At 72.4% G+C, this 186,892-nt stretch carries 174 protein-coding genes, 4 tRNA genes and 4 pseudogenes; 98 read left to right on the forward strand and 84 right to left on the reverse strand.

Annotated features, from left to right (window positions below):
• Nucleotides 1-282 precede the first annotated feature (282 nt).
• Nucleotides 283-2,670, reverse strand: coding sequence for a M4 family metallopeptidase (locus ACGGAQ_RS26100; protein ID WP_393053421.1), 2,388 nt, complete (start codon nt 2,668-2,670; stop codon nt 283-285).
• Between the two features lie 169 nt (nt 2,671-2,839).
• Between ACGGAQ_RS26100 and ACGGAQ_RS26105 the strand changes: the two genes are divergently transcribed.
• Nucleotides 2,840-3,403, forward strand: a complete 564-nt coding sequence (locus tag ACGGAQ_RS26105) for a hypothetical protein (RefSeq protein ID WP_393053424.1) — start codon at nt 2,840-2,842, stop codon at nt 3,401-3,403.
• 12 nt (nt 3,404-3,415) lie between these two features.
• On the opposite strand, the gene ACGGAQ_RS26110 is transcribed toward ACGGAQ_RS26105, so the two are convergent.
• The 5 genes from ACGGAQ_RS26110 to ACGGAQ_RS26130 form a co-directional block, all read right to left on the reverse strand.
• Nucleotides 3,416-4,066 (reverse strand): histidine phosphatase family protein, encoded by a 651-nt coding sequence (locus ACGGAQ_RS26110; RefSeq protein ID WP_393053427.1) that lies wholly within the window; start codon nt 4,064-4,066, stop codon nt 3,416-3,418.
• 67 nt (nt 4,067-4,133) lie between these two features.
• A complete protein-coding gene (locus tag ACGGAQ_RS26115) occupies nt 4,134-4,553 on the reverse strand; it encodes a VOC family protein (RefSeq protein ID WP_393053430.1) in 420 nt (139 codons plus the stop codon).
• A gap of 34 nt (nt 4,554-4,587) precedes the next feature.
• Nucleotides 4,588-4,989, reverse strand: coding sequence for a helix-turn-helix domain-containing protein (locus tag ACGGAQ_RS26120; RefSeq protein ID WP_393053433.1), 402 nt, complete (start codon nt 4,987-4,989; stop codon nt 4,588-4,590).
• The gene (locus ACGGAQ_RS26125) at nt 4,986-6,044 is read right to left on the reverse strand and encodes a hypothetical protein (protein WP_393053436.1); all 1,059 of its coding nucleotides are present in this window, start codon (nt 6,042-6,044) and stop codon (nt 4,986-4,988) included. The genes ACGGAQ_RS26120 and ACGGAQ_RS26125 overlap by 4 nt, the downstream gene beginning before the upstream one ends.
• 101 nt (nt 6,045-6,145) lie before the next feature.
• Nucleotides 6,146-6,222, reverse strand: a tRNA-Thr gene (locus tag ACGGAQ_RS26130).
• Nucleotides 6,223-6,563: 341 nt separating this feature from the next.
• Here ACGGAQ_RS26130 and ACGGAQ_RS26135 point away from each other — a divergent pair.
• Together ACGGAQ_RS26135 and ACGGAQ_RS26140 are read left to right on the forward strand one after the other, a co-directional pair.
• Nucleotides 6,564-7,655: an ABC transporter ATP-binding protein gene (locus ACGGAQ_RS26135; RefSeq protein ID WP_393053439.1), complete on the forward strand. Its 1,092-nt coding sequence runs from the start codon at nt 6,564-6,566 to the stop codon at nt 7,653-7,655.
• Between the two features lie 170 nt (nt 7,656-7,825).
• Nucleotides 7,826-8,413, forward strand: coding sequence for a hypothetical protein (locus ACGGAQ_RS26140; protein WP_393053442.1), 588 nt, complete (start codon nt 7,826-7,828; stop codon nt 8,411-8,413).
• 49 nt (nt 8,414-8,462) lie between these two features.
• On the opposite strand, the gene rlmB is transcribed toward ACGGAQ_RS26140, so the two are convergent.
• Together rlmB and cysS are read right to left on the reverse strand one after the other, a co-directional pair.
• Nucleotides 8,463-9,596: a 23S rRNA (guanosine(2251)-2'-O)-methyltransferase RlmB gene (gene rlmB, locus ACGGAQ_RS26145; RefSeq protein WP_393053445.1), complete on the reverse strand. Its 1,134-nt coding sequence runs from the start codon at nt 9,594-9,596 to the stop codon at nt 8,463-8,465.
• Entirely contained in the window at nt 9,596-11,011 is a 1,416-nt protein-coding gene (gene cysS, locus ACGGAQ_RS26150; RefSeq protein WP_393053449.1) for a cysteine--tRNA ligase, read from the reverse strand. Before cysS ends, rlmB begins: the two co-directional genes overlap by 1 nt.
• 54 nt (nt 11,012-11,065) lie before the next feature.
• Between cysS and ACGGAQ_RS26155 the strand changes: the two genes are divergently transcribed.
• Together ACGGAQ_RS26155 and ACGGAQ_RS26160 are read left to right on the forward strand one after the other, a co-directional pair.
• Nucleotides 11,066-11,731, forward strand: coding sequence for an IclR family transcriptional regulator (locus ACGGAQ_RS26155; protein WP_387179294.1), 666 nt, complete (start codon nt 11,066-11,068; stop codon nt 11,729-11,731).
• 299 nt (nt 11,732-12,030) lie between these two features.
• The gene (locus ACGGAQ_RS26160; protein WP_393053452.1) at nt 12,031-13,044 is read left to right on the forward strand and encodes a DUF559 domain-containing protein; all 1,014 of its coding nucleotides are present in this window, start codon (nt 12,031-12,033) and stop codon (nt 13,042-13,044) included.
• A 168-nt stretch (nt 13,045-13,212) separates the two neighbouring features.
• Here the strand turns inward: ACGGAQ_RS26160 and ACGGAQ_RS26165 are convergent, their stop codons facing one another.
• The 3 genes from ACGGAQ_RS26165 to ACGGAQ_RS26175 form a co-directional block, all read right to left on the reverse strand.
• On the reverse strand, nt 13,213-14,898 hold the full coding sequence (locus ACGGAQ_RS26165; RefSeq protein ID WP_393053455.1) for a S8 family serine peptidase: 1,686 nt from the start codon (nt 14,896-14,898) through the stop codon (nt 13,213-13,215).
• Nucleotides 14,899-14,995: 97 nt separating this feature from the next.
• Complete coding sequence (locus tag ACGGAQ_RS26170; RefSeq protein ID WP_393053458.1) at nt 14,996-15,718, reverse strand: HAD family hydrolase; 723 nt, start codon at nt 15,716-15,718, stop codon at nt 14,996-14,998.
• Nucleotides 15,719-15,753: 35 nt separating this feature from the next.
• On the reverse strand, nt 15,754-16,710 hold the full coding sequence (locus ACGGAQ_RS26175; protein ID WP_393053461.1) for a DMT family transporter: 957 nt from the start codon (nt 16,708-16,710) through the stop codon (nt 15,754-15,756).
• An 87-nt stretch (nt 16,711-16,797) separates the two neighbouring features.
• On the opposite strand from ACGGAQ_RS26175, the gene ACGGAQ_RS26180 reads away from it, so the two are divergent.
• Entirely contained in the window at nt 16,798-17,343 is a 546-nt protein-coding gene (locus ACGGAQ_RS26180) for a CGNR zinc finger domain-containing protein (protein WP_393053812.1), read from the forward strand.
• Here the strand turns inward: ACGGAQ_RS26180 and ACGGAQ_RS26185 are convergent.
• The 3 genes from ACGGAQ_RS26185 to ACGGAQ_RS26195 all read right to left on the reverse strand — a co-directional run bounded on the left by ACGGAQ_RS26185 (nt 17,310) and on the right by ACGGAQ_RS26195 (nt 18,957).
• Nucleotides 17,310-17,894: a GNAT family N-acetyltransferase gene (locus ACGGAQ_RS26185; protein ID WP_393053464.1), complete on the reverse strand. Its 585-nt coding sequence runs from the start codon at nt 17,892-17,894 to the stop codon at nt 17,310-17,312. The two genes, ACGGAQ_RS26180 and ACGGAQ_RS26185, sit on opposite strands and share 34 nt — an antisense overlap.
• Before the next feature lie 77 nt (nt 17,895-17,971).
• Nucleotides 17,972-18,154, reverse strand: a complete 183-nt coding sequence (locus ACGGAQ_RS26190) for a DUF397 domain-containing protein (RefSeq protein ID WP_393053467.1) — start codon at nt 18,152-18,154, stop codon at nt 17,972-17,974.
• Nucleotides 18,145-18,957, reverse strand: a complete 813-nt coding sequence (locus ACGGAQ_RS26195) for a Scr1 family TA system antitoxin-like transcriptional regulator (RefSeq protein WP_393053815.1) — start codon at nt 18,955-18,957, stop codon at nt 18,145-18,147. Before ACGGAQ_RS26195 ends, ACGGAQ_RS26190 begins: the two co-directional genes overlap by 10 nt.
• A 576-nt stretch (nt 18,958-19,533) precedes the next feature.
• On the opposite strand from ACGGAQ_RS26195, the gene ACGGAQ_RS26200 reads away from it, so the two are divergent.
• Entirely contained in the window at nt 19,534-19,827 is a 294-nt protein-coding gene (locus ACGGAQ_RS26200) for a hypothetical protein (protein WP_393053469.1), read from the forward strand.
• Between the two features lie 117 nt (nt 19,828-19,944).
• On the opposite strand, the gene ACGGAQ_RS26205 is transcribed toward ACGGAQ_RS26200, so the two are convergent.
• The 5 genes from ACGGAQ_RS26205 to ACGGAQ_RS26225 all read right to left on the reverse strand — a co-directional run bounded on the left by ACGGAQ_RS26205 (nt 19,945) and on the right by ACGGAQ_RS26225 (nt 28,435).
• Nucleotides 19,945-21,354: a class II fumarate hydratase gene (locus ACGGAQ_RS26205; protein ID WP_393053472.1), complete on the reverse strand. Its 1,410-nt coding sequence runs from the start codon at nt 21,352-21,354 to the stop codon at nt 19,945-19,947.
• Nucleotides 21,355-21,389: 35 nt separating this feature from the next.
• The gene (locus tag ACGGAQ_RS26210; protein WP_393053475.1) at nt 21,390-24,368 is read right to left on the reverse strand and encodes a BTAD domain-containing putative transcriptional regulator; all 2,979 of its coding nucleotides are present in this window, start codon (nt 24,366-24,368) and stop codon (nt 21,390-21,392) included.
• Between the two features lie 256 nt (nt 24,369-24,624).
• Nucleotides 24,625-26,292, reverse strand: a complete 1,668-nt coding sequence (locus tag ACGGAQ_RS26215) for a fumarate hydratase (RefSeq protein ID WP_393053478.1) — start codon at nt 26,290-26,292, stop codon at nt 24,625-24,627.
• A 114-nt stretch (nt 26,293-26,406) separates the two neighbouring features.
• Complete coding sequence (locus ACGGAQ_RS26220; RefSeq protein WP_393053481.1) at nt 26,407-27,849, reverse strand: PQQ-binding-like beta-propeller repeat protein; 1,443 nt, start codon at nt 27,847-27,849, stop codon at nt 26,407-26,409.
• Between the two features lie 79 nt (nt 27,850-27,928).
• Nucleotides 27,929-28,435 carry an Lrp/AsnC family transcriptional regulator gene (locus ACGGAQ_RS26225; RefSeq protein ID WP_354857416.1) on the reverse strand — a complete coding sequence of 169 codons (507 nt, stop codon included), beginning with the start codon at nt 28,433-28,435 and terminating at the stop codon, nt 27,929-27,931.
• Between the two features lie 130 nt (nt 28,436-28,565).
• Here ACGGAQ_RS26225 and hppD point away from each other — a divergent pair, with 130 nt between their 5' ends.
• The 6 genes from hppD to ACGGAQ_RS26255 all read left to right on the forward strand — a co-directional run bounded on the left by hppD (nt 28,566) and on the right by ACGGAQ_RS26255 (nt 34,423).
• A complete protein-coding gene (hppD, locus tag ACGGAQ_RS26230) occupies nt 28,566-29,771 on the forward strand; it encodes a 4-hydroxyphenylpyruvate dioxygenase (RefSeq protein WP_393053484.1) in 1,206 nt (401 codons plus the stop codon).
• An 11-nt stretch (nt 29,772-29,782) separates the two neighbouring features.
• Nucleotides 29,783-30,517, forward strand: a complete 735-nt coding sequence (locus ACGGAQ_RS26235; RefSeq protein ID WP_393053487.1) for an RDD family protein — start codon at nt 29,783-29,785, stop codon at nt 30,515-30,517.
• A 67-nt stretch (nt 30,518-30,584) separates the two neighbouring features.
• Nucleotides 30,585-31,568, forward strand: coding sequence for an RDD family protein (locus ACGGAQ_RS26240; RefSeq protein WP_393053490.1), 984 nt, complete (start codon nt 30,585-30,587; stop codon nt 31,566-31,568).
• The gene (gene hisC / locus ACGGAQ_RS26245) at nt 31,565-32,668 is read left to right on the forward strand and encodes a histidinol-phosphate transaminase (protein WP_354857425.1); all 1,104 of its coding nucleotides are present in this window, start codon (nt 31,565-31,567) and stop codon (nt 32,666-32,668) included. Before ACGGAQ_RS26240 ends, hisC begins: the two co-directional genes overlap by 4 nt.
• A 137-nt stretch (nt 32,669-32,805) precedes the next feature.
• Nucleotides 32,806-33,372 carry a hypothetical protein gene (locus ACGGAQ_RS26250; RefSeq protein WP_393053493.1) on the forward strand — a complete coding sequence of 189 codons (567 nt, stop codon included), beginning with the start codon at nt 32,806-32,808 and terminating at the stop codon, nt 33,370-33,372.
• A gap of 127 nt (nt 33,373-33,499) precedes the next feature.
• Entirely contained in the window at nt 33,500-34,423 is a 924-nt protein-coding gene (locus ACGGAQ_RS26255) for a hypothetical protein (RefSeq protein WP_393053496.1), read from the forward strand.
• Nucleotides 34,424-34,439: 16 nt separating this feature from the next.
• Here the strand turns inward: ACGGAQ_RS26255 and ACGGAQ_RS26260 are convergent, their stop codons facing one another.
• From ACGGAQ_RS26260 to ACGGAQ_RS26285, 6 genes are all read right to left on the reverse strand, one after another.
• Nucleotides 34,440-34,793 (reverse strand): LPXTG cell wall anchor domain-containing protein, encoded by a 354-nt coding sequence (locus tag ACGGAQ_RS26260; protein WP_393053499.1) that lies wholly within the window; start codon nt 34,791-34,793, stop codon nt 34,440-34,442.
• 91 nt (nt 34,794-34,884) lie between these two features.
• Entirely contained in the window at nt 34,885-36,144 is a 1,260-nt protein-coding gene (locus ACGGAQ_RS26265; protein ID WP_393053502.1) for a PQQ-binding-like beta-propeller repeat protein, read from the reverse strand.
• A gap of 77 nt (nt 36,145-36,221) precedes the next feature.
• Nucleotides 36,222-36,704 carry an SRPBCC family protein gene (locus ACGGAQ_RS26270; protein ID WP_393053505.1) on the reverse strand — a complete coding sequence of 161 codons (483 nt, stop codon included), beginning with the start codon at nt 36,702-36,704 and terminating at the stop codon, nt 36,222-36,224.
• A gap of 141 nt (nt 36,705-36,845) precedes the next feature.
• Entirely contained in the window at nt 36,846-37,055 is a 210-nt protein-coding gene (locus ACGGAQ_RS26275; protein WP_354857433.1) for a DUF397 domain-containing protein, read from the reverse strand.
• Between the two features lie 340 nt (nt 37,056-37,395).
• Nucleotides 37,396-38,592: a fumarylacetoacetase gene (fahA, locus tag ACGGAQ_RS26280; protein WP_393053508.1), complete on the reverse strand. Its 1,197-nt coding sequence runs from the start codon at nt 38,590-38,592 to the stop codon at nt 37,396-37,398.
• Nucleotides 38,570-39,457 carry a hypothetical protein gene (locus ACGGAQ_RS26285; RefSeq protein ID WP_393053511.1) on the reverse strand — a complete coding sequence of 296 codons (888 nt, stop codon included), beginning with the start codon at nt 39,455-39,457 and terminating at the stop codon, nt 38,570-38,572. Before ACGGAQ_RS26285 ends, fahA begins: the two co-directional genes overlap by 23 nt.
• 87 nt (nt 39,458-39,544) lie before the next feature.
• Between ACGGAQ_RS26285 and ACGGAQ_RS26290 the strand changes: the two genes are divergently transcribed.
• Nucleotides 39,545-40,711, forward strand: a complete 1,167-nt coding sequence (locus ACGGAQ_RS26290; protein ID WP_393053514.1) for a homogentisate 1,2-dioxygenase — start codon at nt 39,545-39,547, stop codon at nt 40,709-40,711.
• Nucleotides 40,712-40,851: 140 nt separating this feature from the next.
• Here ACGGAQ_RS26290 and ACGGAQ_RS26295 read toward each other — a convergent pair whose 3' ends face one another.
• Genes ACGGAQ_RS26295 through ACGGAQ_RS26310 form a run of 4 tightly spaced genes read right to left on the reverse strand, consistent with a single transcriptional unit; the run spans nt 40,852 to nt 43,627 of the window.
• Nucleotides 40,852-41,880 carry a tetratricopeptide repeat protein gene (locus tag ACGGAQ_RS26295; RefSeq protein WP_393053517.1) on the reverse strand — a complete coding sequence of 343 codons (1,029 nt, stop codon included), beginning with the start codon at nt 41,878-41,880 and terminating at the stop codon, nt 40,852-40,854.
• A 10-nt stretch (nt 41,881-41,890) separates the two neighbouring features.
• Nucleotides 41,891-42,373 carry a 2-C-methyl-D-erythritol 2,4-cyclodiphosphate synthase gene (gene ispF, locus ACGGAQ_RS26300; RefSeq protein ID WP_393053520.1) on the reverse strand — a complete coding sequence of 161 codons (483 nt, stop codon included), beginning with the start codon at nt 42,371-42,373 and terminating at the stop codon, nt 41,891-41,893.
• Between the two features lie 16 nt (nt 42,374-42,389).
• Complete coding sequence (gene ispD, locus ACGGAQ_RS26305) at nt 42,390-43,085, reverse strand: 2-C-methyl-D-erythritol 4-phosphate cytidylyltransferase (RefSeq protein ID WP_393053522.1); 696 nt, start codon at nt 43,083-43,085, stop codon at nt 42,390-42,392.
• A gap of 56 nt (nt 43,086-43,141) precedes the next feature.
• The gene (locus ACGGAQ_RS26310; RefSeq protein WP_007073334.1) at nt 43,142-43,627 is read right to left on the reverse strand and encodes a CarD family transcriptional regulator; all 486 of its coding nucleotides are present in this window, start codon (nt 43,625-43,627) and stop codon (nt 43,142-43,144) included.
• Nucleotides 43,628-43,954: 327 nt separating this feature from the next.
• Here ACGGAQ_RS26310 and ACGGAQ_RS26315 point away from each other — a divergent pair, with 327 nt between their 5' ends.
• On the forward strand, nt 43,955-44,632 hold the full coding sequence (locus ACGGAQ_RS26315) for a hypothetical protein (protein ID WP_393053525.1): 678 nt from the start codon (nt 43,955-43,957) through the stop codon (nt 44,630-44,632).
• A gap of 9 nt (nt 44,633-44,641) precedes the next feature.
• Here ACGGAQ_RS26315 and ACGGAQ_RS26320 read toward each other — a convergent pair whose 3' ends face one another.
• From ACGGAQ_RS26320 to ACGGAQ_RS26335, 4 genes are all read right to left on the reverse strand, one after another.
• Nucleotides 44,642-45,265, reverse strand: a complete 624-nt coding sequence (locus ACGGAQ_RS26320) for a hypothetical protein (RefSeq protein ID WP_393053527.1) — start codon at nt 45,263-45,265, stop codon at nt 44,642-44,644.
• 33 nt (nt 45,266-45,298) lie between these two features.
• Entirely contained in the window at nt 45,299-46,357 is a 1,059-nt protein-coding gene (locus tag ACGGAQ_RS26325) for a type III polyketide synthase (protein ID WP_393053529.1), read from the reverse strand.
• 85 nt (nt 46,358-46,442) lie between these two features.
• Nucleotides 46,443-47,609: an acyl-CoA dehydrogenase family protein gene (locus tag ACGGAQ_RS26330; protein ID WP_393053532.1), complete on the reverse strand. Its 1,167-nt coding sequence runs from the start codon at nt 47,607-47,609 to the stop codon at nt 46,443-46,445.
• 41 nt (nt 47,610-47,650) lie between these two features.
• Nucleotides 47,651-48,424, reverse strand: coding sequence for a class I SAM-dependent methyltransferase (locus ACGGAQ_RS26335; RefSeq protein WP_393053533.1), 774 nt, complete (start codon nt 48,422-48,424; stop codon nt 47,651-47,653).
• Nucleotides 48,425-48,470: 46 nt separating this feature from the next.
• On the opposite strand from ACGGAQ_RS26335, the gene ACGGAQ_RS26340 reads away from it, so the two are divergent.
• The 4 genes from ACGGAQ_RS26340 to disA all read left to right on the forward strand — a co-directional run bounded on the left by ACGGAQ_RS26340 (nt 48,471) and on the right by disA (nt 53,064).
• Nucleotides 48,471-49,310, forward strand: a complete 840-nt coding sequence (locus ACGGAQ_RS26340; protein ID WP_393053536.1) for a UbiA family prenyltransferase — start codon at nt 48,471-48,473, stop codon at nt 49,308-49,310.
• Nucleotides 49,311-49,449: 139 nt separating this feature from the next.
• Nucleotides 49,450-50,208, forward strand: a complete 759-nt coding sequence (locus ACGGAQ_RS26345) for a hypothetical protein (protein WP_393053539.1) — start codon at nt 49,450-49,452, stop codon at nt 50,206-50,208.
• 85 nt (nt 50,209-50,293) lie between these two features.
• Nucleotides 50,294-51,751, forward strand: coding sequence for a DNA repair protein RadA (gene radA / locus ACGGAQ_RS26350; protein WP_393053542.1), 1,458 nt, complete (start codon nt 50,294-50,296; stop codon nt 51,749-51,751).
• A 131-nt stretch (nt 51,752-51,882) separates the two neighbouring features.
• Entirely contained in the window at nt 51,883-53,064 is a 1,182-nt protein-coding gene (gene disA / locus ACGGAQ_RS26355; protein WP_354857469.1) for a DNA integrity scanning diadenylate cyclase DisA, read from the forward strand.
• A gap of 6 nt (nt 53,065-53,070) precedes the next feature.
• Here the strand turns inward: disA and ACGGAQ_RS26360 are convergent, their stop codons facing one another.
• From ACGGAQ_RS26360 to ACGGAQ_RS26370, 3 genes are all read right to left on the reverse strand, one after another.
• On the reverse strand, nt 53,071-53,817 hold the full coding sequence (locus tag ACGGAQ_RS26360; RefSeq protein ID WP_393053546.1) for a hypothetical protein: 747 nt from the start codon (nt 53,815-53,817) through the stop codon (nt 53,071-53,073).
• Between the two features lie 118 nt (nt 53,818-53,935).
• Nucleotides 53,936-54,532: a peptide deformylase gene (locus ACGGAQ_RS26365; RefSeq protein ID WP_393053548.1), complete on the reverse strand. Its 597-nt coding sequence runs from the start codon at nt 54,530-54,532 to the stop codon at nt 53,936-53,938.
• Nucleotides 54,529-55,041, reverse strand: a complete 513-nt coding sequence (locus ACGGAQ_RS26370) for a glycine cleavage system protein R (RefSeq protein ID WP_393053550.1) — start codon at nt 55,039-55,041, stop codon at nt 54,529-54,531. Before ACGGAQ_RS26370 ends, ACGGAQ_RS26365 begins: the two co-directional genes overlap by 4 nt.
• A 96-nt stretch (nt 55,042-55,137) precedes the next feature.
• Between ACGGAQ_RS26370 and ACGGAQ_RS26375 the strand changes: the two genes are divergently transcribed.
• Nucleotides 55,138-56,049 carry an A/G-specific adenine glycosylase gene (locus ACGGAQ_RS26375; protein WP_393053553.1) on the forward strand — a complete coding sequence of 304 codons (912 nt, stop codon included), beginning with the start codon at nt 55,138-55,140 and terminating at the stop codon, nt 56,047-56,049.
• 247 nt (nt 56,050-56,296) lie between these two features.
• Here ACGGAQ_RS26375 and ACGGAQ_RS26380 read toward each other — a convergent pair whose 3' ends face one another.
• The 3 genes from ACGGAQ_RS26380 to lysS all read right to left on the reverse strand — a co-directional run bounded on the left by ACGGAQ_RS26380 (nt 56,297) and on the right by lysS (nt 61,331).
• Nucleotides 56,297-58,840: an ATP-dependent Clp protease ATP-binding subunit gene (locus ACGGAQ_RS26380; RefSeq protein WP_393053556.1), complete on the reverse strand. Its 2,544-nt coding sequence runs from the start codon at nt 58,838-58,840 to the stop codon at nt 56,297-56,299.
• Between the two features lie 525 nt (nt 58,841-59,365).
• A complete protein-coding gene (locus ACGGAQ_RS26385; protein ID WP_007466057.1) occupies nt 59,366-59,710 on the reverse strand; it encodes an Lsr2 family protein in 345 nt (114 codons plus the stop codon).
• Nucleotides 59,711-59,822: 112 nt separating this feature from the next.
• Nucleotides 59,823-61,331, reverse strand: coding sequence for a lysine--tRNA ligase (lysS, locus tag ACGGAQ_RS26390; protein ID WP_393053559.1), 1,509 nt, complete (start codon nt 61,329-61,331; stop codon nt 59,823-59,825).
• A 90-nt stretch (nt 61,332-61,421) separates the two neighbouring features.
• On the opposite strand from lysS, the gene ACGGAQ_RS26395 reads away from it, so the two are divergent.
• Nucleotides 61,422-62,162 (forward strand): class I SAM-dependent methyltransferase, encoded by a 741-nt coding sequence (locus tag ACGGAQ_RS26395; RefSeq protein WP_393053562.1) that lies wholly within the window; start codon nt 61,422-61,424, stop codon nt 62,160-62,162.
• A 38-nt stretch (nt 62,163-62,200) separates the two neighbouring features.
• Here the strand turns inward: ACGGAQ_RS26395 and ACGGAQ_RS26400 are convergent, their stop codons facing one another.
• Nucleotides 62,201-62,959: a type III pantothenate kinase gene (locus ACGGAQ_RS26400; protein ID WP_234587497.1), complete on the reverse strand. Its 759-nt coding sequence runs from the start codon at nt 62,957-62,959 to the stop codon at nt 62,201-62,203.
• A gap of 118 nt (nt 62,960-63,077) precedes the next feature.
• Here ACGGAQ_RS26400 and ACGGAQ_RS26405 point away from each other — a divergent pair, with 118 nt between their 5' ends.
• Nucleotides 63,078-64,169 (forward strand): hypothetical protein, encoded by a 1,092-nt coding sequence (locus ACGGAQ_RS26405; RefSeq protein ID WP_393053565.1) that lies wholly within the window; start codon nt 63,078-63,080, stop codon nt 64,167-64,169.
• A gap of 17 nt (nt 64,170-64,186) precedes the next feature.
• On the opposite strand, the gene nadC is transcribed toward ACGGAQ_RS26405, so the two are convergent.
• The 7 genes from nadC to ACGGAQ_RS26440 all read right to left on the reverse strand — a co-directional run bounded on the left by nadC (nt 64,187) and on the right by ACGGAQ_RS26440 (nt 70,862).
• Complete coding sequence (gene nadC, locus ACGGAQ_RS26410; RefSeq protein ID WP_393053568.1) at nt 64,187-65,083, reverse strand: carboxylating nicotinate-nucleotide diphosphorylase; 897 nt, start codon at nt 65,081-65,083, stop codon at nt 64,187-64,189.
• Entirely contained in the window at nt 65,080-66,774 is a 1,695-nt protein-coding gene (locus tag ACGGAQ_RS26415) for an L-aspartate oxidase (protein WP_393053571.1), read from the reverse strand. Before ACGGAQ_RS26415 ends, nadC begins: the two co-directional genes overlap by 4 nt.
• A gap of 108 nt (nt 66,775-66,882) precedes the next feature.
• Complete coding sequence (locus ACGGAQ_RS26420; protein WP_393053574.1) at nt 66,883-67,779, reverse strand: septum formation family protein; 897 nt, start codon at nt 67,777-67,779, stop codon at nt 66,883-66,885.
• Nucleotides 67,780-67,875: 96 nt separating this feature from the next.
• A complete protein-coding gene (gene panD, locus ACGGAQ_RS26425) occupies nt 67,876-68,304 on the reverse strand; it encodes an aspartate 1-decarboxylase (RefSeq protein WP_393053577.1) in 429 nt (142 codons plus the stop codon).
• Between the two features lie 44 nt (nt 68,305-68,348).
• On the reverse strand, nt 68,349-69,197 hold the full coding sequence (gene panC / locus ACGGAQ_RS26430; RefSeq protein ID WP_393053580.1) for a pantoate--beta-alanine ligase: 849 nt from the start codon (nt 69,195-69,197) through the stop codon (nt 68,349-68,351).
• On the reverse strand, nt 69,194-70,165 hold the full coding sequence (locus tag ACGGAQ_RS26435; RefSeq protein WP_393053583.1) for a Rossmann-like and DUF2520 domain-containing protein: 972 nt from the start codon (nt 70,163-70,165) through the stop codon (nt 69,194-69,196). Before ACGGAQ_RS26435 ends, panC begins: the two co-directional genes overlap by 4 nt.
• A 127-nt stretch (nt 70,166-70,292) precedes the next feature.
• Nucleotides 70,293-70,862 carry a TetR family transcriptional regulator gene (locus ACGGAQ_RS26440; RefSeq protein WP_393053585.1) on the reverse strand — a complete coding sequence of 190 codons (570 nt, stop codon included), beginning with the start codon at nt 70,860-70,862 and terminating at the stop codon, nt 70,293-70,295.
• 120 nt (nt 70,863-70,982) lie between these two features.
• On the opposite strand from ACGGAQ_RS26440, the gene ACGGAQ_RS26445 reads away from it, so the two are divergent.
• From ACGGAQ_RS26445 to ACGGAQ_RS26455, 3 genes and pseudogenes are all read left to right on the forward strand, one after another.
• The gene (locus ACGGAQ_RS26445; RefSeq protein WP_393053587.1) at nt 70,983-71,891 is read left to right on the forward strand and encodes an SDR family oxidoreductase; all 909 of its coding nucleotides are present in this window, start codon (nt 70,983-70,985) and stop codon (nt 71,889-71,891) included.
• Nucleotides 71,892-71,986: 95 nt separating this feature from the next.
• A pseudogene (locus tag ACGGAQ_RS26450) lies at nt 71,987-72,706 on the forward strand (SAM-dependent methyltransferase); the annotation flags it as partial.
• A gap of 316 nt (nt 72,707-73,022) precedes the next feature.
• Nucleotides 73,023-73,616 (forward strand): TetR family transcriptional regulator, encoded by a 594-nt coding sequence (locus ACGGAQ_RS26455; RefSeq protein ID WP_393053590.1) that lies wholly within the window; start codon nt 73,023-73,025, stop codon nt 73,614-73,616.
• 39 nt (nt 73,617-73,655) lie between these two features.
• Here the strand turns inward: ACGGAQ_RS26455 and ACGGAQ_RS26460 are convergent, their stop codons facing one another.
• Nucleotides 73,656-74,522 carry a 3-methyladenine DNA glycosylase gene (locus ACGGAQ_RS26460; protein WP_393053593.1) on the reverse strand — a complete coding sequence of 289 codons (867 nt, stop codon included), beginning with the start codon at nt 74,520-74,522 and terminating at the stop codon, nt 73,656-73,658.
• 34 nt (nt 74,523-74,556) lie between these two features.
• A complete protein-coding gene (locus tag ACGGAQ_RS26465; RefSeq protein WP_393053596.1) occupies nt 74,557-76,041 on the reverse strand; it encodes a hypothetical protein in 1,485 nt (494 codons plus the stop codon).
• Nucleotides 76,042-76,216: 175 nt separating this feature from the next.
• Between ACGGAQ_RS26465 and ACGGAQ_RS26470 the strand changes: the two genes are divergently transcribed.
• The 4 genes from ACGGAQ_RS26470 to ACGGAQ_RS26485 all read left to right on the forward strand — a co-directional run bounded on the left by ACGGAQ_RS26470 (nt 76,217) and on the right by ACGGAQ_RS26485 (nt 77,632).
• Nucleotides 76,217-77,020, forward strand: coding sequence for a fumarylacetoacetate hydrolase family protein (locus tag ACGGAQ_RS26470; protein WP_234591312.1), 804 nt, complete (start codon nt 76,217-76,219; stop codon nt 77,018-77,020).
• Nucleotides 77,021-77,128: 108 nt separating this feature from the next.
• Nucleotides 77,129-77,200: transfer RNA gene (locus ACGGAQ_RS26475), tRNA-Gln, on the forward strand.
• A 134-nt stretch (nt 77,201-77,334) separates the two neighbouring features.
• Nucleotides 77,335-77,407, forward strand: a tRNA-Glu gene (locus tag ACGGAQ_RS26480).
• A 152-nt stretch (nt 77,408-77,559) separates the two neighbouring features.
• A tRNA-Glu gene (locus ACGGAQ_RS26485) sits at nt 77,560-77,632 on the forward strand.
• Between the two features lie 195 nt (nt 77,633-77,827).
• On the opposite strand, the gene ACGGAQ_RS26490 is transcribed toward ACGGAQ_RS26485, so the two are convergent.
• Entirely contained in the window at nt 77,828-78,514 is a 687-nt protein-coding gene (locus tag ACGGAQ_RS26490) for an IclR family transcriptional regulator (RefSeq protein ID WP_007456408.1), read from the reverse strand.
• Between the two features lie 49 nt (nt 78,515-78,563).
• Here ACGGAQ_RS26490 and leuC point away from each other — a divergent pair, with 49 nt between their 5' ends.
• The 4 genes from leuC to ACGGAQ_RS26510 all read left to right on the forward strand — a co-directional run bounded on the left by leuC (nt 78,564) and on the right by ACGGAQ_RS26510 (nt 83,542).
• A complete protein-coding gene (gene leuC / locus ACGGAQ_RS26495; RefSeq protein WP_393053601.1) occupies nt 78,564-80,009 on the forward strand; it encodes a 3-isopropylmalate dehydratase large subunit in 1,446 nt (481 codons plus the stop codon).
• A 15-nt stretch (nt 80,010-80,024) separates the two neighbouring features.
• Nucleotides 80,025-80,612: a 3-isopropylmalate dehydratase small subunit gene (leuD, locus tag ACGGAQ_RS26500; RefSeq protein ID WP_354860107.1), complete on the forward strand. Its 588-nt coding sequence runs from the start codon at nt 80,025-80,027 to the stop codon at nt 80,610-80,612.
• A 172-nt stretch (nt 80,613-80,784) separates the two neighbouring features.
• A complete protein-coding gene (locus ACGGAQ_RS26505) occupies nt 80,785-81,432 on the forward strand; it encodes an HU family DNA-binding protein (protein WP_393053604.1) in 648 nt (215 codons plus the stop codon).
• A 142-nt stretch (nt 81,433-81,574) separates the two neighbouring features.
• Nucleotides 81,575-83,542, forward strand: a complete 1,968-nt coding sequence (locus tag ACGGAQ_RS26510) for an endonuclease/exonuclease/phosphatase family protein (RefSeq protein WP_393053606.1) — start codon at nt 81,575-81,577, stop codon at nt 83,540-83,542.
• A 96-nt stretch (nt 83,543-83,638) separates the two neighbouring features.
• Here ACGGAQ_RS26510 and ACGGAQ_RS26515 read toward each other — a convergent pair whose 3' ends face one another.
• From ACGGAQ_RS26515 to cofC, 5 genes are all read right to left on the reverse strand, one after another.
• Entirely contained in the window at nt 83,639-84,517 is an 879-nt protein-coding gene (locus tag ACGGAQ_RS26515; protein WP_393053609.1) for an NUDIX domain-containing protein, read from the reverse strand.
• Complete coding sequence (locus ACGGAQ_RS26520; protein WP_393053612.1) at nt 84,505-86,025, reverse strand: CHAD domain-containing protein; 1,521 nt, start codon at nt 86,023-86,025, stop codon at nt 84,505-84,507. Before ACGGAQ_RS26520 ends, ACGGAQ_RS26515 begins: the two co-directional genes overlap by 13 nt.
• Nucleotides 86,026-86,049: 24 nt before the next feature.
• A complete protein-coding gene (locus ACGGAQ_RS26525; RefSeq protein WP_393053615.1) occupies nt 86,050-88,419 on the reverse strand; it encodes an RNA degradosome polyphosphate kinase in 2,370 nt (789 codons plus the stop codon).
• Between the two features lie 54 nt (nt 88,420-88,473).
• Nucleotides 88,474-88,671 carry a cold-shock protein gene (locus ACGGAQ_RS26530; protein ID WP_007456426.1) on the reverse strand — a complete coding sequence of 66 codons (198 nt, stop codon included), beginning with the start codon at nt 88,669-88,671 and terminating at the stop codon, nt 88,474-88,476.
• Nucleotides 88,672-88,736: 65 nt separating this feature from the next.
• Nucleotides 88,737-89,375: a 2-phospho-L-lactate guanylyltransferase gene (gene cofC / locus ACGGAQ_RS26535; RefSeq protein ID WP_393053618.1), complete on the reverse strand. Its 639-nt coding sequence runs from the start codon at nt 89,373-89,375 to the stop codon at nt 88,737-88,739.
• Between the two features lie 126 nt (nt 89,376-89,501).
• Here cofC and ACGGAQ_RS26540 point away from each other — a divergent pair, with 126 nt between their 5' ends.
• The 5 genes from ACGGAQ_RS26540 to ACGGAQ_RS26560 all read left to right on the forward strand — a co-directional run bounded on the left by ACGGAQ_RS26540 (nt 89,502) and on the right by ACGGAQ_RS26560 (nt 94,497).
• The gene (locus ACGGAQ_RS26540; RefSeq protein WP_393053620.1) at nt 89,502-90,236 is read left to right on the forward strand and encodes a lysophospholipid acyltransferase family protein; all 735 of its coding nucleotides are present in this window, start codon (nt 89,502-89,504) and stop codon (nt 90,234-90,236) included.
• Entirely contained in the window at nt 90,233-91,240 is a 1,008-nt protein-coding gene (locus ACGGAQ_RS26545; RefSeq protein WP_354860089.1) for an NAD(P)H-dependent glycerol-3-phosphate dehydrogenase, read from the forward strand. Before ACGGAQ_RS26540 ends, ACGGAQ_RS26545 begins: the two co-directional genes overlap by 4 nt.
• 7 nt (nt 91,241-91,247) lie before the next feature.
• Nucleotides 91,248-92,366 (forward strand): cystathionine gamma-lyase, encoded by a 1,119-nt coding sequence (locus ACGGAQ_RS26550; protein WP_393053622.1) that lies wholly within the window; start codon nt 91,248-91,250, stop codon nt 92,364-92,366.
• Between the two features lie 5 nt (nt 92,367-92,371).
• Entirely contained in the window at nt 92,372-93,160 is a 789-nt protein-coding gene (locus ACGGAQ_RS26555; RefSeq protein ID WP_393053625.1) for a putative protein N(5)-glutamine methyltransferase, read from the forward strand.
• 287 nt (nt 93,161-93,447) lie between these two features.
• Nucleotides 93,448-94,497: an ROK family protein gene (locus ACGGAQ_RS26560; protein WP_393053628.1), complete on the forward strand. Its 1,050-nt coding sequence runs from the start codon at nt 93,448-93,450 to the stop codon at nt 94,495-94,497.
• A gap of 91 nt (nt 94,498-94,588) precedes the next feature.
• Here ACGGAQ_RS26560 and ACGGAQ_RS26565 read toward each other — a convergent pair whose 3' ends face one another.
• Nucleotides 94,589-94,789: a DUF397 domain-containing protein gene (locus ACGGAQ_RS26565; protein WP_387179156.1), complete on the reverse strand. Its 201-nt coding sequence runs from the start codon at nt 94,787-94,789 to the stop codon at nt 94,589-94,591.
• A 5-nt stretch (nt 94,790-94,794) separates the two neighbouring features.
• A complete protein-coding gene (locus tag ACGGAQ_RS26570) occupies nt 94,795-95,640 on the reverse strand; it encodes a helix-turn-helix domain-containing protein (protein ID WP_393053632.1) in 846 nt (281 codons plus the stop codon).
• A 274-nt stretch (nt 95,641-95,914) separates the two neighbouring features.
• Between ACGGAQ_RS26570 and ACGGAQ_RS26575 the strand changes: the two genes are divergently transcribed.
• Both ACGGAQ_RS26575 and ACGGAQ_RS26580 read left to right on the forward strand, forming a co-directional pair.
• Nucleotides 95,915-96,133 (forward strand): hypothetical protein, encoded by a 219-nt coding sequence (locus ACGGAQ_RS26575; protein WP_354860075.1) that lies wholly within the window; start codon nt 95,915-95,917, stop codon nt 96,131-96,133.
• 172 nt (nt 96,134-96,305) lie between these two features.
• Entirely contained in the window at nt 96,306-97,406 is a 1,101-nt protein-coding gene (locus ACGGAQ_RS26580; RefSeq protein ID WP_393053635.1) for a D-alanine--D-alanine ligase family protein, read from the forward strand.
• A gap of 49 nt (nt 97,407-97,455) precedes the next feature.
• On the opposite strand, the gene ACGGAQ_RS26585 is transcribed toward ACGGAQ_RS26580, so the two are convergent.
• Entirely contained in the window at nt 97,456-98,169 is a 714-nt protein-coding gene (locus tag ACGGAQ_RS26585) for a DUF3515 family protein (protein WP_393053638.1), read from the reverse strand.
• Complete coding sequence (locus ACGGAQ_RS26590; RefSeq protein WP_007456453.1) at nt 98,170-98,403, reverse strand: Lrp/AsnC ligand binding domain-containing protein; 234 nt, start codon at nt 98,401-98,403, stop codon at nt 98,170-98,172.
• A 207-nt stretch (nt 98,404-98,610) separates the two neighbouring features.
• Between ACGGAQ_RS26590 and ACGGAQ_RS26595 the strand changes: the two genes are divergently transcribed.
• A complete protein-coding gene (locus tag ACGGAQ_RS26595; RefSeq protein ID WP_393053817.1) occupies nt 98,611-99,489 on the forward strand; it encodes a thiamine-phosphate kinase in 879 nt (292 codons plus the stop codon).
• Nucleotides 99,490-99,518: 29 nt separating this feature from the next.
• A complete protein-coding gene (locus tag ACGGAQ_RS26600) occupies nt 99,519-99,980 on the forward strand; it encodes a GNAT family N-acetyltransferase (protein ID WP_393053641.1) in 462 nt (153 codons plus the stop codon).
• 94 nt (nt 99,981-100,074) lie between these two features.
• Here the strand turns inward: ACGGAQ_RS26600 and rpmB are convergent, their stop codons facing one another.
• The gene (gene rpmB / locus ACGGAQ_RS26605; protein WP_007456456.1) at nt 100,075-100,266 is read right to left on the reverse strand and encodes a 50S ribosomal protein L28; all 192 of its coding nucleotides are present in this window, start codon (nt 100,264-100,266) and stop codon (nt 100,075-100,077) included.
• A 275-nt stretch (nt 100,267-100,541) separates the two neighbouring features.
• On the opposite strand from rpmB, the gene ACGGAQ_RS26610 reads away from it, so the two are divergent.
• Both ACGGAQ_RS26610 and recG read left to right on the forward strand, forming a co-directional pair.
• The gene (locus tag ACGGAQ_RS26610; RefSeq protein ID WP_393053645.1) at nt 100,542-102,155 is read left to right on the forward strand and encodes a DAK2 domain-containing protein; all 1,614 of its coding nucleotides are present in this window, start codon (nt 100,542-100,544) and stop codon (nt 102,153-102,155) included.
• Complete coding sequence (gene recG / locus ACGGAQ_RS26615) at nt 102,152-104,350, forward strand: ATP-dependent DNA helicase RecG (RefSeq protein ID WP_393053648.1); 2,199 nt, start codon at nt 102,152-102,154, stop codon at nt 104,348-104,350. The genes ACGGAQ_RS26610 and recG overlap by 4 nt, the downstream gene beginning before the upstream one ends.
• Before the next feature lie 141 nt (nt 104,351-104,491).
• On the opposite strand, the gene ACGGAQ_RS26620 is transcribed toward recG, so the two are convergent.
• Together ACGGAQ_RS26620 and ACGGAQ_RS26625 are read right to left on the reverse strand one after the other, a co-directional pair.
• Nucleotides 104,492-105,682: an LPXTG cell wall anchor domain-containing protein gene (locus ACGGAQ_RS26620; protein ID WP_393053651.1), complete on the reverse strand. Its 1,191-nt coding sequence runs from the start codon at nt 105,680-105,682 to the stop codon at nt 104,492-104,494.
• 329 nt (nt 105,683-106,011) lie between these two features.
• Complete coding sequence (locus tag ACGGAQ_RS26625) at nt 106,012-107,535, reverse strand: cell wall anchor protein (RefSeq protein ID WP_393053654.1); 1,524 nt, start codon at nt 107,533-107,535, stop codon at nt 106,012-106,014.
• Nucleotides 107,536-107,839: 304 nt separating this feature from the next.
• On the opposite strand from ACGGAQ_RS26625, the gene rsmD reads away from it, so the two are divergent.
• The 9 genes and pseudogenes from rsmD to ACGGAQ_RS26670 all read left to right on the forward strand — a co-directional run bounded on the left by rsmD (nt 107,840) and on the right by ACGGAQ_RS26670 (nt 115,748).
• The gene (gene rsmD / locus ACGGAQ_RS26630; protein WP_393053657.1) at nt 107,840-108,403 is read left to right on the forward strand and encodes a 16S rRNA (guanine(966)-N(2))-methyltransferase RsmD; all 564 of its coding nucleotides are present in this window, start codon (nt 107,840-107,842) and stop codon (nt 108,401-108,403) included.
• Nucleotides 108,400-108,882: a pantetheine-phosphate adenylyltransferase gene (coaD, locus tag ACGGAQ_RS26635; RefSeq protein WP_393053660.1), complete on the forward strand. Its 483-nt coding sequence runs from the start codon at nt 108,400-108,402 to the stop codon at nt 108,880-108,882. Before rsmD ends, coaD begins: the two co-directional genes overlap by 4 nt.
• 157 nt (nt 108,883-109,039) lie before the next feature.
• Nucleotides 109,040-109,537 (forward strand): hypothetical protein, encoded by a 498-nt coding sequence (locus tag ACGGAQ_RS26640; RefSeq protein ID WP_234590503.1) that lies wholly within the window; start codon nt 109,040-109,042, stop codon nt 109,535-109,537.
• A 110-nt stretch (nt 109,538-109,647) separates the two neighbouring features.
• The gene (locus tag ACGGAQ_RS26645; RefSeq protein WP_234590500.1) at nt 109,648-110,211 is read left to right on the forward strand and encodes a DUF177 domain-containing protein; all 564 of its coding nucleotides are present in this window, start codon (nt 109,648-109,650) and stop codon (nt 110,209-110,211) included.
• 5 nt (nt 110,212-110,216) lie between these two features.
• A complete protein-coding gene (rpmF, locus tag ACGGAQ_RS26650) occupies nt 110,217-110,390 on the forward strand; it encodes a 50S ribosomal protein L32 (protein ID WP_030335284.1) in 174 nt (57 codons plus the stop codon).
• Between the two features lie 114 nt (nt 110,391-110,504).
• Nucleotides 110,505-111,491 (forward strand): phosphate acyltransferase PlsX, encoded by a 987-nt coding sequence (locus ACGGAQ_RS26655; RefSeq protein ID WP_393053665.1) that lies wholly within the window; start codon nt 110,505-110,507, stop codon nt 111,489-111,491.
• Nucleotides 111,488-112,204: pseudogene (rnc, locus tag ACGGAQ_RS26660) on the forward strand (ribonuclease III); the annotation flags it as partial. The gene ACGGAQ_RS26655 and the pseudogene rnc, both read left to right, overlap by 4 nt.
• Nucleotides 112,205-112,448: 244 nt before the next feature.
• Nucleotides 112,449-113,306, forward strand: a complete 858-nt coding sequence (gene mutM / locus ACGGAQ_RS26665) for a bifunctional DNA-formamidopyrimidine glycosylase/DNA-(apurinic or apyrimidinic site) lyase (RefSeq protein ID WP_354863220.1) — start codon at nt 112,449-112,451, stop codon at nt 113,304-113,306.
• Between the two features lie 222 nt (nt 113,307-113,528).
• Complete coding sequence (locus tag ACGGAQ_RS26670) at nt 113,529-115,748, forward strand: MMPL family transporter (protein ID WP_393053667.1); 2,220 nt, start codon at nt 113,529-113,531, stop codon at nt 115,746-115,748.
• Nucleotides 115,749-115,796: 48 nt separating this feature from the next.
• Here ACGGAQ_RS26670 and ACGGAQ_RS26675 read toward each other — a convergent pair whose 3' ends face one another.
• Nucleotides 115,797-116,639: an endo alpha-1,4 polygalactosaminidase gene (locus ACGGAQ_RS26675; protein ID WP_393053669.1), complete on the reverse strand. Its 843-nt coding sequence runs from the start codon at nt 116,637-116,639 to the stop codon at nt 115,797-115,799.
• A 116-nt stretch (nt 116,640-116,755) separates the two neighbouring features.
• Nucleotides 116,756-117,877: a CAP domain-containing protein gene (locus ACGGAQ_RS26680; protein WP_393053672.1), complete on the reverse strand. Its 1,122-nt coding sequence runs from the start codon at nt 117,875-117,877 to the stop codon at nt 116,756-116,758.
• 373 nt (nt 117,878-118,250) lie between these two features.
• Here ACGGAQ_RS26680 and ACGGAQ_RS26685 point away from each other — a divergent pair, with 373 nt between their 5' ends.
• The 3 genes from ACGGAQ_RS26685 (at nt 118,251) to ACGGAQ_RS26695 (ending at nt 123,051) form a co-directional block, all read left to right on the forward strand.
• A complete protein-coding gene (locus tag ACGGAQ_RS26685) occupies nt 118,251-118,445 on the forward strand; it encodes a hypothetical protein (RefSeq protein ID WP_007456482.1) in 195 nt (64 codons plus the stop codon).
• 371 nt (nt 118,446-118,816) lie between these two features.
• Nucleotides 118,817-122,431 carry a chromosome segregation protein SMC gene (smc, locus tag ACGGAQ_RS26690; protein WP_393053675.1) on the forward strand — a complete coding sequence of 1,205 codons (3,615 nt, stop codon included), beginning with the start codon at nt 118,817-118,819 and terminating at the stop codon, nt 122,429-122,431.
• The gene (locus tag ACGGAQ_RS26695; RefSeq protein WP_393053678.1) at nt 122,431-123,051 is read left to right on the forward strand and encodes an HAD-IA family hydrolase; all 621 of its coding nucleotides are present in this window, start codon (nt 122,431-122,433) and stop codon (nt 123,049-123,051) included. The genes smc and ACGGAQ_RS26695 overlap by 1 nt, the downstream gene beginning before the upstream one ends.
• Before the next feature lie 6 nt (nt 123,052-123,057).
• On the opposite strand, the gene ACGGAQ_RS26700 is transcribed toward ACGGAQ_RS26695, so the two are convergent.
• The 5 genes from ACGGAQ_RS26700 to ACGGAQ_RS26720 form a co-directional block, all read right to left on the reverse strand.
• Nucleotides 123,058-123,579, reverse strand: a complete 522-nt coding sequence (locus ACGGAQ_RS26700; RefSeq protein ID WP_393053681.1) for a DinB family protein — start codon at nt 123,577-123,579, stop codon at nt 123,058-123,060.
• A gap of 45 nt (nt 123,580-123,624) precedes the next feature.
• Nucleotides 123,625-124,119: a universal stress protein gene (locus ACGGAQ_RS26705; protein WP_354856421.1), complete on the reverse strand. Its 495-nt coding sequence runs from the start codon at nt 124,117-124,119 to the stop codon at nt 123,625-123,627.
• 9 nt (nt 124,120-124,128) lie between these two features.
• On the reverse strand, nt 124,129-125,733 hold the full coding sequence (locus ACGGAQ_RS26710) for an MDR family MFS transporter (protein WP_393053684.1): 1,605 nt from the start codon (nt 125,731-125,733) through the stop codon (nt 124,129-124,131).
• A gap of 146 nt (nt 125,734-125,879) precedes the next feature.
• Nucleotides 125,880-126,320, reverse strand: coding sequence for a MarR family winged helix-turn-helix transcriptional regulator (locus ACGGAQ_RS26715; RefSeq protein WP_393053686.1), 441 nt, complete (start codon nt 126,318-126,320; stop codon nt 125,880-125,882).
• A 26-nt stretch (nt 126,321-126,346) separates the two neighbouring features.
• Complete coding sequence (locus ACGGAQ_RS26720) at nt 126,347-128,059, reverse strand: alkaline phosphatase D family protein (protein WP_393053689.1); 1,713 nt, start codon at nt 128,057-128,059, stop codon at nt 126,347-126,349.
• A gap of 82 nt (nt 128,060-128,141) precedes the next feature.
• On the opposite strand from ACGGAQ_RS26720, the gene ftsY reads away from it, so the two are divergent.
• From ftsY to ACGGAQ_RS26765, 9 genes are all read left to right on the forward strand, one after another.
• Entirely contained in the window at nt 128,142-129,332 is a 1,191-nt protein-coding gene (gene ftsY / locus ACGGAQ_RS26725; protein WP_393053692.1) for a signal recognition particle-docking protein FtsY, read from the forward strand.
• 6 nt (nt 129,333-129,338) lie between these two features.
• Nucleotides 129,339-130,202, forward strand: coding sequence for an aminoglycoside phosphotransferase family protein (locus ACGGAQ_RS26730; protein WP_234590129.1), 864 nt, complete (start codon nt 129,339-129,341; stop codon nt 130,200-130,202).
• Between the two features lie 275 nt (nt 130,203-130,477).
• Nucleotides 130,478-131,899 (forward strand): ammonium transporter, encoded by a 1,422-nt coding sequence (locus ACGGAQ_RS26735; protein WP_393053695.1) that lies wholly within the window; start codon nt 130,478-130,480, stop codon nt 131,897-131,899.
• 25 nt (nt 131,900-131,924) lie between these two features.
• Nucleotides 131,925-132,263 carry a P-II family nitrogen regulator gene (locus ACGGAQ_RS26740; RefSeq protein ID WP_007456507.1) on the forward strand — a complete coding sequence of 113 codons (339 nt, stop codon included), beginning with the start codon at nt 131,925-131,927 and terminating at the stop codon, nt 132,261-132,263.
• A gap of 16 nt (nt 132,264-132,279) precedes the next feature.
• A complete protein-coding gene (locus ACGGAQ_RS26745; protein ID WP_393053698.1) occupies nt 132,280-134,556 on the forward strand; it encodes a [protein-PII] uridylyltransferase in 2,277 nt (758 codons plus the stop codon).
• Between the two features lie 348 nt (nt 134,557-134,904).
• Complete coding sequence (locus tag ACGGAQ_RS26750) at nt 134,905-136,062, forward strand: sensor histidine kinase (RefSeq protein ID WP_393053701.1); 1,158 nt, start codon at nt 134,905-134,907, stop codon at nt 136,060-136,062.
• The gene (locus tag ACGGAQ_RS26755) at nt 136,059-136,715 is read left to right on the forward strand and encodes a response regulator (RefSeq protein WP_393053703.1); all 657 of its coding nucleotides are present in this window, start codon (nt 136,059-136,061) and stop codon (nt 136,713-136,715) included. The genes ACGGAQ_RS26750 and ACGGAQ_RS26755 overlap by 4 nt, the downstream gene beginning before the upstream one ends.
• 126 nt (nt 136,716-136,841) lie before the next feature.
• Nucleotides 136,842-138,395 (forward strand): signal recognition particle protein, encoded by a 1,554-nt coding sequence (ffh, locus tag ACGGAQ_RS26760; protein WP_393053706.1) that lies wholly within the window; start codon nt 136,842-136,844, stop codon nt 138,393-138,395.
• A gap of 87 nt (nt 138,396-138,482) precedes the next feature.
• Nucleotides 138,483-139,562 carry an amidohydrolase family protein gene (locus ACGGAQ_RS26765; RefSeq protein WP_393053709.1) on the forward strand — a complete coding sequence of 360 codons (1,080 nt, stop codon included), beginning with the start codon at nt 138,483-138,485 and terminating at the stop codon, nt 139,560-139,562.
• A gap of 303 nt (nt 139,563-139,865) precedes the next feature.
• Here ACGGAQ_RS26765 and ACGGAQ_RS26770 read toward each other — a convergent pair whose 3' ends face one another.
• A complete protein-coding gene (locus tag ACGGAQ_RS26770; RefSeq protein WP_393053712.1) occupies nt 139,866-140,471 on the reverse strand; it encodes a TetR family transcriptional regulator in 606 nt (201 codons plus the stop codon).
• A gap of 234 nt (nt 140,472-140,705) precedes the next feature.
• Between ACGGAQ_RS26770 and proS the strand changes: the two genes are divergently transcribed.
• From proS to ACGGAQ_RS26830, 12 genes are all read left to right on the forward strand, one after another.
• Nucleotides 140,706-142,112: a proline--tRNA ligase gene (gene proS / locus ACGGAQ_RS26775; protein WP_393053715.1), complete on the forward strand. Its 1,407-nt coding sequence runs from the start codon at nt 140,706-140,708 to the stop codon at nt 142,110-142,112.
• Nucleotides 142,113-142,129: 17 nt separating this feature from the next.
• Nucleotides 142,130-142,777 (forward strand): DUF402 domain-containing protein, encoded by a 648-nt coding sequence (locus tag ACGGAQ_RS26780; RefSeq protein WP_393053717.1) that lies wholly within the window; start codon nt 142,130-142,132, stop codon nt 142,775-142,777.
• A gap of 230 nt (nt 142,778-143,007) precedes the next feature.
• Nucleotides 143,008-143,514: a 30S ribosomal protein S16 gene (gene rpsP / locus ACGGAQ_RS26785; protein WP_393053720.1), complete on the forward strand. Its 507-nt coding sequence runs from the start codon at nt 143,008-143,010 to the stop codon at nt 143,512-143,514.
• Nucleotides 143,489-143,749 carry an RNA-binding protein gene (locus ACGGAQ_RS26790; protein WP_172862164.1) on the forward strand — a complete coding sequence of 87 codons (261 nt, stop codon included), beginning with the start codon at nt 143,489-143,491 and terminating at the stop codon, nt 143,747-143,749. Before rpsP ends, ACGGAQ_RS26790 begins: the two co-directional genes overlap by 26 nt.
• Nucleotides 143,749-144,303 carry a ribosome maturation factor RimM gene (gene rimM / locus ACGGAQ_RS26795; RefSeq protein WP_393053723.1) on the forward strand — a complete coding sequence of 185 codons (555 nt, stop codon included), beginning with the start codon at nt 143,749-143,751 and terminating at the stop codon, nt 144,301-144,303. Before ACGGAQ_RS26790 ends, rimM begins: the two co-directional genes overlap by 1 nt.
• Nucleotides 144,304-144,314: 11 nt before the next feature.
• The gene (gene trmD / locus ACGGAQ_RS26800; RefSeq protein ID WP_393053726.1) at nt 144,315-145,088 is read left to right on the forward strand and encodes a tRNA (guanosine(37)-N1)-methyltransferase TrmD; all 774 of its coding nucleotides are present in this window, start codon (nt 144,315-144,317) and stop codon (nt 145,086-145,088) included.
• A gap of 143 nt (nt 145,089-145,231) precedes the next feature.
• Entirely contained in the window at nt 145,232-145,588 is a 357-nt protein-coding gene (gene rplS, locus ACGGAQ_RS26805) for a 50S ribosomal protein L19 (protein WP_030335223.1), read from the forward strand.
• A 181-nt stretch (nt 145,589-145,769) separates the two neighbouring features.
• Nucleotides 145,770-146,639 (forward strand): signal peptidase I, encoded by an 870-nt coding sequence (gene lepB / locus ACGGAQ_RS26810; protein ID WP_393053729.1) that lies wholly within the window; start codon nt 145,770-145,772, stop codon nt 146,637-146,639.
• A 10-nt stretch (nt 146,640-146,649) separates the two neighbouring features.
• Nucleotides 146,650-147,285, forward strand: coding sequence for a signal peptidase I (gene lepB / locus ACGGAQ_RS26815; RefSeq protein WP_393053732.1), 636 nt, complete (start codon nt 146,650-146,652; stop codon nt 147,283-147,285).
• Nucleotides 147,286-147,334: 49 nt separating this feature from the next.
• Nucleotides 147,335-147,808 carry an NUDIX hydrolase gene (locus tag ACGGAQ_RS26820; protein WP_393053734.1) on the forward strand — a complete coding sequence of 158 codons (474 nt, stop codon included), beginning with the start codon at nt 147,335-147,337 and terminating at the stop codon, nt 147,806-147,808.
• Nucleotides 147,802-148,614, forward strand: coding sequence for a ribonuclease HII (locus tag ACGGAQ_RS26825; protein ID WP_393053736.1), 813 nt, complete (start codon nt 147,802-147,804; stop codon nt 148,612-148,614). Before ACGGAQ_RS26820 ends, ACGGAQ_RS26825 begins: the two co-directional genes overlap by 7 nt.
• Nucleotides 148,611-148,934, forward strand: a complete 324-nt coding sequence (locus ACGGAQ_RS26830) for a DUF2469 domain-containing protein (protein WP_007075222.1) — start codon at nt 148,611-148,613, stop codon at nt 148,932-148,934. The genes ACGGAQ_RS26825 and ACGGAQ_RS26830 overlap by 4 nt, the downstream gene beginning before the upstream one ends.
• Nucleotides 148,935-148,988: 54 nt before the next feature.
• Here the strand turns inward: ACGGAQ_RS26830 and ACGGAQ_RS26835 are convergent, their stop codons facing one another.
• On the reverse strand, nt 148,989-150,116 hold the full coding sequence (locus tag ACGGAQ_RS26835; protein ID WP_393053739.1) for a sulfite oxidase: 1,128 nt from the start codon (nt 150,114-150,116) through the stop codon (nt 148,989-148,991).
• Between the two features lie 226 nt (nt 150,117-150,342).
• On the opposite strand from ACGGAQ_RS26835, the gene ACGGAQ_RS26840 reads away from it, so the two are divergent.
• The gene (locus tag ACGGAQ_RS26840) at nt 150,343-151,023 is read left to right on the forward strand and encodes a murein hydrolase activator EnvC family protein (protein ID WP_393053742.1); all 681 of its coding nucleotides are present in this window, start codon (nt 150,343-150,345) and stop codon (nt 151,021-151,023) included.
• Here the strand turns inward: ACGGAQ_RS26840 and ACGGAQ_RS26845 are convergent.
• The 6 genes and pseudogenes from ACGGAQ_RS26845 to ACGGAQ_RS26870 form a co-directional block, all read right to left on the reverse strand.
• Nucleotides 150,957-152,138 (reverse strand): aminotransferase class V-fold PLP-dependent enzyme, encoded by a 1,182-nt coding sequence (locus ACGGAQ_RS26845; protein ID WP_393053744.1) that lies wholly within the window; start codon nt 152,136-152,138, stop codon nt 150,957-150,959. The two genes, ACGGAQ_RS26840 and ACGGAQ_RS26845, sit on opposite strands and share 67 nt — an antisense overlap.
• 44 nt (nt 152,139-152,182) lie before the next feature.
• Nucleotides 152,183-152,680: pseudogene (locus tag ACGGAQ_RS26850) on the reverse strand (tyrosine-type recombinase/integrase); the annotation flags it as partial.
• A gap of 93 nt (nt 152,681-152,773) precedes the next feature.
• Nucleotides 152,774-153,190: pseudogene (locus ACGGAQ_RS26855) on the reverse strand (site-specific integrase); the annotation flags it as partial.
• 318 nt (nt 153,191-153,508) lie between these two features.
• A complete protein-coding gene (gene dprA / locus ACGGAQ_RS26860) occupies nt 153,509-154,696 on the reverse strand; it encodes a DNA-processing protein DprA (RefSeq protein ID WP_393053747.1) in 1,188 nt (395 codons plus the stop codon).
• The gene (locus ACGGAQ_RS26865) at nt 154,693-156,213 is read right to left on the reverse strand and encodes a YifB family Mg chelatase-like AAA ATPase (RefSeq protein ID WP_393053749.1); all 1,521 of its coding nucleotides are present in this window, start codon (nt 156,211-156,213) and stop codon (nt 154,693-154,695) included. The genes dprA and ACGGAQ_RS26865 overlap by 4 nt, the downstream gene beginning before the upstream one ends.
• A gap of 30 nt (nt 156,214-156,243) precedes the next feature.
• A complete protein-coding gene (locus ACGGAQ_RS26870; RefSeq protein WP_354856371.1) occupies nt 156,244-156,603 on the reverse strand; it encodes a YraN family protein in 360 nt (119 codons plus the stop codon).
• Between the two features lie 215 nt (nt 156,604-156,818).
• Between ACGGAQ_RS26870 and ACGGAQ_RS26875 the strand changes: the two genes are divergently transcribed.
• The 5 genes from ACGGAQ_RS26875 (at nt 156,819) to frr (ending at nt 161,671) form a co-directional block, all read left to right on the forward strand.
• Nucleotides 156,819-157,946 (forward strand): hypothetical protein, encoded by a 1,128-nt coding sequence (locus ACGGAQ_RS26875; protein WP_393053752.1) that lies wholly within the window; start codon nt 156,819-156,821, stop codon nt 157,944-157,946.
• 290 nt (nt 157,947-158,236) lie between these two features.
• Nucleotides 158,237-159,136 carry a 30S ribosomal protein S2 gene (gene rpsB / locus ACGGAQ_RS26880; protein ID WP_393053755.1) on the forward strand — a complete coding sequence of 300 codons (900 nt, stop codon included), beginning with the start codon at nt 158,237-158,239 and terminating at the stop codon, nt 159,134-159,136.
• Between the two features lie 137 nt (nt 159,137-159,273).
• The gene (gene tsf / locus ACGGAQ_RS26885) at nt 159,274-160,101 is read left to right on the forward strand and encodes a translation elongation factor Ts (RefSeq protein ID WP_393053758.1); all 828 of its coding nucleotides are present in this window, start codon (nt 159,274-159,276) and stop codon (nt 160,099-160,101) included.
• Between the two features lie 162 nt (nt 160,102-160,263).
• Nucleotides 160,264-161,031 (forward strand): UMP kinase, encoded by a 768-nt coding sequence (gene pyrH / locus ACGGAQ_RS26890; protein WP_354856364.1) that lies wholly within the window; start codon nt 160,264-160,266, stop codon nt 161,029-161,031.
• A gap of 82 nt (nt 161,032-161,113) precedes the next feature.
• Complete coding sequence (frr, locus tag ACGGAQ_RS26895) at nt 161,114-161,671, forward strand: ribosome recycling factor (RefSeq protein ID WP_354856362.1); 558 nt, start codon at nt 161,114-161,116, stop codon at nt 161,669-161,671.
• A gap of 82 nt (nt 161,672-161,753) precedes the next feature.
• On the opposite strand, the gene ACGGAQ_RS26900 is transcribed toward frr, so the two are convergent.
• Nucleotides 161,754-162,197: a hypothetical protein gene (locus ACGGAQ_RS26900; protein ID WP_393053762.1), complete on the reverse strand. Its 444-nt coding sequence runs from the start codon at nt 162,195-162,197 to the stop codon at nt 161,754-161,756.
• Between the two features lie 438 nt (nt 162,198-162,635).
• On the opposite strand from ACGGAQ_RS26900, the gene ACGGAQ_RS26905 reads away from it, so the two are divergent.
• From ACGGAQ_RS26905 to ACGGAQ_RS26915, 3 genes are all read left to right on the forward strand, one after another.
• A complete protein-coding gene (locus ACGGAQ_RS26905) occupies nt 162,636-164,135 on the forward strand; it encodes a phosphatidate cytidylyltransferase (RefSeq protein ID WP_393053765.1) in 1,500 nt (499 codons plus the stop codon).
• A 104-nt stretch (nt 164,136-164,239) separates the two neighbouring features.
• Nucleotides 164,240-165,397, forward strand: a complete 1,158-nt coding sequence (gene rlmN / locus ACGGAQ_RS26910) for a 23S rRNA (adenine(2503)-C(2))-methyltransferase RlmN (RefSeq protein WP_234584239.1) — start codon at nt 164,240-164,242, stop codon at nt 165,395-165,397.
• Between the two features lie 31 nt (nt 165,398-165,428).
• Nucleotides 165,429-166,595: a DivIVA domain-containing protein gene (locus tag ACGGAQ_RS26915; protein ID WP_393053768.1), complete on the forward strand. Its 1,167-nt coding sequence runs from the start codon at nt 165,429-165,431 to the stop codon at nt 166,593-166,595.
• An 87-nt stretch (nt 166,596-166,682) separates the two neighbouring features.
• Here the strand turns inward: ACGGAQ_RS26915 and ACGGAQ_RS26920 are convergent, their stop codons facing one another.
• Entirely contained in the window at nt 166,683-166,907 is a 225-nt protein-coding gene (locus ACGGAQ_RS26920) for a DUF2631 domain-containing protein (RefSeq protein ID WP_007456591.1), read from the reverse strand.
• Between the two features lie 198 nt (nt 166,908-167,105).
• Between ACGGAQ_RS26920 and ACGGAQ_RS26925 the strand changes: the two genes are divergently transcribed.
• Together ACGGAQ_RS26925 and ACGGAQ_RS26930 are read left to right on the forward strand one after the other, a co-directional pair.
• The gene (locus ACGGAQ_RS26925; protein WP_393053772.1) at nt 167,106-168,695 is read left to right on the forward strand and encodes a Rieske 2Fe-2S domain-containing protein; all 1,590 of its coding nucleotides are present in this window, start codon (nt 167,106-167,108) and stop codon (nt 168,693-168,695) included.
• A gap of 196 nt (nt 168,696-168,891) precedes the next feature.
• Nucleotides 168,892-169,545 (forward strand): TMEM175 family protein, encoded by a 654-nt coding sequence (locus ACGGAQ_RS26930; protein ID WP_393053820.1) that lies wholly within the window; start codon nt 168,892-168,894, stop codon nt 169,543-169,545.
• Here ACGGAQ_RS26930 and ACGGAQ_RS26935 read toward each other — a convergent pair.
• Entirely contained in the window at nt 169,526-171,121 is a 1,596-nt protein-coding gene (locus ACGGAQ_RS26935) for a phytoene desaturase family protein (protein WP_393053775.1), read from the reverse strand. The genes ACGGAQ_RS26930 and ACGGAQ_RS26935 overlap by 20 nt on opposite strands.
• 33 nt (nt 171,122-171,154) lie before the next feature.
• Nucleotides 171,155-172,003 carry a YhjD/YihY/BrkB family envelope integrity protein gene (locus ACGGAQ_RS26940; protein WP_393053778.1) on the reverse strand — a complete coding sequence of 283 codons (849 nt, stop codon included), beginning with the start codon at nt 172,001-172,003 and terminating at the stop codon, nt 171,155-171,157.
• A gap of 51 nt (nt 172,004-172,054) precedes the next feature.
• Here ACGGAQ_RS26940 and ACGGAQ_RS26945 point away from each other — a divergent pair, with 51 nt between their 5' ends.
• Together ACGGAQ_RS26945 and ACGGAQ_RS26950 are read left to right on the forward strand one after the other, a co-directional pair.
• The gene (locus ACGGAQ_RS26945) at nt 172,055-172,606 is read left to right on the forward strand and encodes a GNAT family N-acetyltransferase (RefSeq protein ID WP_393053781.1); all 552 of its coding nucleotides are present in this window, start codon (nt 172,055-172,057) and stop codon (nt 172,604-172,606) included.
• A 301-nt stretch (nt 172,607-172,907) separates the two neighbouring features.
• Nucleotides 172,908-176,879 (forward strand): CARDB domain-containing protein, encoded by a 3,972-nt coding sequence (locus ACGGAQ_RS26950; RefSeq protein WP_393053784.1) that lies wholly within the window; start codon nt 172,908-172,910, stop codon nt 176,877-176,879.
• Nucleotides 176,880-177,016: 137 nt separating this feature from the next.
• Here the strand turns inward: ACGGAQ_RS26950 and ACGGAQ_RS26955 are convergent, their stop codons facing one another.
• Nucleotides 177,017-177,460: a hypothetical protein gene (locus ACGGAQ_RS26955; protein WP_393053786.1), complete on the reverse strand. Its 444-nt coding sequence runs from the start codon at nt 177,458-177,460 to the stop codon at nt 177,017-177,019.
• 114 nt (nt 177,461-177,574) lie between these two features.
• A complete protein-coding gene (locus ACGGAQ_RS26960) occupies nt 177,575-177,925 on the reverse strand; it encodes a hypothetical protein (RefSeq protein WP_393053789.1) in 351 nt (116 codons plus the stop codon).
• Between the two features lie 209 nt (nt 177,926-178,134).
• Here ACGGAQ_RS26960 and ACGGAQ_RS26965 point away from each other — a divergent pair, with 209 nt between their 5' ends.
• The 6 genes from ACGGAQ_RS26965 (at nt 178,135) to ispG (ending at nt 183,755) form a co-directional block, all read left to right on the forward strand.
• On the forward strand, nt 178,135-178,941 hold the full coding sequence (locus tag ACGGAQ_RS26965) for a Scr1 family TA system antitoxin-like transcriptional regulator (RefSeq protein WP_393053792.1): 807 nt from the start codon (nt 178,135-178,137) through the stop codon (nt 178,939-178,941).
• Complete coding sequence (locus tag ACGGAQ_RS26970) at nt 178,932-179,132, forward strand: DUF397 domain-containing protein (RefSeq protein WP_393053795.1); 201 nt, start codon at nt 178,932-178,934, stop codon at nt 179,130-179,132. The genes ACGGAQ_RS26965 and ACGGAQ_RS26970 overlap by 10 nt, the downstream gene beginning before the upstream one ends.
• A gap of 190 nt (nt 179,133-179,322) precedes the next feature.
• Nucleotides 179,323-179,964 (forward strand): Uma2 family endonuclease, encoded by a 642-nt coding sequence (locus ACGGAQ_RS26975; protein ID WP_393053798.1) that lies wholly within the window; start codon nt 179,323-179,325, stop codon nt 179,962-179,964.
• 147 nt (nt 179,965-180,111) lie between these two features.
• Nucleotides 180,112-181,323, forward strand: coding sequence for a 1-deoxy-D-xylulose-5-phosphate reductoisomerase (gene dxr / locus ACGGAQ_RS26980; protein ID WP_393053801.1), 1,212 nt, complete (start codon nt 180,112-180,114; stop codon nt 181,321-181,323).
• Nucleotides 181,323-182,573 (forward strand): M50 family metallopeptidase, encoded by a 1,251-nt coding sequence (locus tag ACGGAQ_RS26985; protein ID WP_393053804.1) that lies wholly within the window; start codon nt 181,323-181,325, stop codon nt 182,571-182,573. Before dxr ends, ACGGAQ_RS26985 begins: the two co-directional genes overlap by 1 nt.
• A gap of 9 nt (nt 182,574-182,582) precedes the next feature.
• Complete coding sequence (gene ispG, locus ACGGAQ_RS26990; RefSeq protein ID WP_354856334.1) at nt 182,583-183,755, forward strand: flavodoxin-dependent (E)-4-hydroxy-3-methylbut-2-enyl-diphosphate synthase; 1,173 nt, start codon at nt 182,583-182,585, stop codon at nt 183,753-183,755.
• Nucleotides 183,756-183,818: 63 nt separating this feature from the next.
• On the opposite strand, the gene ACGGAQ_RS26995 is transcribed toward ispG, so the two are convergent.
• Nucleotides 183,819-184,406, reverse strand: a complete 588-nt coding sequence (locus tag ACGGAQ_RS26995) for a PadR family transcriptional regulator (RefSeq protein WP_139586621.1) — start codon at nt 184,404-184,406, stop codon at nt 183,819-183,821.
• A gap of 112 nt (nt 184,407-184,518) precedes the next feature.
• Between ACGGAQ_RS26995 and ACGGAQ_RS27000 the strand changes: the two genes are divergently transcribed.
• Both ACGGAQ_RS27000 and ACGGAQ_RS27005 read left to right on the forward strand, forming a co-directional pair.
• Nucleotides 184,519-185,742, forward strand: a complete 1,224-nt coding sequence (locus ACGGAQ_RS27000; protein WP_393053807.1) for an MFS transporter — start codon at nt 184,519-184,521, stop codon at nt 185,740-185,742.
• A 57-nt stretch (nt 185,743-185,799) separates the two neighbouring features.
• Nucleotides 185,800-186,639 (forward strand): GNAT family N-acetyltransferase, encoded by an 840-nt coding sequence (locus ACGGAQ_RS27005; RefSeq protein ID WP_393053810.1) that lies wholly within the window; start codon nt 185,800-185,802, stop codon nt 186,637-186,639.
• Nucleotides 186,640-186,892: the final 253 nt, after the last annotated feature.

A 186,892-nucleotide genomic window follows, 5' to 3' on the forward strand; every position in this document is an offset into this window, starting at 1 on the left:
GCAGCGGCACCCCCCGTCGGGGTTGCGGTGGGGGGGGGGGGGGGGGGGGGCCCCCCCCCCGGGGCGGCGGGGGGGGGGGCGGGGGGGGGGGGGGGGCCCCCCCCCCGCCCACCCACCCCCCCCCCCCCCGGGGGCCCCCCCCCCCCCCGCCCCCGGGCCCCCCCCCGCCCCCGCCCGGGCCCCCCCCCCGCCCCCCCCCCCCCCCCCCCCCCCCCCCCCCCCCCCCCCCCCCCCCCCCCCCCCCCCCCCCCCCCCCCCCCCGGGTCCGGGGTGTCGGTCAGATCAGGAGACGTTGAGAGCGGTGTCGTCGACCACGAAGGACGTCTGCAACGAGGAGTCCTCGGTGCCGGTGAACTTCAGGCTGACGGTCTGGCCGGCGTACGCGGCCAGGGAGAAGGACTTCTGGCTGTAGCCGGTGGCCTTGTTCAGGTTCGAGTAGGTCGCCAGCGTGGCCAGCACCGTCCCGCCCGAGTTGAGCACCTGCACCGTGAGCTTGTCGTACGCCACGGTGGTGGTGGTCTCGGCCGAGTCGATGTGCAGCCAGAAGCTGACCGTGTACGACGAGCAGCCCGACGGGAGGGCCACCGACTGGGCGAGCGTGTCGGTGTGGGTGGTCCCGTACCCGTTCAGCCACGCCTTGTACGACCCGCCGTGGGCCGCCTGGCTGCTGTCGTTGGTGATCACGCCGGAGCTGGCCGTCCAGCCGGTCCCGCCGGACTCGAAGCCCGGGTTGGCCAGCTTCTGCCCCGGCGCGGTGCAGCCGCCCCCGGTACCGTTCACGGTCAGCGTGTAGGTGGCGCTGCGGGTGACCGACCCCGCGCCGTTCACCGTGACCGAGTAGGTGCCGGGCGGGGTGCTCGCCGAGGTGCTGATGGTGAGGGTGGACGAGCCGCCCGAGGTCACCGAGGCGGGGCTGAACGCAGCGCTCGCCCCGCTGGGCAGGCCGGACGCGGAGAACGTCACGGTCTGCGCCGTACCGCTGGTGGTAGCGGTCGACACGGTGGTGGAGGCCGCGCTGCCCGGGTTCACCGAGCCGGCGGTCGGCGACAGCGACACGGAGAAGTCGTTGCCGGTGGAGCAGGGTGCGTCGTTGCCGGCCACGTTCACGGCCGTCCAGGCGGCCTGCACGGCCTTGTACTCGGTCGAGCAGCTGCCGTACAGGTCGGTCGCGGCCCGCAGGCTGTAGGCGCGGGCCGTGTTCGCCGGGTTGCTGGTGTTGACGTACGACGTGTTGGAGGTGAAGTAGACGTCCAGCGCCCGGTACCAGATCTTCTCCGCCTTGGCGCGGCCGATACCGGTCACCGCCGGGGCGGAGCCGCAGACCGGCGAGGTGCCGTACGAGGTGGCACCGGTGCCCTCGGCGAGGTTGAAGTAGAAGTGGTTGCCGACGCCGGAGGAGTAGTGCACGTCCTTGTTCTTCGTGCTGGTGGACCAGCAGCTGTCGGACGCGCCGTCCAGCGACGGGTTGTACATGTAGCGCAGCGGCGTACCGTTGCCGTTGATGTTGATCTTCTCGCCGACCTGGTAGTCGCCCGGGTCGCTCGGCGCGGCGGCGTAGAACTCCATCATGTTGCCGAAGATGTCGCTTGTGGACTCGTTGAGGCCACCGGCCTCACCGGAGTAGACCAGGCCGGCCAGCGCCTCGGTGACGCCGTGGCTCATCTCGTGCCCGGCCACGTCCAGCGAGACCAGCGGCCGGGAGTTGCTGGAGCCGTCACCGTAGGTCATCTGGGCGCCGTCCCAGAACGCGTTGACGTAGTTGTTGCCGTAGTGCACGCGGCTGGGCACACCGCTGCCGTTGCCGAAGATGCCGTTGCGGCCGTGCACGTTCTTGAAATAGTCGAACGTCTTCGCGGCACCGAAGTGCGCGTCCACGGCGGCCGACTGCCGGTTGGAGTTGGCGCCGGTGCCCCACGCGTTGTCGGCGTCGGTGAAGGTGGTGCAGGTGGAGGTGCCGTTGTTCATGTCGCAGGTGCGGCCGTTGCCGCGCACCGGGTCGATCATCTGGTACGTGCTGCCGGAGAGCGTGGTGTCGATGCTCACCGCGCCGGTGTAGATGCCCTGGCCGCTGCCGGTGACCGACTCGATCTCGTCGAACGACCCGACGGTCGCGCCGGAGGTCGCGTCGGTGATCACGTGCAGCCGCGACGGCGTCTGCCCGTCCGGCTGCCAGCCGCTGACCACCGTCTCCCAGGCCAGCCGGCCCTTGCCGGAGCTGGCGTCGACGAACAGTTCCGGAGTGCCCACGGTCTCGGCCTTGCCGTTGAACCCGGCGCGGGCCGTCTTCTTCGCCGCGTCGGCGGTGACCCGGGCCCTGGTGGTGAGGGCCAGCGGCGCGGCGAGTGCGACCGAACTGCCGGCGTAGGTGCCGTTCGGCGCGGTGTGGATGACGAAGTCACCGCCGTACACCCGAAGCCCCTGGTAGGTGCGGGTGTAGCGGGTGTGCGCCGCACCGGAGGCGTCCACCCTGGTGCTGCGCACCTGGTAGGACTCGGCGCTCGAACCCTGGACAGCGCCGGGGTTCGTCCGCAGGACGGTCGCCGCTCGGGCCGCGGCGGAGGCGTCCGGCGCGGGAGCGGTGGGTGGGGCGGCGTGCGCCGCGGTGGCGACGCAGGTCAGCAGGCCGCTGGTGAGCAGCGCTGCGCTGACGGCCGCGAGGGGTCGTTTCACGTGCCCTCCTGAAAGGAGAAAGGGGTGTGACGGGGGTAGTCACGCATGTAGATATAGCCATGTGTTGAAGAAAAGAGAAGGCTTGGACCGCTCCCAGACATTGAGACTGGCCGAACGGATGAGGGCCTTGACAAGGGAACCAACGCTGGCAACGGCACGTCCGACGGACATGAGACCCGCCTCGACGACCGGCGTCACGATCGCGCTCCTGGCCGCCCTCCTGGCCGGCTGCACCGGCACCGACCGGGCCGGCAGCCCCGCCGACCAACCAGCGGCCACCGGCACCCCGCCGCCAGCGACCGCGAACCCGACCACTCCGAACGGCACCGCGCCGACCGGCACCGCGCCGACCGGGCCCGTGCCGCCTGGACCGGGTGCCACCGACGCCGCGGCCGGGCGGGTGACGCTGTTCCGCTCGGGCGGCTTCGCCGGACGCGGCGACAACGTGACAGTCGAACCGGACGGCCGGTGGACGGTGGTGGACCGGGCCGGCAGCCGTCGTAGCGGAAAACTCGACACCGCCGACCTCGGCCGGCTACGCGGTCTGGCGGCCGACCCCCGGCTGACCACCGAGGCCCGCCGCACGGCCACCGCGACGAGCTGCGCGGACGCGTTCAGCTACCGCCTGACCGTCGGCACCGTCGAGACCGGGTACGTCGACTGCCCCGCCGATCCCGCGCCGCCGCCGGCCACCCGTGCGCTCGTCGAGTTGCTGCTGCGGGTCACCGACTGACCGACCGGCAGCTCAGACCAGGTAGTCCGGGGGCAGGCCGGTGCCGCGCAGCTCCGCCGGCAGGTGCGCCACGTCGTTGACGGTGATCAGGTTCGGCGGCCCGGCCGGGCCGTACCGGATGACGGTCAACCCCGCGTTGTGGTGGTTCAAACCCAGCCACCGCCGCTCCGGCGCGTCGAGGGCATGCCGGACCAGCCAGGCGATCAGGAAGGTGTGCGTCACCACCAGCTCGCGAACGGGCTCGCTCTCGGCCGCTCCCTCGTCGGCGGCCACCGGACCCGTGAAGCGCCGCACCGCCGCCGCCGTCACTCGCGGCCCGTCGGCCCGCTCGGCCGTCGAAAATCCGGCCAGAAAATTGGCGTACGCCGACGGCAGGCCGGCCGGGTCCGTGTCGTGGGGGAGGTGGTCACCGGCCAGCTCCGTGGCGTACACCGGAACGCCGGGCAGTGCCGCGGCGACCACCTCGGCGGTCTGCGCGGCCCTGCGCAGCGGCCCGTGGTGCACGGCGGTGAACGACCGGTCCCGCAGGCGCTCACCGAGCAGCGTGGCCTGCCGCCGGCCGCGCTCGGACAGGCCGGTGTCCGGCTCGGTCAGGTCCTCGTCGGCGTGCCCGGTGAGGACCTGCTCGCCGTGCCGGGCCAGGTACAGCAACCGCGTACGCATGCCGTACACCCAAACACACCGGAAGGCGCGGGACTGGCCCGCGCCGTCCGGTTTCTTGATCTTGACGCTACGCCCGGGGGAACATCTGGCCGATGCGGATCTTGTTGCCGAACGGGTCGCGGATGCCGAAGTCGATCCCGTACGGGCGCTCGGTCGGCTCGTCGGTGATCTCGACGCCCTTCGCCACGAGCTCCTCGTAGGTCTTGTGGGCGTCGTCGGTGGTCATGAACAGGTACCCACCCAGGGCACCCTTGGTGAGCAGCTCCCGCACCTGCTCGGCCGTCGCCGGGTCCATGGCCGGCGGGCCCGGCTTCTCCAGCAGGATCTCGCGCTCCGGGTCACCGGGCAGGTTCACCGTCAACCAGCGCATGAAGCCGAGGTCCTGATCGGTGTTGACCTCCATGCCGAGCTTGTTGACGTAAAAGTCAAGCGCCTGGTCCTGGTCGAGGACGTAGATCTGAGAGCGGCTGATCGCGTTCATCGTCATGCCACGACCGTAGAGGGTGGCCCTGACCTGCTGCTTATCCAAAACTGCTGGGACGCGTCCAGGCCTTGGTGAAGCAGGACGGCACGTTGCCCGCCGCCGCGCGGCGACGCCGGAAATCCGACGGGGACTCCCCCACGATCTGCCGGAACGTCCGGCTGAACGTGCCCAGGCTGCCGAAGCCCACCGCGTAGCAGATGTCGGTCACGTCCCGGCCCGTCTCCACCAGCAGCGCCATGGCCCGCTCCACGCGGCGGCGTTGCAGGTAGCGGTGTGGCGTCTCGCCGAAGGTGGCCCGGAACGTCCGGATGAAGTGCGCCTCGGAGACGTGCGCGATCCGGGCCAACGCGGGAATGTCCAGCGGCTCGGCGTACGCCCGGTCCATCGCGTCGCGGGCACGCAGCATCGCCCGGTTGGACTCCTCCACGGCCCGGCTCACCGCAGGCCGCCCGGCGGAAGGACCGACGTCTGCGTCACGTCCTGGTCGCGCAGCTTGGCGTAGACGACCTCGGACGTGAACCCGCCGATGAACCCGATGGCCAGGACGAAGAAGACCAACTGCCGCGCCGCGTCACCGTCGAGCAGGCCCGGGTTGGTGGAGAGCTGCGCCGCGACGAACAGCAGGAAGGCGATGACACCGGCGGCCGAGCCCAACGCCGCCGCCCGCAGCCAGTTGCCACTGCCGTCGTACGCGTTGCGCACGATCGCACCCCACACCGAGGCGAACAGCGGGGCAGCCACCAGAACCGCGACGTTCTGCCACCCTCCGGTCGGAGCGGCGTACGCCAGCGGAATCGTGGCGAGGGCGAGCAGCAGGAGGACCAGCGCGGTGACCAGGCCCGCCACCGTACGCCGCCCGGCAACCCGTTCGGCCTCGCGGGACGCGCGTTCCTGCTCGGCGCGGCGCTGCACCTGGGCGCAGAGCGCGGCGACGATCGGCTCGGCGGCGCCCGGCTGCCAAGGTCGGGCGAGCAGGGCCACCTCCTCCTCGGTGGCGACGCCGCGCTCAGTGCTGAGGCGCTGCCAGACCTTCTCCGCGGCTCCGCCGAACGCGGCGACCGCCGCGACCGGGATGCGCCGGGACAGTCCGATGAGCCCGGCGATGAACGTGGAGCGTTCGCCGCCCACCAGCAGCAACGCGTCGGCCATCAGCAGCGACCGGTAGAAGCTGACCTCCCAGTCGTCGGTCGACTCGGGCACGATGGTGAACAGCTCCGGGTGCCGTTGGACCTCCTCGAAGTCCACGTCCTGCTGGTACCGACCACGGACCAGGATCGACCCGGGCATCGCCCGGCCGGAACGGATGTAGCCGCGTACGACGTCCCGTTCCAGGTACTCGGGATCTCCGGAGTACACGACGATGCGGCAGCCCTGGTTGGCGAGTGCCGCACCCAGCTCGGCCGCCGCGGCAGCCGCACCTTCCGGGTCGCGGACGGCGGGCGAGTAGGAGCGACCCGCCTGGGCACTACCGGCGATAGCGACGACCGGGCTCATGCGACTCCTCGACGGTCGGTGATACCCGAACTATAGGAGTGGCCAACCATCGATGCCCCTGCCGACGAGCCGTCGGGGGACGGCCGGACCGCCGAAATATTTGGAGCCCCCGGCCGGGATCGAACCGGCGACATCTCGCTTACAAGGCGAGTGCTCTGGCCAGCTGAGCTACAGGGGCGCGTGCGTCGAGGTCAGCATAGCGACTGACGTCTGAATATCCCGATCGCGAGGGCTCCCGAGCATGGGAAACGTCAACAACCCGACGCCCGACGCCTCGAGGAGACGTCGATTGATACCTGCCCGTGCCCGAGTGCCCGGAATGCGTGGACGATGGATCACCTCCGCGGGCCGCTCGCCTTGGCAGCGCGGGGAAACCCGTTTACGGTGCAGTGACACGGACGACACCACGGCCGCCCCCGCGGCCGACCCGCCGTCCGCTGACCGGCACGGGTACGTGCCGGTCGCTCCTTCACTCGGATCGTCCGGCACGTTCCTGCCGGTGAAAGGAAGCGCACCACCATGGCTACGGTCACCTATTCCAAGGCATCCCGGATCTACCCGGGCACCGAGCGTCCCGCCGTCAACGAGCTCAACCTCGAGATCGGCGACGGCGAGTTCCTCGTTCTCGTCGGCCCCTCCGGTTGTGGCAAGTCCACCAGCCTGCGGATGCTCGCCGGCCTGGAGGACGTCGACGCCGGCTCGATCTACATCGACCAGCGCGACGTCACCCACCTGCCCCCGAAGGCCCGCGACATCGCGATGGTCTTCCAGAACTACGCCCTCTACCCGCACATGACGGTGTACGAGAACATGGCGTTCGCCCTCAAGCTGCGTAAGACCTCCAAGTCGGAGATCGACCGGCGGGTCAAGGAGGCGGCCGGGCTGCTCCAGCTGGAGGAGTTCCTCAGCCGCAAGCCGAAGGCGCTCTCCGGTGGTCAGCGTCAGCGTGTCGCGATGGGCCGGGCGATCGTCCGCGAGCCGCAGGTCTTCCTCATGGACGAGCCGCTGTCGAACCTCGACGCCAAGCTGCGCGTGCAGACCCGTACCCAGATCGCCTCGCTCCAGGCCAAGCTGGGTGTCACCACGGTCTACGTCACGCACGACCAGGTCGAGGCCATGACCATGGGCCACCGGGTCGCCGTGCTGCTCGACGGTGTCCTCCAGCAGGTGGACACCCCGCGGGCGCTGTACGACACCCCGGCCAACGTGTTCGTCGCCGGCTTCATGGGCTCCCCCGCCATGAACATCAAGACCGTTCCGCTGAACGAGCAGGGCGCCGAGTTCGCCGAGCTGCAGATTCCGCTGTCCCGCGAGCAGGTCGCGGCGGCCCGCGCCGAGGGTGGCGACGGCAAGGTGACCGTGGGCTTCCGCCCGGAGGACTGCGACCTGGTCAGCCCGACCGAGGGCGGCATGCCGGTCGTCGTCGAGCTGGTCGAGGACCTCGGCTCGGACGCCAACGTCTACGGGCACGCCGCGCTGGGTGGCAACTCGGAGCGCTTCGTCGTCCGCACCGACCGGCGCACCATGCCGAACATGGGCGACACCGTGTTCGTCAAGCCGCGCACCGGCCGCAGCCACGTCTTCCACGCCGCCACCGGCAGCCGGATCTGACGTAACGAAGTACCGGAAAGGGGCGGTCCGCTTCGGCGGGCCGCCCCTTTCGTCGTACCCGGGGACGGCTTCTCACCCCGCGGTGCCAGCACCAATGTGGCTCTGCGGGGTGACTCGGCGGGGCGGGCCGCGCCCGTAGCGTCGCGGCACGCCCAACCCGAGGAGACGCCATGTCCGCCACCGCCACCGCTCACCCGACCGTCCGTTCCCGGCCGTACCGGACCGCCCGCCTGGCCGGCCGCAGCCTCGTCTACTGCGCGACGCTGGTGCCGGTCGCCCTGCTCGCGCTGGTGACCGCCCCGGTGGGTGGGGCCGGTGCCGCCGCCGCGCGGTGGCGGACCCTGCGTACCGGGCTGCTCGGAGCGCCGCCGACGCCCGCAACCGGCCGGCGGCCCGGCCCGGTCGCGGTGCTCGGCCACGGGCTGCTCAGTCTGCTGCTCGGCGTCGTGGCCCTCGTGCCGCTCGGCGTCGAGCTGCTGATGGTGCTGCGCGGCATGCTGTACGGCATCGTCGACAGCGGTCCGTACGACCACTCCTGGGGTGGCCCGACCCGGGCCGGCGCGTGGCTGGCGCACTTCCTCGTCGGCCTGCCGATGGCCGCCGCCGCCCTGGTCGCGTTGATCGGCATCGCCGCCGTGCACCAGCGACTGACCCGAGGTCTCGACGGGGAGCGCGCTCCGGCGTGGCTGATTCCGGCCACGCTGCTGATCGCGGTGGCCGGGGCGCTGCTCTTCGTCGCCTGGACCCACCAGATCTGACGACGAGGCCCCCTCCCGCACTGGGCGGGAGGGGGCCTCGTCGACGTCGTTACAGCTCGACCGAGCGGCGGCGGGCGACCTCGGCGAGGGTGACCGCGGCGGCCACGCTGGCGTTGAGCGACTCCACCTCGGAGATCATCGGGATGCTCACGGTCAGGTCGCAGGTCTCGCCGACCAGCCGGGACAACCCGCGCCCCTCGGAGCCGACCACCACCACCAGCGGCCCGACAGCGGCCTCCAGGTCGTACAGGTCGGTGTCGCCATCGGCGTCCAGGCCGACCACCATGAAGCCGGCGTCCCGGCACGCCTTAAGCGACCGGGTCAGGTTGGTGACCTGCGCCACCGGCACCCGCGCGGCCGCGCCGGCGCTGGTCCGCCAGGCGGTCGCAGTGATCCCGGCAGCCCGCCGCTCGGGTACGAAGACACCCTGCGCGCCGAACGCGGCGGCCGAACGGATCACCGCGCCCAGGTTGCGGGGGTCGGTGACCCCGTCCAGCGCCACCAGGAGCGGCGCCTGCTGCTCCAGGGCCGCGGCGACCATGTCCTCGAAGGGCTGGTACGCAAACGGCGGCACCTGCAACCCGACGCCCTGGTGCAGCACGCCGCCGGTCATCCGGTCCAGCTCGGCGCGGCTGATCTCCAGGTTGGCGATGCCCCGGTCGGCGGCCGTCCGGATGATCTCGTTGATCCGGTCGTCCATGTCGATGCCCTGGGCGACGTAGAGCGCTGTCGCCGGCACCTGGGCGCGCAGCGCCTCCAGCACCGGGTTGCGCCCGACCAGCAGCTCCGGGGTGTCCTTGGACGGGTTGGACTTGCGCCCCGGCGCGACCCGGGGGCCGGTCCGGCCGGCGGTCGGCCGACCACCCCGCCCCGCGGCGCCACCCCGACTCGCCGGTACGCCCCGGCCACCGCCCCTGCCCCAGGTGGTGTCCTTGCTGCCCGGCTGACCGATCTTCGGGGCACGCCCCTCCTCGGCCGCCGCCCGGCGCTCCTTGTCCTGCTTCCAGGCGGTGCGCTGCGGCAGCTTCTCGGTGCCCGAGTAACCCTTGTGCCAGGGTCGCTCGTCGGCGGGCAGGGTGCGCCCGCGTCCCGTGAGGGAGTCCTTGTTCTTGCCGCCGGAGCCCTTGGGGGCGCCCGCCTTCGGCGTCAGTCGCCGGCCACGGCGCTGCGAGTTGCCGGCCATCAGTCCTGCTCTCCAATAGTCCAACGGGGGCCCTGGGGGGTGTCCTCGACCACCACGCCGGCCAGCTTGAGCTGGTCGCGTACCGCGTCGGCGGCGGCCCAGTCCTTGCGGCCCCGGGCCTGCGCGCGCTGCTCCAGGGCCAGCGCGATCAGCGAGTCCACCACGGCGCGCAGGTCGTTCGAGCTGCCGCCACCGGTCCAGGCCTCGTCGAAGGGGTCGATGCCGAGGATATCCAGCATCGCCCGTACTGCGGCCAGGGTGGTGCGGACGGTCACATCGTCGCCGGTGCTCAGCGCGGTGTTGCCGTCGCGCAGGTGCTGTTGCAGCACGGCCAGCGCGGCGGAGGTGTTGAGGTCGTCGTCCATGGCTGCGACGAAGCCGGCCGGCAGCTCACCGAACTGCCCGGTGCCCACCCGCTCGGCGGCCCGCTGCACGAAACCCTCGATCCGCCGGTACGCGGTGGCCGCGTCGCGCAGCGAGTCCTCCGAGTAGTCGATCACCGAGCGGTAGTGGGCGGCGGCGTAGTAGTAGCGCAGCTCCACCGGCCGCACGCCGAGCGAGGCCACGTACCCCAGGTCGAGCGCGTTGCCGGCGGACTTGCCCATCTTGGCCCCGCCGATGCTGAGCAGCCCGTGGTGCACCCAGTAGCGGGCGAACGGCAACCCGGCCGCCTGGGACTGGGCGATCTCGTTCTCGTGGTGCGGGAACGTCAGGTCCAGACCACCGCCGTGGATGTCGAACTCCGGGCCGAGGTAGCGCCAGCACATCGCCGAGCACTCGATGTGCCAACCCGGGCGGCCCAGCCCCCACGGCGACGGCCAGTACGCGTCCGCCGGCTCGTCCGGCTTGGCGCCCTTCCAGAGGGCGAAGTCGCGCGGGTCCCGCTTGCCCCGGTCGGGGGCGTCCCCCGCCGACTGCATCGCGTCCGGCGACTGACCCGACAGCGACCCGTACGCCGGCCAGGACGCCACGTCGAAGTAGACGTCGCCGGAGCCGTCGGTGGCCGGGTACGCGTGCCCGTCCGCGATCAACTTCGTGATCAGCTCGTGCATCTCCGGAATGTGCCCGGTGGCGCGCGGCTCGTAGGTGGGCGCCAGCACGTTCAACGCCCGGTACGACTCGGCGAGGACCAGCTCGTTGGCGTACGCGATCGACCAGAACGGCCGACCCCGCTCCCCCGCCTTGACGAGGATCTTGTCGTCGATGTCGGTCAGGTTGCGGATGAACGTGACCTCGTAGCCGGCGGCCAGCAACCAGCGGCGCAGCACGTCATAGTTGACGCCGGAGCGAAGATGCCCGATGTGCGGCGGCGCCTGGAGGGTGAGACCACACAGGTAGACCCCCACCTTGCCGGCTTCCCGCGGGACGAAGTCCCGCACCGATCGGGTGGCGGTGTCATACAGGCGTAGCGTCACCGTACAAGGGTAGCCGTCCGCGCCTGTCCGAGCCCGCCGGTGCCGGGTCGTACGCTGCGTGCTGTGGATGAGACGGCGGGGTCCGGCCGGGCCGGGGAGACGTCCCAGACTCTCGACCGGGGTCTGCGGCTGCTGCACCTGGTCGCCGACGCGCCGGCCGGGTTGACCGTCACCGAGGTGGCGACGCGACTCGGCATCGGCCGGGCGGCCGTCTACCGGCTCGTCGGCCCGCTGACCGGGCACGGCATGCTGCGCCGCGACAGCGACGGCCGGCTCCGCCTCGGCGCCGGGGTGCTGCACCTGGCCCGACGCGCCCAGCCGCTGCTCGCCGAGGGGGCGCTGCCCGCGCTACGTCGGCTCGCCGAGCAGGCCGGCGCCACGGCACACCTGACAGTGGTGGAGGGCGGCGAGGGCGTCGCCCTGGCGGTGGTCGAGCCGAGCTGGACGTCGTTCCACGTCGCGTACCGGACCGGGGCGCGGCACCCCCTGGACCGAGGCGCCGCGGGTCGGGCGATCCTGGCCGGCCGGGGCGGCGCCGCGGAGCCGGTGAGCAGCAGCGGGGAGCTGCAGTCCGGGGCGTACGGGGTGGCCGCGCCGGTGCTCGGCGTACCAGGTCTGGAGGCCAGCGTCGGGGTGGTCGCGCTCGCCCCGCTGGACGTCGACCTGATCGGCCCCCAGGTGCTCGCCGCCGCCACAGCCGTCACCGCCGCCCTCCGCTGACCCCCCCCCCCCGGCCACCTGGCCTGGGGCTTGATCGACTCCAGATCGCCGACATGGCGTCATCTCAAGCCTTGGACAGCGCCACAACGCCGAGCTGGTGATGATCTCGCCGTATAACACGTCCGTGAGGTTCTTGGGGGTTGTCCACAGGCACCTGCAGGGCGACCATCCGACGCTGTCCACAGGGGTATCGGCCGGCACCTCGAGCGTCGGACGCTGGCCGCATGCCTCCGCACCCGCACCGACCTCCGGCCCTTGCCTGGCAGGTTTTTCGTGGCTCCGCAGTCATTCGACAGGGCTTGATCACCAGACACCAGTTGCGCGGCTCGTCGTGGGTCCGACTTCGCCATGACGTGTACGCGGACGCGCGCCTCGAACGCACACACGAGCTGGCCTGCCGTGCCGCAACCCTTCGGCTGCCGTCGCAGGCGATGATCGCCGGGCCCTCGTCGGCCTATCTGCACGGCATCGAGCACGCGGCCGGGTTCGACGACGACGTGCACGTGCTGGTGCCGAAGACCGCCCGCGTCGACTCTCAACGCGGCCTTCACGTGCACGTGGTCAATGGCGATCCCGCTGCGACGCCGAACCCCGCTCTGTCCATCGCGCGGCAGCCGGCCCGGGCGATGGACGCCCTGCCCGTCGCACGGCCGTCGACGCCACCGTCACCGCCGATGCCACCGCCCCGGCGGACGCCAGCGTCACCGCCGACGCCAGCGCCACCGTCGACGTCCACGTCCACGTCCACGTCGACCAACGCACTGCCCGGGGAGCGGAGCGGTGCCGCTCTCCCCCGAACCGATCCGGCATCTGCGGCATGGGAGACGGCGGTCTGGTTGGACCCGCTGGGCGCGGTCGGAATCGTCGACTCGTTGCTCGCGACCGGTCTGACCACCCGGGCGGCACTGGCCGCTGTCGCCGCCGCCAATGCCGACCGGCCCGGCGGACGACGCGCGTGCTGGATTTTCGACGTCGCCGATGCGGGCGCGCAGTCACCACCCGAGTCGCAGCTACGGGTGCGTCTGGTGCTGGGCGGGCTCCCCCGACCGGTCACCCAGCACCCGATCCGGCTGCCGGGAGGGCTCGTGCTCCATCCCGACCTGGCCTGGCCCGAGTTCCGGGTGGCGGTGGAGTACGACGGCCGATGGCACGCCGACCCCGAGCAACTGCACCGCGACCGCCGACGACTCAACCTTCTCGTTGGTGCGGGCTGGTTGGTGCTGCACGTGACGAGCAGGCGGCTCCAGAACGAGTTCCCTGCCGTGCTCAACGAGGTTCGGTCGGCCCTGATCTCCCGCGGCTGGCGACGCTGATCGCCCCAGGCCGTGATCGACTCCAGCTCGCCGATGTGGGGGTGTCTCGTCGATCTGATACAGCCATTTCGGCGACCTGGAGTGGATCAAGCCCGGGACGCCGACGAGGAGGCCGGGACGCCGACGAGGCCCGGTCGACGAGTGTCGACCGGGCCTCGCGGTGGTGTCTTACGGGCGGGCGTTCGGCTTGAGCGGGGTCTTCACCGCCGCGTACGCGTCGACGATTCCGTACCCGTAGAAGCCATTGAAGTTGACCCCACCGGCGCAGTACGCGTCGAAGGTCTCGTCCCGGCCCTCATTGCGGTACTGCTGGAGGCGCGGCTCCGGGCAGGCGTGCTCGGCGGCCGTGCGGTAGAGGTGCTGCTCGACCAGGTCCGGGGACATGCCAAAGCCACCCCGGCCCTGCGGCTTGCCGTACCGGCTGACGATCAGCGCGGCGACACCGGCGGCGTGCGGGGACGCCATCGAGGTGCCCTGGAGGTAGGTGTAGTAGCCGCACTCACCGTTGGCCTTGCACTGCTTGAAGACGGACTCCTCGAACCCGGCAACGATGTTGCCGTCGGCGTCGACCGAGCCCTCCTCCTGGAGCACGTGCTTCGGGTAGGACGACAGGATCATGTTGGCGTCGGCACGGTAGGTGTCCGTGCCGAAGCCATCGCGGAACCAGCCGCCCGGCGCGGCGACCGAGATCTGCTCGGTGCCGTAGTTGGAGAAGTCCGACTTCTTGCCGGACGGGCCGACCGACGACACACCGATGACGTGCGGGCCCTCGGTGGGCAGATCCCAGCAGCTGTTGTTGTCGATCGGGCGCGGGTACGGGTCGGCGCCGTAGTCCGGGCTGGACGTGTCGGTACGCGGCGCGCCCAGGTCCTCGTGGTTGTTGCCGAGCGCGCCGACCAGGGTGACGCCCTTGTTGTGGGCGAAGACCAGCGCCCGCTTCATGGCCTTGATGATGGCCCGCTGCTCGGCCTGCGCCTCCGGGGAGTCGGCCGGGTTGGCGGTGCAGTTGTAGAGCCACGGGTCGACGTAGAACGACATGTTGACCACGTCGATCCCGGAGCGCCCGGCGTAGACCAGCGCGTTGACGACCGGGTCGAGGAAGAAGTAGCCGGAGTCCTGGCCGCCCTTCAGCTCGACAAGCGAGACGTTCGGGGCGACACCGGAGAGGCCGAAGCCGTTGGCGGCCGCGCCGATGGTGCCGGCCACGTGGGTGCCGTGCCCGCCGTCGTCGGTGCCTACCGCGTCGAGGCAGCTCGGCACCTCGCACGGGCCGTCCACGTCGGTCCGGTCGGGCGCGAAGTTGCGCGACAACGCCCAGTTGAAGTTGGGCGCGATGTCCGGATTGCTGGCGTCGACGCCGGTGTCCAGCACGCCGACGGTCACCCGGCGGTCGCCGGGCTCGACCTTGCGGGCCTTGTCGGCCTGGATCATCTCCAGGCCCCAGAGCTTGTCGTCGAGCGGGTCCATCTTTGCGCCCCGCCGGGCTGCGGTACCCGCTGCGACCGACGCCGCCATCAGGTGCTCCTGCTCGACCCGGTCGAGCTTCGGCTTGCGGCCGATGGCCTTCTGCTCGGCGGCACCGATCAGGCTCGGGGCTGCCGTCGCCTTGGCGGCGAAGTCGGCCCGATCACTGGTGACCTGGAACATGCCGACCTCGTCGGAACGGGACACCACAGTGCCGCCGGCTGCCTGGATGGCAGCGACGGCCGTGTCGGCGGCGAAGCCGTCCTCGGCGACGACGGTGAAGGTGCGGGAGGTGCTCGGCGCGGCGCTGGCCGGTACACCCAGGCCCGCTGCCGTAAGTGCCAGTGCTGCCGCGGTCGCGACGGCACCGACGGTGAAGCGCTTGCTCACCACATCGGATCCTCTCGTTGAGGGACGTGGCAGCCATCACACAACACCCGCCCGGTTTACGCCAGGTGAACGTCCGTTATGGCGGTGAATCTCTCCTTCATCCGCCCAGCTCGATGCCCACATCCACCCGGTCGGACGACCCCGCCGCCAGATTCGACAGGACCACTGGCAGGTCGGCCAGGGTGGACACCTCCGCGTCGGGGGTGAAGCCGCCCGGGCGGGGCAGCCCGCGCCGGTTCAGCCACACCGACCGCAGGCCGGCCCGCCGGGGTGCCACCACGTCGTGCTCCCACGAGTCGCCGACGTACACGATCTGCTCGGCGGGGACTCCGGCGGTCGCGACCACCGACGCGTAGAACTCCGGGGCGGGTTTCTTGGGCAGGCCGTTCTCGTGCGCGTACACCTCGAAGGCGAACTCCCCGGCGAGCCCGCAGCGTTCGGCGCGGCTGTTGCCGTTGGTGGCGAAGCCCAGCGTGTACCGGGTGCGCAGCGCGGCCAGGGTCGGCGGGGCGTCCGGGAAGGGTCGGGTGAGGGCGAAACGGCGGGCGAAGAAGAGGGCGGCGATCTCGTCGAGGTGGTTGTCGAGCCCGGCGCGGGCCAGCGACCGGGCCAGCGCGGCGCGGCGGATCTCCAGCACCGGGGCGGCGCTCAGCTCGCCGAAGACCGCTCCCCAGTCGGACTCCAGCTCGGCGAGCGTCACGTCGGCGGCGTCCGGCGTACGACGCCGCATCTCGTCAAGGACGGTCACCAGCCCGGCGGTCACCGCCGGCCGCAGGTCCAGCAGGGTCTCGTCGGCGTCGAACACCACGGTGGTCAGCACGGCACCCACTCTCTCACCGCGCGGCGGCCGCGAGCTCACCGCGCGCTGGCCGCCAGCGCGGGCTCACCGGTGGCGGGCGCGGGCGTACCGCGCAGCTCGTCGAGGCGCACCAGGGCGACCCCGGCGACGATCAGCGCACCGCCGAAGAGCTGCCAGGCGGTCGGCAGTTCGTCGAGGAACAGCCAGGCGATCAGCACCGCGAACAGCACCTCGGTCAGCCCGACGAACGACGACAGCCGGGGGCCGAGGATCCGGGTGCCGGCGATGCCGGCGAGGTACGCGATCACGGCGGCGACCAGGGTGAGCCCGACGATGGGTAGCAGCCAGGTGGTGCGGTGCCCGGCGAAGGTGACGTCGCCGAACGTGGCGCGCAGCGGCAGCAGACCGGTCAGCCCGACGAGGAGCAGCACGGCGGCGCCGACGGCCATCCCGCCGCTGGCCATGGCGACCGAGGGCAGTCGGGGGTCGACCCGGCCGGCGAGCACGAAGTAGCCGGCCAGGCCGAACGCGGCACCCAGTCCCCACAGCACGCCGACCGGGTGGAAGCCGGCGGTACCGGTGAGGTCCAGGACGAAGGCCAGCCCGCACAGGGCGGCGGCCGAACCGGCCACGGTGAGCCGCCGGGGGCGCTGGCCGTGCCGCAGCCACATCCAGCCGACGACCAGGATGATGCCCAGGTACTCCAGCAGCAGTGCGATGCCGACTGGCAGGTAGCGCACGGCGTTGAAGAAGCACACCTGCGCCAGCGCCACCCCGAGCAGCCCGAACATGACGACCGCCGCGCTGTTGCTTCGCAGGACGTGCCACCTGCCACGCAGGGACAGCAGGGCGGGGATCGCCAGCACCAGGGCGGCCACGCCGACCCGGGCGATGACTGCGGCCTCGGCCGACCAGCCGGCTTCGATGAGCGACCGCGCGAAGGTGCCCGAGGTGGCGAACGTGACAGCGGAGAGCAGCGCCAGCGCGGCGCCGACGGTGGGTCGTGACTGCATCTCGCGCTCCTCGGGGGACGACACGGTGTCATGAGCAAACTATCCTTGTGCTCATGACGCTAGGCGGCCGACGTGACAGGAGTCAAGTTGCTATTCGCTCATGACACCGAATGTTCGTTGATCGCCGCCACCGCGTTGGTCAACACCGCGGGCCGCGACGGCGAGCTGCTGCCCGACGTCGCCGCGCTTGACGCGTTCTTCACCCGGCACGCCTACAGCGGGCGGCACGAGCACACCGACGCCGAGCTGCGTGCCGTGCGGCAGTTGCGGCCCCGGCTGCGCCGGATCTGGCAGGCCGAGCCGTCGGAGGTCGTCGCCATTGTCAACGCCCTGCTGCTGGAGCACCGGGCGTTGCCGCAGCTCATCGAGCACGACGACGAGCCGTACCACCTGCATGCCGTACCCCGCGACGCGCCGCTGGCCACCCGGATGGCGGTGGAGGCGGCGATGGCGATCGCCGACCTGGTCCGCATGGGCGAGCTGAGCCGGTTGCGGATCTGCGAGTACCCGGACTGCGACAACGTCGTCGTCGACCTGTCCCGCAACCGGTCGCGACGATTCTGCGAGGCCGGCTGCGGCAACCGTGCCGCGGTGACCGCCTACCGGGCCCGCAGGGCCGCCGGCCGCCCCTGAGCGGCGTCGGCCCGTAGCTCGTACTCCACCTCGCCGTGCTCGGTCCCCGGGATCGGGTCGTCGAACTGGAGGTGGAACGTGCGCGCATAGCGCAGCCCCGCCTTCACCATCACCCGCCGGGACCGCTCGTTGACAGCCATCGTCTGCGCCCACACCCGACGCACGCCCACGACGTCGAAGGCGTACCGGACCAGCGCCCGCGACCCCTCGGTGGCCAGGCCGCGCCCCCACGTCGAGCGGCGCAGCCGGTAGCCCAGCTCGGCCTCGGTGCCGTCCTCCGACGGGTCGAGGGCGAACCAGCCCAGGAAGTCACCGGTCTCCCGATCGAGGGCCGCCCACCGACCGAGGCCGGGATGCCTGTCGTACTGCGCGAGCAGCTTCGGCAGATGCTCGTCCCGAACGGTGGCGCGCGGGGTGGCGACGCCGCCGGTGAGGAAACGCATCACCTCGGGATCGCTGTCCAACTCGACAAACGCGTCCACGTCGGCCATGGTCAGCCGCCGAAACCGCAGCCGCTCGGTCCCGGGAGGAACCAGGTCACCGCCATCCATGACCGGATCATCGCGCCCGCCGCAGGAGACCGTCGAGCCGATTACCCGCGACCGCCGTCGCGCGCCAGGCGGTCGCGTCAGCGCGGCGGCGCGACCACGAAGAGCCGCCAGGAGTACGCGTCGACCACGAGCACGGGCCCGTCCGGGTCCTTACTGTCTCGCACCCCGACCACGCCCCCAAGGTTCGTAGCCACCTCGACGCAGTTGGCGTCCTGGTTGCTACGGCTGCTTTTGCGCCAGCGAGCGCCGGTCAACTCCACGACTCGGCCACCTCGTTCATGAAGTCGATGGACGCCTGCGGGGGCAGGGCTTCGCCCAGGGTAACTTCCCAGACCCGCTGCAACCGCAACAGATCCTGTGGTTGGTCCAGCTCCTGGCCGCGAACCTGACAGTCCAGGTAGGCCACCTCGGTGCCGTCGGGCAGGGCGGCGAGCGCGAACTGCCCGCCCAGCCCTGGATACTCCTCGGCGGATCGCGGCACCACGTGCAGTCGGACCCTCGGGTGCCCGGTGGCGATGCTGGCCAGGTGCAGTGATTGATCGGGCATCACCTTCCGTCCGCCGACCCGCCGCCGTAGCACCGCCTCGTCCAGCACCGCCACGATCTGCGGCGCACGGTCGCTGGTCAGCACGTCCTGGCGATTCATCCGGTCGGTCAGTCGCCGGTCGACCTCCTCGGGAGTGAGCAGGCCGCCCGCCTCGAAGACCGCTCGCGCGTAGGCCTCGGTCTGGAAGAGCCCCGGCACGTAGCGGGGCTCGTACCACCGAAGCGTGCGCGCCTGCGCGAAGATCGTTTGCCAGCCGCGCAGCCAGGGCTGCGCCCGGTCCATGCTGACCAGCTCGGTGGACATGCGGCCGAAGAGGCCGCCGGTGTCCAGGGCACGGTCGACGAGTTCCAGGTACTTGCCGGTGGGCGGCTGCTGCCCCAACTCGACCGCGCTGACCATTGACGGCGAGTAGTTGACCGCCTTGGCCAGTTCGTCCTGACTCCAGCCCCGGCGGACGCGCGCCCGGCGCAGCTCCGTGACCAGGAACGCCGCCGCCGTCATCTGCCCATCGGCCATGACCTGCCGCCTCTCCACCCCGTCGACGATCAACTCCAGCCGGCCGCCAGCGGCGTCACCACCGGAAACAGGACGGCTGTGACGACGCGGCCAAACCCTTCCGACCGTAGTCGCCCGATCACCAGACTGTGAAGTGCGGCACCGCTCCCCGTCCCCCGGGCCCGGCGGCGTCGTACGGGACCGCCCGATCCCCCGTGCCGGGCGGTCCCACCCCACCCACCAGACCCACCAACCGAGCACGCCGATCCGACCACGCCGACCAGGCCACGTCGACCGGGCCACACCGGCCCGGCCACACCGATCGCACCCCGATTCGGCGCGATCTTGGCGCAGCGTCGCGCCATCTCGGTGCCGTCCAAGCGAACGCTTTGAGATCTTGGACAGTTTCCGTTAGCGGCTAACGGAAACTGTCCAAGATCTCGCTGGGTCGCGGTGGTTGAGGCGGATTGAGGTCGGTTGAGGCGGATGGCTGTCATCGTGCGATCGGCCATGATCTCGACAACGTCGGGGCCGAAGCGAGACGGTCCGCGGGGAGGTGACATCAGAGAGGGGTCAGCTCGAAAGGACTCCCACGCCATGTGCCGGACCGCCCCGGACGACCACGTGACCGCGCCCCGTCGACCGCACCTGCCGCTGCGTCCACTCTGGCTCTGCCGGGTCTGCGCCGCGCCGTGGCCGTGCCCGGTGGCCCGACTCACCCTCCGCCGGGAGTACGCCCACGACCAGATCGCCCTGAGCATCTACCTGTGCACGGTCCTGCACGACGCGGCCACTGACCTGTATCGGCTCAACCCCCAGGGCGGCCCGGACCCGAGGGCCCTCTTCACCCGGTTCCTCGCCTGGGCGACACCGCGCGGCGACCCGCACTGAACGGCACCCCGGCGACCCATGCAAAGCGGCACCGCGGGGCGACCCGCACTGAGCGACACCGCGGCGACACGCGCAGAGCGGCACCGCGGCGACCCGCACTGAGCGGGCACCCGCCGGTCAGGGGTGGGTCATCCGGAGCAGGTCGAGCACCTCGTCGAGCTGGGTCTCGGTGAGCTTGCCCGAGTCGACGTGACCTCGGGAGATCACGACCTCCCGGATGGACGCCTGCTTGGCCAGCGCCTCCTTGGCGATCGAGGCGGCCTCGTCGTACCCGAGGTAGCGGTTCAGCGGGGTGACGATCGACGGCGACCCCTCGGCGTACGCCAGGCAGACCTCGGCGTCCGCGACCAGGCCGGCCACCAGGCGGTCGGCGAACAGCCGACTCGCCGCAGCCAGCAGCCGGATCGACTCCAGCAGGTTCCGGCCCATCACCGGCAGCATGACGTTCAGCTCGAAGTCACCCTGTGAACCGGCGAAACCGACTGTCGCGTCGTTGCCGATCACCTGGGCGCAGACCTGCCGCATCGCCTCGGCCACCACCGGGTTGACCTTGCCGGGCATGATCGACGAGCCGGGCTGGAGGTCGGGGATGCGCAGCTCCCGCAGGCCGGCCCGGGGGCCGGAGCCCATCCAGCGAATGTCGTTCGCGACCTTGTAGAGACCCACGGCGATGGTCCGCAACTGCCCCGAGGTCTCCACCAGCGCGTCGCGGGCGCCCTGCGCCTCGAAGTGGTTGCGCGCCTCGGACAGCGGCAGCCCGGTCGACTCGCGCAGCTTGCCGATAACGGCGGCGGCAAAGCCGAGTGGGGTGTTGATCCCGGTGCCCACGGCCGTGCCGCCCAACGGCAGCTCGGCCAGCCGGGGCAGCGAGCCCTCCAACCGCTCGATGCCGTAGCGGACCTGGGCGGCGTACCCGCCGAACTCCTGCCCGAGGGTGACCGGGGTGGCGTCCATCAGGTGCGTACGCCCCGCCTTCACCACCGTCTCGAACTCGGACGCCTTGGCCTCCAGCGCTTCGGCGAGGTGGGTCAGCGACGGCAGCAGATCCTCCGCGATGAACTGGGTGGCCGCCAGGTGGATCGAGGACGGGAACACGTCGTTGCTGGACTGGGAGGCGTTGACGTGGTCGTTCGGGTGCACGGCCGAGCCCAGTTCGCGGCTCGCCAGGGTGGCGATCACCTCGTTGGCGTTCATGTTGGACGACGTTCCGGAACCGGTCTGGAACACGTCGACAGGGAACTGGTCGTCGTACCCGCCTTCGGCGACGTGCGCGGCGGCGGCGGCGATCGCGGCGGCCACGTTGGCGTCGATCACGCCCAGCTCGCCGTTGACCTCGGCCGCGGCACCCTTGATCTGGGCCAGGGCCTTGATCTGGGCCGGTTCGATGCCCCGTCCGGAGATCGGAAAGTTCTGCACCGCGCGCTGGGTCTGCGCCCGCCACAGCGCCTCGGCGGGCACCTCCACCTCGCCCATCGAGTCGCGTTCGATCCGGTAACCGGTCGTCTCTGGAGTCGTCACGCGTACCATCCTGCCGCGCCCGTGGCCGACCCGCAGATGATCCGTCAGCCCAGCTCGGCGAGCAGCCGTTCCACCTCGTGCCGGTCCGGCGACTCGACCTGGCGGAACAGGGCCAGCGCCCGGGTCAGGTGCGCGCGTGCCGCCGACGGGTCGGTCGTACGCAGGCAGCGGCCCATCCCTTCCAGCGCGCGGCCCTGCTCGTATCGGGCGCCTATCTGGGTCGCGTCGGCGAGCACCCGGCGGTACAGGTCGAGCGCGCTGGTCACGTCGCCCTGGTCCAGGATGGCCCGGGCCAGCAGGTTACGCGAGCCGCACTGGGCGATGCGGTCCCCCGCCTCGGTCATCGCGACGAGCGCCGCGCGGTGCAGGTCGGCGGCCCGCTCCGGGCGGCCGGCCTCCCGTTCCATCATCCCGATCTCGTTCAACACCTCACCCTCACCGAACCGGGCGCCCACCTGCCGCTTGATGTGCAGCGCGGCCCGCAGCAACCGGGCGGCCGGTCCCGCGTCACCCATCCGATGCCGGATCATCCCGAGGTGCCCGAGGGCGTTGCTGACCCGCCGCGGGTCGCCGACCTCGCGGGCGATCCCCAGGTGCCGTCGGGCGGTCAGCAACGCCTCGTCGTTGCGGCCCCACAGCAGCAGGGTCATCGACAGGTTGTTGAGCTCGTTCGCCAGCGCCCCCTTGTCACCCATCCGCGTCGCCAGCGCCCGGGCCTCGTCGTAGCACTCCTGGGCACGGCGGAACCGGAAGTCCGCGGCGTACGAGGTGCCCAGGTTGCCGAGGGTGTTGCGGTACTCGCGGCGCAGACCGAGCTGGCGGAAGATGCCGAGCGACCTCTCCATCAGCCGGGTCGACTCGGAAAAATCGCCCAGCCGGTAGTGAGCCGAGGCGAGATAGTTGAGCATCGTCGCCACCGCCCGGTCGTCGCCCAACTCCTCGGCGGCACGCAGGCCGGCGGAGTGCGTCTCGATCAACTCGTCCAGGCGACCACTCTCGAACTGGGCGTGCCAGCAGGCCCTCGCCAACTGCCAGCACTGCCCGAGCAACCGCTCGGTCTCCGCCAGCCGGACCAGAGCCGTCCACAGCGGCAGGTTCTCGTCGAGCCAGGCGCCGCCCCGCTCGGCGGCGATCGAGACCAGGTCGGCGCGGAGCGGCTCGGCCACCACGATCAGCGAGTGGGCCGAGGAGAGTTCCCTCGTGCGGGCGATCGCCGCGGCGACGTGCAGGTGGTGATCGAGCAGGCGCTCGATGCCGTCCCGCCGCTCGACCGCCCGCTCCGGCTCGGCCACCAAGGTCCGCGCGTACTCCCGGACCAGGTCGTGCAGCCGGTACCGGCCCGGCTCTGCCTCCTCCACCAGGTGCGCGTCGACCAACTCGTCCAGCAGGTCCTGCGCATCGGGCAGGGGCAGCTCGGCGAGGACGGCGGCGACCGGGGTGTCGAACCGTACCCCCGGGTGCAGGCCGAGCAGCCGGAACGCGCGCTGCGCCGCCGGCGACACCTGGGCGTACGACAGGGCGAAGGCCCGACCGACGGACCGGTCGCCCGCTTCGAACTCGGCCAGCGGGTCCGGTCGGCTCGTCAGCCTCTCGGCCAGGTCGGCGATACGCCAGCGGGGCCGATGCGCGAGCCGGGCACCGGCCAGCCGAATGGCGAGTGGCAGGTGCCCGCAGCGGCGGACGACCTCGGTGGCCGCCTCCGGCTCGGCCGCCACACGGTCGACACCCACCACGTGGCCCAGCAGCTCGACGGCCTCGTCGGTGTCGAGCACGGGCAGCGACGACGGTCGACCCTCGTCGACACCGACCAACCGGCGACGGCTGGTGATGAGGATCAGGCAGTGCGAGCCGTTGGGCAGCAGCGGAGTCACCTGGTCGGCGGTGGCCGCGTTGTCCAGCACGAGTAGGGCTCGCCGGCCGGCCAGCTCCGTGCGCCAGAGCGCCAACCGGTCGTCCTGGTTGGTCGGCACCCGCTCGGCGGGTACACCGAGCTGCCGCAGCAGCGTGGCCACCGCCGCGGACGGTGTCAGCGGGGTGCGCTCACTGTGCCCGTGCAGGTCGATGTAGAGCTGGGCGTCCGGGTAGTCGTCCGCGAGGGCGGTCGCGAGGTGCACCGCGAGCGTGGTCTTGCCGCTGCCGGCCATCCCGTCGATGAGCTGGATCCGCGCGCCGGCCTCCACGTCCTTCGCCAGCCGTGCCAGCGTCTGCTGCCGGCCGGTGAAGTCACCGATCGCCCGGGGCAGCGAGCGGACCGGCGCGATCGGTCGGATCTCCCGACCGGCCAGGGCGAGGTCGCCGGCGAGCACGCGCTGATGCAGCGCCTGCAACTCGGCGCCCGGCTCGATGCCGAGTTCGTCCGCGTAGGAGCGCCGGCCCTCCCGGTAGACCGCGAGCGCGTCCGCCTGTCGGCCGACCGAGGACAGCGCCACCATCAGTTGGCCCCGCAGACGCTCCCGCAGCGGGTGCCTGTCGACGCTCTCGGCAAGCTCGTCGATCAGCTCCGCGGCGTGCCCGAGGCGTAGCTCGACGTCGACGCACTCCTCCAGGGCGGTGAGGCGCTGCTCATCGAGCGCCTGCGCGCGGCGACGGACACTGCGGCTGGGGATACCGCCGAGCGCCGGCCCGCGCCAGAGTGCCAGGGCCGAGCGGTACCGCTCACCCGCGTTGGCCAGCCGACCGGCCGCCGCGGCGGCCCGGGCCTCCTCGACGCCACGGGCGAAGACCTCGGCATCCAGGTCGCTCGGGGCGGTGCGAACGCCGTACCCGGCCGGATCGGTGATGATGGTTTCCGGGGCGAGCCCCAGCTCGGTGAACCGGCGACGCAGCCGGGAGACGCAGGTCTGCAACTGGGCCCGGGCGGTCGCCGGCGGGCGCTCCTCCCACACCGCGTCGACCAGCTCCTCGATCGGCACCAGCCGGCCGGCACGGAGCAGCAGCATGGCGAGCACGACCCGGTCCCGGCCAGCGGTGACGGTGGACTCGCCACCGCCGACGCGCAGAGGCCCCAGGATCCCGAACCGCATTCGCTCCCCCGCGTCGATGGCGCAACTTCCAGCAGCGTAGCCCGACGATCACGGATCGCCGCATTGTGGTGATAGTGATCTGAGAGCGGATCGAGTGCGGTGCGCCGCAGACTCGGTCCGGGTTGTCGGTGACGACATCCGACGGGGGCGGTGCGCCCTCCCACCCCAGGGGCGGGGCGCACCGATGTCGGCAGAGCACGGACGACCGAAGGGGTGCCGGGCGAGTTCGCCCGGCACCCCTTCGCGTACGCGTCAGTCAGCGGCGGCCGACGGTGAGCACCGGCTTGGTGACCTCGGCGAAGAAGTCGTTGCCCTTGTCGTCGACCACGATGAAGGCCGGAAAGTCCTCCACCTCGATCTTCCAGACCGCCTCCATGCCCAGCTCCGGATATTCGAGCACCTCGACGTGCTTGATGCAGTCCTGGGCGAGGCGGGCCGCGGGGCCGCCGATCGAGCCGAGGTAGAAGCCGCCGTGCTGCTGGCAGGAGCGGGTCACCTGACCGGACCGGTTGCCCTTGGCCAGCATCACCTGCGAGCCACCGGCGGCCTGGAACTTCTCCACGTACGCGTCCATCCGCCCGGCTGTGGTCGGGCCGAACGAGCCGGACGCGTACCCCTCGGGGGTCTTCGCCGGGCCGGCGTAGTAGACCGCGTGGTCGCGCAGGTACTGCGGCATCGGCTCACCGGCGTCCAACCGCTCGGCGATCTTGGCGTGGGCGATGTCGCGGGCCACCACCAGCGGCCCGGACAGCGACAGTCGGGTCTTCACCGGATACTTGGACAGCTCGGCGCGGATCTCGTCCATCGGCCGGTTCAGATCGACCCGGACGACCATCTCGGAGTCGAGCGAGTCGTCGGTGACGTCGGGCAGGAACCGTGCCGGGTCGGTCTCCAGTCGCTCCAGCCAGACGCCCGACGGGGTGATCTTGGCGACGGCCTGCCGGTCGGCCGAGCAGGAGACGGCGATCGCCACCGGGCACGAGGCACCGTGCCGGGGCAGCCGGACCACCCGCACGTCGTGGCAGAAGTACCGGCCGCCGAACTGCGCGCCGATGCCGAAGTTGCGGGTCAGCTCCAGCACCTCCGCCTCCAGCTCCACGTCCCGGAAGCCGTGGGCGCTCATCGAACCCTGCGTCGGGAGAGCGTCCAGGTACTTCGCGGAGGCGTACTTCGCGGTCTTCAGCGCGTACTCGGCGGAGGTGCCGCCGATGACGATGGCCAGGTGGTACGGCGGGCAGGCGGCCGTGCCGATCAGCCGCAGCTTCTCCTCCAGGAACTGCATCATCCGCGTCGGGTTGAGCAGCGCCTTGGTCTCCTGGTAGAGGTACGACTTGTTGGCCGAGCCGCCACCCTTGGCCATGAACAGGAACTTGTACGCGTCGGGGTGCCCGTCCGGGTCCTCGGCGTACAACTCCACCTGGGCCGGCAGGTTGCTGCCGGTGTTCCGCTCGTCCCACATGGTCAGCGGGGCGAGCTGGGAGTAGCGCAGGTTGAGCCTCGTGTACGCCTGGTAGACGCCCCGCGAGATGGCCTCGGCGTCGGCGCCGTCGGTCAGCACGTGCCGGCCACGCTTGCCCATCACGATCGCGGTGCCGGTGTCCTGGCACATCGGCAGCACGCCGCCGGCGGCGATGTTGGCGTTGCGCAGCAGGTCCAGCGCGACGAACCGGTCGTTCGGCGACGCGGCCGGGTCGTCGATGATCGCCCGGAGCTGGGCCAGGTGCGCCGGGCGCAGGAAGTGCGCGATGTCGTGCATCGCCTCGGCGGTCAGCGCGGTGAGCGCGGCCGGCTCCACGGTGAGGAAACGACGGCCCCCCGGGCCGTGTACGACGTCCACGCCCTCGTCGGTGACCAGGCGATAGTCCGTCTGGTCGGGACCGGTCGGCAGCAGAGGGGCGTACGAGAATGCGGCGGCACTGCTCATGAGCGGCAAGCCTAGGGCAGACCGGTCGATCATTCCCACCCGCCGGGCTGGGTCTGGGACGCCGCTCTCATCCCCCGAGGTCCGCCGCGCTCCGCGCACCGACGTCCCGCCCGCTCAGCCGTCCTTGCCGCCGTCGGGATCGGGACACAGCTCACCCTTGGGCCCGCAGTCGCCGTCGCCGTCGTTGCCCCGCCCGGGGCCGGTGCCGCCGGGGCCCGGGTTGCCACCGTCGCCGGGAGGCGGGACGGGGGCGCGTCCGGTGGCGCCGAAGCGGACGTACCCGATCTCCCGCCCCTCACCGATGATCATTCCCTGCGACCCGACGGCGAGGGCGTTCGCGGAGGTCCGCAGGACGGCCAGTTCCCGGGCGCTGCGCGGGTCGAGGGCGACCAACCTCGACGGCTTCTCGTCGGCGAGCACCGCCGCGTACGGGGTGAGCGCGGCGCCGGCCTTGGCACTGGCTGGGCGGGTCCACCGCACCCGGTCGGCGCCGAGTTCACGGGACACCACCGAGCGCTTGTCCGCGGAGCGGAACACCGCGTAACGGTCGTCGACCGCGACGAGCTTGGTGCTCGCCTCGCCGACCCAGAGCAGCCGCCCGTCGTACCCGTCGATGACCGCCTCGCGGCCGTCCGAACCCACGCCGATCAGGACGTTGCGCGCTCCCTGCGGGTCCTCGCGCTGGACGCAGCCGGCGGTGTCGGCGGTGCGCAGGTTGACCCCGGCCCGCTGCCACGCCTCCTGCCCCGTCGCCGGATCCCGCGCCGAGATGGCGAAGTAACAGGTGCCGTCCTGGGATCGGGCGGCGATCCGCAGCATCCGGCCGCCCACCACGGAGAGCCGCTCGTCCCGGCCCGGCTCGACGTTCTGCAGCACCCGGCCGGTGGCGGTGTCCACGACGTGCACCCGGCCGTCGACCGGGAAGCCGAGCAGCGGAGGCACCGGCTCCGGCCCGGCCACCCCGTCGTCGATGCGGGTGGCGGTGAACCGGCGGGTGCCGCGCAGGCCCGGGTTGTCGGCGAGCAGGCCGCTGTGCACGCCGGGCAGGAAGGCCGTCCACAGTGGGGCGGTGCCCCGGGGGTCCCACGCGCTCAGGGTGCAGTCGGTGGCATCCGTGCAGCGGGCGTCCAGCAGCAGATTGCGGTACGTCCACACGGCCACGGCGTCGTCGTCGCGTCGCCGGGTCGCCCCGGTGGTCGGGTCGAGCAGTTCGTACCCCTTGACCAGGAGCTTGCCCACGGCGACGACCGAGTCGCGGTCGCCGCCCGCGACCGCCGACCAGTCCGCCCTGCGTTCCCAGAGCTGGGCGCCGGTGGCCAGGCTGCGGGCCTCCACCCGGGTGCGCTGCTCGACCACGACGGCGTCGCCGGCGATGGTCACGCTGCGCGGGGTGCCGCCGACCCGCTGCTGCCAGACCACGTCCGGCTCGGAGATGGGTTCGCTGCGGTCCACCCACTCCCACAGGCCGGGGAACGGGTTCCACACGCCGGTGGCGGCGAGGGCGACGACCACGGCGAGGCCGAGCAGCAGCCCACCGCGCACGCTCCCCTTCGCCACCCGCACACCGTAGCCACGATCACGGATCTTCCGTACGCCCCGCGCCGCCGTGTCGCCGCGCTTTCTGGGCCCGGAGGTGTTACGTGGGTGTTCGTCCCTCGGCCCGGACGGCGCTGCGCACCAGGGGCAGCGTGCGGTAGGGGATCTGCTCCGCCAGCGCGATGATCGTCGACGCGCGGGTGATGCCGGCGGACGAGACGATCTGGTCGATGACCCGTTGCAGGTCGGTGTTGGAGCGGGCCACGATCCGGCAGAGCAGGTCGCTGGAGCCGGTGATGGTGTGCGCCTCCAGCACCTCGGGGATCGCCGCGAGGTGAGCGGTGACCGGGTCGTGGCCCTGCCGTTGACTGATCTCCAGCGTGACGAAGCTGGTCACCCCGAACCCGATCGCGGCCGGCGAGATCTCCGGGCCGAAGCCACCGATGACACCCCGGTCGACCAGCTTGTCCAGCCGGGCCTGCACGGTGCCCCGGGCCACGCCGAGCCGCCGGGAGCACTCCAGCACCCCGATCCGCGGCTCCTCGGCGAGCAGTTCGACCAACCGCACGTCGAGCACGTCGAGCTGCACAGCTTGCTCACCCTTCATGGGTTCTGACCATACCGAATGCACAACCTGACCAGCATTTACGCCGACAGTTGCCCACTCGACGCCCGCACCGCGATCCTTCGGTCAAGAACCGGCCCACGAGGCCGGCCGGTACGCGAGGGAGGCCACCATGACCCAGGCGATCGACCGACCCCAGTCGACCGAGGACGTCGACGTCGACCGGCTCGTCGGCGCTGTCGACCACGACATCAGCCACGACCCGTTCCCCGTCCGTGGGCTCGACCACGTGCACTTCCTGGTCGGCAACGCCAAGCAGGCCGCGCACTACTACTCCACCGCCTTCGGCATGACCTGCGTGGCGTACCGGGGCCCTGAGCAGGGCTACCGCGACCACGCCCAGTACGTGCTGACCAGCGGCTCGGCCCGGTTCGTGCTGACCGGCGCGGTCCGCCCGGACGCCGACGGCGCCGAGCACGTGGCGAAGCACAGCGACGGGGTCAGCGACATCGCGCTGGAGGTGCCGGACGTCGACGCCGCGTACGCGCACGCCGTCGCCCAGGGCGCCACCGGCGTCGTCGAGCCCCACGAGGTGAGCGACGAGAACGGCACCGTCCGGATGGCGGCCATCGCGGCGTACGGCGACACCCGGCACACCCTGGTCGACCGCTCCCGCTACCGCGGCCCGTTCCTGCCCGGCTTCGTGGCCCGCGGCCCGATCGTGGACCGGCAGCCGATGATCGACGCCGGCATCCAGCCGAAGCGGTTCTTCCAGGCCGTCGACCACGTGGTCGGCAACGTGGAGCTGGGCCGGATGGACGAGTGGGTCGAGTTCTACAAGCGGGTGATGGGCTTCTCCAACATGGCGGAGTTCATCGGCGACGACATCGCCACCGACTACTCGGCGCTGATGAGCAAGGTCGTGGCCAACGGCACCCGCAAGGTGAAGTTCCCGCTCAACGAGCCGGCCATCGCGCGTAAGAAGTCGCAGATCGACGAGTACCTGGAGTTCTACCAGGGGCCCGGCGCCCAGCACATCGCCGTCGCCACCAACGACATCGTGGCCAGCGTCGACGCGATGCGCGCGGCCGGCGTGGAGTTCCTGGACACCCCGGACTCGTACTACGAGGACCCGGAGCTGCGCGCCCGCATCGGCAACGTGCGGGTGCCGATCGAGGAGCTCAAGGCCCGCAAGATCCTCGTCGACCGGGACGAGGACGGCTACCTGCTGCAGATCTTCACCAAGCCGGTGCAGGACCGCCCGACCGTCTTTTTCGAGCTGATCGAGCGGCACGGCTCGCTGGGCTTCGGCAAGGGCAACTTCAAGGCCCTCTTCCAGGCCATCGAGCGGGAGCAGGAAGCCCGCGGCAACCTGTAACACTGTCGAGCGTGACGCAGCCTCCGCCGTACCCGACGCCGCCGGTCGGTGGGCCTCCGCCCGCCGCCGGCGGCGTCGCGCCGCCGCCCGGACAGATCCCCCAGGGGTACGCCGTGCCGCCGCAATACGCCCCACCCGGGTACGCCGCGCCGCCGCAGTACGCGCCGCCCGGCTACGGCCCACCGCCGTGGTATCCCGGCCCACCCCGGCCGATGGCCCCGCCGCCGACGCTGAGCCCGGGCGGGCAGCCGCTGGCCAGCTTCAGCGACCGGCTGCTGGCCGGCCTGATCGACTGCGCGGTCTTCATGGTGGTCGGCCTGGTGTTCACCGTGCCCGCGATGATCTACTTCTTCGTCGTCATCGCGCCGGACCTCTTCCAGGTCGCCTCGGACGGCACCATGGCGGAGCCGGATTTCTACAGCGACCTCGTGCTGCCCCTGCTGTGGCTGGACCTCGCGATCATCGCCGCTTCGCTCGTGCTCTCGTACGTGTACTACGTCGAGATGATGTTCCGGACCGGCCAGACCCTCGGCAAGAAGACCATGAAGTTGCGGGTCGTGCCGCTCGATCCGACCCGCACCCTCGACCGCTGGACCGCCGCCAAGCGGTACCTGGTGCAGCAACTCGCCGGCCTGGTGCCGGGGGTCAGCTACCTCGACGGGTTCTGGCAGCTCTGGGACAAGCCCTGGCAGCAGTGCCTCCACGACAAGGCCGCCGAAACGATCGTCGTTAAGGTGGCCTCGTGAGCGAGCGAACCAGCAGGTCCAGCAGCGTGGCGCCGCACGCCGACGCGCAGCGAAGCGGAGCGTCGGCGTGAGCGTGCAACCCGGCTGGTATGTCGACCCCGCCGACACCGAGACCCGGCGGTACTGGGACGGCGAGGGTTGGCTCGGCGCGCCCATTCCCGTCGACGCCACCCCGCCGGACGGGCCGCCGCCGATCGAGCCGCCGCCCGCACCGGTCGCCTCGGCCGCACCCGCGACTGCCCAACCGGTGAGCACCGCGCCGGGCTGGCCCCCGCACTCCGGGCCGGCCCCGCAACCCGGGCACGGTCCGCAGGCCGCCCCGGGTTGGGGCCCGCAGGCCGGCCCGCCCGGCTGGGCGCCACCGGGCACGCCGCCCGGCTGGACGCCGCAGGGCGTGCCGCCCGGCTGGGCCCCGCCCGGCGGTCCCCCCGGCTGGCTCGGCCGACCGCCCGAGCCTCGGCCGCACGGGCTCAGGTTGGCCGGTTACGGCCGCCGGCTCGTCGCCCGGCTGATCGACTTCGGTCTCGTGTTTGCGCTGAACGTACTGGTCAACGGCTGGTTCGTCTGGCGGTGGCTGGACGAGCTGATGCCGTACTGGCGGGAGGCGTTCCGGCGGGGCCTGGAGGGCAACACCTCCACCGAGGGGATGCCACCGATCAGCGAGCAGACCGGGCTCCTCCAGGTGGTGATCGTGGTGATCGCCACCGCGCTGTGGCTGGCGTACGAGGTGCCCGCCATGGCGGCCAACGGGCAGACCATCGGCAAACGGGTGATGCGGATCAAGGCGGTCCCGATCGCCGCCGACCAGCCGTTGGGCTTCGGTCGGGCGCTGACCCGGTGGACGACACTGGGCCTGCCCACCCTGCTCTGGTACTGCGCCGGGCTCGGCCTGCTGCTGCAACTGGTCGACTCGCTGTCCCCGCTCTTCGACCACCCGCTGCGCCGGGCGCTGCACGACAAGCGCGCGCAGACGGTGGTCGTCGAGGTCCCCGCCACCGCCGCTTCCCCCGCCCCAGACGACCACCCCCAGCCCTCGGGAGACACCCCATGACCGACTCCGGACGTCACGAGCCCGCGCTGCGGCTGACCCGCGCCGACCTGGACGCGCTGCCCAACTACGTGCCGGGGCGCAGTCCTGCCGACCTGGCCCGCGAGCTGGGTCTGCCGGAGGCCATCAAGCTGGCCAGCAACGAGGTGCCGTACGGGCCGCTGCCGGGTGTGGTCGAGGCGGTCACCGAGGCGGTCATGGCCTCGCACCGCTACCCGGACATGGGCGTGGTCGCGCTGCGCGACGCGTTGGCACAGCGCTACGGCGTGGACGCGGACCGGATCGCCACCGGATGCGGGTCGGTGGCGCTCGCCGAGCACCTCGTCCGGGCCACCTGCCTGCCCGGTGACGAGGTGCTCTACTCGTGGCGGTCGTTCGAGGCGTACCCGATCATCGCGGCGACCAGCGGCGCGACAAGCGTGCGGGTGCCCAACGACGCCGGGCACGGGCACGACCTGGCGGCCATGGCGGCGGCGGTGACCGACCGGACCCGGATGATCCTGGTCTGCAACCCGAACAACCCCACCGGCACGGCCGTACGCCGGGCCGAGCTGGACCGGTTCCTCGACGCGGTGCCGGACGACGTGCTGGTGGTCATCGACGAGGCGTACCGGGAGTTCGTCACCGACGCCGAGGTGCCGGACGGCCTGGACTACCTGGACCGGCCGAACGTGGCGGTGCTGCGCACCCTGTCCAAGGCGTGGGGCCTGGCCGGGCTGCGGATCGGCTGGCTGGTCGCCCAGCCGGTGGTGGCGGCGGCCATCCGCAAGGTGGTCACGCCGTTCTCCACCAGCACCGCCGCCCAGGCGGGCGCGCTCGCGGCGCTGACGCAGGCCGGCGAGATGGAGCGCCGCTGCGCGCTTGTCGTCGCCGAGCGGGACCGGGTCACCGAGGCGCTGCGCAAGTTCGTGCCCGACGTGCCGACCAGCCAGGCCAACTTCGTCTGGCTGCCGCTGGGCGACCGGGCCGTGGCGTTCGGCAAGGCGTGCGAGGCGCGCGGGGTGATCGTCCGGCCGTTCGCCGGGGACGGCGTACGGGTCACCATCGGCACTCCGGCCGAGAACGACGCGTTCCTGGCCGCCGCGGAGGCCGCGCTGACCTGAGCGGCGCACTGTGTGACCAACCAGTGACATAAGTACCTGTTTGTCTGGTTTCACGTGCCATTTGCCCTATCTTCCGAAGTAGCCGGTGCGGCGTGGACCCGCGCCGGCTCACTTCGAGAAAAACGGGGTAACGAACAGTGCGTACTGCCAAGATCTGTCTCGCCGGAGCGGCCGCCGCCGCGATGGTCGGCTTCCTCGCCGCACCAGCCGCCGCAGCGCCCACCGACACCACGACCACGACCTTCGAAGTGCTCGCCGGCACCCTCGACATCGCCGCGCCGACAACCGCCGACCTGGGCACCGGCGCACCCGGAGGCACCATCACCGGACCGCTTGGCGTGGTGACCGTCACCGACTCCCGGGCCGCCGCCGACGCGACCTGGATCGCCTCGGTGACGGCGACTGTGTTCCAGACCGGCACCGGCTCCCCACCCGAGACGGTCCTTCCGGAAGAGATCGACTACTGGTCCGGCCCGGCGGCGGGCGCCGTCCCCCCGACCACCGGTAACGGCACCTTCACGCCGGGACAGCCCACCGCGGGTGCTGCCGCACCCCTGTCCAGCACCATCCCCCTCACGGCGTTCACCCACAGTGGCGGCACCGGCGGCAACACCGCCAACTGGAACCCCACGCTCGTGGTCAACGTCCCGCTGGACAGCATCGCGGGCGTCTACACCGGCACGGTGACACATTCGGTCGCGTAGCCGCCGGGGGCGGTCGGCCATCGCGGTCGCGCTCGCTCTGTTCTGCCTCGCCGGTCCGGGTTCGTCGACCCGGGCCGGCGCGGCCGAGCCGGACGCGGGGTCGGACGAGGGCAGCATCGGGATCCGGTTGCTGGAGGCCCCGACCAACCGCCGCGACGACCCGCGGGCGCTGCGCTACATCGTCGACCACCTACCGCCGGGCACCACCATCAAGCGGCAACTGCTGATCGTCAACCGGACGGGCGAGCCGCGCCACGTCGACGTGTACCCGGCGGCGGCGACCCTGGGGAGTTCGGCGTTCATTTTCGGTGAGGGTCGCGCGGCCAACGAGCTGACGTCCTGGACCACGCTCGATCGCAGCGCCGTAGAGCTGGAACCGTGGGGCGAGACCCGGGTCCGGGCCACAATCACCGTGCCGCCGGCCGCCTCCCGGGGCGAGCGGTACGGGGTGCTCTGGGCGTCCACCACCTCGAAACCCCGCGCGAACGGCGAGGTCGAGCAGATCCACCGGGTCGGCGTCCGGATGTATCTCGACATCGGTCCCGGCGGCGAACCGGCTTCCGACTTCTCGATCGGCGACCTGCGACCGGCCCGCGGCCCCGAGGGCGTGCCGTCGCTGACCGTCCAGGTCACCAACACCGGCGGCCGTGCCATCGACCTGACCGGCGCGATAACCCTGAGCGACGGGCCGGCCGGCAGCCGGGCCGGCCCGTTCCCGGTCGGGGAGGGCGTCAGCCTGCCCCCGGGCGGCGCCGGGCAGGTCGTCGCCCGGTTTCCCGCCGAACTGCCGAACGGCCCCTGGAAAGCCGAGGTGAACCTGGAGAGCGGACTGGTGAAGCGGAGCCTGACCGCACAGATCCGATTCCCCGACCCGGGCCAGGCCGGCCGCAAGGGCACCGTCGTCTCCCGCGCGCTGTCCCCCTGGACGCTGGGGGCCACCGTCGCGGCACTGCTGCTGGCCACCGGTCTCGCGGTGTTCCTGCGCCGGTCCCGCCGCTCACGCCGCTCCCCTGCCGCTGCGCCCCGCGAGCGTGTCCCGGCCGGACGGTGACACCCGCCGGCGTGCGTCAGCTGGGTCGGCGGCGGCGTGCGCCCAGCCAACCGACGACCAGCAGGGTCAGGCCGAGCGCGACGAGGAGCAGAACCGACCCACCCGAGCCGGTCACCGGCAGCTCTCCACCGTGGCTGGGCGTCGGAGTGTGCGGATGCCGGGTCGGCGTGGGCGTGGGCGGGGTGACGGTCGGCGAGGCCGGCACCACCCCGAAGGTGACACCCGTGTCGTCCGACGGTGCGACCCGCACGGCGGCGAACGCGCTCGCCGCCGTGTCGTCCGACATGAGCGCCGGCGGCACCGTGATCACCAGGCTCGCGGTGGCGGCGAGCAGGCCGCCGACCCACCATCTGGCTGCCCTGCTGCCCATGCGTCGACCCCTCTCACCAGAAACCTGAACCGTGAGAAAAGTACCTTTTCTGGTCAGAAATGGGGGAAAGTTTCATGGTCCGGTGCCCCGATCAGGTGGCGGCCAGGATCACCGCCTCGGAGGTCAGGTAGTAGCGCTGGTCGTCGCCGTTCGGGTCGACCGGCTCGCGCAGCCGTTCCACAGCGACGTAGCCGTCCTCGGCGGAGACCGCCCCGGGCGCCCAGCCCGTGCCGTCCGAGCCCACGTTGAGCGTGTAGCGGGAGAGCAGCGCACCGGTCCCCGGGTCGAGTGTCACCAGCTCGTTGGCCTCGGTCAGCAGATGCGCCCGGCCGGGCTGCACCGCGAGCACCCACGCCGGTCCCAGGCCGGCGAAACGCCACAGCTCGGCGCCCGTTCGCGCCGACCGGCCCACCGCCACCCCGTCGACGACGGCGACGGCCTGGTCACCGGCCAGTGTGGCCCCGGCCGGGTCCAGCGCGGGCGCGGCCAGCGGCCCGCCTTCGCCCAGCAGCCAGCCGCGGCCACCGGCGTCCCCGGGGCCGGCCGTCCGCAGGCCCAGGCAGCCCGACCGGCCGGTACGACATCCGAGCGGGGTGACCACCAGCCGATCCGGGCCGCTTGGCGGTCGCCAACGCTCACCCACGACACCCGTCGCGGCATCCCGGAACTCGATGAGGGCCGGCCCGGCGCAGGTGTCCAGGCCGATCAACTGCCCGGTCGCCGTGGTGCCGAGGTCGCTGCGGCAGGCGCCGGGCAGATCGGTCCGCCACAGTTCCCGGCCACTGGACACCTCCACCCCGCTCGCCTGAGTGTTCCCGGTGACCGTCAGCACCGTCCGGCCGTCCGCCGAGTCGGCGAGGAACAGCCCGCGCGCGTCCCAGACCGTGGCGGCCCCGGTCCGCCGGATCACCGCCGCGCTCGCAGCGGGCACCGGGCCGTCGGCCCGCCACCGCACCCGCCCGGTGGACGCGTCGAGCGCGACGAGCCGGCCGTCTGACCAGCGACTGATCACGGTGCTGCCGCTCGCCACCACCCCGGTCAGCTCCGCCGGCCAGCGCCGGTACGACCAGTACGGCGTGGTCCGGTGCCGCCCGTCGACCGGTCGGTCGGCGTAGACCTGGCGGTGGGCGGCGTACACCCGCAGCCTTCCATCCACGATCAACGGGGCGACCGGCAGCCGACCGACCACACCGGCGGGCGGTCGCGGCGCGGCCGGATATGCCCCGCGCGCCGGTGTGCTCACCTCGGCCGGCGCGAGCACCCGGTGGACGATGACCGCGACGGCTGCCACGGCGAGCAGCACCACCGCCACCCCCAGCACGAGCCGTCGCCGGCCTCTCGGGAACCCCATGCCGCACCTCCGCCCGGCACCCTACCCAGCGCAACCGACCGGACCCCGGCCAGGTTGGACGGGCCGCGGTGAGCGGGTCAGGCGGCCTCGACCGAGCCGAGGGTGCCGGCCGCGACGGCCAGGTCGGCGAGATCACGCCGGAGCGCCACCTCGACCGCCCGAGCGGCGAGGCCACCGAGCAGCAGGGCCACCACCCGGCCGTACGGATCGGTGGGCACGGCTTCCTGGGTGACCGTTATCGCCGTGCGGGCGCGGCGGCGACGCCGGACCGGCCGCAGGCTCCAGGTGATCCGGTAGTCCGCGCCGGCACCGGAGGAACAGAGCACCAGCCGCTGCGGCGCGAGCGCCTCCACCACCAGGAACTCCTCGGTGAGTGTGCCGCCGCCCGGCTGGGCGCGCGCCTCACGCCAGGCGGTGCCCGGCCCGAACGGGCCCGGGGTCAGCACCTCGACCGGGCCGGCCGCGGTCAGCCGGGTGGCCCGGCCGGGCAGGTCGGTCAGCAGACGCCAGACATCGACAGCGTGCGCCTCGATGAAACCGGTAACCGCCACCGTCGACATGCCACCCTCCCGTGTCGTCGACGGTACGCGCGGTGAGGGCCCAACGAGGGCCCCCGGGCGGAATTTCCACCGCCCGGAGGCCCCGTTGTCCGTTTCGGCGGTCGCCTGGCACCGATCGTCGACAGGTGCCCGGCGTGCCGGTCAGCGATCGAAGCGACCACCCCTGATCGCGCCGATGAACGCTGTCCACCCCGGCGGGCTGATGGCCAGCGTGGGTCCGGCCTGGTCCTTGGAGTCGCGGAGAGCGACCAGACCGAGGACGTCGACCAGGTTGTCCGCCACCTCCACGCAGAGCCCTTGGTCGTTGGAGCGGCTGCTGGTGCGCCAGAGCGCTCCGGTGAGATCGTGCATCGTCGTTACCTCCGTGTGCGTCGGGATGCCCCACCCCCGGCGGCCGGGCGAGATCCGGCGGTACGGGTGGCAGGGCGACGTGATCCGCGTGACCAACGGGGTAACCAGGCTTGGTGATCGCACAGACGGTGCGATCACGAGTCTCATCGATGAGACGGCCCGACGGGCGGGCGCTCAGGCGGCTCCGACGCGGGCCGAGGTGAACCGACGGACCCTTTGCTCTGCTTCAACGGACGCAACAGCGAGCGGCCCCAGGTGTTGCGTGGGGTGAAGCAGAGCAAAGGACGAAGTCGAGCCAGGTGGCAGGCGGGCCGGGCGTGGGCCCGCGGGCCGGGCCGGCTCAGTGGGCCGGGCGGACCGTTCCGGTGACCTCGCCGAGGGCGATTGTCGTGCCGTCCGGGCCGGGCGCGGTGGCGGTGATGGTGACGGTGTCGCCGTCGGCGAGGAAGGTACGGCTCTCGGTGCCGACCTTCGCGGGCTCGGCCCCGCCCCACGTCAGCTCCAGGAAGGAGCCGACCTGGGACCGGTCCGGGCCGGAGACGGTACCCGAGGCGTACAGGTCGCCGGTCCGCAGGGACGCGCCGTTGACGGTGAGGTGCGCCAACTGCTGGGCCGGGGTCCAGTACATGCTGGCGAACGGCGGCTCGCTGACCCGTTCGCCGTTCCACTCGACCGCCAGCCGCAGGTCGAGCCCCAGGTGCGGCACGTCGCGCAGGTAGTCAACGACCGGCGGGTCCTGCTCCGGAGCCGGCACGAAGGCGTCGGCCAGCGCGTCCAACGGCGTCACCCACGCCGAGACCGAGGTGGCGAAGGACTTGCCGAGGAACGGGCCGAGCGGCTGGTACTCCCACGCCTGGATGTCGCGGGCCGACCAGTCGTTGACCAGCACCACTCCGAAGACGTGGTCGGCGAAGTCGTCGACGGACACCCGAGCGCCCAGCGGGCTGGGCACCCCGACCACGAAGCCGACCTCGGCCTCGATGTCGAGGCGTACCGACGGGCCGGTGACCGGCCCCTCGGCGGACGCCCGCTGGCCGGTGGGCCGGGTCACCGGCGTACCGGAGACGACGACGGTGCCGGCCCGTCCGTGGTAGCCGATCGGCAGGTGCTTCCAGTTGGGCAGCAGCGGCGGCTGACCGGGACGGAAGATCTGCCCGACGTTCGAGGCGTGGTGCTCCGAGGAGTAGAAGTCGACGTAGTCGGCCACCTCGAACGGAAGCAGCAGCTCCACGTCGGCCAGGGGCACCAGCAGCGGTTCGACCGCCGGCCGGTGCGTCGGGTCGGTCAGCAGCTCGACGATCCGCTGACGCACCGCCGTCCACTGCGGACGCCCCAGCGCCATGAAGGCGTTGAGGGTCGGCCGGCACAGCGCGCCCGCGGCCAGCACCAGCTCGGCGGTCTCGGCACCGGCCAGGTCGAACACCCACGACCCGATCCGTACGCCGATCCGTGGCCGGCCCCCGCCCGAGGAGAACACCCCGTACGGCAGGTTCGTCACCCCGTACGGCGAACCGTCAACGCCGGTCACCCAGGTCATGCGTCGTGCCCCCGTTCACCAGCCCCAGCCGGATCAGATCGGTAAGTGGTTCCAGGATGCTGCACGAGCCGAAGCCGACCCAGAGTGGGCGCGGCGCGTCCAGCCGTTCGTTGGCGCGTTCGAGCAGCGGGCGCGGGTCGAGCGCGGTCAGCAGCTCGGCGACCACCCGCACACTCGCCCCGTCGGCGGCGGCGAGCGTCGCGGCCAGCACGTTGGCGTACCCGTGGTGGGTGAACCCGGTCTCCGGGTCGAGGTGACGCACGGCCTGGTGCAGGCCGGCGGTGAGCTTGAACGGCAGGTCCCGGTCCCGGCACGCGCAGATCACGGCGGCCAGCTCGGCCGGGGTGGGGAACAGCTCGGCGGCCAACCCGCCGGTGCGGAACTTGGCGGCGATCGGGACACCGTCGGCGCGGGCGGCGGCGATCGCGTCCAGCGCGCCCATCAGCCCGAAGGTCAACGGAAGCTCGGCGTACACGGCCTCGACGTCCGGCAGGTCCTCGGTCAGCCGCAGCAGCTCGGTGATGCCGGGCAGCGGGTTCTCGCCCCGCTTGGCGACGGCCACCTCGACCTGGCGTGCGGTCACGCCGTCGGGTGCCAGGAACGACAGCGCGAAGGGCAGACGACCGGTCCCGGTGTCACCGATCAGCCCGATCACCAGGCCCTCGGCCGGGTCGACGAGACCGTTCAGCTCGCCGGCCGCGACGGTCGAGGCGGGGACGAGCAGCGGGCCCACCAGGTCGGCGTACCAGGCGGCGCGGTGCCGGCGGTGCGCGGTCAGGGCGTCGGGCAGCGCGGCGCTGCCCGGAGGGAAGACGGCGGCGTCGTCCACCAGGCCGTCGAGGAGCGCGGGCACCTGCGTTGACACGGAACAAGAATGTACGGGACGCTACGAGGAACGGACAACAGCGTCCGATTATCGGACGCCTTCGGCCGGGATATATCGGGAGGCGAGATGCCGTATTACCGCAGCGTCGGCGAGGTGCCGCGCAAGCGCCACACCCAGTTCCGCCAGCCCGACGGCAGCCTCTACGCCGAGGAACTGATGGGTCAGGAGGGCTTCTCCTCCGACTCGTCCCTGCTCTACCACCGGCACGCCCCCACCGCGATCCTGGCCGCCGACGAGTTCACCCCGCCGACGTTCACCCGGGCGCCGAACCTGCCGCTCAAGCCGCGCCACCTGCGCACCCACAAGCTCGACGCGGGCGGCGCCGACCCGATCCTCGGCCGGCAGTACCTGCTCGCCAACGACGACGTCCGCATCGGGTACGTGCTCGCCGACCGGCCCTCCCCGCTGTTCCGCGACGCCACCGGCGACCACTGCCTCTACGTCGAGGCGGGCAGCCTGCGGGTCGAGTCGCCCTTCGGCGCGCTGGACGCGGTCGCCGGCGACTACGTCATCATCCCCACCTCGACCATCCACCGGCTGGTGCCCACCGGCGACCAGCCCGTGCGGCTGCTCACCGTCGAGGCGGCCGGGCACATCGGCCCGCCCAAGCGCTACCTCTCCGTCCGCGGCCAGTTCCTGGAGCACTCGCCGTACTGCGAGCGCGACGTCCGCGGCCCGGACGCCCCGCTGCTCGTCGACGGCGAGGAGGTCGAGGTGCTGGTCCGCCACCGTCGTGGCTGGACCCGCTACGTGTACGCCAACCACCCGTTCGACGTGGTCGGCTGGGACGGGCACCTCTACCCGTGGGCGTTCTCCATCCACGACTTCGAGCCGATCACCGGCCGCATCCACCAGCCCCCGCCCGTGCACCAGACCTTCCAGGGCCCCAACTTCGTCATCTGCTCGTTCGTGCCCCGCAAGGTCGACTACCACCCGGACTCGATCCCGGTGCCGTACAACCACCACAACGTCGACTCCGACGAGATGCTCTTCTACACGGGCGGGAACTACGAAGCCCGACGCGGCTCCGGCATCGAGCAGGGCTCCATCTCACTGCACCCGTCCGGCTTCACCCACGGCCCCCAGCCGGGCGCCGCCGAACGCTCCATCGGCGCGGACTACTTCGACGAGATGGCCGTCATGGTGGACACCTTCCGGCCCCTCGACCTGTGCGACGCAGCGCGCGCCTGCGAGGACGAGGGGTACGCCTGGACTTGGGCGCGTTCTGTTTAGTCGCCCTTGGGGTTTTCGCCGGAGCCCGCCCGCTCTGGGCGGTCAGGCTTGATCCCGACGCGGGCGGGCTCCGGCGAAAACCCGACCTGGGCGAGCTGACAGACGCTTGTTGAGCTGTTGTGGTGTTGCCGGAGGTTGGGTCAGCGGAAGGTTGTTCTGGTGAAGATGGCGAACTCGGCTACCGCGGTGGCGACGATCGCCAGCACCAGCGGCCACGGCGAGCCGACCACCGCGTACACGAGCAGCAGCGCCGGCGCGGCCGCTACCGCGTAGATCGCCAGGGCCATCGTGCGGTCCGCGTGCAGCATGGCGGGCAGGACGGTCCGGGTGAGCCCCGGCAGCCGCGCCGCGAGCTGCCAGACCACGACGCCGCCGGTGAGGGCCGCGAGCACCGCCAGGACACGGGAGAACCCGTCGCTCGTCGAGGCCGCGAACGCCACCACCACCGCGGCGACCAGGGACCAGCCCGCGCCATAGAGCACCAGCCGGTGCAGGCCGTACGCGAGGGTCCGCGGGGAGTCGATCCGGCTCGGGCCGAGCGTCACCGCTTCCGCCACGTGCTCCAACGCCTCGGACCAACGGCGCTGCTCCAGGTGCAGGACACCGACGTCGTGCCCGGCCTCGGTGAGGCGCGGATCGAGCCGTAGCGCCTCCCGGTAGGCCCGCTCGGCCAGGTCGAACAGCTCCAGCCGGGCCGCGACCAGGCTGAGCACCAGGTGCGCCTGCGCCTCCTGCGGGGCCAGCTCAACCCCACGCCAGGCCGCGTTCAGCGCCGGCTGCCCGTTGCGCGAGTCGGCCAGGATCGCCGCCGCGCTGCGCTGGGCGTACGCGTCGGTCGGCCCGAACGCCAGCAGCCGGTCGGCGGTGGTCGCCGCATCGGCGTAGCGCCCCAGGTCGACAAGTGCCATGGCTCGGACGACGAGCGCCGGCAGGGCCTGCGGCGCGGCGGCCACGGCCGCGTCGGCGGCGGCGAGCGCGTCGACCGGCCGGTCGGCGGCGAGATGCACCCGGGCCAGCATGGTGAGGGCCTGCGAATCCGCGGGCTTGAGCGCGAGCCCTTCGGTCAACTCGCCGGCCGCCTCGTCGTGACGTCCCAGCTCGGCGAGGAGCTGAGCGCGTTCGAGATAGCCGTCGCCGGCGAACTGGTCGGGAGCGGGTTCGGTGGACATCGCGGCGAGCCTAGGCGGCCGGCGCGTCGTACACCAGGGCCACCGCGATGCCCGCCAGACCTTCCTCCCGGCCGGTGAAACCGAGCCCGTCGGTGGTCGCGGCGGAGACGGTGACCGGGGCGCCGACGGCGTCGGAGAGCACCTGCTGGGCCTCGTCCCGACGGCGGCCGATCTTGGGACGGTTGCCGACGATCTGCACGGAGACGTTCCCGATCTCCAGGCCGGCCGCCCGCACCCGGCGGGCCGTCTCGGTCAGCAGCGCCACGCCGGACGCCCCGGACCACTCCGGCTGGTCCACCCCGAAGGCGGCACCGAGATCACCGAGGCCAGCGGCGGAGAGCAGCGCGTTGCAGGCGGCGTGGGCGGCGACGTCGGCGTCCGAGTGCCCGGCGAGACCGTCCTGGTCGGGCCAGAGCAGGCCGGCGACCCAGCAGGGCCGACCCGGCTCGAACGCGTGCACATCGGTGCCGATGGCGACCCGAGGAACGATCATGAACAGAGGTTACGCGTCAGCCGGCGGCGGCGAGCAGGTGCTCCGCCAACGCCAGGTCGAACGGACGGGTGATCTTCAGGGCGTACTCCGAGCCGGGCACGCAGCTCACGGCGATGCCCTGCTTCTCGACCAGGCCGGCGTCGTCGGTGAGCGGGTCGCCGGCTACGGCGTGCGCGGCGGTCAGGACGGACCGGCGGAAGCCCTGCGGGGTCTGCACCGCCCGGAGGGCAGCTCGGTCGACGGTGCCCAGCACCACCTCGTCGGCACCGACCTCCTTGATCGTGTCGACGACCGGCAGGACGGGAATCACCGCGGCCCGGCCACCCCGGACCGCGGCGGCGACCGATTCGACCAATTCGGGCGGGGTCAACGCACGGGCGGCATCGTGCACCAGGATGATCGTCGGGCCGGCCGGCACCGCTGCCAGCGCGGCGGCGACCGAAGCCTGCCGCTCGGCGCCACCGGGCACCACGATCACCGGCGCCACCGGAGCCAGCAGCTCACGGACACCCGCCACCTCAGCCGCGGGCGCGGCCACCACGATCGTGTGCACCGACGCGGCGGCGGCGAGCCGGCGTACGGCGTGCACCAGCAACGGCTCGCCAGCGAGCAGGCGCAGCGCCTTGGGTCGACCGGGACCGAGCCGTACGCCGGCACCCGCCGCAGGCACAAGGACCGCGACGTCACCGCGCGGGTTGAGCTGCGCGGTCACGTCGCGGTCCTCGGTGGTTTCTTCGCTACGAAGTGGGTACGACGATGCTGTGCGGACTAGGCCTCGGTGAGGACCTTGTCGAGCAGCGTCTCCGCCTCGTCCTTGGTGCTCTTCTCAGCCAGCGCGACCTCGCCGACGAGAATGTCGCGGGCCTTGGCCAGCATCCGCTTCTCGCCTGCGGAGAGGCCCCGCTCCCGCTCCCGGCGCCACAGGTCACGCACGACCTCGGCGACCTTCAGCGGATTGCCGGAGGCCAGCTTTTCCAGGTTGGCCTTGTAACGCCGCGACCAGTTGGTCGGCTCCTCGGTGTGCGGAGCCCGGAGAACGTCGAAGACCTTACCGAGGCCCTCTTCGCCGACCACCTCACGGACGCCCACGATCTCGGCGTTCTCGGCCGGCACCCGGACCGTCAGGTCACCCTGCGCGACCCTCAGGACGAGATACTGCTTAGGCTCGCCCTTGATGACCCGAGTCTCGATTGCCTCGATGAGTGCGGCCCCGTGGTGGGGGTAAACAACGGTCTCGCCGACACTGAAAACCATAGGTTCGAAACCCCTTTCGCTGTGTCTAGGGTAACACGCTCAGGCAACGATGTCTCACCGATGTCCTGACCGTTGGCGCAGCTCAGGGGCCCTGTGAGAGGTCTTTCTTCAGCTTGACAGGCGGTCAAACCGATGGTTCGAACACGCTCCGTAACGCACGGATGACTTCCCGATACGGGTGAACAGAACGTCGAGATCAAGGGCTATGCGCTCCCCCATGGTATCCCGCCCGGCGGAAACGCGCCCAGGTGTAGCGGGAGGTACCCCCGGTGCGGGACGCTGGAGTCCGAGTCACACGCCGCTCTCGAGACGCTTCCTGGGGGTCCGATGGGCAAGCCGGACGCAGAGGGCCACGGGCCGCCCGACGGCCTGCCCGACCTGCCACCCGAGTGGGGCCGCATCGTCGTCCCGGACGACGCCTCGACCCTGGCGAGCGAGGCCGCCGAGGTGCGCCGCGAGCTGCGCCGGGCGGCCGGCCGCCACACCGGGCACCGCGCCCTCGCCCTGCCGCTGCTGGTCCTGTTGGTGGCGGTGCTCACCACCCTGACCGGCCTGGTCGCCGTGACCTGGCCCCGCGCCGGCCGGGGCACCGACCGACCCACCCCGGCGCCCTCCACGCCACCCGTGGCGCTCGCCGGTCAGGCACTGCCCGCGCTGGACCTGGTCGATGCCGGCCAGGCGCCGGTGCCGCTGCGCGGCCTGCTGCCCGCCATGATCATCCTGGTGGACGACTGCGGCTGCCCGGACGTCGTCACGGAGGCCGTGGCGGCGGCGCCCGCCGGCGTCACCGTCGTCACGGTGACCGAACAACGGGCTGTCGCCACCTCACCGCCGGTCAACGGCGTCCGAGCGCTGGCCGACCCCGCTGGCGGGCTGCGCTCGTTCCTGGGCTCCAGCGCCGCGAACGCGCTGCTGGTCGACCGCACCGGCGTGGTGACCCGGGTGCTGCCCGATCCGGGACCGGTCGAGGCGTACCAGGACGACCTGAGCGCCCTGGCCGGCTGAGCGGTCCCCCTACGGCGGGGGCAGCGCGACGAGCTGCGCCTCGACGTCGATGGGCTTGTCACCGACGGCCGACAGGGACACCCGGAACGGCCCGCCACCGGGCAGCACCTCGGCGGAGGCGACCGTGCCGTCGCAGTCGATGCGCGGCGGGCCGACGATCTCGGCCCCGGTGCTCGTCACCGCCATCGTGCCGGGCCGGGTGCACCGGTACTGGAGCAGAAAGCGGGAGCCGTCGTCGGACGACTGCCGGGTCACCCCCTGGCCCGGGGTGAGCTCCCGCTGCTCCCGCCAGATCGTGGCCCGGAACGAGGGCAGGTCACTCCCGGGAGAGAGCACGCCCTGATCGTCGCCGAGGTCGATGACCGTGCCCGTCTCCGGGTCGACCAGCGGGGGGCGGCCCTCCACCCGGACGGCCTCGCCCGTCTCGGGATTCACCTGCAGCGTCACCCGTCCCTCGGGCACGCCATTGGCCAGGAAACGTTCCAGTTCCGTGCTGACGCTCGGCTCGGCGCTCGGTACGCCCACCGGGGCGGGCGCGGCGGCACGCCACCACCAGCCGCCGACCGCCAGCGCGGCCAGGGTCACCCCGGCCAGCACCGCCGACCGCAGCCGGTCGTCCGTCGCCGCATCCATGTGGTTGAGCGTACCGGTGTGGTCGAGGGGCGCTCAGTCCTGTCGATCGAGCAGGGCGGCGTACAGGGTGAGGCCGGGGCCGAACGCCAGCATGACGACCCGTTGGGGCGCCGGCGTCGAACGACTCAACCGGTCCAGGATCAACAGGACGGTCGGCGACGAGCAGTTGCCGTGCTCGTCGAGCGTCGCCCGGGACGCGGCCAACGCCTCCGGCGGCAGGGCCAGTTCCCGCTCGACCACGTTGAGAATGCGGGGACCACCCGGGTGCACCGCCCAGCCGTCCACGTCGGAGCTGACCCCGCCGTGCCGGGCCAACAGGTCGTCCACCAGCCCGCGAACGTGCCGGGAGAGGACCTGCGGCACCTTCGGCGACAGCCCCATCCGGAACCCCGCGTCGGTGACGTCCCAGGTCATGTGGTCGGCGGTCGAGGTGTCGGTGACCGACGTGACCTCGCGCAACGCGTACCCCCGGCCGTCGGGCACCAGCACGGCGGCGACCGCGGCGTCCGAGAAGAGCGCGTGCGACACGATCTGCTGGGTGTCCACCCGGGCGGTGGACGGCTGGATGTGCAGGCTGGTCAGCTCCGCGCAGAGCAGCAGCGCCGGCCGGCCCCGGGCCGTCACGAAGTCACTCGCCGCGCCCAACCCCGGAAGCGCCGCGTAGCAGCCCATGTGGCCGACGAACATCCGCTGCGTGTCCGGCGCCATGCCCAGGTCGCGGGCGAGCAGGATGTCCAGCCCCGGGGTGGCGTACCCGGTGCAGGAGCAGACGATGAACAGCCCGATGTCGCTGGCGTCCAGACCGGCCGCCGTCAGCGCACGCCCCACCGCCTCCTTGCCGAGCGGCAGCGCCTCCACCTGGTAGCGACGCATCCTGCGCTCGGTCGGCCAGTCCGAGACGTCCTCGATCAGCGGGTTGACCGCGGCCTGGCGGCGGGTCACCCCCGAGTTCGCGAAAATCCGCTGGGCCAACGACCGGGTGGTGCCGGAAAAGTGCCGGGAGAAGAAGCCCTCCCACAACTCGTCCTGCGAAGCGGACGGCGGCTGCGCTGTCCCGAGCCCCGCGATCACTGGTACGGACACGATCCCCACCTCTCGTCAGACGCTGTCCTCCCCCTGGCCGTCCCACCGGCCACCTCGGCCGGCCCTTCCCCCGTACGTGTACCGCCGCGCGGGCTCACCAACGCGGTGCCGATCCGTCGCGGTCCGGGTCCCCGCCCAGAGCGGCGATGCCCAGCCAGTCGGCGCAGACGTCCGAGGTGGCCGGGTGCAGTGAGCCGCAGCGGGCGTCCCGGTACAGCCGCTCCAACGGATGACCGCGCCGGGTCGCCGACGTCCCCGCCGCCTCCAGCATCGACGCCGCCACCTCGGCGGCCGTGGTGCCGGCCAGCAGCTTCGCCCGCCACACCCAGCGGTTGGTCTCCGCGTCCCCCGGGGCGTCGTCGACCCGGCGGGCCGCCTCGGCCACCACCAGCTCGGCCGCCGCGGTCGCCGCGTCCGCCCGGCCCAGCCGCGCCCGCACCGCCGGCAGGCCGGCCAGGTTGCGGGCGTTGAGATGCTCGGCCGCCGCGTCGATCGCCGCCCGGGCCACCCCCACGTAGACGGCCGCGTAACTGGCCACCAGCCAGTGCGGCATCAGCTGGGCGACCACCAGCGCCAACCCCTCCACCCCGCCGAGCAGCCGGTCGGCCGGCACGGTCACGTCCAGGTGCAGGTCGTGCGACGAGGTGGCGCGCATGCCGAGGGCGTCCCAGGTCGGCTCGACGCTCAGACCGTCACCAGCCGGCACCAGGAACTGCGACACCACCGACTGGTCGGCGGAGCTGCGCGCGGCCACCAGGTAGCCGTCGGCGTGCCCCGCCCCGGAGCAGAAGGTCTTGCTGCCCTTGAGGTGCCACCCCTCGTCGGTCGGCTCGTAGACCGTGCTCAACTGGGAGAGTCGGGCACCGGCGCCGCGCTCGCTCATCGCGACGGCGTACCAGGAGCCCTGTGCGGCGGCGGTGAGCAGGCGGTCCCGGGCGGCCAACGCCTCGTCCGGCACACCCAGGGCCTCGGCCAACTCCTCGGTGACCGCGCCCAGCGCGCCGGTCACCGAGGCGTGCATGTTGAACACCAGCGCGGTCGCGCCATTGCCGCGGGCAAGTTCGGTGGCCACTGCGGCGTACTCGGCGAAGCTGGCGCCCAGGCCACCCAGCGCGCGGGGCACCATCAGCCCGAACAGGCCGGCGTCCCGCAGGTCGCGGAAGTCGTCGACCGGAAAGGAGCCGTCCCGGTCGTGCTCCGCCGCCCGCGCGGCGAACCGCGGCGCCAACCGGCGGGCCGCCTCAAGCGCATGCACCGTCATATCGCTCCCTTCTCGGCGTCCCATACCCCGCCACGAGCCGACTATCCTCTGCGGACCCCCTGGCCCTGGTACAGCACGGCGGTGGACCGGGTCGGCACGATGCGCGGGGCACGCCCCGTCGACGTCGCGCCCGGCGTCCGCGCCGCGCGCGCCCGGCGCACCAGCCAGGCGACCACACCGCCGATCTGCGGACGGATGCCGCGCAGGCGCAGCTCGACACCGTGCCGGGCACACTCGGCCACCAGTGCGCGAGCGTCCACGAACAACTGTGGATCGTGGATGCCACGCGGCACCGTCGGCAGCCGCTCGGCGATCCGTACCGCGACCAGCCGGGCCAGCGCCGTGTCGTTGAGTGTGTCCAGCACCAACAGGCCGCCCGGGCGCAGCAGCCGGCACGCCTCCGCCACCGCGCGCGGCCAGTCCGGCACATGTTCCAGCAGCTCACCGGCGGAGACGACGTCGGCACACCCGTCCGGCAGCGGCACCGCCGTGACGTCACCCTGGACCACGCGCACCCCGTGCCCGGCGGCCTGGACCAGCGCCGACCGGGTCAGGTCGACACCGACGTGCCGGTATCCCTTGCCGGCGAGGTGCGGCGCGAGCAGTCCGGCGCCGCAGCCCAGATCGACCAGGACCGCACCCGGGCGGGTCGCCGGCGGCACGAGCGCCGCGCGGGCCTCGGCCAGCCAGTGCAGCATCGCGAACGCGCCATCGGGCCGCCACCACTCGCCGGCCAGGTCGTCGTACTGGCGCGGGTCGTTGCGCGGCAGCACCCGGGGACCGGTGGACGCCGCGGCCGCAGCCACGTCTCGCATGGCACCGAGCGTGGCACGACTGCTCGGTAACGACCAGACTTCCCTTATGTCGTCGAGGGTGTTAGGGCTGGTCAGAGCGAGCCATCCGGAACCGGCCGCCGCAGTGACCACGGTGTCCGGTCTGCTGGCCTGGGGGGTGGGCCACCGGCCGTCGGGAATCGTCTCGGTGGTGCTCGCCGTACTCGCCAGCCAGCTCGCCGTCGGCTGGACCAACGATGCGTTGGACGCCGAGCGGGACGCCACTGTGGGGCGTACCGACAAACCGGTCGCCGCCGGCGCGGTGGGCCGGCGCGTCACGGCCTGGGCCGCGGCGGTGGCCGCGTTGGCCTGCCCGCTGCTGGCGCTGACCACGAACCCTCCGGCGGCGCTCTGGCTCACGGTCGCCCTGGTCTCCGCGCTGCTCTACGACTGGCCGCTCAAGGCCACCGTCTTCTCGGTGCTGCCGTACGCGGTGTCCTTCGGCGCGCTGCCCGGCTTCGTGGTGCTGGCGCTGCCCGGCGAGCCGACCCCGCCGGCCTGGCTGCTGGCGGCGGCGGCCTGCCTGGGGGCCGGCGCGCACTTCGCCAACGTGCTGCCCGACCTGGCCGACGACGCCCGGACGGGGGTACGCGGCCTGCCGCACCGCCTCGGCGCCGCGGGCAGCCGGGCAGCCGCGGCGGGCCTGCTCCTCGCCGCGACCGCCATCCTGGTCCTGGGGCCACCCGGGCCGCCGTCGGCCCTCGGGCTGGCGGCGGTCGGCACGGCCGCCGTCGTGCCGCCACTGAGCTGGTACGCCGGGCGCTCGGCGGCCCGGGCCGGCCGGCGGCCGGTGTCCGCCTTCCGGGCGGTCATGCTGGTGGCCCTCATCGACGTCGTTCTGCTGGTGGCGAGCGGTCGGGTGGTGTGAGGGGCACCCGGGACGGTGGCATTGCCGGGTCCCCGTGCGGGCCTCGATCAGCTCCAACTACCCTGGAGCGCGGTCTGCGCGGGTATGGCCACCGTGCCCGGCGTGCGGCCGGGTGGGGATCGTAACGAGGAGGACCGACGTGACGCGCTCGATCAGGGGATCCCGGCGGGCGGCCCTGCTGCTGTCCGGGATGGCGGCGGCTACCAGCCTGCTCGCGTCCGGATGCGGCGCCGGTCAGGTCGCCGAGACGGCTTTGAAGGAGCCGTCGGTCCAGGGCGTCAGCCTCACGACCCCCAACGGCGCCTACTCGGTGCGTGGTCTGCTGGTCACCTACCCGGGCACCGAGGGTTACCGGGCCGGCCAGGACGCCCCGCTCAACGCCGTGATCTACAACGACTCGAAGAGCACCGTGACGGTCACCGTCACCACCCAGAGCGCGCGCGAGGTGTTGATCTCGGGTGGCTCGGCGAGCCCGACGCCGTCGGCCTCCGAGTCGGCGTCCGCCACCCCGTCGGCGCCCGAGTCCCGCACGGCCAGCCCGTCGGCGACCCCGTCCGAGACCGGTTCGTCGTCGGCGACGCCGTCCGCCCCGGAGTCGGCGCGGGCGTCGGGTTCGGCGAGCGCGGCCGCGCCGGGCCAGCCCGCCCGGATCGAGCTGGCTCCGCTGAGCTACCTCCAGCTCAACTCGGAGGCCACCACGCAGCTGCGGCTGGTCGGCTTGACCGAGGCGCTGCGCTCCGGCCAGAACGTCGTCGTGACCTTCGACTTCGGCAACGGCAACACGGTCACCGGCCAGGCGCCGATCGCCGTCCCGCTCACGCCGGCCGCGCCCCCCTCGCCGATCATCGAGCGTGAGGGCGGCCACGAGGGCGGCGAGGGCGGCGCCACGCACGGCTGACCCGACCCCGACATCGACGAACACCCCGGCGTGGGAACCACCACGCCGGGGTGTTTTCGTCGTACGAGAGGGCTAGCGTCCTGGTGTGACCACCTCCCGATCGACCTCTGGCCGTGCCGGCACGGCCGGTGCCGCCCGCGGCCGGTCCGCCACCCGTGAGCCGCGTCCGGCGTACGAGTGCGACGCCTGCGGGCATCAGCCGCCCAAGTGGGTGGGTCGCTGCCCGGAGTGCGGCGAGTGGGGTTCGGTGGTGGAGTCCACGGTGACCGGCCCGACCGTCTCCGGTCGGGTGGTGAGCTCACGGCTGCCGGCCGAGCCGGCCCGGCCGATCGCCACCATCAGCGCCGCTCCGGCCCGCGCCCGTCCCACCGGCGTGAGTGAGCTCGACCGGGTGCTCGGCGGTGGGCTGGTGCCCGGGGCGGTGGTGCTGCTCGCCGGCGAGCCCGGCGTGGGCAAGTCGACCCTGCTGCTCGATGTGGCACAGCAGTGGGCGGTGGGCGCCGGCAGCCCTTCCCTGGTGGTCAGCGGGGAAGAGTCGGTCAGCCAGGTCCGGCTGCGTGCGGAGCGGATGGGCACCCTGCACGACCAGCTCTACCTGGCGGCCGAGAGCGACCTGGCCTCGGTGCTCGGGCACCTCGACGCGGTCAAGCCCGGCCTGCTGGTGCTCGACTCGGTGCAGACCATCTCGACCACCGGCACCGAGGGCGTGCCCGGTGGCGTGACGCAGGTACGCGCGGTCACCGCCGCGCTGGTCTCGGTCGCCAAGGAGCGTGGCATCGCCACCGTGCTGGTCGGCCACGTCACCAAGGACGGCCAGGTGGCCGGGCCCCGGGTGCTGGAGCACCTGGTCGACGTGGTGCTGCACTTCGAGGGCGACAAGCACTCCTCCCTGCGGCTGGTGCGCGGCGTCAAGAACCGGTTCGGCGCGGCCGACGAGGTGGGCTGCTTCGAGATGCACGAGGGCGGCATCAGCAGCCTGGCCGATCCGTCCGGGCTGTTCCTCACCCGTTACGCGGAACCCGTGCCCGGCACCTGCGTGACCGTGGCCATGGAGGGGCGGCGGGCCCTCGTCACCGAGGTGCAGGCCCTGATCGGCGCGACGGTGGCCGGCTCACCCCGTCGTACGGTCTCCGGCCTCGACTCCGCGCGCCTGGCGATGGTGCTCGCGGTCCTGCAACGGCGCACCGAGCGGTTGACCCTGCACGATCGCGAGGTCTTCGCGGCCACCGTGGGCGGCATCCGGGTGGTGGAGCCGGCGGCCGACCTGGCCGTCGCGCTGGCGGTCGCCTCCGGCGGGCTCAACCTGGCGATCGCGCCGCACCTCGTGGCGATCGGTGAGGTGGGGTTGACCGGCGAGGTGCGCCGGGTCGGAGCGGTGCCGCGCCGGCTGGCCGAGGCGGCCCGCCTGGGGTTCAAGGTGGCGCTGGTCCCGCCGGGCTGTGGCCCGGCCAGCACGGGTGCCGGGCCCGACGGGATGCGGGTGACCGAGGTCACTGACGTCCGCTCGGCGCTGCACCATGCGGCTCGCGCGTCCGCCGAGTGACCCAGCGTGTCGACGCGGACGGCGATACCGGACAGCATCGGCGCAAGTGGAAACGGTTGGAACGGCGGCATCGTGACACATCACAGTAACCACGACAGCACCCACCGCACGGCAGTCCGTAGACTGTGCCCGTGCCGATCGACCGCGATACCACCAAGCCTGCCGGCGCGCCGCCCCAGGCCCGCACCGGCGCCGTGGGCTCGCCAGCCCGCCCGATCAGCGTGAGCGTGACCACCGCTGCCGGGAGCGCCGGCGATCCGCTGCGGGCGAACCTCGCCCTGATGGCACCCGGCACCGCGCTGCGGGACGGGTTGGAGCGCATCCTGCGGGGGCGCACCGGCGCGCTCATCGTGCTCGGCTACGACAAGGTCGTCGAGGGTCTCTGCACCGGCGGCTTCCCGCTGGACGTCGAGTTCTCCGCGACCCGGGTCCGGGAGCTGTGCAAGATGGACGGGGCCGTGGTGCTCTCCAGCGACGGCACCCGCATCGTCCGGGCTGCCGTGCACCTGATGCCCGACCCGTCCATCCCGACGGAGGAGTCGGGCACCCGGCACCGCACCGCCGAGCGGGTAGCCCGGCAGACCGGTTACCCGGTGATCTCGGTCAGCCAGTCCATGCGGATCATCAGCCTCTACGTCAACGGCCAGCGGCACGTGCTTGACGACTCGGCGGCGATCCTGTCCCGGGCCAACCAGGCGCTGGCCACCCTGGAGCGGTACAAGCTGCGGCTGGACGAGGTCTCCGGCACGCTCTCCGCGCTCGAGATCGAGGATCTGGTCACCGTGCGGGACGCGGTGGCCGTGGTGCAGCGGCTGGAGATGGTCCGCCGGATCGCCGACGAGATCGCCGGTTACGTCGTCGAACTGGGCACCGACGGGCGACTGCTCGCCCTCCAGCTCGACGAGCTGATGGCCGGCGTCGACGCCGACCGCACCCTGGTCATCCGGGACTACCTCCCGGTCGGCCGCAAGTCCCGCACGCTGGACGAGGCGCTGGTCGAGCTGGACCTGCTCGGCGCCACCGAGCTGATCGACCTGGTGTCGGTCGCCAAGGCCATCGGCTACCCGGCCGCATCGGACGCGCTGGACGCCGCCGTCAGCCCGCGTGGCTTCCGACTGCTGGCCAAGGTGCCGCGTCTGCCGGTGGCCGTGGTCGACCGCCTGGTGCTGCACTTCGGCAGCCTTCAGCGGCTGCTGGGCGCGACGGTGGAGGACCTGCAGGCCGTCGAGGGCGTGGGCGACGCGCGGGCCCGGGGCGTCCGGGAGGGCCTGTCCCGGCTCGCCGAAGCATCCATCCTGGAGCGGTACGTCTGACCCGACTCAGCCGGTGATGGTGATCTTCACGGGTGCGCTGTACTTGGTGCCGACCCGCGAGAACACCTGGTACGCCCCGGCCGGCGCGAAGGGGCCGGCGGCGAGCCCTGCGCCATCGCAGCGGGTGGTGTCCCGCCCGTTCCAGCCCACCTGGTAGGAGCGCTCGAACCCGGGCGTGAACGACTGCACATCCGAGCCCTGGACCTTGCCGCAGGTGTCCGAGGACCACACCTTCTCGGCACCGGCTTTGATGAAGATCTCCTGCAGGTCGGCGCCGACGTTGCGGCTGCACGTCCGCTCCGAGGTGTTCTTGATCTTCAGTTGCAGGTCCACCACCGCGCCGCGCTGCACCGAGGTGGGCCGCGCCACCGAGGTCACGCTGATCTCCGCGTCGGTGCAGGTGCCGTCGTCGACCGACCCGGCCGAGCCCAGCGACGGGTCGTTGCTGGTGGTCTCGGGGCTCGGGTCCGTGGCGTTCGGACCGGCCGACCGGTCCGGGGCATTCGGATCGGCGGACCCGGACGCCGACGGTGCCCCGGTCTGCGGGCTCAACAGCGGACCACCCGGCCCGGGACTCGCCGTGGACGTCGGAGTGGACGTCGGGCTCGCCCCCGCGTTCGGTCGACCGCCGGAGCGGCCCGAGCCGGTGCAGGAGTAGAGCAGGACAATCAGGAAGAGAAGCCCCGCTCCGAGTACGACGGCGCGACGCCGCCAGTACACGGCGGGTGGCAGGGGGCCGACCGTCAGACGCATGATGCCCCCCACCGTAGCCGCGCGGCGCCCACCCGCACGTCACGACGCGCCGGAGCGCCACCAGGGCAGCGCGGCGATACTCCACTGAGGACGGACGCGTCGACGTTCCGTCGCCCGCTCAGAGGTAGACCTTGCGCTGGTAGACGGCGTGCGCGCCGGCCACCCGATCCAGGAAGAGCAGCCCCGCGCAGTGGTCGATCTCGTGCTGCAACGCCCGCGCCTCGAAGCCGTCCGTCACCAACCGGACCGCCGCGCCGGTGCCCGGCAGGTCACCCTCCACCACCAGCCGACTGGCCCGCTTCACATCCCCGGTCAGGTCCGGCACCGACATGCACCCCTCCCGGCCCGGCTTCCAGCGGGTCGCCTCGACCACCCGGGCGTTGCAGAGCACGAAGGTGCCGTGCACGGTGACCGCCTTCGGATGCCCGGTCACGTCGACGGCGAAGACCCGGGCAGCCACACCGACCTGCGGCGCCGCCAACCCCACGCAGCCCGGCGAGACCCGCATCGTGGCGACCAGGTCGGCGGCCAGCCGGACCGTCTCCTCGGCCGTCGGATCGACATCGTCCCCGGGCCGGCTCAACACCGGGTGCGGGGCCGAGACGACGGCCCGCACCTCACCCGCCACGGCCAGCGACTCCGGCGTCCAGTCCCCCAGACCGGCGTACGCCTCGACGTCCCGGCCGGCGTCCGGCCCGCCCCGCCCGTCGCTCACAGCAGATCCGGGTCTGCCGGCCGGAGGGTGACCTCGACCCCCAACTCGGCGGCCGTCCGGTGCAGCCGTCCGGTCACCGCCTCGGCGACCCCCGCCGGCAACTCGACCTCGGCCAACACCACGTAGAGCGAACCCGCCAACCGGGTGCTCAGGTCGGTCACGTTTCCACCGGCGTCCACCAGCACCCGGGTCATCGCCGCGACGATGCCCATCCGGTCCGACCCGTGCACCGCCAGCACATACGGCTCGCCGGCCGGGGCCACCTCACCGTCGGGCGTGACCGCGCGTACGGTCGCCAGCAGCTGACCCTCGGCGGCCAGCGGCGCCAGCGCCGCCTCCACCCCGGCGGCGTCCGGGCCGGTGCAGATGAGGGTCATCGCGAAATGCCCCCGCAGCCGGGTCATCGTGCTGTCGGTGAGGTTGGCGCCCAGTCGGGCCAGCACCTCGGCGACATCGGCCACGATGCCCGGCCGGTCCCGACCGATGACGGTGATCGCGAGCTCGTTCATCCGCGCATTCTGCCCGATCCGCCCATCGCCACCGCGACACCCCGCCCGAGCCGCCCATCCAGCGGGACCGGGCCGCGTGACATCATCGACGGCGCCATGACTCAACCCGATTTCGCCACCCTGGTCAGCCGATGGTTCCAGCAGCACGCCCGTGACCTGCCGTGGCGGGAACCCGGGGTCAGCCCGTGGGCCATCCTGGTCAGCGAGGTCATGCTCCAGCAGACCCCGGTCGTCCGGGTGGTGCCGGCCTGGCACGCCTGGTTGGCCCGCTGGCCCGACCCGGCCGCGCTGGCGGCCGACACCCCGGCCGAGGCGATCCGGATGTGGGGGCGTCTCGGCTATCCCCGCCGGGCGGTCCGACTGCGGGAGTGCGCGGTCGCGATCGTGGACCGGCACGGCGGTCAGGTGCCGGACCGGCTGGAGCAGTTGCTGGCGCTGCCCGGCGTGGGCACCTACACGGCGCGTGCGGTGGCCGCGTTCGCGTACGGGCAGCGCCATCCGGTGGTCGACACCAACGTACGGCGGGTGGTCAGTCGCGCCGTGGCCGGTGAACCGGACGCCGGACCGGTCACCCGACCCGCCGACCTGGTCGCCACCGAGGAACTGCTGCCGGCCGAGCCCGCCGCCGCGGCACTGGCCAGCGCCGCGTTCATGGAGCTGGGGGCGGTGCTCTGCACGGCCCGCTCACCACGCTGCACGGCCTGCCCGGTCGAGTCGGTCTGCGCCTGGCGGGCCTCCGGGCAGGAGCCGGCGACCGGCCCGACCCGCCGTCCCCAGCGGTACGCGGGCACCGACCGGCAGGTACGCGGACTGCTGCTCGGGGTGCTCCGGGAGACCACCGGACCGGTCCCGCACCAGCGCCTCGACCAGGTCTGGACCGACGACGTGCAGCGCGCCCGGGCGTTGGCCGGCCTCGTACAGGACGGGCTGGTGGAACCGGTCGGCACCGACTCGTTCCGGCTCGCCGGCGACGGCCCGTCCGCACCAACCGCCGACCTGAACGCCTGACACCCCTGCGAACCGGCCGCCGGTTCGCAGGAGTGCTTTGGTCACCTTTGCTCTGCTTCAACCCACGCAACACTCGGTGTCCGGATAACGGACACGTGGTGTTGCGTCCGCTGAAGCAGAGCAAAGCCTGCGACACAGAGATGCCTGCCTGTCGTCCGGCACCTAGCGGACCAGTGCCCCCGACGACGAAAAGGCGGGGCCCCGGTGGCTTGCGCCACCGGGGCCCCGCCCCTTGCTGCTGGTCGTGCTACTCGTCGGCACTCGCCGCAGCGGTGCCGGCGGCGGTGCCACCGAGGTCGGCCGGAACGGCGTCCGGAACCTCGACTGGCTTCTCCGCGCCCCGGAAGACGAGCTTCGACTTGTCGATGTCGTTCGGGTCGCCCTCGCAGTCCACCACGACGATCTGACCGGGGGTCAGCTCGTTGAAGAGGATCCGCTCGGAGAGGTTGTCCTCGATGTCGCGCTGAATCGTGCGACGAAGCGGACGGGCACCGAGCACCGGGTCGAAGCCCTTCGCCGCCAGGTACTTCTTGGCGTTGTCGGTCAGCTCCAGACCCATGTCCTTGTTGCGCAGCTGGCCCTCGATCCGCTGGATCATGATGTCCACGATCGAGAGGATCTCGTTCTGGCGCAGCTGGTGGAAGACGATGGTGTCGTCGATCCGGTTGAGGAACTCAGGCCGGAAGTGCTGCTTGAGCTCGTCGTTGACCTTCTGCTTCATCCGGTCGTAGTTGGACTCGGAGTCCTCCGACGCCTGGAAGCCGAGCGACACCGCCTTGGCCACGTCGCGGGTGCCCAGGTTGGTGGTCAGGATGATGACCGTGTTCTTGAAGTCCACGATCCGACCCTGACCGTCGGTGAGCCGACCGTCCTCGAGGATCTGCAGGAGCGTGTTGAACACGTCCGGGTGGGCCTTCTCGATCTCGTCGAAGAGGACCACCGAGAACGGCCGACGCCGTACCTTCTCGGTCAGCTGCCCGCCCTCGTCGTAGCCGACGTAGCCGGGAGGAGCACCCACGAGGCGGGACACCGTGTACCGGTCGTGGAACTCGGACATGTCCAGCTGAATGAGGGCGTCCTCGCTGCCGAAGAGGAACTCGGCGAGCGCCTTGGACAGCTCGGTCTTACCGACACCGGACGGGCCGGCGAAGATGAACGAGCCCGACGGGCGCTTCGGGTCCTTCAGGCCGGCCCGGGTACGCCGGATCGCCTTCGAGACCGCCTTGACCGCGTCCTCCTGGCCGATGACGCGCTTGTGCAGCTCGTCCTCCATGCGCAGCAGGCGCGAGGTCTCCTCCTCGGTCAGCTTGTAGACCGGGATACCCGTCCAGTTGCCGAGCACCTCGGCGATCTGCTCGTCGTCAACCTCGCTGACGACGTCCAGGTCACCGGCCTTCCACTCCTTCTCCCGCTGCGCCTTCTGGCCGAGGAGCTGCTTCTCCTTGTCGCGCAGCTGGGCTGCGCGCTCGAAGTCCTGCGCGTCGATCGCGGACTCCTTGTCGCGACGCACCTGGGCGATGCGCTCGTCGAAGTCACGCAGGTCTGGCGGCGCGGTCATCCGGCGGATCCGCATCCGGGCGCCGGCCTCGTCGATCAGGTCGATCGCCTTGTCCGGCAGGAAGCGGTCGGAGATGTACCGGTCGGCCAGCGTCGCCGCAGCCACCAGAGCGGCGTCGGTGATGCTCACCCGGTGGTGCGCCTCGTACCGGTCGCGCAGGCCCTTGAGGATCTCGATGGTGTGCGCCAGCGACGGCTCACCCACCTGGATCGGCTGGAACCGGCGCTCGAGAGCGGCGTCCTTCTCCAGGTGCTTGCGGTACTCGTCCAGGGTGGTGGCGCCGATGGTCTGCAGCTCACCACGGGCCAGCATCGGCTTGAGGATGCTCGCGGCGTCGATCGCGCCCTCGGCGGCACCCGCACCCACCAGGGTGTGGATCTCGTCGATGAACAGGATGATGTCGCCGCGGGTGCGGATCTCCTTGAGCACCTTCTTGAGGCGCTCCTCGAAGTCACCGCGGTAGCGGGAACCGGCGACCAGCGCACCGAGGTCGAGCGTGTAGAGCTGCTTGTCCTTGAGAGTCTCGGGCACCTCGCCCTTGATGATCTTCTGGGAAAGCCCCTCCACCACGGCGGTCTTACCGACGCCGGGCTCACCGATCAGGACCGGGTTGTTCTTGGTACGGCGGGAGAGCACCTGCATGACCCGCTCGATTTCCTTCTCGCGCCCGATGACCGGGTCGAGCTTGCCCTCGCGGGCGGCCTGGGTCAGGTTGCGGCCGAACTGGTCCAGCACGAGGCTGGTCGACGGCGCGGCCTCACCCGGCGCGGCACCCGCCGCGGCGGGCTCCTTGCCCTGGTAGCCGGAGAGCAGCTGGATCACCTGCTGGCGGACCCGGTTGAGGTCGGCGCCGAGCTTGACCAGCACCTGGGCGGCGACGCCCTCACCCTCGCGGATCAGACCGAGCAGGATGTGCTCCGTGCCGATGTAGTTGTGGCCGAGCTGCAGCGCCTCGCGCAGCGACAGCTCCAGCACCTTCTTGGCCCGCGGCGTGAACGGGATGTGCCCGCTCGGCGCCTGCTGGCCCTGGCCGATGATCTCCTCGACCTGCTGGCGGACGCCCTCCAGGGAGATGCCGAGGCTCTCCAGGGCCTTTGCCGCGACGCCTTCACCTTCGTGGATCAGGCCCAGCAGGATGTGTTCCGTACCGATGTAGTTGTGGTTGAGCATCCGGGCCTCTTCTTGGGCCAGGACGACAACCCGTCGCGCTCGGTCGGTGAACCGCTCGAACATGCCCTCGTGCTCCTCACGTGCCGTGCGCCTTGATGGTCTAGATCTTGGCGGGGCCGGTGCACGAACGTCCAGGACGGGCGTCCGTGCCTCCTTACTCTATCGTCGCTGACCGACTCAGCTGAGGTCGTGTCTCTCCGGTCTGGGTCAGTTCCACGTCGTTTTGCACAACCGTCCGCGCTCAGGAGGTGTTCCGGTACCCCTGGCGCTACGCGCAGAGCGAAATCCGACCGACCCCACGGAAGGCTCCGCAGGGCCCGGAGAGGGTCTCCGACGGCCTCCAGGGGCGGATCGCAGAAAGCGAGCGCCGATCTGGCAGCCTGCGGACTGGCCGGACCCGACCCTTTCGGGAAGTTGTCCACAGGTTGTGGATAGTTACTCCACCGCCTGTGGACAACGCCGGTCGACCCGGGAAACATTCCGAGTGGCTCGTCCGGGCACGGATACGGCGACGCCGGCCCGGAGAATGCTCCGGCCCGGCGTCGGTGTCGCCCTGCGGTGGCGGCTGCCACCGGTCAGCTGAACGGATCAGCGCTTGGCGTGGTACTCGTCGACGATCTCCTGCGGGATACGGCCCCGGTCCGAGATGTCCTTGCCGGCCTTCTTGGCCCACTCCCGGATCGCCTTGTTCTGCTCCCGGTCGGCGGTGGCGCCACCGCGACCGCGGGCTGCCCGCCCACCGATCACCACGCCACCGCGACCCACCTTGGTGCCGGCACCGACGTACGGCGCGAATACGTCGCGCAATTTCGCGGCGTTGGCGCCGGACAGGTCGATCTCATACTGAACACCGTCGAGCGCGAACTTGACGGTCTCGTCAGCGTCCCCACCGTCCAGGTCATCGACCAGCTTGTGAATGATCTGCTTGGCCACGTCCCACATTCCTTTCGAGCAGGGCGCTCCTGCTAACGAGAGCACAATAACCCCCGTGCTGCTCGCCCCGTCAATAGGATGCCGTTACGACTCGCTGGGAGTTGGCGGACGACTACTCCGGGCGGACCAACGGGAAGAGGATCGTTTCCCGAATTCCGAGGCCGGTCAGGGCCATCAACAGCCGGTCGATTCCCATTCCCATACCCCCGGCCGGCGGCATTCCGTACTCCATGGCCCGGAGAAAGTCCTCGTCCAGACGCATCGCCTCGTCGTCGCCGCGGGCGGCCAGCTGCGCCTGGGCCACCAGCCGTTCCCGCTGCACCACCGGGTCGACCAGCTCGGAGTACGCGGTGCCCAGCTCGAAGCCGAGAACGTAGAGGTCCCACTTTTCGGCCAGCCCCGGCTCGCTGCGGTGCGCCCGGGTGAGCGGGCTGGTCTCCTCCGGGTAGTCGCGTACGAAGGTGGGCGCCTGCAGGCCGGGGACGACCAGTTCCTCGAACAGTTCCTCGGCGAGCTTGCCCGGGCCCCACTTCGGGTCCACGGCCAATCCCACCTTGTCCGCGTACTCCACCAGCCGGGAACGTTCGGTGCGGACCGTGACCTCCTCGCCGAGCGCCTCGGAAAGGACCCCGAACAGGGTCACCGATCGCCACTCGCCGCCCAGGTCGAACTCCCGCCCGTCGGCATGGGTCACCACCGTCGAGCCGCTGACCGCGATCGCCGCCTGTTGCACGAGATTGCGGGTCAACTCGGCCATCGTGTCGTAGTCGCCGTACGCCTGGTACGTCTCCAGCATCGCGAACTCTGGTGAGTGCGAGGAGTCGACGCCCTCATTACGGAAGTTGCGGTTGATCTCGAAGACGCGGTCCACACCACCAACGACCGCGCGCTTCAAAAACAGTTCCGGAGCGATTCGCAGATACAGATCGGTGCTCAACGCATTGCTGTGGGTCACGAAGGGTCGGGCCGCCGCGCCGCCGTGCAGGAGTTGCAGCATCGGAGTTTCCACCTCGATGAACCCCTGGCCGTGCAGTGAATCGCGCAGGCTACGCACCGCCGCCGCCCGGGTGCGGACCATCTGCCGGGCCTGCGGCCGGACGATCAGATCGACGTAGCGCTGCCGGACCCGAGCCTCCTCGGAGAGCGGCTTGTGGGCCACCGGCAGCGGCCGCAGGGCCTTGGCGGTCATCTCCCACCGCTGCGCCAGCACGGACAGCTCGCCCCGGCGGCTGGTGATCACCTCACCGGTCACGCCGACGTGGTCGCCCAGGTCGACCAGGCGCTTCCAGGCCTCCAGCCGCTCCGGACCGACCCGGTCCAGGGAGAGCATGGCCTGCAACTCGGTGCCGTCGCCGTCGCGCAGGGTGGCGAAGCAGAGCTTGCCGGTGTTGCGTACGAAGATCACCCGGCCGGTGACCGAGACCTCGTCGCCGGTGGCGGTGTCGGTGGGCAGATCCGCGTACTTCGCGCGGATCTCGGCGAGCGTGCTGGTCCGCGGAAAACCGATCGGGTACGGCTCCACGCCCTCGGCGAGCATCCGGTCCCGCTTCTCCCGGCGGACCTTCATCTGCTCGGGAAGGTCGTCGGCGGGGTCAACTGGCACGGCGTTCTGCTCGGTCACGGCACGCTTCCTCAACGAAGGATTGTCGGCGGGGTCAGGCCCGAGCGTACTCAAGCCCTCAGGTGGTCGTTACCGGATAACCTGCCCGCCATGGCGGATCACACTCAGGCCCTCTCGTTCGGCGCGGCGGCGGCCGACTACGACCGGTTTCGACCCCGCTATCCGGTGGCAGCCGTGCGGTGGGCGCTCGACGGTCTGGGCGATGCCGCCCAGGTCGTCGACCTGGGCGCCGGCACCGGCATCCTCACCCGGGGAGTGCTCGCCCTCGGCCACCAGGTGACCTCGGTCGAGCCGGACGCCAAGATGCGCGCTCAACTGGACGCCGCCACCCCTGGCGTCACCGCGCTGGCCGGCGGCGCCGAGTCGGTGCCGCTGCCCGACGGGGTCGCGGACGCCGTGGTGGTGGGGCAGGCGTACCACTGGTTCGACCGGGAGCGGGCGCACGCCGAGATCGCACGCGTGCTCCGGCGGGACGGGACGTTCGCCCCGATCTGGAACCTGCGGGACGAACGGGTCGCGTGGGTGGCCGAGCTGGGTCGGATCGCCCACCTCGGTGACAACGCCGGCGACGTCGTCGGACGGTACGAGGACTTCGGCTCCGCGTTCACACCTGTCGAGCTGGGCGAGTTCACGCACCACACGACGCTCACACCCGACGAGGTGATCGCGATGCTGCACACCCGTTCGTACTGGCTCACCGCCTCACCCGAGCGGCGCGCACGCATCGACCGGGAACTGCGCGACCTGTTCGCGGGCCATCCCGAGCTGGCCGGCCGGGAAACCGTCGACCTGCCGTACCGCACGATCGTGCTGCGGGCCCGGCGGCGCTGAAGCCCCGCACGGAGGCCGGCCCCGGCGGCGGCCGGGGTTCACAGGTTGCGGTCGTAGACCATCCGCAGGCCGATCAGCGTGATCATCGGCTCGTGGTGGGTGATGGTGCTGCACTCGTTGATCACCAGGGAGGCGAGACCGCCGGTGGCGATCACCGCCTTCACCTCGCCCAACTCCTCGGTCATCCGCTCGACGATCCGGTCCACCTGCCCGGCGAACCCGAAGTAGAGACCGGCCTGGAGGCACTCCACGGTGTTCTTGCCGATCACCGAGCGGGGCTTGGTGGCCTCGACCTTGCGCAGCTGGGCCGCGCGGGCGGCCAGCGCGTCGAAGGAGATCTCGATGCCCGGGGCGAAGGCCCCACCCAGGAACTCGCCCCGGCCGCTGATCACGTCGAAGTTGGTGGTGGTGCCGAAGTCCACCACGATCGACGGCCCGCCGTAGAGGGTGAACGCGGCGAGCGTGTTCACCACCCGGTCGGCGCCCACCTCCTTCGGATTGTCGATCGCCAGTTGCACCCCGGTCCGCACGCCCGGCTCGACGATCACGCTCGGCAGGTCGGCGTAGTAGCGGCCGAGCATGGTCCGCAGGGACCGCAGCGCGGCCGGCACCGTGGAGCAGGCGGCCACGCCGGTGATCTCGACGTTGTCCCCGGCGAGCAGGCCCCGGAACATCAGGCCCAGCTCGTCCGCCGTCGAGCGGGCATCGGTCTTGATCCGCCAGGAATGCACCAGCTTGTCGCCGTCGAAGGTCGCCAGCACGGTGTTGGTGTTTCCGATGTCGATGCAGAGCAGCACGCACGCAGCCTAGACAACGACCGTACGGGCGGGCGCGGACCGGCCGTTGGACCGTACTCTGGTCGTATCGCGACATGAGCATGGGTCAATCCACGGCGCGGCCGGACGGGGAGCGGACATGTCGGGGACGTGGTGGATGCGGGGTCGTAACACCCTGCGCCGACGCCGCCGCCACGTGCTGGTGCTGGTGGCGCTCGCCGGTGGCGCGGTCTGGATGATCGTGCAGGCGTGGCGGGCGTCCCTGCGGGAGAGCGGCAGCTTCGCCGGCGACCTCTACCTCAACATCGGCGCCGCGCTGATCATGACGCTGCTGACCTACGTCGTGCTCAACCCGCTCTTTCGGGAACTCCAGACGGTCAGCATCATCGAGCACCCGCGACTGGACCGGGACGCGCTGATCGAGCGGGTCGCCCAGTCCCGGGAGATCGTGGCGATCCTGGAGACCTGGACCAGCATGCTGGAGGGCCCGTACGCGGCCCGGTTCGTGGCCGCGCTGCGCTCCGCGCTCGCCAACGGCGCCGCCGTCAAGGTGCTGCTGCTCGACCCGGACTCCCCGGCGGTCCGCCTGCGGGGCGAGGAGCTGCGCCGGCGGGACGCCTCGGTGGCCATTCTCAACAACCTGTGGCACCTGGCCCGGCTCAGCGAGGAGCTGCCCGAGTCGGCCCGGGCCCGGCTCCAGGTCCGGGTCTACAGCGCGGCCCCCTCGGTGCAGATGTACCGCTGGGACGGCAAGGCGTTCATCTCGTTCTTCCCGGTGCAGGGCAGCACCTTCGACACCCAGCAGATCGAGGCGTTCGTCTCCACCCCGCTCGGCGAGTTCGTCGACGACCGGTTCGCCGAGCTGTGGGAGACCGCGCCGCTGGAGGATCTGGCGGCCTGCCTGACCCTGCGGCTGTGCCTGCGCCAGGCCGATCAGGACCTAGAGACCTGCGACGCGCTCTACGTACGCTCCGACGGCGACTGGTACATCGCCGGCACCGACCTGGTGCGCAACGTGGCCCGGCACGGGATGGCCGGGCTGACCGTGGTGTTGGACCGGCCCGAGGCGGCCGGCGAGGTCTTCGCCATCGGAGAGGCCGACGAGCTGCCGCCCGAGATCTACAACCGGGTGCTGGAACTCTTCCGGGCCAAGTACGGCCTCGACGGCCGGCAGGACACCGAGAGCCGGGTGATCTTCGCCCTGGCCGCCACCTCGCTGTCCACCGTCTGAGGCCGGCGGGTGCCCGGCTACTCGGTACGCAGGTCCAGCGCGATGTCCAGGATCGGCGACGAGTGGGTCAACGCGCCCACCGAGAGGAAGTCCACGCCGGTGGCCGCGTACCGGGCCGCCACCTCCAGGGTCAGCCCGCCGGTCGCCTCCAGCTCCGCCCGGTCGCCCACCGCGGTCACCGCCTCGGCCAGCACCTCCGGGGTCATGTTGTCGCAGAGCAGGAAATCGGCGCCCGCCTCCACCGCCTCCACCGCCTCGGCGACCGTGGTCACCTCGACCTGCACCGGGACCTCCGGAAACGCCTCCCGGACCCGCCGGTACGCCGCCGTGATGCCCCCGGCCGCCAGCTTGTGGTTGTCCTTGATCATGGCCACGTCGTAGAGGCCCATCCGCTTGTTGGTGCCCCCACCGGCCCGCACCGCGTACTTCTCCAGCGCCCGCAGGCCCGGCGTCGTCTTGCGGGTGTCCAGCACCATCGCCTTCGTGCCGGCCAAGGCGTCCGCCCAGGCACGCGTGTGGGTGGCCACCCCGGACATCCGGCAGAGCAGGTTGAGCGCCGTCCGCTCGGCCGTCAGCAGCAGCCGGGTCGGGCCGGTCACCGTCGCCAGCACGTCGCCGCGGGCCACCCGCTCACCGTCGCGGGCCAGCACCGACACCTCGACGGTACGACCGAAGCCGGTCACCTCGCCCACCAGCTCGAACACGGCGGCGGCCACGGCCAGCCCGGCCACCACGCCGTCGGCGCGGGCCACCAGGTCGGCGGTGTCGGTCTGCTCGGCCGGAATGGTCGCCACGCTGGTGACGTCGAGGAAATCCGGCCCCAGATCCTCGACCAGCGCGGTCTCGATCACCTGCCGCACCTGCTCCGGGTCCAGCCCGGTCGCCCGCAACGCCGCCTCCGTCGACTCGATCACGAGTTCCCCTCCCACTGCTCCGTCACCAGGCCCTGCGCCCCGACCGACCCGACCAGATGGCCCAGCCACCGTTCGTCGGCCGTCGGGAAGTCCTCCCGCCAGTGGCAACCCCGGGTCTCACCGCGGGCGTACGCCGCCGCGACCAGCGTCGACGCCACCGTGAGCAGGTTGGTCGCCTCCCAGTCGGCGGTCCGCGGTCGGCCCCGGGCGGCGCCCAGCTCGGTCAGCGTCCCGGCCGTCTCCGCCAGCGTCGCCGCGGACCGGAGCACCCCGGCGCCCCGGGTCATCGCCTGCTGGAGCGTCGGCGTCACCCCGGCCGGCAGGACCCAGCCCGCACCGCCGCGCCACGCGCCGACGTCCGCCGGTTGGGCCTGCTCGGGCAGGCCGGCCGCGATGTCGTCGGCGATCCGCCGGGAGAACACCAGCCCCTCCAGCAGCGAGTTGCTGGCCAGCCGGTTCGCGCCGTGCACACCTGTGCAGGCGACCTCGCCACAGGCGTACAGGCCGGGGATCGACGTGCGGCCGCGCAGGTCGGTGCGGACGCCGCCGGAGGCGTAGTGCGCAGCCGGGGCGACCGGGATCGGATCGGTTGCCGGGTCCACGCCGATCGCCAGGCAGGACGCCACGATGGTCGGGAACCGCCCGGCCAGAAAGTCGCCGCCCAGATGGCGGGCGTCGAGAAAGACATGGTCCGCACCGGTGGCCAGCAGCACCCGGTGGATGCCCTTGGCCACCACGTCCCGGGGGGCCAACTCGGCCAGCTCGTGCTGGCCCACCATGAACCGCTTGCCGTCGGAGTCCACCAGGTACGCGCCCTCGCCGCGCAGCGCCTCGGAGACCAGCGGCTGCTGCGCGTGCCCGGCGCCGGGCACCCCCGCGCCCGGCGGGGTGATCAGGGCGGTCGGGTGGAACTGGACGAACTCCACGTCGGTCACCGCCGCGCCGGCCCGCATCGCCAGCGCCACTCCGTCGCCGGTGGAGACCGCCGGGTTGGTGGTGGCCGCGAAGATCTGGCCCATCCCGCCGGTGGCCAGCACCACCGCCCGGGCCAGCAGCGCCCCGACGCCGTCCTCGCTGCCCTCACCGAGCACGTGCAGGGTGATTCCGCAGGCCGGACCGAGCCCGTCCGGGCCGTCGCCGGGCGCCCGCAGCAGGTCCAGCACCAGGGCGTGCTCGACCAACCGGATCCACGGGTCGCGCTGCACCGCCGCGTGCAGGGCCCGCTGCACCTCGGCGCCGGTCGCGTCCCCGCCCGCGTGCACGATCCGGTCCGCGCGGTGCCCACCCTCGCGGGTCAGCATCAACGAACCGTCGGGGTGGCGATCGAACTCGGCCCCGATCCGCATCAGCTCCCGCAGCCGGGTCGGCCCCTCCTCGACGAGCACCCGGACCGCCGCCGGGTCGCAGAGCCCCACCCCGGCGATCTCGGTGTCCCGGGCGTGCGCCGCCGGGGTGTCCGTCGGGTCGAGCACGGCGGCGATGCCACCCTGCGCCCACCGGGTCGAGCCGTCGTCAATGTTGACCTTGGTGACGACCGTGACGTGCAGGCCCGCCTCGCGCAGGTGCAACGCAGCGGTCAACCCCGCCACCCCGGAGCCCACCACGATCACGTCGGTGGTCTCCACCCAGCCGGGCTCGGGCGCGGCCAGCAGTCTGGGCAGGGCCGGCAGGTCGACCGTCGGAACGTCCATCCCACCAGTCAACCCGAACGATCCTCGCCGAGGGAGGCGGGGGCTCAACGAGTGGTTTGGGCTACCACGTCCGGCGCGGACCGTGCCGCGCCGAGCGGTCGGCCGCGCTCACTTCGTCCGCACCGGCAGCCCAGCCGGGCCCGCGCCCTTCAACGACGCGGTCACCGTACGGTCGCTCAGCCACAGGTAACAGCGGACCCCCCGGTCACCGACCCGCCAACGCCCCGCACCGGGCGGGCGCACCACAACGCCGCTGCGGAACCGCAGGTCGGAGTCGTCCGGTACGCCGACAAAGCGGCCGAGGACCGTGCGGCAGCCGGTGTAGAGGGGCGCCCAGTCGGCATCCTTGGCCGGGTACGGCCGGTCCGGCGCACGCCACACCCCGACGAACTCGGCGTCGTGCCGGCCGCCGCACTCCACCGGGACCAGCGTCTGCACGCCCCGGCCCGCCCCGGCGCGGGTCTGCTGGCAGCCCAACCGCAGCCCGGAGGCCCCCTTCAAGGCGTCCCGCAGGCTGCCCGACCGGACCACCACCGTGGCCGCCGCCTCGACCGTCGTCAGCTCGGTCAGGTCGCACCGGTACCAGCGGGAACCGGCTGCCCAGCCCGGCCCGGAGGGCAGCGCCACCGACAGCCGCAGTCGCCCGGCCCGCCAGTCGTCGCCCACGTACGCCGAGGCCCTCGTGTCGCACTCCGTGAACGCGCCGCGCAGCTCCACCGACCCGGTGGCCGGGGCGGCAGCCCGCTGGGCCGGGAACGCCCCCACGTGCACGGTCTCCACCCGGTGCGGGCCGGCGCAGTCCATGGGTTGGTAGGCGGCCAGCGTGACCACCTCGACGAAGTCAGCGGCCTGACACACCCCGACGGCCGGCGTGAACGCCATGGCCGGTGGCAGCGCCGCCCAGTCGTCGGTCAGGTCACCGTCCAGACCACCGGACCCGGCGCAGCCGACCAGCAACACTGCCGTGACGGCAGTGGCGAACAGGGTCGTCATGGCACGGCGCATCGCGGCCTCCCCCAGCCACCTACCGGCTTCCGCCAGCGTGCCCAGGGTAACCGCAAATGACCTTCCGGTGACAGACCGGAATCGACTCGCGCGAGATCAGACTCCGGACACGGCGAACGGGTTGGGCATCGGGTCGCCGGCCGTGCCCGGGGCCGCCACCGCCGGGTTCGCCCCCAGCTCGACGACCCGGTTGTCGGCGTCGACGTGCACCACCCGCGGCCGGTACGACCGGGCCTCGGCGTCGTCCATCTGCCCGTACGAGATCAGGATGACCAGGTCACCGGGGTGCACGAGGTGCGCGGCGGCGCCGTTGATGCCGATCACGCCGCTGCCCCGCTCGCCCGGGATGACGTACGTCTCCAGCCGGGCGCCGTTGGTGATGTCCACGATCGCGACCTGCTCCCCGGGGAGCAGGTCGGCGGCGTCGAGCAGGTCCTCGTCCACCGTCACCGAGCCGACGTAGTGCAGGTCGGCCTGGGTCACCGTGGCCCGGTGGATCTTCGACTTGAGCATGGTCCGCAGCATCGGGCTCGCCTTTCGCGAATGAAGTGGTGGTGGGTGCGGCCGGGTCAGGGACGAGGGGCGAGGTGGATCGCCGCGTTGTCGATCAACCGGGTGGCGCCGACCCAGGCGGCGATCACCAGCCGGGCCGGCCCGGACACCGGCCCCGGCTCCAGCTCGGGGTCGGTGAGCACCAGGTAGTCGAGCTGAGCGCCGGGCGTACCGGCGCCGAACGCGGCGTGCGCGGCGGACAGCACCTCCCCCGCGTCCAGGCCGTCGTCGGCGGCCCGGGCCCCGGCCCGCAGCGCGGCGGACAGGCTCAGCGCCGCCGCCCGCTCGGGCTCGCTCAGGTAACGGTTGCGGCTGGACAGCGCCAACCCGTCCGGCTCCCGAACGGTCGGTACGCCGATCACCTCGACCGGGACGTCCAGGTCCCGGGCCATCCGCCGCACCAGGGTGAGCTGCTGATAGTCCTTCTCGCCGAAGAAGGCCAGGTCTCCACGGGTGAGTTGGAGCAGCTTCAGGACCACGGTGAGCACGCCGTGGAAGAAGCCGGGGCGGCTCGCGCCCTCCAGCTCCCCGCCGAGCGGACCCGGGTCGAGGCGCACCCGGGGCTGGCCGTCCGGATACATGTCGGCCACCGACGGCGCGAAGACGAGGTCGGCGCCGGCCCGCCGGCACACCTCCAGGTCGGCGTCGAGGGTGCGCGGATAGCGGTCGAAGTCCTCGTTCGGCCCGAACTGCAGCGGGTTCACGAAGATCGTCACCAGCACGTGATCGGCCTGGTCCCGGGCCGCGCGCAGCAGCGTCTCGTGCCCGGAGTGCAGGGCGCCCATGGTCATCACCACGCCGACGGTGCCCTTCAACGCGGCCCGGGCCTCGGCCAACTCGGCGCGCGTGTGGACAAGCTGCGTCATGCCGCCACCTCCCGGCTCGTCCCGGCGAGCACACCGAGCAGCGGCTGCGCGTCCACCGGTCGCAGACGGCCGGCGGCGATCGCCCGGTCGGCGGTACGCCGGGCCAACGCCAGGTACGCGGGGACCGACTCCGGCGCGGTGGCGGCCAGCCGGGCCAGGTGCCGCTCGACCGTGCCCGCGTCGCCCCGGGAAACCGGACCGGTCAGCGCGTCGTCGCCGAGGCGCAGCGCGTTCTCCAGGGCGGCCCGCAGCAGTGGGGCGAGCACCTTCTCCGGGCGAGCCACGCCGGCGTCGCGCAGCCGGTCGGTCGCCTCGTTCACCAGGGTCACCAGGTGGTTCGCGCCGTGCGCGAGCGCGGCGTGGTACAGCGGGCGGTCCGCCTCGGCCACCCACTCCGGCACGCCACCGAGGTCGGTGACCAGCCGGGCGGCCAGCGGGCGCAGGTCCGCCGGGGCGGTCACCCCGTACGAGATGCCGACCAGCCGGGGCAGATCGTCCGGCGTACCGGTGAAGGTCATGGCGGGGTGCAGGGCCAGCGGCCGGGCGCCGACCGCGGCGGCCGGCGCCAGCACGGCGAGACCGTGCGCGCCCGAGGTGTGCGCGACCACCTGGCCCGGGTGCAGGGCACCCCGGTCGGCGAGGTCGGCGATCACTCCGGCCAGCGCGTCGTCCGGCACCGCGATCAGCAGCAGGTCGGCGGCGGCGCGGGCCACGGAGGTGACCGGGGTGCGGGGCACCTCGGGCAGCAGCAGGGCGAGCCGCGCGCGGCTGGTCCCGGAGTTACCGGCGACAGCCACCACCCGGTGGCCGGCGGCGGCGAGCGCGGCGCCCAGGACGGCACCGACCCGACCGGCGCCGACGACGCCGACCGTGAGCAGACGGGAGGTTGGGGCGCCGGTGACGGCGGAATCCCGCGGTGCGGCAGGCCCAAGCTGGGCGGCCGGACGCGGGCGCAGCGGTGCGCTCATGACGACGATCCAGTCCTCGAGAAGGGGTACCGGTCGATCGCAAGTATGCGCCCGCGCCACAGAGCGAGACAGGATGTGTGAAAACGTTCACCGCCGAAGCAAGGGCCTCGGCGCTGACCGGTCGGGCTCAGCCCGGGGCCGACGTGATCGCGCGTAGTTCGGTGGCCACCTCGGCGATCAGGTCGGCGAACGAGCCGCCATCGCTCTCGGGTGCGACCCAGCGGGCGAGCGCCACCCGGAAGACCATCACACCGGACTCGGTCGCCAGGGCGGCGGTCGTCTCGCTGAGGCCCTTGGCACGCAGAGCGGCGGCGACCGCGGCCGTCAGCGAGCTCGTCTTGCGCAGCTCACGCTCCTGCAACTCGGGACTACTGGCGATGATCGACTGGCGCATCCGGACCAGCTCGAGGCGGTCGGTGAAGATCTGCTCCGCCACCTGGCGGAAGGCGGCGACGACCGCCTCGAACGGCCCGGCGTCCGTCTCGGCCACCGCCTTGACCAGAACCTCCTCCAACTGCTCGCCGCCACTGAAGAGCGCCTCGCGTTTGTCGCCGAAGAGTCGGTAGAAGGTGCGCTTGTCGAGCCCGGCTCGGGCGGCGATGTCGGCGACCGTCGTCTGGTCGAAGCCGCGCTCGCGGAACAGCTCGAAGGCGGCCGCCTCCAGGCGGCCACGCGCGTCGGGTTGCCAGCGGGACATGCGGCGATGGTATCCGATGTCACGCTGCGACATTCTTTCCGACCGAGGCATGTCACATCGCGACATCGTGCGGTACGGTGATGTCACAAGGCGACATGACCACCTCACAAAGGAACCACCATGCGCGTATTCGTCACCGGTGCCTCCGGCCACCTCGGCTCCGCGGTCGTACCGAAACTGATCTCCGCCGGACACGACGTCGTCGGCCTGGCCCGCTCCGACACGTCCGCCGCCGCGATCGAGAAGCTCGGCGCCCGGGCACACCGCGGCGACCTGTCCGACCTCGACGTGCTCCGGGAAGAGGCGGCCGGCTCCGACGGGGTGGTCCACCTGGCGTTCCGCCACGACCTCCTGGTCACCGGCGACCTGGCCGGCGCCGCCGAGGTCGACCTGGCGGCTCTCACGGCACTCGCCGACGGTCTGGCCGGCTCCGGCAAGCCCCTGGTCGGCACGGGCGGGACGGCCATGCTCGTGCTGAGCGGCATCGTCGGCCGACCCGGCACCGAACACGACACCTTCCCCAACGGCGGCTACCGGATCGACGCGGACAACTTCGTGACCGGCCTCGCCGCCCGCGGCGTGCGCTCCTCCGTCGTCCGGCTCCCCATCGTGCACAGCTCGCTGGACCACGTCGGCTTCATCACCACGATCATCGCGGCGGCCCGGCAGCACGGGTACGCCGCGTACGTCGGCGAGGGGGCCAACCGCTGGCCGGCGGTGCACACGCTCGACGCGGCCGAGCTCTACCGACTCGCCCTGGAAAAGGCCCCGGCCGGTGCGCGCCTGCACGCTGTCGGCGACGCGGGAGTCCCCTTCCGGCAGATCGCCGAGGCCGTCGGCCGCAACCTCGACATCCCGGTCCGGAGCATCAGTCCCGACGAGGCCAACGACCACTTCGGCTTCCTCGGATCGTTCGTGCAGTTGGACAACCCGACGTCGTCCGCCATCACCCGCGAACTGCTGGACTGGAACCCCGCCCACCCCGACCTGATCGCCGACCTGGACGCGGGGCACTACTTCCGGGCCTGAACCACGAAGCCGACCCGGCGGGGATCGGAAGTCGTCGCACCATCGGATGGCCGTAGGGTCGGCACGGTGACGCCTCCTGAACCCGGAGTGAGCTGATGTCGATCCCCTGGCGGGACGCGATGAGCCACGCCCTCTACGGGCCGGACGGCTTCTTCGTGGCCGGCGCTGGACCAGCCGCCCACTTCCGGACCAGCGTGCACGCCTCCCCCGCCTTCGCCACCGCGCTGCTGCGCCTTCTCTCGCAGGTCGACGCAGCTCTCGGCCACCCTGCGCGGCTCGACGTGGTCGACGTCGGGGCTGGGCGAGGGGAACTCCTGCACAGCCTGCTCAGGCTCGTCGCAGCGGCACCCCCCGTCGGGGTTGCGGTGGGGGTTTCCGGGGAGCCCACCCACTCCGGGCGGTCAGGCTTGATCCCTGCGTGGGCGGGCTCCCCGGAAACCCTGACTTCCACGGCCTCCGTCCGTCGGTCGCCCGACGATCCGCCGTTGGTCGCCGATCGTCCGCCGCTCGCGGAACGCATCCGCTTCACAGCAGTCGAGTACGCCCACCGCCCGGAGAACCTGCCCGAAGAGATCAACTGGGCCGCTGAGATCCCCGACGAGATCAACGGACTGTTGATCGCTACCGAATGGTTGGACAACGTCCCGCTGGACGTGGCGGTGCACACCGGCGACGGCTGGCGATATGTACTGGTCGACTCCGACAGCGGCGTGGAGACGATCGGCGAACCGATCAGCCCCGACGACCTCGACTGGCTGACGACGTGGTGGCCCAGTCCCGCGAGCCCTCGCGGTGCGGACCGTGCCCTGACTGGTGGTTCAACCTCGACTGATGGGACAAGCGGAAGCGAGTCGGGGGGGGGGGGGGGGGGGGGGGGGGGGGGGGGGGGGGGGGGGCGGCCGCGCGCGCGGGGGGGGGGGGCGGCCCCCCCCCCCCCCCCCCCCCCACCCCCCCCCCCCCCCCCCCCCCCCCCCGCCCCCCCCCCCGCGCCCGCCCGCGCCCCCCCCCGCCGGCCCCGCCCCCCGCCGCGCGCCCCCCCGCCCCCCGCCCGCCCCCCCCCCGCGCGCCCCCCCCCCCCCCCCCCCCCCCCCCCCCCCCCCCCCCGGCGGCGCGGTCAGGGAGGCTGGGACGATGAGCGACACCACCGCCCTGACCGCCGACCGCATCCTCGACACCGCCGAGGAGGTGCTGCGCCGGTACGGCCCGGCGAAGGCCACCGTGCTGGACGTCGCGCGCGCGCTGGGCGTCAGCCACGGCAGCGTCTACCGGCACTTCGCCAGCAAGGCCGCGCTGCGCGAGGCGGTGGCCGAACGCTGGCTGGCCCGGGTCTCCACCCCGCTGATCGACGTCGCCACCGGCACCGATTCGGCCCCCCAGCGGTTGCGTCGGTGGCTGGCCGAGCTGAGCGGCACCAAGCGGCGGATGGCCCGGGAGGACCCGGAGCTGTTCGACAACTTCCACCAGCTCGCCACGCTCTCCGAGGGGGCGGTCGCCAACCACCTGGAGGTTCTCGCCGGTCAGCTCAGCCTGATCGTCGCGGACGGAGTGGCCGCCGGCGACTTCACCGTGCCGGACCCGGCGGTGGCCGGCCGTGCGCTGTTGCAGGCCACCGCCCGGTTCCACCACCCGTCGCACCGGACGGAGTGGAACGAGCCCGGCCTCGACGACGATCTGGCCGCGGTGGTCGCGCTGCTCCTCGACGGCCTGCGAGCCCGCTCACGCTGACGCCGGGCCGGCCGCCCAGCCGCACGGGGCCGTCGATCGTCAGGCGGGGACGGCGGCCAGCAGCCGGTCGCGCAACACAGCCGCACGGTCGGCGAACCCGCGCTGCGCCGCCGCGTACTCCGCCCGGCCCTCGGCGGTCTCCACCCGTACCGGCGGGTGACCGAGCGCCGCCAGGTCGTACGGGCTGGCCCGCATGTCCAACGTGCGGATCTCCCGGGCCAGCTCGAAACAGTCCGCGACCAGCTCGGAGGGCACCAGCGGCGACAGCTTGTACGCCCACTTGTAGAGATCCATGTTGGCGTGCAGACAGCCCGGCTGCTCGTGCGCGTGCTGCGTCTCCCGGGTCGGGGTGAGCAGGTTCAACGGCCGGGCCGGCGGGGTGAAGAACCGGAACGCGTCGAAGTGGCTGCACCGCACCCCGCGCTCCTCGACGACCGCGGCGGTCCGCTCCGGATCCAACCGCAACGGCCAGGCGTTGTGCCGCAGTTCCTCGCGGGTCTGCCGGTACACCATCGCCCACTCGTGCATCCCGAAGCAGCCGAAGTGCGCCGGTCGTCCGGCCGTGGCCGCCAACAGCGAGCGGATCCACGCGATCGACTCGCCGCGCCGCCCGCGTACCGCCTCGGTGTCGAGGGTGACCCCGGCGGCGGTGGCGCGGTAGTCCCGGCCGAACTCGGCCGGGTCCGCGTCGCGCAGCTCGACCCCCGCGCCCGGGTGCCAGCGGCGCAGCTGCGCCGGCCGGTGCGAGTAGTACGTGAACAGAAAGTCGGCCACCGGGTGCCGCTCACCCCGACGTCGGCGGGCCAGGTGCGGCGTCAGCCACCCGTCCACCCGCTCCTCGTGGGCCCGGCGGCGCTCATGCCAGGCCGCCACGTCGAGCACGGCGGGGGCGAGGGCGGCGGTCACGGACCCCAGGGTACGACCGCCGCCCCGCCGCCGGTCAGGGCATGTGCACCCGGACGCCGGCGGAGAACACGCCGCTGCGCAGCTCCAGCTGCTGGGGCGGGTCCCTCCCATCCACGGTGAACACCAGCGGGAGCACCACCCGACTGCCCGCGGCCACCGGGTTGGCGAAGACGTCCCGACCCAGGTTGGCCGCCCGGGTGGCCGGCTCGTCCGTGCTCACCCAGCGGCCACCCGGCAGGTAGGCGCGTTGCAGCTGGCCGTGCCAGGGTTGCTGGGTGCCGGTGACGTTGCGCACACCAACGGTGGCCTGGCAGCGCCGACTCCCGGCGGGTGCCGCGCCGGTCCCGCTGGCCGCGTCCGCCGCGCCACAGGTCATCCGGTAGACGGTGAACTCGAACGCGGACTCCTTCAGCGGCACGCCCACCGGCCCGGAGACCCCGGTGCCCATCCACGCCCCGCTGGTCGGCTGCTTCTGGGTGTCGATCGACGACACCTGCCGGGTCGCCGTCCAACCGGCCGTGCCGATCACGCCCGCCAGCACCACCACCGCCGCGCCGACCAGCAGCCAGACCGGCGGCGTACGCCGACGTCGGCGCGGGCCGGGAGTCGCCGGACGTGGATAGACCGTCCCGCGTCCATCGTCCGGCGTCGCGTTGGTGGCCAGGGCGGCGGCGGTCACCCGCCGCCCGCGCCGTCCGCGCCGTCGACGCCACACCCACGCCACGAGGGCGCCGAGCAGCAGCAGAACGCCCAACCCGGCCAGCAGCACCGGATACCGCCGCCAGGGCGGCGCCTCGGTGACCTTGGCCGCCGGAGCTGCGGCCCCCTGCCAGGTGGCGGTGGCGCAGTCGTACGGCCGGCTGCCGTCACTCGTGAACGCGCAGGCCGGCGCCGCCAGCGGCTGCCCCGGCGCGACCGCGGTCAGCGCGGTGCCCAGCGTGGTGGTGCTGTGCGCGGGCAGCCGCAACCGCCAGGTCACCTCGGCCGTGGACCCGGCGGAGCGGCTGGACCGCCCGCCCCCGCTGATCGCGGTGGGCGACGACCCGGACGGCAACTCCTGGCGCACCGTCGTGTCGAGCGGCGAGTTGCCCACATTGCGGACGTGGATCCGGTACCGCGGTGCCGGGCTGCTCTCCGACGCGACCGCCACCGTGACCGGAGGCGGGGGCGCGGACATCGGCACCCGCGACGGCGGTGCCACCGCCGGTGGCGCCGAGGGCGGGGTGGGCTCCGCGCTCGCCGCCACGGGCACCCGCGCGGCCACCGCCACCGCCGGCGGCGACGGGCTGACGGACGCGGGCGGCGTCACCGCCGTCGCTCCGGGCGCTGGTGCCGTCGGACGTGGCGTCGGCGCGGCTGGTCGTGGCACGGGCGCGGCTGGTTGTGGCGTGGCGGCCGCTGGTCGTTGCGCGACCGCCGCCTCCGGGGCCGCCGCGGGCAGGGCCGGCACGGCGGCGAGGATGCCGAGGCAGTGTACGAACACCGCGAGGGCTCTGTGGTGTCGTGTCGATGCAGGCATACGAACGAACCTCCGGAGCCGACGCTAGGGGTGCGCGCCCTCCGTGCGGGTACGAAGTCGAGAAACCCGCCCCGGCGGCCCAGACCTGCGCTAAGGTGCCGCGACGCTGACGGGTTGCGCACACCCGGCGGGCCGTTGTGGCCGGTGAACGGGCCGGCGGGGCTAGATTGGCCGAGTGCGTATCGCTCGTTTCGCTCATGCCAAGGGAATGTCGTTCGGAGCCGTCGAGGGCGAACCGGAGGCCGGGCCGCAGGGCCTGACCATCGCCGAGATCGAGGGTCACCCGTTCGGCCAACTCTCCTTCAGTGGGGCCCGCTGGGCCCTCTCCGACGTCCGGCTGCTCTCGCCGATCCTGCCCAGCAAGGTGGTCTGCGTGGGCCGCAACTACGCCGACCACGCCGCCGAGCTCGGCAACGAGGTGCCCAAGGAGCCGTTGCTCTTCCTCAAGCCGTCCACCTCGGTGATCGGTCCCCGGGACGCCATCCGGTTGCCGATCTTCTCCAAGCAGGTCGAGCACGAGGCGGAGTTGGCGGTCGTGATCGGCGCGCCGGGCGCCCGCCGGGCCGACCGGGCCGCCGCCGAACGTGCCATCTTCGGCTACACCTGCGCCAACGACGTGACCGCCCGGGACCTGCAGCGCTCGGACGGGCAGTGGACCCGCGCCAAGGGCTTCGACTCGTTCTGCCCGATCGGTCCGTGGATCACCACCGGGCTGGACGTCTCCGACCTGGAGATCCGCTGTGAGGTGGGTCGCAACCCCGACGAGATGGAGGTGCGCCAGCTCGGCCGGACGAAGGACATGGTCTTCGACGTGGCCGGCCTGGTGTCGTACATCTCGCACGTGATGACCCTGCTGCCCGGCGACGTGGTGCTCACCGGCACTCCGGCGGGGGTTAGCCCTCTCGTCGAGGGGGATACGGTCACCGTGCGGATCGAGGGCATCGGCGAGCTCAGCAACCCGGTGGTTCCCGTCGCCTGATCCGTCCGATGCCCCTGTTTCCGCAGCTCACGGGTGGTTCGGGGGGATCGGATTTGGCCTGTCGGCACCGGGAGGGTAATGTTCACTCCCGGCGCCGCAAGGGGCCAATGGGGTATGGGGTAATTGGCAGCCCGACTGATTCTGGTTCAGTTAGTCTAGGTTCGAGTCCTGGTACCCCAGCGCAGCTGGGATTCGCGAGAATCCCGGACGCTGGATTCTGACGGAGTTCGACTCCGCCCCTGAAGGGGCGGAGAGTGGCCTCTGGTAGAGTGCAGCTCCTCCGCCCGCGAGGGTGGGGGAGCGAAAGTGGTTCTGGCCCCGTCGTCTAGCGGCCCAGGACGCCGCCCTCTCAAGGCGGTAGCGCCGGTTCGAATCCGGTCGGGGCTACATCTGTGCACAACCCGTCTCACCTCGGTGGGGCGGGTTGTTTCGTTGGTGCGCACGGCCGTCCACGGTGCCCAGACCCCACGCTCGCCCCACCGGACGGTGCCGCTAGACTACAGCGGCACCGCCTGTGAGGGCGGTGAACAGGAAGTTCTGGCCCCGTCGTCTAGCGGCCCAGGACGCCGCCCTCTCAAGGCGGTAGCGCCGGTTCGAATCCGGTCGGGGCTACAGATCAAAGGCTCACCTCGCTCCGCGAGGTGAGCCTTTCCCGTTCCCACCCCCACCCCCACCCGCCCGGCCCGGCCCTCGCCCCGGCCTCCCAACTCCCCGTTGATCATGAAGTTATTGCCCTCCGCCACGGCGTGTCCGGGCAATAATTTCATGATCAACGCAGGCAAGGTGGGGCGAGGGCTGGGGTGGGGGTTAGAGGCCGGAGAGGCGTTGGCCGGCTCTGACGACGGCCATGGCGTGGCGTTCGCCGGGGCGGCGGCCCAGACGTTCGATCGGGCCCGAGATGCTGACCGAGGCGATCACGCGGCCGGTGCGGTCGCGGATCGGGGCGGAGACGCTCGCCACACCGGCCTCCCGTTCGGCCACGCTCTGCGCCCAGCCGCGGCGGCGGACCTCGGCCAGGGTGCGGCCGGTGAACTTGCTGCGCGGCAGCAGCGGCATCACCGCCTCCGGCGGCTCCCAGGCGAGCAGGATCTGGGCCGCCGAGCCGGCCGTCATCGGCAGCACCGAGCCGACCGGAACGGTGTCCCGCAGGCCGCTGGCGCGCTCCGCCGCCGCCACGCAGATCCGCTCGTCGGCGCGGCGCAGGTAGAGCTGCGCGCTCTCGCCGGTGGCGTCGCGTAGCGCGGCCAGCAGCGGCTCAGCGGCGGTCAGCAGGACGTCCGGAGCGGCGTTTGCCAGCTCGCCCAGCCGGGGCCCGGGACGCCAGCGCCCCTGGGTGTCCCGGACCAGCATCCGATGGATCTCCAGTGCCTGTGCCAGCCGGTGCGCGGTGGCCCGGGGCAGCTTCGTGCGTTCAACGAGTTCGGCAAGGCTGGCGCCGTCGACACAGGCGGCCAGGATGACCACCGCCTTGTCGAGAACGCCGACACCGCTCATACTGTGTCCCACAAGCCGAAACTTACCTCCCAGAATTTAGGATGTCCAGATGGTGGGAGTCACTCCTGAGCCGAGGACCCTGGCCGAGAAGGTCTGGGACGCGCACGTCGTACGGTCCGCCGCTGGTGAGCCGGACCTGCTCTTCATCGACCTGCACCTGCTGCACGAGGTGACCAGCCCGCAGGCGTTCGACGGGCTGCGGCTCGCCGGGCGCCGGGTGCGCCGTACCGACCTGACCCTCGCGACCGAGGACCACAACACCCCGACCGGGTACGCCGATCCGGCGTTCCGGCTCCGCCGCGGTGACCTGCTCACCATCGCGGACCCGACATCGCGTACGCAGATCGAGACGCTGCGCCGCAACTGCGCCGAGTTCGGCGTGCGGCTGCACCCGCTCGGCGACGAGAACCAGGGCATCGTGCACGTCATCGGCCCGCAGCTCGGGGTCACCCAGCCCGGCATGACGATCGTGTGTGGCGACTCGCACACCGCCACCCACGGCGCGTTCGGCGCGCTCGCCTTCGGCATCGGCACCAGCGAGGTGGAGCACGTGCTGGCCACCCAGACGCTGCCGCAGAGCCGGCCGAAGACCATGGCCGTCAACGTCACCGGCCAGCTCGCCCCCGGCGTCACCGCCAAGGACCTGGTGCTCGCGCTGATCGCCCAGGTCGGCACCGGTGGTGGGCGCGGGCACATCGTCGAGTACCGCGGCGACGCCATCCAGGCCCTCTCCATGGAGGGGCGGATGACCATCGCCAACATGTCCATCGAGTGGGGTGCCAAGGCCGGCATGATCGCGCCGGACGAGACGACCTTCGCGTACCTCAAGGGTCGGCCGAACGCGCCGCAGGGCGCCGACTGGGACGCGGCGCTCACCTGGTGGCGGACGCTGCCCACCGACGAGGGCGCGCGCTTCGACGCCGAGGTCACCCTGGACGCCAGCCGGATCACGCCGTTCGTCACGTGGGGCACCAACCCCGGGCAGGGCGCGCCGTTGAGCGCGCCGGTGCCCGACCCGGAGGAGTTCACCACCGACTCGGAGCGCGCTGCCGCCCGCCGTGCGCTGGAGTACATGGATCTGCGCCCCGGCACCCCGCTGCGGGAGCTGCCCATCGACGTGGTCTTCGTGGGTTCCTGCACGAACGGCCGCCTGGAGGATCTGCGGGCCGCGGCTGACGTGCTGCGGGGCCACCGGGTCGCCGACTCCGTCCGGATGCTCGTGGTGCCCGGCTCCGCCGCCGTCCGGGAGGCCGCCGAGGCCGAGGGGCTGGACAAGGTCTTCGCCGACGCCGGCGCCGAGTGGCGGTTCGCCGGCTGCTCGATGTGCCTGGGCATGAACCCCGACACGCTCAAGCCCGGCGAGCGCTCCGCGTCCACCTCCAACCGCAACTTCGAGGGCCGGCAGGGCCGGGGCGGTCGTACCCACCTGGTCTCCCCGCCGGTCGCCGCCGCCACCGCCGTGGTCGGGCGGCTGGCCGCCCCCGCCGATCTGTAGAAGGGACTTCAGGAGATGGACAAGTTCACCACCCACACCGGCACCGCCGTGCCGCTGCGCCGGTCCAACGTGGACACGGATCAGATCATCCCGGCCGTGTACCTCAAGAGGGTGACCCGCACCGGCTTCGCCGACGGGCTGTTCAACGCCTGGCGGGAAGACCCGGCATTCGTGCTCAACGATGAATCCTATTCCGGCGCGTCGATCCTCATCGCCGGTCCCGAGTTCGGCACCGGCTCCTCCCGGGAGCACGCCGTCTGGGCGCTACGGGACTGGGGCTTCCGCGCCGTGGTGGCCCCGCGCTTTGGTGACATCTTCCGTGGCAACGCACTCAAGGAGGGCCTGCTGCCGGTCGAGTTGGAATTGAAAGCCGTCGAGGAGTTGTGGGATCTCGTCGAGGCCGACCCGACCACTCCGGTGACCGTCGATCTGACCGCCCGACAGCTCCGGGCCGGGGACGCGACCTGGTCGTTCCCGCTGGACGACTTCAGCCGGTGGCGGCTGTTGGAGGGCCTGGACGACATTGGACTCACCCTCCGGCACGCCGATGACATCGCCTCCTACGAGGCGTCTCGACTGCCGTTCCTGCCCTCGGTGGCATAGCCGTACGTCCACCCGCACAGCGGATTTCGCCCTCACCGGTCCAACCGGTGGGGGCGAATCCGTTACGACACAAGGGCTTTTTTCCGCCGAATGTTTGTGTCCAGGCACTACAGGGCATACGGTGCGCGCAGAATGGCTCGCGTCGAGTCAGTTGCACAATCGGGAGGAAGTCGTGAACAAGGCCGAGCTCATCGAGGCGCTCGCCGTTCGCCTGGGGGACCGGAAGACGGCGACGGCCGCGCTCGACGCGGTCCTCACTGAGGTCCAGGCGGCGGTCACCAAGGGCGAGAAGGTGGCGATCACTGGATTCGGAGCATTCGAAAAGCGTGTGCGTGGCGCACGAACAGCGCGCAACCCGCGTACCGGCGAGGCGGTGAAGGTCAAGAAGACGTCCGTCCCGACCTTCCGCCCCGGCGCCGGGTTCAAGGAGATGGTGGCCAGCGGCAAGGTGCCGAAGGCCACGGTGGCGGCGAAGAAGACCGCCGCCACCACGGCCAAGACCGCCGGCACCAAGGCGGCGGGCACCAAGGCCACCGCCACCAAGGCGGCCAGCAAGAAGACCGCCCCGGCCAAGGCGAGCAAGACCACCACGGCGACCAAGACGGCCGCCAGCAAGAAGACCGCCCCGGCCAAGGCGAGCAAGACCACCACGGCGACCAAGACGGCCGCCAGCAAGAAGACCGCCCCGGCGAAGAAGAGCGCCGCGGCGACCAAGTCCACCGCGGCGAAGAAGACCACCGCGGCGGCGAGCAAGAGCACGGCGGCCAAGAAGGCGCCGGCGAAGAAGGCTCCGGCCAAGAAGGCGGCCAGCAGGCGCTGACCAACTGCTCGCCCAAAGGGCGTCCACCCTCGCGGTGGGCGCCCTTTGCGCGTGCCGGACCGTTGACCCGGCCGAGCCGGACGCGCAGAATCGCCGTGCCGGCCCCCCTTGCGGACCGGTCCGCCGACGAAATGGGGCGCCGGTGCGCTACCGCCAGCTCACCACCGGATCGCTCGCGCTGGGCGTCATTGTGCTCATCGACGTGCTGCGCATCTGGCTGCCCGGCATCATCACCATCTTCGGGCAGGCCGCGTCCACCCCGGCCGAGTTGATGGGCGCGTTCGCGCTCGGCTGGTTCGTCCTGGCGATGGCCGCGCCGGCTCTGGTCCGGCGGGTGGGCGCCCGCCGCGTCACCGTCGTCGCCGCCGTGCTGCTCGCCGTGGCCCGGCTCGCGCTCACCAGCGCCCCCGGCGGCCGTCCGCAGCTCTGGTTGGCCACCGCCGGTCTGCTCGCCGGTCTGGTCTGGTTGGTGGGTGTCGCCGGAGGCACCGACCGTCCGGTGCCGGGACTGGCACTGGGGCTGGCGGTCAACGCCGCCACCCACGCGCTGCTGGACACCTACGACCTCGTCTGGCGGGGCGGCTGGGTGGCCTGGCTGCTCAGCGCCGTCGCGGCGGTGCTGTTCCTGCTCGGCACGATGCTGCCCGCCGCGCCGCCCGGCCCCGGTGGCGCCCGATCGTGGCTGCTGGCCGGGCCGGTGCTGTTGCTGACCGGCATGGTGGCTCTCGCGCCGGCCCTGGCCCAGGCCGGGATGTCGTACCTGGTCGCGGGTGGCGACGTCGCTCGCTCACCGCTGTTCGGCCTGGCGCCGGTGCCGGTGGCGGTCGCCGGGTTCCTGCTGGCCGCGCTGGCGGGCCCGACCCGGGGGTGGGGCCGACCGCTCGGGCCGGCGGCCCTGCTGGTGGGCGTGGTGCTCTTCGCCCTCGACCGTGGCGACCTGCTCGTCGCGGCCGTCCTGCTCACCGCCGTCGGACTCGGCGCCTGCCTCGCCCTCACCGACGCTCCGGGTCGCGCCGACGGCACCGCCCACGCCGCCACCGACGACGCTGACGGCAGCGCCCACGCCGCCGCCGACGGTGCCGGCGATGAGGGCGCGCCGGGCACGGACGACACCCGCCGAACGGCGGCCCGTCGGGGGTACGCCGTCGCCGCCGGAATGCTGCTCTTCGTGCTGGGGGCGGTGGCTTACTACTCCGCCTACGACCTGGGCTACCCGAACGCGGTGGTACCGGTGGTGGTGGCCGGGGTGGTCGCCGCCGTGGCCCTGGCGGCCCGTCCGTCCGGCCAGCGGCGTCCCGGCCCGCTTCCGCCGCTGCGGACCGCCGGCGGGGTCGCCGCGCTGGCTCTGCTCGCGCCGCTGCTCGCCGACGAGGTGGCGGTGGCGAGCAACCGGGAGGGTCCGCCGGAGCGGTTGACAGTGGTGGCGTACAACATCCGGATGGGTTTCGGGCTGGACGGCCGGTTCGACCTGGCCGGGCTGACCGCGGCGATCGGCCGGCAGCGGCCCGATGTGGTGCTGCTCAGCGAGGTGGACCGGGGCTGGCTGCTCAACGGCGGCCACGACACGCTGGACCTGCTGTCCGACCGGCTCGGCATGCCGTACGTGTTCGGGCCTGCCGCCGACCCGGTCTGGGGTGACGCGGTGCTCAGTCGGTGGCCGGTCACCGACCCACGGTCCCGGCCGCTGCCGTCGGTCGGGGCGCCCACCGGAGCGCAGGCTCTCGCCGTCACCCTGGACCTCGGCGACGGTGTCCGAGCCGCCGTGGTGAGCACCCACCTGCAACCGCCACCCGACGCGGGCCCGGTGGCGCAGGCTCGCGCGGTGGCCGACTTCGCCACCGGGTACGCGGCCGGCCGGCCGCTCGTGGTGGCCGGCGACCTGAACACCGAGCCGGGGGACGAGGCTTTCGAGCAGTTCACCGCGGCCGGGCTGGTCGACGCGTTGACGGTCGCCCGTCCGCTGGCGACGAGCCCGGCCGACGATCCACGCCAGCAGATCGACCACGTCTTCGTCTCGCCCGGCCTGACGGCGACGAATCCGGTCGCGCCGCGCGGCGAGGCCAGCGACCACCTGCCGGTGGCGGTGACCCTCACCTTGCCGTCCCGCTGACCCCGCCGGGATCGCCGATGCTGCGGTATCTGGCTGGCCGGACACCGCCACGTCGGCGACCTGAAGTGGGTCAACCGCCGAAGCGCCGGGCGGGCCTCACAGGCGGTCGGCGGCGAGCAGCCGCTCGCCGCTGAAGGCGAGCAGCCAGCCGCCGCCCTTCGGGGTGGTGAAGTCCTCGTCGGCGCGGCCGGTCAACTGCTCCAACGCGCCCGGCAGCACCTTGCCCTGGCTGCACACGGCCACCTGCCCGCCGGCGCAGGCCAGCTCCAGCAGTTGGGCGGCGGTGGCCAGCGCCCGCTCGTCCTGTTGCTGACCCGGCTGCGGCTCGTCCAGGTCGCCGCAGATCTCGATGGGCAGGTCGAGCAACGCGGCGGCCGGGTCCAGGGTCTGCACGCAGCGGCGCGGCGAGGCCGACAGGAGCCGGGCCGGGCGCACCAGGGCGATCAGCGGCGCCAGCGCGTACGCCTGGGCCCACCCCTCGCGATCGAGCGGGCGGGCGGTGTCCGGGCCGGTCCAGGTGGCCCGCTTACCGGCGTGCCCGTGCCGAACCAGCGCGACCGTCGCGGTCACCTGCGGCAGCGCGGCGAACGCGGCCAGCACCTCGGCGTCGTGCGGATAGCTGACCAGGCGGATCGCGTCGTCCACGGCCAGCCACCGGATGTCGTCGACCTCGGTGCCCGGCTGGAAACCGCCCTCGGCGACCGCGAGCATCGACCAGTAGTCGACAAGCTTGGCCTGCCCCTCGCTGCGGTAGCGCACCGACGGCAGCCGCACCTGCGGTACGCCCCGCACGTCGGCTTCCTCGGCCACCTCCCGGACCGCCGCGACCAGTGGATGCTCGCCCGGTTCGAGCTTGCCCTTGGGCAGCGTCCAGTCCCCGTAGCGCGGGCGGTGCACGACACAGACCCGTACGCCGTCGGCGGTCGGTCGCCAGCAGACCCCGCCGGCAGCCCGGATGCCCGTCACGGCAACCATCTGGTCCGCCGTCGCCGGGTGGCCCGGTGCCACGCGGCGGGGAACCGGGCCCGCATCAGGCGGACCGTGTCGCGTTCCCGCTCGGCCAGCCGCCCGGCGGTGACCGCCAGCTCGTGGTCGGCCGGTCGGTCGGCGGCGAGGGCGAGCCAGGTCTCGGCGGCCACCGCGGCGTCCTGGTGTTCGCCGAGCACGTCCTGGACGCGGGCCAACGCGCGGGCCAGCCGCCGCGCGTCCTTGCCGACGGCCGGGACCACGGCGGTGACCGCGTAGCGGGCCTGCTTGCCCTCCTTGCGGACGGCGTGCCAGCGGTCGTCGGGGGCCAGCGGGTCGAGCCCGTCCACGCCGTCGGAGCCGGTGAGCTGCCGCCACGGGCGGGCCACCAGCTTCGGTAGCGTCCGCGCCGCCGGGGTGGCCGCCCGTCGGGTGAGCCGGGGCGCGCGGGCGGCCAGCACCAGGGCGTCCACCAGGGCCAGGTAACGCGGCGAGCGCAGCGCCTCGTCGATGGCGGCGAGCGCCTGCCGCTGCCGCTGCGCGAGCGCCTCGTCCAGTCGGTCCACCGCGCCCGTGTCGAGCGGGCTGAGCGGGTCGGCGGTTGCGGTGCGCCGCAGTCGGTCGCGGAGCACCTCGGCGTCGCGCGCCCCGCCGAGCACCCCGGCCAGCCAGCGCAGCTCGTCGCGCAGCGGCCGCGCCCAGCTGCGGCGCACTAACGGCCGGAAGGTGCGCAGGTCGCTGCGCAGCCGCCGACAGGCCACCCGCATCTGGTGTACGGCGCTGTCGCCGCCGTCGGCCGAGGTGCGCAGCCGTACCAGCGGGTCGTGCGCCAACAGCCGGCGCACCTCCTTGCGGACCGCCTCGGTGACCATCTCCCCGGCGGTCGGGTCGGCCGTCAGTCCGCCCGGCCCCACCAGGTCGGGTTCGGCCTGCGCCACCGTCCCCAGCGCCCGTACGTGCTTCGGGGTGAACGAGCCGGCCCGGGCCCCGGCCTCGCGCAGCACCGCGCCGATCCGTTCCAGCAGCGTGCGGTCGCCGGCCTTGCGCTCCACCTCCACCTCGCGGAACGCGCCGGTGGTGGCGCCGGTGTCGTCGAGGACGGTCACCCGGTCGTCCACCACCTCGGCGAGCACCGTGCCGGCCCCGTCGCACACCTCGTGGGCGTGCCGGACGGTGCGTACCACCGTCACCGGCGCCAGCGGCGCGCCCCGGTGCAGGGCGGTGACCAGCTCGACCAGCTCCGGCGGCGGCTGCCCGACCGGCCCGGGGCGGGAGATCTCGTGCCGGACGCCGGGCGTGCCGGTGGGCAGCTTCACCGTCCACGGCAGCTCGTCACCCTCGCGGTGGCGCAGGGACGCCCCGGCACGGGCCAGTCGCAGGTCGACCGTGTCGAGGTAGCGGGCGACGAGCGTCACCGGCGGCAGCGCCCGGACCCGGCCGTCGGCCGCAAACGTGGCGGACAGGTCCGGCAGCACGAAGGTGTCGTCCACCTCGTACTTCTGCTCCTCCTCGACCATCAGCTCAGCCTATGCCGCGAACGGTCAGCCGGCCGTGCCACCGACGCGGCGCAGCAGCAGATCCTGCAGGTGCACCCGGGCCGCGTCGTCGCCGCCGGTACGCCGCGTCCAGCTGCCGTCGCCGGCCAGCTCGAACGCGTCCACGTCCGGGCTCATCGCGGCGGTCAGCACGTAGTCCAGCTCGGCGCGGGCGACCGGATCGCTCACCTGCACCAGCGCCTCCACCCGCCGGTCCAGGTTGCGGTGCATCAGGTCCGCTGAGCCCATCCAGAACTCGGCCTCGCCGTTGTTGCCGAAGCGGAAGACCCGGGAGTGCTCCAGGAACCGGCCGAGGATCGAGCGGACCCGGATGTTGTCCGACAGCCCCGGCACCCCCGGACGCAGCGTGCACATGCCCCGGATGAGCAGGTCGACGTGCACGCCGGCCTGGGACGCCCGGTACAGCGCGTCGGTCACGCCCTCGTCGACCAGCGAGTTGACCTTGAACTGGACCAGGCCGGGCATGCCCAACCGGACGTGCGCGATCTCCCGTTCGATGCGTTCGATGAGGCCGCTGCGGATGCCCTGCGGGGCGACCAGCAGCCGCCGGTACGCGGTCTGCCGGCTGTACCCGGTCAGCACGTTGAACAGGTCGGTGAGGTCCGCCCCGATCTCCGGGTCGGCGGTGAGCATGCCGAAGTCCTCGTACAGGCGGGCGGTCTTCGGGTGGTAGTTGCCGGTGCCGATGTGGCAGTACCGGCGGATCTGGTTGCCCTCCTGCCGGACCACCAGGGCGGTCTTGCAGTGCGTCTTGAGCCCCACCAGGCCGTACACCACGTGGCAGCCGGCGCGTTCCAGGGTGCGGGCCCAGCCGATGTTGGCCACCTCGTCGAAGCGTGCCTTCACCTCGACCAGCACCACCACCTGCTTGCCGGCGGCGGCCGCGTCGACGAGCGCGTCCACGATCGGCGAGTCACCGCTGGTCCGGTAGAGGGTCTGCTTGATGGCCAGCACGTTGGGGTCGGCGGCGGCCTGCTCGATGAAGCGCTGCACGCTGGTGGCGAACGAGTGGTACGGGTGGTGCACCAGGATGTCCCCGTCGCGCAGGGTGGAGAAGACGCTGCGCGGCACCTCGCCCTCGGCGAGCCGGGGATGCGTGGCCGGCACGAACGGCGGGTCCTTGAGATCGGGGCGGTCGGCCTCGCCGTACACCTGCCACAGCGCGGACAGGTCCAGCAGGCCGGGCACCCGCAGCACGTCCTGGTCGTCCATGTCCAACTCGCGGACGAGCAGCTCCAACATGTGGTCGGAGATCGACGCGGCGACCTCCAGGCGGACCGGCGGGCCGAACCGGCGGCGGGCCAGCTCCCGTTCGAGGGCCTGGAGCAGATCCTCGTCGCGGTCCTCGTCGACCTCCACCTCGGCGTTGCGGGTGACCCGGAACAGGTGGCACTCGACCACCTGCATGCCGCTGAACAGCTGACCCAGGTGCACCGAGATCAGGTCCTCCACCGGCAGCATCCGCACGCCCGGCTGGTCGCGGTCGACCCGCACGAAGCGCGGGACGTTGTTGGGCACCTTCACCCGCGCGAACAGCTCGGACCCGCCGTCCGGGTCGCGGACCGCCACCGCCAGGTTCAACGACCGCCCGGAGATGTACGGGAACGGGTGCGCCGGGTCCACCGCGAGGGGAGTGAGCACCGGGAAGATGTGCTCCCGGAAGTAGGTGCGCAGCCGCTCCCGCTCGGGGTCGCCCAGGTCACCCCAGCGCAGTATGCGGATGCCCTCCTCGGCCAGCCGGGGCAGGACGTCGTCGACGAAGCAGGCGGCGTGCCGGGCGACCAGCTCGGCGGTCCGTTCGGCGATCAGCTCCAGCTGGGTGCGCAGGGGCAGCCGGTCCCCGCCGCGCACCGGCAGGCCGGCGGAGAGCCGCCGCTTCAGGCCGGCGATCCGCACCATGTAGAACTCGTCGAGGTTGCTGGCGAAGATCGCCAGGAACTTGGCCCGCTCCAGCAGGGGGGTGCGCTGGTCCTCGGCGAGGGTGAGTACCCGCGCGTTGAAGTCGAGCCAGGACAGCTCCCGGTTGAGGAAGCGGTCCTCCGGCAGCGGGGGAGCAGCCGGTGGCTCGTCGTCCCCCGCACCGCCTGCGGAGAGGCCGGTGGCGAGGCCGCCGGAGGTGCCGGGCAGGGCCGCGCCGGTTGCCGGGCCGTCCGTCTCCGTGGGCACGCCGGGTTCGATGACCTCGTCGAGCCCGGAGGACGCCGCGCCCGGGTCGTCGGCGAGTGTGTCGGCGCGGGCGGCGCCGGCCCGTTCGGCCCGGGACGGGCGGAAACGGCCGTCGGTGCCGCGAACGCGGGCGCCGTTGCGGAGGTCGGTGGCGGGAGGGGTGACCGGATGCTCGCGAGGGGTGCTCACCCGCTCATAATCACCCGATTAGAGTTAACGCAAAATGAACTTGGCCCCGCCAGCTCAGTTCATCGTCGGCAATGTCACCCGGACGACCTCGCCGTCGGGATCGGTGTCGATGCGCACCCGCTGGCCGAGCCGGAGCAACCGCAGGCCGGAGGCGTCGAACGCCCGGGCGGGAAAACGCAGCTCGGTGCCGTCGTCGAGCAGCAGGACACCGCTGCGTGTCGCCGCGTCGTAACTGGCCACCGTGCCCTGCATGCTCGCACCGTACACCGGCGAGGTCAGCTCGTTCAGCGCGCCGGGCAGCCGGCGGTTCAGCTCGTTCAGCGCGCCGGGCAGTTGGCGGCGAGCAGCGCCGCGGTGCGCGGGCCCAGCCCCAGCCGGGCGGCGGCGGCCAGGTCCTCGGCGGTGTCCACGTCCCGCCGCAGGCTGGGCCAGTCGCCGGTCAGCGGCAGCGCCCCACTCGCGGCGTGCGCCGCCGCCGAGCCGACCCCGAACCGTGGGTCGAGATCGACGCCCGACGGCGCGGCGAGCAGCACCGTGCCACCGCCGGGGGCGTCCGCCACGAACCGGCGTACCCCCTCGGTGTCGCGCTGGGCCGCGAGCAGCGCGTCGGCCAGCTCGGCCGGGCGCAGCGCCGGCAGGTCGGCGGTCAGCCCGGCCACCCACCGCCCGCGGATCTGTGCAGCGCCGTTCCGGAACGCGGCGTTCAGGCCGGCGTCCGGCACGTCAGGCACGGTCCGCGCCCCGGCGGCCCGCGCCGCGGCCGCCACCCGGGTGTCGTCGGTCACCACCAGGGCCTCGGCGACCGCCGGGCAGGCCAGCACCGCGCGGAGCGTGTCGGCCGCCAGCGCCAGCGCCAGCTCCTCATGCGGTACGCCGGGCAGCGCGCCCCGCAGCCTGCTCTTGGCCGCGGTCAGACGCTTCACCGGCACCACCACGGCCCACCTCGGCTGACTCACGTCCGCAATCCTGCCAGCCGGACGACGGGACCCTCGCTGGCCGTACCGGGGGCGAGCAGGCATGATTTCCGCTGCGGGTGTCGCGGGTGGGGCTCGCGGTGGGTCGGGGCGCGACGAGGAGGCACAGTGGCACGGCGGAGGCTGGGGTTCTGGCAACGGTTCGCCGTGGGGCTGGTGAAGCCGGTGATGACCGTCTGGACCCGGCGGACCTGGCGCGGCCAGGAACACCTCGCCAAGGACGGCGGAATGATCATCGTCGCCAACCACATCTCGCACGCCGACCCGTTGGTCTCCGCGCACTTCATCTACGACTCGGGGCGGTGGCCGCAGTACCTGGGCAAGGCCAGCGTGTTCCGGGTGCCGGTGATCGGCTGGATCCTGCACCGCTGTCGGCAGATCCCGGTCGAGCGCGGCAGCGTGGACGCGGTCCGCTCGCTGGACAAGTCGGTCGCCGCGCTCGACGAGGGCGGCGCGGTGGTGATCTACCCGGAGGGCACCACCACCCGACAGCCGGACCTGTGGCCGATGAAGGCCAAGACCGGCGCTGCCCGGCTGGCGCTGGCCACCGGCGCCCCGGTGGTGCCGCTGGTGATGTGGGGTCCGGAGCGGATCTTCGACCCGCGGACCAGCCGGCTGAACCCCCGCCCCCGGATCCCGGTGACCGTGGTGGCCGGCGAGCCGGTCGACCTGAGCCGCTGGGCGGGCGCCCCACCGACCCGGGAGACCCTCGAGGAGATGACGGACGCCATCATGCTGCGGCTGCGGGACATGCTCGTCGAGATCCGTGGTGGCACCCCGCCGCCGCTGTGGGAACGGCCGGCCCGACCGTCCGTCGAGCGCCACCCCGGTGAAGCGGCATGAGCGGCCACGTCGCGGTGCTGGGCGCCGGCTCCTGGGGCACCGCCTTCGCCAAGATCCTTGCCGACGCGGGACGGGACGTGACCGTGTGGGCCCGCCGCGCCCCGGTGGCCGAGAGCATCCGCGCCGAGCGTCGCAACCCGGAGTACCTCCCGGACCTGCTGCTGCCGGCCCGGGTCACCGCAACCACCGACGCCGCCGAGGCGATCAGCGGCGCCGAGGTGGTGGTGCTGGCCGTGCCCTCGCAGACCCTGCGCGGCAACCTCGCCGAGTGGGCCGGGCACCTGCACCCGGACGCCACCCTGGTGTCGCTGATGAAGGGCATCGAACTCGGCACCACCAAGCGGATGAGCGAGGTCATCGTCGAGACCGCCGGGGTGGCCGCCGATCGGGTGGTGGTGGTCTCCGGCCCGAACCTCGCCCCCGAGATCGCCGCCGAGCAGCCGGCCGCCACGGTGGTCGCCGGCACCAACGCCGACCGCGCCACGCTCGTGCAGTCGTCGATCCGGACGCCGTACCTGCGGCCGTACACCAACGACGACGTGATCGGCTGCGAGCTGGGCGGCGCGGTCAAGAACGTGATCGCGCTGTCGTACGGCATCGCCACCGCGATGGGCTTCGGCGACAACACCCGGGCCATGTTGATGACCCGAGGGCTGGCCGAGACGGCCCGCCTGGGTGTGGCCCTCGGGGCGGACCCGATCACCTTCGCCGGCCTGGCGGGCATGGGCGACCTCGTCGCGTCCTGCTCGTCCCCGCTGGCCCGAAACCGCACCTTCGGAGAGCACCTGGGCCGGGGCGAGACGCTGGAGCAGGCCCAGGCCGCGACCCGACAGACCGCCGAGGGCGTCAAGAGCTGCCTCGCGATCCGCGATCTGGCGCGGGCGCACGGGGTGGAGATGCCGATCACCGAGCAGGTCGAACGGATCTGCCACGAGGGGATGGACCCGCGCCTCGCCGTGGACACCCTGATGAGCCGGACCGCCAAGCCCGAGTCGTACGAGTGAGGACGCGATGAGCGAACTGGGAGACGGCACCCGCTGCGTGCGCGCCGGCCTGCCCGAGCCGGCGCCGGGTGATGCGTTCCTGCCGGGCCCGGTCTTCGCCGCGCCGTACCACCTCGACCCGTGGCAGGGCCAGGGCACGTCGCCGAACGGCTACGGTCGCCCCGACAACCCGACCCGGCGGCTGTTGGAGGCCGCCGTGGGCGAGTTGGAGGGCGGCGACTGTCGGGTCTTCGCCAGCGGTCAGGCAGCCATCACCGGGACGCTGCTCACCCTGCTGCGCCCGGGGGACACCGTCATGCTGCCCTCCGACGGCTACTTCCCCGTCCGGGCGTTCGCCACCGCCGTGCTGGAGACGATCGGCGTACGGGTGGTCTTCGTGCCGACCGTGGGGCCGTACCCGTCCTTCGAGGGCGTCCGGCTGGTGCTGGTGGAGACCCCGGCCAACCCGGGTCTGGACGTGGTCGACGTGGCCGCCCTGGCGGAGCGGGCACACTCCGCCGGCGCCCTGCTCGCGGTCGACAACACCACCGCCACCCCGCTCGGGCAGCGCCCCCTGGACCTCGGCGCCGACCTGGTGGTGGCCTCCGGCACGAAGGCGCTCACCGGCCACTCCGACCTGCTGCTGGGCTACCTGGCCAGCCGTTCCGCCGAGGTGATCGAGGCGGTGACGCTCTGGCGTACCGGCACCGGTTCGGTTCCGGGAGCGTTCGACGCCTGGTTGGCGCACCGGTCGCTGGCGACCCTCGACCTGCGGCTGGCCCGGCAGAGCGCGAACGCCGCAGCCGTCGCCGACCTGCTGGCGGGCCGGCCGGACGTGACCGGTCTGCGCTGGCCGGGGCTGCCGGACGACCCCGCGTACGCGGTGGCCTCGGCGCAGATGCGCCGGATGCCCGGGGTGCTCTCGTTCGACCTGGGTGACGCCGACCGGGTGGCCCGCTTCGTCGAGGCCGCCCGGCTGGTGGCGGCCGCCACCTCGTTCGGCGGTCTGCACACCACGGCGGACCGGCGGGCACAGTGGGGGGACGACACCGCCCCCGGCTTCGTCCGGCTCTCCTGCGGTGTGGAGGACACCCCCGACCTGGTGGCCGACATCGCCGCCGCCCTGGACGCCGCCGGGCCGGCCTGAGCTTCGTGGCAGAGCCGTCCTTCACCGACCGGACCATCCTGGTGGCCCGGCTGCGCGCCGCCGGCTGCGTCTACGCCGAGGACGAGGCCGAGCTGTTGCTGGCCGCCGCGGACTCCCCGGCGACGCTTGCCGACCTGACCGCCCGTCGCGTCGCCGGCGAGCCGCTGGAGTACCTGCTCGGCTGGGCCGAGTTCTGCGGTCTGCGGATCGCCGTCGACGCGGGAGTCTTCGTCCCGCGCGGCCGGACGGCCCTGCTTGTCGAGGCGGCCGTCGAGCTGACCGGCCCGGCGCCGGCAGTGGTCGACCTCTGCTGCGGCTCCGGGGCCACCACCGTCGCGCTGGCCCGCCGGCTCGCGCCCCGCTGGTTGGCCGCCGCCGACATCGACCCGGCCGCCGTGGCCTGCGCCCGCCGCAACCTCGCCGGACTGCCCGCCGAGGTGTACGAGGGTGACCTGTTCGCTCCGCTGCCGGCGCACTGGCGGGGGCGGCTCGACCTGGTGGTGGCCAACGCCCCGTACGTGCCGACCGAGGCGGTGGCGCTGATGCCGCCGGAGGCGCGGCTGCACGAGGCCCCGGTGGCCCTCGACGGCGGGCCGGACGGGCTCACCGTGCTGCGCCGCGTGGGCGTCGACGCGGCGCAGTGGCTGACGCCCGGTGGACACCTGGTCGTCGAGGCCGGCGAAAGGCAGACCGACGCACTGTGCGCGGCGTTCGACGCAGCCGGACTGGTGCCGACCGTACGACACGACGAGGACCTGGACGCCACGGCGGTGACAGCCCGCCGCCCAGGCTGATCCGCCCCCCATCAGCGCTGCGGCGGAGATGCCTGGTCGACCGACCCACTTGTTCGCGTCCTTTGCTCTGCTTCAACCGGCGCAACACTCGCGGCCGATTTGTGTTGCGTGGAGTGAAGCAGAGCAAAGGACGCGCGACAGCAGTCCGGGGCACCGGGGACAGCAACTCCGGATGTCACCGGAGCTCGGCTGGTACCCGCGACCCCGGTTTGAGTGGGCGGGCGTGGCGGGGGAGCGGGGTTGGCACTAGCCTCGGCTCACACTCATGAGGGCGGGAGGCGGTTGCGGTGGGCAGCGCAGGTGTGCCGGTGGTCGTCGGCCTGGACAACGGCGGCACCAGCAACAACGCCACCGTCCTGACGGTGGACGGCCGGTTCCTGGTGGACGGGCTGCTGGAGATCCCGAGCGAGGTGCGCGACGGGCCGGACGCGGCGATCGAAGCGCTGGCCCGGGCGCTGGACGGGGCGCTGGCGCAGACCGGCGTCCCTCGTGACCTGGTTCGGGCGGTCGGCTTGGACACGCCCGGCCCGGCCAGCGCCACCGGCGTCATCTCGTCGCGCGGCTCGACCAACTTCTCCCAGCCGGCCTGGCGTGGCTTCGACGTGCGGGGCGCGCTCCAGCGGCGGCTCGGCCTGCCGGTGATCTACCACAACGACGGTAACGCCGCCGCGCTCTACGCCCACCACGTGTACTTCGGCGACGAGGCGATGACGCGATCGTCGGTCTCGGCCATCGTCGGTACGGGCCTCGGCGGCGGGGTGGTGGAGAGCGGCAAGGTGATCGCCGGCGCCGCCGGCATGGCCGGCGAGTTGGGTCACGTGCACATCCCGCTGAACGGGCTGCTCGGCCCGGGGCAGCCGGAGCCCACCTGCGCCTGCGGCTTCACCGGCGACGTCGAGAGCGTCGCCTCGCTGACCGGCATCGAGCGCAACCTGCTGCCGTACTGGCTGACCCGCCACCCCGACCACCCGCTGGCCGCCGAGCCGGCGGCGCGGGCGGCGAAGCTCGTGCGGGGCTACGGCGAGCGGGGTGACGCGCTGGCCCGGGATCTCTTCACCCAGCAGGCGATGGCGCTGGGCCGCCTGTTCACCGTGGCGGCCAACTTCACCGATCCCCACGCGTACTTCGTGGGGGGCGGGGTGGTGGAGGCGGCGCCGGAGTTCCGCGACTGGTTCCTGGCGACGGTCCGCGAGCACACCGTCCTCCGGGAGGAGCAGGCCGCGGTGGCCACCTTCGCGCTGGTTCCGGACCGCGACATGGCCGGTGCCAGGGGTGTGGCGATCGCCGCCCTGGAGGCGCTGCGCGCCGTGCCGGAGCCCCGCCCGCTGGTCGCCTGAGTCCCCGCTCGTCCCCTCCCCGCCCGCGCCCCGCTGACCGGGCGGTGCGGGCCCGGGTCAGCGGGGCGGGGTGGTTGCGGTCGCCCTCCGGTCAGCGGCGCGGCGGGGCCTGGGCGAAGGCCGCCCAGGCCGCCGGGGGGAACAGCAGGGCCGGACCGGCCGGGTCCTTGGAGTCGCGGACGGCCACCAGCTGGGGGATCGTGGCCACCTCCACGCAGGCGCCCTCATCGCCGCTGCGGCTGCTCTTGCGCCACGCCGCCGTGGCCAACGCCGCTGTGATCGTCGGTGTCATCGGTCCTACCGTCCCTTCAGGACTGACAGAAGCATCGCCCGGCTGTCCGCCGGGCTGAGCGCCACGCTGCGCAGATGCTCCATGATCTTGGTGCAGGTACGCGTCTCACCCGCGCGGTCGAGGATCATCTGACCGGCGACCGTCTCCACCGACGCGATGATGGGGTCCTCCGGATCGGCGAACTCCAGGATGTGCAGCGAGCCCCGGGTGCCCCGGTGGTAACCGGCGGAGAGCGGGATCACCTGGACGGTGATGTTCGGCAGTTCGGCCATCTTGACGAGGTGCCGTAGCTGGCCGTTCATCACCGACTGGTCACCGACCGGGCGCAGCAGCGCGCCCTCGTCGATGATGGCGTCGAGGATGGGTGGGGTGTCGGCGGTGAGCCGCACCTGGCGGTCAAGTCGGATCTTGACCCGCTGCTCCACCAGCTCGTCGCCGAGGGTGTGCGGGCCGCCGCGCATCACGCCGCGGACGTAGTCCGCGGTCTGCAGCAGGCCGGGCACCACCGAGGGCTCGAAGTTGGCGATGGCGGTGGCCTCCGCCTCCAGGGCGATGAAGTCGATGGTGCGTGGGTCGAGCAGGTACGAGTACGACACCCACCAGCCCGGCTTGCGGGCGTCCTTGGCGAGCTGCACCGCGGCGGCCACCTCCTCGGAACCCACTCCGTACGAGGTGAGCAGGGCGCGCACGGTGGCCGGGCTGATCAGCGTCTGGGCGTTCTCATAGCGGGAGAGGGTGCTGCGGGTGCTGTTGATCTCATCCGCGGCGGTCTCCAGCGTCAGCCCGGCGGCTTCCCGGTATTGACGCAGGGCGATGCCGAGTCGGCGGGCGCGGGCGGTCTTCGGGGCCATGCATCGATGGTCGCACACATTTATGGGAACGGGTACATGAGAGAAGGTCCATGAGAGTTGCATTCATGGCTGTAGACGTGTCAATCTGTCATCGCGTCCTCACCGCCGGTTGTCGTGGCGACGGCGGTGGTGAGCGACCGGAGGGGATAGGGCGCGCGGCGATCGGGTTTCTCCCCCGTACCCGATCGCCGCGTGCCGCCCGTTTTGGCCCGCCGGAAGGAGACGACGTGCATACCGGTTCGAAGTCTCTCGCCCCGCAGCACGAGGGTCGGCGATGACCCGCTTTCTGGTCGTTCTCACCGACGTACGTCCCGTCGAGGGCATCGACCGCAACGAACGCGTCGCTCCCGAGCGCCGCCGCCAGGTGGTCGGCGCCAGCAGCAGGGAGGCCGCCGACCGGATCGCCGGAGCCTTCATGGCGCTGGGCATGGTGCGGGCCGGGCGGCAGCGGGTGAAGGTGATCGCGGTCGGCCGCCGGCACGCCGGGGACTGACCAGCCTCGAACATTCCGTCACGCACCGTATATGCTCTGTTGACCGATTGCCGTGTCGCTTCGGGGCTCGCCGGGTATCGCCGCGCCTGATCGCCACGCACAGTAAGGTCAACCGGGTGAGCGCCACCGGCGAGCACGACCAGCCGCAGTCGCGTACGAAGAGGTGACCGGAGTGACCACCCCAGGCAAGACCCGCGTGGCGATCGTCTTCGGCGGCCGCAGCCCGGAACACGGCATCTCCTGCGTCAGCGCCGGCAGCGTGTTCGCAGCCCTCGACCCGGACGAGTACGAGGTGGTGCCGGTGGGCATCACCCGCGCCGGCCAGTGGGTGCTGACCAGCGGGGACCCCGCCCAGCTCGCCATCAACGCCCGCCAGCTTCCGGAGATCACCGCCGAGTCCGGCGAGGACATCGTGCTGCGCGCCGACCCGACCGGGAACGGGCTGATGGTGCTCGACCCGACCGAGGGCCCCCGGGCGCTGGCCGACGTGGACGTGGTCTTCCCGGTCCTGCACGGCACGTACGGCGAGGACGGCACCATCCAGGGCATGCTGGAGATGGCCGGCATCCCCTACGTGGGGGCGAACGTGTTCGCCTCCGCCGCCGCCATGGACAAGGAGTTCACCAAGAAGCTCTGCGCGGTCGAGGGCATCCCGGTCGGCGCGTACGCGGTGCTGCGCAACGGGATGACGCTGAGCGAGCAGGACAAGGAGCGGCTCGGCCTGCCGGTCTTCGTCAAGCCGTCCCGCGCCGGCTCGTCGTTCGGCATCACCCGCGTCACCGACTGGGCCGAGCTGGACACGGCGGTCGCCACCGCCCGGCAGTTCGACCCGAAGGTCATCATCGAGGCCGCGATCGTCGGCCGCGAGATCGAGTGCGGCGTGCTGGAGGGCGAGGCAGGCGGTGCCCCCGAGGCGTCCGTGCTGGCCGAGGTGCGGGTCGTCGCCGACCACGACTTCTACGACTTCGAGGCCAAGTACCTCGACGACTCCTGCGAGTACGACATCCCGGCCGGCCTGCCGGACCGGGTGACCCGCCAGGTGCAGGAGTACGCCGTCCGCGCGTTCACCGCGCTGGACTGCGCCGGCCTGGCCCGGGCCGACTTCTTCGTCACCCCCGAGCTGGACGTCTACCTCAACGAGATCAACACGATGCCCGGGTTCACCCCGACGTCGATGTTCCCCCGGATGTGGGCGGCCTCCGGCCTGGAGTACCCCAAGCTGGTCAACCGGCTGATCCGTACCGCCCAGCGGCGCGGCGTCGGCCTGCACTAAGCAACCGACCTCGACGCGCGGCCCGCCGTACGGGCCGCGCGTCAGCGGATCAGCGCTGGCAGCCGGCGGGGATGGCGCCGCCCGAGGGCACCGACGCCACGATCGCGCTGGAGATCGGCGAAACCCACTGCAGCGGCTGCTCGTACGAGCGTGGTACGCGGACGGTGACCGGCGTCTCCCGGTCGGCGGTGGTGAGCACGGTCCCGTCGGTCTCCTCCACCGGGTGCCAGCAGACCCGGTTGACCGTCCAGACCTCGTCGGTGGCCGGGACGGTCGGCGCGGCGCCCCCGCAGGCCACGGTGAGCGCGGGGTCGCCGTACGCGGCGTTCTGCTCCGGGCCCGCCGTGACCGGGCGCTGAGCCAGGTCACGGATGGTCTGCGGCAGCTGGGAGAGCAGCGCGCGGCAGACCGTGGCCGGACGCTCGGCCAGCGCCGGGGCGGCCATCTCGACCGGAGCGGTGGATTGCGCCCGTGCGCTGCTCGCCGAGGGGCTCGGCGCGGCGGCGGGCGTGTCCGGGGCGAGCTTGGCGAAGGCCAGCACGGCCACCAGCAGCGTGATCGGCAGCGCGATCAACGTAGCCAGCAGGGCGGCGCCCCGGATGGTCCGGTCCCGGCCGGCCGGCGCGTCGGCGCCCGGGTCGGCGCTGTCGCGGATACCGTCAGCCGGCTCGGGCGTCCCGTCGACCGGCTCACGCGTCCCGTCAGCCGGCTCGTGCTTCCCGTCGTCGTCCAGAGCAGCCGAGGAGGTCGTCATCTCGTCCACTTACAGCCGCACCACCGAACACGTGAGGGTGCGCGTGATGCCGGGCACCATCTGCACCTTGCTGACGATGAGTTTGCCGAGCTCGTCGACGGTGTTCGCCTCGGTGAGGACGACCACGTCGTACGGCCCGGTGACGGCGTCGACGCGTACCACGCCGGCGATGTCCGCGATGAGACCCGCCACGTCACGTGCGCGGCCGACCTCGGTCTGGATGAGGATGTACGCCTGTACCACGACTCGACCTCCGTCCGTCGCCGCCCGGGAGCGGCCCGAAGGGTGAAACTACCTTACGGACCAGGTCTGATCCCTATCGGTGGTCAAGGAGCAGCGGTGAGCGAGCGCGGCGGTGCCGGGCAGTACGGGCCGAACGCCGGCGGTGGCGCCAGCGTGGCCGGGATCGGCGAGTTCGGGCTGATCGGGCGGATCACCGCCCGGTTGGCGATGGGCCCGACGACCCTGCTCGGCCCGGGCGACGACGCGGCGGTGGTGGCCGCGCCGGACGCCCGGGTGGTCGCCTGCACGGACGTGCTTGTCGACGGGCGGCACTTCCGGCGGGACTGGTGCTCGGCGCGTGACGTCGGTCACCGGGCCGCGGCGGCCAACCTGGCCGACGTCGTGGCGATGGGCGCCACCCCGACCGCCCTGCTGGTCGCCCTCTGCATGCCCGCAGACCTCCAGGCGAGCTGGGCGGAGGGCCTGGCCGACGGATTGGCCGCGGAGGCCGCCACGGTCGGCGCGAGCGTGGTCGGCGGCGACATGTCGGCGAGCCCCACCCTGACCATCGCGGTCACCGCGCTGGGTGACCTCGGCGGCCGGGCGCCGGTGGTGCGCTCCGGCGCCCGCCCCGGGGACGTGCTGGCCCTGGCCGGCCGGATCGGGTACGCGGCGGCCGGGCTGACCGTGCTCAGCCGGGGCTTCCGCACCCCCCGGCTGCTGGTCGAGGCGTACCGACGGCCGGAGGTCGCCTACCCGGCCGGGCCGCAGGCCGCCCAGCTCGGCGCGACCTCGATGATCGACGTCTCGGACGGGCTCCTCGCCGATCTCGGGCACGTGGCGCAGGCCAGTGGTGTGGCGATCGATGTGCGCCGCGACGCGTTCGAGGTGCCCCGGCAGATGGCCGACGCCGCGCGGGCGCTCGGCGTCGACCCGTACACCTGGATTCTGGCCGGTGGCGAGGACCACGCGCTGGCCGCGACCTTCCCCGCGACGGTGGCGTTGCCGCCGGAGTGGCGGCCCATCGGCCTGGTCACGGAGGGTGCCGGAGTGACTGTCGACGGCGGCGCCTACGACGGGCCCCGGGGCTGGGACCACTTCCGGTGACGCCGCGCGCCCGCCGTATCCTGGACACCGTGAGTGAGATCGAGATCCGGCTGGTGCGGTTCGACGCGCCGGTGGCGCAGCAGTTGATCCGGGCCGCGCTGGCCGACCTCGGCGCCCGCTACGGAGGCACCGGCGACGACACCCCGGTCGCCGCGAGCGAGTTCGAGCCGCCGGACGGCGCGTTCCTCGTCGCCTACCTGGCCGGTGAGCCGGTCGGCTGCGGTGGCTGGCGCAGCCACGGTGCGGACACCGCCGAGCTGAAGCGGATGTACACCGCCCCGGCGGCCCGTGGTCGCGGCGTGGCGCGGACGGTCCTCGCGGCCGTCGAGCGCTCGGCCCGCGAGCAGGGCCGCAAGCGGATGGTCCTGGAGTGCGGCGACAAACAGCCCGAGGCGATTGCCATGTACGCGTCCGCCGGTTATGACCGGATCCCGAACTTCGGCTTCTACAAGGACGCGGAGGGCTGCGTCTCCTTCGGCCGCACGCTCTGAGCGGCCGGCGCCCACCCGGGCGCGGACACGACAGAGCCGGCGGACCGCAGGGGGCCGCCGGCTGAGCCGAACGAGAAGAGTTGGTGCTGCCGCGTCAGGCGCGGGTGACCTTGCCGGCCTTGATGCACGAGGTGCAGACCTGCAACTTCTTGGTGTTGCCGCCACCGGCCGGGGTACGCACCGACTGGATGTTCGGGTTCCAGCGGCGGTTGGTCCGCCGGTGCGAGTGGGACACGTTGTGGCCGAAGCCCGGTCCCTTGCCACAGACGTCGCACACGCTAGCCACGGGATACTCCTGGGATTGAAACGTTCATGAGGTCGCCGGCAGGCGCTGCCCGGGCAACCTGGTCAGGTTACCCGATGACCCGCCGACCCGGCCAACCGGCCCGGTCGGGCGGTCGTGCACGGCCCGGCCCGGGCCTGCTGGTGGGCCGGTGGGCCGGCCCGGCGGCAACCGTACCGGAGGCGTCGACCCGGCCCGGGAGCGCCGTCGGACCGGGCGCGGACGGACACGCCGGACGAGTCCGACGCGTGTCGGTGCGCAACAGTAGGCTTCTGGCCGTGCTGGACACCCTCGACGCCGCCGCGGTCCGCCGCTGGTGTGCGAGCGGGCTGGCCGCCCTCAAGCGCCACCAGGGCGAGATCGACGAGCTCAACGTCTATCCGGTGCCCGACGGTGACACCGGCACCAACCTGGTGCTCACCCTCACCTCGGCCCAGCAGGCCCTGTCGATGGACCTGGACACTCTCCCCGACAGCGGCTCCACCGCCCACGGGCACGCGCTGCGGCTGATGGCCCAGGGCGCGCTGCTCGGCGCCCGGGGCAACTCGGGGGTCATCCTCTCGCAGATCCTGCGCGGCTTCGCCGACGCCGTCGTGACCGTGCCGGTGGTGCGCGGGCGGGCCCTGGCCGTCGCGCTGCGGGCCGCGACCGCCGCCGCGTACACGGCGGTCGGCCGTCCCGTGGAGGGCACCCTGCTCACCGTCGTCGCCGCGGCCGCCACAGGGGCCGAGCAGGTGAGCGGCGACGACCTGCCCGCGGTGGCCCGCGGCGCGGCGCGGGCGGCGGCCGAGGCCCTGGCCCGTACGCCCGAGCAACTGCCGGCCCTGGCCCGCGCGGGGGTCGTCGACGCGGGCGGGCGGGGGCTCTGCGTCCTGCTCGACGCCCTGGTCGAGGTGCTCACCGGGGAGAGCGCCACCCGGCTCGCGCCGCCGCCGCGAACCGCCCGCCCGGCGGCCACCGTCGCGCGGGAGACCGGCTCCGAGGAGTACGCCTACGAGGTGCAGTTCCTGCTCGACGCCCCCGCCGACGCGGTGGCCGTGCTGCGCCGGACCCTGGAGGCGCTGGGTGACTCGCTTGTCGTCGTCGGCGACGGGCGCGAGCCGGGCGGCACCTGGAACGTGCACGTGCACGTCAACGACGTGGGCGCGGCGGTCGAGGCGGGGGTCGCCGCCGGCCGCCCGTACCGGATCTCGGTGACCCGCTTCGCCGACCAGCCGGAGCCGTCCGCAGGCCCGACCGAGGACGGTCGGGCCGCCGTGGTGGTGGCCACCGGCCGCGGGATCGCGGAGCTGTTCGCCGCCGAGGGCGCGACGGTGGTGCCCGGCAACCCGTCCACGGGTGAGCTGCTGGACGCCGTGCGCAGCACCCGGGCGGCCCGGGTGGTGGTGCTGCCCAACGACCCCAACACGGAGGCGGTCGCGAGCGCGGCGGCCCGCGAGGCGCACCGGCACGGCATCAAGGTGAGCGTGGTGCCGACCCGGTCGCCGGTGCAGGCCCTCGCGGCCCTGGCGGTCCGCGACGGCACCCGCCGCTTCGAGGACGACGTGATCGCGATGGCCGAGGCGGCCGGCGCCTGCCGCTACGCCGAGGTCTGCCACGCCAGCCGGGAGGCGCTGACGGTCGCCGGCCCCTGCCGCCCCGGTGACGTGCTGGCGCTTGTCGAGGGGGAGGTGCACCTGATCGGCACCGACCTCACCGACACCTGCGCCGCCGTGGTCGACCGGATGCTCGGCGGTGGCGGGGAGCTGGTCACCCTGCTGGCCGGGGTGGACGCCCCCGCCGGGCTCACCGATGCAGTCCGCGCGCACGTCGCGCGGCGCTGGCCGTTCGTCGAGGTGCAGGCGTACCCGGGCGGCCAGCCGTTCTATCCGCTCCTGGTGGGGGTCGAATGAGCGAGCCGGCCACGGTGGACACCCCGTTGAAGAAGCTCGTCGGGGACAAGACGGCCAAGGCGTTGGCAGCCCACCTCGACCTGCACACCGCGGGTGACCTGATCTACCACTTCCCGCGTCGCTACGACGAGCGCGGCGAGCACACCGACATCCGGTCGCTGGACGTCGGTGAGCAGGTCACCGTGCTGGCCCAGGTGCAGCGCACCGCCGTACGGCCGATGCGCCAGCGCCGGGGCAACCTGCTGGAGGTGACCGTCGGCGACGGCTCCGGCGGCCTGCTGACGCTGACGTTCTTCGGCAACCAGGCGTGGCGCGAACGGGAGCTGCGTCCGGGCCGGTGGGGGCTGTTCGCCGGCAAGGTCACCGAGTTCCGGAGCAAACGTCAGCTCAACGGCCCGGAGTACGTGCTGCTCGGCGAGGGCGGCGAGGGCGAGGCGGCGGTCAGCGACGAGATCGAGGAGTTCGCCGGCGCGCTGATCCCCGTGTACCCGGCGGCGGCGGCCGTCCCGACCTGGGTGATCGCCCGCTGCGTACGGGTTGTGCTGGACACCTTCACCCCGCCGGAGGATCCGCTGCCGTCCTCCGTCCGCGCCAGCCGCAACCTCGTCGACCTGGGCCCCGCGCTGCGGGAGATCCACCGGCCGTCCACGAAGGAGGCGCTGCACCGGGCGCGGCGACGACTCAAGTGGGACGAGGCGTTCGCCGTCCAGCTGACGCTGGTGCAGCGCAAGCACCGGGCCGCCGACTGGCCGGCCCGGCCCCGCCCACCACGCGCCGGTGGGCTGCTGGACGCCTTCGACGCGCGGTTGCCGTACGAGCTGACGGCCGGTCAGCGCGAGGTCGGCGTGGAGATCGCCACCGACCTGGCGGCCGCGCATCCGATGCACCGGCTGTTGCAGGGCGAGGTCGGCTCGGGCAAGACGGTGGTCGCGCTGCGGGCCATGCTCCAGGTGGTCGACGCGGGCGGGCAGGCCGCGCTGCTGGCCCCCACCGAGGTGCTGGCCGCCCAGCACTATCGCGGCATGCTCGACCTGCTCGGGCCCCTCGGGCGGGCTGGTGAGCTGGATTCCGCCGAGCACGCCACCCGGGTGGAGCTGGTCACCGGGTCGCTGGGCGCGGCGGCCCGCCGACGGGCGCTCGGCGAGGTGGCCAGCGGCAACGCCGGCATCGTGCTCGGCACCCACGCGCTGCTCTACGAGGGCGTCGACTTCGCCGACCTGGGCCTCGTGGTGGTCGACGAGCAGCACCGCTTCGGCGTGGAGCAGCGCGACGCGCTGCGCGCCAAGGCCGACCAGCCACCGCACACGCTGGTGATGACGGCCACCCCGATCCCGCGCACGGTGGCGATGACCGTCTACGGCGACCTGGAGGTGTCCACCCTCTCCCAGCTGCCCCGGGGCCGGTCGCCGATCGCCTCGCACGTGGTGCCGGCCGCCGAGAAGCCGGCCTTCCTCGACCGGGCGTGGCGGCGGCTGCGCGAGGAGGTGGCCGCCGGCCACCAGGCGTACGTGGTGTGCCCGCGAATCGGTGACGGCCCGACGTCCGACGAGGAGCCGCCACCCGAGGACGACAACGGCCGCCGGCCGCCCCTCGCCGTGACCGAGGTGGCCCCGCTGCTGGCCGAGGGGCCGTTGCACGGGCTGCGGATCGGGGTCCTGCACGGCCGGCTGCCCGCCGACGAGAAGGACGCGGTGATGCGCTCCTTCGCGGCCGGTGACCTGGACGTGCTGGTCGCGACCACGGTGATCGAGGTCGGCGTCGACGTGCCGAACGCCACCGTGATGATCGTGCTGGACGCCGGCCGTTTCGGTGTCTCCCAACTGCACCAGCTGCGCGGTCGGGTCGGCCGGGGTGCCGCCGCCGGGCTCTGCCTGCTGGTCAGCGAGGCCGCCGAGGGCTCGTCGGCGCGGGAACGGCTGGACGCCGTGGCGTCCACCAGCGACGGCTTCAAGCTCGCCGAACTGGATCTGGAGCAGCGCCGCGAGGGCGACGTGCTGGGCGCCACCCAGTCCGGGCACCGCTCGCACCTGCGGCTGCTGTCCCTGAAGCGCGACACCGAGCTGATCCGCGACGCCCGCGCCGAGGCGATCACCCTGGTCGAGGAGGACCCGGAGCTGACCCGCAACCCGGCGCTGGCCGCGTCGGTCGCCGCGCTCGTCGACGAGGACCGCGCGGAGTACCTGGAGAAGGGCTGAGCGCTGCCCGCTGATCCCATCCGGTTTCCCGGCCTAGGGAGACCCCGTTTCGGTGATCCCGAGTCAATCAGCCGTAACCGGAAACGACCGAGGGCGCGTCGACCGGGTGGTCGACGCGCCCTCGGGCTACTGCGGTTCTACTCAGGCGGTGAAGCGCACCCGACGACGGCGGGCGACCACGAACAGCGCCACACCCGCGGCCAGCAGGGCGACGGCACCGGCGATGATCCCGCCGGTCGCGGCGCCAGTCAGCGGCAGCGCCGGCTCGTCCTTGTCGCCACCACCCTGACCCGCGTTACAGGTGGCCGGCTTCTCCCACGCGATCGGGCTGGTGTCGTCGAGGCCGTCGGCGGCCGGCGTGACGGTCAGACCCTCGAACGCCTTGAACTCGACGAAAACGGTCTTGCCCGGCTCCACGGTCCGCGTCTGCGCCTCGCCCTTGTTCGGGGTGAGGGTCACCTCGAAGGCCTTGCCGTCCTCCGGGTTGGCGAAGCCGAAGACCAGCTTGTCGCAGGTGGACTCGTAACCGGCCTGGGGCTCGCCCGGCTTCACGCAGTCCTCGGGGCTCGCCCAGGTGTAGGGCTTGCCGATCGGCTTGTCACCCTCGCTGACGGTGATCTCGCCGGCCTTGGCCGGTACGACGATGTCGTTCTTGCTGCCGCCAGGCTGGACGGTGTACGTCTTGTCGAAGCCCTTGGCCTTGACGGTGATCTTGGCGTCGCTCGTGGCGTCGGCGCCGTTGGCCAGCGTCACCGTAACCGCGCCCTCGCAGTCGGAGGCGAAGCTGGCGGTGGGGACGGTGACGGCCGGCGGCGTCGTCGGCGGGGTGGTCACCGTCGGGGTCGGCGTGGGGGTGGGCTGAGTCGGCTCGGGCGACGGGGTGGTCGGCGGCTCGTCCTTCACGCAGGTGCCCCGGAACGTCACCGTGCCGGTGCGCGCGGTGGTCTCCTTGTAGCCGTCGTTCCACTTGGCCTTCACCGCGAGGGTGGCCTCGGTCGCCGACCCGGGCACGCGCTGTACGCCGGTGAGCGGCGTGTTGACGAGGTGCGGGTAGGTGTTGCCCTCGGTCCGCACGATGTTGGTGACGGTGGTGCCGGCGGGCGTCAGCTGGACGCTGTGCAGCTTGAAGCTGGTCGACGAGAGGTGGTAGACGCTCTCGACCTTCCAGCTCACCACCCACTCGCCGGTGGTGGTGTCGCAGACGGCCTGGCCGGAGGTGTTGGTGTAGTGGGCGCTCGCGGGGGACGCGAGAACGCCGACACCGGCGAGTCCGATCAGCGCACCCGCGGCGATGGCCGCGACGCGCCGCAACGGAGACTTGGGAGAGTTCACACAGGCTCCTGGTGAGGGGGAACGGGTCGCGTGCGGGAGGCCGGGAGGCGGGACGGCCGGACGGGTCGTCTGCTCACCGGGGGGTCGCGCGACGCTGGGGTGTTCCCGCGCGAGGCGGGGACAGTGGGTGACTGTACTGACGGGTCATGAATGAGGGGAGTTCAGATCATTGCCATCCGGCAATGTCATCAATTCGTGATCATTGATTGGCGGATGGTGGTCGTTCGGTCACCGACGGGTTCGTGCGTGGTGTCGCTCCGAAGAGGACGCAGAGACGCCACGGGCGCGCCGACCAGGTGGTCGACGCGCCCGTGGGGCTACTCAGATCGTCAGGCGGTGAAGGTCACCCGACGCCGCCGAGCGATGACGAACAGGACCGCGCCCGCGATCAGCAGGGCGATCGCGCCGGCGGCGATGCCGCCCGCGGCCGCACCGGTGACCGGGAGGCCCGGCTCGTCGCTGCCGCCGCCACCGCTACCGCCGCAGTTGCCCTCCGGCGTGTAGATGGCTTCCAGCTCCAGGTCCATGTCCGGCAGGGCGACGATCGCCGTCTTGTCCTTGCCGGCCTTGAAGGTCACCGTCTCCGACGCGCCGGCCGCGACCGTACGGGTCTCGGTCTTGTCGCCGTAGGTGAAGGTGGTCTTCACCGGCAGGCCACCCTCGGGGTTGGTGACGGTGAGGGCGAACTCCTTGCAGTCGGCCTTGGTGGTGACGGCCGGCAGCGGGCAGTCCTCGGGACGCGTCCACGAGTACGTGCCGTTCTCGATGACCTTGCCGTCGACCAGAACCTCGATCTTGCCGGCGTCGGCGGCGGGCACCACGATGCTGGTGTCGGCCTTGCCGGGGGCAACGGAGACCTTCTTGGTGAAGCCGTTCTCGCCCTTGACCTCGAACTCGACGGCGTACTTGCTGATCTTGCCGTCGTTGCTCAGCGACACGGCGACCGAACCGTCGCACTTGGACGCGAAGGTCGAGGCCGGGGTGACGCAGCTCTTGCTGCCGCCGTTGTACCAGCCCTGCGGGCCCTTGGACCGGTTGCCCGGAGCGCCCGGCGAGCCCAGCTTCTTGTTGTCGTAGCGCTTGCCGCCGTCGACGATCTCGTCGATGACCTGGTCCTTGTCGCCCCAGATGAGGTCGACCTGGGTGTGGCAGTCCGGGATCTCGACGTTCAGCGTGATCTCGGTCTGCTTGGCGCTGACGAAGTCGCTGTCCGGCGTGCCGAACACGTACTGCGGAGTGGCGAACTGCGGCCGCGGCGCGAAGTAGGACACCAGCGTGAAGTACTGCTTGCCGTCGCCGCAGAGCGGCAGGTCACCGTCGAGCTTGACGGTGGCGGTGCCCTTCGGGCCGTCGAAGGTGTGGCTGTACTTGGCCTTGTCGACCTCGACGCACTTCGGCGCCGGCGTGCAGGACTTGTCCGCAGCGAGGTTGATCTCGCCGTTGGCGGTGTGGTTCTTGGTCTCCTGACCTTCCTTGATCCACTCCGCGTACACCTGGAGGCGTGCCGTGGTGGTGTTGCTGGGCACGCGCTGGGTGGCCAGCATGGAGGACCCCTGGGGGATGACCAGGCCCTGCAGCGGCTTAGCTTCCTTCGCTCCCTTAACCAGGGAGGTCACCGGGGTGCCCGGGTCGGAGGTCACCTTCTGAAGCGTCGCGTCCTTGTTGGTCTCGCTGTTCTTCACCTTCCACGTGATCACGCGCTCGCCGGTCTGCCGGTCACAGTTGGCGGTGGCGCTGATCTCGGTGTGGTGTGCGCTGGCTGGGGTGGCCACCGCGGCGACCCCGGTGAGGCCGATGAGGGCGGCTCCCAGGACGGCCAGCGGTCGCCGGAGCGACAGCTTGGGACGGATCACGGGTACTCCTGGAGTGCTGAAGCGTCAGGGGTGTGGCACGGGACTGACAGTGGACGGTCACTGCACGTCCGATCGGAGAGGCGCCCTCCCGAGCCGTGGGCCGGCGGGTCGCCACCGGCACCCGGCAGACCCTAGCGAGATCGACGCGTCTCTTACAGCCTTCAGGTACCGCTAAGAATGATGTTATCGATGCGAGATCATTGATATACGAGGAGTGATCATTTCCGTCGATCATCGATACGGCCCGTGTTGATCGGACCCAATGGCGATCGCGTAGCGTCGGGGCCATGAGCAGGAGGAGACGGTGACCCGGATCGTGGCCGGGACGCTCGGTGGCCGGCGGATCGCCGCGCCGCCCGGCGCCGGCACCCGACCCACGTCCGACCGGGTCCGGGAGGCGCTGTTCAGCGCCGTCGAGTCCGAGGTCGACCTCGACGGCGCCCGCTTCGCCGACCTGTACGCCGGTTCCGGCGCGGTCGGGCTGGAGGCGCTGTCCCGGGGCGCCCGACACGTGCTGCTTGTCGAGTCCGATCCGCGGGCGGCCCGGGTGATCCGGGAGAACGTGGCGACCCTGGGGGCCGGCCCGGCCGTACGGCTGGTCGTCGGCAAGGTGGCGACCGTGCTGGCCGCCGGCCCGGACGGCGGCCCGTACGACGTGGTCTTCGCCGACCCGCCCTACGCCGTGCCGGACGCGGAGATCACCGCGCTGCTGACGACGCTTGTCGACGGCGGCTGGCTGGCGCCCGACGCGCTGGTGGTGGTGGAGCGGTCCCGCCGCACCAGGCAGTTCGAGTGGGTGGAGGGGATCACCCCCGAGCGCAGTCGCCGGTACGGCGAGACCACCCTTTGGTACGGTCGCCGATCATGAGACGTGCGGTGTGTCCCGGCTCGTTCGACCCGGTCACCAACGGACACCTCGACATCATCGGCCGTGCCAGCCGGCTGTTCGATGAGGTGATCGTCGGCGTGCTGATGAACCAGTCGAAGAGCGGCCTGTTCACCGTCGAGGAGCGGATCGAGATGCTCCGCGAGGTGACCGCCTCGTACGGCAACGTACGTGTCGAGTCCTTCCGGGGGCTGCTCGTCGACTTCTGCCGCGCCCAGCAGGCGAGCGTGCTGATCAAGGGGCTGCGGGCGGTCAGCGACTTCGACTACGAGTTGCAGATGGCCCAGATGAACATCGGGCTGGCCGGGGTCGAGACGCTCTTCATGCCGACCAACCCGCTCTACTCGTTCCTCTCCTCCAGCCTCGTCAAGGACGTGGCCAAGTGGGGTGGCGACATCTCCGCCCACGTCCCGGACCCGGTCCGCGAGGCCCTCCAGTCCCGCCTGGGCCCCCGCCCCTGACCCGGAGCGCGGGGGCGGGGAGTGACCATGTCGCGACTCGCCGGGTTGGGGTGAGTGGGGCGGCGGTGGGGCGGGCACGACATGATTGGTCGAGCAGGAACCCGGCCGTGGCCCGCATCATGGAGGTCGGCCGACGAACGACAGGAGTGAGGTACCGGTGGACCCGCTCGATCGCATCGACGAACTGATCGCCATGGTGGAGCAGGCGCGCTCCGTCCCGATGTCGCGCAACAACTGCATGGTCGACCGGGGCGAGATGATCGCCGCCCTGGACGAGATGCGCGCCGACCTCCCCGCCGACCTGCGTCGAGCCGCCGCGCTCCTGGAGGAGCGCGACAAGATCATGGACGCCGGCAAGCGCGAGGCGGACCGGATCATCAGCGAGGGTGAGGCAGAACACGCCCGCCTCGTCTCGGTGAACGAGATCACCGTGTCGGCCGAGCACGAGGGCGCCCGGATCATCGCCGAGGCCCGCGCCGAGGCGCAGCGCCTGCGCGAGGAGGTCGACGACTACGTCGACACGGCGCTGGCCAACTTCGAGCAGTTCCTCACCCGGGCCCTCGCCTCGATAGAGCGGGGCCGCGACAAGATGCACGCGCTGCGGGAGATCGGCACCTTCGGTGGGGATGAGGCGGAACGCCCGCTACCCTTCTGAGCGGCACCTCACCAGCCGACATTCTCGCCAGAGGCGTCCCCCCGGTTCGACGGTCCGGCGGTCGCCCAGGTAACCTTTTTTGTCGGCCTCTCACCGGCCGGAGTCTGACTATGCCCAAGCACTCGCCATCGACACTCGACCCCAGGTCGCCGCTGGTCCTCGACACGAGGGACCTGCCGCGTCGCCCTGGCGCGTTGCGTGAGGTCCAGCGGGTCGTGCCGGCACCGGCGGACCTCGGTGTGGAGTTGATCGGCGTGCCGGAGGGCGCGGACCTCAACCTCGATCTGAGGTTGCAGTCGGTGTCCGAGGGTGTGCTCGTCTCCGGGACCATCACCGGTCCCATCCGGGGCGAGTGCGGGCGTTGCCTGCGCGAGATCAACGAATCGATGGCCGTGACGATCCAGGAGCTGTACGCGTACGAGAACAGCACCACGGACGCCACGACCGACGAGGACGAGGTGGGCCGGATGCAGGGCGATCTGATCGACCTGGAGCCGGCGCTGCGGGACGCGTTGGTGCTCACGCTGCCGACCAACCCGCTCTGCCGGGAGGACTGCCCTGGACTGTGCCCCGAATGCGGGGCGCACTGGGACGATCTGCCGGCCGACCACAGTCACCAGCAGATCGACCCGCGTTGGGCGGGCCTGACGCAACTGACCCGTACAGAGGAGTAAGAACCGTGGCCGTCCCCAAGCGCAAGATGTCGCGCAGCAACACCCGGTCCCGCCGGGCGAACTGGAAGGCGACCGTGGTCGCGACCGTCGCGTGCCCGCAGTGCAAGTCCCCGAAGCTGCCGCACGCCGCCTGCTCCGTCTGCGGCACCTACAACGGCCGCCAGGTTCTCGAGGTCTGACCTGGACGCCGAGTGACGCCCCCGACCCCAGGTCGGGCGGCGCGCGCACCCTGGCATTCGCCCGGTGCCCCGGCTCCCTCCGACGCCGGCCGGCCCAACCCGGCCGGTGTTCCGGTGGAGCCGGGCACCGCGCGGATCGCCGTTGACCTCCTCGGCGGGGACGACGCTCCCGCCGTCGTGGTTGACGGCGCTCTGCGGGCCGTGCGCGCCGACCCCGACCTGCACCTGCTGCTCGTCGGCCCGACCGAGGTCGCCGACGCGCTGATCGCTGCCCTCGCCCCGCCCGAGCGGGCCCGGATCACGGTCCGACCGGTCCGCGCCGCCGTCGGCATGGCAGACCATCCCAGCGCCGCCCGCTCGGAGAGCACCGTCCGGGCCGCCGTCACCGCCGTCCGCGACGGCACCGCCGACGCCCTCGTCTCGGCCGGCGCGACCGGCGCCACGGTCACCGCCGCCGTGCTCGGGCTCGGGCGCTGGCCGGAGATCCGTCAACCCGCCCTGGTCGCCACCCTGCCCGCGGTCGCCGGGCCGGTGGTGCTGCTCGACGTCGGCGGTTCGCTGGAGCCCCGGCCCGCCACCCTGGCCCGGCACGCCGTGCTCGGCGCCGCGTACGCCGCGGTGGCCCACTCGGTCGTCGCGCCGCGGGTCGGCCTGCTCTCGGTCGGCACCGAGGCCGGCAAGGGCGACCGGGTACGCCGCGCCACCGACCCCCTGCTCGCCGTCGAGCCGCTGCCCTGCGAGGCCCGCTACGTCGGCCTGGTCGAGGGGTACGACGTGACTCTCGGCGCGCGCGCCGATGTGGTGGTCACCGACGGCTTCACCGGTAACGTGCTGCTCAAGGCGATCGAGGGTGCGTACGCGATGGCCGGCGGCCCGCCCGTCGTCGGCGGCGCGCCCCGGGCCGCCGCCCTGCTCGGCGTCGCCGGGACGGTGGTCGTCTGTCACGGCTCCGCCCGCGCCGACGACGTCGCCTCCGGCATCGCTCTCGCCGCCCACCTGTGGCGACGGCGTGCCACCGAACTGGTCTCCGCGTTGCTCGACGGCGACGCCGCGACGGACCGCACCGACCGCTCCACCGACACCGAGGTACGCACATCATGAGCAACGACAAGCGGCGGCGGGCGTCCGTCGGTCACCTGGAAGCCGCGTTCGGCGTCAGCCTGGAGCCGGACCTGCTGGAACGCGCGCTGACCCACCGCTCGTACGCGTACGAGAACGGTGGCCTGCCGACGAACGAGCGGCTGGAGTTCCTCGGCGACTCGGTTCTCGGCGTCGTGATCACCACGGCGCTGTTCCACAACCACCCGGACCTGCCCGAGGGGCAGTTGGCGAAGCTGCGGGCGAGCGTGGTCAACATGCGGGCGCTCGCCGACGTGGCCCGTGGTCTGGGCCCGGACGGCCTCGGCGCGTACCTGCTGCTCGGCAAGGGCGAGGAGACCACCGGTGGCCGGGACAAGGCGAGCATCCTCGCCGACACCCTGGAGGCGCTGCTCGGTGCCATCTACCTCCAGTACGGGCTGGACACCGCCGGGATCGTGATCCACCGGCTCTTCGACCCGCTGATGGCCGAGTCGGCCGGTCGGGGCGCCGCCCTGGACTGGAAGACCAGCCTCCAGGAGTTGACCGCCGCGCTCGGTCTCGGCGTACCCGAGTACCGGATCGAGGGCACCGGACCGGACCACCTCAAGACGTTCACCGCCTGGGTGGTGGTGGCCGGCAACCGGTACGGCGGCGCGGAGGGGCGCAGCAAGAAGGAGGCCGAGCAGCGGGCCGCCGAGGCGGCCTGGCGGATGCTCACGGAGCAGCACGAGCAGAACGCCCAGCAGGACCAGCAGAACGGGTCCAACCAGGACGAGTCGTTCGGGCCGCTGGACAGCGCCGAGCAGGCGGCCCGGGCCGAGGTGGCCGACCACCGGGCGCAGGTCATGCCCGCCGACGTGGCGGAGCAGCAGACTCCGCCCGAGCGGCCGACGTCCGCCAACGGCGGCGGCCCGACCGAGGCCCGCGACGCCGAGGCCCCGACCTGCGCCCCGGGTGGCCACGAGACGGGCGTACGTCGTGCCTGAGCTGCCCGAGGTGGAGACCGTCCGGCAGGGGCTGGCCCAGTGGGTCACCGGCCGGCGGATCGCCTCGGTCGAGGTCCGGCACCCGCGCGCCGTCCGGCGGCACGTCCCCGGCGGCGCGCACTTCGCCGACGTGCTCGCCGGCCGGACCATCGTGGACGTGCGCCGGCGCGGCAAGTACCTGTGGCTCCCGCTGGACAGCGGCGACGCGGTGATCGGGCACCTCGGCATGTCGGGTCAGTTGCTGCTCCAGCCGCCCGGCACCCCCGACGAGACCCACCTGCGGGTGCGGTTCCGGTTCGCCGACGACGGGCCCGAGCTGCGCTTCGTCGACCAGCGCACGTTCGGCGGGCTCGCGGTCAGCGAGGGTGGCGCGGACCTCCCCGCGGAGATCGCGCACATCGCGCGCGACCCGATGGACCCCGAGTTCTCCGACGCGGCGTTCGTCGCCGCGCTGCGCCGCCGGCGGACCGAGGTGAAACGGGCCCTGCTCGACCAGACGCTGATCTCCGGTGTGGGCAACATCTACGCCGACGAGGCGCTCTGGCGCGCCGGGCTGCACGGCGCCCGCCCGACCGACGCGCTGACCGGCCCGGCCGCGCAGCGTCTGCTCGGTCACGTCCGCGACGTGCTCGCTGAGGCGATCAAGGAGGGCGGCACCAGCTTCGACGCCCTCTACGTCAACGTCAACGGCGAGAGCGGTTACTTCGACCGGGCGCTGAACGCCTACGGCCGCGAGGGCGAGCCGTGCCGGCGGTGCGGAGCGCCGATCCGCCGCGAGTCGTTCATGAACCGTTCCTCGTACAGCTGCCCGCGCTGCCAGCCCCGGCCTCGGGGTGCCCTTCGGGGATGACCCGGAGTCGGCTCCGGGTCGGCACCGGCGGGTCGCGGCCGGACGCTCCGGGCCACACCCCGGCGTACGCCCGAATCGCGGGTTGATGCCCGTCCGGCGGGCCCGCCGTCCCCGGCGGACCGACTCCGGGGTGGACGGGGGCCGTTCCCCGATGTGACCGCCTCGTCACGTCCCTAACGTCAGCACCGTTGACAGGGGGTCGACGTGACAGGGGGACGCGAGATGGGCAACAGACCGGTGACGGTGCGGATGGCGCGGTGGAGCGCCGAGCATCCGTGGCGGGCGATCGCGTTGTGGGTCGTGTTCGTGGCGGTGTGTTTCGTCGGTGGCAACGCCGCCGGCCTCACCGAGGCCACCAACGGGGACCAGGCGATCGGCGAGGCCGGACGGGCCAGCATCATCGTGGACGACGGGGCCTTCGACGACCCGGCCGTGGACAACGTCCTGATCACCTCCCGGGGTGGCGCCCTGGACCCGGCGGCGGCGAAGGCGGCCGCCGACGACGCGGCCGCCCGGCTGCGGACGGTCACCGGGGTCGCCGAGGTCGGCCCGCCGGTCACCGCGCGGGACGGGTCCGCGCTGCTGCTGCCGATCACCATGTCCGGTGACCCGGAGACCGCGTCGGACCGGGTGCAGCCGCTGCGCGACGCCACCGCCACCGTGCAGGGCGCGCACCCGCAGTTGCGCGTCGAGCAGGTTGGCGGGCCGTCGATCGGCCAGGCGCTCGACGACACCCTGGGCAAGGACTTCGAGCGCGCCGAGCTGCTGAGCCTGCCGGTCACCCTGGCCATCCTGATCATCGCGTTCGGCGCGTTGATCGCGGCAAGCGTGCCGGTGCTGCTGGCGCTCTCCTCGGTCGCCGCCGCGATGGGCCTGTCCACCCTCGCCTCGCACCTCGTGCCGGCCACCGACACCACGGCACCGGTGATCCTGCTGATCGGCATGGCGGTCGGGGTCGACTACTCGCTGTTCTACATCCGCCGGGAGCGGGAGGAACGGGCCAAGGGCCGTTCCGGCCTGGACGCGGTGGAGATCGCCGCGGAGACCTCCGGGCACGCCGTGGTGGTCTCCGGGGTCGCCGTGATCATCGCGATGGCCGGCCTGTTCCTCGCCGGTGACGTCGTCTTCTCGTCCCTGGCCGTCGGCTCGATCCTGGTGGTCGCCGTCGCGGTGACCGGCTCGCTGACCGTGCTGCCGGCCCTGCTGGCCCGGCTGGGCCGCTGGGTCGACCGGCCCCGGGTGCCGCTGCTGTGGCGCCTCACCGCGCCGCGCACCGGCCGGCACGGCGAGCCGCGTACGCCCCGGCTCTGGCCGGCGGTGCTCCGGCCCGCGCTGCGCGCCCCGGTGGCGACGCTCGTCATCTCGGTCGGCCTGCTGCTCGCGCTGGCCGCGCCGGCGCTCGGCATGAAGCTGAAGTTCCCCGGAATGGAGGACCTGCCGCGCACCACGCCGGCCATGCAGGCGTACGACCGGCTCACCGCGGCTTTCCCGAGCACCGGCACCAGCCACGTGGTGGCCGTCCGGGCGCCGGCCGAGCAGGCCGACCGGGTCAACGCGGCCCTCACCGACCTCGCCGCCCGCGCCGGCGGTGACCCGTTGTTCGCCCCCACCGAGGCGGACGGCCCGAAGATCAAGGTGTCGGCCGACCGGCGGGTGTCGGTGCTGGACGTCGCCACCCCGTACGCCAGCCGGGACGACCGGTCGGTGCGGTCGCTGGAGAAGCTGCGGGCCGACCTGGCCCCGGCCGAGCTGCGGGGGATCCCCGGGATCGAGTACGCGGTCGGCGGCAGCGTGGCCGACAGCGAGGACTACGCCGCGCACGTCCGCGACAAGCTGCCGCTGGTGATGGGCTTCGTGCTGGTGCTCACGTTCCTGGTCATGGCCTTCACCTTCCGTTCGGTGGTGGTGGCGGCCAGCTCGATCGCGTTGAACCTGCTCTCCGCCGGCGCCGCGTACGGGTTGCTGGTGCTGGTCTTCCAGGGGGAGTGGGCCGAGGGGCTGCTCGGCTTCACCTCGATGGGCGCGATCGTCTCCTGGCTGCCGCTGTTCCTGTTCGTGGTGCTCTTCGGCCTCTCGATGGACTACCACGTCTTCGTGGTGAGCCGGATCCGCGAGGGGGTCCGGGCCGGCATGTCCAACCGCGACGCGGTGTCGTACGGCATCACGTCGTCGGCCGGGGTGGTGACCAGCGCGGCGATCGTCATGGTCGGAGTGTTCTCGATCTTCGCCACGCTGAGCACGATCGACATGAAGCAGCTCGGCATCGGCCTGGCGGCGGCGATCCTGCTGGACGCCACGATCATCCGGGGAGTGGTGCTGCCCGCCCTGATGACCATGCTCGGTGACGCGAACTGGTGGGCCCCGCGGTTCCTGCGGCGACGCCCGGCGCCCGAGCCCACCGACCCGCCGGCGCCCGCGCCGGAGCTGGTGCCCGTCTCCTGAGCCGAGGTGCCCCCGTTCGCGACCGGGAACGGGGGCACCGATCCGGCGTCACGGCAGCGCGCAGGGTTCCCGCCAGGCGTCCAACGCCCGGTCCTTGCGTATCGACGCGAAGCCGTAGCCGACAGTGGTGACGCAGAAGTCGTCGGTCGACCCGGTGTACTCGACGTGGAAGACCGGCTTGCCCGCGTCCACGAACGGCAGCAGCTTGGCGCACTGGTCCAGCCGGACGCACTCCTCGTTGACCACGAAGTCGAAGTCCGGTGCCAGCGCCGCGAGCTGCGGCACGTCGTTGACCAGCCCGGGGGAGAGGTCCAGCGTGCGGGCCAGCTGGGCCAGTCGGCGGTTGAACAGCAGTTGGTCGTCGAAGCCGAGGGGGAAGCCGCTGCGGTGGGCGTACCCGTCGGCGTCGGAGAGGGCCACCGCGCCGAAGCCCTTGCCCCGGCACAGCCGGAACCGGTCGGCCAGCACCGGCGCCAACGCGTCCCACCCCCGTACGTCCAGCCACCGGCTGCCGGGCTGTGGGCCGGCCGCGCCCTGCACGGCGGCGGGCACCCGGCTGGCGTCCGGGTCGGTCGAGCGCAGCGAGCCGACGGGCACCTGGCAGATCAGCCGCCGGTCACGGGCGCGTAGTTCGGCCGTCTGCGCGGCGGTGGTGGCCACCGGGTCGAGCAGGAAGACGTCGGCGTCCACCGTCGGGTCGAGCGGACCGTCGAGTTGCCACTGCCACTGCCAGTGACGGGCCTGGGTGGCCGGCCACGGGGTGGGCGCGCCCGGCGGGATCAGCTCGCGCCGGCACCCGTACGCCGGCACCACCAGGAGAAGCGCGACGCCGGCCGACACGATCCGGCGCAGCGGGCGTGCGACGGCACGTCGCCGCAGCCGGATCCGCATCGGCAGCTCCCGGGTCCTGGACGGCTGGTCGCCGCCCACACCGGCACGCCGCCCCCACGTCCGGTCCGGCGTGCCTCACCGGGTCCAACGAGCGCGGGGGCGCGGACGACGCGCCCTCAGCGCGGCGCCGCGAAGACCTGGGTCCAGTACGGTCCGTTGCTGCTGGCGATGCCGACGCCGATCTCGGTGAACGCGCAGTTGAGGATGTTGGCCCGGTGCCCGGAGCTGTTCATCCAGGCGTCCATCACGGCGGCCGGCGTCTTCTGGTTCCACGCCACGTTCTCGCCGTAGGTGCGCCAGGCGTAGCCGACGCGGTCCAGCCGAACGCCCGCGTTGCTGCCGTCGCTGCCGGTGTGCGACATGTTCTGGTGGTCGGCCTGGTCCTGGCTGTGCCGCTGCGCGGCGGTCATCAGCTTGTCGTCGACGCTCAGCGCCTTGCAGCCGGCCTTGGCCCGCTCGGCGTTGACCAGGTCCACCACCTCCTGGGCCTGGGAGCTGACGGTGCCGCTGCCGCCGCCGGAGCCGCTGGTGCTGCTCGGGGCCTTGCTGCGCTCGGCGCTGCGCCGGGACGTGGCGGTGGTCCGCGACGCAGCCGGGGTGGGCTTGACCACCTTGCTCGGCGACGGGCTCGGCCGTGCCGGGCTGGGCGAGCTGGTCGGGGAGGGCGCGACCAGGGCGTCACCCGCCGGCTCGTCCGTCGGCACCGCGGGCGCCGCGGCGACGGTGTCGTCGACGGCGGTGGGGTCGTCGGCCGGGCCGTTCCCGCCGGGCATCGCGAGCGCGCCGACGCCAACGCTCACCACGAGGGTGGCTGCCGCGGCGGCGCCGCCGATCATCAGCGGACGACGCCAGCGCCGGGGCGAGCGGTGCCGTCCGCTGCCGGTCCGCCCGTTGCCGGCGGCCTCCGTGTTCCCGCCGCCGGTGGTCGCCGTGTCGTACTCGGTTCGCCAGCCGTCGGCGGCCTCGATGGGCCGGGCGTCGTCGTGCCAGCCGCCGGTCGCTTCGTCACCTCGTCCGGGGCCCGGCCATTCGGTGGTCGGTGCCTCCACGGGCGCGGGCTGCCAGCGGGCGGTGGGCGCCTCGCGGTGCCACTCGTCGCCGGGCTGGTCGGGGTCGTCGCCGAACAGGTAGGTCGAGCGGGGCTCCGGACGGTCACGCAGCCAGTCCGGCTCGTCGGTCGGCCGCTCGGCGCGCCGGGGGGCGCCGTTCGGGTCCATCGGGTCGGTCCAGCCGTACACGGCTCTGCCTCCACGGGGTCGGTTGCGGGCCGGGGTGACGCTACGACTCGCCCGCGACCTGCGGCAACGTGGCTAAGGAAGAGTTAAGAGGAAGTCGGACGCCAAGGCGGTGACTTCCCCGAATCCGGGCGTACAGTAAAGGAGTCCGGACAGAGCGTGTCCGTGCCTTGCGGCAGCCCCCCGACAAGTGGACAGGTCGACGTAGAGATGATCTACGGCCTGCGAGAACTTGACGAAGGAGGGGTTTGCGGCTCAATATATAGGTGTCGCCAGTCGCGCCCGGTCATGCCCAGATACACCTGGAATGACAGCCGCGTACAAAATTGGGCGCGCGTTGGCCGGCCTTTCCGGCAGCGCATATCAAGGAGTCAGCATGGCGAAGGCCCTCTACGGCCACGTAGGTGCAGCGCCCGACCGGCGTCTGCTCGACGAGGTCACCCGACTGCGTGCCAGGGTTCAGGCACTGGAGTTCGAGATCACGCGTCTGCGTGCCGACAATGATCGGCTCGCGGCGGCTGCGGCGGAAGCGGACGACCTGCTCCGTCTCGCCGAGCCGGCGCTGACCTGATCTTCGGGGCGGAAAACTGAATCGCAGCACCACCGCAAAAATGCGCGCCGACACCTCTGTGCCGGCGCGCAACGCTGTCCGGCACCTTTCGTGCCCGACCATTTGTGATCTTGTAACCGGCTCCGTGATAACCGCAGCACAGTTTCACCGAAACACGCCGAGCGGCGGGCCGATCATGAGCGTTGTTTGTCTTTCTCGGCCCCGCCGTTACACAGGCGCGGTCGGCCCGCGGTCGCGGTCCGCGCCGCCCGCCGGGACGACCCGGGGCGGGTCGCGTGCCGGGTCCGTCCCGCCATCGGGTTAGTCTGCGGGTTCACCCAGGTCCGCGCAGCCGGCGACGGTACGGCGGCCACCGGACGAGGATCGAGTAGGTGTATCTCAAGAGCCTGACGGTGAAGGGCTTCAAATCCTTCGCCTCCGCCACGACGTTGAAGCTGGAGCCCGGGATCACCTGCGTGGTGGGCCCGAACGGCTCCGGCAAGTCCAACGTCGTCGACGCCATCGCCTGGGTGCTCGGCGAGCAGGGCGCCAAGGCGCTGCGCGGCGGCAAGATGGAGGACGTCATCTTCGCCGGCACCGCAGGCCGTGCGCCGCTGGGCCGCGCCGAGGTCACCCTCACCATCGACAACACCGACGGCGCGCTGCCCATCGAGTACACCGAGGTCTCCATCACCCGCCGGATGTTCCGCTCCGGCGAGAGCGAGTACGAGATCAACGGCAACTCCTGCCGCCTGCTCGACATCCAGGAGCTGCTGTCGGACTCCGGCATCGGCCGGGAGATGCACATCATCGTCGGTCAGGGCCGGCTCGACGGCATGCTGCACGCCAAGCCAGAGGACCGCCGGTCGTTCATCGAGGAGGCGGCCGGCGTCCTCAAGCACCGCAAGCGCAAGGAAAAGGCGCTGCGCAAGCTCGACGCGATGCAGGTGAACCTCAACCGGCTCACCGACCTCACGGCCGAGCTACGCCGTCAGCTCAAGCCGCTGGGCCGGCAGGCGGAGGTGGCCCGCCGCGCCGCCGCCATCCAGGCCAACCTGCGCGACGCCCGGTTGCGACTGCTCGCTGACGACCTGGCCACGCTGCGGACCACGCTGGACCGGGAGATCGCCGACGAGACCGCGTTGCGGGAGCGACGCGAGCAGATCGAGGGCGAGCACACCGAGGTGCAGGGCCGGCTCGGCGAGTTGGAGGGCGCCCTCGCCGAGGACGCGCCGCTGCTCGCCGCCGCGCAGGATACCTGGTACAAGCTGTCCGCCCTGCAGGAACGCTTCCGCTCGATCGAGCAACTGGCTCGCGAGCGGTTGCGGCACCTCAGCGCCACCGGCGACGACGAGCGGCCCGGCCGCGACCCGGACCAGCTGGAGGCCGAGGCGGAACGCGTCCGCGAGCAGGAGGAGGAGCTGCGCGCGGCGCTCACCGACGACCAGATCCGGCTGGCCGAGGCGGTCGAGCACCGCCAGGAGCTGGAACGGCAGCTCGCCGCCGCCGAGCGGGAGCTGGTGGCCGCCGCCAAGGCCATCGCCGACCGGCGCGAGGGCATGGCCCGGCTCACCGGCCAGGTCAACTCGGCGCGAGCCCGGACCACGAGCGCCGGTGAGGAGATCGAACGCCTCGCCGTCGCGCACGCCGACGCGCTGGGCCGCGCCGAGCAGGCGCAGGCCGACCTGGACGCGGTGGCCGCGCAGTCCACCGAGGCGGACCGGGACAACGCCGACCTGGACGCCCGGCACGCCGAGGCGGTCGCCGTCCAGGACCGGGCGCAGGCAACCGTCCGGTCGCTGACCGACGCCGAGCGGGCCGCCGAGAAGGACGCCGCCACCTGGAAGGCCCGCGAGGAGGCGCTCGCCCTGGGGCTGCGGCGCAAGGACGGCGCGGGAGCGCTGCTCGCCCGCGCCGGCGACGTACCCGGCCTGCTCGGTAGTCTCGCCGGGCTGCTCACCGTCGCGCCGGGGCACGAGGCCGCACTGGCCGCCGCGCTCGGCGGGCTCGCCGACGCCGTGGCCATCAGCGGCGTGGACGAGGCCGTCGAGGCGATGCGGCTGCTGAAGATCTCCGACGCCGGTCGCGCCGGCCTGCTGGTCGGCAGCCCGGCGGGGCCCGGCATGACCGGCTCCGCCGACGCGCTGCGCCCGAAGCTGCCCGACGGCGCCCGCTGGGCCCCCGACCTGGTGGAGTGCGCGCCCGACATTCGTCCGGCGGTGCACCGGGCGCTACGCGACGTGGCGCTGGTCGACGATCTCGCCGCCGCGGCCGAGCTGGTCGCCGGCAACCCCGAGCTGCGGGCCGTCACCCCGGACGGGGACGTGGTCGGGGCGTACGCGGCGGCCGGCGGGTCGGCCAAGGCGCCCAGCTACATCGAGGTGCAGGCGGCCGTCGAGGAGGCCCGCACCAACCGGCTCGCCGCCGAACAGGCCGGCGCCGAGTTGCGCGACCAGCTCGTCGAGGCGCGTGCCGAGGTGGCCGCCGCCAAGGAGGCCGTGCAGCACGCCGCCGCCGAGAAGCGCGAAGCCGAGAGCCACCGCAACGCCGCCGCCCGCCGGCTCGCCGAGCTGGGCGCGGCCGCCCGCTCGGCCAAGGCGGAGACCGACCGGCTGGGTGAGTCCCGGGCCCGCGCCGAGGCGGCCCGACAGCGGGACCTCGCGACGCTCGACGAACTGGAGGAGCGGCTGCGGCTGGCCGAGGAGACCCCGGTCGACGCCGAGCCCTCCACCGAGGAGCGGGACCAGCTCGCTGCCATGGTGCCGCAGGCCCGGCAGAACGAGATGGAGGTCCGGCTCGCCGTGCGTACCGCCGAGGAGCGGGTCTCCTCGATCGCCGGCCGGGCCGACTCCCTCGCCCGGCAGGCCACCGCGGAGCGGGCCGCCCGCGAACGCGCGGCGGCCCGGCGGGCCGCGCGCACCCGGGGCGCGGGCATCGCCCGGGCCGTCGTCGGCGGCGCCCGGGAGGCGCTCACCCGGCTCACCACGTCGATCGCGGCGGCCGAGGAGCACCGTGACGCCGTCGCGCGCGAGCGCGCCGCCCGCGAGGCCGAGCTCCAGGAGGTACGCGGGGCAGCCAAGCGGCTCGGCGCGGAGCTGGAGCGGCTGACCAGCCAGGTGCACCGCGACGAGGTGGCCCGTGCGGAGCAGCGCCTGCGCATCGAGCAGTTGGAGGCGAAGGCCGCCGAGGACTTCGGGCTGGACGTGGAGACGCTGGTCGCCGAGTACGGCCCGACCCAGCCCGTTCCGCCCACCCAGGCGGACGTGGCGGCGGCCGAGCGCGACGGTCTGCCGGTGCCCGAGCCGGTCCGCTACGAGCGGCCGGTGCAGGAGAAGCGGGCCGCCAAGGCGGAACGCGAACTGGCCCTGCTCGGCAAGGTCAACCCGCTCGCGTTGGAGGAGTTCGCCGCGCTGGAGGAACGCTTCAAGTTCCTCTCCGAGCAGTTGGAGGACCTCAAGGCCACCCGGCGGGACCTGCTCACCGTCGTGAAGGACGTGGACGAGCGGATCCTGGAGGTCTTCGCCAGCGCGTTCGAGGACACGGCCCGGGAGTTCGAGCAGGTGTTCACGGTGCTCTTCCCCGGCGGCGAGGGTCGGCTGATCCTCACCGACCCCGAGGACCTGCTCACCACCGGCGTCGAGGTCGAGGCCCGCCCGCCGGGCAAGAAGATCAAGCGGCTGTCTCTGCTCTCCGGTGGCGAGCGGTCGCTGACCGCGGTGGCCATGCTGGTGGCGATCTTCCGCGCCCGGCCCAGCCCGTTCTACATCATGGACGAGGTGGAGGCGGCCCTGGACGACGTGAACCTGGGCCGGCTGATCACGTTGCTGGCACAGTTGCGGGAGAAGAGCCAGCTGATCGTCATCACGCACCAGAAGCGGACGATGGAGATCGCCGACGCGCTCTACGGGGTGACCATGCGCAGCGGGGTCACCCAGGTGATCAGTCAAAGGCTCAACCGGGCCGACGAGGACGACCAGCGGCCCGGCCGCGGCGAGGAGAACGGGTAGTGGCTCGGGAACGCGCGACGGCGCTCCTGCTGGACTTCGACGGCGTACTGCGCCGGTGGGACCCGGCGGTGGCCGCCGAAGTCGAGCGGGAGTACGGCCTCGCCGAGGGGGTGCTCGGCGACATCGCCATGCAGTGGGGGCGGCTCCAGCCGGTGCTCACCGGCCAGGTCAGTCACGCCGAGTGGGTGAGCAGCGTGGCGGACGCCCTGACCGAGTCGGTGGGCAGCCCCCAACGGGCCCGCGCCGCCGTGGAGCAGTGGCAGAGCTACCGGGGAGAGGTCGACCAGGAGGTGCTGGCGTTCGTCCGGGAGGTCCGCGCCGCGGGCATCCGGGTGGGGCTGGGCACCAACGCCACCGACCTGCTCGACGCCGACCTCGCCGCGCTCGGCCTGGTCGGCGAGTTCGACGTGGTGGTCAACTCGTCCACGCTCGGGGTGCACAAGCCGACGCCGGAGTACTTCCAGGCCGCCTGCCAGGCGCTGGCCACCCCGCCGGCCCGGGTGCTCTTCGTCGACGACGAGGACTGGGCCGTGCGGGGCGCCCGGGCCGCCGGGCTGTCGGCGCACCGCTGGGGCGGCCACGCCGACCTGCGCTACCTGCGGGCGGCCCTCAACTACTGAGGCCGCTCAATCGCCGGTGACGCCGTCGATGCGTTCCCGGATCAGGTCGGCGTGGCCGTTGTGCCGGGCGTACTCCTCGATCATGTGCACGTACACCCAGCGCAGGTTGAAGGTGCGCTTCTTCCCGCTGACCTCGACGAAGGTCTCGTCCAGGGAACGGCCGGCGGCGGCCTCGCGGGCAAGCGCCACCTCGCGGTGGAAAATGGCGAAGTCCGCCTCGGCGTCGGCGTTGCTCACGTCGTGGTCGGCGTCCGGGTTCTCCGGCGTGAAGTAGGGGTAGTCGACCCGCTCACCGGCGAAGTTCTCCCGGAACCACCACGCCTCCACCTCGGCGAGGTGGCGGACGAGGCCGAGCAGGGTCAGCCCGGACGGCTCGACGCTCGGGGTGCGCAACTGCTCCTCGGTGAGACCTGCGCACTTGAGCAGCAGTGTCTGCCGGTGGTAGTCGAGCCAGCCGTCGAGCATGGTGCGCTCATCGCCGACGTACGGTTCGGGTGTCCGGGTGATCTCCGGTGCGGTCCACGTCATGGCGCGCATCTTGCCCGGCACGCCTGACAGTCCGCGACGGGTTAATCAGGGCACCACGACGACGGGCCAGTGACCCTTGCGGACCAGCCGGGTCGCGACCGAGCCGACCAGCCGGTGACCGGCCTGCTCGGACGCGCCCACCACCACCATGTCGGCCTGGAACTCGTCGGCCGCCGCGCACAGCTCGGCGTACGCGTCGCCGCGCCGGCACAGGAAGGTCACCGGGATGCCCAACTGCTCGGCCCCCCGCCGGCACTCCCGGCGCAGCTCGTCGGCCAACTCGTCGTACGTGCGCTGGACCGCGCCGGCGTCCATGCCGGGCACCAGGGCGGTGAGCCCGCTCGCCGAGCTGACGAAGACCACCACCAGGGCGGCGCCCTGCCGGCGGGCAAGCCCGGCGGCGTAGGCGCCGGCCCGCCCGGAGGTACGGGTGCCGTCCACCCCCACCATGACCACCCGCGGCCCGTCCGTGCCCCGCTCGAAGGGCAGCGGGCTGATCCGAGGGCCGTACTCCTCGCGGTCCGGCGCTCCCACGCTCATGGCTCTACCTCACCTCTGCTCGCCGGTCCGGACCGCGCCGGAGACGAGGTTCGATTCCCCGTCGACCGCATCGGAAACCGGGCTGCCGTTGTGCTGCCGCAGCGGCACCTCCTTGATGAAGCTCACCGCGATCAGCGCGATCAGCGCGAAGGGAGCCGCGGCCAGGAAGATGTCACCGGCGCCGTGGCCGTACGCGCTCTCCACCACCGCTCGCAGCGGGCCGGGCAGGGTGTGCACGTCGGGCAGGGTCCCGCCGCTGCCGGAGCTGGACGCCCGGATGCCGAGCTGGGCCAGTCCGTCGGCGGTGTAGTCCTTGACCTTGTGGGCGAGCACCGCGCCGAGGGCCGAGACGCCGATCGCGCCGCCCAGGCTGCGGAAGAACGCCACCACCGAGCTGGCGGCACCCAGCTCGTGCGGGTCGACGGTGTTCTGCACGGCGAGGACGAGGTTCTGCATGGTCAGGCCCAGGCCGACGCCGATCAGCACCATGTAGACGCTGAGCAGGGTGTAGCTGGTGTCCGCGCGCAGCGTGCCCATGAGCGCGAAGCCGACGGTGAGCAGCGCCGAGCCGAGCACCAGGAACCGCTTCCAGCGGCCGGTCCTCGTGATGATGCGTCCACCCACGGTCGAGGCGACCAGCAGGCCGAGGATCATTGGCAGGGTCATCAGGCCGGACATGGTCGGGGACTCGCCCCGGCTGATCTGGAAGTACTGGCCCAGGAAGATCGACGCGCCGAACATGCCCACGCCCACCGCGATGCTGGCGACGACGGCGAGGCTGATCGTGCGGTTGCGGAACAGCCGCGGCGGGATCATCGGCTCGGCGGCCCGGGTCTCCACCCGGATGGCGAGCGCGCCGAGGAGCAGAGCGCCGAGGACCATGGCGGCGGTCTGCCAGGAGGCCCAGGCGAACTGGTCGCCGGCGAGGGAGACCCAGATCAGCAGCACCGACACGGCCGCGGTGATCAGGGTGGCGCCCCACCAGTCGATCTGCGCCTTGCGCTTGACCACCGGCAGTTTCAGGGTCTTCTGGAGCACGACAAGCGCGGCGATGGCGAACGGCACGCCGACGTAGAAGCACCAGCGCCAGCCGAGCCACGAGGTGTCGACGATCACGCCGCCGATCAGCGGTCCGCCGATCGTGCCGACGGCCATCACGGCGCCGAGGTAGCCGCTGTAGCGGCCCCGCTCGCGCGGCGCGATCATCGTCGCCATGATCACCTGCGCCAGGGCGGTGAGGCCGCCGGCGCCGACGCCCTGGAGCACCCGGCACGCGATCAGCTCGCCGGTGCCCTGGGCGGCGCCGGCCAGCACCGACCCGAGGACGTAGATCGCCAGGGCGAGCTGGACCAGTGTCTTCTTACTGGTCAGGTCGGCGAGTTTGCCCCAGATGGGGGTGGTCGCGGTGATCGCGAGCAGAGCCGAGGTAACCACCCAGGTGTACGCGGACTGGCCGCCGTGCAGCTCGGTGATGATGCGCGGCAGCGCGTTCGAGACGACCGTGGAGGAGAGGATCGCGACGAACATGCCCAGCAGCAGGCCGGAGAGAGCCTCCAGGATCTGCCGGTGGGTCATGTCGACGGCGGGCGCCCGGGACGCTGTCGCCTGGCTCATCGTTTACTGCCTCCGAGCGGAGTTGAGGTGGTGGGCGGCGGGCCGCACGGCGGGTCCCGCCTGGGAGTTGCCTGAAGCAACCGTACGTTTTCGTTGCCTCAAGCAACAACTGGGCGGACGGTGGCCGCATTCCCCACCGTCGGAGGTCATCTCCAGGAATCGTTGAACCGGCCGAGCAGCCGGGCGAACTCCTCGACGTCCCGGGCCGGCCAGTTGTCCAGGGCACGCAGGAACTCGCCCAGGCGGGCGGACCGGGCGACGTCGAACCGGCGCTGGCCCTCCTCGGTGAGGCTGATCTGCGCCGCTCGCCGGTCACTCGGGTCGGGGTCGCGGTGCACCAGACCGAGCGCTTCCAGCCCGTTGATCTGCCGGCTCAGCGTCCCCTTGCCCACGCCGAGCCGCGCCGCCAGCTCGGTCAACCGGATCGATCCACTGCGCCGTAACCAGAGCAGCAGCCCGTACGTGTTCGGTTCGAGGGTCGGGTGCACCTCCCGGGCGATTTCCCACGAAACCGCCCGTCCTCGGCGCAGCAACGCGGTCAGCTCGTGCTCGACAGCCCGGATCGGCTCCGGCAGGTGCTCGTCCACGGGCTAGAGAGTACGGCGAGGCCCGGTCAGTCGTCGCCGGACAGGCGGCGGCTCATCACCGGACGGAGGTGCCCGTCGCTCGTGGTGCCCTCGATGGTCACCTCGGCCCGCCGGCCGCGGTGGGTCAGGGTGGCGACGGCATTGCCGAAGTAGGGACCGGCCAGCTTGCGCCAGCGCACCCCAGGGCGTCGGACACCCGCGGAGCGGGCCAGCGCCCGCGTGGCGCCCGCTGGCCCGGACGACCAGCCCAGCCGCATCAGCGGACGGATGCCGGCCGGCACCTGGTTGTGGATCGGCGAGCAGGTGAGCTGGTGCACCGGGGTGACCACCGTCGGGTCGGCGAACCGGGCCCGGGCCACGTACGAGTGGTGCACGTCCCCGGAGAGCACGCTGATCGACGCCGGTGGGGCGTACGCCGGCCCGGCACCGACCCGGGCGCCGGACTGCCTCGGGGTGCCGGTGCCGATCCGGGCGAAGGTCTCCCCGAGCGCCTCGAAGGAGCGTCGGAACGCCGCCCAGTGCTCCAGGTCGAGTGCCCGGCGCAGCTTCTCGGCCCCCCGGGCGACCCACGGCCGGCGCGAGTCGGCCAGCTTCTCGTTCCACGCCTCGATGTGATGGATGCCCTGCGGCAGCAGCCAGGGCAGCGACGCGCCCACCACCAGGTGGTCGTAGACCCCGTGCGCCTGGTCGAGGAACCACGACCACTCACCCGGCGGCAGCATCGCCCGGCTGCCCGGCTCGAGCACCCGGCTGCACCGGTTGTCCAGCATGACCAGCCGGGTGCGCCCCAGGTCGATCGCGTAGCTCCACTGGTACTGCACCGCGCGCCAGCGCTCGGTGTCGTGCGCCAGGTCGGACTCCTGGTCGACCCGGTGCCCGAAATCGCGCAGCACGCCGGTGGCGTCCTCCGCGGCGGCGACCTTGGCGAAGAGCGGGTCGGCGGCGATCTCGTCCGGGGAGAGGTTGCCCAGGTGCTGGTAGACCCAGTACGAGGCCAGCCCGCTGCCGATCCGTTCGGCCCACCACGGCTGTTCGCGCATCTCGGCACGCCACGACGCGGAGGTGTTCCAGTCGTCGATGATCTCGTGGTCGTCGAAGATCATCACGCTCGGCACGGTGGAGAGCAGCCAGCGGATCTCCGGATCGCGCCACGACTCCAGATACAGCTTGGTGTACTCGTCGAAGCTCACCACCTGGTCGGCCGGGGCGCCCTTGGGCCGGCGCCGGCGCCGGCGCAGCAGTCGCCGCACGGTCGGGGAGGTTTCGTCGGCGTAGACCTGGTCACCGAGCAGCACCAGCAGGTCGGGCAGCGCGTTCGACGCGGGGTCGGCCATCAACCGACGGGCGTACGCGTCCAGGGCGTCCGGCGGCAGCTTGCGGGTGGTGGCGTGCTGGGTGGTCTCCCGACAGGAGCCGAAGATCAGATTGACCGGCTGGTCCAGATCGTCGACCGCCCGCGTACGGATCACGCTGGGCGGAAAGCCGCTGCTTTCCACCGGCCAGACCACCTCGTCGTCGACCAGCACCTCGTAGGTCGTCGCGCTGTCCGGGGTGAGCCCCTCCACCACGACGAGGGCGTAGTGGTGGTCGTACGCCGAGAAGGTGGGTGCGGTGCCGGTGGCGCCGTCGGCCGTGCGGACGGTGACCACGGCGGGCGCGGCGGTCTCCACCCAGATCGTCGCCCGGGTGTCGACCACTCGCCGCAGAAGTGGGCCGATCAGCAGGTGTGCGGCGGGCATGCGGCGAGCCTACCGCCGGTTCGTGGGGCCGGCCGGGTGCGGTGGCTGGGACGCCGTCGCCGGCATCTGACAGGATTCCGGCATGGCCGAATATCTCGTCCTCGCTCTGGTCCTGCTCGGTGTGCTGATCGCCGGCACAGTCGGGCTGGTCGTGCCGCGCTTGCGGCGGCGGCCCGAGCCCCCGCTTCCGCGCACCGAGGTCGACACCCGCGCCGAAGAGGATCTCGCCGGCCCGCCCGTCGAGGCACCGGAGTCCGATCTGTCCACCGGTGTCCTGGTCGAGCCGCCACCGGTCATCGAGGCGCCCGCCCCGACCGTGGAGGTGCCCGAGCCGACCGCCGGCCGCCTGGTCCGGCTCCGCTCGCGGCTGTCGCGTTCGCAGAACATCTTCGGCAAGGGACTGCTCGGCCTGCTCGCCCGCGACCACCTCGACGAGGACGTCTGGGAGGAGATCGAGGACAGCCTGATCACCGCCGACGTGGGCGTCGACGCGACCCGCGAGATCGTCGACCGGCTGCGCGAGCGGACCCGGGTGCTGGGCACCCGCTCGCCTGGTGAACTGCGCGCGCTGCTCGCGGCCGAACTGGTCAACGCCCTCGACCCCGGCATGGACCGCTCGCTGCGGACCGCCCCGAAGGACGGCGTGCCGGCGGTGGTGCTGGTCGTCGGCGTCAACGGCGCCGGCAAGACCACCACCTGCGGCAAGATCGCCCGGGTGCTGGTCGCCGACGGCCGGACCGTGCTGCTCGGCGCCGCCGACACCTTCCGGGCCGCCGCCGCCGACCAGTTGCAGACCTGGGGCGAACGGGTCGGTGCGGAGACCGTCCGCGGCCCGGAGGCGGCCGACCCGGCCAGCGTCGCGTTCGACGCGGTCCGCCGGGGTATCGACACCGGCGTGGACACCGTGCTCATCGACACCGCCGGCCGCCTGCAGAACAAGGTCGGCCTGATGGACGAGCTGGGCAAGGTCAAGCGCGTGGTGGAGAAGCAGGGGCCGATCGACGAGACGCTGCTCATCCTCGACGCCACGACCGGCCAGAACGGTCTGGAGCAGGCCCGGGTGTTCACCGAGGTCGTCAACGTGACAGGTGTGGTGCTGACCAAGCTCGACGGCACCGCGAAGGGCGGCATCGTGATCGCCGTGCAGCGCAAGCTCGGCATCCCGGTGAAGCTCGTCGGCCTCGGTGAGGGCAAGGACGATCTCGCCCCGTTCGACCCGGCGCAGTTCGTCGACGCGCTGCTGGGCACCGAGCCGGCCGGACGGGACGCGTAGTCTCGGGTGACCACTGACGATCGCGCGTACGCGGGCTGGCGCGACCCCGGCCACCCTTCGCAGCGCCTCGGGAGACCGTACGTGACTTCGCAGGAGATCCCGCTGCACGGCGGCAACGTGAGCACCGTGGTCCGGGTCGGTGACACGGTCCGTCGTAACGCCGGGCCGTGGACCCCGTCCGTGCACGCCCTGCTGCGCCACCTGGAGTACGTCGGGTTCACCGGCGCCCCCCGGGCGCTCGGGATGGACGAGCGCAACCGGGAGGTGCTGTCGTACCTGGAGGGGGAGTGCGGGGAGTACCCGCTCGCCCCGCACTGGGTGACCGACGAGGCGCTGGTCACCGTCGCCACCATGCTGCGGATGTTCCACGACGCGCAGTACGGCTTCGCCCCGCCACCGGGGGCGGTCTGGCGCTCGTTCGGGCCTCCGCCACCGGACACCGAGGTGATCTGCCACCACGACGCCGCGCCGCACAACGTGATCTGGCGGCCGGACGGCACGCTCGGGCTGATCGACTTCGACCTCGCCTCGCCCGGCGCCCGGATCTACGACGTGGCGTACGCGGCGTGGACGTGGGTGCCGATCTTCGCCGACCGGGACTCGATCACGCTGGGCTGGAAGCATCCGGACCGGCCGCGCCGGCTGCGCCTCTTCGCCGACGCGTACGGGTTGATCCCACGGGACCGGCACCGGCTGATCCGCACCATCCGCAAGCGGATCGTGGACCACGTCGAGGGCATCCGGCGGATGGCCGCCGCCGGTGAGCCGGCGTTCGTCCGGATCGTGCACAAGGGGCACCTGCGGCGGCCGATGCGCGACCTGCGGCTGCTCGACTACGAGCGGCACGCCCTGGAGAACGCCCTCCGCTGAGCGCCGATCCGGCGCTGCTCGGCCGGTCCCGGTGAGCGGGCCGGTCGATGGGGCCGACCGGTCAGCCATCGACGTACGCCGTCCGGGTGATCCACCACCGTCCATGCCGACGGCTGTGCGGACTCCGTGACACGTACGAAACAACCCGTCACGAATTGGAAACCCGCACGGGACCCTGGGTGAAACAGCCGGCAACAAAGCTTCCGCGCAACCGGCCTACGGGCGACGCTGCCCCGGAAAGCCGCGAAGGAGGACTTCACCTTTAGGAGGCCAGCGTGCCTGAAGCACCGACGATCGACGGCGCCAATACCACGTGGCTGCTGGTTTCGACCGCGCTCGTGCTGCTCATGACCCCCGGACTGGCGCTGTTCTACGGCGGCCTCAACCGGGCCAAGGGCGTACTCAACATGATGATGATGAGCTTCACAGCGATCGGGCTCATCTCTGTTCTGTGGTGGTTCTACGGCTTCAGCGTCGCCTTCGGCACCGATCAGCACGGCATCATCGGTGACCCGAGCACGTACCTCGGTACCAAGACCTTCCTCGCCGAGTCCGACCTGTGGGGCGCCACGGCGGAGAACCCCAGCGGTATCGGCATTCCGCTCTACGTGTTCCTGGCGTTCCAGATGGTCTTCGCCGTGATCACCGTGGCGCTGATCAGCGGCGCCATCGCCGACCGGGCCAAGATCGCCGGCTGGCTGCTGTTCGCGTTCGGCTGGGCCACCCTGGTCTACTTCCCGGTCGCCCACTGGGTGTGGGGCGGCGGCTTCATCGGTGGCGGTGACGGCCACATCAAGGCGCTGGACTTCGCCGGTGGCACCGCGGTGCACATCAACGCCGGTGCGGCGGCCCTGGCCGTGGCGCTGGTGCTCGGCAAGCGGCTCGGCTGGCCCCGCGAGGGCATGAAGCCGCACAACATCCCGCTCGTCGCGCTTGGCGCCGGTCTGCTGTGGTTCGGGTGGTTCGGGTTCAACGCCGGCTCGGAGCTGACCGTCGACGGGGTCGCCGGCCTCGCCTTCATCAACACCCAGCTCGCCACCGCGGCCGCAGTGCTCGGCTGGATCGCTGTCGAGTGGATCAAGGACCGTAAGCCGACGATGGTCGGTGCCTCGTCCGGCGCCATCGCCGGCTTGGTCGCCATCACCCCGGCCTGTGGCTTCATCGCCCCGTGGGCGGCCGTCCTGCTTGGCATCGTCGCCGGGGTCGTGTGTGCGCTCGCGGTCAGCCTCAAGTACCGGCTCGGCTACGACGACTCGCTCGACGTGGTCGGCGTGCACTTCGTCGGTGGCTGGATCGGCTCGCTCTGGCTCGGTCTGTTCGCCACCAACTCGGTAAACGCCGCGATCAGCGACGTGGTGGGCGCCTCCGACGGTCTCTTCTACGGCGGCGGGGTCACCCAGCTCGGCCGGCAGGCCCTGGCCGGTCTGATCGTCACCGCGTGGTCGTTCGGCATCGCCTGGGTGATCGCCTTCGCGATCGAGAAGACGATCGGCTTCCGCGTCAAGAACGAGGCCGAAGTCGAGGGCATCGACATCGCCGAGCACGCCGAGAGCAGCTACGACCTGTCCCCGTCCGGCAGCGGCACGGGTGGCGCGTTCGCGATGGCCGGCATCGGCACCCCTGGTGGCGGAGCGCCGAGCAGCGCCGCTGCGGAGACCGAGTCCACCGAGCCGGTCAGCGCCAAGGTCGCCGGTTAACGTTCCTGGGATGGAGGGGTTGGACATGAAGCTGGTGACCGCGGTCATCAAGCCGTACCAGCTGGACGCGGTGAAAGAGGCTCTGCACGCCCTGGGCGTGGCCGGGCTGACCGTCAGCGAGGTCCAGGGGTACGGACGGCAGAAGGGGCACACCGAGGTCTACCGGGGTGCCGAGTACACGGTCGAGTTCCTGCCCAAGATCCGGGTCGAGGTGCTCACCGACGAGATCGACGTGGAAAAGATCGTGGACGCCATCGTCGGCGCCGCCCGCACGGGCAAGATCGGCGACGGCAAGGTGTGGGTCACCGGTGTCGAGGAGGTCGTCCGGGTGCGTACCGGCGAGCGCGGCCTCGACGCCCTCTGATCCGGGCCACGCCGACATGACCTCGTTGATCAAGAAGAACGCGTCAGGGCACGCCGGTGACGGCGACGCGAACCTCTTGATCAACGAGGTCGTCGGCGTACCCGGGGGGATCGGGGAGGCCGCCCGCCGGGCCCGGGCGGCCGCGTACGACGAGTTTCTGCGCGGGTTGCTGCCGGCGCGCGACGGGGTCGCGCTGATAGCCGTCGGGGGGTTGGGGCGGCGGCAGTGCGCCCCCTACGGCGACCTCGACCTGGTGCTGCTGCACGCCGGAGTGCCCGGCACGGACGAACTGGCGGCCTCGGTCTGGTACCCGATCTGGGACGCCGGCCTGCGCCTGGACCACTCGGTGCGGACCGTCTCCGAGGCTCTCTCGGTGGCCCAGGACGACGTCAAGGTCGCCCTCGGGCTGCTCGACGCCCGCCTGGTGGTCGGCGACCAGGCGCTCGCCGACGCCCTGATCCGCACCGCCGCCGATCACTGGCGGCGTACCGCCGTCCGGCAGCTCCCGGGCCTGCGGGAGGTCACCGTCGCCCGCTGGCAGGCGCACGGCGAGCTGGCCTTCCTCCTCGAAGGCGACCTGAAGGAGGCCGCCGGCGGGCTGCGCGACGTGGGGCTGCTGCGCGCCATCTCCGCTGCGGGGATCACCGACGCGCTGCGCCCCGCCGTCCGCGCCGCCCACCTGCGCCTGCTGGACACCCGCGACGCCCTGCACCAGCAGGTCGGTCGCCGGGTCGACCGGCTGGTCGCCCAGGAACGCGAGGGCGTCGCCGCGCTGCTCGCTGTGGAGGACGGCGACGCCCTCCTGCGTCGGGTGGCCGGGGACGCGCGCACGGTCAGCCACGCCCTCGACGACGCCTTCCGCGCCGCCGACCGGCTGCGCTCCGGCCGCTCCCGGGGCGGGAACGGCGGTCCCGTCCGCCGGCCCGTGGCCCGGGACGTGGTCGAGCACGACGGGGAGCTGGTGCTGGCCCGCACGGCGATCGGCGCGCGCCCCGACCCGAGCCTGTCGCTGCGGGTGGCCGCCGCGGCGGCCACGACCCGGTTGCCGATCGCGCGGGCCACCTGCGAGTGGCTGGCGGCGTACTGCCCCCCGCTGCCCGCGCCCTGGCCGGCCGAGGCCCGGGCCGCGTTGACCACGCTGCTGGGCGCCGGTCCCGGCCTGGTGCCGGCCTGGGAGACCTGCGACCGGTACGGGCTGGTGGACGGCTGGCTGCCCGAGTGGACCCGACTGCGCAGCCTGCCCCAGCACAACCCGGTGCACCGCTACACCCTGGACCGGCATCTCGTGCAGGCCGCCCACGAGGCCAGCCGGCACGCCCGCGAGGTGGACCGCCCCGACCTGCTGCTGCTCGGCGCCCTGCTGCACGACATCGGCAAGGGCCTGCCCGGTGACCACAGCACCGTCGGGGTGCCGCTCGCCGAGACGGTGGCGACCCGGGTCGGGCTGCCCGCCCCGGAGGTCGAGCTGATCGGCACGCTGGTCCGGCTGCACCTGCTCCTGCCCGACGTGGCCACCCGCCGGGACCTCGCCGACCCGGTGACCATCGCGTCGGTCGCCGAGGCGGTGGGGGACACCGGCACGCTCGACCTGCTGCACGCGCTGGTCCGCGCGGACGCCGCGGCCACCGGCCCGGCCGCCTGGTCGGACTGGAAGGGACGACTGGTCGCCGAGCTGGTCGCCCGCGTCCGCACCGCCCTGGACACCGGTGTGCTGCCCGAGCCACCCGCGCCGGACCCGGCGCTGCTGGCCGGGCCGTTGCCGGTCGTCCACCTCACCGGGGACCGGGTGGCGGTGGCCGCCGCCGACCGGCGGGGACTGCTCGCCACGGTGGCCGGCTGCCTGGCCCTGCACCGACTGGAGGTGCTCTCCGCGGACGCCTCCGTGGTCGACGGCCGGGCCCTGGTCGAGTGCCGGGTGCAACCCCGCTACGGCCTGCCGGCCGATCCGGTCCCGCTGCGCGCCGACCTACGTCGCGCGGTCGCCGGCGACGTGTCCGTCACCCAACGGCTGCGCGGCCGTGCGCTCGCCGCCCGGGGCAGCGGCGCCGCTCCCCGGGTCGTCTGGCACCGCGAGGCCGCCACCGACGCCGTGCTGCTCGAACTTCGCGCGGCCGACGCCGCCGGGCTGCTCTACCGGGTCGCCTGCGCGCTCGACGAGGCGGGCGCCCTGGTCCGCGCCGCGCGCATCTCCACCCTCGGCGCCGACGTGGTCGACTCCTTCTACCTGGTGGGTGGCTGGCCGGACGACGCCACCCGGGCCCGCCTGGAGGCCGCCGTCCTCGCCGCCGTCTGACCGCGGCAGGGCCGCGTGCCAGGTCGGTGCGGCAGGGCCGCGTGCCAGGTCGGTGCGGCAGGGCCGCGTGCCAGGCGGTGCGGCAGGGCCGCGCGCGCCGGGCCCATGTCGCTCACAAGCGATATACCTCTGGGTCATAAATATGACTCAGAGGTATATCGCTCTCCTAGGCGTTATGCCGCGACCCGCCAGGCGTCGGCGTTGGTCGCGACCCGTCGGCCGCGTGCTCCGTCGGCTGCGGGCGTCGGGGGTGCCCCGGTAGGGGGCGGCGGGTACGTCCGAGGGCGTAGCTGCGGTGCCGCTTGCGGACGCACGCCTGGTGGCGTCGCCGCGGGCAGAATGGCGGCCATGCGATGGACCAGGTGGCAGGGGGTGGCGGCTGACGCCGTGCTCGCCTTGGCGCTGCTCGTGTTCGCGGTGCTCGCCACCGACCTGGCCGGCGACAACCAGCCGGAGTCCAGGCCGGTGGATGCCGTCTGTCGGGCACTGATCACGCTCGCCGCGCTCGCCCTGCTGCTCCGGCGGCGAGCCCCGGTGGCGACCCTCGTCGTGGTCACCGTGGCCACCTCGACGTACCTGGTGCTCGGCTACCCGTACGGGCCGATCCTGCTCGCGTTCCTGCTCGCCGTGTACACCGTGGCGGTGCGACTGCCGGTGCGTCCGGCGGCGCTCGCCGCCGGTGGCGCGTTCGTCCTGTTGGTGGCGCACGTCTTCGTCAACCGGGGGCCGGCGCCGGGTTGGTTCGGAGTGCTGCCAGCGTCGGCCTGGGTGGTCGTACCGTTCGCGGTGGGCGTGGTCGTGCGGGTCAACCGCGAGGCCGCCGCCCGCAGCCGCGCCGAGCAGGCCCGTGATCGTGCCGAGCAGGCCCGGCGGCAGGCCGACGAGGAGCGGCTGCGCATCGCTCAGGAGGTGCACGACGTGGTGGGGCACGGGCTGGCCGCGATCAGCATGCAGGCGGAGATCGCCCTCCATCTGCTGCCGAAACGGCCGGAGCAGGCGGAGGTCGCGCTGACCGCGATCGGTCGCACCAGTCGGGAGGCGCTGGACGAACTCCGGGTCACGCTGGGCGCGGTGCGCCGAGGCGCGGAGCGCGAACCGGTGCCGGGGCTGGCCCGGCTCCCGGCGCTGTGCGACCGGTTGGCCGGTGCCGGTCTCGCCGTTGACCTGCGCCGTGACGGCGACCCTCGGGAGCTGCCGGCGGCGGTGGACCTGGCCGCGTACCGGGTGGTGCAGGAGGCGCTGACCAACGTGCTGCGGCACGCCGGGGTGACCAGCGCGGAGGTGACCGTCGGCTACCGGGCCGACGAGGTGACAGTCGAGGTCACCGACCGGGGCGTCGGTGTCGCCGCCGGCCCGTTCGACGCGGCCGACGGCCAGCCCGCAGGGCATGGTCTGGCCGGTATGCGGGAGCGGGTGGCCGCGCTCGGCGGGCGGCTGACCATCGGACCGCGCCCGGACGGCGGGTTCCGCGTCTGGGCCCGGCTGCCCCTGGAGCCGCCCGCGTGATCCGGGTGCTGATCGCCGACGACCAGGATCTGGTCCGCCTCGGACTGCGCGCGCTTGTGGAGAGCGAGGACGACCTGGCGCTCGCCGGTGAGGCGGCCGACGGGCTGCGGGCGGTGGAGCTGGCCCGCCAGGTCCGGCCGGACGTGGTGCTGATGGACATCCGGATGCCCGGTATCGACGGGATCGAGGCGACCCGCCGGATCGTCGCCGACCCCGAGCTGACCGGCACGAGGGTGGTGGTGCTCACCACCTTCGAGCTGGACGAGTACGTCTTCGACGCGCTGCGGCACGGCGCGAGTGGGTTCCTCACCAAGGACACCCGGCCGCCGGAGCTGCTGCGCGCCATCCGGCTGGTGGCCGAGGGAGAGGCGCTGCTGTCCCCGTCGGTGACCCGGCGGGTGGTGCGGGAGTTCGCCACCCGGCCGTCGAGGGCACCCCGTCCGCACCCGCGGCTGGACAGCCTCACCGACCGGGAGCGCCAGGTCGTCGGCCTGGTCGGTGAGGGACTGAACAACGAGGAGATCGCCGCCCGGTTGGTGGTCAGCCCGGCGACCGCTCGGACCCACGTCAGCCGGGCGATGGGCAAGCTGGGAGCCCGGGACCGGGCCCAGCTCGTCGTCTTCGCGTACCAGTCGGGTCTGGTGTCGGGGTGATGCCTGGGAAGCGGGCCGGGCCGGGCGGAAGCAACCCCGCGGCTGGGCGGTTACCCTAGCGGTGGCCGGACTCCGCAGTGCCGGCCGCGTTGTGCCCGCCGGAACACTGACAAACGGGATGTTCGTGTGTTTGACACCTTGAGTGACCGCCTGTCCGGGATCTTCACCAAGCTCCGCGGCAAGGGGCGGCTCACCGACGCCGACATCGACGCCACCGCGCGCGAGATCCGCCTCGCGCTGCTGGAGGCGGACGTCGCGCTGCCGGTGGTCAAGGGCTTCATCGCGGCCGTCAAGGAGCGCGCCCGCAGCGCCGAGGTCTCCCAGGCGCTCAACCCCGCCCAGCAGATCATCAAGATCGTCAACGAAGAGCTGATCAACGTGCTCGGCGGCGAGGGGCGGCGGCTCCAGTTCGCCAAGCAGCCGCCTACGGTGATCATGCTGGCCGGCCTCCAGGGCTCCGGTAAGACCACCCTGGCCGGCAAGCTGGCCCGCTGGCTCAAGGCCCAGGGGCACCAGCCGCTGCTGGTCGCCGCCGACCTCCAGCGCCCCAACGCCGTCGGGCAGCTCCAGGTGCTCGGTGGCCGGGCCGGCGTCGAGGTGTACGCCCCGGAGCCCGGCAACGGCACCGGTGACCCGGTGCAGGTGGCCCGCGCGTCGATCGAGCACGCGAAGCGCGCGGCCCGTGACATCGTCATCGTCGACACCGCCGGCCGTCTCGGTATCGACGCCGAGATGATGCAGCAGGCCGCCGACATCCGCGACGCCGTCTCGCCGGACGAGGTCATCTTCGTCATCGACGCGATGGTCGGTCAGGACGCCGTCCGCACCGCCGAGGCGTTCCGCGACGGCGTCGGCATCACCGGTGTGGTGCTCTCCAAGCTCGACGGCGACGCCCGTGGTGGCGCCGCGCTCTCCGTGCGCGAGGTGACCGGGCAGCCGATCCTGTTCGCGTCCACCGGCGAGAAGCTGGAGGACTTCGACGTCTTCCACCCCGACCGGATGGCGAGCCGGATCCTCGGCATGGGCGACGTCCTCACTCTGATCGAGCAGGCCGAGCAGGCCTTCGACTCGGATCAGAAGGAGAAGATGACCGCCAAGCTGATGGGCGGCGAGCAGTTCACCCTGGACGACTTCCTCGACCAGCTCATCGCGGTGCGGCGGATGGGCCCGATCGCCAACGTGCTGGCCATGATGCCGGGCATGGGGCAGATGAAGGACCAGCTCGCCGAGCTGGACGACAGCCACTTCGACCGGGTCACCGCGATCATCCGGTCGATGACCCCGGGCGAGCGCACCAACCCGAAGATCATCAACGGTTCCCGCCGGGCGCGCATCGCCAACGGCTCCGGGGTCACCGTGATGGACGTCAACCAGCTGCTCAACCGCTTCGCCGACGCGCAGAAGATGATGAAGCAGATGGGCGGCATGATGGGCCTGCCCGGCGGTGGCCGACGCAAGGCGACGAAGTCCCCCAAGAACAAGCGCAAGGGCACCAAGGGCGGCGGTCGTCCGCGTACGGGCGCCGGCATGCCGGCCGGCTTCCCGGGTGGCATGCCGCAGCTCCCGCCGGGGATGGACCCGAACGACCTCGCCGGCGGCCAGGGCCTGCCGCCCGGCTTCAAGCTCCCGAAGATCGACTTCAACAAGCTCGGCAAGGGTGGCGACAAGGGCCCGCGCTGACGCGTGTCGGTGACGGCGTGCGCGCTGACCTCCCGGAGGAACGACCTGCTCGCCTCCGACGGGGAGTGATCGGGTAGGACTGTGCGCATGGCTCTTCATGTGCGCGGCGTGCTGCTCCCCGACGACGAGGTCCGGGATCTCTGGCTGGTCGGCGACCGGGTGACCTTCACCCCGGTGCCCGGGGCGGAGACGGTCGTCGACGGCGGGTTCGTCCTCCCGGGGCTGGTCGACGCGCACTGCCACATCGGCATCGCCCGCGGTGGTGCCCCGATCACCTCCCTCGACCAGGCCCGCGAGCTTGCCCGCGTGGACCGGGACGTCGGTGTACTGGCGATCCGTGACGCGGGTTCGCCGTACCCGTACCCCGAACTCGACGACGAACCGGACCTGCCGCGACTGGCCCGCGCCGGCCGGCACGTCGCGCCCCCGAAGCGCTACCTGCGTGACATCGGCGTCGAGGTCGGCGCGGCCGAGGTGGCCGCGACGGTGGCCGCGCAGGCCCGAGCCGGCAACGGCTGGGTGAAGCTTGTCGGTGACTGGATCGACCGGGGCGTGGGCGATCTCGCGCCAGCCTGGGACGCCGACACCCTCACCGCCGCCGTACGGGCCGCGCACGACGCCGGGGTACGCGCCGCGGTGCACACCTTCTCCGAGTCGGCCGTCGAGATCATGGTGCGGGCCGGGGTGGACTCGGTGGAGCACGGCACCGGGCTGAGCCTCGACCTGATCGACGAGATGGCCCGCCAGGGCACCGCGCTGGTGCCCACAATGATCAACATCGCTACCTTCGGGGGCATCGCCGAGCAGGCGCGGGGCAAGTTCCCCGGCTACGCCGAGCACATGCTCGCGCTGCGCGACCGCTTCCCGGAGGTGGTGCGGGCCGCGCACGAGGCGGGCGTGCCGATCTACGTGGGCACCGACGCCGGTGGTGGCATCGACCACGGGCTGGCCGCCGAGGAGATGCTGCTGCTGCACGAGCGCGCCGGCATGGCGCCGATCGACGTGCTCGCCGCCGCGTCCTGGGGCGCCCGCGAATGGCTCGGCTTCCCCGGCCTGGTCGAGGGCGGCCTCGCCGACCTGACCGTCTACCCCGAGGATCCCCGTCGCGACCTACGCGTCGTTCGTGCTCCGTCCCGCACGATCCTGCGCGGCCGAGTCCTCCGCTGACCCGGCGCCGCGCCGCGCCACCTCACGCCCCCGCCGGGTCACGCCGCGCCGGGCCGTGTGCCGCGCCCACCGCAAGATCGGGCTCGATCCAGGAAGTAGGGGCCTCGGCGCCGTGGGGATGCCACTACAACCGGGATCGAGCACGATCTCGCCGGGGGCAGAGGTCGACGAGGGAAGATCCGCGCAACTTCCCTGATGTTGCTGCCTCACGCTCGCCGGAGGCAGCAACATCACCGATGTTGTGCGGATCTTGGCGCGGGGCGCGGGGCGCGGGGCGCAAGGCGTGGGGCGCGGGGTGGAGGGTCAGCGGGGTGGGCGGGTGGCGGCGGCGGTGAAGAGGTGCACGGCCAGGTCGGCCAGGGCCGTGGCGGTCTGGTCGATCGGGGAGCGGGGGAGCACGATGTGGCTCACCACCAGGCGGACGATCGTGTCGGCGGCGAAGGCCAACGCTTCCTGGTCCACTCCCGGCAGGTGGTCGCCGGCCCACTCGATCAGCGCGCTGGACGCCTCGGAGAGGACCACCTCGGCCCGGGTGGTGAGGTACGGAAGCAGTTCGTCTGAGCCGCCCCGGGCGCTGGTGAGGATGGCCTTGACCAGCGGGTTGTCGGCCGCCGTGGCGAGGGTGTGGGCGATCGCGGCGTACGCGCCGGCCCGTACGTCGGCGCCGTGCGCGAGCAACGCCTCTCGGACGTCGCCGACGAACCGGTCCACCTCGCGCCGGGCGAGCGCCTCGGCGAGACCCGCCTTGCTGCCGAACTCGTTGTAGACGGTCTGCCGACTGACCCCCGCCGTGGTGGCCACGCCACCCATGCGGACCGCGTCCCAGCCGGCGGCGATGGTCCGCGCGCGGGCAGCGTCCACGATCGTGTCCCGCAGTCGCTGGCGTGGTGAGTCGGTCGTCGCAGTCATGGTGGTCGAATTCTACGGGCGACCCGCCGACCCGCCCAGCGCGCGCTGCGGGACCTGTCCGGAAGCGTGCCGTCGACCGGACCGGTATCCGCCGTGGGCTCCGCTCAGCGCCTGCCCAGCGCATGTCGTTGGCCCGGCCGGTGCCGGGCCCTGCCGCCGCGCGGAGGGCACGTCGCGCGGCGCGGCGCCTCCCGGGCGCGGCGGGGCCCCGCGTGGCGCATAGGATGTGCGGTCATGGCACGCGTGCTCACTCCCCGTGCGGAGGACTTCCCCCGCTGGTACCAGGACCTGATCGCCAAGGCGAAGCTGGCCGACAACGGCCCGGTCCGCGGCACCATGGTCATCCGCCCGGCCGGCTACGCCATCTGGGAGCGGATGCAGGCCGAGATGGACGCCCGGATCAAGGCGGCCGGCGCGGAGAACGCGTACTTCCCGCTGTTCATCCCGGAGAGCTACCTGAAGCGCGAGGCCCAGCACGTCGAGGGTTTCTCGCCGGAGCTGGCGGTCGTCACCCACGGTGGCGGCAAGCAGCTCGCCGAGCCGGTGGTGGTACGCCCCACCAGCGAGACGGTGATCGGCGAGTTCATGGCCAAGTGGATCGACTCGTACCGGGACCTGCCGCTGCTGCTCAACCAGTGGGCCAACGTGGTCCGGTGGGAGCTGCGCCCGCGGATCTTTCTGCGGACCAGCGAGTTCCTCTGGCAGGAGGGGCACACCGCGCACGCCACCCGCGAGGACGCCCGCGCCTACGCGCGGCGGATCCTGCACGAGGCGTACGAGGACCTGATGGTCAACGTGCTCGGCATTCCGGTGGTGGTGGGCCTGAAGACGGCCCGTGAGCGCTTCGCCGGGGCCACCGCCACGTACACCTGCGAAGGCATGATGGGTGACGGCAAGGCGTTGCAGTTGGGCACCAGCCACGAGCTGGGCCAGAACTTCGCCAAGGCGTTCGACATCAGCTACTCCGCCAAGGAGGGCGGTCGCGAGCACGCCTGGACGACCTCCTGGGGCACGTCGACCCGGATGCTCGGCGGGCTGATCATGGCGCACGGCGACGACAACGGCCTGCGGGTGCCGCCGAGGCTGGCGCCCATCCAGGCGTACATCATGATCGTCAAGGACGGCGAGGGCGTCGCCGAGGCGGCGGCCAAGCTGCGCGACGGCCTGCGCGACGCCGGTGTCCGGGTCGCGCTCGACGACCGGACCGACACCGCGTTCGGCCGCCGGGCCGTCGACGCCGAGCTGCGCGGCTATCCGGTACGCGTCGAGGTCGGCCCTCGCGACCTGGCCGTCGGCAACGCGACGGTGGTCCGCCGTACCGACGGGTCGAAGTCCCCGACGCCGGTGGCCGACGTGGTCGGCGCGGTCCTCGCCGCGCTGGAGGCCGATCAGCAGGTGCTGCACGACCAGGCCCTCGCGCACCGCCAGTCGCGCACCGTCGAGGTGTCGACGCTGGCCGAGGCGATCGAGGCGGCGGCCACCGGCTGGGCCAAGGTGCCGTGGTCGGCGGTCGGCGTGGCCGGCGAGGCCGAGGCGAACGGCCAGGGCGTGACGGTTCGTTGTCTGCTGCGCGCCGACGGCTCGGTGCCGGACTCGGAGGACGAGCCCGACCTGGTCGCCATCCTCGCGCGCGCCTACTGAGGTCCGGAGACGCGGCGGTGGAGTTCGGAGCAGGTCGGCTGATCCTGCACCGGAACGTGCGGCGGGGCCGGATCGGGTGGGTCCGGCCGGCACGGGTCGTCCTCGACGACGAGCGAGGGCTGCTGCTCTGGATCGCGAAGGGCTCGCCGGTGGCCCACGAGGTGAACGAGGTCGGCCTGACCATGCGAGGGCTGCCGTTCGCCGACTGGATCACGCCGACCTACCAGCTCGCGCAGGTGCGCTGGAACGGGCCACCGCTGTTGAAGTTCCTGCCCACCGGGGCGGCGCACTCCGTCTGGTGGTTCCGCGACGCGGCGGGCCGGTTCAGCCACTGGTACGTCAATCTGGAGGAGCCCGGCGTGCGCTGGGACGACGGGGTGGTGGCCGGCGTCGACGTGATCGACCAGGATCTGGACGTGCTGGTCGCCGCGGACCGCACCTGGCAGTGGAAGGACGAGGACGAGTTCGTCGAGCGGCTCGCCTTCCCGGCCGAGTACTGGGTGACGGACGAGAAGGCGGTCCGCGCCGAGGGCGAGCGGGTGATCGCGCTCGCCGAGGCGGGTGAGTTCCCGTTCGACGGCACCTGGTGCGATTTCACCCCGCCGGCGGAATGGGACGTACCGGACGAACTTCCGCCCGGGTGGGACCGTCCGCCGGTGCGCTGAGAGGTGTTCCGGGTCACCGGTGACGCAGTGTCCGGGTCCGATGCGAGAGATCGGCGTCGGATCTGGCAGAATAGGTCGCTGGTATCCGGCGCGCGTCCGGCGCCCTCTAACCCGGGCACGTCGCCAGTCCACCGAGTTGTCTCCGGCCCAACCCCACGGGTCCGGTCGGCGCTCACCCACGCACACCGCCCACAGCGGGCTGGTGAGATCGCAACAGGAGCGAAACAACTGTGGCCGTAAAGATCCGGCTCCTGCGGATGGGCAAGATCCGCAACCCGCAGTACCGCATCGTCATCGCCGACTCGCGCACCAAGCGCGACGGCCGGGCGATCGAGTTCGTCGGGGTTTACCAGCCCAAGGAAGACCCCTCGATCATCGAGGTCAAGTCGGAGCGGGTCCAGTACTGGCTGTCCGTCGGCGCTCAGCCGAGCGAGGCGGTGCAGCGGCTGCTGGAGCTGACCGGTGACTGGCAGAAGTACAAGGGCCTGCCGGCCCCGCCGCCGTTGAAGGTCGCCGCCGAGAAGGCCGACCGCAAGGCGGCGTACGAGGCTGAGGCCAAGGCGGCCGCCGGGCTGGCCCCGGAGACCCCGGCCAAGCCGGCCAAGAAGGCCGCCAAGGCTGCCGAGGCTCCGAAGGCTGAGGCTCCGGCGACCGAGGCTCCGGCCGAGGCCCCCGCTGCCGAGGCCCCCGCTGCCGAGGCCCCGGCTGCCGCTGCCGACGCCGGTGAGCAGGCCTGACATGCCTCTGCGTCCGGCGTTGGAGCACCTGGTCAAGGGCATCGTCGACCACCCGGACGACGTCCGGGTCCGGATGGTCGATTCCCGTCGGGGCAAGCGGCTGGAAGTCCGCGTGCACCCCGAGGACCTCGGCACGGTGATCGGGCGGTCCGGCCGGACCGCCAAGGCGCTGCGTCAGGTGATCGGCTCCATCGGCGGGCGCGGAGTACGCGTCGACATCGTCGACTCGTACTGATGCAGCTCGTCGTCGGAAGGATCGGCAAGCCGCACGGCGTCCGCGGTGAGGTCACCGTGGAAGTGCGGACCGACGAACCCGAAGCACGGTTCGCCCCCGGTGCAGTGCTGCGCACTGAGCCGGGGGCGACACCCCCGCCAGCCACCGATGAGCCCGGAGTGCCGTTCCGGATTCCGGCGGAGCTGACCATCGAGGAAGCCCGCTTCCATCAGGGCCGGGTGCTGATCGCGTTCGACGGCATCCTGGACCGCAACACCGCCGAGGCGCTGCGCGGAACCCTGCTCGTGGTGGACAGCGCCGACGTGGAGCCTCCGGAGGACCCGGAGGAGTTCCACGACCACCAGTTGGTGGGTCTGGCCGTGGTCACCCCGGCCGGCGAGCGGCTGGGCGAGGTGGCCCGGATCGACCACGCGCCGTCATCCGACCTGCTGGTGCTGCGGCGACCTGAGGGGCGTACCGCGCTGATCCCGTTCGTCCGGGCGATCGTCCCGGAGGTCGACCTGGCCGGTGGACGCGTGATCGTCGACCCGCCGGCCGGACTGCTCGATCTTTAGGGCCACCCCCCATGCGCGTCGACGTCGTGTCGATCTTCCCGGAGTACTTCGCCCCGCTGGACCTGTCGCTGATCGGCCGTGCCCGAGCCAACGGCGTACTCCAGCTCGCCGTGCACGACCTGCGGACCTGGACCCACGACGTGCACCGCACGGTCGACGACACCCCCTACGGCGGCGGCCCGGGCATGGTGATGAAGCCCGAGCCGTGGGGTGCGGCGCTGGACGCGCTCGCACCGGCCGAGGCCCCGCCGCCCCGGCTGCTCGTGCCGTCGCCGGCCGGCGTGCCGTTCAGCCAGGCCATGGCCCACGAGCTGGCCGCCGAGCCGCACCTGCTCTTCGCCTGCGGCCGGTACGAGGGGATCGACCAGCGGGTCCTGGCGCACGCCGCCACCCGGATGCCGGTCACCGAGGTGTCGCTCGGCGACTACGTCCTCTTCGGCGGCGAGGTCGCGGTGCTGGTGATCCTGGAGGCGGTCACCCGGCTGCTGCCCGGGGTGCTGGGCAACGCCGGCTCGCTGGACGAGGAGTCACACGCGCACGGGCTGCTGGAGGCTCCGATCTACACGAAGCCGCCGAGCTGGCGCGGGCACGACGTCCCGGAGGTGCTCCGCTCCGGCGACCACGGCAAGATCGCGCGCTGGCGGCGCGAGGAGGGGCTGCTGCGGACCGCGGCCCAGCGCCCGGACCTGCTGGCCGCGCTGCCGCCCGAGCGGCTCGACAAACGGGACATCGCGGCGCTGGAGCAGGCCGGATTTCAGCCACCGCCGGGAGATGTGGCAAAGTAGGGGGGTTGCCGCATCCGTCCGCGCCCGTGGGCGGCTGCGAGGATCCCCGACCGGGGTCGGTCCGCCGATCACCACCCGGGAATCAGAATCACCCACCCGCGCACCGAGTGACGGTGCGCCGTGAGCCTTACGAGGACGCAGCGATGAACATCCTGGACGCCCTTGACGCCCAGTCGAAGCGGACCGACCTTCCCGACTTCCGTGCCGGTGACACCGTCAAGGTGCACGCGCGGGTCGTCGAGGGCAACCGGTCCCGTGTCCAGATCTTCCAGGGCGTCGTGATCCGCCGCCAGGGTGACGGTCTGCGCGAGACCTTCTCGGTCCGCAAGGTCAGCTTCGGTGTCGGCGTCGAGCGGACCTACCCGCTCAACGGCCCGGGCATCGACCGGATCGAGGTCGTGACCCGCGGTGACGTGCGTCGCGCCAAGCTCTACTACCTGCGCGAGCTGCGCGGCAAGAAGGCCAAGATCAAGGAGAAGCGGGAGAAGCAGCCCAGCTGACTTCCCGCTCGCCACGCCGCCTGAGCTGCGCGTATGCCGTACCGGCCAGACCGCACTACCCTGGTCGTACGGGCGCAGCCAGACGGCGGCCCCGCCTTCGTGGCGGGCAGCTGTCCACGACCGCCCGTGGAGCCTCGACGAGGCTCCCGGGCGGTGGTGTTTCTGCGGACCGGGGAGTGGCGTGGTGCAGACGCTTGACGAGGACGGCACCGTCGATCCGTGGCGCCGGCGGGTGCGCCGCGGCCGCCGGCAGATGCCGCTCTGGCAGGAGCTTCCACTGCTGCTGGTGGTCGCGTTCTGCCTCGCGGTGCTGATCCGCACCTTCCTGCTCCAGGCGTTCTTCATCCCGTCCGGTTCGATGGAGGACACCCTCCTGGTCGGCGACCGGGTGCTGGTCAACAAGGTCGTCTACGACGTCCGTGACCCGGTGCGCGGCGAGGTGGTGGTGTTCCGGGGCACCGACCGCTGGGCGCCGCAGGTCGACGATCAGCCGCAGCCCGGGTTCGCCGGCAAGGTCGCCCGCACCGTCGGAGACCTGGTCGGGGTGAGCCGTCCCGGCGAGAAGGACTTCATCAAACGGGTGATCGGCCTGCCCGGTGACCGGGTGAAGTGCTGCGACTCCCAGGGTCGGGTCACCGTGAACGGGACCCCGCTCGACGAACCGTACGTGCTGCGCGACTCCCCGCTGGATCTGCCACCGAATCCGCAGGAGTGCCGCTCCCGACGCTTCGACGAGGTGGTCGTACCCCCGGGTCAGATCTTTGTGATGGGCGATCACCGCGAGGTCTCCCAGGACGCGCGCTGCCAGGGGCCGGTGCCGATCGACAACGTGGTCGGCCGGGCGTTCATGGTGGTCTGGCCGTCGTCGCGCTGGGCCGCGCTGTCGGTGCCCTCGACCTTCGACGACGTGGCCGCGCCGGCTGCCGCCTCCTCCGGGGCGCCCCCGGTCCGTCCGTCCCCGCAGGGCGGTGTGCTGCTGATTCTCCCGTTGATGGCCGCGCTGAGGGGTTCCCGCGCGTTCCGGACGGTGCCGTCCGGCCCGGCAACGTAGGCTCCTTGGCGTGATTGACGAGCAGACCGACAAGCCCCGCAGCTCCTTCTGGAAGGAGCTGCCGATCCTGCTGGGTGTGGCGATCCTGGTCGCGGTGCTGGTCCGCGCCTTCGTGCTGCAGACCTTCTTCATCCCCTCTCCGTCCATGGAGAACACTCTCAAGATCGATGACCGGGTGTTGGTCAACAAGCTGGTCTACGACTTCCGATCACCGCACCGCGGCGAGGTGATCGTCTTCAAGGCGCCCACCGAGTGGAGCGGCAACCCCGACGGTGAGGACTTCATCAAGCGGGTGATCGGCGTCGGCGGCGACCACGTGGTCTGCTGCGACGCACAGGAACGGCTGATGATCAACGGCAAGTCGCTCGACGAGCCGTACATCTTCTCGATCGACGGGGTCCGCGACAAGCCGGCCGACCAGGAGTTCGACATCACCGTGCCGAAGGGGCGGCTGTGGGTGATGGGCGACCACCGGTCGGCCTCGGGTGACTCGCTGGAGCACTGGCAGCAGTCCAACCAGAACATCACCGAGGCCACGATTCCCGAGGGCGAGGTGGTCGGGCGGGCGTTCACGGTCTTCTGGCCCGTCAACCGGGCCACCTGGCTGACGGTACCCGATCAGTTCGACAGCATCGGAAAGCCGTAGAACCGGCGGGGGCATGGGCGATCGGCCGCACGTCTGGCAGGCTGGTGCGGTGACCGTCTACACCCCTCGACGCGCGGCGCGTGTGCTGCTCGTCGACGCGGCCGGCCGGGTCCTGCTGTTTCAGGGCTTCGACCCGGCCCGCCCGGAGCACCGCTACTGGTTCACTCCCGGCGGCGGGCTCGACGAGGCGGAGTCCCCGTCGACCGGCGCGGCGCGGGAGTTGGCCGAGGAGACCGGGCTGCGGGTCGATCCCGCCGAGCTGGGCGAGCCCGTCTGGTCCGACACGACCGAGTTTCCGTTCGACGGCGACTGGTACCGCCAGGAGCAGGATTTCTTCCTGCTCCGGGTGCCGTCGTGGGAGGTCGACACCGTCGGCTTCAACGACGTCGAGCAGCGCAGCATCGCCGGTCACCGCTGGTGGCTGCCGGCCGAGCTGGCCGCCAGCGGCGACCGGTACTACCCGCCCGAGCTGCCGGACCTGCTGGCCCGGCTCCTGCCGCCGGCCGTCGAGGCGTCGTGCTGACCCCGCCGCGCACCGTCGTGCGCCGGGAGGCCGGCCTCTACGCGCTGGAACGGGCGCTGCAACGGCGCGGGTTCCGGCACGTGGCCGGCGCCGACGAAGCCGGCCGGGGCGCGTGCGCCGGCCCACTGGTCGCCGCCGCGGCGGTGCTGCCGGAGGGGCGACGCGGCGAGATCGACGGGCTGGCCGACTCCAAGCTGCTCACCCCGGCCAGCCGGGAGCGGGTGTACGCCGAGGTCGTGGACCGCGCCCTGGCGTACGCCGTGGTGGTCATTCCGGCTGACGAGGTCGACGCCCGAGGGCTGCACGTGTGCAACCTGGCCGCGATGCGCCGGGCGCTCGCCTCGCTCACCACCCGACCGGAGTACGTGCTGACCGACGGCTTCGGCGTGGACGGCCTCGGCGTGCCGGGGCTGGCGGTGTGGAAGGGCGACCGGGTGGCGGCGTGCGTGGCGGCGGCCAGCGTGCTCGCCAAGGTCACCCGGGACCGGATCATGGTGGAGCTGGACGGGGTGTTCCCGGCGTACGGCTTCGCCGAGCACAAGGGCTACATCACCCCGGAGCACAGCGCGGCGCTGCGGGAGCACGGGCCGTGCCGGGAGCACCGGTTCTCGTACATCAATGTCGCCGCAGTCTCCGGCCGCGACGGCCGACCGCCGCGCGCCCGACGGCCCGTCGGCCCGGCGTCGGACGAGCCGATGGAGCGCTCCTGGGCGTCAGGGGGTACCGTCGGCGTGGCGTTGGGCGAGCAGCCTCGGCCTCCGGCGCCGGTGGGGGAAGATGTGGTCATGGAAGGCGGAGTGCGATGAGCGCGGAAGATCTCGAAAAGTACGAGACCGAGATGGAGCTGCAGCTCTACCGGGAGTACCGCGACATTGTCCGCCAGTTCTCCTACGTGGTGGAGACGGAACGCCGGTTCTACCTGGCCAACCAGGTCGACCTGCACGTGCGTAACTCCGACGGCGAGGTCTACTTCGAGGTCGAGATGCACGACGCCTGGGTGTGGGACATGTATCGTCCAGCCCGCTTCGTGAAGAACGTCCGAGTGATGACTTTCAAGGACGTCAACGTCGAAGAGCTGGAGAAGCCCGACATCTCGCTGCCCGCCGACTCCGGCTTCGGCGGCTGACGACCCTCGGCCTCGCCACGGTCCCCCCATCCGTGGCGCGGCCCGCCGTGCCGGTCACTCGGCCGGCACCACGACCTCGACGCGCTGCACCAGGTTGTTGGCGAAGCCGCCACGGTTCCACGGCTGCTCGACCGGCTGGGTCCGCCCGGACGCGTCGGTCGCCCGCGCGCTGAGCACGTACCGGCCCGGCGTCGCCGTCCACTCGTGCCGCCACCGCCGCCAGGCGAACTCCCCGCCCGTCGCCGGGTCCAGCTCGGCCGGCGCCCAGCTCGCCCCGCCGTCGACGCTCACCTCGACCGCGACCACCGGGGCGTGCCCCGACCAGGCCCGACCGTCCAGAGTGCACGGTCCCGGCGGCAGCACCCGGCGGCGCGTCATGAAGTCGGGAAAGCCCGGTGGGCGGACCAGCGCGCGTGGCTCGATCCGGGTGACCGGCACGCCCGGGTCGTCGGCGTCGCGACGCAGCCGGTACGCCACCGCGTTCTGGTAGCCCTCGAACGGCTCCGTCCGGACCTCGATCGAGTGCAGCCACTTCACGTGCGCCATCCCGTACCAGCCCGGCACGATCAGCCGCAGCGGCGCGCCGTGCTGCGGCAGCAGGGGAGCGGCGTTCATCTCGTACGCCAGCAGCACCTCCTCGCGCAGCGCGTCGGGCACCGGCAGCGCCCGCTGGTAGTCCTGCTCGACCCCGCGCTCGACCCCGTGGTCGGCGCCGGTGAAGACCACGTCGACCGCGTCCGCGCCCAGGCCCGCCTCGCGCAGCAGCGGCGCGAGGGGGGTGCCGGTCCACTCGGCGTTGCCGACCGCCTCGACCAGCCAGGGCTGGCTCACCGGCCGGGGGTGCAGCAGAGCCCGGCCGTTGCCGGCGCACTCCATCGTGACCCGGTGGGTGACCCGTGGCCGCTCGCGTAGGTCGGCGAGGGTGACGGTCAGCGGGCGGTCCACCGCGCCCCCGATTGTCAGCGCGTGCGCCGCCGGATCCAGGTCGGGAATGTCGTAGTGGATCAGCAGATAGTGCAGCCCGGCCGGGGTGACGTCGTATCGCAGCGCCTCCAGCGGAAGGCCGTGGTTGCGGGCGGCGAGCTGCAACTCGTCGGCACTGATCGCCTCGTCGGGCTCGGCGAGCCGCGACGGGCCGCTCACGTCGGCCGCCCTCGGCGTCCGGTCATCGACGGTGGTCATGCGATGCCTCCCCGGTGCAGACGGCGGCACCCGCCGTACGCGGCCCAGCCTAGGCCCTTTGTGGCGGCCCGGTGGTGGTGACCTGGGCCGGTTGGCCTCGGGCCGGGGACAGCGTTCGCATAACAGATCATCGAGCCGTTCGGTGGTCGTCCACAGCACCTCCGGTTGTCCACAGCTTCGTCGGCCGGGCTGGCGGACGAGTCGGCCTCGGCCGGAGGCTGCCGTCATGCGACCGCCATCCGTCGATTCGATTCGCCGCACGCTGCTGCTCTGCGCAGGGCTCCCGCTCGCACTGACCGTCCAGCTCTGCGGCCTGGTGGTGCTGGTCGCAGCGGTGCCCGGCCAACCACCGACGCCGACCGTGCCGGTCGCGGCCGACCCGCCCGCCGATTCAGCGCCCGCCGAGCGGTTCCGCTGGCCGGTCGACGGACCACCTCGTCCGGTGCGCCGGTTCGACCCGCCGCCCCGACCGTGGTTGCCTGGCCACCGCGGCGTCGACCTGGCCGCGCCGGCCGGAGCGGTGGTCCGCAGCGCCGGGCCGGGCACCGTGCTCTTCGCCGGCCTGGTGGCCGGTCGACCGGTGGTCACCGTGGGGCACGCCGGCGGGCTGCGGACCACCCACGAGCCGGTCCAACCCGTCGTACGCGCCGGCCAGGCGGTCACCGCCGGCACGCCGCTGGGCGAACTGCTGCCCGGGCATCCGGGTTGCCCGGCCGAGGCGTGCCTGCACTGGGGCCTGCGGCGGGGCGAGGAGTATCTCGACCCGCTGGCCCTGCTCGGCCTCGGCCCGGTGCGACTGCTCCCGGTGCGTCCGCCTCCGCTCGGTCGGGCGGGCGACGGTCAGCGCTGGGCGAGCAGTGCCGGCAGCCGCACGGCCAGCCGTTCGTACTCGTCGGCGGCGTTGTAGACCTGACCGGTCAGCCGCAGCCATCCGCGACCGTTCCAGCTCATCACCGCGACCTCGATGGCGAGCCGCTCGCCGATCCGCGCCTGCAACGCCCGCGCCGCGTCGATCGTGGTGCCCGTGCCGGGCGGCAGCGGAATGAGGCGTAGAGCAACCCCCGGTCCGCCGGGGTCGGGCAGATCGGCGGGGGCCACCCCCAGCGCGTCCCCCACGACCCGCTGACCGTACGCGGCGAGCGCGGCGTTGTGCGCCCGTACCCGGTCGACGCCGAGGCTGCGCAGCGTGAACAGTCCGGCCGGGGCGGCCAGCCAGGAGGTGTAGTCGAGGGTGGCCTGCCATTCGACCCGGGCCGGGAAGCCGGCTTCCTGTTCCCACGAGACCACCAGCGGCTCGATCCGCTCCCGCCACTGTGGGGCGACCGCCAGCAGGGCGGTGCCGCGCGGGGCGTACCCCCACTTGTGCAGGTTGCCCGCCCAGAAGTCCGCGCCGATGCTGGCGACCGTGGTGGCCAGCATCCCGGGGGCGTGTGCCGCGTCCACCAGGACCGGCACCCCGCCCTCGTGGGTCACCCCGACGATGGCGGCGATCGGAAAGAGCCTGGCGGTGGCGGAGGTGAGCTGGTCGACGACGAGCAGCCGCGTCCGCCCCGGGCGCAGGCCGGCCCGGATGGTCTGCACGATCTCTTCGTCGGTGGCGGCCAGCGGGATCGGCAGGACGCGGCTGACCGCGCCGGTGCGCCGGCACTCCCGCTGGATGGCCAGGCTCACCGCCCCGTACCCGTGGTCGGTGCTGAGCACCTCGTCACCGGGTTGCAGGCCCACCGACTGGAGCACCACGGCGACGCCGGTGGTGGTGTTGCCGATCAGCGCGCTGCCGTCCGGGTCGGCGCCCAGGAACCCGGCGAGGTGCCGGCGGGTGTGCGCGATCCGGTCGACGAGCCCCTGGGTGAAGAAGCGCAGCGGGTTGGCCTCCATCTCGTCGCGCAGCCGCTGCTGGGCTCGCTGCACGCCGATCGGCACCGCGCCGAACGATCCGTGGTTGAGATGGCTGACCGCCGGGTCCAGGGAGAACAGCAGGCGGGCGCCCGGGATCGGCTCGGGGGGCTGCGGGACGCTCACCCGATGATCGTAACCGTCGAGCGGTCCGGCCTCTCGGCCCTTGATCAGGCGCGGGGATGTGCCTGTCGGTAGGCGGCGCGCAGCCGTTCCACCGAGACGTGGGTGTAGATCTGCGTGCTGGCCAGCGACGAGTGGCCGAGCAGCTCCTGCACGGCGCGCAGGTCGGCCCCGCCCTCCAACAGATGGGTGGCGGCGGAGTGGCGCAGCCCGTGCGGGCTGGTCCGGGGAAGGCCGGCCGTCTCGGCGTACCCGCCGACGATCTGTCGCGCGGTCGTCGGGTTGAGCCGGCCACCGCGAGCCCCGAGCAGCAGCGCGTCGCCGGAGCGGGCAGCCGCCAACAGCGGCCGGCCTCGGCGCAACCACTCGTCCAACGCCCGCTGCGCGGGTACCCCGTACGGCACCGAGCGTTCCCGACCGCCCTTGCCGAACACCCGGATCACCCGGCGGCCGTGGTCGACGTCCCCGACGTCCAGCCCGCACGCCTCGCTGACCCGCACTCCGGTGGCGTAGAGCAGCTCCAGCAGAACCCGGTCGCGCAACAGCACCGCCTCGGTGGCGGCTGAGTCCGGCGCCGCAACCGTCGTGGCTTCGGTCGTGGTCGTGGTGGGTGCCGTCGTCGGCTGCCGGGCCGGTGCCTCCACCAGGGCGGCGGCCTGGTCGGCGCGCAGGACGCTGGGCAGCTCCCGGTGGGCACGAGGGCTGGCCAGTGCGGCGCCCACGTCGGCGGGGAGCAGCCCGGCGCGGTGCGCCCACGCGCTGAACGCCCGTGCCGAGGCGGCCCTCCTCGCCAACGACGTGCGGGCCGCGCCCGTGGTGCGTTGCCGCGCCAACCAGCTACGCAGCACCGACAGGTCCAGGTCGGCGAGGTCGACGCAGCCCATCCGGACCGCATGGTCGAGCAACGAGACCAGATCGGTGACGTACGCGCGGACGGTATGCGCCGAGCGGTTGCGGACCCGGGAGAGGTGTTCGGCGAAGTCGTCGACCGCGTCCCGCAGCGCCGGCGGCAGCTCCTGGTGGATGGCCCGGGTGCCCCGGGTGGACCGGCTCACGGCCGCCGCGCCGATGGCGGCGTCGCGATGGCTGCACCCCCACTGACAGTTGGCACGACACCAGCGTACGGCCGAGAGCCGCGCGGCGTTCGCCACGCTGGTGCAGAGCAACGACAGCTTTCGCCTAGACGAATAAGTCCTCACTCAAGACGGGGCTGGGGCTGCGGCGAAGGGGCTGGTCGCCCGCTGTGGCTGCCCGTCGTGTCGATGTGCTGTTGAGCGGTATACCTCAGAGGTATGAATATGACTCTGAGGTATACCGCTTACCACCGCATCCGCCTTCACGGAGGTGACCGAGCGTCACCGCCGGTTCGTTGCTTATCCGCGGCCCTTCGGTGTGGTGGCCGGGGCGAGGGCGTAGCCGTCGTCGCGTCGCACCACCATGGACAGCTCCTCCAGCAACGACAGCTTGCGCAGCGCGGTACGCACGTTCAGACCGGCGCGGGCGGCGAGCGCGTCCACACCCCGTATGCCCCGGCGGGGCAACGCCTCCAGCAGGGACCGGGCGTCGTCGTCCAACGCGTCGGCAGGCCGTTGCGGGCCACGGGCCAGCGGGGCCAGGTCCGCGCCGATCCGGCCCACCTCCTCGAGCACGTGCGCCACCCCGGTGACCAGCCGCACCTTGGAGCACTCGCGGAGCAACTCGTGTGCGCCGACGGACATCGCCGAGGTCACCGGCCCGGGCACGACCATCGCGACCCGTCCGGTGTGGATGGCCCGTCGGGCGGTCTGCGTCGCGCCGCTGCGCGCCGACGCCTCCACCACGACGGTGCCGAGGGTGCCCCCGGCGATGACCCGGTTGCGGATCAGGAACCGGGGGCGTAGCGGTTCGGCGCCGGGTGGCCACTCGCTGACCAGCAGCCCCGTGTCGGCGATCCGGTCGAAGAGCGCGGTGTTGCCCATCGGATACGGCCGGTCCACCCCGCAGGCCAGCACCGCGACGGTCAACCCGCCCGCGTTGAGGGCACCCCGGTGGGCTGCGGCGTCGATGCCGAACGCGCCGCCGGAGACCACGGTCCAGTCCCGCTCGGCCAGCCCGTACCCCAGTTCCGTGGCGACGTGCTGGCCGTAACCGGTGGCCGCCCGCGCGCCGACCACTGCCACCGAGCGCTCCAGCGCCTCGCCCAGCGGCCAGGCTCCGCGTACCCAGAAGCAGAGCGGCGGCGCGGTCTCACCGTCCACCCGGCGGGTGGCGTCCGGCAGCCGGAGCGTCTTCAGGCCGGCCACCCGGGCCGGCCACTCCGCGTCGTCGGGGGTGACCAGGCGGGCACCGAGCCGGTCGGCCCTCTCCAACGCCTCGGCGGCGACCGCCCGCGCGTCACCGGCGGCCGACCGGGCGGCCACCGTGCTGTGCAGCCAGCCGTCAGGGCTGCCGCCGTCGAGCAACAGATCCAGTGTCGCCACCGGACCGAGTCGGTCGACCAGCTGGTGCACCGCCCGGGTGCCCGGCTCGGCCAACCAGGTCAGCGCCACCCGGGCCAGCCTGCTCTCCTCGTCGGCGCTCATGCCGCCTCCCCTGTCCGTAGTTGGATCGCCTCTCGTACGTCGTCGCGGTCCGGCCGGTCCCGGCCGTCCAGGTCCGCGATGGTCCAGGCCATCCGGATCACCCGGTCGAAGCCCCGCGCCGACAGCGAGCCGGAGTCGAGTCGGCCGCGCAGCTCGGCGGTGACCAGCGCCGGTAGCCGCCACGGCGGGCGGCGCAGGAGCGGGCCGTCCACCTCGGCGTTGAGTCGCCTCCCGAGGCCGGCCCAGCGGGTGGCCGCCGCGCGGCGGGCCGCCGCGACGCGGGCGGCGACCGTGGCCGAGGACTCGGCGTCGCCGACGGACGCCATCAGCTCCGCCGCCCGTACGGGCATCAGCCGCACCTGCACGTCGATCCGGTCGAGCAGCGGCCCGGAGAGGCGGCCCAGGTAGCGACGGCGGACCAGCGGCGAGCACTCGCAGTACGCGTCGCCGGACGGCTTCGCGCACGGGCACGGATTGGCTGCCAGCACCAGTTGGGTCCGGGCCGGGTACTCGGTGCCGCCCCCGCTGCGGCTCAGCTGGATGCGACCGTTCTCCAGTGGCTGGCGCAGCGCCTCCAGCGCACCCTTGCTGAACTCCGGCGCCTCGTCCAGGAAGAGCACCCCGCGGTGGGCCAGCGACACCGCGCCGGGGCGGGCCAGCCCGGAACCGCCGCCGACGAGGGACGGGACCGTCGCCGTGTGGTGCGGTGCCTGGAACGGCGGGCGGCGCAGCAGTTGACCACCCGGTGGCAGCAGCCCGGCGACCGAGTGCAGCGCGGTCACCTCGAGCGCCGCGTCGTCGTCCAGCTCGGGCAGGAGTGACGGCAGCCGCTCGGCCAGCATCGTCTTGCCGGCGCCCGGAGGGCCGAGCAGCGCGATGTGGTGCCCACCCGCCGCGGCGACCTCCAGGGCCCGCCGGCCCAGCTCCTGCCCGGCGACCTCGGCGAGGTCGGGGCCGCCGGGAACCGGTGCCGGGGCGTCCGGCGGTGGTTCGATCAGCGGGCTGCCGTCGCGCACGAAGGCGACCAGCCGGTGCAGGGTGTCCACCGCCCGCACCCGTACGCCGGGGATGACCGCGGCCTCGGCGGCGTTGCCGGTCGGCACGATGACCCGCTCGACGCCGGCCTTGGCCGCGGCGGCGACCATCGGCAGCACCCCGCGCACCGGCCGGACCGTCCCGTCCAGTCCCAACTCGCCGAGGACCACGACCCCCTCCAGCGGAAGCAGCGGTAGCTCACCCGAGCCGCCCAGCAGCGCGGCGGCGATGGCCAGATCGAACGCCGAGCCGAACTTCGGCAGCGTGGCCGGCAGCAGGTTCAGCGTGATCCGCCGGTTCGGCCAGCGTTGGCCGGAGTTGACCACGGCGGCCCGGACCCGGTCGCGGGCCTCGTGCAGGGCCGTGTCCGGCAGGCCGGAGATCACCACGGCCGGCAGGCCGGCGGCCAGGTCCGCCTCGACCTCGACGAGGTGGCCGGTGACGCCGACCAGCCCCACGCAGAGCACCTTCGCGTAGCTCATGACGCGTCACCGATCCGTCGGGGGCGCATCTCAGAACGCGCCCTTGAGGTGATCGACCTGCGCGGGACCGGCCGCGGGCAGTCGTACCGACAGCACGTCGAACCGCACCTCGTCGGCGCTCGTGCCGGTCTCGGCGAGCCAGATCGCGGCGAGCCCGCGCAGGCGACGGGCCTTGGCCGGGACGACAGCCTCGGCCGGTGTGCCGAACACGTCGCCCCGACGCGTCTTCACCTCGCAGAACGCGAGCACCGGCCCGTCCCAGGCGATGATGTCGATCTCGCCCTGCGGGCAGCGCCAGTTTCGGACGATCGGGCGTAGCCCCGCCTCGCTCAGGTGCCGGGCGGCGCACCGCTCGCCGTACGCGCCGACCGCCTGGTTCCGCTTCGTCATGGCCGCGACGCTGCCCGTCCGAGTGCGCGCGTCGCGACCCCGTGACGGCCCGGCTGTGGACGACGGGTGTCCTGTGGACAACCGGACGATCAAGCCCGCGCTGTGCTACGCGGCGACCCGGACCCGGACGCGGTGCCGCACGCCTCCCCGCTGATCGATGGCGGCCGGCCGGGCCGAAATGGCGCGGGCGTGGCCGGTCGCATACGGTGCCTGACGTGGACGGACGACGGAGCTTTCCGGAAGATCAGGAGTCGCGCTGGTATCCCGACGAGCGGGGTCGCGGTTACGGCGATTCCGAGTGGCGCGGTGCGGGTGAGCCGCGATACCGGGACAGCGAGATCCCCGAGCAGCGCGGCGGCGAAGATGGTCGATCCGTCGAGGACACCGGCGTCGGCCGACGCCGGGAGCCGGATCCGACGCGCTTCGGCGCAACCCCGGAACCGGGCTCGGGCCGCTTCGGCGCGGTGGACGCGGGCCGCTTCGGCGGTCCGGCCGAGTCGGACTCGGGCCGTCTGAGCGCGGTGGATGCGGGCCGCTTCGGTGGCCCGCCCGAGTCGGACTCCGGGCGGTTCGGCGCCATCGACGCCCAAGCGGGGATGTTCGGCAGCGGCGAGGCCGACTCCGGACGCTTCGGCGCGGTCGACCCGCTGGGTGACGCGCGTACGGACGGGGACGGTTACCGGGCGACCCGCTCGCGCAGGGCGGATCGGGACCCTTCGGAGATCTCCGGGGAGCTGCCCGGCCGCCGAGCCGCACGAGAGTCGCTGAGCCCGGCCACGCCCGAGGTGGCGCGCGACGCCACGCCGGAGGCCGCCCGAGACGCAGGGTCAGCGGCCGCCCGAGACGTCGGGCCAGCGGCCGGTGTGCTCGCCGACCAGGCGCGGCCCGCACCGCTCGCCGGATATCCGATCATCGAGCCGACCCGGGCCGGCGGGGAGCAGCCGCACCCGCTGGAGATGCCGACCGGCCCGATGCCGGGGATCGGCCCGCGGCCCGACCTGCCCGCCGGCGAGCCGCCGGTGTACCCCCAGCCGGCCGACGGTGTCTACCGGACCCGTCGCCCGGCGTTGGCCGCGCTCTTCGCCCTGCTGGCGTTGATCTTCGAGGTCCCCGCGCTGCGGGTGCTGCTGGCGGGCGTGACCGGCGACCCGCTGGACGCTGGCAACGTCGTGGTGGGTATCTGCCTGGTCGCCGGGCTGCCGATCTTCGCATCGGGGCTGTACGGGCTCAGAACGGGCGGACTGGCGCTCTCCGACAGCGGACGGGGCTGGCTGCGCCCTCCCACGGCCTACCTGACCGTCGGCCTGGTGCTCTTCGTCGCCGCCGCCCTCGCCGCCGGCTGATCCCCGCCCGGCCCGCCCGACCCCGGCCGCCCCGGCCCGGCCGCCCAGCCCGGCCCGGCAGCCCGCCCGCGCGCACCCGGAGGTCGTCGGGCGGGGGAGGGGCGTACACTGGCCAACTGGCGACCGCCTCGCGCGGTCGACCTCGCGCGCCCTCTTCACGAATCGTCGTGAAGCGACGGCCTCCCTGGTCCCGATCTTGATCGGGCCCACCATGGGCCGGCGACCAGGCGCCAGGACGCCCGACCACCGGCCGGGCGTGACAACCAGGGATCTTGAGGAGTACCCCAACCATGGCCGTCGTGACCATGCGTCAGCTGCTGGAGAGCGGTGTCCACTTCGGGCACCAGACCCGGCGCTGGAACCCGAAGATGAAGCGCTTCATCATGACCGAGCGCAACGGCATCTACATCATCGACCTGCGCCAGACTCTCGAATACATCGAGAAGGCGTACGAGTTCGTGCGTGGGACCGTCGCCGAGGGTGGCAGCATCCTCTTCGTCGGCACCAAGAAGCAGGCCCAGGAGGCCATCGCCGAGCAGGCGACCCGGGTCGGTCAGCCGTACGTCAACCACCGCTGGCTCGGTGGCATGCTGACCAACTTCCAGACGGTGTACAAGCGGCTCCAGCGGATGAAGGAGCTGGAGGGCCTGGGTGACCTCAGCGGCACCGCCGCCGGTTACACCAAGAAGGAGACCCTGCAGCTCTCCCGCGAGAAGATCAAGCTGACCCGCACGCTGGGTGGTCTGCGGGACATGCAGAAGCTGCCGGCCGCGGTCTGGATCGTCGACACCAAGAAGGAGCACATCGCCGTCGACGAGGCCCGCAAGCTGGGCATCCCGGTGATCGCCGTTCTCGACACCAACTGCGACCCGGACGAGGTCGACTTCCCGATCCCGGGCAACGACGACGCCATCCGCTCCGCCGAGCTGCTGACCCGGGTGGTCGCGGCCGCCGTCGCGGACGGTCTGATCGCGCGTTCCGGTCGTCGCCGGGGTGGGGACGAGAAGCCCGAGGGTGTCGCGAGCGACGAGCCGCTGGCCGAGTGGGAGCGCGAGCTGCTGGAGCCGAAGAAGGCCGACGAGTCGGCCGCCCCGGCCGAGCAGCCCGCCGCTGCCGCCGCCGAGCAGCCCGCCGCGGAGCAGCCGGCGCAGGCCGCCACCGAGCAGCCGGCGGCCGCCACCGCGGAGTGACCCCGCACCGTCGCTGCCCGTCCGTCCGTTTTTCGAAGACGGCGGGCAGCGGCGGTACGCCGGGCACGATCCGCCCGGATCCGGGTAACCGGCACCTCTGACCATCCACACGCCGTCTCAACACCGAAGAGAGAGCCATGTCCCAAATCACCGCCGCGGACGTCAAGAAGCTCCGCGACCTCACCGGCGCCGGCATGATGGACAGCAAGAAGGCGCTGACCGAGGCCGAGGGCGACTTCGACAAGGCCATCGAGATCCTGCGCGTCAAGGGCGCCAAGGACGTCGGCAAGCGGGCCGGCCGTACGGCCGCCAACGGCCTGGTCGCCCACTCCGGCAAGGCGCTGCTCGAGCTCAACTGCGAGACCGACTTCGTCGCCAAGACCGAGTCGTTCATCGCGCTGGCCCAGCAGCTGGTGGAGCACGGCGAGCGTTCCGGCGTGACCAACGCCGAGGAGCTGCTCGCCTCCGAGCTGGACGGCAAGGTCGTCGCGGACCTGGTCCAGGAGCAGTCCGCCAAGATCGGCGAGAAGCTGGTGCTCAACCGGTTCGCCAAGGTCGAGGGCACCACCGCGGTCTACCTGCACCGCAAGGCGCAGGACCTGCCGCCGGCCGTCGGCGTGCTGGTGTCGTACACCGGCAAGTCGGACGAAGCGGGCGACGCTGACGCCCGTGGTGTCGCCATGCAGATCGCCGCGATGCGGCCGAAGTACCTCACCCGGGACGAGGTTCCGGCCGAGGTCGTCGAGTCCGAGCGGCGCATCGCCGAGCAGACCGCCCGCGAGGAGAACAAGCCCGAGGCGGCCCTGCCGAAGATCGTCGAGGGTCGGGTGAACTCCTTCTTTAAGGACTACGTCCTGATCGAGCAGTCATCCGTGGCTGACAACAAGAAGACGGTGAAGCAGGTGCTGGCCGAGGCCGGCATCGAGGTCACCCGCTTCGTGCGGTTCGAGGTCGGCCAGGCCTGAACCGCCACCGGGCGCCGCGCGCGCCCGGAGGCGCAAGACGTCGACGAGGAGGCCGCCGGTGTACGTGACAGGCACCGCGGCCTCCTCGTCACATAGGGTCGGCAGCGGCAGGTTCGCGGTAACGCGTCGCGCGGGGCGTGCGCGTGGGGGAAGGCGGGGCGGATGACGCAGGTTGTGAGTGATCGGACGCTGGCGGTGGACGATCCGACGGCGCCGCCGCCGGGACGGGCCCGCCGGGTGGTGCTGAAGCTCTCGGGTGAGGTGTTCGGTGGCGGCGCGATCGGCGTCGACCCGGACGTCGTCCAGGCCATCGCCCGACAGATCGCCACCGTGGTCCGCCGCGGCGTACAGGTCTCCGTCGTGGTTGGCGGCGGCAACTTCTTCCGCGGCGCGGAGCTGCAGAAGCGCGGCATGGACCGGGCGCGCGCCGACTACATGGGCATGCTCGGCACCGTGATGAACTGCCTCGCCCTCCAGGACTTCCTGGAGAAGGAGGGCATCGAGACCCGGGTGCAGAGCGCGATCACCATGGCCCAGGTCGCCGAGCCGTACATCCCGCTGCGGGCGATCCGGCACCTGGAGAAGGGCCGCGTGGTCATCTTCGGCGCCGGCGCCGGGATGCCGTACTTCTCCACCGACACCGTGGCCGCCCAGCGGGCGCTGGAGATCCGGGCCGACGTGGTGCTGATGAGCAAGAACGGCGTGGACGGCGTCTACACCGCCGACCCCCGGATCGACCCCACCGCCAGCAAGCTCGACTCGATCACCTTCTCCGAGGTGCTGCGCCGCAACCTGCGGGTGGCCGACGCCGCGGCGTTCAGCCTCTGCATGGAGAACGGCCTGCCGATGCTGGTCTTCGGCGCGCAGGGTGACGACACCATCATCCGCGCGGTGGGTGGCGAGAAGATCGGCACCCTGATCACCGCCTGAGCCCCGCCGGTGGCGACGGCAGCAGCGGTCTGACGACTTTCAGCAAGGCCCACGACGAGCACAGAAGGAGGCGAGGAGACCGGTGATCGACGACACCCTCCTCGAGGCCGAGGAGAAGATGGAGCGTGCGGTTGAGCACGCCAAGGAGGAGTTCGGCGCCATCCGTACCGGTCGCGCCAACGCCGCCATGTTCTCCAAGGTCATCATCGACTACTACGGCACGCCGACTCCGCTGACGCAGATGGCGTCCATCGCGGTTCCCGAGCCGCGGATGGCCATCATCAAGCCGTACGACAACTCGCAGATCAACGCGATGGAGAAGGCGATCCGCGACTCGGACCTCGGGGTGAACCCGAACAACGAGGGCAACCAGCTGCGCATCCTGCTCCCGCAGATGACCGAGGAGCGCCGCCGCGACATGATCAAGGTGGCCCGGCACAAGGGCGAGGAGGCCAAGGTGGCCATCCGCAACGTCCGCCGCCGTGCCAAGGAGGAGCTGGACCGGATCGTCAAGGACGGCGAGGCCGGCGAGGACGACGGTCGCCGCGCCGAGAAGGAGCTGGACGACCTGACGCAGCGCTACGTCGCCAGCATCGACGACCTGGTCAAGCACAAGGAGACCGAGCTGCTGGAGGTCTGAGGCCCGACCCGGCGTCCGCCGGGTGAGCAGCCGACGTGAGGCCCGCCCCCGATCCGGGGACGGGCCTCGTGCCGTCTGCGCGTCAGCGGGGGATCCGGACGGTACGGGTCGTCTCGGTCAGGCTCGTTCCGACGTACGCGTCGTGCAGCTCGAAGCGCACGGTGGCCCGACCCGGGTGCAGCACCGGGCCGCCCCGGTAGAAGCCCATCGAGATGCTGGCGGTGCCGCCGTCGCAGACGATCTCGCCGGCACCGAGGCCGCCGGTGGCCCAGTAGGTCGGCAGGCCGTCCTGGGTCAGCGACGCCGACAGGAAGTAGACGCCGGTCGGGCAGTTGCGCACCTCCCCCCGGGCGGTGGCGGCCGGGAACGCCGGCCCGGTGCCGTCGGGACTCCCGTCGTACAGGTAGATCTCGCTGGTGCGGTGATCGATCCTGATGCTGGCGTTCCGCGTCGCCGCGGTGGCCGGTGGGGCCGCCGTCAGGACGAGGGCGACCATCGTCAACACCGTCAGGCTGATTCTGCGCACGAACGTTCCTCCCCGCTGCTGTGGTGGAAACCGCCGGCGGCCGCCGGCACACCGACAGCCGACCACCGACGGGTAGCGCGGGTCATCCCCTGTTCGCCCGGATGCTCGGTCGGATAGGCGTCGATGCACCGCGGGTGCTCGTGCGGGCGCGGTTCTCGGGCCGGCCGTGCGGCCGCCGCCGTGGTGGCAGCGCGGCGACTCGCCGGATCTCGCCCACCGCGACCCCCGCGGGGGCCCCGGCGGTCAGGGGGCGCCATCGTCCGCCTCGCCCCGGCGGCGGGTGCAGTAGGCTCGGCAGGATTCCCGGCCACCGGGCGGTGCATACCGGGAATCGACCGACCGTCGAGGCGGTCGAGCCGGAGGAACACCGTCGCGCGTGTAGGGGATGCTTGTGGTCTTGCGTCATGTGGTGGTACTCGGCCCGCGTTGCGGTGCGTGATGTCCCACCCCGACCCCTACACCGACGAGCCGCGCGGCTGGGACCGGCCCGAGCGCCCGGCAGCCCTGCCCTGGCCCGAGCAGGAGCTTGAGGCGGGCCAGTGGAGCCGCCGTCCGGCCGGCGGGCCCGAGTTGTACGCCGAGCCCCGCAGCCGCCCGTACGCCGATCCGTACCCGGCCGACCCGTACCCGGCGGACCCGTACGACGAGCGCGGCCGGACGGTCCGCCCGGACGACCGGGACCGCTTCGACGACCGGGATCGGCGCGACCGTTTCGACGACCGGGACCGCTACGACGACGGCAACCAGCCCGACCGGTACGACGACCGGGGTCGCCCCGGCCGCTACGGCGACCGCCCGCCAGCGGGTGACGCTTCGCCACGTTATGCCGACCCCGGCGCCGGCCAGCGCTACGACGACCGGGACGCGCCGTCCCGCTTCGACGACCGGGACGTCCCGCCGCGCTTCGACGATCATGACGTCCCATCCCGCTTCGACGACCGGGACGTTCCGCCGCGCTTCGACGACGATGCCGGTTACCCGACCGCGCAGCTCGCGCCCATCGGCGCCGAGATCCTGCCGGACGACGATCCGGTGACCGAGCCGGAGCCGCCGAGCGGCCGGCGGCCGAGGGGCCGGCGACGGGCCAGCCTCGACCGGCCGGCGACCCAGCAGGTGGGCACCGGGCGGGCCGGCCGGAACCTGCCGGCGGCGATCGGGGTCGGGCTCGGCCTCGGCGCGCTGATCGTGGTTCCGCTGGTCTTCTACCCGCTGGCGTTCCTGCCGGTGATCGCCGCCGCCATCGCGGTCGGCATCTGGGAGATGGCCCGGGCGGTCCGCCGCAGCGGCGCCCACCCGCCGCTGGTGCCGCTGCTCGCCGGTGGTGTGCTGACCATCGGGCTGGCGTGGTTCGCCGGCCCGGACGCGCTCAGCCTGGGCCTTCTGGTCACCGTGCTGGGCACGATGGTCTGGCGGTTGGGCGACGGCCCGGCCGGCTTCCAGCGGGATCTCACCGCGGCCACCCTGATCGCGGTCTACGTGCCGTTCCTCGGCGGTTTCGCGGCGTTGCTGGCGGCCGCCCCCGACGACGGCCGGCTGCGCATCCTGGCCACGCTGATCGCGGTGGTCCTCTCCGACACCGGCGGGTACGCGGCCGGCGTCTCCTTCGGCCGCCACCCGATGGCCCCGTCGATCAGCCCCAAGAAGTCCTGGGAGGGTTTCGCCGGCTCGGTCACCGCGGCGGCGCTGGGCAGTGCCCTGCTGCTGTGGCTGATGTTCGAGGTGGCCCCGTGGTGGGGTGCCGTGTTCGGGGTGGCCGTCTCCTGTGCGGCGGTCCTCGGCGATCTCGCCGAATCGATGATCAAGCGGGACCTCGGCGTCAAGGACATGAGCAACCTGCTGCCCGGGCACGGTGGCCTGATGGACCGGCTGGACTCGATCCTGTTCGCGGTGCCGACCGCGTACCTGCTGTTGGCGATCTTCGTGCCGATGGCGGGGTGAGGCATGGATCACCGTGGCCCGAGCGTTTGCGACCGCTGGCCGGGAGCGGTTCCATACCTCCGGAGGGGTGCCCGGCGCCGGAGGCGTGACACACTGGACCAGCCATGACGAGCCTGCCGTTGATCCCCGCCATTTCGGAAGCCCCTGCCGCACGCCGGGCCTCCATGCCGCCGCAGCACCTCGCCGACCTGGACCTGGCCGGCCGCCAGGCGTTGGTCGCCGGGTTGGGTGAGCCCGCGTTCCGTGCCAAGCAGATCTCCAACCACTACTTCGGGCGGCTGGTTCGCGACCCGCAGGCGATGACCGATCTCCCGGCGGCGACGCGTGAGCGGCTGGCCGACCAGCTGCTGCCCACGCTGCTCACTCCGGTGCGCGAGCTGGCCTGTGACGACGGCGCGACCCGCAAGGCGCTCTGGAAGCTGCACGACGGCGCGCTGGTGGAGAGCGTGCTGATGGGCTACCCGGACCGCGTCACGGTCTGCATCTCCAGCCAGGCGGGCTGCGGCATGGCCTGCCCGTTCTGCGCCACCGGCCAGGCCGGGCTGACCCGCAACCTGTCCACGGCGGAGATCGTCGACCAGGCGGTCTACCTGGCCGGGGTGGCGGCCTCGGGCGCCGTCGCCGGCTCACCGCCGCGGCTGTCGCACGTCGTGTTCATGGGCATGGGCGAGCCGCTGGCCAACTACAACCGGGTCATCGCGGCGATCCGTCGGCTGGTCAGCCCCGCTCCGGAGGGCCTGGGCCTCTCCCAGCGGCACATCACCGTTTCCACGGTCGGCCTGGTTCCGGCCATCCGCCGACTGGCCAGCGAAGACCTCTCTGTGACCCTTGCGTTGTCGCTGCACGCGCCCGATGATGATCTGCGCGACGAACTCGTGCCGGTAAACCAGCGCTGGAAGGTAGCCGAGGTGCTGGACGCAGCGTGGGATTATGCCGCCCGGACGGGCCGTCGCGTGTCCATCGAATACGCAATGATCAAGGACGTGAACGACCAGCCGTGGCGAGCTGACCTGCTCGGGCGGCTGTTGGCCGGCAAGTTGGCGCATGTGAACCTCATCCCGCTCAATCCGACGCCGGGCAGCCGCTGGGACGCGAGCCCGAAGCCGGTCGAGCGGGAGTTCGTCCGGCGCTTGCGTGACGCGGGAGTCTCCACCACCGTACGGGACACCCGGGGTCGCGAGATCGACGGCGCGTGTGGCCAGCTCGCCGCCGCCGAGGACACCGACACCTTCACCGACCGCGCCGGAGAGGCACCGGCGTGACCGGGCGTGGCGAACGAGACCAGGAGACATAGTGGCGAGTCAGGGTCAGCGTTTCCGGCGCAAGGCGCTCCGCCGGGGATACAAGGTCGACGAGGTGGATGCCTTCCTCGACCGGGTCGAGGCGACGCTCGACGGCCGGCAGGTGGGTGCGCCGGTGGCCTCCCAGGAGGTCCACGACGTCGTCTTCCGGGTCCGGTTCAACGGCTACGACGAGTGGCAGGTCGACCTGCACCTGGACCGGGTCGAGCGGCAGCTGGCCGAGCTGGAGGAGCGCACGAGCGCCGGGCGCGGCGGCGACCCTCGGATGGGTGACCGGTTGGGCCCGCCGGATCGGATGGGCCCGCCGCTGCGCGACGACCGTGGGGGCATGGTTGCGCCGATGCCGCCCCGGCCGATGCCCGCGCAGGCCGGTCCGCCCGCCGACCGCTACGGCCGGTACGACGAGCCCACCGGCGCCTTCGCCGGCGGGTACGACGCCCCCCGCGGCGGCTACGACGCGCAGCGCGGCCCCGGCGGCCCCGGCCCGATGGGGCCCGGCGGTCCGATGGGTGGCCCCGGCGTCCCGCAGCGCGGTCTGCCCGCCGGTCCGGGTGGCTACGGCCCGCCCGACGAGCAGCGCATGCCCGGCGGCTACGGTCCGCCCGACGACCAGCGCATGCCCGGCGGCTACGGCCCGCCCGACGACCAGCGTGGACCCGGTGGCGGCTACCCGCCGGAGGAGCCGCGCTTCGACGGCTTCGAGGCCGGTCGGCACGGTCGCGCCGACATGACCGCCGAGATCCGGATGCCCGAACGGGACCTGCGCGACATGCGCCGTGGCCCGGCCGGCCCGCCCCCGATGCCGCAGCAGGGCCTCGGTGGCCCGCCGATGGCGGGTCCGCCCGCCGTGGCCGGCCCGCCGATGGCCGGGCCGCCGATGGGCGGCCCGCCGATGGCCGGCCCGCCCGGCAGCGACCTGTACCGGGTCGACCAGATCCGCCGCAGCTTCCAGGTGCGCCGGTTCGGCAGCGGGTACGACCCGGACCAGGTGGACCGGTTCTTCGAGACCCTGCTCGGCGGCATGCAGCGCCGCAACCCGATGCCTGTCGACCCGAAGGATCTGGACACGCTCCGGTTCGGCCTGGTGCCCGGCGGCTACTTCGAGGCCGAGGTCGACGCCGCCCTCAAGGACGTGCAGGACATCCTCTTCGGGCGCTGACCCCGACACGTACGCCAACGAGGGCCCGTCCCCGGATGGGGGCGGGCCCTCGGCGTACGTCGGCCGGTCGTCCGGCGGCCGGTCGGGTCAGGAGCGCAGGCCGTTGCGCCGCAGCACAGCGTCGCCGATCACGATGACCAGCAGCAGCGCGGCCAGGCCGACCAGCCAGATGTCCTCGACCCTGCCCTCGTGGTTGCCGCAGAACGCCATGACGACCAGCGCCAGCGCGGACAGCACGGCGCCGATGCGCCCCGACTTGCGGTGCCCGGGCTTGTGCTGGTCCGGCGACGTTACCGGCTCGCTTCCTGCCACTGTCGGTCCTTCCCTCGCGATCGGATCTTTGGTTAGTCTGGCACGCCTCCCGCCGGGGGCGGTGCGGTGGGGGTTTCCCCGCCTTCTGGCCCTGCCCGCCCAGGCCGGACGGCACTACGGGCGTCGCGGGGTGGCGGTCAGACTCCCTCCGGTAGCGTTTGGCGTACACCTGATTGTCTGTTTGAGGGGGACTGTGCGGTGCGAGTGACCGGAACCGGGCACGCCAGCATGCGGATCGACACGGCCGCGGGCAGCATCCTGTGCGACCCGTGGGTCAACCCGGCCTACTTCGCCTCGTGGTTTCCCTTCCCGGACAATTCCCTGCTCGACTGGGAGACGCTGGGCCAGGTCGACTACCTGTACGTCTCCCACCTGCACCGGGACCACTTCGACGCGAAGCACCTGCGGGACTTCGTCTCGAAGGACGCCACCGTCCTGCTCCCCGAGTTCCCCACCTCGGAGATGGAGGACGAGTTCCGGGCGCTGGGCTTCACGAAGTTCCTCAAGGCGCCCAACGAGCAGGTCGTGGAGCTGGACGGCGGCCTGAAGATCATGATCCAGGCGCTGACCAGCCCCACCGACGGCCCGATCGGTGACTCCTCGCTCTGGGTCGAGTACGACGGTGTGCGGCTGCTGAACCAGAACGACGCCCGCCCGACCGACCTGAGTGTCTTCGCCGAGCTGGGCCACGTGCACGCGCACCTGCTCCAGTTCTCCGGCGCGATCTGGTATCCGATGGTCTACGAGCTGCCGCAGGCGGCCAAGACCGCGTTCGGCAAGCAGAAGCGCGACCGGCAGTTCGACCGGACGTGGCGCTACATCGACGACCTGAAGGCCGACCACGTCTTCCCGATCGCCGGCCCGCCGTGCTTCCTCGACGACGCGCTGTGGCAGTTCAACGACATCCACGGCGATGAGGGCAACATCTTCCCGGACCAGTCGGTCTTCCTGAGCGAGTACGCGAAGGTCGGCGGCACCAACGGCATCGTGCTGCTGCCGGGCAGCGTCGCCGAGGTCACCACCGAGGGCGCGAGCACCACCCACCCGGTGCCGGTGCAGGAGTTCTTCGCGAACAAGGTCGCCCACCTGGAGGAGATGCGGGAGCGCAAGCGCCCGATCATCGAGGCGGAGAAGGCGTCCTGGCGGCACCCCGAGGTGGACGTGCTCGGCGAGATGAAGCGCCGCATCGAGCCGCTGCTCGACGAGTCGATCTACCTGGCCAAGGGGGTCGGCGGCCCGGTCCGCTTCGACCTGGTGGGCACCGACGACTCGGGCGGGGAGACCATTGAATCCATCGTGGTGGACTTCCCGGGCAAGGAGGTCCGGCCGTACGCGGACGAGAAGGTCCGCTACCGCTTCCGGACCGAGCGGTCGCTGATCGAGCACCTGCTCTTCATCGACGAGGTGGACTGGGTCAACTCGCTCTTCCTGTCCTGCCGGTTCTCGGCGGCCCGGATCGGCCAGTACAACGAGTTCGTCTACGCGTTCTTCAAGTGCCTCTCCGAGGAGCGCCTCCAGTACGCCGAGGGTTGGTACGACGAGCACGAGCGCACCACCGACGCCGAGGACATCACGCTGGGCGACTGGGTGGTGCAGCGGCGCTGCCCGCACCTCAAGGCGGACCTGACCCGGTTCGGCATCGTCGAGGGTGATCAGCTCACCTGCCAGCTGCACGGTTGGCGCTTCGACCTGCCCAGCGGCCGCTGCCTGACCAGCGTCGGCCACAAGGTCCGTGCCCACCGCGTCGACGCGGAGACCCCGGCCCCGGCCGGGGAGGCGTTGAGCTGACGAACCGGCCGGGCGCCCGAGGTGGCGCCCGGCCGCGGGCCCGATCCGCGTCCGCGCGGCCGTTCGATGCGCCACGATGCAGTGGTATGCGGTGAAAGCCGCAGTCCGGAAGTAACCGGACATCGTCGAGAGCGGGGCGGGCGTGGCGGGGGCGGACGCGCGGAAGCGTGAGTACCGGTACGGGCGCGGCCGGGAGATGGCCCGCGACGCCGCCCGGGTGGAGACGTTCAGCGACGGCGTCTTCGCGGTCGTGCTGACCGTGATGGCCGTCGAGCTGCTCCAGAACGGCCCGGCCCGGGCCGGCGGGAGGGAACTGCCGGACGCCCTCGCCCACGCCTGGCCGTCCTACCTCGCCTACGTGATCACCTTCGGGATCGCCGGCCAGATCTGGCTCGGCCATCACAACATGTGGCGGTACGTGGTCCGGGTCGACCAGCCGCTGGTGGTGTTCAACCTGCTCGTGCTGCTCTTCGTGGCCGCGATTCCGTTCACCGCCGACCTGCTGTCGGACAACCTGCGCGGCAGTGCGACCGAGCAGCGGCTGACCGCTGCTCTCTACCTCGGCACCGTGCTCGGCGAGTCGCTGTTCTTCAACCTGAGCTGGTGGTGGGCCCGCCGGCGCGAACTGCTCCACCCGGACCTGGACCCCGAGCTGGCCCGGGCGGTTTCCCGGCGACTGCTGGTGCGTCCGCTGCTCTACCTGACCGCCTTCGCCTTCGTCTTCGTCGACCCGATCCTCAGCCTCGTCCTGTACCTGCTGCTCGTCGGCCTCTCCCTCATCCGCCGCCCCGGCGACCTGCCCCGCTTCGCCGCCGAGGTCGGCGACGAGGTCAGCGGCCGAGGTCGCTGAGGATCCGCTGGGCGGCGTTGTGGCCGGCGGCGCCGATGACGCTGCCCGCCGGGTGGCAGCCGGCGCTGCCCGCGTACACGCCGTCGATGCCGGTGGCGTACGGCATGCGGTCGGTGAACGAGACGGTGTTGTCGACGTGGTGGATGTGACCGCCGGTGATGCCGAAGTGCTTCTCGATGCCCGGCGGGGGCAGCGGCACCGCGTCGGCGATCAGGTCGGCGGTGCCCGGCGCGTACCGCTCGACGATCTCGACGAGCCGGTCGACGTAGCCGGGCAGCTCCGCGTCCCAGGTGGTGCCGGCCAGCTCGTAGGGGACCGACTGGACGAACAGCGCCGACGAGTGGTGCCCGGCGGCGTCGGAGAGTGACGGGTCGACTGTGGTGTGCAGGTACCACTCGATGGTCGGCTCCGCCGGCAGCCGCCCGGCCTGCACGTCCGCCCACATGTCCCGCAGCGCGGTCATCGGCGAGGTGGCGTCGCCGCCGACCAGCGACGCGGAGCCGGGCAGCAGGTGGATGGTCGAGCCGAACGGGCTCGGCGTACCCGCCGGCAGGCAGGAGAACTGCGGCAGGCCGCTGAGCGCCAGGTTGAGCTTGAGGGTGGTGCCGGGGCGGCGGACCGCCGCCATCTGATCGCCGAGTCGCGCCGGGAGCGCGCCGTCGGGCACCAGGTCCATCAGCCGGTACGGGTCACACGCGCCGAGCACCACCCTCGCTGCGACCTCTCGACCGTCGGCCAGCACGACTCCGCTGGCCGCGCCGCCGTCGAGGGTCACCGCGCGCACCGGCGTACCGGTCAGGATTGTCGCTCCGGCGGCGCGCGCGGCGTCGGCGAACGTGCCAGAGACGGTGCCCATCCCGCCCTCGGCGATCATCCAGGTGCCGCCCGAGCCGGGCAGCCGGCACATGTTGTGCACGAGGAAGTTGTGGCCGGTCCCGGGGTCGTCCGGGCCGGCGTTGAGGCCGGAGAGCCCGTCGGTGACCGCGTACATGCTGACCAGCAGTTCGGAGCGGAACTCGAACCGGGCCAGGTAGTCCGCGACCGAGCCCCGGACGAGGTCGACGAAGACCTGCCGCAGCGCCGGGCGGACGTGCCGCTCGGCGGTCTCCTCGACGGTCAGCGGCTCGGCCAGCCAGGCCGGGGCGAGGTCCTCGCGCAGCGCGGCCAGCTCGGCCTGCATGGCGTCGTCGGCGGCCACGTCGGCGGGGGAGAAGAACTCGGCGAGCTGTGCCCGGGTGGCGGCGGTGTCGCTGCCGAAGAGCAGGTACGGCGAGCCGAGGCCGCCGGGGGTGGGCAGGAAGTAGTGCGGGTCGCGGCGCAGCACCGGGATCCGCACGTCGAGGGTGGCGAGCAGCTCCGGCGGCATGAGCCCGAGCAGGTACGACCCGGTGGAGTGGCGCAGCCCCGGCACCTTCGGGAACGGGTTCTCGGTGCGGGTCGCGCCGCCGATCACGTCGGCCGCCTCCAGCACCAGGACGTCCAGGCCGGCGCGGGCCAGCAGGATGGCGGAGACCAGACCGTTGTGCCCGGCACCGACGATCACGACGTCGGTCCGGCCGGGAAGTTCACTGCTCATGCCGCCGCAGCCTAGCCCCACCGCCCCGCCGGGTCAGCCCACCCCGCGTTGCGAAGGGGTGCGTTGGGCGCGCCAGCGGGAGAGGGCCAGGGTGGCGGAATAGCCGGCCAGGACGATCACGTGGAACAGGTACAGCCACAGGAGCACGGCCACGCCGGCGCCGATCTCGTCGAAGCCGCCGAACGGCACGCCCAGATCCAGCGGCAGGGACGCGAAGAGCACGAAGCCGTGCAGGAACCCGGAGAGGTTCGCCGCGGTGAACGACCCGATCCCGAGGGTGGAGAGCCAGTCCGGCGATGCCGGCCCCACCACCCGGAACACCCACACCAGCACCGGTGTGAGCACCAGCCACACTGCCAGGAACGACAGCACCACGCCCAGAGCGCCGACCCAGCCGCCCTGGGTGACCAGGCGGGTGGTGACCGGGAGCGCCAGCAGGATCGACAGCAGCAGCGCGGGCGCCGGTGCGAGCAGCGGCAGCAGCAGCACCCGACCTCGCCAACCGACCAGGTGCTCGTCGCTGCGCGGGGCCGCCACCGACACGAACGCCCGGCGCAGCCCCTCGCCGTACAGCGACGCGGGCAGCAGCGAGGCAAGGGCCAGCACCGGGGTCAACTCCACCCCGGCGTCGACAAGCGCGGCCACCGCCCGGGGCGCGCCGATCGCCGTCGGCAGGGCCTCCACGGCGTACGACGTGAGTCGGCGTACCCGATCGGCTCCCGCGATCAGCGCGGTGAGCCAGAGGGCCAACAGCGCCACCGGGACCACGGCGATCGCCCCGTAGAAGGTGATGGCGGCGGCGTGCAGCGACAGGTCCCGCCCGCGCACCGGACGGAACGCGGCGCTGGTGATCCGCTTCGCGCGCTGCCATCCGTTGCCCACCGGGTCTACCTTCCCTGTCCTCGGTGCGGTCACTCCTTAAGATCGCCGGTCATGACTGTTCTCACCACCGAACGTCTCATCCTGCGCGATTGGACCGACGATCCGGCCGATCTGGCCCGCATCTACGACATCTACTCCCGCCCGGAGATCACCCGCTGGTTGGCGGTGTCGCCGGGCATGCCGATGACCGACCCGGCCCAGGCCGTCGAGCGGCTGCGGATCTGGCAGGACCGGCACGCCGACGACGGTGGCCGGTACGGCACCTGGGCGGTCGAGGTACGCGAGACCGGTCAGGTGGTCGGCACGGCGCTGCTCAAACCACTGCCGGGTCGGGACGAGGCGGTGCGTACCAGGGACATCGAGACGGGGTGGCACCTGCACCCGGACTCGTGGGGTCACGGCTACGCCACCGAGGCGGCACGTGCCGTCGTGGCGCGGGAGTTCGCCGCCGGCACCCGGGAGATCTACGCGGTGGTGTCGCCGGGCAACGAGCCGTCGATGGCGGTCTGCCGGCGACTCGGCATGGCGCACGTGGGTCAGCGCACCGACTGGTACGGCGGGGAGCTGTTGGAGACCTTCGTCCTGGCGGCACCAGATACCTGATCGGGCAGACAAGCCCATCAATAGTCACGGGGGTCGAAGTGTTGACGCTCCCGTAGCACGTCAGTAACCTTTGGCCAAAGTAACGCAAGATTTCGACAAAGACGTGCACGATTCCGAGCACGCATCCGGAAGATTCAACGGGCCTCCCTGTGGCCCGTTGCTGGTCGTGCCTCGCGCCGTCCGTACCGCCCCCCGTCTCTCTCGACACCGGCCCACTCCCGCGGGCCGGCGCTGCACCGCCGCACCCCCACCCCCGTGGTCACGCCACCGCGGCGACCGTCCCCCGACGACAAGGACAGTGATGAGACGAACGAATCTCTTCAGGATGGTGGCGGCCATGGCCGTGGCCACGCTGATGGCCACGGCGGGGGCGACGGCGGTCGCGAGCCCGGCCGGCGCCGCCCGCCCCGCCGCCCCGGCCGCCGCGTCGGGCAGCGCCTTCGCCCCGGCCGCCACCAACCTCGCCCAGGGTCGTCCCACCCAGGAGAGCGGCCACGCCGACGTCTACGACTCGTCGAAGGTCGTCGACGGCAACGCGGGCAGCTACTGGGAGAGCCTCAACAACTCGTTTCCCCAGTGGGTGCAGGTCGATCTCGGCTCGTCGCAGTCGGTCAACCAGGTCGTGCTGAAGCTGCCGACCTCCGGCTGGGGGACCCGTACGCAGACGTTGAGCGTGCAGGGCAGCGCCACCGGTTCGTCGTTCACCGACCTGGTCGGGTCGCAGACGTACACCTTCAACCCGGCGAGCGGCAGCACCGTCACGATCACCTTCAGCGCGTCCACCACCCGCTACGTGCGGATCACCGTCACCGCCAACAGCGGCTGGCCGGCCGGGCAGCTCTCCGAGCTGGAGGTGTACGGCAGCGGCACGACCACCCCGGACACCACCGCGCCGAGCGTCCCGGGCAACCTCTCGTACACCCAGTCGGGCACCACCATCACCCTCAACTGGGTCGCGTCCACCGACAACGCGGGCGGCAGCGGCGTCGCCGGCTACGACATCTACCGCAACGGCGCGTTCCTCCAGTCCGTCGGGAACGTGACCACCTTCACGGACACCCAGCCGGCCACGGCGACGGTGTCCTACTACGTCCGTGCTCGCGACGCCGCCGGCAACCTCTCCGGCAACAGCAACACGGTCACCCGTACCGGCAGTGGTGACACCACCGCGCCGAGCGTGCCGGGGACGCTCTCGCAGAGCACGTCGGGCAGCACGATCACGCTCACCTGGGGCGCGTCGACCGACTCCGGTGGCAGCGGCCTGGCCGGCTACAACGTCTACCGGGGCGGCAGCCTGATCGCGACGCTGGGCACCGTCCTCACCTATCAGGACACCCAGCCCGCGACGGCGACCGTGTCGTACTACGTCCGTGCCCGCGACGGCGCTGGCAACCTCTCCGGCACCAGCAACACCGTCACCCGCACCGGCAGCAACCCACCGGCCTGCACCAACGTGGCGGCGGGCAAGAGCATGACGGCGAGCGGCTCCACCTTCAGCTTCACCCCGGACAAGGCGAACGACGGGCAGCTCACCACCTACTGGGAGGGCGCGGCGAGCTACCCGCAGAACCTGACCGTGGCGCTGGGCGCGAACCACTCGATCTCCGGCGTCACCGTCAAGCTCAACCCCGACCCGGCCTGGGGCACCCGTACCCAGACCATCCAGGTCCTCGGCCGCGACCAGGCGTCGTCGGCGTACACCAGCCTGGTGTCGGCGGCGGCCTACCAGTTCGTCCAGGGCGCCAACGTGGTGACGATCCCGGTCACCGCGACCACCGCGGACGTGCAGTTGCGGTTCACCGGCAACACCGGCGCCCCGTCCGGCCAGGTGGCCGAGCTGGAGGTGTGCGGCACCCCGGCACCCAACCCGGACCTGGTCGTCAGCTCGGTGACCTGGTCACCCACGTCGCCCACCGAGGCCAGCGCGGTCACCCTCTCGGCCGTCGTGCAGAACATCGGGTCGGCGTCCGCCGGCGCGACCACTGTCAACTTCAGCCTGGCCGGCGCGGTCGTCGGCAGCGCCACGGTGGGCGCGCTCGCCGCGGGCGGCTCGACCACCGTGTCGTTCAACGCCGGTACGCGGCCGATGGGCAGTTACGCCGTCTCGGCGGTGGTCGACCCGACGAACACGATCGTCGAGCAGAACAACGGCAACAACAGCCTCACGGCGGCGTCGCCGCTGGTGGTCGCGCAGGCACCGGGGCCGGACCTCCAGGTGCTCAGCATCGCCTCGAACCCGCCGAACCCGGCCGTCGGGGCGTCCGTCACCTTCACCGTGACGGTCCGCAACCGGGGCACCACCGCGACCGGCGCGACCACCGTCACCCGACTGGTGGTGGGCAGCACCACGCTCAACACCAGCACCGCCTCGATCGCCGCGGGCGCGACGGCCACCGTGGCCGTCACCGGCAGCTGGACCGCCACCAGCGGCGGCGCCACCATCACCGCCACCGCCGACGCGACAAACGTGGTCACCGAGACCAACGAGAGCAACAACGCGTTCAGCCAGTCGATAGTGGTCGGCCGCGGGGCCGCCGTCCCGTACGTCTCCTACGAGGCCGAGGCCGGCCGTTACCAGGGCACGCTGCTGGAGACCGACCCGCTGCGCACCTTCGGGCACACCAACTTCGCCAGCGAGTCCTCCGGCCGCAAGTCGGTACGGCTCACCAGCACCGGCCAGTTCGTCGAGTTCACCTCGGCCAACCAGGCCAACTCCATCGTGGTGCGCAACTCCATCCCGGACGCTCCCGGTGGCGGTGGCATCGAGGCGACCATCAGCCTCTACGTCAACGACGTCTTCTCCCGGAAGTTGACCCTGTCGTCGAAGCACAGCTGGCTCTACGGCAACACCGACGGGCCGGAGGCGCTGACCAACACCCCGCAGGCCGACGCCCGACGGCTGTTCGACGAGTCGAACGCGCTGCTGTCGCAGTCGTACCCGGCCGGCACCCGGTTCAAGTTGCAGCGCGACTCGGGTGACACCGCCTCGTTCTACGTCATCGACATGATCGACCTGGAGCAGGTGGCCCCGCCGGCGAGCCAGCCCGCCGGCTGCACCTCGATCACCACGTACGGCGCGGTTCCGAACGACGGGCTCGACGACACCGCCGCCATCCAGCGGGCCGTGACCGACGACCAGAACGGTGTCATCGGCTGCGTCTGGATCCCCGCCGGGCAGTGGCGGCAGGAGCAGAAGATCCTGACCGACGACCCGCAGAACCGGGGCATGTACAACCAGGTCGGCATCAGCAACGTCACGATCCGGGGCGCCGGCATGTGGCACTCGCAGCTCTACACACTGACCGAGCCGCAGAACGTGGTGGGCGGCATCAACCACCCGCATGAGGGCAACTTCGGCTTCGACATCGACAAGAACACCCAGATCTCCGACATCGCCATCTTCGGCTCGGGCCGGATCCGCGGCGGTGACGGCAACGCCGAGGGTGGCGTCGGTCTGAACGGTCGCTTCGGCGCCGGCACGAAGATCAGCAACGTCTGGATCGAGCACGCCAACGTGGGTGTCTGGGTGGGCCGCGACTACGACAACATCCCTGAGCTGTGGGGCCCGGCCGACGGGCTGGAGTTCACCGGCATGCGGATCCGCGACACGTACGCCGACGGCATCAACTTCAGCAACGGCACGCGCAACTCGCGGGTGTTCAACTCGTCCTTCCGCACCACCGGCGACGACGCGCTAGCCGTCTGGGCCAACCCGTACGTCAAGGACCGCAGCGTCGACATCGCCCACGACAACCACTTCGTCAACAACACCGTCCAGCTGCCCTGGCGGGCCAACGGCATCGCCATCTACGGCGGCTACGACAACTCGATCGAGAACAACCTGGTCTACGACACCGCGAACTACCCGGGCATCATGCTGGCGACCGACCACGACCCGTTGCCCTTCTCCGGAACGACGGTGATCGCCAACAACGGGCTCTACCGCACCGGCGGCGCGTTCTGGAACGAGGACCAGGAGTTCGGCGCCATCACGCTCTTCCCGTCGACCCGGGACATCGTCGGCGTCACCATCCGCGACACCGACATCATCGATTCGACGTACGACGGCATCCAGTTCAAGAACGGCGGCGGCAACATGCCGAACGTCGCCATCACCAACGTGCGCATCGACAAGTCCACCAACGGTGCCGGCATCCTCGCGATGAGCGGCGCGCGCGGCAACGCCAACCTGACGAACGTGACAATCACCAACTCGGCCGACGGCAACATCGTCATCCAGCCGGGCTCCCAGTTCGTCATCAACGGGGGCTAGTCCCGGTCGGGGGCCGCTCCGGCGGTCCCCGGCCGTTCCACCCATCGCCTGATCAACACGCTTTCACTGAAATCGGGGTGTCCGCGGCCCGCGGACACCCCGACTTCCATGAACCCGAGTTGATCAGCGCGGCCTGGTCAGGCGGTCGGCGCCGGCGCCAGGGCCGCGGCGAGGGCCTCGGCGTTCTTCTTGTCCACCCGGGGGAAGGTAAGGGTGACGCCGTCTCCAGCGGCGCCGAAGGCGAGGCGCAGCAGGCTCACGATGCCCATCTTCGCCTCGGCGAGCGCGACGTGTTCCCGGGGCACCTCGGCGAGCACACCAGTGCCGGGCCCGCCGAGGAAGGTCTGCGGCAGGAAGATCAGCCGCCGGTCGGTGAGGACGACGAACTGCTTCTTGGTCCGCGCCAGAGCGTGGCCCACCGCCCCGGCGCCCGCGGTGATCAGTCCTTGCGAGACGACCGTCCCGAGTCGGCCGGCCGAGAAACTGCCGACCATCGCCCGGGTCGCGGTGACCGGCTGTTCCCCGGGTTGCAGGATCGACGCCACCCGCTCGAACGCGCGCGCCTGAAGCTTCTGGTTCATGTGGTCCCCTCCGTGTTTGACCGTGATCGCCGCTGATGCTCGCGGAGCAGGACAGCCCGGGCCATCCGTCGATCAGGCGCATGATCATGACGGTCGGTCATGGTCGGCGTCGGGTCAGCCGCGGTGACGGGCCAGCCCGCAGGGGCCGTCGTGGGCGTCGGGACGCCGGCACCGGCCCGCGCCGCCGAGCAGGGCGTCGCAGAACACTCGGGTACGGAGGAACTGCGCGTCCTCCTCGCTGAGCGTCGTCTCCCCGAAGTCGACGACGGCGAGGTGACCGAGCGAGTCGCTTAGCGCCACAGCCAGGGCGGTGACCTCGTCGAGGCTGGTCAGCGTGGTCGGCAGGTGGATGACCCACCGTGGCGCGGTCATCGCGTCCACCGGCAGGGCCACACTGGTCGGGCCGCACCACGCGGCCGGTCCGGACAGGGCCAGCGCAGCCCACAGGTGCAGTACCGACCCCACCGTGCCCAGTTGCGGCGATGCCTCGGTGTCAGCGGCACCAACCCGACCTGCTTGCCCATTGCGCCCACCTTCCTCGCGCCTGTTCACACTCTGCTGTGGACGCGACTACCGTCGGAAGGTGGTGAGCGCCCTCAGCGCCGGGTGTGCCGATCCGCCGAGACGCGGTGATGGCCGGTGGTGACTGGTGGGCGAGATGTGGTGGAGGTGTGATGGACAACGGCCCGGCGTCGACGCTGGAGTTCCTCGGGGCTGAGCTGCGACGGGCTCGCCGGGAACGCGGGCTGAGCCAGGAGGACTTGGCGCAGCGCATCAGCTACTCGTCGTCGCTGGTGGGGATGGTGGAGATCGGTCACCGCACTCCCTCGCAGGACTTCATCGCCCGGGTGGACGGGATATTGGAGGCAGGTGGGCTGTTCGAGCGGCTGCTCACCCTGGTCCGGGCCGACGCCGCTCCGCCTTGGTTGCGTGAGTGGATCACCGTCGAACGGGAGGCGACCATGATCCGCTGGTTCGAGCCGTCGTTGATCCCCGGCCTCCTGCAGACCGAGGCGTACGCCCGGGCAGTGCTGCGCGGCGGGGGGATGCTGCGGGAGCCGGAGGTCGAGCAACGGGTGGGCTCACGCATGGACCGGCAGTCGGTGCTGAGCCGGGAGCACCCGCCGGAGTTCGTGGCGGTGGTCGACGAGGCGGTGCTGCGGCGGGCGATCGGTGCCCCGGCCGTGATGGTGGCGCAGTTCGAGCACCTGCTCCAGATCACCGAGCAGCCCCACGTGGACCTCTACGTGGTGCCGGCCGAGGCGGGCATGCATGCCGGGTTGGCGGGCCCGTTCATCCTGGCCCGGACACCGGACAGCGGTGAGGTCGCGCACCTCGACACCGCGGTGCGCGCGCACGTCACCGACCGCCCGGAGGACGTTGATAACCTTCGGCGCAGATGGGAGAGCCTGCGGGGCGAGGCGTTGCCCCGGCGGGCCTCACGGGATCTCGTACGGGAGCTGGCGAAGTCATGGACCTGACCGATGCGGTGTGGCGCACGTCCACCCGCAGCGACAACGGGGGCTCCACGTGTGTGGAGGTGGCCACCAACCTGTCGCACCTGGTCGGCGTGCGCGACAGCAAGGACCGGCAAGGGCCGGTGCTGACCTTCGCTCCCTCGGCCTGGGCCGCCTTCATCGAGTTCACGGTGGTCAGCCAACCCTCGCGATGACCGCGCTTTGCCAAGCCGCAGATCTTGGACAGTTTCCGTTAGGGGCGGAACGGAAACTGTCCAAGATCTGTTCTGCCGTGCGGGGTGCAGCAGCTGATCGGTGGCGGACTCGGTGTGCGATGCCGCGCTGCGCGGGCTGCGGTGGCTAGGCTGACCTGAGCAAGATGGTCCGCTGAGGGGGTGAGCCCGGATGGCCCAGGCAGCTTTTACGCCGGAGCCGGCGCCGCAGCACACCGAGCCGTCGTTCGACGTGCTGCGGTGGCACGACGAGCCGTGGACCGCGCAGCTCGCCCTCGACCTGTTGCCGGAGACCAACGGCCCCAAGGTTGAGGTCCTGAGCGGAAGCGTGATCGTGACACCACATGCCGGGTACGACCATCAGGACGCGGAGTTGGACCTCGCGTTCCACCTCAAGCAGGCAGCCCGCCGGGCCAAGCTGTGGCTCTACCTTGAGACGAACATCGTCTCGGGCCAGGACCTGTTCATCCCGGACATCGTCATCCTCGATGCGCCGGGTGGCGGTCGAACGACAATGAACATCGACCACGCCGTGCTCCTCGGTGAGATTGTCTCTCCCGGGCACCGGCGCAAGGACATCATCGACCGCCCGCGTGAGTACGCCGCCGCCGGCGTGCCGTTCTTCCTCCGGGTCGACCTGCGCAATCGGGTGCCCACGATCGCGTTGTACGAGCTGACCGAGGGGGAGTACCGGCCGGTGGCCGCCGCTGCGGCCGGGACGCGCTTCGTCATGCGGGAGCCGTTCAAGTTCTCCATCGATCCGGGCGACCTGCTCGGCGAGGAGGCGGTCCCAGAAGAGCCTGGCACCTCTTGACCGACACGGTTTCGGCGATGTGGGGGTATCCGAGAGCTGCGGATACCCCGAGATCGGCGATCTGGAGTCGATCATGGCCGGAAGCGGCGGGCGGGGCCGGCTGAGGCTCCCAGCGGGCGTACAGCGGCGGTGGGGGAGAATGGCCTCGTGACTTCCCCCCGCGACCTTGTTCTGCTCGGGTCCACCGGTTCGATCGGCACGCAGGCCATCGACATCGTCCGGCGCAACCCGGACCGGTTCCGGGTGGTGGCGCTCGGCGCCGGCGGTGGCAACGTCGAGTTGCTCGCCGCGCAGGCCCTGGAACTGGGCGTCGAGGCGGTCGGGGTGGCCAAGGCGTCCGCCGCGCAGGACCTGCAACTCGCGTTCTACGCCGAGGCGAGCCGGCGGGGCTGGGCCACCGGCGACTTCAAACTTCCCAAGATCGTGGCTGGGCCGGATGCCATGACCGAGTTGGCGCAGTGGCCGTGCGACGTCGTGCTCAACGGCGTGGTCGGCTCGCTGGGCCTCGCTCCTACGCTGGCCGCTCTTCGCGGTGGTCGTACTCTCGCGTTGGCCAACAAGGAGTCGCTGGTTGCCGGCGGCCCGCTGGTCAAGGCCGCGGTGACGCGGCCGGGGCAGATCGTGCCGGTCGACTCGGAGCACTCGGCGTTGGCCCAGTGTCTGCGGTCCGGGTCGCGCGGCGAGGTGCGGCGGCTGATCGTCACGGCCAGCGGTGGCCCGTTCCGGGGTCGGCGACGCGACGAGTTGACGCAGGTCACACCCGAGCAGGCGCTCGCGCACCCGACGTGGAACATGGGGCCGGTCGTCACGATCAACTCCGCCACCATGGTCAACAAGGCGCTTGAGGTGATCGAGGCGCACGAGCTGTTCGACGTGCCGTACGCCGACATCACCGTGATGGTGCACCCGCAGTCGGTGATCCACTCGATGGTCGAGTTCGTCGACGGATCGACGATCGCTCAGGCCAGCCCACCGGACATGCGGCTGCCGATCGCCCTGGGCATCGGCTGGCCGGACCGGGTGCCCGAGGCCGCCGCCGCCGTCGACTGGACGGTCGCGCACACCTGGGAGTTCGCGCCGCTCGACGACGAGGCGTTCCCGGCCGTGGCCCTGGCCAAGGCCGCCGGGGAGGCCGGGCGCTGCCGCCCGGCGATCTACAACGCGGCCAACGAGGAGTGCGTGGCGGCGTTCGTGGCGGGCCGACTGCCGTTCCTCGGCATCGTCGACACCCTCGAACGCGTGTTGGAGGACGCTCCGGACTTCGCCGAACCAGGTACCGTCGAGGACGTGCTCGCGGCCGAATCGTGGGCGCGCGCGCACGCGCAGGAGATCATCGCGGGTTCGGTGGAAGGAGCTTGATGTCGTACCTGCTCGGGGTGGTCCTCTTCGCCCTGGCCATCCTCATCTCGGTCAGTCTGCACGAGGCGGGGCACCTGCTGACCGCCAAGATGTTCGGGATGAAGGTCACCAAGTACTTCGTCGGCTTCGGCCCCACCATCTGGTCGTTCCGGCGGGGTGAGACCGAGTACGGCGTCAAGGGCATCCCGCTCGGCGGCTTCTGCAAGATCGTCGGGATGACGCCGCAGGACGACGACGTCGAGCCGGGCGACGAGTCGCGGGTGATGTGGCGCTACCCGGTGTGGAAGCGCACGATCGTGATGGCCGCCGGGTCGATCACGCACTTCGCGCTCGCGCTGATCACCATCTGGATCCTCGCCGTCTCCGCCGGCCTGCCCAACCCGGACTTCCCGACCACGGACGCGCAGGCCCGCAAGGAGCCGGCGGTCATCCAGCTCAGCGACTGCGTGGTGCCGGAGAACGCGGTGCGGGCGTGCACCCCCGCCGACGCGGCCAGCCCGGCCGCTCAGGCCCAACTGCGCGACGGCGACCGGATCACCTCGATCAACGGCACCCCGATCGGCAACTACGGCGATCTGCTGACCACGCTGCGCAGTCTCAAGCCGGGCGACACCACGCGGATCGAGTACGTCCGCGACGGGCAGGCGGGCAGCACCAGCACGGTGCTCGCGCAGACCCAGCGTCCGCCCCTGGACGACCCGAAGGGCGCCGCCGCGCCGGTGGCCGCGCTCGGCGTTGGCCTCGTGCCCAGCACCCCCACCCGCGTGACGTACGGGCCGGTCGGCGCCTTCGGGGCCACCGCCGACTTCACCGGCCAACTGGCCGTCGGCACCGCGCAGGCGTTGCAGCGCATCCCGCAGAAGGTCCCCGCCCTGTGGACCGCCCTCACCGGCGGCGAGCGGGACGTGGACACCCCGATCAGCGTGGTCGGCGCCAGCCGGCTCGGCGGGGAGGCCGTGCAGAACAACGCCTGGCTGGTCTTCTTCATGCTCTTCGTGTCGCTGAACTTCTTCATCGGGGTGTTCAACCTGCTGCCGCTTCTCCCGGTGGACGGCGGCCACATCGCCATCGCCTGGTTCGAACGGGCCCGCTCCTGGGTCTACGCGCGGATCGGCCGGGCCGACCCGGGCCGGGTCGACTACCTCAAACTGATGCCCTTCACGTACGCGGTGATCCTGATCGGTGGCGCGTTCACGCTGCTCACCATCGCCGCGGACGTGGTCAACCCCATCACGCTCTTCTCAAGGTGAGTGCCTGAAGTGACCGCTATCAGTCTCGGTATGCCCGCCGTGCCGCCCCCGCCGCTCGCTCCCCGCCGGGCCAGCCGCCAGATCATGGTCGGTTCGGTGCCCGTTGGCGGCGGTGCGCCGGTGTCCGTGCAGTCGATGACCACGACCCTCACCTCCGACGTCAACGCGACCCTGCAGCAGATCGCCGAGCTGACCGCGTCCGGCTGCCAGATCGTCCGGGTGGCGGTGCCGTCCCAGGACGACGTCGAGGCGCTGCCCGCGATCGCCAAGAAGTCGCAGATTCCGGTGATCGCCGACATCCACTTCCAGCCCAAGTACGTCTTCGCCGCGATCGACGCCGGCTGCGCGGCCGTCCGGGTCAACCCGGGCAACATCCGGCAGTTCGACGACAAGGTCAAGGAGATCGCTCGCGCCGCTGGGGATGCGGGGGTGCCGATCCGGATCGGCGTCAACGCGGGCTCGCTGGACAAGCGGCTGCTGACCAAGTACGGCAAGGCCACCGCCGAGGCGCTCGTCGAGTCGGCGCTGTGGGAGTGCTCGCTGTTCGAGGAGCACGGCTTCCGCGACATCAAGATCTCGGTCAAGCACAACGACCCGGTCGTGATGATCCGCGCGTACCGGCAGCTCGCCGAGCAGTGCGACTACCCGCTGCACCTCGGCGTCACCGAGGCCGGGCCGGCCTTCCAGGGCACCATCAAGTCCGCGGTCGCGTTCGGCGCCCTGCTCGCCGAGGGCATCGGCGACACGATCCGGGTGTCGCTGTCCGCCCCGCCGGTCGAGGAGATCAAGGTCGGCAACCAGATCCTGGAGTCGCTCGGCCTGCGCGAGCGCGGTCTGGAGATCGTCTCCTGCCCGTCCTGCGGGCGGGCCCAGGTGGACGTCTACAAACTCGCCGAGGAGGTCACCGCCGGCCTGGAGGGGCTGCCGGTGCCGCTGCGGGTCGCCGTCATGGGCTGCGTCGTGAACGGCCCGGGCGAGGCCCGCGAGGCCGACCTCGGCGTCGCCTCCGGCAACGGCAAGGGCCAGATCTTCGTCAAGGGCCAGGTCGTCAAGACGGTGCCCGAGGCGCAGATCGTGGAGACGCTGATCGAGGAGGCGCTGCGCATCGCCGACGAGATGGGCGCCGAGCTTCCCGAGGAGCTGCGCGGGCTGGTCACCGGCCCGACCGTCACCGTGCACTGAGTCAGTTCGAAGAACGCGGGCCGTTCCCCCTCGGGGAGCGGCCCGCATCCGTTCTGGCGCATCTCACTCGGATTCGGCGAGGATCGCGTACAGCTTGCGCCGGGTCTCGTCGAGCACCTGGGCGGCCCGCTCACGCTGGTCGTCGGTGCCGTTCATCATCACCTGGCGCAGGGCGTTCATCGCCTGCGCGCCGGAGTCGCGGATGTCGTGCCAACTGCTCACGGTGCCCTGGGCGACGTCCGCCCATGCCGGGGTCTGCGCAGCCGCGGTGGCCTCCGCCTGCCCGGCCTCGGTGACCGTGAACCGCTTGCGCCCACCGCTGGACTCCTCGGTGCTGGCGGCGATCACACCCTCGTCCTCCAGGAGCTGAAGGGTGGGGTAGATCGAACCCGGGCTGGGCCGCCAGGCGCCGCCGGTGCGGGAGTCGATCTCCTGGATCATCTCGTAGCCGTGCATCGGCCGCTCGGTGAGCAGGGCCAACACCGCGCCACGGACGTTGGGGCGTCGACCCCTGCCCCGTCCGCGACCGCGTCCGCCCCAGGGGCCGCCGTGTTCGTGGCCGTGGCCGTGCGGGCCGGGCGGGACCGGCGGGAAGCCGAACCCCCGCATCCGGGCCTCGTGCATCGGGTGGTGCTGTCGATGGAACCTCATGAGGTTCTTCCTCTCTGCGTACTGTCGCTGATGCATCAACGATATATCGGCAATGCATCGCCGACAAGCTCGTATTTACAAACCGTACGTACGTCTTGTTAAGGTGTCGGGCATGCGCCTGCTCCCACCGCCCGGCCCGGCCCGGATCCTCACCCTCGGCACCCTGGTCAAGACCGTCGGGCGAGGCCTGTGGCTGGTCGCCAGCGCGCTCTTCCTCACCCGCTCGGTCGGCCTCTCGGCCACCCAGGTGGGTGTCGGCCTGACCATCTCGGCGCTCGTCGGCGTGCTCGCGAGCGCGCCGAGCGGCTACCTGGCCGACCGCGTCGGGCCGCGCGGCGCACAGGTCGGCGGGCTGATCGCGGCCGGCGTCCTGACCGCCGGGCTGATCACCGTCCGGTCGTTCCCCGCTTTCCTGCTGGTCGGCGCCGCCACGGCGCTCGCCGACGCGGTCGACCGCGGCGCCCGGGGAGCGCTCATCGCCGGCGCGATCCCGGCCGACCAGCGGGTGCACACCCGCGCCTACCTGCGGGCCACGACCAACGTCGGGATCTCCGTCGGCGCCGTCCTCGGCGGCTTCGCCATCGCCGCCGACACCCGCGCCGGCTACCTCGCGCTGATCCTGACCACGGCGGCGGCGTCGCTGGCCGCAGCGGCGATCTCCGTCCGGCTGCCCACCGTCGCACCCGTCGCCGCCCCGACGCGAGGACCCCGGCTGGTCGCCCTACGGGACCGCCCGTTCCTCGCCTTCACCCTGCTGGACGGGCTGATGTCCATGCACTTCAGTCTGCTGACCCTCGCTCTGCCGTTGTGGATCGCCCGGCACACCACCGCACCGGCCTGGATGATCTCGGTGTTGACGCTTGTCAACACCGCGCTGGTGGTGCTCCTGCAGGTACGCGCGGCACGCAGCGCCGTCACCCTGCCCGGGGCCGCCCGCGCGTCCCGCCGGGCGGGGGTCGTCATCGCCCTGGCCTGCGTACTGTTCGCCGCCAGCGGCGCGCTTCCTACACCGGGTGCCATCGGCCTGCTCTGCTGCGGGTCGCTGGCGCACGTGATCGGGGAGCTGTGGCACTCCGCCGCCGGATGGGGGATCTCCTTCGGGCTGGCGCCCGCCGACGCGCAGGGGCAGTACCAGGGGACGTACGGCATGGGTTACGAGCTGGGCAAGATGCTGGCGCCCGTCGTGGTGACCAGCCTCGCCCTCGGTTGGGGCGTACCGGGATGGCTCACGCTGGGCGGGCTGTTCCTCCTGCTCGGTGCCCTCGTGCCCCCGGTTGTCCGGTGGGCCGAGCGGACCCGTCCGACCAGCCCGGTCGCTGAGCCGCTGACCGTCTGACGGCGGGCTCGCCACTCGGCCGGCGGGGCGGGGGGTCGATCTGGCAGGCTGGTAGTCGTGCTGACGGTGCCGGTACGGCAACTGGGGGAATCGGAGCGCCGCGCGGTCGAGCGCCTCCTCGACCGTGACCCGTTCGCGGGCGCGCAGGTCGCCGAGCGCATCGCCGCGCGCGGCCTGTCCTGGTGGCGGGCCGAAGGGCGCATCCTGGGGTACGGCGCCCGGCGCAACCTCGAATCGCTGTGCTGGCTCGGCGGCAACCTGACACCGGTGCTCGCCAGCGACGCCGCCGTGTCCGCCTTCGCCGACCTGCTCGCCGGGGAGGAGCGGCTCTGCTCCTCGATCGTCGGCCGTGCCGACGCCGTCCTCGGCCTCTGGGACCGGCTCTCCGACACGTGGGGCCCGGCCCGCGACGTCCGCCCCAACCAGCCGCTGCTGGCCACCGACGCGCTGCCGGCCGTACCGGCGGATCCGGAGGTACGCCGCGTCCGCTCCGGCGAGGTCGACCGGCTCTTTCCGGCGGCGGTCGCCATGTACACCGAGGAGGTCGGTGTCTCCCCGCTCGCCGAGGACGCCGGCCGCAGTTACCGCCGCAGGGTCAACGACCTGGTCCGCGCCGGCCGCGCGTACGCCCGGTTCGTCGACGGCAAGGTCGTGTTCAAGGCGGAGTTGGCCGTGGTGACCAAACGGACCGCCCAGGTCCAGGGCGTCTGGGTCGCGCCGGAGTGGCGGGGCCGCGGCATCGCCGCCGCCGCGATGGCCGCCGTCGTACGCGACGCGCTGCTCCGGGTCGCCCCCACGGTCAGCCTGTACGTCAACGACTTCAACCTGCCGGCTCGTCGGGTGTACGAGCGCTGCGGCTTCCAACCGGTCGGCACACTCGCCACCGTCCTGTTCTGACCCGAGCCGGGGCTGGATATGCCGATGGCCGGCACCCGTTCTCGGGTGCCGGCCATCGGTCGGTTCGTGCGGTGGGTCAGCTGTTCCAGTGCTGGCCAACGAGGTCGGTGGCCTGCTGCTCCCACTGGGCGTAGGCGTCCGGGTACGCGGAGACCTGCACGGTCTGCGCGGCCTGGGTCAGGGGCATGTCCTGCCAGCCGTCGACCTGCTTGAGGCCCTTGAGGAATGCGGTGGTGGAGTACTCGGGGTTGGT

The organism is Micromonospora sp. NPDC047557 (assembly GCF_043205095.1).
GTDB lineage: Bacteria > Actinomycetota > Actinomycetes > Mycobacteriales > Micromonosporaceae > Micromonospora.

Excerpts from the sequence above, each read along its gene's own strand:
- ACGGAQ_RS26105 (WP_393053424.1), top strand. The coding sequence starts at position 2,840 with ATGAGACCCGCCTCGACGACCGGCGTCACGATCGCGCTCCTGGCCGCC.
- ACGGAQ_RS26110 (WP_393053427.1), bottom strand. The coding sequence starts at position 4,066 with ATGCGTACGCGGTTGCTGTACCTGGCCCGGCACGGCGAGCAGGTCCTC.
- ACGGAQ_RS26115 (WP_393053430.1), bottom strand. The coding sequence starts at position 4,553 with ATGACGATGAACGCGATCAGCCGCTCTCAGATCTACGTCCTCGACCAG.
- ACGGAQ_RS26125 (WP_393053436.1), bottom strand. The coding sequence starts at position 6,044 with ATGAGCCCGGTCGTCGCTATCGCCGGTAGTGCCCAGGCGGGTCGCTCC.
- ACGGAQ_RS26135 (WP_393053439.1), top strand. The coding sequence starts at position 6,564 with ATGGCTACGGTCACCTATTCCAAGGCATCCCGGATCTACCCGGGCACC.
- ACGGAQ_RS26140 (WP_393053442.1), top strand. The coding sequence starts at position 7,826 with ATGTCCGCCACCGCCACCGCTCACCCGACCGTCCGTTCCCGGCCGTAC.
- rlmB (WP_393053445.1), bottom strand. The coding sequence starts at position 9,596 with ATGGCCGGCAACTCGCAGCGCCGTGGCCGGCGACTGACGCCGAAGGCG.
- ACGGAQ_RS26175 (WP_393053461.1), bottom strand. The coding sequence starts at position 16,710 with ATGCAGTCACGACCCACCGTCGGCGCCGCGCTGGCGCTGCTCTCCGCT.
- ACGGAQ_RS26185 (WP_393053464.1), bottom strand. The coding sequence starts at position 17,894 with ATGGATGGCGGTGACCTGGTTCCTCCCGGGACCGAGCGGCTGCGGTTT.
- ACGGAQ_RS26195 (WP_393053815.1), bottom strand. The coding sequence starts at position 18,957 with ATGGCCGATGGGCAGATGACGGCGGCGGCGTTCCTGGTCACGGAGCTG.
- ACGGAQ_RS26200 (WP_393053469.1), top strand. The coding sequence starts at position 19,534 with ATGTGCCGGACCGCCCCGGACGACCACGTGACCGCGCCCCGTCGACCG.
- ACGGAQ_RS26205 (WP_393053472.1), bottom strand. The coding sequence starts at position 21,354 with ATGGTACGCGTGACGACTCCAGAGACGACCGGTTACCGGATCGAACGC.
- ACGGAQ_RS26210 (WP_393053475.1), bottom strand. The coding sequence starts at position 24,368 with ATGCGGTTCGGGATCCTGGGGCCTCTGCGCGTCGGCGGTGGCGAGTCC.
- ACGGAQ_RS26215 (WP_393053478.1), bottom strand. The coding sequence starts at position 26,292 with ATGAGCAGTGCCGCCGCATTCTCGTACGCCCCTCTGCTGCCGACCGGT.
- ACGGAQ_RS26225 (WP_354857416.1), bottom strand. The coding sequence starts at position 28,435 with ATGAAGGGTGAGCAAGCTGTGCAGCTCGACGTGCTCGACGTGCGGTTG.
- hppD (WP_393053484.1), top strand. The coding sequence starts at position 28,566 with ATGACCCAGGCGATCGACCGACCCCAGTCGACCGAGGACGTCGACGTC.
- hisC (WP_354857425.1), top strand. The coding sequence starts at position 31,565 with ATGACCGACTCCGGACGTCACGAGCCCGCGCTGCGGCTGACCCGCGCC.
- ACGGAQ_RS26260 (WP_393053499.1), bottom strand. The coding sequence starts at position 34,793 with ATGGGCAGCAGGGCAGCCAGATGGTGGGTCGGCGGCCTGCTCGCCGCC.
- ACGGAQ_RS26265 (WP_393053502.1), bottom strand. The coding sequence starts at position 36,144 with ATGGGGTTCCCGAGAGGCCGGCGACGGCTCGTGCTGGGGGTGGCGGTG.
- ACGGAQ_RS26270 (WP_393053505.1), bottom strand. The coding sequence starts at position 36,704 with ATGTCGACGGTGGCGGTTACCGGTTTCATCGAGGCGCACGCTGTCGAT.
- ACGGAQ_RS26275 (WP_354857433.1), bottom strand. The coding sequence starts at position 37,055 with ATGCACGATCTCACCGGAGCGCTCTGGCGCACCAGCAGCCGCTCCAAC.
- fahA (WP_393053508.1), bottom strand. The coding sequence starts at position 38,592 with ATGACCTGGGTGACCGGCGTTGACGGTTCGCCGTACGGGGTGACGAAC.
- ACGGAQ_RS26290 (WP_393053514.1), top strand. The coding sequence starts at position 39,545 with ATGCCGTATTACCGCAGCGTCGGCGAGGTGCCGCGCAAGCGCCACACC.
- ACGGAQ_RS26295 (WP_393053517.1), bottom strand. The coding sequence starts at position 41,880 with ATGTCCACCGAACCCGCTCCCGACCAGTTCGCCGGCGACGGCTATCTC.
- ispF (WP_393053520.1), bottom strand. The coding sequence starts at position 42,373 with ATGATCGTTCCTCGGGTCGCCATCGGCACCGATGTGCACGCGTTCGAG.
- ACGGAQ_RS26310 (WP_007073334.1), bottom strand. The coding sequence starts at position 43,627 with ATGGTTTTCAGTGTCGGCGAGACCGTTGTTTACCCCCACCACGGGGCC.
- ACGGAQ_RS26315 (WP_393053525.1), top strand. The coding sequence starts at position 43,955 with ATGGGCAAGCCGGACGCAGAGGGCCACGGGCCGCCCGACGGCCTGCCC.
- ACGGAQ_RS26320 (WP_393053527.1), bottom strand. The coding sequence starts at position 45,265 with ATGGATGCGGCGACGGACGACCGGCTGCGGTCGGCGGTGCTGGCCGGG.
- ACGGAQ_RS26330 (WP_393053532.1), bottom strand. The coding sequence starts at position 47,609 with ATGACGGTGCATGCGCTTGAGGCGGCCCGCCGGTTGGCGCCGCGGTTC.
- ACGGAQ_RS26335 (WP_393053533.1), bottom strand. The coding sequence starts at position 48,424 with ATGCGAGACGTGGCTGCGGCCGCGGCGTCCACCGGTCCCCGGGTGCTG.
- ACGGAQ_RS26340 (WP_393053536.1), top strand. The coding sequence starts at position 48,471 with ATGTCGTCGAGGGTGTTAGGGCTGGTCAGAGCGAGCCATCCGGAACCG.
- ACGGAQ_RS26360 (WP_393053546.1), bottom strand. The coding sequence starts at position 53,817 with ATGCGTCTGACGGTCGGCCCCCTGCCACCCGCCGTGTACTGGCGGCGT.
- ACGGAQ_RS26370 (WP_393053550.1), bottom strand. The coding sequence starts at position 55,041 with ATGAACGAGCTCGCGATCACCGTCATCGGTCGGGACCGGCCGGGCATC.
- ACGGAQ_RS26375 (WP_393053553.1), top strand. The coding sequence starts at position 55,138 with ATGACTCAACCCGATTTCGCCACCCTGGTCAGCCGATGGTTCCAGCAG.
- ACGGAQ_RS26380 (WP_393053556.1), bottom strand. The coding sequence starts at position 58,840 with ATGTTCGAGCGGTTCACCGACCGAGCGCGACGGGTTGTCGTCCTGGCC.
- ACGGAQ_RS26395 (WP_393053562.1), top strand. The coding sequence starts at position 61,422 with ATGGCGGATCACACTCAGGCCCTCTCGTTCGGCGCGGCGGCGGCCGAC.
- ACGGAQ_RS26405 (WP_393053565.1), top strand. The coding sequence starts at position 63,078 with ATGTCGGGGACGTGGTGGATGCGGGGTCGTAACACCCTGCGCCGACGC.
- ACGGAQ_RS26415 (WP_393053571.1), bottom strand. The coding sequence starts at position 66,774 with ATGGACGTTCCGACGGTCGACCTGCCGGCCCTGCCCAGACTGCTGGCC.
- ACGGAQ_RS26420 (WP_393053574.1), bottom strand. The coding sequence starts at position 67,779 with ATGCGCCGTGCCATGACGACCCTGTTCGCCACTGCCGTCACGGCAGTG.
- panD (WP_393053577.1), bottom strand. The coding sequence starts at position 68,304 with ATGCTGCGGACCATGCTCAAGTCGAAGATCCACCGGGCCACGGTGACC.
- panC (WP_393053580.1), bottom strand. The coding sequence starts at position 69,197 with ATGACGCAGCTTGTCCACACGCGCGCCGAGTTGGCCGAGGCCCGGGCC.
- ACGGAQ_RS26435 (WP_393053583.1), bottom strand. The coding sequence starts at position 70,165 with ATGAGCGCACCGCTGCGCCCGCGTCCGGCCGCCCAGCTTGGGCCTGCC.
- ACGGAQ_RS26440 (WP_393053585.1), bottom strand. The coding sequence starts at position 70,862 with ATGTCCCGCTGGCAACCCGACGCGCGTGGCCGCCTGGAGGCGGCCGCC.
- ACGGAQ_RS26445 (WP_393053587.1), top strand. The coding sequence starts at position 70,983 with ATGCGCGTATTCGTCACCGGTGCCTCCGGCCACCTCGGCTCCGCGGTC.
- ACGGAQ_RS26455 (WP_393053590.1), top strand. The coding sequence starts at position 73,023 with ATGAGCGACACCACCGCCCTGACCGCCGACCGCATCCTCGACACCGCC.
- ACGGAQ_RS26465 (WP_393053596.1), bottom strand. The coding sequence starts at position 76,041 with ATGCCTGCATCGACACGACACCACAGAGCCCTCGCGGTGTTCGTACAC.
- ACGGAQ_RS26490 (WP_007456408.1), bottom strand. The coding sequence starts at position 78,514 with ATGAGCGGTGTCGGCGTTCTCGACAAGGCGGTGGTCATCCTGGCCGCC.
- leuC (WP_393053601.1), top strand. The coding sequence starts at position 78,564 with ATGGTGGGAGTCACTCCTGAGCCGAGGACCCTGGCCGAGAAGGTCTGG.
- leuD (WP_354860107.1), top strand. The coding sequence starts at position 80,025 with ATGGACAAGTTCACCACCCACACCGGCACCGCCGTGCCGCTGCGCCGG.
- ACGGAQ_RS26515 (WP_393053609.1), bottom strand. The coding sequence starts at position 84,517 with ATGGTTGCCGTGACGGGCATCCGGGCTGCCGGCGGGGTCTGCTGGCGA.
- ACGGAQ_RS26520 (WP_393053612.1), bottom strand. The coding sequence starts at position 86,025 with ATGGTCGAGGAGGAGCAGAAGTACGAGGTGGACGACACCTTCGTGCTG.
- ACGGAQ_RS26530 (WP_007456426.1), bottom strand. The coding sequence starts at position 88,671 with ATGCAGGGCACGGTGGCCAGTTACGACGCGGCGACACGCAGCGGTGTC.
- ACGGAQ_RS26545 (WP_354860089.1), top strand. The coding sequence starts at position 90,233 with ATGAGCGGCCACGTCGCGGTGCTGGGCGCCGGCTCCTGGGGCACCGCC.
- ACGGAQ_RS26550 (WP_393053622.1), top strand. The coding sequence starts at position 91,248 with ATGAGCGAACTGGGAGACGGCACCCGCTGCGTGCGCGCCGGCCTGCCC.
- ACGGAQ_RS26565 (WP_387179156.1), bottom strand. The coding sequence starts at position 94,789 with ATGACACCGACGATCACAGCGGCGTTGGCCACGGCGGCGTGGCGCAAG.
- ACGGAQ_RS26570 (WP_393053632.1), bottom strand. The coding sequence starts at position 95,640 with ATGGCCCCGAAGACCGCCCGCGCCCGCCGACTCGGCATCGCCCTGCGT.
- ACGGAQ_RS26575 (WP_354860075.1), top strand. The coding sequence starts at position 95,915 with ATGACCCGCTTTCTGGTCGTTCTCACCGACGTACGTCCCGTCGAGGGC.
- ACGGAQ_RS26595 (WP_393053817.1), top strand. The coding sequence starts at position 98,611 with ATGGGCCCGACGACCCTGCTCGGCCCGGGCGACGACGCGGCGGTGGTG.
- recG (WP_393053648.1), top strand. The coding sequence starts at position 102,152 with ATGAGCGAGCCGGCCACGGTGGACACCCCGTTGAAGAAGCTCGTCGGG.
- coaD (WP_393053660.1), top strand. The coding sequence starts at position 108,400 with ATGAGACGTGCGGTGTGTCCCGGCTCGTTCGACCCGGTCACCAACGGA.
- ACGGAQ_RS26645 (WP_234590500.1), top strand. The coding sequence starts at position 109,648 with ATGCCCAAGCACTCGCCATCGACACTCGACCCCAGGTCGCCGCTGGTC.
- ACGGAQ_RS26670 (WP_393053667.1), top strand. The coding sequence starts at position 113,529 with ATGGGCAACAGACCGGTGACGGTGCGGATGGCGCGGTGGAGCGCCGAG.
- ACGGAQ_RS26675 (WP_393053669.1), bottom strand. The coding sequence starts at position 116,639 with ATGCGGATCCGGCTGCGGCGACGTGCCGTCGCACGCCCGCTGCGCCGG.
- ACGGAQ_RS26685 (WP_007456482.1), top strand. The coding sequence starts at position 118,251 with ATGGCGAAGGCCCTCTACGGCCACGTAGGTGCAGCGCCCGACCGGCGT.
- ACGGAQ_RS26700 (WP_393053681.1), bottom strand. The coding sequence starts at position 123,579 with ATGACGTGGACCGCACCGGAGATCACCCGGACACCCGAACCGTACGTC.
- ACGGAQ_RS26705 (WP_354856421.1), bottom strand. The coding sequence starts at position 124,119 with ATGAGCGTGGGAGCGCCGGACCGCGAGGAGTACGGCCCTCGGATCAGC.
- ACGGAQ_RS26710 (WP_393053684.1), bottom strand. The coding sequence starts at position 125,733 with ATGAGCCAGGCGACAGCGTCCCGGGCGCCCGCCGTCGACATGACCCAC.
- ACGGAQ_RS26720 (WP_393053689.1), bottom strand. The coding sequence starts at position 128,059 with ATGCCCGCCGCACACCTGCTGATCGGCCCACTTCTGCGGCGAGTGGTC.
- ftsY (WP_393053692.1), top strand. The coding sequence starts at position 128,142 with ATGGCCGAATATCTCGTCCTCGCTCTGGTCCTGCTCGGTGTGCTGATC.
- ACGGAQ_RS26740 (WP_007456507.1), top strand. The coding sequence starts at position 131,925 with ATGAAGCTGGTGACCGCGGTCATCAAGCCGTACCAGCTGGACGCGGTG.
- ACGGAQ_RS26745 (WP_393053698.1), top strand. The coding sequence starts at position 132,280 with ATGACCTCGTTGATCAAGAAGAACGCGTCAGGGCACGCCGGTGACGGC.
- ACGGAQ_RS26750 (WP_393053701.1), top strand. The coding sequence starts at position 134,905 with ATGCGATGGACCAGGTGGCAGGGGGTGGCGGCTGACGCCGTGCTCGCC.
- ACGGAQ_RS26765 (WP_393053709.1), top strand. The coding sequence starts at position 138,483 with ATGGCTCTTCATGTGCGCGGCGTGCTGCTCCCCGACGACGAGGTCCGG.
- ACGGAQ_RS26770 (WP_393053712.1), bottom strand. The coding sequence starts at position 140,471 with ATGACTGCGACGACCGACTCACCACGCCAGCGACTGCGGGACACGATC.
- proS (WP_393053715.1), top strand. The coding sequence starts at position 140,706 with ATGGCACGCGTGCTCACTCCCCGTGCGGAGGACTTCCCCCGCTGGTAC.
- rimM (WP_393053723.1), top strand. The coding sequence starts at position 143,749 with ATGCAGCTCGTCGTCGGAAGGATCGGCAAGCCGCACGGCGTCCGCGGT.
- trmD (WP_393053726.1), top strand. The coding sequence starts at position 144,315 with ATGCGCGTCGACGTCGTGTCGATCTTCCCGGAGTACTTCGCCCCGCTG.
- rplS (WP_030335223.1), top strand. The coding sequence starts at position 145,232 with ATGAACATCCTGGACGCCCTTGACGCCCAGTCGAAGCGGACCGACCTT.
- ACGGAQ_RS26830 (WP_007075222.1), top strand. The coding sequence starts at position 148,611 with ATGAGCGCGGAAGATCTCGAAAAGTACGAGACCGAGATGGAGCTGCAG.
- ACGGAQ_RS26835 (WP_393053739.1), bottom strand. The coding sequence starts at position 150,116 with ATGACCACCGTCGATGACCGGACGCCGAGGGCGGCCGACGTGAGCGGC.
- ACGGAQ_RS26840 (WP_393053742.1), top strand. The coding sequence starts at position 150,343 with ATGCGACCGCCATCCGTCGATTCGATTCGCCGCACGCTGCTGCTCTGC.
- dprA (WP_393053747.1), bottom strand. The coding sequence starts at position 154,696 with ATGAGCGCCGACGAGGAGAGCAGGCTGGCCCGGGTGGCGCTGACCTGG.
- ACGGAQ_RS26865 (WP_393053749.1), bottom strand. The coding sequence starts at position 156,213 with ATGAGCTACGCGAAGGTGCTCTGCGTGGGGCTGGTCGGCGTCACCGGC.
- ACGGAQ_RS26870 (WP_354856371.1), bottom strand. The coding sequence starts at position 156,603 with ATGACGAAGCGGAACCAGGCGGTCGGCGCGTACGGCGAGCGGTGCGCC.
- rpsB (WP_393053755.1), top strand. The coding sequence starts at position 158,237 with ATGGCCGTCGTGACCATGCGTCAGCTGCTGGAGAGCGGTGTCCACTTC.
- tsf (WP_393053758.1), top strand. The coding sequence starts at position 159,274 with ATGTCCCAAATCACCGCCGCGGACGTCAAGAAGCTCCGCGACCTCACC.
- pyrH (WP_354856364.1), top strand. The coding sequence starts at position 160,264 with ATGACGCAGGTTGTGAGTGATCGGACGCTGGCGGTGGACGATCCGACG.
- ACGGAQ_RS26905 (WP_393053765.1), top strand. The coding sequence starts at position 162,636 with ATGTCCCACCCCGACCCCTACACCGACGAGCCGCGCGGCTGGGACCGG.
- rlmN (WP_234584239.1), top strand. The coding sequence starts at position 164,240 with ATGACGAGCCTGCCGTTGATCCCCGCCATTTCGGAAGCCCCTGCCGCA.
- ACGGAQ_RS26930 (WP_393053820.1), top strand. The coding sequence starts at position 168,892 with ATGGCCCGCGACGCCGCCCGGGTGGAGACGTTCAGCGACGGCGTCTTC.
- ACGGAQ_RS26935 (WP_393053775.1), bottom strand. The coding sequence starts at position 171,121 with ATGAGCAGTGAACTTCCCGGCCGGACCGACGTCGTGATCGTCGGTGCC.
- ACGGAQ_RS26945 (WP_393053781.1), top strand. The coding sequence starts at position 172,055 with ATGACTGTTCTCACCACCGAACGTCTCATCCTGCGCGATTGGACCGAC.
- ACGGAQ_RS26950 (WP_393053784.1), top strand. The coding sequence starts at position 172,908 with ATGAGACGAACGAATCTCTTCAGGATGGTGGCGGCCATGGCCGTGGCC.
- ACGGAQ_RS26955 (WP_393053786.1), bottom strand. The coding sequence starts at position 177,460 with ATGAACCAGAAGCTTCAGGCGCGCGCGTTCGAGCGGGTGGCGTCGATC.
- ACGGAQ_RS26965 (WP_393053792.1), top strand. The coding sequence starts at position 178,135 with ATGGACAACGGCCCGGCGTCGACGCTGGAGTTCCTCGGGGCTGAGCTG.
- ACGGAQ_RS26970 (WP_393053795.1), top strand. The coding sequence starts at position 178,932 with ATGGACCTGACCGATGCGGTGTGGCGCACGTCCACCCGCAGCGACAAC.
- ACGGAQ_RS26975 (WP_393053798.1), top strand. The coding sequence starts at position 179,323 with ATGGCCCAGGCAGCTTTTACGCCGGAGCCGGCGCCGCAGCACACCGAG.
- ACGGAQ_RS26985 (WP_393053804.1), top strand. The coding sequence starts at position 181,323 with ATGTCGTACCTGCTCGGGGTGGTCCTCTTCGCCCTGGCCATCCTCATC.
- ACGGAQ_RS26995 (WP_139586621.1), bottom strand. The coding sequence starts at position 184,406 with ATGAGGTTCCATCGACAGCACCACCCGATGCACGAGGCCCGGATGCGG.
- ACGGAQ_RS27000 (WP_393053807.1), top strand. The coding sequence starts at position 184,519 with ATGCGCCTGCTCCCACCGCCCGGCCCGGCCCGGATCCTCACCCTCGGC.